This is a genomic window from Telluria aromaticivorans, assembly GCF_013003915.1.
GTDB classification, from domain to species: domain Bacteria; phylum Pseudomonadota; class Gammaproteobacteria; order Burkholderiales; family Burkholderiaceae_D; genus Telluria; species Telluria aromaticivorans.
Window position 1 is genome coordinate 687,732 of the sequence record NZ_JABAIV010000002.1, and the last position, 187,660, is coordinate 875,391.

Below are 187,660 nucleotides of genomic sequence, written 5' to 3' on the forward strand. Positions count from 1 at the left end.
AACTTGAGTACGCAGAAGCAACAACGCCCCGAAATATCGGGGCGCTGGCAGGATGACAATGGAGCTTAACGATCGATTAATTATCTGCTCATCACGCGACGGCCGAACTTGTACAGGCCGCCAATGGCCAGTGGCACGATTGCAGCCGACACGCCGACCAGCACGATTTCGGTCAGGTGGTCGCGCACGATCGGGATGTTGCCGAAGAACAAACCGGCCGTCACCAGGCTGGCCACCCACAGCACCGCACCGCTGACGTTGTACATCTGGAAGCGTGCATGGGTCATTTCCGACACGCCGGCCACGAAAGGCGCAAAGGTGCGCACCACCGGCACGAAGCGCGCCAGGATGATGGTCTTGCCGCCATGCTTCTCGAAGAAGTCGTGGGTCTTCTGCAAGGCATCCTTGTTGATCCAGCGGTAATTATGCGTGAACACCCGGTGGCCGACGGCCTGCCCGATGTAATAGTTCAGGGTATTGCCCGTGATTGCCGCAATGATGAGCAGCGCCATCAAGAGCGGATAGCTCATCTGGCCGGTGGCGCAGAAGGCGCCGGCAATGAACAGCAAGGTGTCGCCGGGGAAGAAAAACAGGAGCACCAGGCCGGTCTCGCAGAACACGATCAGGAACAGCACGATGTACACGTAGGTTCCGTACTGGGCCAGCAGCGTGCCCAGCGTCTTATCGACATGGAGAATCATGTCGAAAAATTGCATCAGATCCATAATTTTCCTAAAAGGTAGCGGCGAATCATACCACCGCTCTGCCCCCCGGCAGCCCGGCCTGCGCAGTCCTCCGCAGGATGTTTTCGCCGTCCATGACTTTACGTTTTGGCTATATTCCCGATTACAATCGCTGCACTCAAAACAATGCAATGGAGACCCGATGACCGCTTCGTTCACCACCCACGCACTGGCAACGGCCGCGCTGGCGCTGCTGGCTGCCGCCAGCGTCCATGCTGCCCCCGCTCTTGCCCCTACTTCGGCCGCCAAGGCCGCGGCCAAGGAACTGGCGCCCAAGCCCTCGCTGGCCGACGTGGTCAAGGCCTCCAAGCCATCCGACTGGCGCCCGCTCGACCCGGAAAACACGCTGTACATGGAACTGCCGACCGGCCGCGTGATCCTCGAACTGGCCCCCAGCTTTGCGCCGAAGACCGCCGCCAATATCCGCGCCCTGGTGCGCGAAAACTACTTCGACGGCCTGTTCATCATCCGCTCGCAGGATGGCTTCGTGGTGCAGTGGGGCGACCCGGACGAAGAGAACCCGAAGCCGTTCAAGGCCGCCAAGACGGTCAAGGCCGAGTTCACCGTGCCCATCAAGGGCACCGGAACCTTCACCCGCCTGAAGGATGGCGACGTCTACGCGCCGCAGGTCGGCCATGTGAATGGTTTCCCGGCCGCGCGCGACCCGGCCAAGGGCAACACCTGGCTGGTCCACTGCCCGGCCATGGTCGGCGTGGCGCGCGATGCCGAAGCCGATACCGGCAACGGCTCGCAGCTCTATGCCGTCACCGGCCACGCGCCGCGCCAGCTCGACCGCAACATCACCGTAGTGGGACGCATCGTCTCGGGCATGCCCTTGCTGTCGGTGCAGCCGCGCGGCACCGCCGCCTCGGGCTTCTACGAGAAGCCGGAACAGCGCATGCCGATCAAGGCGGTACGCATCGCGGCCGATGTGCCGGAAGCCGAACGCAGCAAGTTTGAAGTGATGCGCACCGAGAGCGCCACCTACCAGGCGGCGGTCGACGCGCAGCGCAACCGCGGCGGCCCGTGGACCAAGGTCGCGGCCGGCAAGATCGACCTGTGCAGTGCGCCGATCCCGGTCCGCGAGCAGAAATAAGTACATGGGGCGGGATATAATCCGGACATGAACGCGCCCGTCCCCACAACCCGTCCGATCCAGCAGCTGCCTGACCAGCTCATCTCCCAGATAGCCGCCGGCGAGGTCGTCGAGCGGCCCTCGGCGGTGGTCAAGGAGCTGCTCGAGAACGCCCTCGATGCCGGCTCCACGCAAATCACCGTGCGCCTGGAAGAAGGCGGCGTCAAGCGCATCGCCATCACCGACAACGGCCGCGGCATCGCCCCGGAGGAACTGCCGCTGGCGCTGGCCCGCCACGCCACCTCGAAGATCGCTTCCCTGAACGACCTGGAGAACGTCGGCACGCTGGGCTTTCGCGGCGAGGCGCTGGCCTCGATCGCCTCGGTCGCCGCGGTGCGCATCACCTCGCGCACGCCGAACGCGGCGCATGCCTTTGAGATCGTCGGCTCGCACGAAGGCACGGTCGCTCCATCGTCGGGCGCCTTCGGCACCACCATCGACGTGCAGGACCTGTATTTCAATACGCCCGCGCGCCGCAAGTTCCTGAAATCCGAGCAGACCGAATACGGCCATTGCGCGGAAATCGTGCGCCGCATCGCGCTGTCGCGCCCGGACGTCTCGTTCAGCCTGACGCACAACGGCCGCACCATCGACCACTGGAACGTGAGCGAAGCGGCCAAGCGCAGCGCCCAGATCCTCGGCAACGACTTCGCCGAAGCGCGCCTGGAGCTGGAGGAAGGCGCCGGGCCATTACGCCTGTACGGCTACGTCGGCCTGCCGACCGCCTCGAAGGCGCGCGCCGACGGCCAGTTCTTCTACGTGAACGGCCGCTACGTGCGCGACAAGCTCTTGGTACACGCGGTGCGCGCGGCCTACCAGGACGTGCTGCATGGCGACCGCTTCCCGTCCTACGTGCTGTCGCTCGACCTGGATCCGGCGCTGGTCGACGTGAACGTCCACCCGTCGAAAATCGAAGTGCGCTTCCGCGACAGCCGAGCGGTGCACCAGTTCGTGTTCCACGCGGTGCAGCGCACGCTGGCGCAAACGTCGGCCACCGCGCACGGCAGCGCGCCGGCGCCGGTGTCCGCTGCCGAATTCGGGGCGATGCGGCCAAGCGGCACGCCGGCATGGGCGCCGCGCCCGCACGAGCAGACTTCCTTCGGCTCCCAACTGACCTCGACCTTCTCGCCCTCGCCCTTCGCGCCGGGCAGCCGCTGGGACGAGGGACGTCCGCAGGCGTCGAACGGCGGCGTGGCGCAGAGTACCGAAGCGTACGGTGCGCTGTTCTCCCCGGGCGAATCGACGCGGGTGCAGTTCGCATCCGGGCCCGTGGGCGTACCGCTTTCGAGTTCCGATCGCCCGCTGACAAACGAGGATTTCCCCCTCGGCTTCGCACTGGCCCAGCTGCACGGCATCTACATCCTGGCGCAAAACACCAAGGGCCTGGTGCTGGTGGACATGCACGCGGCCCACGAGCGCATCCTCTACGAACAAATCAAGAACGCGCTCGACGCGCGCGCTGAAGGCGAGGAACTGCAGGTGCAGCAGATGCTGATCCCGGTGACCTTCTACGCCGACGCCGTCGAGGTGGCGACCGCGCAAGACCACGCCGAGACCCTGAAGACCCTCGGCTTCGATATCGCCGCGCTGTCGCCGACCACGCTGGCGGTGCGCACCGTCCCGACCATCCTGCGCAATGCCGACGCCCAGACACTGGCGCGCGACGTGCTGCGCGACGTGCGCGAATACGGCGGTTCGCGGGTGCTGATCGAGCGCCGCAACGAGCTGCTCGGCACCCTCGCCTGCCACACGGCGGTGCGCGCCAACCGCGTGCTGTCGATCCAGGAAATGAACGCCCTGCTGCGCCAGATGGAAATCACCGAACGCTCCGACCAGTGCAACCACGGCCGCCCCACCTGGGTCCAGCTCGAGATCAACGCGCTCGACAAGCTGTTCCTGCGCGGTCAATGATGGGTTCCAGCCGCAGCAAGCCGATGGCGGTGGCCATCATGGGCCCGACCGCGTCGGGCAAGACCGCGGCCGCACTGGCGATCGCGCGCACCCGTCCCGTGGAAATCATCTCTGTCGATTCCGCGCTGGTCTACCGCGAGATGGACATCGGCACCGCCAAGCCCTCCGCCGAAGAACTGGCGAGCGTGCCGCACCACCTGATCGACATCATCGACCCCTTGGAGAGCTATTCGGTCATGCAGTTCAGGACCGATACCCTCCGCCTGGTCGCCGAGATCAGCGCGCGCGGCGCCCTGCCGCTGCTGGTGGGCGGCACGATGATGTATTTCAAGGGCCTCACCGACAGCCTGGACGACCTGCCGACCGCCGATGCGGCGGTGCGCGCGGCAATCGAGCTCGAAGCTTCCAGAATCGGCTGGCCCGGCATGCACGCGAAGCTGCGCGCGCTCGACCCCATCACCGCCGACCGGCTGGCGCCGAACGACGCCCAGCGCATCAACCGCGCCCTCGAGATCATTGAGCTCACCGGCAAGCCGATGTCCGAACTGCTGGGCAAGCGCGAGAAGCCCGAGCTGCCCTTCGAACTGGTCTCGTTCGCGCTGGAGCCATCAAGCCGCGCGGTGCTGCACCAGCGGATCGCGCTGCGCTTCGACCAAATGCTGGGCAAGCGTGACGACGAAGGACTGGTGGCGGAAGTGGCGCGCCTGCGCGCGCGCGGCGACCTGACGCCCACGCTGCCGTCGATGCGCTGCGTCGGCTACCGCCAGGCCTGGGACTACCTCGACGGCACGATCGACCGCGCCGGGCTGCGCGAGCTGGGTATCATCGCCACCCGCCAGCTGGCCAAGCGCCAGCTCACCTGGCTGCGCGCGATGCCGGACCGGATCGTGTTAGACTGCCTCGGTAGTGATCCAACGCAGGCCATGTTGGAGCAGCTTGAGAGCTTGGAAAAATGACATCGCTTCCAAGATTTTTGTTGCGATGCGGCGTCCAGCCTTGACAGGCCGCGCCCCAGCTTGGATAATGCCTGCCGTTGCGGTGATATAGCTCAGTTGGTTAGAGCACAGCACTCATAATGCTGGGGTCGGTGGTTCAAGTCCACCTATCACCACCAAGAATTCCGCACAGATGGCTTGGCTCGCTGAGGGTCAAGCCATTTTGTTTTACCGCCTTATGTACCAGTTTCGGTGATATAGCTCAGTTGGTTAGAGCACAGCACTCATAATGCTGGGGTCGGTGGTTCAAGTCCACCTATCACCACCAGTAAAAGAGTCGGCCCGGTTCTCGCGAACCGGGCCGTTTTCTTTGGATCTTCACTTCAGTGCTTCTTGCCGCCGCCCGAGATCTTGTTCTCGGTGGCCCAGGCGCGCCGCTTGGCTTCTTCCTTCGACACACCCTTCTTCTCGTAGCCCTGCTCGATGTGCTTGGCCTGCCGCTTTTGCTTGTCCGTATAGGACGACTTATCACCCTGAGGCATGATCGTTCTCCTTCCGACGGTTGATCACTGCCGGCCCATGATCAAAAGCCTACGCTTTCACCTCATATTAATACGTTAAGCACTTCACGCACGGCCGCGATCTACTCAGCAGTCGACCGGCGAATCCTGGATAGGCATGTCCTCATCCAGCGCATAGTCCCCGCGCGCCAGTCCCTCCAGCACCTCCGCGGCCTGCTGCAGGTATTCCGACGGCACCAGGATGCGCACGCCGCCCAGCGCGGGCGCCAGCAGCAGGTCGGTCTGCATCAGGTGCGCGTCGGCCAGCACGGCGGGGATCCCGGACGCCACCAGGCAGCCCTGCGCCAGCGTGGCTTCCATCGGGATCAGGTATTTGGCGATGACGAACAGGTCGCGGCCCGGGATCTGCTCGGCGTCCGGGTTGGCCGCGAGCCAGGCATTCAATGCGGGTGCTTCCATGTGCGCCTCCTGGGTGATGACACGAGATGAGCGTTCACTGCAACAGCAGCGGCACTTGCGACAGCAGGTAGAGCGTGACGCCAATCAGGCCGCCGACGATGGTGCCATTGATGCGGATGTATTGCAGGTCCTTGCCGATATTGAGTTCGATCTGTTCCGACATCTCGCGATCGTCCCACTGCTTGACGGTGTCCGCGATGTGCCGCGTCAGGTAGCCTGCAAGTTCGGGCGCCATGCCGCGCGCGGCCGCTTCCAGGTTGTCCTGCAGCGACTGGCGCAACTGCGGGTCTTCGGCCAATACCTTGCCGACCCAGGCGCCGGTGGCGATCACGCGCTTGCGCAGGCTTGAGTCCTCGCTATGCAGGTCTTTCTTGAGCCAGCCCTTGAGCTCTTCCCACAGCGCAGCGAGATAGCCGTTCAGGGTCTCGTCGCCCAGCAGATAGGCCTTGATTTCGTCAGCCTTGCCGGCGAACGAAGGATCGGCTTTCAGGCGCTCGATGAACTCCTGGGTGAACACGTCGAAACGCTGGCGCAGCGGGTGCCGCGGGTCGGCTGCCACCTTGTTCAGGATGCCGGCAGCGAGGCGCACGGCCAGGTCGGCGCCCTTGCGGCCGATGAGTTCCGAGGGCAGCATGCGCTCGATGAAGGCATAGTCTTCTTTCAGCCAGTCGACGATGCCCTGCGAGATCGTGGCCTGGGTGTCGGCGTTGTCGAGCAGGTGGGCGAGCTGGGTAATGCCCTCGTTGAGCAGTTCCTGGTGGCGCCCGTCGCGGGTCAGGCTTTCCAGGATGGTGCCGGCGGATTTCGACAGGTCGACGCTGTTCACCATCTCATGCACGGCGCGGCGAATGAAGCCCTGCACCGCGCTGTCCTCGATGAAGTCGAGCATGAAGGAGCCCACCCGCACCAGTTGCTGCCCCAGCAGCTCGGTATTGGCCGGCTTGACCAGCCACTCGGCCACCTTTTGCACCGGGTCGTGGCGCCGGATCAGGGCGATGATCGATTCGGTGTCGAGGAATTTCTCGCGCACGAACAGCGCCAGGTTGTCGGCGATGCGTTCCTTGTTCTTGGGGATGATCTCGGTGTGGCGCGACACGATAGGAATCGGCACGCGCTTGAACAGCGCGACGACCGCGAACCAGTCGGCTAGCGCGCCCACCATGGCGGCTTCGGAAAAGGCGCGCAGCAGGCCGGTCCACCAGTTTTGCGGCAGGAACAGGGTCAATACGAACAGCGACGCCGCGCCGGCGAAGAACGCGAGCGCGAGCATTTTGGATTGCCGCAGTTCGGCTTCTTTGGTCATGGCTCCTGGGTTTCGTAGGGTGGGCGGGTCTTCCGCCCACGCGGTCAAATCACCGCAATGCAGCCCGTGCGGCTATTCAAACCCCAACTATCACCGCGTGGGCAGAATCTGCCCACGCTACGGGCTGGCTCGATGCATGCTGTGGCGCCTATGCTATATGACTTCGCTCGCCTTCAGCGCTTCGATTGACTCTGCCGTAAAGCCCCAGTCGGCCAGAATCGCATCGCTGTCCTGCCCCGGGCTGGAGGGTGCCAGTGGCGTGGCCGGCGCGGTGCGGGAAAAGCGCGGCGCAGGCGCCGGCTGGGTGACGCCGTCGATCTCCACAAAGGTGCGGCGCGCGGCATTGTGCGGGTGGTGCGGCGCTTCCGCCATGTCGAGCACCGGGGCGAAGCAGACGTCGGTGCCTTCCAGCAGCCGGCACCATTCGTCGCGGCTGCGGGTGGCGAACAGCGCGGCGAACTTCGCCTTCAGGTCGGGCCAATGCGCCTTGTTCCAGCGCTTCGTGAACACGGGATCGTCGGCCCCGATCAAGGCCAGCAGCTGGGCATAGAACTGCGGCTCGATCGCGCCGATCGAGATGAACTTGCCATCGAGGCAGGCATAGGTATCGTAGAAAGGCGCGCCGCCGTCCAGAAGGTTGGCTTCGCGATGGTCGCTCCAGCTGCCTGCGCCGCGCAGGCCGTACATCATGGCCCCCAGCAGCGACGCGCCGTCGGTCATGGCGGCATCCACCACTTGCCCCTTGCCGGAGCTGCGCGCTTCCAGCACGGCGCAAACGACGCCAAAGGCCAGCATCATGGCGCCGCCGCCGAAGTCGCCGACAAGATTGAGTGGTGGCGCCGGCGGCGCGCCAAGCCTGCCCATCGCGTGCAGCATGCCCGACATTGCGACATAGTTCAGGTCATGCCCGGCCGCCTGCGCCAGCGGTCCGTCCTGGCCCCAGCCGGTCACGCGGCCGTACACCAGCTTCGGGTTACGTTCCAGGCAAACTTCCGGGCCCAGCCCCAGGCGTTCCATCACGCCGGGCCGGAAGCCTTCCAGCAGCACGTCGGCCTGCGACAGCAGCTGCAGCACGGTGACGCGGCCGGCCGCTTTCTTGATGTCGACCGCCAGCGAACGGCGCCCGCGCGCCATGACGTCGTGACGCGTGCCGAGCACCGGATAGGGACTCTCCTCGCCTGCCTTGGCCTTGCGGTCGATGCGGATCACTTCCGCGCCCATATCGGACAGCATCATGGCGGCGAAGGGACACGGGCCGATCCCCACCATCTCGACGACCCGCACGCCTGCCAATGGTCCTGCCATCGGGGTCTCCTTTGCCGTCACAGCGAACGGGCGATGATCTCTTTCATGATCTCATTGGCGCCCCCATAGATGCGCTGCACGCGCGCGTCGACATACATCTGGGCGATCGGGTATTCCAGCATGTAGCCGTAGCCGCCGAACAGCTGCACGCACTGGTCCACCACCTTGCATTGCAGGTCAGAGATCCAGTACTTGGCCATCGAGGCGCGCACGGTGTCCATGCGCCCGGCCAGCATGTCTTCGATGCAGCGGTCGATGAAGATGCGGGCGATGGTCGCCTCGGTCTTGATCTCGGCCAGCACGAAGCGGGTGTTCTGCATCTCGATCAGGGCCTGGCCGAAGGCCTTGCGCTCGCGCGTGTGGTCGACGGTGAGCTGCAGCGCGCGCTCGATGGCGGCCACGCCGCAGACCCCTAAAATGGTGCGCTCGTAGGGCAGCTCTGTCATCAGCTGGGCGAAGCCCTTGCCTTCTTCGCCGCCCAGCACGTTCGCCAGCGGGACATGGGCGTCGTCGAAGAACAGTTCGCAGGTGTCCTGGCCCTTCTGCCCGACTTTTTCCAGGATGCGGCCGACGCGGAAGCCCGGGTTGTCCTTGGTCTCGAGCAGCAGCAGCGACACGCCCTTCGAGCCCGCAGCCGGGTCGGTCTTGGCCACCACCAGGATCAGGTCGGCCATGAAGCCGTTCGAAATGAAGGTCTTGGAGCCGCTCACGCGGTAACCGTCGCCGCCGCGCACGGCCGTGGTGCGGATGCCCTTCAGGTCGGAGCCGGCGCCCGGTTCGCTCATGGCGATCGCCGCGATCATCTCGCCGCTGGCCAGGCGCGGCAGGTATTTCTGTTTCTGCTCTTCGGTGCCCTGGTTCAGCAGGTAGTGGGCGACGATGGCGTGGACGTGGATGCCGAAGGAGGTATCGCCTGCATAGGATAGCTCCTCGAACACCACCGCCATGTGGGCGAAGCTGCCGCCGGCGCCGCCGTATTCGTCCGGGATGTCGGCCAGCAGCAGGCCCATCTCGCCCGCTTTCGTCCACAGGTCGCGGTCGACGTGCTGCTGCTCCCGCCAGGCTTCCTGGTGCGGGGTGATTTCTCCGGCCACGAAACGGCGTACCGCGTCGCGGAAGGCGCCCAGTTCTTCATTCATCCATGGGGAGGATGGGTCAATGCGCATTTCCATTGCCGGGCCTTTCAAGCGTTACGGTACATGGTGACGACGCAGGCGCCGCCCAGGCCCAGGTTGTGCTGCAGCGCCACGCGTGCGCCCTGGACCTGGCGCGCGTCGGCGCTGCCGCGCAGCTGGTGGGTCAACTCGTAGCACTGCGCCAGGCCGGTCGCGCCCAAGGGGTGCCCTTTCGACAGCAGCCCGCCGGACGGGTTGGTGACCACGCGTCCACCGTAGGTGTTGTCGCCCTCCAGAATGAACTTGTCGGCGCCGCCTTCCGGGCACAGGCCCAGGGCTTCGTAGGTAATCAGTTCGTTGTGGGCGAAGCAGTCGTGCAGCTCCACCACATCGAGGTCTTCCGGGCCGATGCCGGACTGCTCGTAGACCTTCTGCGCGGCGGCGCGGCTCATGTCATAGCCGACCAGGCGCATCATGTCCTTGCTGTCAAAGGTCTCCGGGCGGTCGGTCGTCATAGCCTGGGCGGCGATGTGGACATCAAGGCGCAGGCCGTGGCGCTTGGCGAAATCTTCGGATACCAGCAAGGCGGCCGCCGCGCCGCAGGTCGGCGGGCAAGCCATCAGGCGCGTCATCACGCCGGGCCAGATTTCGGGCGCGTCCAGCACGTCCTGCATCGTGACTTCCTTGCGGAACAGCGCGAGCGGGTTGTTCACTGCGTGGCGGCTGGCCTTGGCGCGGATGCGGGCAAAGGCGGCCAGCGGGGTGCCATATTTGTTCATGTGGGCCAGCCCGGCGCCGCCGAAATAGCGCAGCGCCAGCGGAATCTCGGGCTTGCCGACCAGGCGGTCGGTGACGGCATCGAAGTCGTCGAAGGGGGTCGGGCGGTCGGTGAAGATCGACCCGAGGGCGCCGGGGCTCATCTGCTCGAAGCCGAGCACCAGCACGCATTCCGCGGCGCCGCTGGCAATCGCCTGGCGGCCGAGGAACAATGCGGTCGAGCCGGTGGAGCAGTTGTTGTTGACGTTGACGATCGGGATGCCGGTCATGCCGACCGCGTACAGCGCCTTCTGGCCGCTGGTGGAGTCGCCGTAAACGTAGCCGGCATAGGCCTGCTCGACCAGGTCGTAGGCAATGCCGGCGTCATTCAGCGCGGCCCTGGCAGCCTGCGCGCCCATCTCGTGGTACGGGCTGCTGGCGCCCGGCTTGGCAAAGGGGATCATCCCGACGCCGCTTACATATACCTTGTTCATGCTGTCTCCTGGATTCGATGAGGTCGCGCCGCTTGTTATCGGCTAATTATAGGTCAGCCGACCTATTTTATGTATACCTCTGCGATAATCTCGGCATGACGCTCCTTCCCGACACCGCCCTGCGCAACAAAGCCTCGATCACCACCGAAAAAGGACGCGGGCGGGCGCACGATATCTTGCTGGCGGCGCGCGGGCTGCTCGCGCAGGAGGGCTATGCCGGGCTGTCGATGCGGCGTGTGGCGCAGGCTGTGGGCATGAGCCTGTCCAACGTCCAGCACTACTACGGCAGCAAGGAGCAGTTGCTGGAAGCGCTGCTGCTGTACACGATGGACGACTTCCAGGCCAAGATGGACCGCATCGCGGTCGCGATGGCGGGACGGCCGCAGGTCGAGCGCTTTCTTACCACCGTCGACATGTTCCTGGACGAGATCACCGACCCGGTAACGCATGCGATCTTCTTCGAGATCTGGGCGCTGGCCTCGCGCCACCCGTTCGCATCAAGCTTGATGGGCAAGATGATGGGACGCGAGCGCAAGGCGATCTATGGCCTGATCCGCGGCCTGAACCCGGCCATCGGCGACGAGGACTACATGGCCCGGGCGGTGCTGATGGTGGCGCAGGTCGAGGGCCTGATGCTGTTCCGCCTCGACCGCCAGGCGCGCCCGGCGCAGTTCGAGGCCGTGCGCGCATCGGTGCGCAAAGTGCTGCTAACGCTCGCGACCGTGCCATGAACGGCATGTAATTCGCATATAAGCCGCATTTAATTCGGGGCTCGAGCCCATCCGTCGCTTATACTCTTGGGGTTAACAACCTGCCACGGAGGCCGCACGGATGCACCATGACCTCAGCCTGATCACCACCATCGCAGCCGCACTGGGCTTCGGCCTGCTGTTCGGCATGCTCGCCATTCGCCTGAAACTGCCCGCCCTGGTCGGCTATCTCGCCGCCGGCGTATTGATTGGCCCGGCCACGCCGGGCTTCGTCGCCGACGTGGCGCTGGCCTCGCAACTGGCCGAGATCGGGGTGATGCTGCTGATGTTCGGCGTCGGCCTGCACTTTTCGATGCACGACCTGCTCGAGGTGAAGGGCATCGCCCTCCCCGGCGCGCTGCTGCAGATCGGGGTGGCGACGGCGATGGGCATGGGGATGGCGCACTTCCTGGGATGGAGCATGGGTGCGGGCCTGGTGTTTGGGCTGGCGCTGTCGGTGGCCAGCACGGTGGTGCTGCTGCGCGCACTCGAGGCGCGCGGGGTGCTCGACTCCATGAATGGACGGATCGCGGTGGGCTGGCTGGTGGTGGAAGACCTGGTGACGGTGCTCGTGCTGGTAATGCTGCCTGCCCTGGCAGGACCGCTCGGCGGCAAGGGCGATGCCGGCGCCGAGCTGTGGCCGGCGCTGGGCAAGACCCTGCTCCAGGTCGGCGCTTTTGTGGCCTTCATGCTGGTCATCGGCCGCAAGATTTTCCCGTGGTTCCTGTGGCGGGTCGCCAAGACCGGCTCGCGCGAGCTGTTCACACTGGCCGTGATCGCGGCGGCAGTCGGCATCGCCTACGGCTCCTCGGCGCTGTTCGGCGTGTCCTTCGCGCTGGGCGCCTTCTTCGCCGGCATGGTGCTGCGCGAGTCGGAACTGAGCCACCGCGCCGCTGAAGAATCGCTGCCGCTGCGCGACGCGTTCTCGGTGCTGTTCTTCGTGTCGGTCGGCATGCTGTTCGATCCGATGGTGCTGGTCGAATACCCGCTGGAAGTGCTGGCGACGGTCGCCATCATCCTGTTCGGCAAATCGCTGGCCGCCTTCCTGCTGGTACTGGTGCTGCGCTATCCGCTCAATACCGCGCTGACCGTATCGGCCAGCCTGGCGCAGATCGGCGAGTTCTCGTTCATCCTGGCTGCGCTGGGCATGTCGCTCGGCCTGCTGCCGGAGCTCGGCCAGAACCTGATCCTGGCCGGCGCCATCATTTCGATCGCGGTCAATCCGCTACTGTTCACGGCGACCGAGCCGCTGCAGCGCTGGATGCGCGAGCGCTCCGAACTGGCGCGCAAGCTGGAGAGCCGCGACGACCCGCTGGCCACGCTGCCGATGGAGACCGCCCACGAAAAACTCAGTGGGCAGGTGGTGCTGGTCGGCTACGGCCGCGTGGGCCGCCGCATCGCCAGCGACCTGACGGCACGCGGCGTGCACTTCGTGGTGGCGGAACAGAACCGCGAACTGGTCGAGCGCCTGCGCGCCGATGGCATTCCCGCAGTGGCCGGCAATGCGGCCGAACCGGCGGTGCTGATCCAGGCCCACATCACGCACGCGGCGCTCCTGGTGATCGCCACGCCGGACACCTTCCACGTGCGGCGCATGGTGGAGATCGCGCGCATGCTCAACCCGTCGATCAAGGCGGTGGTGCGCACGCATAACGAGAGCGAGGCGGTGCTGCTGCGCGAGGATACCGGCGGCAAGGTGTTCGTGGGCGAGGATGAACTGGCGGCCAGCATGACGCGGCATGTGGTGGAGACACTCAGGGAGCAGGCGACGGTGCATTGAGATTTTGTAGGGCGGGCGGGTCCTTCCGCCCGCGCGTTCAACAGGCGGCAAGATCATCGCAAACGATTATTCAACCGCTAACTATCACCGCGTGGGCGCTTGTAATTCCGGGCACTGCCCGGCCTTACCCCGCCCACCCTACGTACACCTGGCCCCGCCCCGCATACAGCTCGCAAAAAAACCCGCCGGCTTGCGCCATGCGGGTTTTTTTACAACCGGTAAAACTTCAGGCTTACGCGGCGACTTCTTCCACGCACAGCTTGAGGTTCGCATGCCGCCCATGCAGTTGCGAAGCGATCATCTCGCTGCGCTCTTCGAGCAGCGCGAACACGGCGTCTTTTGAGAGCACATACTCTTCCATCAGCGTGTCCTTGAGCGACTCGATCACCAGCTTGTAGTCGCGGATCGCGTTCAGGGTGTAGCTGTACAGCTCATCGGCCTTTTCTTCCACAAGGCGGATGGTGTGCTCGCCGCCCACATCCTGGTTCAGCTGCGAGTAATCGAGCTTGGAGCGCGAATACATCGACAGGCGGCTCACCATCAGGTTCAGCATCTTGGTGATCTTCTCGATGTCGTTCTGGCTGCCCACCGAGATACCGCGCGCGCCGTAGAACAGCTCTTCGGCCGCGACGCCGCCGTACAGGCCGACAACGTCACGCTCCAGCTCTTCCAGGGTGCGCAGCGACATGTCTTCGCCCGACTGCAGCACATAACCCAGCGCGCCGATCTTCGAGACCGCTTCGGTGCTGATCTTGAGCAGGTGCGACTTTTCCTTCACCTCGGCCAGGCTCAGGCCCTGGCGCAGGTAAGGGTCGATCTGCATGAAGAAGTGACCCAGCTCGTGCAGGGCGATGCGCTCGCGCTGCTTGTGCTTGTCGAGCGTCGTCGCGCGGTCGGTCAGGCCGATGGTGGCGCGCTCGTAGGCCCGGAACAGCAGGTTGGTGTTGATGATCGTCTTTTCCTGGATCGACAGCATCGAAGCACGCTCGACGACGGTTTCCAGCAGCGCCGGGCTCAGGTTCTGGGTGATTTCCGCGACCTGGTCCAGGTTGGTGTCGGTCCAGTCGACCAGGCCGTCTTTCTTGCGCGACAGGAAGCTGCGCAGCAATTCCTTGCGCTCGCCCTTGTTCGGCAGGCGGAAATTGATCTTCACCGAGAAGCGGCGCAGCATTGCTTCGTCCATGTCGGTCGAGGAATCGTCGAAATTCGAGGCGACGATCCAGATCACACCCTGGCCCTTGTCGCTCTTCACGCCGTCCAGCAGGCCCAGCAGGGTGTTGGCGGTATCGTCTTCCCATTTCTTTTCGCTGCGGCCACGCGGCATGAACAGCGATTGCGCCTCGTCCAGGAAAATGATGCACTTGCCCTTGGCGCAAGCCTTGCGGTACAGAGCGTTCAGCGCCTTCGAGCCGCCGCCGACATAGCCCGATTCCAGGGCCGAACCCGAGGCCGAGATCAGCGGCAGGTTCAGGCGCTTGGCCAGGTAGCCGACCAGCTTGGTCTTGCCGGTACCGGCAGGCCCGGTCAGCATGACATTGAATGGCTTGTCGATATTGTGCGACTGGTATTCGTCGCGGTTGCGGATCATGTCTTCCAGGTGCAGCACTTCCTGCTTGATGTCTTCCATGCCGATCAGGTCGTCCATGCTGCCCTTGAGCTTGTCCGGGGTGATCACCGAAGCGCTCATGCCCATGCCCGGCACGCCGAATTTCAGCAGGTACAGCACCAGCAGCACGACACCGATGGTCAGCCCGTAGTTCTTCAGGAAGGTACCAGTCTTCTCGAGCGCGGTCTCGCCCTCGTCCATCACCGCCTGGTGGCTGGCCAGGTAGTCGTCCCTGGCGATCGAATACGGGATCCCGTTCTTGAGCAGCACTTCGCGCTCGAGCGACAGGTGCGAGGTGCTCGGCACCTTGACCACGTGCAGTGCGCTCTCGTCCTTGAACTTGTAGACATAGCGCGGCGACTCCGACAGCGGCCTGGCGATCAAGAGGTAGTCCAGGCGGCCCTTCTTCATAGCCAGCTCGGTGATCTCGGCAATGTTCTGCGAGTGCACCACCGGGCTCGGGTCCTGGGGCACATTCGATTTCCAGATTGCCACCGCCGCGATCGCGCCAAGCAGCGCCGCGATGGCGACGCGCACGTAAAGGTTCTTGAAAGCAATTTGAAGTCGGGCGAAATTCGGCATCGTTTGATCTCTTGCAAAGTTGGGTCGGACATCGACGGTACTTCGAGGGTGCCGTGCCGGCGTGGTCTCGCGGGATCGGCTGCGGCGCGCGAGGGCCGCGCAAGCTCCAAACGTGTACGTTTGGTATTGTTTTGATGCCCGAAGGCAATGGGATACGAAGACTATACCTGTAAAAAAAACTGAGGTGTATACCGCGCGTCGAAAAAAATCGTGAATTCGACGATTATAGAAAGTGTGCCAATAGAATATATTGCAAAGCTGATAGCGAAACTTATCTAATGCTCAAAATTACCGCCTGCCTTTGCATAAACGACATTACAAAGCAGGCTCAATATTGCAATAATGATAGGGTTACACGAGGCAAATTCGCGACAGCCAGGAATTCGATTGATTGAGCTCAACAGTATCCATCTTTCAGCATTCTGATGACTTCTTTCTGCAACTCATCAGACCCAATTGAACGCAACGGTTTATGTGTTTTTGGTATGCTGATTATGTAATTCGAGGATTGTACTGTCCCGTTTATATGGGGCTGCACAGGCCGCATGCAAGTAACAGCAAGAGGAACGGCTATGAAAAGATACGCATTGGCAGCAGCGCTGATGATCTGCCTCGGCAGTCCCGCGCAAGCCGCCGTTATCGATCTCGCTGCAAATAATGCTGACGCAGCACGCGCCCAGCAGCCGGTACGCAATTTGTCCGTGACCCAGCGCCAGGACATCGTGACGCCACCCGCCCACATGTCGGAACTGCCCGAGCCGGAAGTGTTCGCCATGATGCTGCTGGGCCTGATCCTCATCGGCGTCAAGGCGAGCCGCGGCAGCAGCGAGAAGTTCAAATAGCCGTTAGTAGCGGCCGTGTGGCCGGGCGCCCTGCCCGGCTTGCCTGAAGGCGGATGACGTAGCCGTGACGCGGCGCGTCAGGCTGCACTGCACAGGGCGTGCAATTTCATTAATGTGTTCCAGTTGCGCGACGTGGTCGTGTCCCCCAGCTGTTTCCCCAGCGCGGTCGCCGCAGCGCTATCGAGCATCCCTTCCGGACACCAGACATAGACGGCGCGCGCGCCCAGCGCCAGCCGGTCGCAGCCCCAGTCCTTGCCGTCGAGTGCCGCCAGCTTGTTGCGTTGGGAGGGGTCGCCCAGCAGGAACACGATCAAGCGTGCGTGATCATTCGCCACGTCGAGCAAGGGGTTGCCGTCGATGACCTCGGACAGCTCGCTGTGCGCCAGCACGAAGACGCGCGCCGCCACGCCCAGCTTGAGCACGAGGGCTTCCTCGATTGCCGCGGCGGCCTCGCCGGCCGTGGTGCCCGGCGCCTGGAAGACGACGTTGCCGCTGTTCAGGACACTGCGCACGCCGGTATAGCCCAGCCCTTCGACCAGCGTGCACAGGTCGGCCATGGCGATCCGCTTGGCGCGCCCAACATTGATTCCCCGCAAAAATGCGGCGTAGCAGTGGCTGGTCATGGGCGCGATGTTACCTGAGGCGATAGCAGCATGGCGCTTCGTTTACGCCAGGCTATCAGGCCAGCCCTTCGGCGCGCAGCGCTTGCTGGACGGCCGGGAGCGCGGCCACGCGCGCCTGGTAGGCTTGCAGGGTCGGCCAGTCAGCCAGGCTGAACCTGGCGAAGCCGACCCAATTCAACACCGTGAACAAATAAGCGTCGGCGATGGTGAACTGGCTGCCCATCAGGAATTCGCCGCCGTCCAGCTTGCCAGCGATGTAGTTAAGCGGACGCGCCAGGCCGGCCCAGGCGGCGGCGCGGCCTTCCTCGCTGCAGCCAGGGGTAAAGATGGGCGTGAAGCGCTTGTGCAATTCGCTCGCCAGGTAATTGAGCCATTCCATCAGCTGGTAGCGCTCGAAGGAACCCAGGGCTGGGGCAAGTTGCGCCGCTGGCGCTTGGTCGGCGATGTATTGCAGCAGCACGGCCGCTTCGGTCAGCACCTTGCCGTCGTCCAGCTGCAAGGCCGGGACCGAACCCTTTGCGTTGATATCGCGGAAGTCGCCGCCGCTCGCAATGGCCTTCGTCTTCAGGCTGACGCGTTCGACCGTGAACGGCAGGCCGGCGGCGTTGAGGGCGATATGCGGGGCAAGCGAACAGGCGCCCGGGCTGACGTAGAGTTTCATGGATGTCCTTGATGAGAGGCGACACGGATCGCGAACCTGAAAGCGTACAACATTTTTTTTGTTGCATTTAAATATAGCGCGGCGGGAACGCGACTTTGCCGCGACCAAGCGACCAGCCGGGCGGGCCGGTGATAAGATCACCCGGCTGATAACAGGAGGAACAATGAGCGATACCTATGAACTCGTGCCCATGGCGCACCTGTTCCCCGGCATGGTGCTGGCCGACGTGCTGCTCGACGAGCACGGCCATGTGCTGCTGGCCCAGGGTGCAGTCCTGAGCGAAGCGACGATCGCCTCGCTGGCGCGGCATGGCGTCGCCGCGGTGCCGGTGGCGCGCGCGGTTCCCCTGGAGCAGCCGAGCGCGGAGTCGGTCCAGCAGCGCCTCGACCACCTGTTCCGCCGCAACGACCGCGACGACCACGGCGACTGGGCCACCGGCCTGCTGCGGGGTTATATCGAGGATTACCGCCTCAAGCGCGGGGTGGCGCCATGAGCGCGCCGCTCGATGCGGTGCGTACCGAAGAGTTGATCGGCAATGTCGAGGACCTGCCCTCGCTGCCGGCCGTGGTCATGGAACTGCTGGGCAGCATCGACCAGGAAGACGTCGACATTGCCGTGCTGGCAAAGAAGGTGGCGAACGATCCGGCGCTGACCGCCAAGACGCTGCGCCTGGCCAATTCCTCGGCCTTCGGGCTGCAGGTGAAAGCCACGACCATCCAGCAGGCCATGACCTTCCTGGGCTTCCAGACCACGCGCAACCTGATCACGGCGGCGGCGCTGACCGGGTGTTTCCCGGCCGGTCTCTGCCCCGGCTTCAACGACAAGGCCTTCTGGCGCCATTCGATTGCCACCGCCGCCTGCGCGCGGGTGCTGGCGCGGCGCGTGCGCTTCAATCCGGATTACGCCTTCACGGCCGGCCTGCTCCACGATATCGGACGGCTGGTACTGGTGGCGCGCTTCCCGGAACGCTACCAGGCGGTGCTGGCGCTGCGCGACAAGAACGATTGCGAGCTGATCGAGGCCGAACGCGCGCTGCTGGGTATCGATCACGTCGATGCGGGCGTGGCCCTGGCCGGGCACTGGAATTTTTCCGACACCATGCGCCAGGCGATTGCCTTCCACCACACGCCGGACGCGCAGGGAGCCGGGTTCCTGGCGACGATCGTGCACGTGGCGAGCGCGGTCGTGCATGCGCTGGACCTGGCCGGCAATCCGGACGAGCTGGTGCCGCGCATTTCGGCGGTGGCCTGGACGGCATTGGGCATGACGGAAGACGCGTGGCTGCAGGCTTTCCATGACACGGAGCTGCAGTACGAGGAGATGACGGCCATCCTGATGGCCTGAAGACGGGCGCCGGCGGGGTCGCCAGTCAGGGATGCTGATCGGAAACGCCGATCGCAGGCGTCGACAAGACGCTAAAGGGAAAGACGAAAAGGCGCCGAATTAGACGCCGGAAGGAACCGGCGCGGCACTGCGCTCAATGCGCGGTGCCGCAGCTCGCTGACACCGTAGGCATGACAGTCGCGGCTGTCATGCCTGCGGCATTAGTGAGCATAATTGCCGGACGAGGACGACGGAGTCGTTTCGTTGTTCTGTTGCGGTTGTTGCTGCTGGGCGGCTGCGGCTGCGGCGGCCTGTGCTGCTTTCTCTTCTGGCTTAGGACGGCCTTGTGCGTCCGACAGGCGGTATTTGGTGCGGCGATCGCCCATCAGGTCACGCAGGTCGCGGATGCTCATGCCGGTCACTTCGTGCATGCGGATCAGCAGCGAGGCGCCGACTGGCAGGCGGTGGTGGCGGATTTTGCTGATGACCGGCGGCGCAACTTCGAGCATGCGCGACAGCGCAGCGTCGTTCTTCAGTTGCATCTTGCCGAGCAGGATATCCAGCAGGTGGTTTGGATTGTAGCTTTCTTGCGAAGACAGAGCATGATGCTGTTGTGCCATGATGTTTACCTCTTTAGTTGGTTAAAATAGTTCCCTTACGAACTTTTGTTAAAGCTAGATCTCCTTAACATCAGTTCCCGGACTACCTTGCAGAGATTTAACAGGCTGAACCTGAAGATCCCCTTAAGAAACGTACCGGACCGCATGCCCCCGCGTTACCTCCCCGCATACGAACTTGTATTTCAAACAAATTATCAGGCTCATCCACTACCAGTACATCCGAGCAGCGCATGTGACTCATTGTCTCAAATCAAGCTATCGTGCGGAAAGCTTATCACATAGACATTTCAGCACATGGGGATAATTTGTGGCGCACGCAAGAGATTTCTTCAATAAATTTTCCTATCAGAAGTCAGACCGAACTCATTGATTTACATAGGGAAATAAATTTATCCGGACAGATTCAAGTAGACGATTTCTCGCCCAGAAACATCATCGCACATTTAACAATCTGAGCATAATTATAATTACTTTAGGTTAAGAAAGTAATCATTCCCAGCGGCATAAACCGTCGATGCACACTTGCCTGTTTCGAGGGCAGCAGCGGATTTACGCTAAACTGGACGCCTTGTATTGCCCCGGCACCAGCTCCTTTCCTTACACAGCACTCCATGCAGAAAAAAGTATTCATCAAAACCTTCGGCTGCCAGATGAACGAGTACGACTCGGACAAGATGGCGGACGTCCTCGGCGCCTCCGATGGACTGGTCCGTACCGACACGCCGGAAGACGCCGACGTCATCCTGCTGAACACCTGTTCGGTGCGCGAAAAGGCGCAAGAGAAAGTGTTTTCGGACCTGGGCCGCTTCAAGGCGCTCAAGCGCGCCAAGCCGGACCTGGTCATCGGCGTAGGGGGCTGCGTGGCATCGCAGGAGGGGCAGGCCATCGTCCGCCGGGCGCCGCACGTGGACGTCGTGTTCGGCCCGCAGACCCTGCACCGCCTGCCGCAACTGATCCGCGAACGCCGCAGCAGCGGCAATGCGCAGGTCGACATCAGCTTCCCGGAAATTGAAAAGTTCGATCACTTGCCGCCTGCCAAGGTCGACGGCGCGGTCGCCTATGTGTCGATCATGGAAGGCTGCAGTAAATATTGCAGCTATTGCGTGGTGCCTTACACCCGCGGCGAGGAAGTGTCGCGCCCATTTGAGGACGTGCTGACCGAATGCGCCGGCCTGGCCGCCCAGGGCGTGAAGGAAATCATGCTGCTGGGCCAGAACGTGAATGCCTATTGCGGCGCCATGGCCGGCAGTGAGATGGCCGACTTTGCCCTGCTGCTGGAATATATCGCCGACATCCCCGGCGTCGAGCGCCTGCGCTACGTGACCAGCCACCCGAAGGAATTCACCCAGCGCCTGATCGACGCCTACGCGAAGATCCCGCAGTTGGTGAACCATATATATCTACCGGTACAGCACGGTTCCGACCGCATCCTCGGCGCCATGAAGCGCGGCTATACCGGGCTCGAGTACAAATCGATCATCCGCCGCATCCGTGCGGTGCGCCCAAGCATGACCTTTTCTTCCGACTTCATCGTTGGCTTCCCCGGCGAGACCGAAGCCGATTTCGAGGCCATGATGAAGCTGGTGGCGGACGTCGGTTTCGATAACAGTTTCAGTTTTATCTTCAGCAAGCGTCCGGGCACCCCGGCCGCCAACCTCGACGACGATACGCCGCATGAGGTCAAGCTCGCGCGCTTGCAGCGCCTGCAGGCCCTGATCGACGCCAACACCCGCAAGTACAGCGCGGCCATGGTCGGCACCGTCCAGCGCGTGCTGGTCGAAGGCCCGTCGAAGAAAGACGCGGGCCAGTTGCAGGGCCGCTGCGAGAACAACCGCGTGGTCCATTTTGCGCCAGACGCGATCGGCCCGTCCCTGGTGGGCCAGCTGGTCGACCTGCGGATCACCGCGAGCCATGACTACTTCCTGCGCGGCGAACTCGTCGCTGACTCACATACGATAGCCAAAGCCAGTTGAAAAATACCCCCTCCCAGCCTTCTTATTTCATCCCCGAGCCGCTCGACAACACGCGGCTTGCCCACCTGTGCGGTCCGCTCGACGAGAACCTGCGCCAGATTTCGGCCGCGCTTGACGTGACGGTCTTCCGGCGTGGCGAGAAATTCATCGTCAGCGGCGCCAATGCCGACCGCGCGGTCGAACTGCTCGAACGTTTCTATGCGGTGGCCAACAAGGTCGTGCCGATCGAAGAAGTGCAATTGGCCCTGGTGGAACAGCGTGTCGGCTTGAAACCGCGCACCGCCGCGGCAACGGACGAACCAGCCTCTGCCAGTGCCAGGAGCGGGCGACCGGACGGCGCGGAAGATGCCGGTGACACCGGGGACGGCGCCACGCCCGAGCTGGTCAGCCCCCTGCTCAAGACCCGCCGCAGCGATTTGCGCGGCCGTACCCCACACCAGATCGAATACCTGAACGCCGTGCTCGAACACGACATCAGCTTCGGCGTCGGCCCGGCCGGCACCGGCAAGACCTATCTCGCCGTGGCCTGCGCGGTGGATGCGCTCGAGCGCGATGCGGTCAAGCGCATCATCCTGACCCGTCCGGCCGTGGAAGCCGGCGAGCGCCTCGGCTTCCTGCCGGGTGACCTGAGCCAGAAGGTCGATCCCTACCTGCGCCCGCTGTACGACGCGCTGTACGACCTGCTCGGTTTCGACCGCACCCAGAAGATGTTCGAGAAACAGGTCATCGAGATCGCCCCGCTGGCCTACATGCGCGGCCGCACGCTGAACCACGCTTTCGTGATCCTGGACGAAGCGCAGAACACGACGGTCGAGCAGATGAAGATGTTCCTGACCCGGATCGGCTTCGGCAGCAAGGCCGTGATCACGGGCGACGTGACCCAGGTCGACCTGCACAAGACGCAGCGCTCGGGCCTGATCGATGCCATGCACGTGCTCAAGAACGTGCGCGGCATCAAATTCACCCAGTTCGCCAGCGTGGACGTGGTGCGCCACCCGCTGGTGGGCCGTATCATCGACGCCTACGAGAGCAATGCCTCGATCGAGGAACTGGCCGCCCTCCCCAAATCGCTACCTACGAAAAATGCAAGAAAAAAAACATAATCTCGACCTCGAAGTCCAGTACGCCGACACGCGCCTCGAGAAAGAGCTGACCGAAGAGATGCTGCAGCGCTGGGTGCAGGCGGCGCTGCTCGGCCCCGCCGAGCTGACCATCCGCTTCGTCGACGCGGAAGAAGGCCAGACCCTGAACCGCACCTACCGTGGCAAGGACTACGCGACCAATGTCCTCACCTTCGCCTATAACGAAGGCGAAGAGCTGGGCGCCGAGGACCCGACCCAGGCCGACATCATCCTGTGCACCGACGTGCTGCAGCGCGAAGCCGACGAGCAGAAGAAGACGGTGGAGGAGCATGCGGCCCACCTGGTGGTGCACGGCGTGCTGCACGCCCAGGGCTATGACCACGACCACGACGAAGAAGCCGAGGAAATGGAACAGTTCGAGCGCGACATCATGGAAGTGCTGGGGTATCCGGATCCGTATTCGGATTGACCTCTGCTTTTGTAGGGTGGGCAGGTTTCCTGCCCACGCGGTCAAACGGCGTTAGCACGGACGCGATGCGGGTTCTCCTGCGCTAACTATCACCGCGTGGGGTAACCGGGGCCAGTGGGCCGGGTTACAAGCCGCCCACCCTACGAAAACCAGCTCAGCAGCGGCACCCGAATTCAGCCCTACGCCCTTTTGGTGTATCCTATACCCATCGCAACAACGGCTTCACGCCAACTATGCCCGAGTATCCCAGTGACGTCCGATCGGACGCCAAACCCCACCGGTCGCTGTTTGAACGGCTGACCGCACTGATTTCCCCCGAACCTGAAAATCGCGCAGAACTCCTCGAAGTGCTGCACGAAGCCCACGAACGCAACCTGATCGATGCCGACGCACTCTCGATGATCGAGGGCGTGTTCCAGGTATCCGACCTGTCCGTGCGCGACATCATGGTCCCGCGTTCCCAGATGGACGTCATCGACATCACCAAACCCATCGAGGAATGGCTGCCGATCGTGATGGAGACGCAACACTCGCGCTTTCCTGCCATCGAGGGCGAACGCGACAAGGTGGTCGGCATCCTGCTGGCCAAGGACCTGCTGCGCTACTACGCCGAAGAATCCTTCGACGTGCGCGCCATGCTGCGCCCTGCCATCTTCATCCCGGAATCGAAGCGCCTGAACGTGCTGCTGCGCGATTTCCGCGCCAACCACAACCACATGGCCATCGTCGTCGACGAGTACAGCGGCGTGGCCGGCCTGATCACCATCGAGGACGTGCTCGAGCAGATCGTCGGCGACATCGAGGACGAATACGACTTCGACGAAGAAGAAGACAACGTCCTGTCGATCAAGGAAGGCCAGCTCGGCCTGCGCTGGCGCGTCAAGGCGCTGACCGAGATCGAGCAGTTCAATGAAGAGATCGGCGCCAACCTGTCCGAGGACGACGCCGACACCATCGGCGGCCTGGTGGCCAGCCACCTGGGCCGCATGCCGCACAAGGGTGAAGTCTTCGACCTGGAGGGCCTGCGCTTCGAGGTGCTGCGCGCCGACGCGCGCCAGATCCACGTTTTACTCGTCGAAAAGCTGCCTTACGCCCAGGACGACCGCGACTGATTAGGCCCTCTAATGCTGCGCCAACGTACCAAACCCCTTATTGCTGATCCGGTCGCACGTCCCGCCACGCCCTCGCCCAAAGCGCTGGTACTGATGGCGCTTGCCGGCGCCCTCTCCCTGTTCTCGTTCGAACCCTTCGGCTGGTGGCCGGTGCAGTTCCTGGCGCTCGCCTATTTCTTCTACCGGGTCGGCGTCGAGAACTCGCCGCGCCATGGCCTGTTCCTCGGCTGGGCGTTCGGCTTCGGCTGGTCGGTGGCCGGCATGCACTGGCTGTACATTGCCGTGACCCGTTTCGGCGGCCTGCCCGCCATCCTCGGCGCGATTTCCATCGCCCTGCTGGGCCTGTACATGGGCCTGTTCGGCGCCTTTGCCGGCGGCGCCGCGAGCTGGCTGCGCCGCAAATGGTCGCTGCCGGTGACTGCCTTCGTGCTGCTGGCACTGCCCGCCACCTGGGGCGTGTCGGAATGGCTGCGCGGCTGGGTGTTTACCGGCTTCCCGTGGGCTTCCTCGGGCTACGCCCACAACGTCTCGCCCCTTGGTGGCTATGCGCCTTTGGTGGGCGTGTACGGCGTCGGCGTCGCCGCCGCCGTGTGCGCGGGCTGCCTGGCCATGCTCACCCAGCGCAAACGGCGCTGGCATGTCCTTGGCCTGCTCGCCACGGTCATGGCGGCCGGATTCGGCCTGAAGCAAATCCACTGGACCCAGGACGTCGGCCAGCCCGTGACGGTACGCCTGCTGCAGGGCGACGTGCGCCAGGACCAGAAATTCGACGCCGCCTACCTGGTGGACATCATCGAACGCTACCGCGGCATGATCACGGCGGCGCCGGCCGACCTGATCGCCACGCCGGAAACCGCGATCCCGGTCACGCCCTACCAGCTTCCCGACGACTACCTGGCTGCGCTGCAGGGCTTCGCAGTCCAGACCCGCAGCCACCTGATGCTCGGCATCCCGATGATGGACAGCCCGACCCAGTATGCGAACAGCGTCATCGCCTTCGGTCCGGGAGCCGCACCTTACCGATACGACAAGCATCACCTTGTGCCCTTCGGCGAATTCATCCCGCCAGGCTTCCGCTGGTTTACCGATTTGATGAACATCCCGCTGGGCGACCAGACCCGCGGCAAGGCCCTGCAGGCGCCCTTCCCGGTCAAGGACCAGCTGGTGCTGCCGAATGTCTGCTACGAGGACGCCTTCGGCGAAGAGATCGCGGCCCAGCTGCGCAATGCGCCGAAGCCGGCGACACTGCTGCTGAACGTGTCGAACCTGGCCTGGTATGGCGAATCGGTGGCGATCCCGCAGCACCTGCAAATTTCGCAGATGCGTTCGATCGAAACCGGCCGCCCGATGCTGCGCTCGACGAATAACGGCGCCACCGCCATCATCGACGCACGCGGGAACATCGTGCAGCAGCTGCCCTTCTACGGCCGCGGCGTACTGACCGCCACGGTGCGCGGCACCGAAGGGTTCACGCCGTATATCCGCTTCGGTAACCTGGCTTTCCTGCTGCTCGGCGCACTGATGCTGGGTGGCGCGTGGTTCGCCGGCCGGCGTTTCCGCAGTCGTAAACCGTAGCGTGGGCGGCTTCGCCGCCCACGCGGTGATTGTTGGCAGCAGGATCATCGAGCCCGTGATCGGAGCCGATAACGATCACCGCGTGGGCGGGATACCCGCCCACCCTACGAAAAACTCCCTTATTCGAACGGCTGAGCTGAATCGCTCCCCAGCGTCCCGCCAAAATTCAGTAGAATTAGTCATTTGGCAAATTAACCGTGTCTGCGGCTTCATCCCCGCGCCGCCCCCTACAAGATGCTCACATTCCAACAAATCATCCTGACCCTGCAATCCTATTGGGACAAGCAGGGCTGCGCACTGCTGCAGCCTTACGACATGGAAGTCGGCGCCGGCACCTTCCACACCGGTACCTTCCTGCGCGCGATCGGCCCCGAGCCGTGGCGCGCCGCCTACGTGCAGCCGTCGCGCCGCCCGAAGGACGGCCGCTATGGCGAGAACCCGAACCGCCTGCAGCACTACTACCAGTTCCAGGTGGTGCTGAAACCGGCGCCGGAAAACATCCTCGAGCTCTACCTCGGTTCGCTCGAGGCGCTGGGCCTGGACCTGAAGAAGAACGACGTGCGCTTCGTCGAGGACGACTGGGAAAGCCCGACCCTGGGCGCCTGGGGCCTGGGCTGGGAAGTCTGGCTCAACGGCATGGAGGTCACGCAGTTCACCTATTTCCAGCAGGTCGGCGGCCTCGATTGCAAGCCCGTGCTGGGCGAGATCACCTATGGCGTCGAGCGCCTGGCGATGTACCTGCAGGGCGTCGAGAACGTGTATGACCTGGTCTGGACTACGTGGGAAGAGAACGGTGCGGCCGGCGAACCGGAGACCAAGACGCTGAAATACGGCGACGTCTTCCACCAGAACGAAGTCGAGCAGTCGACCTACAACTTCGAGCACGCCAATACCGAGCTGCTGTTCCAGGCCTTCGCCAATCACGAATCCGAGGCCAAGCGCCTGGTCGAACTGGCGCTGACCCTGCCGGCCTACGAGCAGATCATGAAGGCTTCGCACAGCTTCAACATGCTCGACGCACGCGGCGCCATTTCCGTGACCGAGCGCGCCGCCTATATCGGCCGCGTGCGCACGCTGTCGCGCCTCGTGGCGCAGGCCTATTACGACTCGCGCGAGAAGCTCGGCTTCCCGATGCTGCCGACCGTACCCGCCGACCAAGCCGCCGCTTAAGCCGACCGGAATAGAACAGAACACACCATGAACCAGACTCTCCTCGTCGAAATCCAGACCGAAGAACTGCCGCCGAAAGCGCTCGTCAAACTCGGCGCCGCTTTTGCGAACGGCATTGCCAACGGCCTGAAGGCGCGCGATTTCCTCGCGCTTGATAGCGTCGTCACGCCTCACGCCACCCCGCGCCGCCTGGCGGTGACCATCACGAATGTAGCAGCCACCTCGCCCGACAAATCCATGCGCGAAAAGGTGCTGCCGGTGAGCGTCGCGCTGGACAAGGACGGCAACCCGAGCGCGCCGCTGGCCAAGAAGCTGGCAGCGCTGGGCTTCCCGGACCTAGGAGTAGCCGACCTCGAACGCGCCCAGGACGGCAAGGCAGAATCCTTCTTCTATACCTACACCGCAAGCGGCAGCGCCCTTGCCGGCGGCCTGCAAGACGTGCTGCTTGACGCGGTCGCCAAGCTGCCGATCCCGAAGCTCATGAGCTACCAGCGCCCTGACGGCGCCACCGTGCAGTTCGTGCGCCCGGTGCACCTGCTGCTCGCCCTGCACGGCGAACAGGTGCTGCCGCTCACGCTGCTGGGCCTCGACGCCGGCCGCCAGACCATGGGCCACCGCTTCCTGTCGCATGGCCAGGCCATCGCCATCCCGCACGCCGACAACTATGGCGCCGTGCTGGAAAGCGAAGGCAAGGTGATTTCAAGTGCCGAAGGCCGCAAGGAAAGCATCCGCCGCCAGCTGCTGGACAAAGCCGGCCTTGATAAGGTCCTGATGCCGGAATCGCTGCTGGATGAAGTGGCCGCGCTGGTCGAATGGCCGGTGGTCTACGAATGCCGCTTCGAGGACGAATTCCTGGCCGTGCCGCAGGAATGCCTGATCCTGACGATGCAAACCAATCAAAAGTATTTTGCGCTGACCGATGCCGCGGGCAAGCTGCGTTCGCGCTTCCTGATCGTCTCGAACATCGAGACAAGCGACCCGACCGCGATCGTCGGCGGCAACGAGCGTGTGGTGCGCCCGCGCCTGTCGGACGCCAAGTTCTTCTTCGAGCAGGACAAGAAGAAGACCCTGGAATCGCGCCTGCCGCTGCTGGCGAGCGTGGTCTACCACAACAAGCTGGGCACCCAGCTCGACCGCACCGAGCGCGTCACCATCCTGGCCACCAGCATCGCGCGCCGCCTTGGCTACGACGTGCCGCTGGCCGAACGCGGTGCACGCCTGGCCAAGGCCGACCTCCTGACCGACATGGTGGGCGAGTTCCCTGAGCTGCAAGGCATCATGGGCACCTATTACGCGCGCCACGATGGCGAGCACGAGGAAGTCGCCCTGGCCGCGTCCGAGCACTACCAGCCGCGCTTCGCCGGAGACACCCTGCCGTCGACCAACACCGGCCTCACCGCCGCGCTGGCCGACAAGCTCGAGACCCTGGTCGGCATCTGGGCCATCGGCCTGCAGCCGACCGGCGAGAAGGATCCGTTCGCACTGCGCCGCCACGCCCTGGGCGTGATGCGCATGCTGGTCGAGAAGCGCCTGCCGCTGTCGATTTCCGACTTGCTGGGTGAAGCGGTGGCCGTGTTCGAAGGACAAAGCGCTTTCAAGGATCCACGTGCGGAAGTCACAGCCTTCATGCTCGACCGCCTGCGCGGCATGCTGCGCGAGCGCGGCTTCTCGCCGAACGAAGTCGAAGCCGTGCTGGCCCAGAACCCGGACCGCGTCGACGACGTCGTCCAGCGCCTGGAAGCGGTGCAGGCCTTTGCCGCGCTGCCGGAATCCGCATCGCTGGCAGCCGCCAACAAGCGCATCACCAACATCCTGAAGAAGACCGAGGCCGCCATTGGCGAGGTCAAGCCGGAGCTGCTGAAGGAACAGGCCGAGAAGAACCTGGCCGCGGCGATTGCGCGCGTGCGCCCTGACGTCGATGCGGCGTTTGCGCGCGGCGACTTCACCGGCACGCTCAAGACCCTGGCCCAGTTGCGCGACGACGTCGACGCCTTCTTCAACGACGTGATGGTGATGGCCGACGACCTCCTGCTCCGCAACAATCGCCTGGCGCTGTTGTCGCAGTTGCACGGCATGATGAATGGTGTCGCCGATATCTCGAAATTGGCGACGTAAGCTGATAAGGTACGGGCCATGAAGCTCATCATCCTGGACCGGGACGGGGTCATCAACCACGATTCGCCGGACTTCATCAAGTCGCCGGCGGAATGGATCCCCATTCCCGGCTCGCTTGAAGCGATCGCCCGCCTGAACCAGGCGGGCTACCGGGTCGTCGTCGCCTCGAACCAGTCCGGCATCGCCCGCGAGCTGTTCGACATGCCGACCCTGAACGCGATCCATCAAAAGCTGCATGCCAGCGCCCAGCTGGTGGGCGCCGACATCGACGCCATTTTCTTCTGTCCGCATGCCGCGATCGACAACTGCGACTGCCGCAAGCCCAAGGCCGGCATGTTCGAAGAGATCAGCAAGCGCTTCAAGATGAACCTGAAGGGCGTTCCCACCGTGGGCGACTCGCTGCGCGATTTGCAGGCCGGCTTCATCATGGGCTGCGTGCCCTACCTGGTCCTGACCGGTAAGGGCGAGAAGACCCAGGCCACCGGCGGCCTGCCACCTGGCACCCAGGTCTTCCCCGACCTGGCCTCGATGGTGAATGCCTTCCTCAAGACCGCGGTACAGCGGCCAGAATAACCAATACCGAATTCCGTCCGGAGCCCCTTTGCAAACCTTCACCCTGTTCCTGCGTTCCCTGCTCTTCAAGATCGTCATGATCGTGGCCACCGTCGTGTGGGCCTGTGTATGCTTCCTGGCCGCGCCGCTGCCCTACAACAAACGCTTCTGGGTGACCTCGCGCTGGAATGTCTTCATGATCTGGTGTGCGAAGGTGATCTGCGGGATCCGCTACGAATTCAAGGGCTACGACAACCTGCCGGACAGCCCGGCCATCGTCCTGTCGAAGCACCAGTCGGCATGGGAAACGATCGCCCTGCTGCCGAACCTCACGCGCCCGCTGGTATTCGTCTTCAAGAAGGAGATCCTGTACATCCCCTTTTTCGGCTGGGCCATGGCGCTGCTGCGCATGATCCCGATCGACCGCAAGCAGGGCAAGAACGCCTTCGCCCACGTGGTCCGTCATGGCAAGCGCCGCCTCGCCGATGGCCAGTGGATCATCATGTTCCCCGAAGGGACCCGCATCCCGGTCGGCCAGAAGGGCAAGTACAAAAGCGGCGGTACGCGGCTGGCTGTCGAAACCCAAACCGTTGTCGTGCCGATCGCGCATAATTCAGGTGAATGCTGGCCGAAGAACTCGTTCATCAAACGCCCGGGACTGATTACGGTCTCGATCGGCAAACCGATTTCGCCAGACAGTCACACCCCCGAGAGCATGATGCAAGAGGTCGAAAATTGGATAGAATCGGAAATGCGCGTCATTTCGCCCCACGTCTACAAAGGTGGCTGAGCGAGGTCAGCGCCCAGATCAGGGATTTGCAAGCGCAGCAAGCCATGACCTCCCCGAAGATCGACGGCCACCAGCTCGAGCTGTTTGCCCAGGAATTCTTCGCCGCGCTCAAGCCGGCGGATAAACCTGCGCCGCCGGCCCAGCACCTGTTCAAGGCGCCGCCCCCGGCGCCGCGCAACCTGCTTCCTTCCCCGCCCGTAGGGATGGACGAGCCGCCGCTCAAGCGCATCGTCCTCGGCGCCCACACCGTCGATTACGCCCTGCGCCGCTCCGCCCGCCGCTCGATCGGCTTCATGATCGACGACGACGGCCTGCGCGTGACCGCGCCCCGCCGCTGCGCCCAAGCCGACATCGACAACGCAATCCGCGCCAAGGGCCGCTGGATCCTCACCAAACTGCTCGAACGCGGCGAGCGCCGCGCCCAGCGCCAGGAACGCCTGCCGGTGGAATGGAAGGATGGCGCCCGCCTGCCCTATCTCGGTGGCGAGATCACCCTGCGCCTGGAAGAAGCCACGCGCAGCCACTGCGAATTCGACGCGGTGAATAACGAGCTGTGGATCGGCGTGGTGCCGGGGCTGTCGGAATGGCAGCTCAAGGAACGCGTCAAGCTGTGGTTCCAGGCCGAGTCCAGGCGCCTGTTCAAGGAGCGCCTCGACCACTTCGCGCCGCGCCTGGGCGTGAGCTATACCGCGTTTGCGCTGTCCTCGGCAGGTACGCGCTGGGGTTCATGCACGATTGAAGGGAATATCCGCCTGAACTGGCGGCTGGTGCACTATCCGCTGTCGCTGGTCGACTACGTCGTGGCGCACGAACTGGCGCACCTGCGCGAGATGAACCACAGCCCCGCGTTCTGGGCCACGGTGGGCGAGGTGTATCCGGATTATGACGGGGCGCGGCTGGCGCTGCGCAAGCGCTCGCATGAGATGCCGGTGTTGTTTACCGACTAGCCGATCCATCGGGGAAAGCCGGTGCCATTAACGGATTAATGGGATCTGTCGTGACCCGTAGGGTGGGCAGGGTAATTTCGGGCAATGCCCGGAATTACGCCCACGCGTTCAAATTACGGTACTGCAGCCCGTGCGGCTATTCAACCGCTAGCTATCACCGCGTGGGCAGAATCTGCCCACCCTACAACAGCGAATCCCGCCTCGCTGCCGCCAACTCCTTCATCGCCTCCAGCTGCACCTCCGACAGACACCGGTACGGAATCGGCAGCGTCCCGCGCTTCAGCACCATCATGAACCCGCGCGAATACGTACGCACCCCGATCACGTCTTCCCAGCCGATCAGCGTGACGCCACCGCTGGTGCGCACGATGCCGTGCTGGTCGATGGTGAATTCATAGGTGCGGCGGCCGCGGCCGAGCAGGACGAAATGCAGGGCCGCACTCAGGGTGCTCTTGAAGCGCAGGTAGAGGCTGGCTGGCCAGCGGATGCGGCGGCGGCGGATCAGGAAGCCGCCGTGCTGCCACATGAAGCTGAGGTATTCGCCCAGCGTGTAGCGCACGAAAAAATGCAGTTCGGATAAGGGGACTGGTAGAGCAGCGGAAAGCGGAACCGGCAGGTCCACAGGGCCGTCACTCACGGGCACGTGCAGCAGCTTGTCGTCGGCCTGCTGTTGTACCAGCATGGCGACAGGCTTGTTGCTGTTGACGGGCCTCGGGTGATTAAACGACAACATACGCATCCCCTTGTTATATCCGAGCTCGAACCCGGAATGGTAGCAAAACCTAGCTGATTAATTGTCGCAGGAGTTCAACAGTGCGCAGGGTGGCGCCGCGGTGGCGGCCAGCGAACGCGAGTGCGTGCGCGCCCATGCGTGCGCGCGCCGCATCGTCCTCCAGCAGGCGCATGGCGGCCGCCATCAGGGCGTCGGCGTCCGGCACCCGCAGCGCAGCGCCATCAAGCACTGCCTCATCGGTCGCCTGCGCGAAATTGAACGTGTGTTCGCCAACCAGTACCGGCTTGCCGAGCGCGCAGGCTTCGATCAGGTTCTGGCCGCCCAGCGGCATCAGGCTGCCGCCGATGAAGGCGCAATCGCAGGCAGCGAAGTAGGCGAACATCTCGCCCATCGAATCGCCCAGCAGCACCTTGGCATTGCCGATGCCCTTGTCGATCTTCGAGCGCCGCATCACGCTCAAGCCGCGCGCCCCGATCATCTTCTCGACCTCGTCGAAACGCTGCGGATGGCGCGGTACAATCGCCAGCAGCGCATTGGCCGGCTTGTCCACCGCGCGCTGCCACGCATCGAGGATCAGGGCTTCCTCGCCCTCGCGCGTGCTGGCGCACAGGAATACCGGGCGGGCGCCGATTTGCTCGCGCAACCATGCGCCCTTCTCCAGCGCTGCGCTTGGTGGCACCACGTCGAACTTGATGCTGCCGGTGACCGCCACCTGCGGGGCGCCAAGCGAGCGGATGCGTTCGGCGTCCAATTCGGTCTGCGCCGCAACCAGGGTAATGGCCTGGGCAGCATCGGTCATCAAGGTTCCCATCTTGCGGCCGCTGCGCAGCGAACGCTCGGACAGGCGCGCATTCACCAGCGCCACCGGCACGCCCGCTTTCGCGCAGCCGGCGACCAGGTTCGGCCACACCTCGGTCTCCATCAGGATGCACACGCGCGGTGCAAAGCGGCGCAGGAAGCGCGCGACCATGAAGCCGGTGTCGTAAGGCAGGTAGGACTGCACGACGCGCTCGCCATGGTGGCCAAACAGCGAGCGGCCGGTGGCGCGGCCGGTCGGCGTCATGTGGGTGAGCAGGATGCGGGAATCGGGGTAAGCGGCAAGCAGCGCTTCGACCAGCGGTTCGGCGGCGCGGGTTTCGCCCACCGAGACGGCATGCACCCACAGCGTCTGCCCGGTCGATGGCGCGGCGCCAGGAAAGCCGAGGCGCTCGCGCCAGTGGGCGCGATAGCCGGGCTCCTGGCGCCCGCGCCACCACAGGCGGCCCAGCACGACCGGCAGCGCCAGCCACCAGGCCAGCGAATACAGGAGCCGGATCAACTCGTCTCCAGCAGCCGGCGTGCGGCCGCGATGACTTCCGGCGCGGATGGTGGCATGCCCATGTCGCCCAGGTTGACGATACGGTCCGACCAGTTGCCCTCGGTCTTCCACTTGGGCGAATCGCAATAGATTTCCACGGTCGGGCGCACGAAAGCGGCCGCGATGTGGGTCAGGCCGGTATCGACGCCGACGGCAAGCCGCGCATGCTGGGCCACGCCCACCGCATCCATCATCGACAGCTTGGGCAGCACGCGCGCATTCGGCAGCGCGCTGGCGAGCGATTGCGCATCCTCCAGTTCGGACTGCGAGCCCCAGGGCAGCAGCACCGGCATCGGGGCCAGCGCCTGCCCCAGCGCGATCCAGTCCGCGTGCGGCCACTTTTTGGCGTCGCGCGCGGTACCGTGGAAGAACACGGCGTAGTCGTCAGGCGGCAGGAAGGCCGGACGCTGGGCGCCCTGGGGCGCCGGCAGCCCGAAGTCTGGTGCGGTGTTTATCGGATAGCCCAGCGCGGCGCCGGCCACCATGCGGCCGCGCGCTACCGCATGGGTGCGCGGGTCGAGCGGGATGCTGTCGGTGTGAAAAAAGCGCGAGATGCCTTCGTAGCCCGAGCCTTCGCTGCCATTGGCCAGGCCGACCTTCTTGCCGCCGCGGCGTACGCGTGCGGCGCCCATGATGATGCCGGTCTTGAGCAGGCCCTGGGTATCGAACACGTAGTCGTATTCTTCCTCGCGCAGAGTGCGGAAGAAGCCCTTGATCTCGGCCCGGGTCTCAAGCTTGCCGAGGCTCTTGCGCCAGCGGCGCAGTGCCCACGGGATGATCTTGCGCACCTGCGGGTGCAGGCGCACCAGGCTCTGATAGCCCTCTTCCACCACCCAGTCGATCGTCGCGCCTGGATGGCGGCGCAGGATGTCGGCCACCATCGGCAGGTTGTGCAGCACGTCGCCCAGCGACGACACGCGCACCAGCAGGATCTTCAAGCGCTTTTCCTCACCCATTCGCTCAGAAAGGCAGTTGAGCGTCCGGCTTGGCGGCCAGGATCACGCGCCGGAATTCAAGCTGGATACGCGCCAGGGCTTCCGGGGTCTCGCCTTCGAAGCGCAGCACCACGACCGGGGTCGTGTTCGACGAGCGCGCCAGGCCGAAGCCGTCCGGGTATTCGACACGCAGGCCGTCGATGTCGTTGACGCTGTCCGAGCCAGGGAAAGTGGCGTTGGCGCGCAGGCTGTCGATCAGCGTGAAGTTCTCGCCCTCTTTCAGGTGCAGGTGCAGTTCCGGGGTGCTGCTGGCGATCGGCAGGCTGTTGAGCAGCGTCGACGGATCCTGTTCCTTGGTCAGGATCTCGAGCATGCGCGCGCCGGCGTACAGGCCGTCGTCGAAGCCGTACCAGCGGTCCTTGAAGAAGATATGGCCGCTCATTTCGCCGCCCAGCGGGGCGCCGGTTTCTTTCAGCTTGGCCTTGACCAGCGAGTGGCCGGTCTTCCACATCAGGGGCTTGCCGCCGTGCTGCTCGATCCACGGGCCGAGGTGGCGCGTGCACTTGACGTCGTACAGGATTTCGCCGCCCGGGTTGCGCGACAGGACGTCGGCTGCGAACAGCATCATCTGGCGGTCCGGGAAGATGATCTGGCCGTCCTTGGTGACGATGCCGAGGCGGTCGCCGTCGCCGTCGAAAGCCAGGCCGATTTCGGCGTCGGTGTCCTGAAGGGCCTTGATGAGGTCCTGCAGGTTTTCTGGGTGCGCCGGGTCCGGGTGGTGGTTCGGGAAGGTGCCGTCCACTTCGCAGAACAGTTCGACGACTTCGCAGCCCATGCCGCGGTACAGGTCCCCGGCGAAGGCGCCGGCCACGCCATTGCCGCAGTCGACCGCGATCTTGATCGGGCGCGACACCTTGACGTCGCCAATGATGCGCTCGAGGTAGGCGGCGCGGATGTCGTGGGTGCTGTAGCCGCCACGCTGCGCGGCGATGCTGCCGTCGTAGGCTGCGATGCTGTCGTGCAGGCCGGTGATGGCCTCGCCGTGGATCGCTTCGCCGGCCAGGACCATCTTGAAGCCGTTGTAATCCGGCGGGTTGTGGCTGCCGGTGACCATGATGCCCGAACGGGTGCCGAGCACATTGGTGGCGAAGTACACCATCGGGGTGGCGACCATGCCCAGGTCGATCACGTCCGCGCCGGCATCGCGCAGGCCTTCGCTAAGGGCAGCCGTCAGGCTTGGGCCCGACAGGCGGCCGTCGCGGCCGATCACGACAGTGCGCTCGCCCTTGGCCAGGGCGGCGGCGCCGAAGGCGCGGCCGATGTGGCGTGCGATACCTTCGTCCAGCGTCTTGTCGATGACGCCACGGATGTCATAAGCCTTGAAGATCGTTTTGGAGAGAGCAACCATGATTTCCTGGGATAAGAGTCGCGTGGGGTCAGCAGCAATCGCAACTGCAGCCTGTGACGGCAAGGCGTCGACGCGGGAATGAGTGAAAAGATAATAACCGCTATTGTAGCGGCAAGCGGCGCCCTTTGGGAATCGGGCGGACCGCCTGCTACATATTACGAGCGCTAAGGCTCTTGGCCGGCAATGCCGGCCGGGACTACACGCGCAGCTTGTCGATCGACTTGCCGCCTTCGACCCATTCCTTGACCCATTTCGGCTGGCGGCCACGGCCGGTCCACTGCTGCGATGCATTGTCAGGGTGACGGAAACGCACGGCCACGGAATTACCCTTGGTCGCATTGCTACGGCCGCCGGTCGCCAGCAGGTCCTTGAGGGGCACGCCGACGCTCTGCGCGATTGCCAGGATTTGTTCACGTGCCTTTTGCACTTCCTGCACTTCGCGCTTCTTCATTTCCTGCTTGATTTGTTCTTGCAGGTTGCGCATATCGCCTACCGACATATTAGACAGATCCATCTTCGTTCCCTCAATAGGTAAAGGTTGATACAGAGGTTGATGCAAGTACGGTGAAACTCACCAATTGTCGCAATATACTACATGAAGTGTTATTTACCGTCTTTCTTGTGTAAAAAAAGCCAGCGTGGCGACTTAAATCGAACGATACGCGCATATAACCACAGGTAACTGATTATAAACAACAAGCTGAAGAAGATCAGTACGCTTGTATTTTTCCAGAACACGGTAGCGGGAATTACGGCCATCAGTGAAAACAGCCATAGATAAGGCGAAGTGCGCGCGTTCCGTTTCATCAATGCGCGCGCTTCACGCGGACCCACCGTCCATTGCACGATACGCCGGAATATTAAACTGTGCAGGTGAATTCCGTCCGGAAGCGCGGGTGATTTACCGCGCACGAACATGCGCCGGTATGCGGAGAATATGGTTTCGAATGCGGGATAAATCAGCAGCAGCGCGGCATACCAGGTGGATACTTCCGGATTGCGCATCACCAGCAGCAGCGCCAGTTCGCCCAGCATGAAGCCGATGAAATACGCGCCGCCGTCGCCGAGGAAAATCAGACCCACCGGATAATTCCAGATCAGGAAACCGGCGGTGGCGCCTGCCACCATCAGCGCCGTCACCAGCACGAACATGTCGTCCACCTGCAGCGCCACATAGGCCAGCGACATCAGCATGCAAATACTGACCACGCTGGCCAGGCCATTGAATCCATCGATGATGTTGACGGCATTGGCGATGCCCGCCACCGCCAGCACGGTAAGCGGCACGACGATCCAGTCGAGCTGCAGCGACAACACGCCCCAGGGTAAATCGATGCGCACGAGTTTTGCACCGAGCAGGTAATACGCAAGCAGCGCGGCGAGCATCGTGAGCAGAAGCCGGCGCGCCGGCGACACCTTGCCCGTATAGTCTTCGACGATACCGCCCGCCATTGCAATGCAGGCGCATCCAAGCAAAGGAGCGAGCCACGGCCCGAGCGACGGCTGGCGCATCACCGACACGGCGCCCGTGATGACGGTGGCGAGATAGATCGGCACGCCGCCAATGCGCGCGACCGCATGGGAATGGAATTTCTGTACGCCGCCATAATCGTTGTCGAGCGCCGCGCCATTGCGCTTCGCAAGCTTAATCACAAGCAGGGTCAGCAGCGCACAGGAGACGAAACTGACAAAAAAGGAGAACATTTATTATTCTTTCGGTGCAATCAGGTGAGTCGTTTCCGCTTCGACTCCGCGAAAAAACCACGGCACTCTTATCAATGGATGTGGTCGCATTGTACCGGAATAGATGAGCCGCTCCGGCGCCGGAATGGATTCCGTGGCGCGCGCTTCGATTCGATCAAATTCGCGCACTGTTTGACGGTGAAACCGGAACGATGCCGTGCGCACCGCGATATCCGCTGCAGGGGGTGTCGAAATCATTTAGTATCCGCAAAAGCATGCGGCTTCCGCACCAATGCAGCGCTGCCTCACCATCGATAAGAACAACATGAGAACCTACGCCATCGGCGACCTGCAAGGCTGTGCCCACGAAGCCCAACTCCTGATCGAACGCATCCACGAGGATGCGCGCAGCCACGGGCCGGCGCAGTCGCGCATCCTGTTCGTCGGCGACCTGATCAACCGGGGCCCGGAATCGCTGACTGCCCTGCGCCGCATGAAGGCGCTGGCGGATGCGCATCCCGGCCTGGTGGAAGCCCTGCTGGGCAACCACGATTTGCACCTGATCGCGGTGGCGGTCGGCGCGCAGCGCGCCAGCCGTTCCGATACGCTCGACGAGATCCTGGCCGCCCCCGACTGCGACGCGCTGATCGACTGGCTGCGCCGGCGCCCGCTGGCGATGTTTGTCGATGCCCACCTGCTGGTGCACGCCGGCGTCGCGCCCGAGTGGACCGCGGCGCAGACGATGGCGCTGGCGCACGAGGTCGAGGCCACGCTGCGCGGCGACGGCTGGGTCGATTTCCTGCGCGAGATGTACGGCAACGAGCCGGCTCAGTGGGACGACAGTTTGAGCGGCATCGCGCGGCTGCGCTGCATCGTCAATGCACTCACGCGCATGCGCCTGTGCACGCCGGATGGGCGCATGGACTTCCTGCACAAGGAAAGCGAGAGCGGACCGGAAGGCTCGGGGCTGGTGCCGTGGTTCGATTTGCCGCAGAGGCGCACGGCTGACGTGACGGTGGTGTTCGGGCACTGGTCGGCGCTGGGGCTGGTGTTACGACCGAACCTCGTGGGGCTGGACAGCGGCTGCGTGTGGGGTGGGAAGCTGACCGCGGTGTGCCTGGATGACCGGTCGCTGTTGCAGGTGGATTGTCCGGAGTATCGGGAGCATGGGGGCAAAAAGTAGGCAGTGCCCCGCTTTTCGTAGGGTGGGCGGCTTTGCCGCCCGCGCGTTCAACTATCGGGTGAAATGGCGTCGCGTTTGATCGCCCACTGGTTGAACACGTGAGCAGTTCCACCAGTAGGAGAGCAGCCGCGCAGGCGGCATCACCGTGATTTGAACGCGCGGGCGGGAGACCCGCCCACCCTACGGTTCAGCGGCGGAGCTGAGTGATGTCCCGCACTGCCCCGCGATCCGCCGACGTCGTCAAGGCCGCATACGCCTGCAACGCCTGCGACACATAGCGCTCGCGCCCGATCGGCATCCAGGCGTCCGCCCCGCGGTCTTCCATCTTGCCGCGCCGGTGCGCCAGCTCCTCGAAGCTCACGCGCAAATTGATCGTGCGCGCCGGGATATCGATATCGATGAGGTCCCCCTCCTCCACCAGCCCGATCGCCCCGCCCTCGGCCGCTTCCGGCGAGGCGTGGCCGATCACCAGCCCCGACGAGCCGCCCGAGAAGCGCCCGTCCGTGAACAGCGCGCAGGCTTTACCTAATCCCTTGGACTTGATGTACGAGGTCGGATACAGCATCTCCTGCATGCCCGGGCCGCCTTTCGGGCCTTCGTAGCGGATGATGACGACGTCGCCGGCGGCAACCAGATCGCCCAGGATCGCTTCCACCGCCGCGTCCTGGCTCTCGAACACGCGCGCCTTGCCGGAGAAGACCAGGATGCTCTCGTCCACGCCGGCGGTCTTCACGATGCAGCCCTTCTCGGCGATGTTCCCGTACAAAACCGCCAGGCCGCCGTCCTGCGAATACGCGTGCTCGCGGTCGCGGATGCAGCCCAGGCTGCGATCGAGGTCGTTGCCGGCGAAGCGTTCGGACTGCGAGAAGGCCACCTGGGTCGGCACGCCGCCCGGTGCGGCGCGAAACATCTGATGCACGGATTGATCGTCGCTGCGCTTGATGTCGTATTTTTCGATCGCCTCGCCCATGGTCGCGCTGTGTACGGTCGGCAGCGAGGTGTCCAGCAGGCCGGCGCGCGCCAGCTCGCCCAGGATCGAGAAAATACCGCCGGCGCGGTGCACGTCCTCGATATGGTATTTGTCGGTCATCGGCGCCACCTTGCACAGGCAGGGCACCTTGCGCGAGATGCGGTCGATGTCGGCCATGGTGAATTCCACCTGGGCCTCGTGCGCCGCCGCCAGCAGGTGCAGCACGGTGTTGGTGGAGCCACCCATCGACACGTCCAGCGCCATCGCGTTCTCGAAGGCGGCCTTGCTGGCGATCGAGCGCGGCAGCACCGAATAATCGTCCTGCTCGTAATGGCGCTTGGCGATGTCCACGATCAGGCGGCCGGCGCGCAGGAACAGCTCCTTGCGATCAAGGTGCGTCGCGACGATGGTGCCGTTGCCCGGCAGCGCCAGGCCGAGCGCCTCGGTCAGGCAGTTCATCGAATTGGCCGTGAACATGCCCGAGCACGAACCGCAGGTCGGGCAGGCCGAGCGCTCGATCTCGAGCACGTCGGCATCCGACACGCTGCTGTCGCCGGCCTTGATCATGGCGTCGATCAGGTCCAGCTTGATGATCTTCTGGCCGTTGTCGACCGTCTTGACCACCTTGCCCGCTTCCATCGGGCCGCCCGAGACGAACACCACCGGGATGTTCAGGCGCATCGCGGCCATCAGCATGCCCGGCGTGATCTTGTCGCAGTTCGAGATGCACACCATCGCGTCGGCGCAGTGGGCATTGACCATGTACTCGACCGAGTCGGCGATCAGGTCGCGCGAAGGCAGCGAATACAGCATGCCGCCGTGGCCCATGGCGATGCCGTCGTCGACCGCAATCGTGTTGAATTCTTTCGCGACGCCGCCCGAGGCTTCGATCTCGCGTGCGACCATCTGGCCAAGGTCTTTCAGGTGCACGTGGCCGGGCACGAACTGGGTGAAGGAATTGACCACCGCGATGATCGGTTTCTCGAAGTCGCCATCCTTCATGCCGGTGGCGCGCCACAGCGCGCGCGCGCCTGCCATGTTGCGGCCCTGGGTGGTGGTGCGGGAACGATAAACAGGCATGCTGGTCTCCTCAATCCTGGCAATGGTGCAAAGCACCAGCGTGACGCGCTTGCTGTGAGTTGTCCAATATATGATTTATTGCTCTGTGATTCTTTTTATGAATCACAGCTATGACTAGCGGCGCAGCGCCTCGGCCACGGCGTCATGCGCGGCCTGGGCCAGTTCGCGCCGGTGGGCGCCTGCGCCTTCGATCGGCGCCAGCGCCTGCAGGCGCGCGCGCACCGGTTCGCCTTCCAGGATCCGGAACATGCTGTCCACAAACGTCGTGTCGCCGGTGTAGTCGACCGAGGGGTGGCTGCGGCCTGCCGCGTCGACATACGACAGCGCGTAGGGCTGCACGGCGACCCTGGCATCGATCGCGGCCTCGAACAAATTGGCGTGGAAGGGCAGCACCTCGCCCTGCCTTGATGTCGTCCCTTCGGGGAAGAAAGCCACGCGCTGGCCCTGCGCCAGCACCGTGACGATGCCCTTGAAGATGTGGCGCAGCTCGCGCCGGTTGCCGCGCGCAATGAAGACCGTGCCGGCGGCCGCGGCCAGCCAGCCCAGCACCGGCCAGGCGCGGATCTCGGCCTTGGCCACGAAACGGCAGGGATACAGGGCGTTGATGACGAAGATGTCGAGCCAGGAGACGTGGTTGGCGACCACCAGCGCATGCTCGAGCACGGGCGCGCCCGGCGCCATTTCGACAGTGACGCGGCAGATGCCCACCAGCTTGCGCGACCAGCGCCGCGTGAGGCGCTCGCGCAGGGCCTTGGAGGCCAGCGGGAAGACGATGGCGCAAGTCGCCAGGCCCGCCACCAGGTGGACCATGACGCGCGCGAGGCGCAGGGCAAGGCGGAGCTTCACGATGCGGTGTTCAAGATTGCAGCGGGCGGCGCCAGCCGCCCGTCCCGCTCAACGCTGGTAGGCAAGGCGGCCGCGCACGATGGTCGCCCTCACCTGCCCGGCCAGCTCGTAGCCGAGGAAAGGCGTGTGCTTGCCCTGGCTGGCGAGTGCCTTGCGCTCGACCTTCCAGCGCGCGTCCGGATCGAACAGCACCACGTCGGCCGCGGCGCCGACCGACAGGGTCCCCGCCGGCAGGCCGGCGATGCGCGCCGCTTCAATCGTGACCTTGCCGATCGCCTTCGACAGGGCGCCGCTGTTGCCGTGCTGGTCGTCGGACCACTTCAGGACCAGGGACAGCAGCAGTTCCAGGCCGGTCGCACCCGGCGAAGCTTCGGCGAACGGCAGCAGCTTCTCGTCGTCGTCCACCGGCGTGTGGTCCGAGCAGACCGCATCCACGGTGCCATCGAGCAGGCCGCTGCGGATCGCGTCGCGGTCGCGCTGGCTGCGCAGCGGCGGGTTGAAGCGCGCATTCGGGTCGAAGAAGCCGATGTCGGCATCGGTCATGTGCAGGTGGTGGGCACCGACGTCGCAGGTGACCGGCAGGCCTTCCTTCTTGGCGCTTGCTACCAGGGCCAGGCCCTCGCTCGAGGACATGCGGCACAGGTGCACGCGCGCGCCGCTGGCGCGCATCAGCTCGAAAATCGTGTGCAGGGCGATGGTCTCGGACATGGTCGGCACGCCCGACAGGCCCAGGCGCGATGCCAGCGGGCCGCTGTGGGCCACGCCGCCGCGGCCGATGTGGGCGTCCTGGGGGCGCAGCCACACGGTGAAGCCGAAGGTCTTCGCATACTGCATGGCGCGCAGCAGCACGGTGGTATCCAGCACAGGTTCCTCGGCCTGCGAGAAGCCGATGCAGCCGGCCTCGGTCAGTTCGGCCATTTCGGTCAGCGCCTTGCCCTTCAGGCCCATGGTCAGCGCGCCCAGCGGGTGCACATTGGCCTGGTTCAGGATGCGCGCGCGGTGCTTGAGCATCTCGACCAGGCCCGGCTCGTCCAGCACCGGGTCGGTGTCCGGTGGGCAGACCAGGGTGGTCACGCCGCCCTGCATCGCCGCCTGCATTTCCGATTCCAGCGTGGCCTTGTATTCGTAGCCCGGCTCGCGCAGGCGTGCCGACAGGTCGACCAGTCCTGGTGCGACCACCAGGCCGCTGGCGTCGATGGTGTTATCGGCCACGAAGCCGGCAGGTGGCGCGCCGATGGCGGCAATCACGCCGTCGGCAATGAACAAATCCGTTACCTGGTCGATGCCGTTCGCCGGGTCGATCACGCGCCCGTTCTTGATATGGTGTTTCATCCGTGGGTTCCCGCCAAAATGCTCATCACTGCCATGCGTACTGCAATCCCGAAGGTCACCTGCGGCAGGATCACTGCCTGGCTGCCGTCCGCCACCGCCGAGTCGATCTCGACGCCGCGGTTCATCGGGCCCGGGTGCATCACGATCGCATCCGGCTTGGCCAGCGCGAGGCGCTCCGGGGTCAGGCCGTAGCTCTTGAAGTATTCCTGGGCCGAAGGCAGCAGCGCGCCGCTCATGCGCTCGCTCTGCAGGCGCAGCATGATGATCACGTCGACGTCCTTCAGGCCTTCGTTCATGTCGGTGAAGGTGCGCACGCCCATCTGGTCCAGGCCACCCGGCAGCAGGGTGTGCGGGCCGATGGCGCGCACTTCCGGCACGCCCAGCGTGGTCAGGGCGTGGATGTCCGAACGCGCCACGCGGCTGTGCAGGATGTCGCCGACGATCGCCACCCGCAGGTTGGTGAAGTCCTTCTTGTAGTGGCGGATCGTGTACATGTCGAGCAAGCCCTGGGTCGGGTGCGCGTGGCGGCCGTCGCCGGCGTTCACGACGTGCACGTGCGACTGCCCGGTCTCGACCAGGTGCTTGGCGATCAGGTAGGGCGCGCCCGACTGCGCATGGCGCACCACGAACATGTCGGCGTGCATGGCCGACAAATTGTCGATGGTGTCGAGCAGCGACTCGCCCTTGCTGGCCGACGAGGCCTGGATATTCAGGTTGATGACGTCGGCCGACAGGCGCTTGGCGGCGATCTCGAAGGTGGTGCGGGTGCGGGTGCTGTTCTCGAAGAACAGGTTGAACACGCTCTTGCCGCGCATGAGCGGCACCTTCTTTACCTCGCGGTCGGAAATGCCCACGAAGCTCGACGCGGTGTCGAGGATGTGGTTGACGATGGACTTGGGCAGGCCCTCGATGCTGAGCAGGTGTTGCAGCTCGCCGTTCTTGTTCAGTTGCGGATTATTGTGCAGGATTTTCGGCATGGCTAGTCGTCGGGGCAGGATCTTCTTCAATGGTCAGCGAAAGTTGGCCGGCATCGCCGCGCTGCAGGCACAGCGACTGGTGCGACGGCAGCGAGGTGCGCACGCCGGCATAGTCGGCGGCCACCGGCAGCTCGCGCCCATCGCGGTCGGCCAGCGTGGCCAGGCGGATGCAGGCTGGCCTGCCGTAGTCGAACAGCACGTTGATCGCGGCGCGCACGGTGCGGCCGGTTTCCAGCACGTCGTCGACCAGCACGATGGTCGCGCCATCGACCGGGAACCGGATATGGGTCGGTTTCACGTCCGGGTGCAGGCCCTTTTTCGCATAGTCGTCGCGGTAGAACGAGACGTCGATAGTGCCGAAGCGCCCCAGCAGGTCGAGGTCGCGCGCAAGGCGTTCGGCCAGCCAGGCGCCGCCCGAATGGATGCCGACAATGGCGGCGTCCGGCACGCCGGCCAGGCCTGCGCGGACCTGGCCCAGCAGCTCGCGGTACAGCGCCTCCGCGTCGTACTCTAGATTAGATGTTGGCATGGTCGTCAAAGTATTGTTGCAAAATGATGGCAGCCGCCTGGGCGTCGATGACCTCGCCGCGTTTCTGCGGGATGACGGCGGAAGAATAGCGTTCGTCGACGAGGTCGACGGGCAGGCTGTAGCGGCCGTGGAGCTGGTTGGCGAAGCGCCGCGCGCGCATCGTCATGTCGTGCTCGGCGCCGTCGGGATGGCGCGGCTCGCCCACGATGAGGCGAGCCGGCTTCCATTCGTTGATGAGGTCGCCAATGACCTGGAAACGGGTGGCGTTGTCGATGGCCTTGATGACCGTCAACGGCTGCGCCTGCCCAGTCAGGGTGTTGCCCATGGCAATGCCAATGCGCTTCACCCCGAAATCAAATCCAAATACGATATCAACCATTACAGCATTTCATGCGTGACCAGCCTCTGTAGCAAGCATGAGTGGATCGATTCCCAGCAGTTTGATGGCGGCCGTATAGCGCTCTTCGATCGGCAGGTCGAACAGCACGCGGGCGTCGGCCGCGACGGTCAGCCAGCCGTTGCGCGAGAGTTCTTCTTCCAGCTGGCCCGGGCTCCAGCCGGCATAGCCGATCGACACCAGCATGCGGGCCGGGCCGGTGCCGCTGGCGACGGCCTCGAGCACGTCGATCGAGGTGGTGAAGGCGACCTCGTCGGTAACGGTGAGCGAAGACGAGTAGCGCCCGCTGGGGGTGTGCAGCACGAAGCCGCGATCATCCTGGACCGGGCCGCCGAACATGATCGGCTCGTCCACGACCGGGGAGCGCAGGCCTTCGCCCAGCTTCAGGTCGACGCGGTCGAACAACACTTCCATGGTCATGTCGGTGGGTTTGTTGATCACCACGCCGAGCACGCCCTTCTCGTTGTGCTCGCAGACATAGACCACCGTGCCGCCGAAGATCGGATCCTGGATCGACGGCATCGCGATCAGGAAATGGTTGGCGAGGTTCAGTCCGGAAGGAGCAGGGCCGATGTTCCCCAGCGTATCGTCGTGTTCCGGTGGCATGCCGGGCATCGGTAGAGTCTTGCCAACTTTGCTTTTTTTCATACGCTTACTCTCACATGGGCTCACTCTGGTTAGCGACCGCCTGGGATACCGTGGGCGACCGGGAAGTGTCCACAAAACAACGTTACGCTTTTCGATAGTTTACACCGAATCCGCCCGGCGCCTCTGGAAGCGCCATGACACGCACCGTCCGCAGCCCGTGAGACGCCATCCGCAACGTCCCACAACTGACCCGTCCTCTTTCTCTGACGGCTGCTTAGGAAGAATCCTACCCAGTAAAATCGGCCGCCACCTTGACCCCGCACACGATGATGAATATGAGCAACTCTTTGGTTTGGTTCCGCCGTGATCTGCGCGCATTCGACCATGCAGCCCTGCACCGGGCCTTGACCTCGTCCAAGCGTGTGTACTGCGTCTTCGTGTATGACAGCGAGATCCTCGACGAGCTGCCCCGCGACGACCGGCGCGTGCGTTTCATCCACGCGAGCCTGGCCAGCCTCGACGCCGAACTGCGACGGCTCGGCGGATACCTGATTGTGCGGCAAGGCCGCCCGCTTGAAGTGATTCCCGCGCTCGCCGCCGAATTGCAGGTCGACGCGGTCCATGTATGTGCCGATTATGAACCCGACGCGGTCGAACGCGACGCACGGATGAAAGCCGCCCTTGAAGCTGAAGGCAGGCAATTTCTCAGCTTTAAGGATCAGGTAATCTTCGAGAAGGAAGAAGTGCTGACCCTGGCAAAGGGGCCGTTCTCGGTGTTCACGCCCTACAAGAATGCCTGGCTCAAGCGGCTGGCGGCCATGCCGGAGACCCTGGCCAGCTACCCGGTCGACGCCTACGCGCATGCCTTCGCGCCGCCCACCCTGCCGCCTGCCCTGCCGTCGCTGGAAGACATCGGTTTCGAGCCGGGCGAGCCGCCGCTGCCGGCCGGGATGGAGGGCGCGGAGGAGTTGTTCGAGCGCTTCGTGGCGCACATGGCGGACTACGGCCGGGCGCGCGATTTCCCATCCGAGGACGGCACCTCGAGGCTGTCGACCCACCTGCGCTTCGGCACCACCTCGATCCGCCATCTCGTGCGCACTGCGCAGCAGATGGCGCTGAGCGGCGCGGGCGGCACGGGCGCCTCGGTCTGGCTGTCGGAACTCATCTGGCGCGATTTCTATTCGATGATCTTGGCGCGCAACCCGCAAATCGTGACGCGCTCGTTCAAGCCGGCTTTCGACGTGCTGGCGTGGGAGACGGGTGAGGAAGCCGACGCCATGTTCGCGGCCTGGTGCGAGGGACGCACCGGCTATCCGCTGGTGGATGCGGCGATGGCGCAGCTGAACCAGAGCGGCTTCATGCACAACCGGCTGCGCATGGTGACGGCCAGCTTTCTTACCAAGGATTTGGGGATCGACTGGCGCCGCGGCGAGCGTTATTTTGCGCTCAAGCTGAACGATTACGACCTGGCTTCCAACAACGGCGGCTGGCAATGGGCGGCGTCGACCGGGTGCGATGCGCAGCCGTGGTTCAGGATTTTCAATCCGGTGTCGCAGTCGACGCGTTTCGATGCGCAGGGCGATTTTATTCGCGAGTGGGTGCCTGCGCTGGCAAGGCTGGGCGCGAAGGAGATTCATGCGCCGTGGCTGGTGGCGGGCGAGGTGCTGGCGGAGAAAGGGGTGGTGCTGGGGAGGGATTATCCGCTGCCTATCGTGGAGCACGATGTGGCGCGGAAGCGGACGCTGGAGCGGTTTGCGGTGGTGAAGAAGGCTGCGGGCTGATCGACAAACTTGGGTTCCGGCCTTCGCCGGAACAACGGTTTCTGGGCTCATACTAAAAGCGTTTGTACGTCTACCCTAAAGACCGTCATACGCGCCACTGGCGCCTATGACTCCCGGCGCCGGCGGAAGCAATGCCACTGGCATCGCTTCCTCCAATTTCGTACCGCAGTCGCTCGCGCAACCGTCAGCCTTGTCCCTTATTCAGCAAGCTATCGATCGCCGCCAGCAACACCGCCTCCTGGTACGGCTTTCCGAAGAACGCATTCACCCCCAAGCCCAGCGCCACGTTGCGGTGCTTGTCGGCCGTGCGCGAGGTGATCATGATGATCGGGACGCCACTGGTGGCTGGGTTCTCGCGCAGCTGGCGCGTCAAATCAAAACCGTCCATGCGCGGCATCTCGATATCGACCAGCATCAGGTCGGGCCGCGCGTGTTCGATCTGTTCGAGCGCGTCGACGCCGTCCTTGGCCAGCATCACCCCATAAGCTTCGCGCTCGAGCAGGCGCTGGGTCACGCGGCGCACGGTGATCGAATCGTCGACCACCATGATGGTCGCGCGCTGCGCCGGCTGCGCATTGCCGGCGCCGGAGGCAGCAGGCGCGGCAGGCAGCTGCGCCAGCGCCACCGGATCGAGGATCAGCACGATCTCGCCGGTGCCCAGCACCGTGGCGCCGGCGATGCCCGGCATGCGCGACAGCTGCGGGCCGATGTTCTTGACCACTACTTCGCGGTTGCCCAGCACCTCGTCCACGCGCAGCGCGATGCGTCCGCCCGCGCCGTGCACCACCAGCACCGGGTTCAGGCGCTGCATGGCCGGTCCATGCCCAGCCTCACCCAGCAGCGCATCGAGTGCATGCAATGTGTGCGGCTGGCCCGCCACCGGCATCGATCCGGAGGCCTGCGCAGCCGCCAGTTCGGTATCGCGCACCTGCATCACCTGCTCGACCAGGGTCGAGGGCAGCGCCCAGGTGCGGCCGGCGCTGGCAACCAGTACTACCTGCGCCACCGCCAGGGTCAGCGGTAGGTGGATCGAGAAGCGCGTGCCCTTGCCCGGCTCGGTGGTGACCACCACGCGGCCGCCCAGCGCCTGCGCTTCGGAACGCACCACGTCCATGCCGACGCCGCGGCCGGCCAGTTCGCTCAAGGCCTCGGCGGTCGAAAAGCCCGGCTCGAAAATCAGCTCGGCCGCATCCTGGTCGGACACGGCTTCGTTTCCGCCGACCAGGCCCATCGCGCGCGCCTTGCTGCGGATACGCTCCAGGTCCAGGCCGGCGCCGTCGTCGCTGAATTGAATGGCGACTTCATTGCCGTGCTGATCGACCTGCACCAGGATCTCGCCGGTCTCCGCCTTGCCCGCATCAAGGCGCGCGCTGCGCGCTTCGATGCCATGCACGATGGCGTTGCGCAGCAGGTGTTCGAAAGGCGCGGCCATCTGTTCCAGCACGCTGCGGTCAATTTCCACCGCGCCCCCGCGGATGTCGAGGTTGACACGTTTATCGGTTTCTTTCGCGGTCTGGCGCGCCACGCGGAACAGACGCTCGGACAAACTCGCAAACGGCACCATGCGCACTCGCATCAGGTCGCGCTGCAGGTCGCGCGTCATGCGCGACTGGGCGGCCAGGTCGTCCGCCGCGCTGTCCACGGTGCGCGACAGGCTGTCGTGGAAGGCTTCCACGTCGTCGACGCTCTCGGCCATCATGCGCGTGAGTTCCTGCAGGCGGGTGAAGCGGTCGAATTCGAGCGGGTCGAATTCGCGCTCGCCGGCGATCGACAGGCGGGACGCAATCTGCGATTCGGCCTGCATCTCGATCTCGCGCATCTGGCGGCGCAGGCGGTCGAGGTTTTCCGAGAAATCGGACAGCGCGCCCTTGAGCGAGCCGACCTGGTTTTCCAGGCGCGAACGCGAGATCGATACTTCGCCGGCCTGGTTGACCACGCGGTCCAGGATGTCGGCACGCACCCGCACCAGCGGCGTCCGCGCGCCCTGCTGCCCGGCAGGGACTTCCAACGCTGCGGCCTGCGCCGGCGGTGTGGACGGCGACTGGGGCTGCTGCAGCTGCTCGAACAGCAGCAGCGCCGCGTCGTAGCTGGCCAGCAGTTCGTCGAAGGCGGCCGGCGTGGTGGTGCCGGCATGCACCATGTTCTCGACCTGGGTTTCCAGTTCGTGGGTGTGCTGGCCGAGACGCATCGCGCCGGCCATGCGGGCGCTGCCCTTGACGGTATGCAGCGCGCGCTGCAGGCCCTGGGCGGCGGCGCCGTCTTGCGGGTTCTGCTGCCACTGGCGCAGGCTATTCCCGATCTGCGGGAACAGGTCGGCGCCTTCTTCGAGGAAGACCGGCAGCAGGTCGGGATCGAGTTCGTCGCCGAAGACCGGGACGGCGGCCAGCGCGCTGTCTTCCAGCGCCGGCAGCGGCACGGCCGGCAGCAGCGGCGCCGGCTCGGTGTGAACATGTGGCTCCGGCTCCGGCTCCAGCTCCGGTTCCGAGGCCAGCACCGCGGCCACCGCTTCCGGCGCCTCGTCTAGCCCGGCCTCGTCCGGCGTCACCGGCACGAAAGCCGGCGTGTCGTCGCCAGGAGCGGCCGGGGCCAGGTCCGGGGCCGCGAAGGCCGAAGCGGCAAACGGGTCGTCGAGGAAGGTGTCGAACAAATCGTCGATCTCGCTGAGCGCGTTCGACTGCGCTTCTTCATCGCGCACCGCCTGCGGCGCGGCGGCCGTTGCAGTATCACGGGGAGTGTCGGGCGACGCCAGCAGCTCGTCGTAGGCGGTGGCAAACAAGGTATCGAGCTTGCCTGCCAATACCGGGTCGGCTTCGCCATACAGGTTGGCAGCCTGCTGGCTGGCGAGGCGTTCCAGCAAGGCGCCGAGCTGGGCGACCAGGTCGGGCTGGCCAGGAGCCAGTTCGCCCAGGCCGAACACCTGCAGCATCGTGCGCACGCGCGACAGGGTCGCGTCCAACAGCTCGCGCCCGCCCTCGTCGAGCAGCGGGCCGGGCGCCGCCAGCTTTTCCAGCACCAGTTCCAGCGCGTGGGCGATGTCCTGCAAGGCGGCATAGCCGACCGTGGCCGAGGTGCCGGCCAGCGTGTGCGCAGCCTTCAGGGCTTCTAGCGAGGCGCGCCGCTGGGGTTCCGCGTGCCAGGCTGCGAATTCATCGGCCAGCACGCCCACCAGCGACCCGGTCTCGTCGAGATAGACCGCGTACAGGCCAGGCGGAATTTCCAGGTCGCCGATGCGCTTGATCTCCGGCGCGGCAGCCGCCGTCTCTGGTTCAGCCAGTTCGACCAGCACCGGCAGCTCGGTCAGCGCCGGCTCCCCACCCTCCTGCACCCGCGCGGCCGCTTCCACGATGGAGCCGCTTTCGCGCGCCGACCAGCCATTGGCCACCAGGTCGGCCACCCAGTCGGACAGTTCCCGGTGCGCGTGCTTGAGCAGCGCCATCAGCTCCGGCGTGGCGTCGCGCGCTTCGGACAGCCAGACGTTCATGACCCGTTCGATCGCTGCGGCCGCTTCGGCGAAGCGCTCCAGGCTCACCATACGGCTGCTGCCCTTGAGCGTATGGAAGGAGCGGCGCAGCAGGGCCAGGACTTCCTGGCTGGCCGGATTGCTTTCCGCCTGCGGCAGCGCTTCGGCGACAAACCCCAGCACTTCCTGCGCTTCGAGGATGAAGATCTCAAGCAGTTCGGATTCGATCGAGGCTTCCTGGGGCGACTGCTCCGGCGCCGGCGCTTCTGGTGCCGCTGCTTCAGTTGCAGCCGCTTCCGGCGCCGCCTCGACGAACTCGAAAGGCAGCTCGCGCAGCAGGCGTTTCTCCAGGTCGAAAGTGAAGCGGCCCTTGGCCACTTCGCTGTTCTGGCCCAGCAGGTCGGTAAAGAAGCCGAGCGCGCCGATGTTCTGGGCGATGTTGTGCAGCACGCTCGATTGCGCCGTCACGTCGCCGTCGCTGCCGGCCAGCACCCGTACCTGGCCGGCAACGTGGCGCGCGGCTTGTACTGCCTGTTCCTGGTCGAGGATGCTGAGTGCGCCCTGCAGCTGGTGCAGCACCGGCTCGGCTTTTTCCAGCACCTCGCGTTTCGACGGGTCGTCGTAGTAATCGTCGAGCAGCTTCTCGACCTGGCGCAGGCCGGCCTTGATCTCGCCAGCCAGCACCGCCACGGTCTGCCCCTGCTGGATCTGGCGCGCCAGCTCGCCCTGCCATTGCGGCGCATCCGGCGGGGTTTCGCCGGCGGCCAGCGCCAGCAGGCGTGCGCCGACCGCTTCCGCGTTCTCGGCGAAATCGTCCGGCAACTGACGCAGCTGGTCCAGGCCATTCTCGACGAACAGCATGGCGGTCGCCATTTCCAGCCCCAGGCCGTCGCTGCGGCCGGCCGCCATGGCGTCGGTCGCGGCGCGTCCCAGCTCGCGCATCAGTTGCGCCAGGGCCGGCGCGCCCAGCTTTTCGCTGGCGCCGGCAAGGCGCGACAGTGCGTCGTTGAAATCCTCCTTGACCTCCGTCTCGGCCGCGCCCTCGGTGGCGATGCGGTCCCAGTCCGACTTGCTGCGCGCCAGTGCCTCGCGCGCTTCCTGCAAGGTGGCCGGGTCGATTCGGCCATAGCGGCGCGCCGCATAGTCTGCCGGCACCAGCCCGTCCAGGCCGCAGGCCTGGCGCAGGCGCTGCGCGTCTTCATCCGGCTGCCGCGCAGCCGCCACGAAGAACAGCGCGTCGCGCAGCATCGTGTCCGGGGTGCCGCCCTGCCCCTGCGCCAGGCGGCGCAGCTGCATGTTGACCTGCCCGAGCAGCTGTTTGACATACAGGTCGCTCTCGACCTGGCCGTCGGCCACCACGCCGATGAAGGCATGGATCGCTTCCCAGAACAGGCGTGGGCGTGGTTCGGCCTGCGCCAGCGCGATCGGTGCGATCGCATCGCGCATCCCGGCCGCATATTGGGGATCGCCGCTCTTCAGGTAAGGCAGCAGCGACTTTTCGAAGCGGGTGCGGCAGGCCGCGACATCGGCGGCCACGGAGGCCTGCGCACCGGCCAGCTCGACCCCCTGGCCCAGGTTGGGGGGCAGCAGGTCGGACGGGTGGATGCGCTCGGCGCCGAGCTTTTCCTGCAGGTCGCGGTAATAGGGGAACAGGCGCGCCGGCTGCTGCGCCGCGCCGCCCAGGAGTTCATCGAGGTATTCGACCAGCGCCTGGTAGGCGTCCTGCACGATCTTGACCGACTCCGGCGTACAGGCCTGGCGGCCATCCTTGAAAGCGTCGATCAAGGCTTCGGCCGCAGCCCCCAGCGCGCCGATGCCATCGACGTCCACCAGCTGCAGCGCGCCGTGGGCCTGGTGCAAGTGGCTCTTGGCGTGCAGCAGCAGGGTTGGCTGGGCTTCCGCGCTGCGGTTGGCCGCATCGCGCAGGGCCGTGCCCGAGCGCCCCAGCGCATCGCGGATCTCGCCGATCACCCATGACAGGGGTCCGGTGTCGAAGGCGGGGATGCGGCTGGAAGGTGCGTTGGTCATGGGCTCGATAATGGTTAGGCGGCCACGCGGAAGCGCGACACCGAATCTTTCAGTTCCTGGGCCAGCAGCGCCAGCTCACGGATCGACTGCGCCGTCTGGCGCGTGCCGCCCTGGGTGTGCTCGGTGACCGACAGGATGTGCTGCATATTATGGGCCACACCGTTGGCGGACGTCGCCTGCTGTGTCGCCGCGCTCGAGATTCCCTGGATTAGCTCCGCCAGGCGGTTCGAGACCCGCGAAATATCTGCCAGCGCGGCGCCGGCCGCATCCGACAGGCGCGCGCCCTCGACCACGCCCTGGGTCGACTTTTCCATGGCCGCCACGGCGTCGTGGGTATCGGCCTGGATGGTGCGCACCAGCGCGCCGATGCCCTTGGCCGCTTCGCCCGAGCGTTCCGCCAGGCGCTGCACTTCTTCCGCCACCACCGAGAAGCCGCGCCCGGCCTCGCCGGCCGATGCGGCCTGGATCGCCGCGTTCAGCGCCAGCACGTTGGTCTGTTCCGTAATGTCCGAGATCAGGTCGGTGATCTCGCCGATCTCCTGCGAGGATTCGCCCAGGCGCTTGATGCGCTTCGAGGTTTCCTGGATCTGCTCGCGGATCTCGTTCATGCCGAGGATCGCATTCTGCACCGCCAGCGCGCCCTGCTCGGCCGCGTCGACCGACTGGCGCGCCACCTCGGCCGATTCGTTCGCCGAGCGCGACACGTCGGCGATCTGGGTCGCCATGCGCAGCACCGTGCTGGATGCTTCCTGGATCTCGCGCGACTGGGCTTCGGCTGCGCCCAACAGCTCGGTCGAGACGGCCTGGGCGCCGCTTGAAGCGCGCGTGACCTGCTCGGTGGTGCGGATCACGCGCAGCACCAGTTCGCGCAGTTCTTCCACCGTATAGTTGACCGAGTCGGCGATCGCGCCGGTGATGTCTTCCGACACCGTCGCATGCACGGTCAGGTCGCCGTCCGCGACTTCCTGCAATTCGTTCATCAAGCGCAGGATCGCCGCCTGGTTCTGGTCGTTGGTGGCCTTGGCTTCTTCTTCCTTGGCCTGGGCCAGCTGGCGCATCGCCTCGGCTTCCTGCCTTCGCGCTTCGGCGCCCTGGGTGCGGTTGCGCGAGTCCTGCAGCATGACGCGGCTGATACTGCCGCCCATCGCCAGCGTGAAGATCGAGGCGCCGACCAGCAGCCAGAACCAGCTGCTGCGCGTGCCCAGCAGCCGGCGGTATTCCGCCTGCACCCGCTCGAGCGTCGAGCGCAGGCCCTCGTTGTCGCGCGCGATGACCTGCTCGGCAACGCGTGCGGCCTCGAAATTGTGGAGATTGGTCTTCAGCGGCGCCATGCCCTGCTGCCAGCTGCGGAACGAGGTGCGTGCGGCAGCGATCCGCTCGCGCAGCTCGATGTCGGCGACCGGCGCCAGTCCCAGGGCCGGATTAAGGCCGACCAGGGCGTCCAGCAGCGCACCCAGTTCGGCGCTGTCGCGCGCGATGGTGTTGGCGGCCTCGCGGTGTGCGGCGCCGGGTGCGGTGAAGGCATGGGCCGATGCCGGCAGGCGTTCCGAAATCGCCACCAGGCGCTCGAGCGCGGCATCCTGGCGCGCGCTGGCGCCGCGCAGCCGGTCGGCCAGGCTGCGCAGCTCGGGAGCGAGCACGTCGAGCCGGGCCACGCTGGCGCCAAAACCGACCAGGTGGCGCTTGTTGCCGGCGATGGTAGTGGCAGCGGCATTCGAGGCCGACCAGGCCGCGCGTGCCTTGGCCAGCAGGGGCGCCAGCTCGCTGGACGCCGGCGGGATCGCGTTCGGGCCCGCTTTGCCGCCTCGCGCCAGCAGCGCCAGCAGGCGTCCCAGTTCGGCGCGGCTGTTGTCCAGCTGGCTGAAGGCGCTCACGTCGCCGCGCAGCGCATTCGGCGCCGACTTGGCGACCCGCTGCGAATGCATCAGGGCGTCGGCAGCCACCTGGCCCTGGGTCGACACCACGCCGTTGTGGGCGGCGTTCTGCCACATGGCCAGCACGGTCAGCAGGATGCCGATCGCAAAGGCCGCCAGCACCAGGCGCAGCTGGCTGGCCAGCGACAGGTGGCCGATCAGCGGCAGGCGCAGGTCTTCGCCTTCGCTTGGTGCGGCAGCCAGGGGCTTGCGCGGGCGCGTGTTGCCGAGGCGGCGGGCGGCCGCTTCGGCCGAGCCGTGCTGCGGGGCCTGCTGGTGCGACGGGACGTCGTTCGAGGGCTGCTGCGGCAGCATGCCCGGGCCGAACTGGGTGTCGGGCGAGACCAGGGCGGTATCGTCGTCCGCGCTCGCGGCATTGTCTTTCAAGAAGGCGTTCATGCTGATCTTCGAGGCAAATCCCATACCGGCTCCTGGTGCGGCTTACTGAATGTCTGGTTGTTGTGCGATGAGCAGGAAGCGCGCTTCCCGCACCAGCGCCGCCAGCGAGAGCGGCGTCCAGAGGATGTTGTCGGCATCGCGCAGGGCGTCGCCCTCGCGCTGCATGCTGCTGGCCTGGCGCAGTCCATACACGCGGTCGGCCAGCAGGGCGCAGTTGAAGCCGAGCGAAGGCGCGAAGGTCACCAGGCGGGCGCCCGGTGCAGGCGCGGACGGCTGTGCATCGGCGCCGAGGTAGCGCGCCAGGTCGATCACGCCGACCAGGGTGCCGCGCACGTTGGCCAGGCCCAGGTACCAGGGCTGGGCCAGCGGCACCCGCGCCAGCGGTACCGGTGCGACGATTTCGCCGGCTTCGAGCAGGTCGAGCAGGTAGCGGGTGGCGCCGACCTGCATTCCCAGCTGGCGGATCGGCGCGCCGCTGCCGCTTTTGGCGGCCTGCATGCGTTCGAGGAGCTGTTCCTGGTATTCGCGCAGGCGGGTGCTGCGCGCGTCGGCGTCCTGCCGCGGCTCGCCCGCGGTCATGCCGCGGCGGCGGCCGGGGCTGCGGCCGATGCAGCTTTCTCGTCCAGGGTCGCGATACTGGCCAGCAGCAGCGCTGGATTCACCGGCTTGACCAGGTAATCCTTCGCGCCCTGGCGCATGCCCCAGATGCGGTCGGTTTCCTGGTTCTTGCTGCTGCAGATGATGATGGGGATCGCGGCCAGTTCCGGGTCGCGCCCGATCGAGCGCGTCACCTGGAAACCGTTCGCGCCGGGCATGACGACATCCATCAGGATCAGGTGCGGACGCTCGGCGCGGATCTTGCCGATCGCTTCCTCGCCGTTGACGGCGGTGGTGACGCTATAGCCATGCTTGACCAGGACATCGGTCAGGTAAAAGCGCTCGGTCGGGGAATCGTCGACGATCAGGATCTTGTGTATGGCCACGTGGGGCTCCGGAATTTCGGTCAATATCAGGCTTTGGCAGCCGTGTGTTCGCGCACGGCAGCCAGCAGGCTGTCTTTGGAAAAGGGTTTGGTGAGGTAGGCGGAAGCGCCGACCATCGCGCCGCGCGCGCGGTCGAACAGGCCGTCCTTGGACGACAGCATCAGCACCGGCGTCGCATGGAAGCGCGCGCTCTTCTTGATCAGGGCGCAGGTCTGGTACCCATCCAGGCGCGGCATCAGGATGTCGCAAAACACCAGTGCGGGATGGTGGTCGTTGATCTTGGCGAGCGCGTCGAAACCATCGTCGGCCAGCACGACCTGGTAGCCTGCCTGGGTCAGGAAAATCTCGGCGGAGCGGCGGATCGTGCTGCTGTCGTCGATCACCATGATGGTCAGGCCGGTCGGTTGCGGCGATGTCGTCATTTTCGTTTCACTTCAGCATGAAGCGCCACGATAGCACAGCGCTTATCCCTTGTGCGTGAAGTGTTGCAGCGGGTCAACTAGGCAAAATGGCACGCTGCGGCTCCCTTGAGAGCCATCGCCGACTCGTAGGGTGGGCAAGTTCCTTGCCCACGCGTTCAACCAGCGGTAGCACGGCCGCGGTGCGGTTCTCCTGCGCTAACCATCACCGCGTGGGCGGAATCCGCCCACCCTACGATTTCTCACTGATCTACCGCCTCAAATGGCGGTCATCTCGAAATCGTCCTTGCGCGCCCCGCACTCCGGGCAGGTCCAGTTCATTGGCACATCGGCCCAGCGGGTGCCCGGCGCAATCCCATCCTCCGGCGCACCCGTTTCCTCGTCGTAGACCCAGCCGCAGATCAGGCACATCCAGGTCTGGAAAGCGACGGTTGTTTCAGTACTCACGGTGATTCCTTGTATATAGATAAATTAAATAAAGCCGCAGGAACGTCGAAGAACCGTAGCGAGCGGCAGCAATGGTGGCTAAGCCCCCAAGGGGATAATGCTCGCTGTACGCTAGTACAGCGAGCAGCGCAACCAGCGTGGTCCGGGCCGCCAGTGCAACGGGCAGTAGGTTATTCGACGTTCCGTCTAGTAAAATGGGAGAGTGAGCATCTTAATCTAAGCCGTCGTGCAAAGCCAACCGCTACCCCTCATCATGACTTTCGGCGTGTCCGACCCGGTCGGCGCACTTGGTGTCCAGTCCGACCTGGCTGCCTTTGCCGTGCACGGATGCCATGGCCTGTCGGTGGTCGCCGGCATCCTGGTGGCCGACAGCGCCAAGGTCGAAAACCTGCATGAAGTCGACAGCGACTGGATGGCCGACCAGGCCAGGGTCCTGCTTGAGGACATGCCGGTCGCCGCCTTCAAGGTCGGCGCCGTCGCCACCGTGCTGCAGCTGGCCGCGATCGCCGAGATCGTCTCGGACTACCCGGACGCGCCCCTGATCCTCGATCCCTTCCTCACCGCCCTGCCCGACTCGGGCCTGGCCGACGAAGAGATGCTGTCGGCGATCCGCTCGATCCTGGCGCCCCAGACCACGGTGCTGATGCTGTCGCAATCGGAACTGGGCCGCATGGCCGAGACCTGGCGCGAGGGCCATGTCAACGGCGAAGACACGCTGCTCGAAGACGTTGCCGAACTGACCACGGCCGGTTGCCAGTACGTGCTGGTGATGGGCACCCGCGACGACATCGGCACCTGCTCCAACACCCTGTTCGACGCCGACGGCGAAGTCGCGCGCGTGGAATGGAAACACCTGCCGGGCCCCTTCATCGGCGCCGGCAATACCTATTCGGCCGCGTTCACGGCCCTGATGGCGCGCGGCATGGATGCGAAACAGGCCTTGTTCGCCGCCCAGGAATACACGACCGGCACGCTCGAACACGCCCAGCGCTTCGGCATGGGCAAGTTCATCCCCAATAAATTCTACCGGCGCCAGCACGGCCCAGCATCCATCAATGACCACTGATAAAAGCACCTCGAAGAACGACATCCTGTTCGCCCGCGCCCAGCAAACGACCCCGGGCGGCGTCAACTCGCCGGTGCGCGCCTTCCGCTCGGTGGGCGGCACCCCGCGCTTCATCACCCGCGCCGAAGGCCCGTATTTCTGGGACGCGGACGGCAAGCGCTACATCGACTACATCGGTTCCTGGGGCCCGGCCATCGTCGGCCACGCCCATCCCAAAGTCATCAAGGCGGTGCAGGATGCTGCGGCCAATGGCCTGTCCTTCGGAGCGCCCACCGAAGGCGAGATCGAGATCGCCGAAGAAATATGCAAGCTGGTGCCGTCGATCGAACAGGTGCGCCTGGTCTCGTCGGGCACCGAAGCGACCATGAGCGCACTGCGCCTCGCGCGCGGCGCCACCGGGCGTGACAAGATCGTCAAGTTCGAAGGCTGCTACCACGGCCACGCCGATTCGCTGCTGGTAAAAGCCGGCAGCGGCCTGCTCACCTTCGGCAACCCGACCTCGGCCGGGGTGCCGGAAGACTTCGTGAAGCACACCCTGGTCCTCGATTACAACAACGTCCCGCAACTCGAAGACGCGTTCGAGTCGATGGGCGACACCATCGCCTGCGTGATCGTGGAGCCGGTGGCCGGCAACATGAACCTGATCCGCGCCGCGCCGGAATTCCTGCAGCGCATGCGCGAGCTGTGCACCGAGCATGGCGCCGTGCTGATCTTCGACGAAGTGATGTGCGGCTTCCGCGTCGGCTTGGGCGGCGCCCAGGAAATGTACGGCATCACCCCGGACCTGACCGCACTGGGCAAGGTGATCGGCGGCGGCCTGCCGGTGGCAGCATTCGGCGGGCGCGCGGACCTGATGCAGAAGATGGCGCCGCTGGGCCCCGTCTACCAGGCCGGCACCCTGTCGGGCAACCCGGTGGCGGTGGCGGCGGGCATGACCACCTTGAAGCTGGTGCAGGAGCCGGGCTTCTACGAGAAGCTCGGTGCGGCGGCCGAACGCCTCGTGAAGGGCTTGACGGAAGCGGCGCAGGAAGCCGACATCCCGTTCTGCGGCGATGCGGTTGGCGGCATGTTCGGTTTCTACTTCTCGAACAGCGTGCCGTCGACCTATGCCCAGATGATGGCCGGCGACAAGGAGCGCTTCAACCGCTTCTTCCACGGCATGCTCGATGAAGGCGTGTATTTTGCGCCGGCGATGTTCGAGGCGGGTTTCGTCTCGGCCCAGCATGATGATGCGGTGATCGACGAGACCATTGAGGCGGCGCGCCGCGTTTTCAAACGCATCGCCTAGCCATGATTTGACGAGACCCGTAGGGTGGGCAGATTCTGCCCACGCGTTCAACCAGTGCGTGAATAGCCGCGGCGTTTGGTATTCAGGCGAAAGTTGAACGCGCGGTCGGCGAAGCCGACCACCCTACGAAAACGGCTGGTGAAATTTAATTTCACCAGCCGTTTCTATTTGAAATATTCTTTCACTCAGCGCAACCAGCCCCGCCGGTAGAAATACCACAGCGGCGCCGCACTGCAAATCACCATCAGCCCGATCGCGAATGGATAACCAAACGTCCAGTTCAGCTCCGGCAGGCGCCGGAAGTTCATGCCGTAAACGCTGGCGATCAGGGTCGGCGGCAGGAAGGCGACCGAAGCCACCGAGAACATCTTGATGATCTTGTTCTGGTTAATGTTGATGAAACCGACGGTGGCATCCATCAGGAAGTTCACTTTGTCGAACAGGAAGGACGTGTGGCCGTCCAGCGATTCGATGTCGCGCAAAATCTGGCGCGCCTCCTCGAACTGGTCGGCATTGAGCAGGCGGCCGCGCATCAGGAAGCTGACCGCGCGGCGCGTGTCCATCATGTTGCGGCGGATGCGGCCGTTCAAGTCTTCCTCGTGCGCGATCGAGTTCAGCGCGGCGGCCGCGTCCTGGTCGGTGAATTCTTTCTGCAGCACGCGGGTCGAGACTTCTTCCAGCGCTTCGTAGATGCCCTCCAGCGCATCGGCCGAATACTCGGCGTCGGTCGCGTACAAATCGAGCAGCACGTCCATGTAGTCTTCGATCGAGCCGGGACGCGAGCGCGCGCGCAGGCGCACCAGGCGGAACACCGGCAGGTCGTCGTTATGGACCGAAAACAGGATTTTCCCGGACAGGATGAAAGCCACCGTCACCACGCGCGACGGGCCGTCTTCTTCTTCCAGCAAAAAGTCGGTGCGCAGGTGCAGGTCGCCGTTCTCGGCTTCGTAGTAGCGGGCCGAGGCCTCGATATCCTGGACTTCGTCCTCGCCCGGCAAGGTCACGCCATAAGTCGCCTTGACCAGGGTGCGCTCTTCCTCGGTCGGATCGGTCAGGTCGACCCAGACCGGGACCACGTTTTCCAGGTCTTCGCGCGTGTCGACGCCTACCTGGTTGAGTCGGCCATTCTGGAGGACAAATACGTTGATCATGCGCTTTTCTCGGCCGGGATTCGAAAATTTCCGCAAGTGTAACCGACAGGCCTAGCCGCGGCCACCCCGTCACGACATTTTCATGCCGTGCTGGCCCGGGCGGGGCTCAAGGCAGGTCGGCGAAGCGCATCCGTCGCTGGATCAGCGCGGTGCGGCGCACCAGGTAGCCGGTGGAGCGGTGCTTGTCGTAGTAGCGCGGGTTCGGCAGCATCACCGCCAGGCGCGCGGCCTGCGACGCCGACAGGTTGGCCGCCGAGGTGCGGAAGTAGTAACGCGCGGCGGCTTCGGCGCCGAACACGCCGCGGCCGTACTCCACCACGTTGAGGTAGACCTCGAGGATGCGGCGCTTGCTCATCACGGTTTCCAGCATGAAGGCGATGATCATTTCCTGGCCCTTGCGCAGGTAGCTGCGCGAGCCGGACAGGAACAAATTCTTGGCCAGCTGCTGGGTGATGGTGGAGCCGCCGCCGACCACCTTGCTGCGGCGGTTGTTGCGTTCATAGGCTTTTTCCAGCGCCTCCCAATCCACGCCGCCGTGCGCCGCGAAGCCCGAATCTTCCGATGCCACCACCGCCCGTTTCAAATTGGTCGAGATGCGCTCGTAGGGCACCCACTGGTGCTTGAGCTTCGCGTCCGGATTCTTTTCGCGCAGTTCCGACAGCTGCTGGCGCATGAAGCTGGTCGATCCCGGATCGACATAGGCGTACCAGCAGACCATGATGAAGAAGTAAAGCTGGACCAGGAAGACCAGCAGGATCGGGCCGAGGATGATCCACTTGACCCAGCGGCGCGGCGCCGCCTTTCGTGGCCCGGCCGTCTTACGTGTTTTGCTCATTATTCTTATGGTCGCATCTGGTTCAGGACGTCCGCCGTGTCGGGCCGCACGCCGCGCCACAGGGCGAAGGCTTCGGCCGCCTGCTCCACCAGCATGCCCAGGCCGTCGCGGGTGGCGGCGCCCTGGCTTGCCGCGAACTCCATGAACACGGTCGGTTTATTTCCGTACATCATATCCAAAGCCAGCGTGGATGGGCAAAAAACACTCGCTGGTATGGGCGGCAAATCCGACGACAGGCTGGCGGAGGTGGCGTTGACGACGATGTCGAAGCTGCCGGTGATCCCTGCAAAACCGGTCGCGCTGACCGGAATGCCGTACGCGCCAAAATCCCGGGCCAGCGCTTGCGCCGTGGCCAGCGTGCGGTTGGCGATCACGATCTCGCGCGGGCCTTCTTGTAAAAATGGCAGCAGCACGCCGCGCGCCGCGCCGCCGGCGCCGAGCAGCAGAACGCGCTTGTCCTTGAGCGGCACGCCCGCGTTGCGGGTGATGTCGGCCACCAGGCCCGGGCCGTCGGTGTTGTCGCCGACGATCTCGCCATCTGCGAACACCAGCGTGTTGACGGCGCCGGCCGCACGCGCACGCTCGTTCAGGCGCGTGGCAAGCTGCGCCGCCTCGATCTTGAAAGGCACGGTGACGTTGGCGCCTTTGTAGCCCTCGTGCACCAAACGCTGCACGGTGGCCGCGAAACCATCCAGGGGCGCCAGGCAGCGTTCGTAATTCAGGTCCTGGCCGGTCGCGTGCGCGAAAGCGGCGTGGATCCCGGGTGATTTACTGTGCGCGATGGGGTGGCCAATGACACAGTATTTGTCGGTCACTGCGCGCCCCCGCGCAATTCGGCCTGCATCTTGTCCTCGCGCGTGAAGCGGAAGCGCGTGATCACTTCCCACAAATCGTCCTTGCCCTGGGTGCGCATGTTGGCCGGGAAGCCGCCGAAAGGCGCCGCCTGGCGCACGATCTGCAGCGCCGCCTTGTCGAGCGCCGGATTGCCGGAACCCTGCTCGATGCGCGGGCCGCCGTCCTTCATATAGATGGAGCCGTCCTGGAAGATCGGGATGTAGACCACCAGCTCGCCGTACAGCTTGCGCCCGCCCTGCTGCGGGAAATTGAGCGTGCCGATTTCCTCGATCCGCTTCTGCATTTCCTTGTAATAGATGGCGTAGCCGACCTGGCGCGTGCTCGGCGTGATCTGGGTGCGCTTGGGACGCTTGTTCTGGTCTTCGATGCGCTCGATGACTTCGGCCGCCGCGCGCGAGATGGCGCGGCTGGTATCGAAGGCGTCGGCCCCCGTGCGGGTGGGATCGGGCTTGTCCTGCTCCGTTTTCGGGGAGGCAGTAAAGCTGGTGCGCTGCACGCGGGTCAGGACGTTCTGCTGCTGCAGTTCGAGGTCGGCGATGCGGCGCTGCAGGGCCTTGACGCTTTCGCCGTTCTCGATTCTCCGCAGGTCCGGCAGCGGGGAGCGGGCGCGGCCCGCATCGGCCGTGCCGCCGCCGTCGAGGTTGGCCTGGGCCAGGGCATCGGCCTTGGCCGGGGCATTGGCATGCTTGGCGTTCACCAGGATGACTTCCAGCCCCGGATCGGCCGGCTGGTGCCGGAACGCATCCGGCGCGGCAAAACGCACCGCCAGCAGCGCCGCGTGCAGGAGCACGGACACGCCGAGGGCAATCGTCAAGGGTCGGTTGTTCTGCAAATACTTCACGCGCTGCACTCGCCCGGGAGGGCTGTTGGATCAGGGACTGATCATTCTAACCCGCAACGGGTGGCGTGGGGGGAATGTGGAAGGGGTGTAACAACGGTGATATTGGCCGCTAACCGGGAGATAGTCGCGCTCCGTAGGGTGGGCAGATTCTGCCCACGCGGTCAACAGGCGGCGAGACCATCGTGCTCGCTTATTCATCCGCTAACTATCACCGCGTGGGCTGGAGACCCGCCCACCCTACGAATTTCACTCTGTTCCAGCGTCCGTGGGAAGTTCCCCACCATCTTCCGTGGTCACAACAGCAACGACGCCTTCAGCTTCGACCACCTCCGCCACCGCAGCCTCCCCCGTATCGCCCTCTTCCTCTTCTTCCAGGCCGATCGACTCGTCCGGAGCGGCAGCCGCCACTTCCAGCAGGCGCGCCTCCAGCACCAGGTCGACCTCGTCCCAGCGCACGATGTCGAGCTTCACTTGCGCACCGCGCGCCACCGAGCTCATGCCGGCCAGGCGCACCACCAGCGGCACGTCGACCAGGCGCACGATCTCGTCCTTCAGCACCACGGCGTCGACGTGCTTGGCATCGGTCTGGCCCAGCCAGCGCAGGCACCAGTAGCGTTCCATGTTCTGCTGGAAGTCGTTGTACGCGGCATAGGCCGCGTCGAACGCGGAGACAATCGAGAACAGGGTCGCGTCGCGCGGCTTGAACGGCGCCACCAGCGGCGCGGTCACGCCATGCTCGGCGCAGGCGATGATCTGCCACTGGTTCACCAGGTCGGTGTAGCGGCGCAGCGGCGAGGTGCTCCATGCGTACTGGTCCACGCCCAGGCCCTGGTGCGGTGCGGCGTGCGTGACCATGCGCACCTGGATCTTGGCGCCCCAGCCGCCGGCGCCCGGCCCCTGCGAGCGGTAGATGCCCGGCACGTCCGAGTCGTGCAGCAGCTTGCCCCAGGTGCTGTTCGCGAAGATCATCAGTTCGGCCACGATCTTGTCGAGCGGCGCGCCGCGCTTGCGGCGCACGATCGAGACCACGTCGTCTTCCACGTAAAAGTTGAAGTCGACGCGGTTGGCCTGTTCCGGTTTCAATCCGAAGGCTTCGCGCTTCTTCATGCGGCCGGCTTCCAGCTGCAGCGCCCACTTCCACAGCAGGCCCAGCTCGTCCTTGTGCGGGTACTCGCCCTCGCCGCTCGCCAGCGTCTCTTCATTCACCAGCGCATCGAGGTCGTTGTGGCGCAGGTTGCTCCGGATCGGCACGCGTTCGGCGCGGGTCGTGGTCGAGACCAGGCTCCAGTCTTCCGGATTGATCACGGCGTACAGCGACAGCGCCGGGCAGTCCTTGCCTTCGGCCAGGGTGAAGGCTTCCACCACTTCGTCCGGCAGCATGGTGATCTTATCGCCCGGCATATACACGGTCGACATGCGCGCACGCGCGATCTTGTCGATGGCGTCGTCCGGGCGGATCGCCAGGCCGGGCGCGGCGATGTGGATACCCACGCGCACCGTGCCATCATCGAGCTTCACCACCGAGAAGGCGTCGTCGATTTCGGTCGTGGTGACGTCGTCGATCGAGAAGGCGGCCACGTCGGCCAGCGGCAGCTCGAGCGGCGCCGCCGGCAGCGGAACGCCGCCCGCGCCCACCGGCGCGAAGCCGGCGCCGCGCGGGAAATACTCGAACAGGAAGCGCGCCATGTGCAGTTCCTTGGGCGAGCCCAGGCCGCGGGTCGCCAGCATCAGGCGCGGGGCCGTGGTGTGCAGCTCGTTGGCGGCAGCTTCCAACGCCTTGTATTCGATGGTGTTCTTGTCCGGCTTGAACAGCAGCTGCTGCACGATGGGCTGCATCGAGGCTGGCAGCGTGCCCGCCTTGAGCTCTTCCACATAGCCGGCCTGCACGATGGCCTGCTGCTTCTTCTTTTCGATGCCGGCCAGCGCCGCCTTGAGCGTCTGCTCCGGCGCCGCCTTGTAGCGTCCGCGGCCCTTCTTGTGGAAATAGACCGGGGCGCCGTGCAGCGCCAGCACCAGGCCGGCCGCTTCGCTTGGCAGCGGCGCATGGCCGAAGTACTCAAGGCCCAGCTCGGGAATGCCGAATTCGTCCTGGCCCGCGACCTCCCACAGGAAGTCGAGGTCCACTTCCGCGGCGATGCCCCTGGCATTGGCCAGCAGCGTTTCCGGATCGGGCTTCTCGAACTGGATCAGCACGTCCTTGGCCTTGACCTTGGTGCGCTTGCCGCTGGCCAGCTCCACCTGGTAGGCCTCGCCGGCCTGCGACAGTACGGTGCCGACCTTGAAGTCGCCCGATTCTTCAAAAAATAGATTCATCTTGTTTCGTATTCTCTCGTCGTATCTTGCAGTGCGCCTGCCAGGCCCAGTACCGCAGGCAGGAATACCTCGGTGACCAGCAGCAGGCCTTGACGGCGGCGGTAGACGCAGCGCCGTGCATAATAAAGTGTGTCGGACTCCCCACCGAGGGCGTCGCGCACGCGCCCCATCAGGGGATGGCCGGCGCGAATGCGCGCATATTCCAGCTGGCCACGGCGCACCAGCGGGTCGTAAAAGAGCGTGGTGCCGAGCGAGCGTTCGCCCAGCGCCGAAAACAGCGGCCAGTCGGCCGCCGTGCAATTCATGGGCACCACCGTGTGGCCGAACACCACCGGCTTGCCGTCGCATTCGAGCAGCACTTCGCGCTCCCATACCCGCCCCGGACGCGCCAGGCCGATCGCCCCCGCCTCGTCGGCCAGGCAGGTGGCGGAGCGCTGGTGCAGCCGGCGCACGCGGAAGGAGGAGCTAGCGGCCACCAGGCGCGCGGTCAGCGAGCCTTCGGTGGTGAGCCAGCTGCGCATCGCCTCCGGGGCCCGCACGGCGCCGGCATGCCCGCGCCAGGCCGCCTGTCGCAGCGACGCTCCCTTCACTGCGCCATATCCAATGGCGCCGAGCAGAAGGCGAGCACTTCCTCCACATACTGCGGGAATTCGGAAATCGCGTGGTCGCTGCCCCGGATCACGTGCTGGCGCGCGCCGGGATAGTGGGCGACCATGTCGCGGTAGTCGAGCACTTCGTCGCCGGTCGCAGCGACCAGGAAATAGCGTTCCGGCCGGGTGATTTCCCCGACGCGCAGGTCGGCCAGCTCGCCGATGTATTCGGGGCGGAATTCGAACGGCTCGTTCGAATGCCAGGCGGTGGTGATGCCGACGTGGTGCTCCAGGTTCCGGGTCGGGTCCACGGACGGGTTGAGCAGCACGGCGCGCACGCCCAGGCGCTCGGCCAGCCAGGTGGCGTAGAAGCCGCCCAGCGAGGACCCGATGATCGACAAATTGTCGGGCGCATGGCGTTCGGCCAGCAGCAAGCTGAGGGCCATCGCTTCCTTCGGCGAAGCCGGCAGCTGCGGGCAGATCAGCTCATGCGCGCGGCCGGCGTCTTCCAGCGCCTTTTGCACTACCCGCGCCTTGAACGACTTGGGCGACGAGCGGAACCCGTGCAAATAAAGAATCATGGAGCCAGCGCGTCCAGCAGTTTCTGGTGTACGCCGCCGAAGCCGCCGTTGCTCATGACCAGGATGTGGTCGCCCGGCTGGGCCGCCTGCACGATGGCCTGCACCATGTAGTCGATCTGGTCGAAGCTGTGCGCGATGGCGCCCAGCGGTTTCAGTGCGTCGGCCAGCGACCAGCCGAGCGCCTGCTGGCTGCCGAAACCGAAGACCAGGTCGGCGTCCTTCAGGCTGCCCGGCAGCGCATCCTTCATGGCGCCCAGCTTCATGGTGTTCGAGCGCGGCTCCAGCACGGCCAGGATGCGCCCCGTCGTGCCCAGCTTCTGGCGCAGGCCGCCGACGGTGGTGGCGATCGCGGTCGGGTGGTGGGCGAAGTCGTCGTACACGGTGATGTCGTTGACGGTGCCGCGCACTTCCATGCGGCGCTTGACGTTCTGGAAGCGCGACAGCGCATCGATGGCCTGCGAGGTCGGCACGCCCACGTGGCGCGCGGCGGCGATCGCGGCCAGCGCGTTCGAGCGGTTATGATGGCCGGTCAGGCCCCAGTGCACGGTGCCCTGCATGTCGCCTGGTCCGTCACCACGGTTGAACAGCACATCGAAGCTGCCGCCGCCCGGATGCTCGACCAGGCTCCAGTTCGCGCCTTCGCTCGATCCGAACAGTTCCTTCTCGCTCCAGCAGCCGCGCTTGATCACACGGGTGAGCGAGGCTTCGTCGCCGTTCACCACCAGGCGGCCCACGCCCGGCACGGTGCGCACCAGGTGGTGGAACTGGGTCTCGATGGCGCCGATGTCCGGGAAGATGTCGGCGTGGTCGTATTCCAGGTTGTTCAGCACCGCGGTCTTGGCGTGGTAGTGCACGAACTTGCTGCGCTTGTCGAAGAAGGCGGTGTCGTATTCGTCGGCTTCGATCACGAAGAAGTCGGACGGCTTGTCGCCGTGCAGGCGCGCCGAAATCCCGAAGTTCATCGGCACGCCGCCGATCAGGAAGCCGGGCGCATAGCCCGCGTCTTCCAGGATCCAGGCCAGCATCGAGGTGGTCGTGGTCTTGCCGTGGGTCCCGGCCACGGCCAGCACCCATTTGTCGCGCAGGATGTGCTCGCCGATCCACTGCGGGCCCGATACATATTTCAGGCCGCGGTTCAGGATTTCCTCGATCAGCGGATTCCCACGCGTCATGACGTTGCCGATCACGTACAGGTCCGGGTTCAGCGACACCTGCTCCGGGCCATAGCCCTGGATCAGCTCGATTCCCTGGGCTTCCAGCTGGGTGCTCATCGGGGGATAGACGTTGGCGTCGCAGCCGGTAACGCGATGGCCGGCTTCCTTGGCCAGGACTGCCAGGCCTCCCATGAAGGTGCCGCAAATGCCGAGTATATGAATGTGCATGATCGTGGGAGAAATAGCAGGGTGAAAAATCGAATACGCGATTCTACCCGACCCGCTGCCATTTTCCGTTCAAGAGTATGATTCGGTCATCATGCCGACACCGAACACAGACGTACTCCAGTTGCGTGCCCAGATCGCTGTAAACGCGGCGCGCATGATCGCCCAGGATGGCGCCGACTATGCCACCGCCCGCCGCAAGGCCGCCCGCCAGCTGCTCGGGGTGGACCAGCCGGCGCCCAACCTGATGCCCGACAATAGCCAGATAGAAGACGAAGTCCGCAAATACCTGTCCCTGTTCGGCGTGGCCGGCCAACCCGAGCGCCTGGCCGCCTTGCGCGATACCGCGCTGCAGGTGATGGACGCCCTTGGCGAATTCCATCCCTACCTGACAGGCGCGGTCCTTAACGGCACCGCCGGCGCACACGATGACATCCACCTGCAACTGTTCGCCGACAGCGCCAAGGAAGTCGAGATTTTTCTCCTCAACCGCAACGTCAATATAGAGATCTCGGAAACGCCCCATTTCCGCGGCGGCCGGCACGACCCGGTTGAAACTGTCAGCTTCTTGTGGCATAAGGAAACTATTCACGCCGAGTTATACGATTACCATGACTTGCGCGGCGCACTCAAGCCACGCGCCGACGGCCGCCCGCAGCGCATCGACGCGAACGGGCTGCGCGCGCTGATGGCGAACGATGAAGCAATGGAAAAGGACGAATGAACAAGAAACATGTGGCCGCGTACGCGGCCGTTGCCGCCATGTTCGGCATCATGGGCGCACTGGTCGCGATCAACAAGAAAGACCCTGCCCCGATCACCACTGCCATTGCCCCGACCGGCGGCAAGCCGCACACGGCCGTGGACACCCTGTTCGGGCAGTCGCTCAACGATTTGGCCGGTGCGCCGCAGCCCTTGGCCAAATGGCGCGGCAAGCCGCTGGTGGTGAATTTCTGGGCGACCTGGTGCGGGCCCTGCGTACAGGAGATGCCGGAGCTGTCCGAACTGGCCGGCCATGACGGCGGCAAGAATTTCAACGTCATCGGCATCGGCATCGATTCGCCTTCGAACATGAGCGAATTCGCCACCAAGCTGAAGATTGCCTACCCGCTTTATGTGGGCGGCATGGGCGGGACCGAACTGTCGCGCGCGTTTGGCAACAACAATGGCGGCTTGCCGTATACCGTGCTGATCGGGGCGGATGGGCAGGTGAAGAAGACGTATCTGGGGAAATTGAAGTTTGATGAATTGAGGGCGGATCTGGCCAAGTTGAATGGTTGACCCGTAGGGTGGGCGGCTATGCCGCCCGCGCGTTCAACCACCAATGGAATAATCGCGCAGGCAGCATCTGTCAAGTTTGAACGCGCGGGCGTTTGTAATTCCGGGCATTGCCCGAAATTACAAACGCCCACCCTACAAAGTCGGGGCTCAGCGAACGATCGTTCTATTCGAAATTCCGGCGAATATGCTCTTATCCCCCGACAATTTTACCGCTTGCCAATAGCCGAGCTTGGCGGCACAATGCCTTCCTTTCGGGCGTTCAGACACTTCAATATGGCGAAAAAGCTACTGCTGCTTAACGGCCCCAACCTCAATTTATTGGGGACCCGGGAGCCTGCGGTGTACGGCGCGACGACGCTGGCCGACATCGAACAAGCGGCAATGGCCCAGGCGGCAGCGGCAGGTGCAAGCCTGTCCTGCTTCCAGAGTAACCATGAAGGAGCCCTGATCGACCGACTCCATGCCGCGCGCGGCGAAGGCGTGGACGCGATCGTCATCAATCCTGGCGGCCTGACCCATACCAGTGTGGCATTGCGCGATGCGCTTTCCGCGGTGGCCATTCCGTTCGTGGAAGTGCACATCTCGAATGTGCATGCGCGCGAGCCGTTCCGGCATCACTCCTACCTCTCTGCAGTCGCGCAAGGCGTGATTTGCGGACTGGGGCCGGACGGATACCGGTTTGCCATCGACTTTGCGCTTAAATCGCGTTAATCTACGTCAACTTCATGTATCAGCGGCTGCGCGGCTAATTACTTGCCGCGCTACCAGCTCTCTTAAAAACGAATAATTCCAAGGGGTTTCACATGGATCTCAGAAAACTCAAGACCTTGATCGACCTGGTCGCCGAATCCGACATCGCTGAACTCGAAGTGACCGAAGGCGAAAGCAAGGTCCGCATCGTCAAGTCGTCCGCCATCCCGCAAAACCAGATGATGATGATGCCGCAGCAGGGCGTGCAGCACTACGCTGCCCCGGCCCAGCATGCACCGGCACCAGCCGCTGCACCGGCTCCGGCCGTCGCCGCCGAGCCAACCGGCCACGTCGTCAAGTCGCCGATGGTCGGCACCTTTTACCGTTCGTCGGCGCCGGGCGCCGCTGCTTTCGTCGAAGTCGGCCAGAACGTCAAGGAAGGCGACACCCTGTGCATCATCGAAGCGATGAAGCTCCTGAATGAAATCGACGCCGATGCTACTGGCGTTGTCACCAAGATCCTCGTGGAAAACGGCCAACCGGTCGAATTTGGCCAGCCGCTGTTCATCATCGGCTAAGCAGGTCCCGGCCCGGCGGCGTCCTGCCGCCAGCTCATCCATGTCGTGTCCGGCGCGCTAGCCCGCTTGTATAGCTTGTAAGCTTGCTGCGCCGGTCTTCACAGAAACATCGAACCTACCATGTTTGAAAAAATCCTCATCGCCAACCGTGGTGAAATCGCGCTGCGTATCCAGCGCGCCTGCCGCGAACTGGGCATCAAGACGGTTGTCGTGCACTCCGAAGCGGACAAGGACGCCAAGTACGTGAAGCTGGCCGACGAATCCGTCTGCATCGGCCCGGCCCAGTCGGCACTCAGCTACCTGAACATGCCGGCGATTATCAGCGCCGCCGAAGTGACGGACGCCGAGGCGATCCACCCGGGCTATGGCTTCCTGTCCGAGAACCCCGACTTTGCCGAGCGCGTCGAGAAATCGGGCTTCGTCTTCATCGGCCCGCGTTCCGAGTCGATCCGCCTGATGGGCGACAAGGTCTCGGCCAAGCAGGCCATGATCAGGGCCGGCGTGCCCTGCGTGCCAGGCTCGGAAGGCGCCCTGAGCGACGACCCGAAAGAGATCATCCAGACTGCGCGCAAGGTCGGCTACCCGGTCATCATCAAGGCGGCAGGCGGCGGCGGTGGCCGCGGCATGCGCGTGGTGCATACCGAAGCGGCCCTGCTGGGCGCGGTGCAGATGACCAAGACCGAAGCCGGCAGCGCCTTCGGCAATCCGGAAGTCTATATGGAGAAGTTCCTGGAAAATCCACGCCACGTGGAAATCCAGATCCTCGCCGACGAACACAAGAACGCCGTCTGGCTGGGTGAGCGCGACTGCTCGATGCAGCGCCGCCACCAGAAGGTCATCGAAGAAGCGCCGGCGCCGGGCATCCCGCGCAAACTCATCGAAAAGATCGGCGACCGCTGCGCCGAAGCCTGCCGCAAGATCGGCTACCGCGGCGCGGGCACCTTCGAATTCCTGTACGAGAACGGCGAGTTCTATTTCATCGAGATGAACACCCGCGTCCAGGTCGAGCATCCGGTCACCGAGATGATCACCGGGATCGACATCGTCCAGGAACAGATCCGCATCGCCTTTGGCGAAAAGCTGCGCTTCAAGCAGCGCGACATCATGTTGTCGGGCCACGCGATCGAATGCCGCATCAATGCCGAAGACCCGTTCAAGTTCACGCCTTCGCCTGGCCGCATCACCGGCTGGCACCCGCCGGGCGGCCCTGGCATCCGTGTCGATTCGCACTCGTATGCCGGATACTATGTTCCACCTCATTACGACTCGATGATCGGCAAGGTAATTTCCTACGGTGCGACGCGCGATCAGGCCATTCGCCGCATGCAAATCGCGCTCTCGGAAATGGTGGTTGAAGGTATTCTCACCAATATCCCGCTGCACCGCGAGCTGATGGTGGATGCGCGCTTCATCGAAGGCGGCACCAACATCCACTACCTGGAGCACAAGCTGGCCTCGAAGCCAGACCTGCCGAAGGAAGGCGGTATCGGCGCCAAATCGGAAGTCAAGGTAGACGCATGAGCTGGACGGAAGTAGTTATCGAGGTCGCACGCGACCATGCAGAGGCCCTGTCGGACGCCCTGATGGAAGCGGGCGCCCTGTCGGTGTCGGTCGAAGATGCCGACGAAGGCACGGATGCCGAACGCCCGCTGTTCGGCGAGCCGGGCATGGAACCGAAAGAAGCGGCCTGGGACCACTCGCGCGTGGTCGCCCTCACCGACGTCGATGCCGACCAGTTCGCGATCGTCCAGGAAGCCGCCAACGCCATCAGGCTGCCGGTCGTCCCCTCGTTTACCACCCGCGCGGTGGCGGATGCCGACTGGGTGCGCCTGACGCAGTCGCAGTTCGAGCCGATCCACATCGGCACCAATATCTGGGTCGTGCCGAGCTGGCACGAAGCCCCGGACCCGAATGGCCTGATCCTCGAGCTCGACCCGGGCCTGGCCTTCGGTACCGGCAGCCACCCGACCACCCGCCTGTGCATGGAATGGCTGGAAGCCCACCCTGCCCCGGGCAAGTCGGTGCTGGACTACGGCTGCGGCTCGGGCATCCTGGCGATGGTTGCCAAGAAACTGGGCGCTGAAGACGTCGCCGGTGTCGACATCGACCCGCAGGCGATCGAATCGGCCCGCGCCAACGCCGAACGCAACAACTGCGTCATCGACTTCTACGTGCCGAACGACCTGGCCGTGGCCGCGAATACGCGCCACGCCAGGGGCCAGTTCGACACCGTCGTCGCCAACATCCTGTCGAGCCCATTGAAGCTGATGGCGCCGATGCTGGCCGGCCGCGTCGCTCCCGGCGGCTCGCTGGTGCTGTCGGGCGTGCTGGCGCGCCAGGCCGACGAAGTGGCCGCCGCCTACGCGCCTTTCATCAAGCTGGGTGTCTGGGCCGAGCAGGACGGCTGGGTTGCCCTTCACGGCACGCTCGGCCAGGAGAACGCACCGCCGCCGCGCCAAGCTGCCGCCGGCTGACGCATGGCGCTCGCCACCCAATGCCCCCACTGCGGCACCATGTTCCGCGTCGCCGCGGACCAGCTCAAGCTGCGTGGGGGCATCGTCCGTTGCGGCGCCTGCACCCAGGTATTTGACGGCAGTGCCGCGCTTAGCGACCTGGCCGCGGCGCCTGCCGCACCTCCTTCAGTACGACCTCCCGCAGCGCCTGCGCCGCTGCCCGCCGCACCTGCCCCTGTTCCTGTTCCTGTCCCTGTTCCTGCCGCCGCTGCCGTCGAGGAAGCGGCCGAGGAGCCGATCTATACCCTCGAATTCGACCATACCTTCTCGCCCTTCGGCATCCTGCCGCAGGTGAGCAGCGAGGCCGATGCGGCCGAAGCCGAAGCCGAAGCCGAAGCGCAGCAGGGAACGCTGCCCGAGCCGCAGCCCGATGCGGCGCCGGAACCGCAGCCAGAACCTGTGCCGGAACCGCAGCCGGAAGCGGTACCAGAGCCCCAGCCGGAACCTGTTCCCGAACCTGCTCGCGACGTGCCGGCTGCGCCGATGCTCGAGCTGTCGGTGGACGAAGAACTGGTCGCCGCGCCGGCGCCGTATGATGGCCAGGCCTTCGCAGAGGTGGCGGAGTCCGCGCCTGCCGCCGAACCTCCCAGGGCGGCTGCAAAAGCCGCTGCCAGGGCGTCGAACATGTCCGTGCCCTCACTGCTGCTGCGCGAATCCGGCCCGTCCACGGTCACCATGCAGGCGGCGCCGATCGCGCCGCCGGTCGCGCCCCGCACGCCCCGCACCCGCGCGCTTGACGCGCGCGCCGCGCGCCGTTCCAAGCTCACGCCCACCAAGATCGAAGCGCCCAAGCTGCGCGTACCGGAGTCCGATGAACCGGAATTCGTGCGCCGCGGCCGCCAGCGCGAACGTTCCAGCAAGGCGGTGCGCATCGCCATGGCCCTGGGCAGCCTGCTGCTGCTGCTCGGGCTGGGCGCGCAGGCGGTCTACTCCTTCCGCGACACGCTGGCCGCCCGCTACCCGGGCATGAAGCCGGCGCTGGAGTCGGTATGTGGCCTGCTCGGCTGCCGCGTCGCGCTGCCGGCGCAGATCGACCAGATGGCGGTCGAGACCGGCGAACTGACCACCCTGGGCGGCACCGCCTATTCGTTCACCACGCTGCTGCGCAACCAGGGCGATTCAGTGCAGGCATGGCCGAGCATTGAGCTGACCCTGTCCGATGCGGACGACAAGCCGCTGGTTCGCAGGGTGTTCGGCCCGCGCGACTACCTGCCGGCAGGGCCCCTGCTGGCCGCCGGCTTCGCCGCGCGCGCCGAACAGCCCATCAAGCTGAACTTCCGCGTGGAAGAACCGGCGCCGTCCGGTTACCATATCGCCGTCTTCTATCCCTAATATCCCTGAAGGTTCATCCATGACCAAGACCGCCCTGATCTGCGGATCGATTGCATTCGACAAGATCATGCAGTACCACGGCCGCTTCGCCGACACCCTGCTCGCCGACCAGTTGCACCGCGTGAACGTCTCGTTCCTGGTGCCGACCCTGCGCACCGAGTACGGCGGCTGCTCGGTCAACATCGCCTACAACCTCAAGCTGCTCGGCGGCGCGCCGCTGGTGATGGGCACGATCGGCCAGGACGGCGGCGACTACCTCGAGCGCATGACCAAACAGGGCATCGAGACGCGTGCGATCCGCACCATTGCCGACGCCTACACCGCGCAATGCTTCGTCACGGCTGACCAGGACAACAACCAGATCAACGCCTTCCACCCGGGCGCGATGCAGTACTCGCACGAGAACAACGTGGCCGATTGTGGCGCGCTGCGCGTGGCGATCATCTCGCCCGACGGGCGCGAAGGCATGCTCAAGCACGCAGCCGACTGCGCGGAGCAGGAGATCCCGTTCATGTTCGACCCGGGCCAGCAGCTGCCGATGTTCTCGGGCGAAGAACTGATCCGCTTCATCGACCAGGCCAGCTACCTGGCGTCGAACGACTATGAATTCGAAATGGTGATGGACCGCACCGGCCTGAGCCAGGCAGACATCGCCGCGCGCCTGGACGCGCTGGTCATCACGCGCGGCGGCGAAGGCTCGGACATCTACGCGGGTGGCGAGCACTATCGCATCCCGGCGGTAAAGGCCGAAAACATCGTCGACCCGACCGGCTGCGGCGACGCCTACCGCGCCGGCCTGCTGTACGGGATCACCGAAGGCTTCGACTGGCCCACCACCGGCCGCATCGCCAGCCTGCTCGGCGCCATCAAGATCGCCAGCCAGGGCGGGCAGAACCACACGTTCACGCCGGCACAGATCGAGCAGCAGTTCGAGGCGGCCTTCGGGTACAAGTTCCGCTAAGTGCCCGCGCGAAGCTTGCGCATATAAAAAGGGGCCACGTGAAAGCGTGGCCCCTTTTACATTCACGACGCCGATACAGCGTCAGCCGAAAAACACCTGCCTCAGAACGAACTGGATAATCTGGATCAGCACCAGCGCCACCAGCACCGATAAATCCATCCCGCCGATTGGCGGCACCACGCGCCGGATTGGCCGCAGGATCGGCGTATTCATCGCGTGCACGAAAGGTGCCAGCGGCGCGTTCGGATTCACCCAGCTGAATACCGCATCGATGATCAGGAGCGCCATGAACCCGTACAGGACCCAGTTCAGGAAGCGGAACAGTGCCCCCAGCAGCACCGTCTCCCAGGGCGCCCCCACCAGCAACAGCAGCGAGCTGGCCAGCAGGACCACCAGGAAGGCGCCGATCAGGCTCGCCCAGTCGTAGCCACCCATGCCCGGCACCAGGCGCCGTAGCGGCAGCACCAGCCAGTCGGTGAGCGTGAAGGTGAACTGCCCGATCTGCGCCGGCGGACGCACGCGGATCGCCTGCATCCAGAAACGCAGCAGGAGCAGCCCGCCCAGCAGGCCGGCAGCAATATCGACAATAAACTGGAGAATGGACAGCACGTAGGCTCCTCAAAAAAAAACCGCTGTGTGAACGATCACACAGCGGCATTTTGCCTGATCCAGGCAAGACTTGCTATTGAGCCGCGCTCTACAGCTGCGATTTGCAGCTGATTACGGACGGCTGCTGGTCGGGAACGGCCAGGCGGCTGCCGGCGACAGCGCGGTCTTGGCTGCCGGAGCAGTCGTCGAGGCTGCCTTGCTATCGGCTTTGCTATCCGATTTCGAATCCGATTTCGATTCGGCTTTCGATTCCGCTTTGGTATCGGCTTTCGACTCGGTTTTCGCTTCCGGTTTGGCTTCCGCTTTGGTTTCCGCCTTCGATTCAGCTTTCACTTCCGGCTTGGCTTCCGCTTTTGCGGCCGGCTTTGCAGCAGGCTTGGCGGCGGTTTTGGTAGCAGCGGCTTTAGCTGGAGCTGCAGCTTTTGCCGGAGTAGCGGCTTTAGCAGGGGTAGCAGCTTTGGCTGGAGTCGCGGCTTTTGCCGGAGCAGCAGCTTTAGCTGGAGCAGCAGCTTTTGCAGGAGCGGCGGCTTTCGCTGGTGCAGCGGTCTTTTTAGCAGCTGGAGCAGCGGGTTTCTTTGCAGCAGGCTTAGCGGCGGCTTTAGTCGCGGTCGCTTTCTTTGCTGCCGGCTTGGCTACCGATTTGGTGGCTGCCGTTTTGGTAGCGGCCGCTTTCTTTGCAGCTGGCTTTGCTGCGGCTTTCTTCGCTACCGGTTTTGCAGCGGTTTTCTTTGCTGCCGGCTTGGCTGCCGATTTAGCTGCCGACTTGGCTGCTGGTTTAGCAGCGGCCTTCTTGGCAGCTGGTTTTGCAGCGGATTTCTTGGCTGCCGGCTTGGCTGCCGATTTAGCCGCCGACTTGGCTGGCGCCTTGGCTGCCGACTTTGCAGTTGCTTTCTTTGCAGCAGGTTTAGCGGCTGCTTTCTTTGCTGCCGGCTTTGCAGCGGCTTTCTTTGCTGCTGGCTTTGCTGCAGCTTTTTTAGCTGCTGGCTTTGCAGCGGCTTTCTTAGCAGCTGGCTTTGCAGCGGCTTTCTTGGCTGCCGGCTTTGCTGCGGCTTTCTTTGCTGCTGGCTTGGCTGCCGACTTGGTTGCCGATTTAGCAGCCGACTTGGCTGCTGGCTTTGCTGCCGCTTTCTTTGCAGCGGGCTTCGCTGCTGGTTTAGCAGCGGCTTTCTTTGCTGCAGGCTTTGCAGCAGCTTTCTTGGCTGCCGGTTTTGCTGCCGATTTAGCAACAGCTTTCTTTGCTGCAGGCTTAGCTGCCGGCTTTGCTGCCGATTTCGCTGCAGCTTTCTTTGCTGCCGGCTTTGCCGCTGCTTTGGTGGCAGTGGTCTTGCTTGCTGCAGCTTTCTTTGCAACAGGCTTAGCTGCCGACTTGGTTGCCGACTTCGCTACTGGCTTGGCTGCAGACTTGGTCGCGCTCGCCTTTGCTGCCGGTTTAGCGGCTGCAGCTTTCTTTGCTGCCGGTTTCTCGGCTGCGGCTTTCGCTGCTGGTTTCGCCTTCGTCACGGACGAAGGGGTGCTCTTTGCTGCTGCTTTTGCTGCTGGTTTTTTAGCGGTTGCCATTGTAGTTCTCCTTCATCTGCGATGAAATAAGCTCAAGGTTAAAACCCGCTCTGCCATCTCTGGCGAGCGAATTATTCATCGGACCAAACCCGAATGGTGTGGGCCAATGAATCCGGCACCAGCTGAACTGCTGCAACTCCTCACAATTGCAGCACTTCAGCCAAGGTCAACAGGCAACCGACTCAACATGTTTTCACTTCGCTACCCTCTCGGGCGCGAAAAGAAAAAGCCGCCATGCCTGAACTCAGGTCAGGCAGTGCGGCTTGTTCTTTTCGCTTCGCTTGCGTGCATACTAAATGAATCAGTGTCCTATTATTCGATCGATTACTGCCCGGATGGACGCGACAATATCACATGTTCACGTTTTGACAAATTCAATCACGTAAAGTACACGAAAACTTTGTGAGTGCGCAAGCCGAACGCCGCAAACAAAACGTGTTTTGCACACTTAAACATGCGCTCGCGCATTCGTCGGTTAACCAACACACCGCTGGCGCACCAAATCGCATTCCCGGTGATCGCCAAACCGTCTTCCGGCAGGTAATCGAAACCCGCCATTCAAGCAGAGCGCCTGCAAGGACAAGCGATACGGCAATCGGATTGGTTCGCCTCCAAACATGGTTTCGGCCGTAAAGATAATGCTGCGAACCCGTAACAGCGAACCCGCCTGCACTACTCGACCACGCGCAACAGATCCATCTTGCACAGCCATGCCAATCCGCGCAGCAGCGTCGCGCGGTCGCAAGGCCCGAGCGTGTCGATCAGTTCTTCCACCTCCACCGGACGCGGGCCGATCGCCCCGAACATCTGTCCAAAATCTTCAAGGGTCGGCAGCGAGGCGGCGGCAAACCGGTTGATGGCCAGCTCACGGTACTGGTTCACCAGCGCCAGCGACGCATCCGGCGTCAGTTCCACCAGCGAGGCCGCGGTCAGCGGCCGGGTGGGATAGCAAGCGAACAATTTGAATGGGTCGGGGCGATCCGGCGCACGTGCCGGCAGCGCGGGCGCCAGCACCGGGTCGGCGCGGCGGCGTTCCGCGAGCTCGTCCCACAGCGCGCTGTAGCGGCCGAACACCACCTGCCAGTCGAATTCGGACTGCGCACGCCGGCGCGCCTGCTCTCCCATCATGCGGCGCAAGCCGGTATCGCACACCAGCCGGCCATAGGCCTGCGCCAGCAGCGCGCCGTCGAGCGCCACCGCCTGGCTGGCGTGGCCGCAATACATGTCGAAGCTGTCCACGCCGTCGTCGTAGCGCTGCGCCAGGTCGAGCCCCGCGCCCGGCCCCGGCATCAGGGTGGGGATGCGATAGCCGTCGATACCGTCGCGCACCGAGTCGCGGTAGCCGTTCCAGTCCGAGACCACGCAGGGCAGGCCGGCCGCCATGGCTTCGACCGGCGTCAGCCCGAAGGTTTCCTGGACGTTGTCGGCGAGCGAAGTGAAGACGTCGGCCGCAGCCCAGGCGTCACGCTGGTTGGCGGGCAGGCGCCCGTCCAGCTCCACCAGCCGCACCGAAGGACACAGCAGGGCTGCCGCTTCGCGGAAAGCCGTTTCGATGGCTTCTCCCGCATACCAGCCGGCCATGACCAGGTGCACCCGGCGGCCGCCCTTCTCGGCGCGCTCGAGCGCGGTGAACATCTGCTGCGGATGCGACTTGGCATGCACCGACATGCGGCCGAGGTAAAGAAAGGCCACGTCTTCTTCGCCGATGCCGAAGCGGGCCCGCGCCTCCATGCGCTGTCCCGCTTCCTGCTGCAGGCCGGCGCAGTGCACGCCGAGCGGGATCAGGGGCAGTTGCGGCAGCTCGAAGCGCTGCGCACCGAGGCGGGTGCGCAGGTAGTCGGCCTGCGCCTCGACCAGCACGCGCACGCTGTCGCGCACCACGCGCGAGGTGCAGACGATGGCGTCCCAGCTGCGCACCGGCGCCACCAGCAGGTTGGTCACCATGCTCATCATCTCGTGCGAAGCGGTGGCATGCGCGATGCCGCACAGGCTGTAGCGATGCTCGCCGGCCTCGAGCCGGCGCCAGGCCAGCCGCTCGATGCCCGGCCCCGGGTGGTACAGGCAGCCAAAGTGCTCCAGCGCCTGCGGCGTCGATTGCGGCACCCAGGCGATCTCGCCCTGGTAGCCATCTTCGCGCAGCGTGGCGCCGAAGGCGTCGGCGTGGCTGCGGTCGGCGGCGAAGCATCCGACCTGCGCCGCATCGGAGTGATGGGCAATGGCGCGCAGCAGGCCGACGCCGGCGGACTGGCGGCCCATTAGCTTCTGGCCGGCGATGGAAAAGGCTTCGGGAACGTAGTGCAGGGCAAAGCTGTCTGGCATGCGGTCTCCTGCGGCCAGCGCATGCCGGCGGAACGCGGCGAAAGGCTGGCCTGTCGAAACCATGATAGCGAGCGCCCGTGAAGGACGGCGCAGGCCTGCCGGGTGGTCGTGCCGGGCCTGCGGGCTAGCTGCCGCCGCAGCCCCCGCCGCCGCAGCCGCCGCCACACGAACCGCCGCCGCTGCACGAGGCGGCGCCGTCGCCTGCCCCGCCGTCGCCGCCCGCTTCGATATCGGCCCCGATGTGGTCGACGAAGCTGTCTTCGCCTTCGAAGCGCAAGGCATGGATGCCGCTCAGGCGCGCGCCTTCGTCGTACTCGGCGGCGCTGATCAAGCCGGCCTGGAACAGGCCAAACGAGGTCAGCCCATCCGGGAAGGACAGCTTCTTCCCGGGATTCCCGAACGCGTCCAGGCTTGAGCAGGCAACCAGGCCACCGACGATCCGGTAGCCGAAACCATGCGGCATGCCGAGGCGCGCATCCAGCGAAAACAGCCGCGGCAGGCTGGGACCGGCGACCGGGCGCGATGCGCGGCGGCGTGCCTGCACCAGGCAGGCCCCGAGGGCCTTGTTCATGTCTTCCTGCATCTGGGCGCGCTCGACGTGCGGGATGACGCGCCCGAAGTGGCGGATGCAGAAAGCCTCGAGGCCCGGCGCATCCATGCGCGTCCACGCATGCCAGACCGAGTCGGCGGCGCGCGAAGGCAGGCCGCAGGGCTTGCCGGCCGCCGCCATGCAATCGAAGAACATCATCAGCCCTTCGGCCGCCTGCGCGTAGAAGGCGGCGGCGCGGGGAATGCGGGGAAACTCGTCGCGCGAGGTCTCTGACCAATATGGAAACAGCGTTGCCGGCACATCGGCCAGCACGGCGGCATAGGTCGAATGGGCGAACTCGCGTTCAACCGTGCGGGTTTCCGATTCCCAGACTGCCCTGACATTCATGGCCATCCCCTGTCGTGGATCCTCCGGTTACGTTAGTTCACGGAAACTGAACAGATACCGATAAATATCAAACTAAACTGGCTAGGCTTGCGCTCACGTAAGGAAAAAAACCGTCGTGCGACGGGTTTGTTGTTTGCTGATCCAGCACTGCGGGCCCGTCAGCCTCCGCTGCAAGGGCCAGGGCGCGCGGCTTCCTCATATTCGGCTTCGCTGACCAGGCCGGCCACGTAAAGGCCATGGGGTGTCAGCGCTTCCGGGAAGGACACGCGGTCTTGCGCGTTCCCGAATTCGTCCAGGGCAGAACAGGCCACCAGTCCACGGATGATCCTGTAGCCGTAGCCCTGGGGCATGCCAAACCGGCTATCCAGCGAAAACAGGGGGGCAGGCAGGCGCCTGCGGCCGGCTGAGACGCGCGGCGGCGTGCGACGACCAGGCAGGTGGCCAGTGCCCTGTCCATGCCCGCCATCATCCCCGCTTGTCCGGGATGCGGGATCACCCGGCCGACATGGCGGACGCTGAAACGGTGGAGACCCGATTCATCCAGGAACGTCCATGCATGCCACACCGAGCCGGCCGCAAGCGAAGGCAGCGCACAGGCCTGGCCGGCGGCGGCCACGCAGTCGAAGAACATCATCAGTCCGTCGAGCGACTGGGTGTAGAAGGACGCGTCGCGGGGAATGCCGGGGAACTCGTGGTGCGCGGTAGCGGCCCAGTAGGGAAACAGCGTTGCCGGCACCTCGGCCAGCATCCGCGCATAGGCGGCCTGCGAGAGCGCCCCCGCGTGTTTCACTACAATCGGCTTCTTCGTCGCATTCATCGCCTCTTCTCCCTGGCCTATCCTTCGGTTACCTTAGTTCACCGAAGGACTGTGGACGATGCGGGAGCTCAAGCGACCGTGGCCAGGCTACGACCCGACGGCGATAAAAAACCCGTCTTGCGACGGGCTCTAGTGGACTTCTCAGCGCTGCGGCGCGATGCGCCAGACGACGCCACCGGCATCGTCGACGACCAGCAGCGCGCCATCCGCAGCCACCGCGACACCCGCAGGCCGACCCCAGACCTCGCGGTCGCTCAACACCATCCCCGACATGAAGTCCTGGTATTGGCCGGTGGGCACGCCGTTCCTCATGAAGGCGCGCACCACCTTGTAGCCGGTGCGCACGCCGCGGTTCCAGGAACCATGCAGCGCCACGAAGACCTCACCCTCGTACTCCTTCGGGAAGGCGTTCCGTGCGCCCTTGGGCGCGTGGTAGACCGCCATGCCGAGCGGCGCGGAATGCGACTGGATCAGCACATCCGGGACGATGCTCTTGCCCTTCAGGTCCGGGCGCTGGCCCTGCAGGCGCGGGTCTTCGTTGTCGCCGATGTAGTACCACGGCCAGCCGTAGAAACCGCCCTGCTTCACGCGGGTCAGGTAGTCGGGCGGCAGGTTGTCGCCCAGCGCGTCGCGCTCGTTCACGTTGCACATCACGTCGCCGGTACTTGGGTAGACCAGCATGCCGACGCAGTTGCGCAGGCCGGTGGCATAGGTGCGGCGGTTCTTGCCGTCCACATCAAAAGCCATCACCGTGGCACGGTCGGTCTCCACACCCCAGGCGCCGCCGACGCCATGCTTGGCTTCCCATTGCGCCAGCGGCTCGGGCGGTTTGGGGCCGATATCGGCCGCCACGTTGGTGGCGGAACCGATCGACAGCAGCAGGGTCTTGTCGTCCTTCGAGAACGCCAGCGTGCGGGTCGTGTGGCCGCCGCTGGTGTCGGACAATTGCGGCACGATCGTCTCGGCTTCGCCGCGCGCCTTCAGGTCGCCGTTGCGGTAAGGGATGCGGACGATGGCGTTGACGTTGGCGACATATAAGTACTGTGGGTTCGCCGTCGAGGGCCAGAAGGCCATGCCGTAGGGACGGCTCAAACCGCTCGCGAACACCTCAAGGGTGTCGGCCTTGTCGCCGTTTTTCGAGCGCAGCACCTTGATTTCGCCCTTGCCGGTCGCCGCCAGGAAGATGTCGCCGTTCGGCGCACGCAGCGGCAGGCGTGGCTTGTCGGTATCCACGGCGAAGACGCTGACGGTAAAACCTTTCGGGACCGTCGGCAGGCTGCCGTTCGGACGCGCCTCGACGCGCGGGCCGTTGCCGGCGCTGGTGGTGGCGAAAGGCGGCGGCAGGTCGCTGAGCTTGATGTGGTGGATCTTGCCGGGCTGGTTGTCGTCCCAGGAGCCGCTGCGCTCTCCAGGCGCGGCAGCCGTGGCTGGCGCAGATGCTGCCGTTGTGGCGCCCTGCAGGGTGGCGAGGTAGTCGATCAGTGCGGCGCGCGTCTGCTTGTCGGGGACGCCGACCGGCATCGTGGTGCCGGGCACATTCTTCGTCGGGTCGGCCAGGAAGACATCCAGCTCGGCCTGGGTCCAGGTCTTGCCGGCGGCGCCGGCTTTAGCCAGCGCAGTCGAATAGTTGAACCCGGGGACGGCGGCGGCCTTGCGATCAAGCACGCGGAACAGGCCGGGGCCGGCGCGCGAGGACAGGGCCGGGTCGACGCTGTGGCAGCTGGCGCAGTTGTTCTGGAAGGTGGTCTGGCCGGCGACGGGCTGGGGCGCGGCGTGGGCGCTGGATGCCGCTGCCAGGCTGGCGAGCAGCGCTGCACGCAGCGGCAGGGATTGAAGGTTCAAAGGAATTCTCCTGACGGGATAGATGATGGCAATCCGGCATCATAGGCGAACTCTCCCCTGCATGCCGGCCGGCAGGCGCTGCGCTGCGCTCAGACTGACAGCGTGCCGCGGAAACCCCGCGCGGCATAGTACGACTCGGCGCCATTGTGGTACACGAAGACCCGGCCATAGCGGCGGTCGCAGAACAGCGCGCCGCCCAAGGCCCGCACGTCTTCAGGCGTCGCGATCCAGCTGGAGGTTTTTTTATCGAATTCGCCCAGCTGCTGGAGTGCCCGGTACTGCGCTTCGGTCACCAGGTCGATGCCCATTTCGGTAGCCATCTCGGCCGCACTGGCGCGCGGCTTGTTTTCCTTGCGTGCATTTAGGGCTGCGCGGTCGTAGCAGATGCTCCTGCGGCCTGCCGGGCTCTCGGGAGCGCAATCGCAGAAGATCACTTGCCCCGTTTCGCTGCCCTGCCCGATGACGTCCGGCTCGCCGCCGGTGGCTTCCATCGCCAGCAATGCCTTCAGTGCGCTGGCATCCTGCTCCAACCTGGCCTGCACCGTAGGCCAGGCAAGGCCTTCGTGACGGCGCATGTTCTTCTCGAAACGGGACTGCAGTGTCTTGAGCAGGTCGGCGGATTGTTCTGGGCTCATGGGGGCATCGTCCTTTCCTAATGGTGGCGTGACGTCGGTCGTGAACGCCAAATTATCACGACAGCGATGCAGGCCGCGAAAAAGACAAGGCCCGGCTGCCATCACGGGCAGCCGGGCCTTCCTGGTTCGGTCGCTGATACTTAATCCCAGTTCAGCGCACCACCGGTCTGGTACTCCGTTACACGCGTCTCGAAGAAGTTACGCTCCTTCTTCATGTCGATCATCTCGCTCATCCACGGGAACGGGTTTTCTTCGTTCGGGAACAGCGGATCCAGGCCGATCTGCACAGAGCGGCGGTTGGCGATGAAGCGGAGGTAGCCCTTGAACATCGGGGCGTTCAGGCCCAGCACGCCGCGCGGCATGGTGTCTTCGGCGTAGCGGTATTCGAGTTCGACCGCTTCCAGGAACAGCACCTTGATCTCTTCGCGGAAGGCCGGGGTCCACAGCAGCGGGTTTTCCATCTTGATCGTGTTGATCAGGTCGATGCCGAAGTTCACGTGCATCGACTCGTCGCGCAGGATGTACTGGTACTGCTCGGCGGCGCCGGTCATCTTGTTCTGGCGGCCCAGCGCCAGGATCTGGGTGAAGCCGACGTAGAAGAACAGGCCTTCCATCAGGCAGGCGAAGACGATGATCGACTTCAGCAGCTTCTGGTCGTTTTCCAGGGTGCCGGTCTTGAATTCAGGGTCGGTCAGGGTGTTGATGAACGGGATCAGGAACTGGTCCTTGTCGTGGATCGACTCGATCTCGTTGTAGGCGTTGAAGATTTCCTTCTCGTCCAGGCCCAGCGACTCGACGATGTACTGGTAGGCGTGGGTATGGATCGCCTCTTCGAAGGCCTGGCGCAGCAGGTACTGGCGGCATTCCGGCGCGGTGATGTGGCGGTAGGTGCCCAGCACGATGTTGTTCGCGGCCAGCGAGTCGGCGGTCACGAAGAAGCCGAGGTTACGCTTGACCAGGCGGCGCTCGTCTTCCGACAGGCCGTTCGGGCTCTTCCACAGCTCGATGTCGCGCTGCATGTTCACTTCTTGCGGCATCCAGTGGTTGGCGCAGCCGGCCAGGTATTTGTCCCAGGCCCATTTGTACTTGAACGGCACCAGCTGGTTGACGTCGGTCTGGCCGTTGATGATGCGCTTGTCGTCGGCGTTGACGCGCTTGGCGACCAGTGCGGCGTCGACGGTTTCGGTGGCGTCGGCGGCTTGTGGCGCGCGCGGCGCGGTGCTTGGTTCGTCGTCCCAGGAGAGCATGGTTTTTTTCCTTCTTTCGTGGCTGCGTCCGCGCGGGGCGGACGGCCATTGTCGTTTCGGTTGTTCGTCGTTCCTGGAGGAACCGATACGCTAGCGAGGCGCCGCGAAATTAGGTTCCGGCCTTCGCCGGAACGACGGTTTTAAGGGTAACGGGGCAAGGACACTGTGGAGTGTGCTTGCCCTTCTTTTTACTGGATTACTGGCAGGCTTCGCATTCCTCGAAACCGTCGTCGCCAGGACGCAGGTAGCAAGCCGCGCCATCCGCCTCGTCCGCTGCTGCGGCGACCGGTGCTGCCGATGCTGCCGGCGCTGCCGCTGGCGTTGCAGGTGCGGCGTGGCCACCCGACAGGGCGCCCGAGACCGACACCGCGTTCAGCGCGCCGGTGCGGCTGGTGGATTTCTCCATGTGCGTCGCGGCGATGGTGCGCAGGTAGTAGGTGGTCTTCAGGCCACGCAGCCAGGCCAGCTTGTAGGTCTCGTCCAGCTTCTTGCCCGATGCGCCGGCCATGTAGATGTTCAGCGACTGGGCCTGGTCGATCCACTTCTGGCGGCGCGAAGCCTGCTCTACCAGCCACTTCGGCTCGACTTCGAAGGCGGTGGCGTAGATGTCGCGCAGGTCTTGCGGCACGCGGTCGATCTTGGAGAGCGAACCGTCGAAATACTTCAGGTCGGCGATCATGACTTCGTCCCACAGGTCGCGTGCCTTCAGGTCGCGCACCAGGTAGGCATTGATCTCGGTAAATTCGCCCGACAGGTTCGACTTCACGTACAGATTCTGGAAGGTCGGCTCGATGCAGGCCGACACGCCGATGATGTTCGAGATCGTCGCGGTCGGGGCGATCGCCACGCAGTTCGAGTTGCGCATGCCGAATTCCTTGATGCGGCTACGCACCAGGGTCCAGTCCATCGACTCGCTTGTGTCCTGCTCGAGGTAGCCGCCGCGCTCTTCCGCCAGCAGCTTGATCGAGTCCTGCGGCAGGATGCCGCGGTCCCACAGCGAACCTTCGTAGGAACCGTAGCGGCCGCGTTCTTCGGCCAGCTCGGTCGAGGCCAGGTAGGCGAAGTAGCAGACGGCTTCCATCGACTTGTCGGCGAATTCCACCGCTTTATCCGAGGCGAACGGGATGCGCATCATGTGCAGGCAATCCTGGTGGCCCATCACCCCCATGCCGACCGGACGGTGGCGCATGTTCGAGTTGCGCGCCTTTTCCACGGCGTAGTAATTGATGTCGATGACGTTGTCCAGCATGCGCATGGCGATGCGGATGGTCTTCTGCAGCTTGACGTGGTCGAGGCTGTCGCCCTTCATGTGCTGCGGCAGGTTGACCGAGCCCAGGTTGCAGACGGCGATTTCGTCGGCGCTGGTGTTCAGCGTGATCTCGGTGCACAGGTTCGACGAGTGCACGACGCCGATGTGCTGCTGCGGCGAACGGATGTTGCACGGATCCTTGAAGGTGATCCATGGGTGGCCGGTTTCGAACAGCATCGACAGCATCTTGCGCCACAGGTCGAGCGCTTCGATTTTCTTGTACACGGTCATTTCGCCGCGTTCCGCCTTGGCTTCATAGGCGGTATAGGCTTCTTCGAAGGCCTTGCCGACCAGGTCGTGCAGGTCTGGCGTCTCGCTTGGCGAGAACAGGCTCCAGTAGCCCTTTTCCATCACGCGCTTCATGAACAGGTCGGGAATCCAGTTCGCGGTGTTCATGTCGTGGGTGCGGCGGCGGTCGTCGCCGGTGTTCTTGCGCAGGTCGAGGAATTCCTCGATGTCCATGTGCCAGGTTTCCAGGTAGGCGCAGACCGCGCCCTTGCGCTTGCCGCCCTGGTTGACCGCCACGGCAGTGTCGTTGACCACTTTCAGGAACGGGACCACGCCTTGCGACTTGCCATTGGTGCCCTTGATGCGCGAGCCCAGTGCACGGACCGGGGTCCAGTCGTTGCCCAGGCCGCCGGCGAACTTCGACAGCAGCGCGTTTTCTTTAATAGCGTCGTAAATGCCTTCCAGGTCGTCGCCGACGGTGGTCAGGTAGCACGAGGACAGCTGCGAACGGCGGGTACCCGAGTTGAACAGGGTCGGGGTCGAGCTCATGAAGTCGAACGACGACAGCAGGTTATAGAACTCGATCGCGCGCGCTTCGCGGTCGGCTTCGCGCAGGGCCAGGCCCATGGCGACGCGCATGTAGAAGGCCTGCGGCATTTCGATGCGGGTTTCGCGCACGTGCAGGAAGTAGCGGTCGTACAGGGTCTGCAGGCCGATGTAGCCGAACTGCAGGTCGCGGTCGGCGACAATGGCCTTGGCCAGGCGCTCGAGGTCGTACTTGCCCAGTTCTTCGTCCAGCAGCTCGTTATGGATGCCCTTGGCGATGTACTGCGGGAAGTAGGTGATGTACTCAAGAGCGGCGCCGGCTTGCGCGACTTCGTGGCCGAACACTTCCTTGCGGATGGTGTGCAGCAAGATGCGCGCGGTGACCTGGCTGTAGGCCGGGTCTTTTTCCATCAGGGCGCGGGCCGCCAGGATGGCCGACTTGTGCAGCTCTTCGACCGGCACGCCGTCGTACAGGTTCTTCAGGGTCTCGGCGACGATTGCGTCGGCGTCGACGTGCTTTTCCAGGCCGGCGCAGGCAGCGTTGACCAGGCCGTAGACGGCATTCATGTCGAGCGGCAGGCGCTGGCCGCCGTCGATCACGTGGATCTGCGGCGCGGCCACGGCGTTGCCGCCGGCGGCTTCCTTGGCGGCGCGGCGTTCTTCCATGCGCTTGGCGCGGTACAGCACGTATTCGCGCGCGACGTCATGCTCGCCCGAGCGCATCAGCGACAGTTCGACCTGGTCCTGCACGTCTTCGATGTGGAAGGTGCCGCCGTTCGGCTGGCGGCGCACCAATGCAGCTACGACATTTCCGGTCATCTGTTCCACCAGATCACGGATGCGGGCCGAAGCAGCACCCTGCCCGCCGGCGATGGCGAGGAAGGCCTTGGTCATCGCGACCGAGATCTTGTGCGGCTCGAAGGCCACCACGGCGCCGTTGCGGCGGATCACGCGGTAGTCGCCGCGTGCCACGATCTCTGCCGGCGAGGCATTGGCCGCCGCGCCTGGGGTGAGGTGAGGATTGATCGAAATGTCTTGTGCTGTTTGCATTGAGCCTCCAGGGTGGGCAGATGCCTGCCGCCATTTGTTGTTACCAGGACCGTGGTCCTACGGAATTCATAGCAAAGCGATGCCCCGCCAGCCGGAACGCCGTGCTGGCAACCAGATATGCAGGGTAGAAAATCGCTGTGGAATCAGTCGCTTGCAGAGCAAGCCTCAAGTCGGTCGTGAACTTGTTTCTTTCAGTTCACTACCACTACATCTAGTGTTCGACCTTGATATGAGACTAATTGTAGTACCTGACCCAGGTCACGGCAAGTAAAGAACTTCGCAATATTTTGCGTTTTTTTTGGTGCATGGGCTTGACAATGAACCAGGGCTGGAAGGACGGGGAGTATGCGGTGAGTGAGCACTAACCTTGGTCAATGGGGCTGCTTAAAGCGTAATCAGCCCGATGCGCGGCGCATCATTCTTGTGCGTTTTGCACTGGCGAAAAGACAACAAAGAGATGCAGCAGTTGTAGGGTGGTCGGCTTCGCCGACCACGCGTTCAAATCACCATGATGACGACGCACCGTGGTTCTTCCGTGTTCGTTGAACGCGCGGGCGGGAGACCCGCCCACCCTACGAAAACCGTTCAGGCGTTGTCGTCCGGAGCCGAAATCTCGAGCTTCTGCATCTGGTACCGCAACTGCCGCACGCTGATCCCGAGCAGCGCCGCAGCCTGCGTGCGGTTGAACTGGGTCTGCTGAAGGGCGCGCCCGATGATGTCGCGCTCCACCTGGATCAGGTATTCCGGCAGGTTGCCGGGCAAGCCGCCCGGGCCGAGCATGGCCGGCCCCGGCGCTGCCCCGACTGGCGCGGTAGCCGCTTCCGGTTCGGCCACCGGCGCCGGCACGGGTGCCTGGACCGGTGCCGGCGCCGCCGCTGCCGCTTCGCGCCCCGCCTCGCTCGGGCGCGCCGCCTTCAGCGACAAATCCCCCACTTCGATCACGCCATCGTTGGCAAACGCCAGCGCCCGCTCCAGCACGTTCTCCAGTTCGCGGATATTCCCCGGGAAGGAGTAGGCGCGCAGTGCATCGAGTACGCCCGGCCCGAGCGCCGCCTGTCCCGGCCCGGCCAGCCGCGCCAGCACGGCGTCCACCAGGGGCGGCAAATCATCCAAGCGCTCGCGCAGCGGCGGCAGCGACAGTTCGATCACGTTCAGCCGGTAGAACAAATCCTGCCTGAACCGGCCCTGCTCCACGCAACGCGCCAGGTCCTGGTGGGTGGCGCTGATGATGCGCACGTCCACCGGCTCTTCGCTAGTCGCGCCGATCTTGCGCACGCGCCGTTCCTGGATCGCGCGCAGCAGCTTGACCTGCATCGCCAGCGGCAGGTCGGCCACTTCGTCGAGCATCAGGGTGCCGCCGTTGGCCGCCTGGAAGAAGCCGTCGCGCTCCTCGGCCGCGCCGGTGAAGGCGCCCTTGCGGTAGCCGAAGAATTCCGCTTCCATCAGGGTTTCGGGAATCGCGCCGCAGTTCACCGCGACGAACGGCTTGCTTGCTCTCGAACTCTGGGCGTGGATCTCGCGGGCGGCGAGCTCCTTGCCGCTGCCCGATTCGCCGGTGATCGAGATCGGCGCGTTCGAGCGCGCCAGGCGGCCGATCTGGGCGCGCAGCGACTGCATCGCCGTGGAGGTGCCGATCATGCGCGAGCCGGGCACGCTGCCGTCCGGCTGGGCGGGCGCTGCGTCAAGCAGGCGCAGGGCCGAGCGCACCATCACGCGCAGCGCATCGAGCGCCACCGGCTTGGAGATGTAGTCGAAAGCGCCCGCCTTGAGCGCGACCACCGCGTTCTCGGCGCTGCCGTAGGCGGTGATGACGGCGATCGGGGTCGCCTTGGGCGAGGCATGCACTTCGCGCACCAGCTCCAGCCCGAGGCCGTCGGGCAGGCGCATGTCGGTCAGGACCAGGGCGTAGTCGTGTTCCTCGAGCAGCCCGCGGGCCTGGCGCAGCGTGGCCGCGCTGTCGACGTCCAGCCCCATCTTGAGCAGGGTGATCTCGAGCAGTTCACGCAGGTCGGCTTCGTCGTCGACCACGAGGATGCGGGGTGCGGTCATGGTTTTTTCACTCTATATATATAGCGGTGCGAATCCGGATCCATCTCAGGCCGGCTGCGCGAAGCTGATCACGAAGCGCCCGCTGGCCTTGCGCTCCCCGGTCGGCGCGGCGTCGAAGCGGTATTCGTAGTCGAGCTTCGCATCGTTGTTCAGGCACAGCTCGCGCGCCAGGTACAGGCCCAGGCCGGTGCCCTTGCTCGAGGTAGTATAGAAGGGCTCGAACAGGTGGGCGCGCACTTCCGGGGTGATGCCGGGGCCGTCGTCCTGCACGTGCAGCTCGATGCGCCCGGCGGCGTCGCGCGCCGGGAAAATGCGGATGCTGCCAGGGGCCTTGCTGGCATAGCGCACCGCATTGCCCAGCAGGTTGAGCAGCACTTCGTGCAGGTGCAGCGGGTCGAAGCGCACCGCACTGCGCCCAGGGTCGCCTATATAGACTATATCACCGGCGAGCCCGTGGGTTTCGCAGAATTCCAGCTTCAGCTCGGCCAGGAACCCGCTCAGCTGCAGCGGTTCGCCGTTCGGCTGCACCTTGCGCGAGAGCTGCAGGATGTCTTCCACCATGCGGTTCACGCGGGTGACGTTATCGCCGATGATCTTCAGCAGCCGCAGCTCGGCCGGGCCGTGCAGGTCTTCGGCCAGCAGCGCGGTGGCATGGCCGATGGCCGATAGCGGGTTGCGCACCTCGTGCGCGATGCTGGCGGTCAGGCGCCCCATCGAGGCCAGCTTGAGTTGCTGCGCCTGGTTTTCGATGGCGCTCACGTCCTGCATGAACACCACGCTGCGACCCAGGGCGACGCCGACGGTATCGACCCGCGCGAAGCGCAGCTTCAGGTGCACCGGCTGGTCGCGCCGGCCGCGTAGCGGGCCCACATCTTCCTGGTAGGGCTTGACGGTGACAAACGCTGCGCCCTCCACCGGCGCACGCAGCCAGGCGGCGAAGGTCTGCGCCACCGGCTCCAGTCCGGGCGCCTCGCCGAGCCGGAAGCCGGCCGCATCGCCTTCGACGCCGAGGGTCTGGCGGGCGGCCGGGTTGCCGGTGAAGACCAGGCCGTCGTCACCGACGACCAGGATGCCGTCGCCGACGTCGGCGATGACGATCCCGTTGATCAGCTGCTGGATACGCAGGTCGGTACCGCGCTGGGCGGCCAGTTCTTCCTGCTTGATCAGGCGCGCCGCCAGCCGGTTCACCAGCAGCACGCCGGCGAAGAAGGCGCCGCCGTACAGGCCGGCCTGCATCAGCGGCGCCTGGCGGTCCAGCATCACCACCTGCCAGGTGCTTTCGGCGAGCAGGAACAGCGTCGCGACCGAGGCTGCGAACAGGGCCAGCACCAGCGGCGCCAGGATCGCCGCGCCGGCCAGCGGGAACAGGTAGAGGATCGCCAGCCCGCTGCGCATGCCGCCGGCGGCGAGGTAGAGCAGCGAAATGACGGCCAAATCCACCGCGATCTGGCAGCCCAGCTGCACCACGAAGCGGCGCTTCCACCAGGTGCCGAAGCCGGCGAAGGCCAGCGCCGCCAAAAAATAGAAGACGCAGGCTTCGGTATTGACGGCATCGGTGCGCAGGCCGTTGTCGGTGATGCTCACGCCCAGGTAGAGCAGCAGCACCAGGGCGATGACGATGCGGGTGATGTTGAAGGTCTGGAGCGAGCGCCACATGGTCGCGCGCGCTTCCCGTGAAAGCGGCAGCATCCGCCGGTTTACCGCGGCGGCAGGCGCACGTGGCCCGGCGAGCAGTAGTCGTGGCCGTCGGCGTGCACCGCTTCGGAGGCCGGGAAATGCAGGCCGCAATGCGCGCACTGGGTCATGGTCTCGATCTGCGCCACCGGCTCCGGCGGCGGTTGCTGCCGGGGTGGCACCTGGTGGCGCCCGCTGGAGCCCTTCAGCTTGGCGCGCACGGCCATCACCACCAGGATGACCAGGGCGATCCAGAACAGGATACGCATCATGCGACTCCCCTGTGCAGGACGACTTCGAGCACGAAGCGGCTGCCAACATAGGCCAGTGCCAGCGTGGCGAAGCCTGCCAGCGTGAAGCGCAGCGCGGTCTTGCCGCGCCAGCCCTGCCAGCGGCGCCCGGCCAGCAGCGCGGCAAACAGCAGCCATGACAGCAGCGCGAACACGCTCTTGTGGTCGAGGCGCAGCGCACGGCCGAACAGCTGCTCGGAGAACACGACGCCCGACAGCACCGTGAGGCTGAGCAGGACGAAACCGATCCAGATCACGCGGAACAGCAGCTTTTCCATGGTCAGCAGCGCCGGCAGCTGGTCGAGCGCGCCGGCGAACCAGCCGCCGTTGCTGCCGCGCGTGTGCAGCCGCGCTTCCTGCAGCGCCATCAGCACCGCGTGGAAGGCGGCGATGGTCAGGGTGCTGTAGGCCAGCACCGCGACCGCGACATGCCAGCCGAAGGCAGGCGACTGGTCCTGGAGCTCGAGCACGCTGCCCGGAAAGACCAGCGGCAGCAGCGCCGCGACAAACGCGAAGGGCATCACCAGGCGGCGCATGCCGTCAAGGGCGAAATTGCGGTTCTCGAGCCAGTAGGCGGCCACCGAGACCCATAGCGCGCTTGACAGCATGATGGCGAAGCCGACCCGCAATTGACCGGGCGAGACGATGTCGAGCGCAAGCGCGGCGCCATGCACCGCCCAGGCCAGGGCGGTGACGCCAGAAATAAGCGCGCCCCGGCGCGACGGCAGCAGGGCGCACACCGCGTACAGCAGGGCCGCGGCGAGGAAGAGGGAGTTCTGCATAGTGGAAGGATACACCATCGATTGATGGTGGGGGCGGAGGGGCTGCTCTGCGGTTACTGCATATTCAAGAGCCGTAGGCTGCTCGCAAAACTTGGAGGGAGCAATGCCACCGGCATTGCTCCCTCCAAGTTCGTGCTGCCGCCACCTGCTCCTTCAGTACACGGCAGCTACCTGCTCGACTAATCCACCGCCGCCATCCTCAACTCATCCGAATGATGCCGCTCCTGCTCCTCCATCACCAGCAAACCCAGCTCGCGCTTGAGGGCATTGAACTCCGGCGCCGCCGGGTCGCGCATGCGGGGAATGTGTACCAGCAGGTCGCGCTTGACAGTGCCAGGGCGGTAGGTCATCACCACGATGCGGTCGGCCAGGTAGATCGCCTCCTCGATGCTGTGGGTGACGAACAGGATGGTCTTTTTCAGCTCGGACCAGATGCGCAGCAGTTCGTCCTGCAGGTTGCGGCGGGTGAGTGCGTCGAGGGCGCCGAAAGGCTCGTCCATCAGCATGATCGGCGAATCGAGGGCGAGCACGCGGGCGATCGCCACGCGCTGGCGCATGCCGCCCGACAGGTCCTTGGGGAAGCGCTGGCGGAAATCCGTCAGCGACAGCATGCCCAGCAAATCGCCCACGCGCTTGCGGATGGTCGTCTTCGACATCCCCTTGATATGCAGGCCGAAGGCGATGTTGTCCTCCACCGTCATCCAGGGGAAGAGCGCGTACTCCTGGAACACCATGCCGCGGTCCGGCCCCGGCGCGCTGACCGGGACGCTGTCGACCAGGATCGTGCCCTTGCTCGGCAGCGAGAAGCCCGCCACCGCGTTGAGCAGCGTGGACTTGCCGCAGCCGGAAGGCCCGAGCAGGCAGGTGAACTGCCCGCGCGGGATCTCGAGCGAGATGTCCTTCAGCGCTACCACCTGCCGGTCGTGGCTGGCGAAGATCTTGTTGACGCCATCGACACGGATATGCGGCGCCTGCAGCACCTGCGATGAGTAGGGTGCGTTCATGTCACTGCTCCAGGCCGCGGTGCCAGCGCAGCAGATAGTTGTTGAGGCGGTTCATGGCAAGGTCGATCGCCAGGCCGAGCATGCCGATGGTGATCATCCCGGCGATGATCTTGTCGGACCAGAAGTATTCGCGCGCTTCCAGGATGCGGAAGCCCAGGCCGTTGTTGACGGCGATCATCTCGGAGACGATCACCACGATGAAGGCGGTGCCGATGCCGATCCGCACGCCGGACAGGATGTAGGGCACGGCGGCCGGCAGGATCACGCGCAGGAACATGGTGGCGCGTCCGGCGCCGAGGTTGCGCGCGGCGCGCAGGTAGATGCCGTCCACGTGGCGCACTCCGGCGATGGTATTCATCAGCACCGGGAAGAAGGCGCCCAGCGCGATCAGGAACACGGCCGGCGGGTTGCCCAGCCCGAACCACAGGATCGCCAGCGGGATGTAGGCGATCGGCGGGATCGGGCGCAGGATCTGCACGAAGGGGTTCATCCACGCATACACCACGCGGCTGGCGCCCATCGCCAGGCCGAGCGGCAGCGCCAGGCCGGCGCCGAGGGCGAAGCCCACCACCACCCGGACCATGCTGGTGGTGACGTCGACCGGCAGCTCGCCCGACAGCGCCCACGACCACCAGCCGCCCTCGGTGTACGCCTCAAAAGGCACCAGCGGCAGCAGGTAGGCCACCCATTTGCGCCAGACGTCGAGCGGCGCCGGCAGCACCAGCGGATCGACCCAGCCATTCGCGGCCACCCACTGCCAGAGCAGGATGGCCGCGACCGGCACCACCATGCCGACCGCGCGCTCATACCAGGGATTGCTCCAGAACGAGCGCGAGGAGCGGCGCCGGTTGCGCGGGATTGCTTGCGTCGTCATGTGGGCTCCTTTAGCGCAGTTTCAGGTCGGCCATGGCGGCGTCGAGCAGGTCGGTCCGCACCCAGTCCTTCGCCAGCGGCGGGCGCGCCATGCGCCCTACCCCGGTTTTCACCATGGTGTCGGTGGTGACCTGGATGTGCTGCGGCGTGATCTCGTAGGAGTATGGCGAATTGCGGATCGCGTCCTGGAAGTCGTCGCTGGTGATCTGGTTCTTGAAGATCACCTCGCGCACGTATTTCTCGGCCACCGCCGGGTGGTCGATGAAGGTCCGGGTGGCCTCCACAAAACAACGCATGAATTTCTCGGCCACCGGGCGGCGCTCGCGGTAGAACTTCTCGGTCATGACCATGGTGCGCACCGGCTCGCCGATCGGCGTGTCATAGGGTTTGAGCACTTCGGCGCCATAGCCCTTGTTGATCGCCTGCGAAGACTGCGGCTCGGACTGCATCATGGCGTCGATCTGCTTGCCCAGCAGCGCGCCGTTCAGGTCGGCGTAGGGCAGGAAGACCAGCTGCACGTCCTTGCCCGGCGCCGGGTCGCTTGTCAAGCCGTGCTTGGCCAGTTGGGCCATGAGCAGCACTTCCTGGATCGCACCGCGCGTCACGCCCACCCTTTTGCCCTTGAGCTGGGCCACGCTGCGGATGTTCAGCTCGGGCCGCGCCACCAGCCGCGCACCGCCGCGGGCGAAGCCGGCCACCGCCACGATCGGGGCGCCGCCGGCGCGGCCCGAGATGGCCGCTTCCGATGCGGTGGCGCCCACGTCGAGTTCGCCGGCGATGATCGCCTGCATCACGTCCAGCCCTTTCGGGAACACCTTTTCTTCCACCCGGATGCCGCACTTCGGTGCGATCTCCTTGATGTACGACACCGCACCGAAGTGCGCGAACTTGAGGTTGCCGAGCCGGACGACTTCATTGGCCGTGGCGGTCACACCGGCGCCTGTTGCCAGCAGGCTCGCCGCGATGAGGATGTTATTGAATAGTTTGGTCATGCCTTTCTCCCTTGAATGCCGCACGACAAAACGGCGCGGCACAGAGGACGATGCTGACGGGAAACGGCCTGACGGCACGTGAGGTGTGTCAAATTAAGCAAGCTTGCGGCGTGATCGAACACATCACGGCTGCTTAAAAAAAATGCGGTATATCCTGCCCCCGGCTGAACTCGACCGCTTGCGCAGGGTAAAATAGTGGATTATCGAATGCGCCAATCCGTAGGGTGGGCGGCTTCGCCGCCCACGCGGTGATCGTTATCGGCTCCGTTATTGTGCTCGACGATCTCGCCCTTACCGATCACCGCGTGGGCAGGGCCATTTCGGGCAATGCCCGAAATGGCGCCCACCCTACGAGATACAGGCAGATCGAACGCCGTCACATATATATAGTCAGGTAGAACATGCTAGATAACCTTACCCAACGCCTTGCCAAGGTCGTCAAGACCATGCGCGGCGAGGCGCGCCTTACCGAGGCGAATACCGCCGAGATGCTGCGCGAAGTGCGCATGGCCCTGTTGGAAGCCGACGTCGCGCTGCCGGCGGTGCGTGAATTCATCGCCAAAGTGAAGGAAAAAGCACTCGGCGAAGAAGTCATCGGCTCGCTCAGCCCGGGCCAGGCCCTGGTCGGCGTGGTGCAGCGCGAGCTGGCGGCCCTGATGGGTGCCGACCTCGGTCCCGATGCCACCCAGCTCTCGTTCGCCCAGCAGCCGCCGGCGATCATCCTGATGGCCGGTTTGCAGGGCGTGGGTAAAACCACCACCGTCGGCAAGCTCGCCAAGTACCTGAAAGAGCAGAAGAAAAAGAAGGTCCTGACCGTTTCGGCCGACGTCTACCGCCCTGCCGCAATCGCGCAGCTGGAGTCCGTCACCAAGCAGGTCGGCGCCGACTTCTTCCCGAGTACCTCGTCGGACAAGCCGGTCGACATCGCGCTCAACGCGCTGGACTGGGCCAGGAAGCACTACCACGACGTCCTGATCATCGACACCGCCGGCCGCCTCGGTATCGACGAAGCGATGATGCAGGAAATCGCCGCGGTGCACGCCGCCGTCAACCCGGTCGAGACCCTGTTCGTGGTCGACGCCATGCTCGGCCAGGATGCGATCAATACCGCCAAGGCCTTCAACGACACGCTGCCGCTGACCGGCATCGTGCTGACCAAGCTCGATGGCGACTCGCGCGGCGGCGCCGCACTGTCGGTGCGCCACGTGACCGGCAAGCCGATCAAGTTCGCCGGCGTGTCCGAGAAGCTCGATGGCCTGGAAGCCTTCGATCCATCGCGCATGGCCAACCGCGTGCTGGGGATGGGCGACATCCTGGCGCTGGTCGAAGAAGCGCGCAAAGGCGTGGATGCCGAAGCGGCGACCGAACTGGCGAACAAGATCAAGGGCGGCGGCCGGTTCGACATGAACGACTTCAAGGCGCAGCTGACGCAGATGAAAAAAATGGGCGGCATGGCCGGCCTGCTCGACAAACTGCCGGCGCAGTTCCAGCAGGCTGCCGGCAATGCGAACATGGACCAGGCCGAAAAGCAGGTGCGCCGCATGGTCGGCATCATCGACTCGATGACCCCTGGCGAGCGCGCCAAGCCGGATTTGATCAAGGCCAACCGCAAGCGCCGCATCGCGGCCGGCGCCGGCGTGCAGGTGCAGGAAGTCAATCGCATGCTGAACCAGTACGACCAGATGCAGACCATGATGAAGAAGCTCAAAGGCGGCGGCCTGATGAAGATGATGCGCGGTATGAAAGGCATGATGCCTGGCATGCGCTGATCGTCGCGGCAGCTTGCCGGGAACTTCAAGGAAACCGCGCGGGCACTGGCCTTGCGCGGTTTTTTAACTTCTGGAGAGCCCGATTTTTCATTTGCGGCGCACCGAGCGTGCGATAGCTCGCATTTCGGGGCTTACAAGAATGAAAAAATCTTGAAAAAGACTTGCACGAACAGTAAAAGGCCACCAATATAAGCCCGTGCGTCAATAACGCAACTTTCCCCGTGATCGTTTTAGGAGGCTCGAAGATGGCAACAGCCAAAAAATCCACCGCAGCACCAGCCAAGAAAGCAGCGGCCAAGCCAGCTGCAGCGGCCAAGCCTGCAGCAAAAAAAGCAGCTCCAGCAAAAGCAGCCGCAAAACCAGCCGCCAAGCCTGCAGCAGCACGCAAGCCGAACGCCGCTTTCATGAAAGCGATGACGCCGTCGGGCGAACTGGCCGCAGTCGTGGGCAACGCACCGCTGCCACGCACTGAAGTCACCAAGAAAGTCTGGGACTACATCAAGAAAGAAAACCTGCAGGATCCAGAGAACCGCCGCATGATCAATGCCGATGCCAAGCTGAAAGCTGTCTTCGGCGGCAAAGCGCAGGTCTCGATGTTTGAAATGACCAAACTCATTTCGGATCACCTGAAGTAAGCATTGCCGGCTGTCCAAAAGCCTTGAATGCAGAAAGCCCCGGATTCCGGGGCTTTTTGTTTTTGGGGCGCGCAGTACAGGGTTTAGCGTTCGCGGTCCGCGATCTACATTTCGTCTACATACTTATGAACCGTCATTCCCGCCACTGGCGGAAATGACTCCCGGCGCCGGGATCCAATTCCCACGAATAGCCACGAAGCATCCGCGCAGCGCTAACGAGGTGCAACGAACTTGGATCCCGGCCTTCGCCGGGATGACGTCGATTGAGGATGACGTTTATTCGTAGTCTGCGACTCCGGAGAAGCGGCTGCGCTTACGCGACTTCGGTCACGCTGCTGCAGTTGCGCGACTCCGCCCAACGCCTCGAAGCGGCGCCAATCACAAGCCCGCCGCGGCCTTCATCAGGTGGAACACCCGCGTATTCTCCATCGTCCCCTTGAACGGCGCCGAGCCCGCCCCTACCGCATACAGCTTGACGTCACCGCCGCCGTGCGACTCGTAGACCGTGCGCACGCCCGCCTCCTGCTGGTAGCGGTTGCCCTGGGCCGTGGCGCTGTCGACGTCCGCGCGTACATCCGGGCGCACCTTGCCGTTGCCGAAGACGAGCGCGGTGAAGGTCTTGCCGTCGGCGTCCTTCTTCGGCTCGCCGGTGGCGTAATCATGGACGATGTCCAGCACCTTGCTGCCGCGCTTCGGATAGCCGTTCAGCACCATGGTGTGGTCATGGTCGGCGGTGATGACGATCAGCGTGTTCTCCAGGCCCGGGTCGATGGTGCGCATGCGCTCTAACGAGGCCTGGATCGCTTCATCGAAAGCGACCGTGTCGGCCAGCGCGTTCTTCGCATTGGTGTCGTGCAGGGCGTGGTCGATCTTGCCGCCTTCGACCATCAGGAAGAAGCCATCCGGGTCTTTCGACAGCAGCTCGATCGCCTTCAGCGCCATTTCGCTCAAGGTCGGCTGCTCCGGGCGGCGCTCCAGGGAATAATCCATGTGGTCGTCGGCGCTGTAGATGCCGACGAACTTGCGGCCGGGTGTCGCCGACATCATGCCAGCGCGGGTGCCGGCCACGTAGTAGCCTTGCCCCGCCAGTTCCGCCATCAGGTCGCGGCCGTCGGCGCGGCCCTTCGGGTTGGCAGCCTTGTCCCAGGGCGTGAAATGGTGGCGCCCGCCGCCCATCAGGACGTCCACGCCGTCTTTCAACGCCGGGTTGTAGCCGGCGCCGCCAGGCACGAGCTGGCGCGCGATGGTGTAGGCCGCGTCGCGGTGGCAGACGTGCGAGAAGGTCGACGCCGGCGTCGCGTGGGTCAGTTCGGTGGTGGTCACCGCGCCCACGGCCCGGCCAGCAGCCTTGGCCAGTTCCAGGATAGTCGGCGCCACATAGCCGTTGTTCTCGCCGCACTTGTCGACGGTGCGGTTGCCGTTGGCGTCCTTCTCCGGGTCGATGGCCTGCGCATCCTTCATCGAGATGCCGTCCTGGTTGATCTTCACGCCGGTCATGTAGGCGCCCATCGAGGGCGCGCTGTCGGTGGTCTGGAAGTCGTTCGAATAGGTCTTGATGCGCGCGGTGCGCTCGAGCTTTTCGAAGTTCAGCAGGCCGTCTTCGCCGTGCTTGTAGATGCGCGCGGCGGTGATCGTGGTCGGGCCCATGCCGTCGCCAAGGAAGAAGATGATGTTTTTCGCTTGTGGCGCGGCGATGGCGCTGGCGCTGAACAGGCTGGCCGCTAGCAGCATTGGAAGTTGTCGTTTCATGGTGGTGTCCAGTTCAAGGCTCACAGGCCGGCAGCGGTCTTGATCAGGCTGAAGACGCGGGTGTTGTCGATGGTCCCGCGGAACAGTTCCGCGCCGGCGCCGGCGGCGCCCAGGTAGACGTCCGAGCCGCCATGCGTTTCGGCGCCGGTGCGCGTGCGCACCACGGCTTCCTGGTGATAGTCGTCGCGCGTCACGACTTCGTCGGTCAAGGCGGGCTGGGTATTGCGGTTGCCGTTGATGCGGTTCTCGCCGGTGCCGAAGCCGATGATCGTGAACGGTCGGCCTTCCTTGTCCAGCTTCGGAGTGCCGTCAAGATTGCGCACCAGGCCCAGCACGCCCGGATTGGATGGTGTCGTCTTGCCGGTGCGGACCGTATAGCCGTTCAGGAGCAGCGTGTGGTCATGGTCGGCGGTCGACACCACCAGGGTGTTCTTCAGGCCCGGGTCGAGCGCTTCCATCTTGTCCAGTGCCTCCTGCATGGCGTGGTTGAACGACACGGTCTCTTGCAACGCGCGCTTGCCCAGTGTGGCATGCAGCGCATGGTCGATCAGGCCACCCTCGACCACCAGGAAGAAGCCGGCTCCCTGGCTGCCTGCGTGCGGCGCCAGCAGCTCGATGGCCTTGCGCGTCATCTCGCTCAGGCTCGGCTGGCTGGCCGGATTGCGCACGGCGTCGTAGTCCATGTGGTTGGTGGCGAACAGGCCGATGGCGGGCTGCCCTGCGTTGGGCGCCAGTGCATTGAAGCCGGCGCTGTCGGACACGACACGCATGCCCTGGGCGCGCATCTCGGCCAGCAGGTCGCGGCCGTCGGCACGCTTGCCGCCGTGCGTGAAGGGCGTGAAGAACTGGGTCCCGCCGCCGAACATCACGTCGATGCCGCGGGCGCCCAGCGCGATGTTGTAACCGGCGCCGCCCGGCACCAGGGAAGCCGCGAAATCGGTTTCCAGCTTGCGGTGGCAGGCGTGGCCATAGGTCGATGCGGGAGTCGCATCGGTGACGCTGGTATTCGTGACGACACCCGTCGCCATGCCGCGGCGCCTGGCCAGCTCCAGCAGCGTGACCGCGGGAGTGCCGTTCTCGCAGCTGCTCACCAGGGCGTTGCCGTTGACGTCCTTGCCTGGTGCGACCGAACGGGTGCCGGCCGACATCGAGATCACGCCGTTATCGTGCTTCACGCCCGTCATGTAGGCTGCCATGCCGGCGGCGCTGTCGGTTACCATCGCATTGTTCGAGAAAGTCTTCACGAAGGCCGATTCCGGCATGCGGTCGATGGTGAGCTCGCCGTCTTCACCCGCATGGAAGATGCGCGCGGCGGTCAGCGTGTTGATGCCCAGGCCATCGCCCAGGAAGAAGATCACGTTCTTGGCGCGCTGGGCGGCGGGTGCTTGCGTGGCAAGGGATGCTGGCGGAGCGGACGCGCAGCCGGCCAGCACGGCCAGGCAGGCGGCGCCGGCGAGGGTGGACAATCGCATGGAAACCTCTACGTCGGGAAAGCGTGAAGTTTACACCTTTGCCATGCAGGGATGGCGGATTGATATGTTGCGGGATTGTTGATGGGTGCGTTGCCGCGTACCGTAGGGTGGGCAGATTCTGCCCACGCGTTCAACGATCTCTTGCAAACCGCAACACGATTTTTCACCCGGTGTTTGAACGCGCGGGCGGGAAACCCGCCCACCCTACGGTCGCGATATATTCCGCGTTACCGTCCAAGTTCACGTGCGGTCGCGAAGCATTCCGCGTTACCGTCCACGTTCACGTCGATTCGCGGAATATTCCACGCCAGCTTGAACGTTCAAACCGCCGGCTTGAACTCCCACTTCTTCCACGCCGACAGCACCGCATTCGGATACTGTGGCTTGCCGCGGCTGCCGTTGTAGCGGCCCAGCGCCAGATAAAGGTTGCCCTTTTCCATGTCGATATACATGCGCAGGATCGAGCAGCCGTAGCGCAAATTGGTTTGCATGTGGAACAGCTTGCGGCGGTCGGAGTCGCCGATCACCTTGGTCCAGAACGGCATCACCTGCATGTAGCCGCGCGCGCCGGCGATCGAGATCGCGTACTTGCGGTAGGCCGACTCCACCTGGATCAGTCCCAGCACCAGGCCCGGGTCGAGCCCGGCGCGGGTGGATTCGTACCAGGCTACTTCGAGGAATTCGGTGCGCGAGCGTTCGTCGGGCAGGCGCTTGGCCAGGCGGCTCGACATCTCGTTGAACCATGCCTGGTAGCGCGCCCGCGCCGCCTCGTCGCGCAGCACCGGCTTGGGCGGCCGGCTGTCGCGGATGGCATTGGCCATGGCCAGGCGCACGCCGTCGGCCATGGCTTCTTCTTTCTGGTTTCCGGCGTGCGCAGGCCCGCCGAATACCAGTCCGGCGACCAGCAGCACACTTCCAACCCAGGAAACCAGCGTCACAAACGTCACTTGCCGAGCTTGCCCTTGATGAAGGCGACCATCTCGTCGACCGGCACGCTGGTGGCAGCGTCGTCGCGGCGGCCCTGGTATTCCAGGTTGCCTTCCTTCAGGCCGCGCTCGCCGATCACGACACGGTGGGGCACGCCGATCAGTTCCCAGTCGGCGAACATTGCGCCCGGACGCAGGCCGCGGTCGTCGACGATCACGTCGATACCGGCCGCCTGCAGGTCTGCGTACAGCTTCTCGACCTGTTCCTTGACCATCTCGCTGCGGTCCATGCCCATCGGGCACAGCACCAGCTCGAACGGCGCGATGGAATCGGGCCAGACGATGCCCTTGTCGTCGAAGTTCTGCTCGATCGCCGCGCCCAGGATGCGGGTCACGCCGATGCCGTAGCAGCCCATCTGCAGCGGGGCCGGCTTGCCGTTTTCGTCGAGGAAGGTCGCGCCCATGGCTTCCGAATAGGCGGTACCGAGCTGGAACACGTGGCCCACTTCGATGCCGCGTTCGATCGCCAGCACGCCCTTGCCGTCGGGCGAAGCATCGCCTTCGACCACGTTGCGCAGGTCGGCAACCAGGGGTTCAGCCACGTCGCGGCCCCAGTTGGCGCCCGTGTAGTGATAGTCGGCTTCGTTGGCACCGCAGATGAAATCGGCCATATTGGCGACGGTGCGGTCGGCCACCACGACCACCGGCGCCCTGGTATTGATCGGGCCGAGGTAGCCCGGCACGGTGCCGTAGACTTCCTGGATCTCGGCTTCGGTCGAGAAGCGGAAGTCCTTCAGGCCCTCGACTTTCGAGACCTTGATCTCGTTGAGCTCATGGTCGGCGCGCAGCAGCAGCAGGAAGTAGGTCTTCTTTCCTTCGTGCTCGACGGTCAGGGCGATGCTCTTGACGTGCTGCTGGAGCGGCACGTTCAGCAGTTCGGCCACGGCTTCGCACTTGGTCTTGCCGGGGGTCGAGGTCTTGGCCAGCGGCTGGTTGGCCGCGCCGCGCTCGCCGATGCTGAGGGCTTCGGCCGCTTCCATGTTGGCCGCGAAATCGGAGTCCGGGCAGTAGACCAGCGCGTCTTCGCCGGTGCTGGCGATGACGTGGAATTCGTGCGAGCCGGTGCCGCCGATGGCGCCGTTGTCGGCCGCCACCGCGCGGAACTTCAGGCCGAAGCGCGTGAAGATCTTCGAATACGCGTCGAACATGGTCTGGTAGGACTGCTGCATGCCGGCCACGTCGCGGTCGAACGAGTACGCATCTTTCATGGTGAATTCGCGGCCGCGCATCAGGCCGAAGCGCGGACGGCGCTCGTCGCGGAACTTGGTCTGGATGTGATAGAAGTTGACCGGCAGCTGGCGGTAGGACTTGAGCTCGCTGCGCACGACGTCGGTAATGACTTCTTCCGAGGTCGGCTGGATCGCGAATTCACGGCCGTGGCGGTCTTTGACGCGCATCAGTTCCGGGCCCATCTTGTCCCAGCGGCCGGTTTCCTGCCACAGTTCGGCCGGCTGCACGAGCGGCATCAGGAGTTCGATTGCGCCGGCACGGTTCATTTCTTCGCGGATGATGCCCTCGACCTTGCGGATGACGCGCAGGCCCGTCGGCATATAGGTGTAGATGCCCGAGCCAAGCCGCTTGATCATCCCGGCACGCATCATCAGCTGGTGGCTGACGATTTCGGCGTCGGAAGGCGCTTCTTTCAGAGTTGAAATAAAAAATCGTGAGGCACGCATATCGATGAATTCTTTTTAAAAAGAGAGAGTTATAATCGACCTAATTTTAAAGGATTAGCTGGCTGATGCGTCCAATCTTTCTACAAATGGGTCCGGAACACGCAGTACCTGCCTCGCCGGCAACTTGCCGGCACAGTGGGCACGGCAATTTGTGGGTAAAAATATAAGGATCGTACGGCTGGCAGAAAGTTTCGAGGTGCACTTATGCTCGATCGTGAAGGGTTTCGCCCCAACGTCGGCATCATCCTGCTGAACGCCAATAACGAGGTGTGGTGGGGCAAGCGGGTGCGCGAGCACTCATGGCAATTTCCGCAAGGGGGGATCAAATACGGCGAGACGCCGGAACAGGCGATGTACCGCGAGCTCGAGGAAGAAATCGGCTTGCGCCAGGAGCATGTCAAGATCGTGGGCCGCACCCGCGACTGGCTGCGCTATGAGGTGCCAGATCACTTCATCAAGCGCGAGATCCGCGGCCACTACCGTGGCCAGAAGCAGATCTGGTTCCTGTTACGGATGGTGGCGCGCGATAACGACGTCAACCTTCGCCTGACCGACCATCCCGAGTTTGACGCCTGGCGCTGGCACGACTACTGGGTGCCGCTGGACGTGGTCATCGAATTCAAGCGCGATGTCTACCAGCGGGCGCTGCAGGAGTTGTCGCGTTTCATCACGTGGCCAGCCAAGACCAGTGGCCCGCATGGCGAACGCCGCCATAGCGCGCGCTACCTGCGCCAGCCGCACGGCCGCGCGCAGGGTGGCGCCAAGCCGGTCCAGCCGACCACGCTGGCGGCGGCGACAACCGTAGTTGCCCCGGTGGCTGCGGAACCGCTGGTGCTGGTGCCGAACAAGTAAGACCCGCATGGAGACCGGCCCCGGCCGGTTTCCATTCACTTTCCTGTGCCCAGTCCTGCGGCGCAGGCACCCCTATGCGCCACGCATTAACAGCGCCTGCAATATCACTTCTGCAATACTCTCCGCGGCCTTCCCGCCGCGGCTGCACGAACGAAACCGCATCGCGCTACAATGCCGGCTTCCTCCTTTCTTGCCCCTCCCCCGACATGTTTACACCGTCTTCGCACGACGTCCGCCGCTTCTTTTGCGAAGCCCTGCGCAAGCAGCGCAACGGCGAGATCCTGACGCCGATGGACGCCATCGCGGCCGACTGGATCGCCCAGCACCCTGAATACCATGAACAGCTCGACGACGTCGAGGCGGCGATCGCGCGCGATTACTCGGTCGAAGGCGGCCAGTCGAACCCCTTCCTGCACCTGTCGATGCACCTGTCGATCGCCGAGCAGGTAGCAGTCGACCAGCCGCGCGGCATCAAGGCCGCGCACGACCTGCTGGTCTCCCGGCGCGGCGAGCACGACGCCCACCACGAGATCATGGAATGCCTGGGCGAGATGATCTGGGCGTCGCAGCGCAACGGCGTGCCGCCGGATACCGAGGCGTATATCGATTGCGTGCGCAGGCGCGCCGCGCGCTGAGTTGGCGATGCCGGGGTGCGATATGCATGGGAGATTGAAAAACTGCTAACGCTTCACTAGAATCGGGTCTGCCCGGAGCCTGGCTCCATTACCGTTCCTCCCTACGACGATGGGACCGATGAAGCTGACCCTCCTTCCGACACTGGGCGCCCTGGCGCTTGCAGCAAGCCTGGCCTCGGGCGCATCGTCCGCGCAAACGCGCTGCCAGTATGCGACGATCGCGGCGCTTCCCCTCAGCTACAGCGGTCCTGGCCTTGAAATGACGACGGTCGGCAGCATCAACGGCAAGCCGGCCGTGATGCTGGTCGATACGGGCGCGGTCTCGGTCATGCTGACCGAACACGGCGCACGTCGTCACAAGCTCGCCTTGACCTCCACCTCGCGCACGCTCAGCGCCGTCGGCGGCGAGGTCCCGGTCTACAAGACCGTCGTCAATGAAGTGTCAATCGGTGCTTCGCGTGCAGGCAAGACTTCCCTGCAAGTGATTGGGGAAATGGGCGACCCGAGCGTCTACGACGCGGCCATCGGCGCGCCCTTCCTGCTGCAGGCCGACCTCGAGCTGTTCCTCGCAAATAAAGAGCTGCGCATGTTCCGCGCGCTCGACTGCAGCAGCGATGCCTTCCTCGCGTACTGGAATCCGTCGGCCTCGGTCGTTCCTTTCCACTGGGGCTTCGACGGCCATCTCAATCCGCGCTTTACCGTGCAAATCAACGGCAAGAATGCCTCGGCGATGATCGACACCGGTGCCAATCTCACTTCGATCAGCCTCTCGACCGCCAAGCGCCTGGGCATCCATCCGGACAAGGCCAGGATCGACCGGATCGAAGACGCCCGCGGTTGGGGCAAGGCGCCGGCGGCCCGTTGGCGCGGCGCTTTCAAGACCTTCCAGGTCGGGCAAGAGCTGATCGAGAATGCGCCCATCGGCATCATCGACCATGACTCGGGGATGGCCGAGGTCATTCTCGGCACCGACTTCCTGCGTGCTTACCGCGTGCTGCTGTCCATGAGCCAGAAAAAACTGTACCTCAGCTATGTGGGCGGGCTGCCCTTCTCGACCGGACAAATGGTCGAGCCGTGGATCGAGGCCGAGGCGCAGGGCGGCAATACCGACGCGCAAATGCGGCTGGCCAGGGCATATGGCGCCGGAGTGGGCGTGGCGAAGGACGAAGGCGCGGCGAACGCCTGGTTCGAGCGGGCAGCACTCGCGGGCAACGGCCACGCGCTCCTGCTGACCGGGCGCAGGCTCGCCACCGAAGGCCAGCCCAAGGCTGCCGCGCAGCGCCTGCGCGCAGGGCTGGACAAGCTGCCGGGCCTGCGCGACGCCGCGCTATGGCTCTACATCGCCCGGGTGCGCAGCGGGGAAGCCGGGTTGGCCAAGACCGAACTCGCTGCCAGCGCCCCGGCCGACACCCTCACACTGGAGTCCCTTCCACTAACCGGCTTCTACCTCGGCAAGTTCAGTGCGGACGAGGTGATCAAGGAATATTCGCTGCCTTCCGTCGACGAAGCAGCGCGCTGCTACGCGTCCAGCACCCTGAACGAATGGTACGACGCACATGGTATCGCCGAACGCCCCGCTGGGCTGGCAGCGCTGGCCCGCCAATGCACGGCCGGCGCGGACGGCGCCAAGCCGGCGGCGGCAGCCGGTCCCTAGTCGCGTCGAGCCTGGCCCAGCGTGCCGCAGATCGCGCGGGTGGCGGCAACCTCAAAAACAAATCCCCCCGCCGGCTGCCCGGTCGGGGGGATTTTTTAACTGGCCTGCGTATGCTTACGTGCAGATGCTTATTTGCTGACGACGAGCTGCGACGGCAGCTTCGCCAGGTAGGCGCCGATATCGGCCATGTCCTGGTTCGACAGCGGCTGCACCTGGGCCGACATGATCGGGTTGGTGCGGCCGTTGGCGCCGGCGCCGCGCTTGTAGGCGTGCAGTGCATGCGTCAGGTATTCGGCGTGCTGGCCGGCCAGCTTCGGATAGCTCGGGTCGATCGGCTTGTTGTAGTCGGCGCCGTGGCAGGATGCGCAGTTGTACTTCTTGGCCAGGGCTTCGCCCTTCGTGACGTCGGCGGCCGAGGCAAAGCTGGTGGCGCCGAGGCTGAAAGCGCCGAACACCAGCGCGGAAACGAGTTTCTTCATGGCTGTCCTTAGCGCTTGGCGTTGGCTGGGGTCTGCTGCGCGTAGTACGCGGCGACGTCGGCGATGTCCTGGTCGCTCAGGCTGGCGGCGATGCCGCGCATCGACGGGTGCTTGCGGTCGCCCTTTTTATAGGCGTGCAGTGCCGATTCGATGTATTTGGCGGACTGGCCGCCGATCATCGGCACCCGGTAGACCTCGGGGAAGGACGCCTTGTAGCCAGGGATGCCGTGGCAGCCGATGCACATTTCGATCTTGCTTGCGGCTGCCTTCGGGTTGCCGACGACTTCCGCTGCTGCTGCGGTACCGGCAAACGCCGCCAGTACCAGTAGTGCCAAAGATGTTTTCATGGTGTGGCTCGTTAGTTGTAATTCGAATACCGCAAACGCACAAAAAGTTAGCAAATGATCCACCAACCTGTCGATTCTATCTGAAGAGTTGTCCACAGTCTACAAACGCACGCACCCGTGGGTCGTCCTCGGTGGGCGCCATTCTGGCATATACTCGGCCTCATTTCATACTTACTTCCAACCGCACATGCACGCTTCCCAACGCTTCGAAGGCAGCGACAACTATGTCGCCACCGATGACCTGAAACTGGCAGTCAATGCCGCGCTGACGCTCGGCCGCCCGCTGCTGATCAAGGGCGAGCCCGGCACAGGCAAGACCATGCTGGCAGAAGAAGTGGCGGCGGCGCTCGACATGCCGCTGATGCAGTGGCACGTGAAATCGACCACCAAGGCCCAGCAGGGCCTGTACGAATACGACGCCGTCTCGCGCCTGCGCGATTCGCAGCTGGGCGACGAACGCGTGCGCGACATCCATAACTACATCGTCAAGGGCGTGCTGTGGCAGGCCTTTACCGCGCCGGAACCGGTGGTGTTGCTGATCGACGAGATCGACAAGGCCGACATCGAGTTCCCGAACGACCTGCTGCGCGAGCTGGACCGCATGGAGTTCTACGTCTACGAGACGCGCGAGATGGTGGTGGCGACGCACCGCCCGATGGTGATCATCACCTCGAACAACGAGAAGGAGCTGCCGGACGCCTTCCTGCGCCGCTGCTTCTTCCATTACATTAAATTCCCCGACCGCGAGACCATGACCGACATCGTCAAGGTCCACTTCCCGGCCCTCAAGCAGGACCTGCTGGCGGCCGCGCTGCACAGCTTCTATGAGCTGCGCGAGGTCGCCGGCATCAAGAAGAAACCGTCGACCTCGGAATTCCTGGACTGGCTCAAGCTGCTGCTGGCCGAGGACATCCCGGCGGAAGCGCTGCGCAGCCAGGACCACAAGGCGATCGTCCCTCCGCTGCACGGCGCGCTGCTCAAGAACGAGCAGGACGTGCACCTGTTCGAGCGCCTGATCCAGATGTCGAGGAACAACCGATGATCCATGTCGCGCCTGTCACGCTCGAATTCAACGGCCTGCGCCTGGAGCCGCTGGCGGCGCACCACGAAGAAGGCCTGCGCGCCGCCGCCGGCGACGGCGAACTGTGGAACCTGCGCGTGACCAGCGTGCCGGAGCCGCACAATGCGGGCCAATACATCGGCACCGCGCTCGAGATGCGCGACCGCGTGGCGTTTGCCGTGATCGATGCGCGCGAGGGAAAGAGCGGCGGCACCCTGCTGGGCAGCACCAGCTACCACGACATCGTCCCGGGCGCAGACCGCGTCGAGATCGGCTACACCTGGTATGCGAAACGTGCCCAGCGCACCCACGTGAATACCAGCTGCAAGCTGCTCCTGCTCTCGCATGCCTTCGATACGTTGGGCTGCGCCGTGGTCGGCCTGCGCACCGACGGCGAGAACTTCGCCTCGCAGGCGGCGATCGAACGCCTGGGCGCGAAGAAGGATGGCGTCATCCGCCACCACGCCCTGCGGCGCGATGGCACCCCGCGCGACACGGTCATGTACAGCATCCTGCGCAGCGAATGGCCGGCGATCAAGAGCGCCCTGCACGAGCGCCTGGGGCAGCACGCGCGAGCCTGAGCCCATGCTGATCGATTTCTTCTACACGCTGCGCGACGCCAAGGTCCCGGTCTCGATCAAGGAATTCCTGACGCTGCTGGAAGCCTTGCAGCGCGGCGTGATCGCGCCTTCGCTGGATGAGTTCTATTACCTGGCGCGCCTGACGCTGGTGAAGGACGAAGCCCATTTCGACAAGTTCGACCGTGCCTTCGGCGCGTATTTCAAGGGTGTCGCCGCGGTGTTCGACACCAAGGCCGAGATCCCGCTCGACTGGCTGCTCAAGCGCTTCGAGCGCGAGCTCACGCCCGAACAGAAGGCGGCGCTGGAAAAGCTCGGCTACGACAAGCTGCAGCAGCGCCTGGAAGAACTGCTGAAAGAACAGCACGGCCGCCACGAAGGCGGCAGCAAGTGGATCGGCACCGGCGGCACTTCGCCTTTCGGCAATGGCGGCACCAACCCGGAAGGCATCCGCATCGGCGGGCAAAGCCGCAACCGCACGGCAGTCAAGGTGTGGGAGCAGCGCAGCTACCGCGACTACGACGACGAGCGCGAACTCGGCACCCGCAACCTCAAGGTCGCGCTGCGCCGCCTGCGCCGCTTCGCGCGCAGCGGGGCCGCCGACGAACTGGCGCTGGACGACACCATCCGGGCGACGGCCAGCAATGCCGGCTGGCTCGACATCCGCATGCAGCCCGAGCGCAAGAATCGCATCAAGGTGGTGATGCTGTTAGATGTCGGCGGCTCGATGGACGACCACATCGAACGCGCCGAAGAGCTGTTCTCGGCGGCGAAAAGCGAATTCAAGAACATGGAGTTCTACTACTTCCACAACTGCGTCTACGACTACCTGTGGAAGAACAACCGGCGCCGCCACAGCGAGCGCTTCCCGACCTGGGACGTGCTGCGCAAGTATCCAAACGATACCCGCGTCATTTTCGTCGGAGACGCCACCATGAGTCCCTACGAGGTGCTGGCTCCCGGCGGCTCGGTCGAATACAACAACGAGGAAGCCGGCGCGGCCTGGCTGGCGCGCTTCACCAATGCCTTCCCCAAATTCGCCTGGCTCAATCCGGAGCCCGAGAACCTGTGGCAGTACCGCCAGTCGATTTCCGTCATCCGGCAAATCATGAACAACCGCATGTTCCCGATTACGCTCGAGGGGCTCGAACGGGCGATGCGGTTGTTGAGCAAATAGGTCTGTTCCTGCACCACGCGCCCGTCAATCGTGCGCGCTCCCCTCTCTTGTAGAATTGCCAACAACTCGTAAGGTGGGCGGCTGTGCCGCCCACGCGGTGATCGTTTGCGCAAACAAGGTCGTACATCGTCCGTGCAAACGCTGGTTGAACGCGTGGGCGGGAAACCCGCCCACCCTACGATGTACAGCTGCTCCGCCTGCCCGTCCAGAGAGGAACCATGCCCGACCTGCTGCCCATCCTGACCAGCCTCGCATGGCCCATCGCCATCGCCATCGCCTGGCTGGCCGGCGAGTTCGGCCAGCGCTGGACCGGCCTGCCGCGCATCAGCTTCTATGGCCTGGTCGGCTTCGCGCTGGCCGGCCCGCAAATCGGCATCCTGCCGCCGCCGGACAGCGGACCGGTCGCGCTGCTGGCCGACATCGCCTTCGGCCTGATCCTGTTCGAACTCGGCTACCGCATCAACCTGCGCTGGCTGCATGCCAACCCGTGGCTGGGCGTGGCCGGGCTCACCGAATCCCTGCTCACCTTCGCCGTGGTCTACCTGGTCGCCATCGCCTTCGGCAGCCCGCAGCTGATCGCGCTGATGATGGCGGCGCTGTCGATGGGCACCTCGCCAGCCACCGTGGTCCGCGTCATCAACGAGCAGCGCAGCTCGGGCCAGGTGACCGAGCGCGTGCTGCACCTGACGGCGCTGAACTGCGTGCTCGCGGTGTTTGCCTTCAACGTCATCATCGGCTTCTGGATCTTCCGCACCTTCGACGCGGTGGGCGAAGCGCTGTGGCAGAGCCTCGTGATGCTGGCCGGGTCGGTGCTGCTGGGCGCGGTGTTCGGCGTAGTGGTGCCGGCCCTGCTGCGCGCGATCCACAACCCGCGCCAGGATGCGACCGTGGCCTTCGCGATCGCCGTGTTGCTGCTGGTGGCGATCTGCGATGCCGGCGCGCTGTCGCCCTATATCGCCGCGCTGGCCTTCGGCCTGACGGCGCGGCACCGGCGCGTCGCTTTCAGCGCGGCGCAGCGCAATTTCGGGGCGCTGGGCGAACTGCTGACGGTGCTGCTGTTCGTGTTCGCCGCGTCCACGCTCGACTGGCGCCAGATCGCCGCCGGCAGCGCGCTGGCGGTGGTCGTGGTGTTCGCGCGCCTGGTGACCAAGACCGCCGGGGTGACCGCCTTCGCGCATTTGTCCGGCATCTCGTGGCGCAAGGGCGCGCTCACCGGCGTGGGCCTGGCGCCGCTGTCGGTGTTCGTGATCCTGCTGATCGAGCATGCGCGCCAGGCCGGCGTGCACGTGGTCGAGGAATTGCGCGCGATGGCGGCCGTGACCATGCTGCTGGAAGTGTTCGGCCCCGTGATCATCCAGCGCGCCCTGGTCTGGGCCCACGAAGCCCCGGAGCATCCCGATGCCGCTTGAAGCGTTTACCTCATCCCAGCCGCTCACCTTCGGGGTCGAGCTGGAACTGCAGCTGGTCAGCCTGTCGGATTTCGACCTGACGGCGGCCAGCCCCGACCTGCTGCACCTGCTAAAGCGCAAGCCCTTCCCCGGCAACGTGACGCCCGAGATCACCGAGAGCATGATCGAGATTAATTCGAACGTGCACACGGCTTATGCGCCGCTGCTGGCCGAGTTGCGCGATATCCGCGACACGCTGGTGGCGGCCAGCGACGTGCTCAATATCGGCATAGCCGGCGGCGGCACCCACCCGTTCCAGCACTGGTCGGAACAGAAGATTTCAAGCCGGCCGCGCTACGAATACCTGTCGCAGCTGTACGGCTACCTGGCCAAGCAGTTCACGGTATTCGGGCAGCACGTGCACATCGGCTGCGCCAACGGCGACGATGCGCTCTACCTGCTGCATGCACTGAACCGCTACCTGCCGCATTTCATCGCCTTATCAAGCTCGTCGCCCTTCGTGCAGGGTCATGACAGCGGTTTCGATTCGGCGCGCCTGAATTCCGTATTCGCCTTCCCGATGAGCGGGCGTGCGCCCTTTGTCCAGACCTGGCAGGAGTTCACCGAGGTCTATTTCGCCAAGATGGAACGCACCAACATCATCAAGAGCATGAAGGACTTTTACTGGGACCTGCGGCCGAAACCCGAATTCGGCACAATCGAGCTGCGCGTCTGCGACACGCCGCTGACAGTGGAACGTGCCGCGGCCATCGCCGCCTACCTGCAGGCGCTGTGCCGCTACCTGCTCACGCGCCCCGAAGAAGCGCCCAGCGAAGACGATTACCTTGTCTATAACTACAACCGCTTCCAGGCCTGCCGCTTCGGCATGGAGGGCTCGCTCACGCATCCGAAGACCTATGAAACGGTGCCGATGCGCGACGACATCCTGGCCACGCTGGAAAAGATGATGCCGCATGCGGAGGCGCTGGGCAGCGTCGAGGCGCTGCAGCACCTGGCCTCGGCCGCGCACGGCGGCAGCGATGCGGCGCAGCTGCGCCACGTGTTCGCGTTGGAGGGCAGCGTCGAGGGGATGGTGCAGGCGGCGATTCAGCGCTTCCGCGGCGACCGGCGGATGCGCTGGCAGCGCGGCTGAGGGCTTGTTACCCGTGCGCGACGCGGGCGTCGGCGGGCGCCTCGGCACGTTCGTGCAAACCATAGTCGCGCACGACCTCGGCTACCCGCAGCCGATAGCCGCGAAACACACCGGCCCGTCCGCGCGCCTGCGCCATCCGGTGCGACTCCAGCTGGCGCCAGCGCGCTACCGCATCTTCGTCGCGCCAGAACGACAGCGACAGGATGCGGCCCGGCTGCGACAACGACTCGAAACGCTCCACCGACACGAAGCCGTCTATGGCTTCCAGCTGCGCGCGCAGGCCGGCCGCGAGGTCAAGATATTCCTGCCGGTGCGCCGGCTCCGGCTCGACCTCAAAGATCACGGCGATCATGGATGGCCTCGCGCTGCAGGGTGCCGTCGACGACTTCGGTAAAGCTGCGCTCCTCGCGCAGGATGAAGCGCTGTTCCTGGGCCAGCGCGAAGTTGGCGCGCGCCTCGTCATCCAGCTTCAGGCGCGTCCGGTAAGCCTCATAGGCGGCCAGGCTGTCGAAGGAGACCAGTCCCCAGGCTTCGTCATTCGTGCCTTCGTGCGGCAGGAAGTAGCCAATCAGGTTCCCGCCGCAGCGCGGGATGATGCGGCCCCAGTTTTCGGCGTAGCGCCGGAAGCCCTCGCGTTGGAAGGGGTCGATACGGTAGCGGATGAAACAGGTGATGGCCATGCGTGCTCCTTGTCTGGTCGGGAGCAGCCACTCTAGGCCTTCCTGCCGGCGAACGCTTCGGCTAAGATCGAAGCATGACCGACGGACCGAACATCACCACCATCGCCGCGCTGATCGGCGACCATGCGCGCGCCCAGGTGCTGACGGTGCTCATGGCCGGCAAGGCCCTCACGGCGACGGAGCTGGCCGATGCGGCCAGCGTCACGCGCCAGACCATCAGCTCGCACCTGGCGCGCCTGGTCGATGCAGGGCTGCTCGCGGTCGACCCGCAGGGCCGCCACCGCTACTTCCGCATCGCCGACGCCGAGGTAGCCGGGATGCTGGAGACCCTGATGGGTGCAGCAAGCGGCGCCGATATGCCGCAGCGTCGCACCGGCCCACGCGAACCGGCCCTGCGCAAGGCGCGTGTCTGCTACGACCACCTGGCCGGTGAACTCGGGGTGCTGGTGTACGACAGGTTGGTGGAGCGCGGCGCATTCGCCCTGGGACCGGAAGGAATCGCCCTCACGCCGCAGGGCGCGGCCCTGGTCGCGGAACTGGGCATCGAGGGTGCTGCCGGCGCCGGCGGACGCCGTCCGTTCTGTCGCACTTGCCTCGACTGGAGCGAGCGCCGCCACCATCTTGCCGGCATGCTTGGCGCCACGCTGCTAGGCCGCTTCGAAGGCCTGGGATGGGCCAGGCGCGTGCCGGAATCACGCGTGCTGGCATTCAGCCCCGCCGGGGAAGCGGCGTTGCGTACCTGGCTGGGCTGACATCAGCCGACGGCAGCCACCTTCCCGCTCCATGCTCCTTTCATGAAGCGCGCCAGCAAGGGCTGCCTGGCGCGCTGCGGCTGCGGCAGTTGTTCATCGACCAGTCCCGCCCAGCGGTCCGCCAGCTGCTCGCAGGTGGCCCGCAGCACCGGATCGATGTCCGGCAGACGCGACAGTGCGGACAGGTGGCGCTCGATCACCGAAGCCAGCTTCACGCAGGGCTGCTCGCCGTCGCCGCGCGCGGTGTAGTGCGACATCAGGTGCAGCAGCGACGCCACCAGCACCACGTCCTGGCTGCGCGCTTCCTGCGAACTCACTGCGGGGTCTGCAAACGGACTATTCATGCACGCCTCTCCTCAAGCTCGTTCGATCCAATGAATGCGAATGATTCTCATTTATTATTGATCGCTCAAGGGGTGAATGCAAGCGTTTTCCGCAGGACATGGAGCAAGCAGGATGCCGCCGGCGCGAGGCAGCGCCCAGAAGCTTAAAGCCTGGAGCCTGGAGCCTAGAGCCGGGTCTCGCGCGCGGCGCGCAGGAATTCGTCCAGCACCGGCGTGCAGTCGAGCAGCTCGGTGCCGCCGGCCCGGTGGAATTCCGGATGCCATTGCAGGCCCATGACGAAATCGGCGCGCTGGTAGCGGATTGCCTCGACAATGCCGTCCGGGTCGGAATAGGCTTCCACCCGGATGTCGCGGCCCAGTTCCTTGACGGCCTGGTGGTGGATCGAATTGACGATCGGCCGCTGCACGCCGCTGAACATGCGGCCCAGCGAGGAGCCCGGCGGGAAACGCACCGCGTGGCGGTGGGCGTCATATAAATCGTGCACGTGGGCCAGCGCCTCGGGGACATTGGTGGCGACGTCCTGGTAGAGCGTGCCGCCGAAGGCAACATTGATCAGCTGGCAACCGCGGCATACGCCCAGTACCGGTTTGCCGGCGTCGACGAATTCATGCAGCAGTTCGAGTTCGTACACGTCGCGCGCGCGGTCGCCGCTCCATTCGGGCCTGGTCGGCACTTCGGAATACGTCTGCGGCGCCACGTCCGCCCCGCCCTGCAGCACCAGCCCGTCGAGGTGGCGCGCGTAATGGCGCAGGGTGATGTTGCTGGGGTGGAGCAGCCCGTTGGTGTTCACCGTAGGGATCATGAACACCAGCACATCGCGCGACATCACCCACTGGGCGATCGATTCTTCGAGATACTGGAGATTCTTGCTGAGCAGGCCTTTGGCGCCGGCTTCAGGGTGGAAGATGCGCGCCGACACCCCGATATGGAGGGTCCGGTGCATGAAGTCGCGGCTGAAGCGCTCGCGCATGGCGCGCCAGCGCGAGCTCAGCACCCGTCCGGCCAGCGCAAAGGGCGTGTCGCCGTCGCGCTGGTAGCGGGCGGCGCCGGGTTCGGACGGTCCACGCGTGCCACGCCGGTCCGGCACCCGGATCGGGCTTTTCAGGCGCGTTTCGACCGGGGGACCGGGGACTTCTTCGGGAGGTTTCTGTTCGTCTTCCGCCATGACAGTCAATATAACGTTGCCATGGCCGCGCACGATCCGAAGTTGTTACAAAATCCCGATACTGACACTGCGCCGGCACTGCGGCTCGCCGGCCACGCCGGCATGCACATCATCGCAAGCGTACAACGCCAGCTTGCACGATTTCGTTTTTCGGTTAATACTGTATGCAATTACAGTAGTTTTCAGGCGGGCAGGGACAGCAGCTTCTGGAAGGTCGCCACGATGTGGCGGTCGGCCACCGGTTTGTCGAGCAGGCCGCGCACCCCTGCATCGCGGGCACGGTTGCTGTCGTACCTGAAAGATGGTCCAACTAAAAAGAGGACGGCGGTGCGGCTCGCGCCATCCTGGGCCTTGATCTTGCTGCACAATTCGTAGGGCTCGATGCCGGGCGCCGCGGTATTGATCATCACCAGCGACACCGGTGTTTCATCGCACAGGCGCACGGCTGCCCTGCCGCTGTCGGTCCATTCGACCGGCCGCCCCTGGGTGCCCACTACCTGCGCCACATGGTCGCGGAAAGCACCGCCCTTGTCGATGATGAGTACGGCGCCATCGTGCGGTCCGTGGCGCATGCTGGCGTAATGGGCCGGGGCCTCGGTATCCGGCCCCAGCCTCGGCCTTCGTCGCCGCTCCGGCAAGCTGCTTTCGCCGCGCGCCCGGCGGGCGGCCAGCGCCTGCACGCGTGCATCGAGCAACTCGGCCAGGGCATCGTAGAGATGGACGGCATCGACCGGGCGCGTTAGGGTACGGTGGCAACTGGCGCCGTGGCCGCCGATGACGAGCGTCGGCTGCAGGGCGCCAGGCGGCAGGCAGCGCAGCCGGGCCAGTGCCGCCGGGCTGTCGCCGGCGGCGATGTACAGGTCGGGCTCCTGCAAACTGTCGTCGTGCAGGCAGAAATAAGCCGGCCCCGTGCGTGGGGCTTGCGCCAGCAGGTTTTCCAGCTGTGCGCATTCAGCAGGCGCAAACCCAACGAGTCGGACGGTGAATGGGTATCTGGGTGCGTTCATCGCTTTTCCAGCCTTTCCTGGGGCACTTCCGGGTTTGTCGTCTTAATCTAGCACAAAGGTACGAACGAACAAGCACGTTTGATATCTATAAAAGCTTAATTTTTTCCCGGTCGACAAGATAGAATGCGCAAGCATTAATTTAAGAAAATAAGCATGGCTTCCAAGAAACCCGCATCCGACTACAGCGAATCATCCATCCGCGTCCTCAAGGGACTCGAGCCCGTCAAGCAGCGTCCGGGCATGTACACCCGCACCGAAAACCCGCTGCACATCATCCAGGAAGTGATCGACAATGCCTCCGACGAGGCCTTGGGCGGACACTGCAATAACATCGCCGTGACCATGAACACGGACGGCTCGATCACGGTCGATGACGACGGCCGCGGCATCCCGGTTGGACTGCATCCGGAAGAAAACGTGCCGACCGTGGAAATCGTGTTCACGCGCCTGCACGCGGGCGGCAAGTTCGACAAGGGCTCGGGCGGCGCCTATGCGTTCTCGGGCGGCCTGCACGGTGTCGGCGTGTCTGTCACCAATGCGCTGTCGACGCGCCTCGAGATCACTGTCTGGCGCAAGGAAGAAAACGGCAACGGCGTGCACGAGCTGGCCTTCTCCGCCGGCGACGTGATCGAACCGCTCACCTCGCGTCCGGCTGAGCGTGGCGGCAAGAAGAACGGTACCCGCGTCACCGCCTGGCCCGACCCGAAGTATTTTGATTCGCCGAATATCCCCTTCAGCGAAATGCAGCGCCTGCTGCGCTCGAAAGCCGTGCTGCTGCCGGGAGTGACAGTCACGCTCACCAACCAGAAGACCGGCGACGTCCAGACCTGGCGCTACGACGAAGGCCTGCGCGGCTACCTGACCGAGGCCCTGGCCCAGGGTTCGGGCGGCCAGACCGTGATCCCGCTGTTCGAAGGCGCGCAGTACGCACCAAGCGGCGACGAAGGCTTTGCCGAAGGCGAAGGCGCGGCCTGGGTCGTGGCCTGGACCGAAGAAGGCTCGGTGGTGCGCGAATCCTATGTCAACCTGATCCCGACGGTCAGCGGCGGCACCCACGAATCCGGCCTGCGCGACGGCCTGTTCGGCGCGGTCAAGAGCTTTGTCGAGATGCACTCGCTGCTGCCGAAAGGCGTCAAGCTGCTGCCGGAAGACGTGTTCGCACGCGTCTCCTTCGTGCTGTCGGCCAAGGTGCTCGACCCGCAATTCCAGGGCCAGACCAAGGAACGCCTGAACTCGCGCGACGCGGTCAAGCTCGTCTCCTTCTTTACCCGGCCACCGCTCGAGCTGTGGCTGAACCAGCACGTCGAATACGGCAAGAAGCTGGCCGAACTCGTCATCAAGCAGGCCCAGTCCCGCCTACGTTCGCTGCAAAAGGTCGAGAAGAAGAAATCGTCCGGCGTGGCGGTCTTGCCGGGCAAGCTGACCGACTGCGAATCGACCGACCTGACCCGCAACGAATTGTTCCTGGTCGAGGGCGACTCGGCCGGCGGATCGGCCAAGATGGGCCGCGACAAGGAATTCCAGGCCATCCTGCCGCTGCGCGGCAAGGTGCTGAACTCCTGGGAGACCGACCGCGACCGCCTGTTCGCGAACAACGAGATCCATGACATCGCAGTCGCCATCGGCGTCGACCCGCACGGTTCGGACGACAACCCGGACCTGAGCGGCCTGCGCTACGGGAAGATCTGCATCCTGTCCGATGCCGACGTGGACGGCTCGCACATCCAGGTGCTGCTGCTGACGCTGTTCTTCAAGCACTTCCCTGCCCTGTTCCGCAATGGCCACATCTGCGTTGCGCGTCCACCTTTGTTCCGCGTCGATGTACCGGCACGCGGCAAGAAGCCGCTGCAGAAGGTGTATGCGCTCGACGACGGCGAACTGCTGGCGATCGAGGACAAGCTGAAGAAAGAAGGCATGAAGGAAGGCGCGTGGAGCATCTCGCGCTTCAAGGGCCTGGGCGAGATGAACGCCGAACAGCTGTGGGAAACCACCATGAATCCCGACACCCGCCGCCTGCTGCCGGTTTCCTTCGGCCAGTTCAACCTGGCCGAATCGGCTTCGCGCTTCAATATGCTGATGGGCAAAGGCGAAGCTGCGGCGCGCAGGGCCTGGCTCGAGGAACATGGGAATGAAACTGAGGCGGATATTTAAGTGACGCTGGCGTCACGCACGCTTCACTTGGGCGTAACAATGCCAGTGGCATTGTTCCGGCCTGCGCCGGGACGACGGGCTACTGCTAACGCAGAAACACCGGAACGAGATTCCATCGTTAGTTTAAAAACCGTCGTTCCGGCGAAGGCCGGAACCTAATTTCGCACTGCCGCCACCAGCACCCGCAAAGAATTGAACACGCAATCATGACGACGCAAGCAAACCTCTTCGAACAACAAAACGAGCCGGCCGACGACGTCGAAACGCTCACCCTCTCCACCTTCGCCGAGCGCGCCTACCTCGACTACGCCGTCTCGGTGGTCAAGGGCCGCGCGCTGCCGGACGTTGCCGACGGCCAGAAGCCGGTCCAGCGCCGCATCATGTACTCGATGCACGAGCTGGGCCTGGGCCATACCGCCAAGCCGCGTAAATCCGCGACCGTGGTCGGCGATGTGCTGGGTAAGCTCCACCCGCACGGCGACCAGTCGGTGTACGACGCGCTGGTGCGCATGGCGCAGGACTTCTCACTGCGCTACCCGCTGATCGACGGCCAGGGCAATTTCGGCTCGCGCGACGGCGACGGCGCCGCGGCGATGCGCTACACCGAAGCGCGCCTGACGCCAGTATCGCGCCTGCTGCTCGATGAACTCGACATGGGCACGGTCGACTTCCAGCCGAACTACGACGGCTCCTTCACCGAACCGCGCCAGCTGCCGGCACGCCTGCCGATGGTGCTGCTCAACGGCGCCTCGGGCATCGCGGTCGGCATGGCCACCGAGATCCCTTCGCACAACCTGCGCGAAGTGGCGCTGGCGGCAGTCGCCCTGATCCGCAACCCGAAGATGTCGCATGCCGAACTGATGGCGCTGATGCCGGGTCCGGACTTCCCGGGCGGCGGCCAGATCATCACCCCGGCTTCGACCGTGGCCGACATGTATGCCACCGGCCGCGGCTCGATGAAGGTGCGCGCGCGCTGGAAGATCGAAGAACTGGCGCGTGGCCAGTGGCAGGCGGTGGTCACCGAACTGCCGCCGGGTACGTCAAGCCAGCGCGTGCTGGAAGAGATCGAGGAGCTGACCAACCCGAAGATCAAGATGGGCAAGAAGACGCTGCTGCCCGACCAGCTGGCGCTGAAGCAGACCATCCTCGGCGCGCTCGACACGGTGCGCGACGAATCCGGCCGTGAAGCGGCGGTGCGCCTGGTGTTCGAGCCGAAGTCAAAGAACCAGGACCAGAACGAGTTCATGCTGATGCTGCTCGCGCATACCTCGCTGGAGACCTCGAGCCCGATGAACCTGGTGATGATCGGCGGCGATGGCCGCCCGCGCCAGAAGGGCCTGACGGACATCCTGCAGGAATGGATCGACTTCCGCTTCGTCACCGTGCGCCGCCGGACCGAATTCAAGCTGGGCAAGGTCAACGACCGCATCCATATCCTGGAAGGCCGCGAGATCGTCCTGCTGAACATCGACAAGGTGATCGCGATCATCCGCAATTCGGATGAACCGAAGGCTGCGCTGATCGAGGAATTCGCTTTGAGCGACCGCCAGGCCGAGGACATCCTCGAGATCCGCCTGCGCCAGCTGGCGCGCCTGGAAGCGATCAAGATCCAGCAGGAGCTGGCCGAGCTGCGCCTTGACAAGGAAAAGCTCGAAGACATCCTCGAGAACCCGTCGACCATGAAGCGCCTGATCATCCGCGAGATCGAAGCGGATGCGAAACAGTATGGCGACGACCGCCGCACGCTGATCGAAGAAGCCGAACGCGCGGTGGCCGAGCAGAAGATCATCGACGAACCGGTGACGGTGATCGTGTCGGAAAAAGGCTGGGTGCGCGCGCGCACCGGTATCGGCCACGACCCGGCGCAGTTCACCTTCAAGGCCGGCGACTCGCTGTACAAGGCCTTCGAGTGCCGCACCGTCGACTCGCTGCTGGGCATCGGCAGCAACGGCAAGGCGTATTCGGTGCCGGTGGCAGCACTGCCTGGCGCGCGCGGCGACGGCGTGCCGATCACGACCCTGGTCGATCTGTCGGGCGGCGTACGTATCCTGCACTATTTTGCGGGCACGCCGGATACGCGCCTGCTGCTGGCCTCGTCGAACGGCTTCGGCTTCATCGCCAAGGCGGGCGACATGGTCAGCCGCCTGAAGGGGGGCAAGTCCTTCATTACGTTAGATGACGGCGCCGTACCGCTGCCGCCGCGGGTCGTGCCCGATGCCACCGGCGCCATCGCCTGCCTGTCCGAAAAGGGCCGCGTGCTGGTATTCGGCATCGACGAGATGAAGGTGCTGACCAATGGCGGCCGCGGCGTGATCCTGATGGAGCTCGATCCGAAGGAAACCCTGCTGGCGGCGCAGCCGATCAACCAGAAAGGCGTCAACGTCATCGGCACCTGGGCCGGCTCGAAACCGCGCACGGTGGAGCTGTTCGCTTCCGGCCTGGAGCCGCACTTCGGCAAGCGGGCGCGCAAGGGCAAGCCACTGTCGGCCAAGCTCAAAGCGCAGGATTTGGCGATGCGGATGACGGAAGGGGAAGCGGCGAAGGCCGTGTAAATGAAGCGCCGGCTGGATACCGGCGTTTTTTTTCGTGTCACTGACGGTAGCATCCGGGTGTTCGCTAAAATTAGGTTCCCGCCTGCGCGGGAACGACGTGCTTAAGCTAACCCTTGTAGCGTTTGTGCCATTAGCTCAGAGACCGTCATTCCCGCCACTGGCGGAAATGACTTCCCGCGAAGGCGGGAACCCAAGTCCGCAGCAACCCAGTAGCACCAGCAAACAAAAACGCCGGCTCGCAAGCCGGCGTTCTCATTCAAACAGCAGTACTTAGTGCTTCGCAGCCGCCTTGTGCACTTCGGCAGTCGCTTCCGCGCGGACCTGTTCGGTCTTGGCTGCAGCAGTTGCCTTGTCGGCTGCTGCCTCGACCTGGGTCTTGAGCAGCTTTTCGTCGGCCTTGATCATTTTCTTGCTGGCCTTCAGGTTGGCATCGGCCATCTTTTCCTGGCCCTTGGCGACTGCCTTGGCACGGTCTTCCGGATCGGCTTCAGCGATCTTCTCGGCCACGTCGGCCTGCTTCTCGACTGCATCGGCGTGGGCCTTGGACTTCTTCTCGTTGGCGTTGGCAGCTGCCTTGTTCACTTTCTCGTCCGCCTTGGTGGCGACCTTCATTTCCTTCGACTCCGCCTTGGCGATGTCCTTCTCGGCGCCCGCTTCGGCTTTGACGACGGCCTTGGTGGCAGGGGCGGTGGTGGTGACCTGGGCGGTGGCTGCGGTAGCGAACAGGCCGGCGATGAGGGTGGCGATCAGTTTGTTCATGGTGGATCCTTTCAGTGGTTCTATAAGCAGATCAGTTCGTCTGCGAAATCGTTTTTCTGTGCTGATGAGTTCAGAATACGCATTCGCCACGTCTGGGTCTGTTGCCCAGCCCACTTAGCCCCGTCCAAGTTGTAAGCAAACTTTACTGTCGAGCTGGCCCCGCATACAGGTCGATGATGTCGGTGATGCCGTCCTGGCACACCGGGCAGAACGCCTCGCTGCGGTCGAACATCAGGCATTGCATGGCCGGACGGTAGTAGCCGCTGGCTTCGTAGTTCGCGCCTTCGAAGGCGCCGACCGCGTGGCGGTGCGGCTTGCCCGCGAACAGCGCCTGGGTGGCGCGCAGGTCTTCGCGGAACAGTGCATTCATCTCGGACTCGGGCCGATTGGCCGCACGCAGGGCTGCGCGCTTCTTCTGGTAGGCGCGCGAGGCTTCCTCGTATTCGGCCTTGGGCCAGGCGGTCGGCAGCGGCGTGCCGGTTTTCACGTGGCGCTTCCATTTGACGCTGGCCGGGTCGCGCAGCGCCGTGACGTTCGGCTCCCAAGGTTCCATGCGCGTGCTTGCAGCCGCATAGGCGACCGGCGAGGTGTAGTACTCGTCGGCCAGGCCCGCGAAATGGTGGCCGAATTCGTGCACGAACAGGTAATTTGCCCATTCGTTGCCGGCAGCCACGGTGCTGAACTGGCCAAAGATGCCGCCGCCGCCATACGTCTCGTTGTTCACCAGGATCTCGATGAATTCATAAGGCGCGTGCTGGGCGATGTCGCGCAGCGCGCGGTTATCCAGGGTGAGCACATAGCGCTCGCTGCCGAAGATGTCGTAGCGCGTGCCCAACGGGGAGGCACGGTGCACGCCGGTGGAGGGGCGGCTGATGCCCGACTCGCTGGTCGGCACCGCCAGTGCCCAGACATTGAAGCTGGTGGCGCGTTCGCGGAAGGGCGAGACCGAGAACAGGTGTTTGGTGAGACGGCGCGCATCGAGCTCGAATTTCTTCATGTCGCCAGCCGTGTAGCCGTCACCCATGATCAGGAGGTCGACCTTGTCGGCCGAGGGGCCGCTGGTGTGGATCGCGATCGGTGTCGCCGGCGCAGCAGGCTGCTTCTTCACGACCTCTTGCGCGTCAGTGTCGACGTCGACGCTCCAGGCGACCGAGAACTGGTTGCGCTCGTCGCGCTTGAGGATGCGCACGCGCACCGGGCGGTCGGGTTTGGGGAAGCGCACCGATTCCTGGAAGCTGCGGCTGATCTTGTTTGCCTCTTCCGTCGTGCGCCATTCGCCGAAGATGGTCGAGAAGCCGCGCGAGTACAGCAGGTCGCCGGTCTTCGCGTCCACCACCTCGACCCGGTTCTGGCCGCGGTCGGTCGCGTCGATATTGCGCGCGGTACTGCCTGGCCATGGCAGCGGTTCGATGACGACGCGCTCCAGCGCGTAGCCGTCTTGCAGCGCATTGCCGCTGTGGGCGTAGTCGACGCGGACGGTGGCCGGCTGGGCTGCACAGGCTGCGCCGGCGGCCAGCGCCAGTGCGGCAGCAAGGAAGTGGAAAGCGAAACGGTTCATGGATGCCCTCGTACAGGAAGATCATCCATTGTACTGCCGGCCCGCGGCGGTTTTTACGAAAGCCGGGATAATGCGGGATACGAGATCATGGCGCGCATGCGCTACCGGACCAGGAGGAATATGACGGTCGAGAATCCACACGTCGTCGATTTCATCAGCATCGATGGTGGCTCGGGCGACATCGTGCTGACGATGACCGACGACTTGCCATGGGAAGGCGACCACGGGCATTTGATGGCGCTGCAGGAAAAGCTGAACGGCTACCTGTCCTTCATCGAAAGCGGCGAATTGCTGGCCTCACGGCCTGAAGCGGCAGGCCGACGTGTGCGCATCACCCTCGTGCACCGTGAACCGCTTACCAGCATTGCCCTGCGCTTCCTCGGGAGCGCGGAGGAGATCATCCTTGACGCCGGCTTCGGGTTTACCTGGCGGCATCTGCCCGGCTAGCATCGGAGGCGGATGCCGCCACGGTATCGGCCTGCCGGTACTGGTAGAGCGGGCGCTGCACCACGATCGGCCGGATATCCAGGCGCAGCTTGTAGACCGAGTACTGCTCGGTAAGCGCGGACATGTAGCCGACACTCTCGCCCGTGCGGGTCAGCTTGAATTCGAACCCCAGGTCGGGCTGGATGCCGTGCGCGCTGTCGAACGACAAACCGATGGCCTCGGGCTGGTCGCTGTCGATCAGCCGGGCCATCAGGTCGACCACCGTGCTGTTGCCGAGGATGTCGGCCGAGAACAGTGGTTCTCGGTAATAGGGTTTGGCCGGATCGATGCGGTTCTCCGCCTTGTCTGGCGAGGGCGTGAACGACTGGCTGGCGAGGCTGAAACGGTCGCCGTTGTCCAGGTAGCTCAGGCGCACGTTGCTGACGTGGAGCGGCCCGTACTGCGCCACCGCCTTCGACAAATCGACCAGCAGCGCGCCGCGATAGCCGATCACTTCGACCTCGCGGTTCGGCCCCACGACGATCGCGGTGTTCTCGTCGACGCCGAGGCCGATCTTGTATCCCTTCTTGAGCATGGCCGGCACCATGCGCGCGAAGCGGCCGCGCACCAAGAGGTGCTGGTCGATGAAGACGTCTTCGCCGATAAAACCCAGGCCCGGCGTGATTTCCTTGCCGTCGTCGAGGCCGAGCTTGAGCGTGGCCAGCACCGTCTTGGGATGGCCGAACATGGTGCTGCTCATGATGGCGGCGCCGGCACTGGTACCGGCGATGAGGCCGCCGCGCCGGTACATCTCCCATAGCGCGTCGAGCATGCGGGTATTGCTGCCGTCCGCGCGGCGCAGGGCGCGCGTGATGCGGCCCTGGTCGCCGCCGGCAAAGAAGGCGCCGCTGGCCGAGCGCACAGAGGCTGCCAGGGCCGGATCGTCGGCGGCGGCCTGGTAGTCGGTACCGGCAAGGTGGGTTGCGACCGGCACGAAAAAGGCTTTCGCACCGTAGTGGTTGAAACGCTCGACCAGGGCTTTGCCGGCTTTGTCGGGATTGGCGGAAGCCGAGGCGAAGACGGCAATGCGGGCGCCCTTGCCGCCCGCGAGCTGGACCATGCGTTCCCATACGGCTGCGTTATCGCTGCGAAGCGCGCCGCCGATGATGACGAGCGAGCCCTTGGGTTGCGGCGCTTCTGAAGCACCAAGGGATTGGCTCGTCAGTAAGGCGATCGCGAGCAGTGCACGGGCGACAAGATGGACGGCGGCCTGGAACATACAGCTTCCTTCTCGATTGAAACCATCCTAAGCCTGATTCGAGAAGGGTGTCGCCGTGTTGCGACTGCTCAGGACAAATAAATGTTCGGGAAGTAACGTTCCATCAGGGTCTCGGGCTGCTTGGGCGCGGTGAAGCCGAAGCGCTCGTAGAGGCCATGCGCGTCATTGGTGGCGAGCGTGAAGCGGCGCAGCTTTTGCAGGCTGGGATGGCGCAGCACAACGCCGACCAGCTGCTTTCCATAACCCTGGCCGCGGTATTCCGGCAGCACGAACAGGTCGACGAGGTTGGCGAAGGTGGCGAAATCGGTGATGACCCGCGCGAACCCGATCTGGCGTCCGTCGAGGTAGGCGCCGAAACAGAGCGAGTTTTCGATGGCGCGCTCGACGACCGGGCGCGAAATGCCGATGGCCCAGGTTGCCTGCTCGCTCAGGAAGCGGTAGATCATCGGAATGTCGAGCTGCGTCTGGTCGGTACTGACCTGGAAGCTGGAATCGTTGGTAATCATGGGAACCGTTCTAGCGAAAAAATCAATTCTAGCGCTGTTTGCATGATGCATAACATTCAATTGAACGCTCGGGGCAATGCCTGGCGGGCGTCCATCGCACAGCTCATCCGTTGCGCAGGTAGCGCTCCGGCAGCTGCAGTGCCGCGTCTTCCGCCCGCCATAGCAGGCTCAGCACGTACCAGCGCTTGCCATCATGGACCAGCTGAATGCTGTTGACGCCGCGCATGAACGGCTTGGCATCGTTCGCCGCGTGCCGCGCTTCATAGGTGCTGAAGACGTGGGCGACCTGGCCAAAGGTCTCGACCCTGCGCGCCAGTTCGGTCTCGAAGAAACCCGTCGTCGCGAAGGCCTTGGTGTTGCGGGCGATGTAGTCGTCGGGCGTCATCATCCGCAGCGGATAGCTGCCGTCGGGACGCATGCCGATCGCGGCCATGCGGCCTTCCGGGGCAAACAGGGAACGCATGCGGTTCCAGTCGCGCGGCGCGCCGGCCGGGCCGGAAATGACCTCGTAGACCGCGGCGACGATGGCATCGATCGAGGCGACGTCGGCCGGGCGGGCTGCGGGCATGGCGGGTGTTGCTGGTGCAACGGGAGCCGCCGGTGCCGCTAGCGCGGCTGGCGCCGTGGGTGCCGCCTGTTGCGCCATTGCCGGCACGCAGGCCGCCATCGTCAACGCTGCCGCCAGGCCGAGCTGGGCCAATCGATGCATGTCTCCCCCTGCTTTATTGTCTTTTGATGAATCCGTAACGACATCATTACGCATTTCCGGAGGCTTGTCACCCACTACGGATAGGGCTTCGGCGAGCCAGTTATAATCGTGGGATACCACACTGGGACCCCACCATGAACGAACAATTCTCCAAGAAAGCCGAAGCCTGGTCGGCGCGTTTCTCCGAACCCGTTTCCGATCTCGTCAAACGCTATACCGCGTCCGTCTTCTTCGACAAGCGCTTGGCGCAGTTCGACATCCAGGGTTCCCTCGCGCATGCCGAGATGCTGGCCGCGCAAGGCATCATCGGCCAGGAAGACCGCACGGAAATCGAGCGCGGCATGGCGCAGATCAAGGGCGAGATCGAAGCCGGCAGCTTCGAGTGGCTGCTGGACCTGGAAGACGTCCACCTGAACATCGAAAAGCGCCTGACCGAACTGGTGGGCGACGCCGGCAAGCGTTTGCATACCGGCCGTTCGCGCAACGACCAGGTGGCGACCGACATCCGTTTGTACGTGCGTGCGGCGATCGACGACATCCTGGTGCTGCTGGCTGGCCTACGCAGCGCATTGACGGACCTCGCCGAGCGCCACGTCGACACCATCATGCCGGGCTTTACCCACCTGCAGGTGGCCCAACCCATCACGTTTGGGCACCACATGCTGGCCTATGTCGAGATGTTCGGCCGCGACGCCGAGCGCATGCAGGATGCGCGCCGCCGCGTGAACCGCCTGCCGCTGGGCGCCGCCGCCCTGGCCGGCACCACCTTCCCGATCGACCGCCTGCGCGTGGCCAAGACGCTCGGCTTCGACGACGTCTGCCACAACTCGCTCGACGCAGTGTCGGACCGCGATTTTGCCATCGAGTTCACCGCCGCAGCTTCCCTGATCATGATGCACGTCTCGCGCTTTTCGGAAGAGCTGGTCATGTGGATGAGCCCGCGCATCGGCTTCATCGACATCGCCGACCGCTTCTGCACCGGCTCGTCGATCATGCCGCAGAAAAAGAACCCGGACGTGCCGGAACTGGCGCGTGGCAAGACCGGCCGCGTCTACGGCCACCTGAACGGCCTGCTGGTCCTGATGAAAGGCCAGCCGCTGGCCTACAACAAGGACAACCAGGAAGACAAGGAGCCGCTGTTCGACACCGTCGACACGGTTACTGACACGCTGCGTATCTTCGCCGACATGGCGGGCGGCATCACGGTCAAGGCCGAGAACATGCGCGCCGCCGCGCTGCAGGGCTATGCGACCGCGACCGACCTGGCCGACTACCTGGTCAAGAAGGGCCTGCCCTTCCGCGATGCGCACGAAGCGGTGGCGCATGCGGTGCGCGCCTGCGATGTGGCGAAGGTGGATTTGTCCGAGATGTCGCTGGAAACCCTGCGTGAATTTTCGCCGCTGATCGAGCAGGATGTGTTTGCGGTGCTGACGCTGGAAGGTTCGGTGGCGGCGCGTGATCACGTCGGTGGGACCGCGCCGGACCAGGTGCGCAAGGCGATTGAACGGGTGCGTAGTCAATTAGCCGAATGATTTTGTAGGGTGGGCGGGTCTCCCGCCCACCCTACGCAAACCCGGAGAACTCCCATGTCACCCACCAACCCCTCCATCCTCCCCGCCCGCGAATACGCCGCCTTCCTGTTCGACATGGACGGCACCATCCTCACCTCGATCAAGTCCGCCGAGCGGGTCTGGAGCGCCTGGGCGCTCAGCCATGGGCTCGACCCGGTTGCCTTCGTACCGACCATCCACGGCAAGCGCACCGAAGACACCATCCGCAACCTCGGCCTGCCCGGCGTCGACCCGGTGGCCCAGGCCATGTACATCGCGCTGGCGGAGATCGAGGACGTGGGTGACATCGAAGAAATTCGCGGCGTGGGCGCCTTCCTGGCCAGCCTGCCGCTTGACCGCTGGGCGATCGTCACCTCGGCCTCGCGTGCGCTGGCCACGGCGCGCATCGCCGCCGCCGGCCTGCCCCTGCCGCCCCTGTTGATCTCGGCCGAAGACGTCCGGCACGGCAAGCCGGCGCCGGATCCTTTCCTGCTGGGCGCGAAGATGCTGGGCGTGAACCCGCAGGATTGCCTGGTGTTCGAGGACACGCCGATCGGCCTGCAGGCTGCAGAGTCGGCAGGCATGGACAGCATCGTCGTCACTGCCACCCATACGCATCCGGTCGAGACGCGCTCGGCCGGCGTGGCCGACTATGCCCACCTGCAGGCAGTGCTGACCGAGAACGGCATGCTGCGGGTACGGCGCAAGATCCTGTAAGCGCACTTCCCCGGGGCAAGCTCGCCCCCTTACTTGTGGGGGCGCGGACCAAACCCAATATACATGGTTCGGACACACAGAATGGGGGAGCGACATCCATCGCTACAGGAACCAGAGCGGGGAATCCGGCGTCACCGCCTATGAGCTGGGCGACGATTCGATCACTATCCAGTTCACAGGAGGCGACCGCTATCTCTACACCGGGCGCAGTGCCGGTCCCGAAAATATTGCAAAGATGCAGGAACTGGCGCGCGAAGGCCGGGGGCTGTCGACCTTCGTCAGCCAGCACATCCGGCAACGCTATGCGCGCAAGCTGAACTGACGCACAGCGCTTGACGGCTCGGCCACTTAGCCGCGCGGCGGATAGGGCGTGCCGTCCTTGTGCGCGTATGAATCGGTGGCGCCGTCATAGCGCAGGTCCACGTCCGGATAGGTCGCCACGTCTTCCTTCACCCGCGTTCCCGCTACCAGAAACACGCCCGCACCCCAGCTGCGGTTGAGCAGGTGATGGCCGTTCGGCCGACCCGCCGGGAAGGCCGCGCAGTCGCCGGCCCGCATCAGGGTTTCCCCTTCGTCGGTCACCAGCACCAGTTCCCCCGACACCACCATCACGAATTCTTCCTCGTGCGAATGCCAGTGGCGCTGCGACGAAGCCGCGCCGGGCTGGAGCTCGACCAGGTTCACGCCGAGCTGGCTCAAGCCACCGGCCTCGCCCAGCGCCTGCCTGGTGCGTCCGTCCACCAACTCGGCGAAGGGCTCAGGATAGCCGGTGCTCTTCAGTACGGGAATGCTGCTCAGGTCCAGTCTCGACATGCAAGGTCTCCGATGGTTGTTGTACTTAGTGACAGCAATATACAAGAGATATCGACAACATGGCATCCGCGGTGACACATGCCTTCGACACGCAATGATCTACTTTAACTTGAGCTTGATATGACGGCTCGGCATCTCTAACCCTGCCTTCGCGAGCATACGCGCCTCTTTGCTCTGTGCGGTGATGCGGTTATCGCCCGTCTGCGTTACTTGCCACCGATAAGGATTGACTCCCAGCCTGCCAGCTGCATCGCGCAAGTCTCGCAATTCGGAAAAAGACGGCGAATCTAATTTTTTCTTTAACCAGCCCAACTTCGCCAACATGCTGTTAACTTCTCCCGTGCTCGATGCAGGATGCGGCTCAATCCAGACCGCCACCTCAACACCGTTGGAGAACCTAACACCTAAGCCGTAATCCCACCTTGGACTTTCCGGCTCAGATGGTTTGAAATGCTTGTCGAGATCAACGCTATGTGTGAATTTTCCATTGATTGCGTCGATGTGGCTTGAATAGGCAGCTTCGACCGCTTGTTTTCCAACCTCATGTGTTATTCCTGCCTTTTTGCATCCCGTCTCAAATTGCGATACAGGATCGGCAGCCTTCTTACGCGGACCAGTAGCTTTTGTCGCCATCATCAGCTCTCTGCCGAGCTTGAGCGGCGCGACCGCAAGGATGCGCGGTTGACGGCCTCGGCAATCGCCGAATTCGTCCTGCTCGAAAAGCCGGAGAGACCGCCCCATTCAGCTTCAGCGTCGTCTTCTGCACCCGGACTAAGGTGAGAAATATCGCGAACCGCCTTGTCCCTGTCAAAGAAATAAACGCGGTAGTCCTTAGTTAGCGCGGTCGCTCCTAGCTCCTTTGCCTTTGGTGATGCGGACAGGTCAAACAAGGTCCTCACATCGGCCTCCGTACCCTTGAGCTTCTTGAATTCCTGCAGAGCCCACACCATTTCAAGTACGACGGTCGAATGAGTCGACAACACGACGCGATAATTCTTTCGCAGCAACTCCAACACCAAGAGAAGCACTGCCGCAACACCTTGCGGATGTAAGCCCATCTCCGGCTCTTCGATCACGACCCATTCGATCGTCTCGGCTATGGTCGCCCCGGTTCGGCGTTTCGTAGGTCCCGAGCACAGCCAATACACTCCCATCAACATGGGAGTAAATTCGCGTTGCCCTGCTGACCATGACAAAAAGCCGAGTGAGTTCTTCTGTCCAGGCACGCTGAGCGCTAAGCGTTTGGTAAAGTCCTTGTCGTCAACAATCAGCGTGTTGCCTCCAAACAGGTGGTCACTGATCGGTTTTCGAAGAGTATCGTTGAGCTTGTTCGATGCCGGGAATAGCTCGCCACGCGCACCGAATTCATTTTGGATAAGGTCGTGAACGGCATCGCTGAAAGCTCGTAATGCATAGGGATCGCCATAATTGAACTGGCCGAAGTTCTGCGATACACCGCTAGGCAAACTCATAACCCGCTGCGCGGGGATATAGAAAAGCCGTTCATGCCTGACCTTAGATCTGGTTGGCGCGGCGTACTCGTGAAACGTCGCCGGTTTTCCATTCCAAGATATAGCAGATTGCTTTGCCCAGGCTCCAGCCATGCCTCGCCCGAAATACCCTTCGAGGAACGCATCAGGACTGCCGTTGAATGACATGCTGTGATGCTGGAACATATCGTGGATATGTTCCCTGTCGATTAAAAGTTTGAGCGTTTGAAGGAAGATGCTCTTGCCGGTGGCCTGCGGGCCGACGATCACGGTGAGGTCTCCGAACTCCACATCCGCATGCTTGATCGGGCCAATATGATCGACCACCAACCTGCAGCTTTTCTTGCGTAACTTGCGGGGGGCCGGAGTAGTTGCAGGTTTTTCGGATTTAGTGCGTGGCATAAGATTTCCTGTGACGAGGGAGCTTGAAGATTTTACATGCGACAACGTCTGAGTAAAAGCCCTCCGCTCCCCGTCACTGAGGACGTTAGCTCGCGCTCACGGCTTATGTATTAATGACCCGTTTTTGTACCAGCGTCAGGATATCGTAACTCGCCACCAGTTCGTCGTGTTGATTCGTCACCTGCACGTCCCAGGCCACCACGCCCTGGCCGCGGCCCTGCTCGTCCGTGCGGTTGCGGTCGACCTTGCGCTTGCAGGTCAGGCGCGCGCGGATGGTGTCGCCGATGGCCACCGGCGCCACGAAGCGCAGGTTGTCCAGGCCGTAGTTGGCCAGCACCGGGCCCGGCGCCGGCGACACGAACAGGCCGGCCGCTGCCGACAGCACGAAATAGCCGTGCGCAATGCGCTTGCCGAACTGGGTGTCCTTGGCCGCGATGTCGTCGAAGTGCATGTAGAAATAGTCGCCCGAGACGCCGCCGAAGTTGACGATGTCGGCCTCGCTCACGGTGCGGCGGTGGGTCAGCAGCGAGTGGCCCACTTCGAGCTCTTCGAAATGACGGCGGAACGGGTGCAGGTCGCTTTCCTTGACGGCGCCACCGCGCACGTATTCGCCGGTGACGGCAGCCAGCATGGTCGGCGAGCCTTGCACTGCGGCGCGCTGCAGGAAGTGCTTGACGGCGCGGATGCCGCCCAGCTCTTCGCCCCCGCCGGCGCGGCCCGGACCGCCATGCTTGAGCTGCGGCAGCGGCGAGCCGTGGCCGGTGGAGTCCACCGCCGATTCGCGGTCGAGGATGTGGACGCGGCCGTGCGAGGCAGCCGCCATCGGCACTGCGTACGCGGCGATCGCCGGGTCTTTCGTGACCAGCGTGCTCACCAGACTGCCCTTGCCGCGCGCGGCCAGGGCCAGGCCTTCGTCGATGTCGCGGTAGGTCATCAAGGTGGACACCGGGCCGAAGGCTTCGACGTCGTGCACCGCATCGTTGACCATCGCGTTACGGCACAGGATCAGGGTTGGGGAGAAGAAGGCGCCATTCGCGCAATTCTCGCCCACCGGGTTGAAACCATCGCGCGCGCTGAACAAGAACTCATTGCCGCGCGCGAGCATCTCGACGCGTTCCGACACGTCGCGGTGCTGGTCCATCGAGGCCAGCGCGCCCATGCGCACGCCTTCCATCTTCGGGTTGCCGACCGTGATCCTGGCCAGGCGCTCGCGCAGGCGTTCGCCAACCGCGTCGACATGCTGCTCGGGCACGATGACGCGGCGGATCGCGGTGCACTTCTGGCCGGCCTTGCCGGTCATCTCGCGCGCGACTTCCTTCACGAACAGGTCGAATTCCGGATCGTCGGGCGTGACGTCCGGCGCCAGGATCGCGCAGTTGAGCGAGTCGGCTTCGGCCGTGAACGGAACCGAATTGCGGATCAGGTTCGGGTTGGCGCGCAGCTTGGCGGCGGTGTCGGCCGAGCCGGTGAAGGTGACGGCGTCGAAGCCGCCCATGCGGTCCAGCAGGTCGCCAGTGCTGCCGATGACCAGCTGCAGCGCGCCTTCCGGCAGCAGGCTTGATTCCATCATCATCTTGACGGTGGCATGGGTCAGGTAGCTGGTCGCCGTGGCCGGCTTGACGATGCAGGGCATCGCGGCCAGGAAGCTCGGTGCGAATTTTTCGAGCATGCCCCAGATCGGGAAATTGAAGGCGTTGATGTGCACCGCCACGCCGCCGCGCGGCACCAGGATGTGGGTGCCGGCGAAGCCGCCGCGCTTGCCCAGGGCAATCGCCGGGCCTTCGTGCAGCACGTTCGAGGACGGCAGCTCGCGCCCGCCCATGCTGGCGTAGGCGAACAGGGTGCCGATGCCGCCTTCGACGTCGACCCAGCTGTCCGCGCGGGTGGCGCCGGTCAGGTGCGAGATCTCGTACAGCTCTTCCTTACGCTCCATCATGTAGAGCGCCAGGGCTTTCAGGCACTGGGCGCGCTTCTGGAAGTCGAGCGCCATCATTCCCTTCACGCCGGTCTTGCGGGCGTAGACCAGGGCTTCGTCGAAATCGATCTTCTCAGCGTGCGTGTGGAAGATCAGTTCGTTGTCCAGCGCGCTATGCAGCGGGGTGAGTGCCTCAAGGCCGTGCCAGCGGCCGGCGATCAGGCTTTGCAGGGTTGCGATGTTGCCCATGTTCTTAGTCTCCGTTCAGTTGTCTTTTCAATGCATCCGGTTTGTTCAGGCCTTCGGCTTGTGCCGCTCCGCCATATCGAAGTCGATGCCGCGGCGGCCGGGCTCCACTTCGCTGAAGGCGTCGACCTCGCGCATCGTCTGCAGCGAGCGCACGTTCAGCTCGTGGTATTGCCGCGTGCCGAAGCTTTTCCACTTCACGTCCTCGTCGGTCAGCTCGCGCATGATCTTCGCGGGCGCGCCCATCACCATGCTGCGCGGCGGGATGATCATCCCCGCCTTCACGAAACTCATGGCCGCCACGATCGATTCTTCGCCGACCACGGCCTTGTCCATCACCACCGCATTCATGCCCACCATCGCGTTGCGCATGACGCGGCAGCCGTGCAGCACCGCGCCGTGGCCGATGTGGCCGTCGACTTCGACCACGGTGTCTTCGCCCGGGAAGCCATGCATCACGCAGGTGTCCTGCAGGTTGGCGCCCTCTTCCAGGATCAGGCGCCCGAAGTCGCCGCGCATCGAGGCCAGCGGGCCGATATAGCAGCGCGGGCCGACGATCACGTCGCCGATCAGCACCGCCGACGGGTGCACGTAGGCGGTCGGATGCACCACCGGCCGCACGCCATTGATCTCGTACACCTTGACCATGCTTATACCCGCTCGACGATGATGGCGATGCCCTGCCCCACGCCAATGCACATGGTGCACAGCGCGTAGCGGCCGCCGGTGCGGTGCAACTGGTTGACCGCGGTGGTCACCAGGCGGGCGCCGGAAGCGCCGAGCGGGTGGCCGAGCGCGATCGCGCCGCCGTTCGGGTTTACGTGGGCCGCATCGTCCGGCAGGCCGAGGTCGCGCGTTACGGCCAGGCCTTGTGCAGCAAACGCTTCGTTCAGTTCGATCACGTCCATCTGGTCGAGCCGCAGGCCGGTCTGGGCCAGCAACTTCTTCACCGCCGGCGCCGGGCCGAAGCCCATGATGCGCGGCGCCAGGCCGGCGGTGGCCATGCCGACGACGCGCGCGCGTGGCGTCAAACCATAGCGTGCGGCAGCATCGCCTGAGGCCAGCAGCAGTGCGCAGGCGCCGTCGTTCAGGCTCGACGCGTTGCCGGCGCTGACCGAGCCGTCCGGCGCGACCACGCCCTTTAGTTTGCCCAGTGCTTCCAGGCTGGTCTCGCGCGGCTGCTCGTCGGTGTCGAAGACGCGCGATTCACCGCCGCCGCTGCGCGAAGGCTTCCCGTGAATCGTGACCGGCACGATCTCTTCCTTGAAGAAGCCGGCGGCATGGGCCTGCGCCCAGCGCTGCTGGCTGCGCAGTGCGAATGCGTCCTGGTCCGCGCGGCTGATGTTGAATTCGCGCGCCACGTTCTCGGCAGTCTCCGGCATCGAATCGATGCCGTACTTCGCCTTCATCAGCGGATTGACGAAGCGCCAGCCCAAGGTGGTGTCCTCGATCTTGGCGGCGCGCGAGAAGGCGCTGTCGGCCTTGGCCATCACGAACGGTGCGCGGGTCATGCTCTCGACGCCGCCGGCGATAATCAGGTTCGCTTCGCCGGCGCGGATCGCACGCGCGGCGGTGCCGACGGCGTCCATGCCGGAACCGCACAGGCGGTTGATGGTATTGCCCGGAACTTCCTGCGGCAGCCCGGCCAGCAGCGCGGCCATGCGGCCGACATTGCGGTTGTCTTCGCCGGCCTGGTTGGCGCAGCCGTAGAACAGGTCATCGATGGCCGCCCAGTCAACGTCCTTGTTGCGGGCGATGAGGGCGGCGATCGGCAGCGCGCCCAGGTCGTCGGCGCGGACCGTCGACAGCGAACCGCCGTAGCGTCCGAATGGGGTGCGGATGGCGTCGCAGATGAAGGCGTCGTTCATGGAATCTCCTGGTTATTTAGTGTTTGGGACGCTTGTCGACCACCCGCCGGGCCTTGCCGGTCAGCGTGCGCTCGATGCCTTGCGGCGGCACCAGGGTCACGCGCGTGGTCACGCCCACATAGGTCTTGATACTGTGCTGGAGTTCGCGGGACAGCAGCTCCACGTCGCTCGATGACAGCGCACCGTCACGCAGTTCGCCCAGCACTTCGAGCGTATCGAGGTGGCCGTCGCGCGCCACCACCAGCTGGTATTGCGGTGCCAGCGCCGGTATTTTTAAAATGATCTCTTCGATCTGGCTCGGGAACACGTTCACGCCGCGGATGATCAGCATGTCGTCCGAGCGGCCCGTGATGCGCGCCATGCGGCGCATCGAGCGCGAGCTTGGCGGCAGCAGGCGGGTCAGGTCACGGGTGCGGTAGCGGATGACCGGCAGCGCTTCCTTGGACAGCGAGGTGAATACCAGCTCGCCTTCCGCGCCGTCCGGCAGCACTTCGCCGGTGTCCGGGACAATGATCTCGGGGTAGAAATGGTCTTCCCAGATCACCGGGCCATCCTTGCTCTCGATGCATTCGCTGGCCACGCCCGGGCCCATCACTTCGGACAGGCCGTAGATGTCGACCGCATCGATGCCGGCGCGGGTTTCGATTTCGCTGCGCATCGCATCGGTCCAGGGCTCGGCCCCAAAAATGCCGACCTTGAGCGAAGACTGAGCAGGGTCGATCCCCTGGCGCGTGAATTCCTCGATGATGTTCAGCATGTACGAGGGCGTGACCATGATGATCGAGGGCTTGAAATCCTGGATCAGCTGCACCTGCTTTTCGGTCTGGCCGCCCGACATCGGGATCACCGTGCAGCCGAGTTTTTCGGCGCCGTAGTGCGCGCCCAGGCCGCCGGTGAACAGGCCGTAGCCGTAGGAGATATGCACCATGTCGCCGGCACGGCCGCCGGCGGCGCGGATCGAGCGCGCGACCACGCCGGCCCAGGTGTCGATATCGCGCTGGGTGTAGCCGACCACGGTGGCCTTGCCGGTGGTACCGCTCGATGCGTGGATGCGCACCACCTGCTCGCGCGGCACCGCGAACAGGCCGAACGGGTAGTTGTCGCGCAGGGTCTTCTTGTCGGTGAACGGGAATTTCGCAAGGTCGCCCAGGGACTTGAGGTCTTCCGGATGCACGCCCGCCGCGTCGAAGGCGGCGCGGTAGTGCGGCACGTTTTCGTAGGCGTGATGCAGCGACCACTTCAGGCGCTCGAGCTGCAAGGCCTGCAGTTCGTCGCGGCTGGCGCGTTCGATCGGTTCCAGCTCGCCGGGAGCAGGGATTTTCTGGACCATCTCGACCTCCTGATTGTCTTGCGAAATGCTTATAGCTGGACTTCGGCCACCATGCCGCTGACGCGGTGCGACTTCCCACGGAACAGCGCCACCGTGCGGCCGTGCTGGTTGGTCACGGCGATGTCGTAGACGCCGGTCTTGCCCTGCAAGGCCTGCTCGACGCCTTCGGCCACCAGCACGTCGCCTTCGCGCCCCGGGGACAGGTAATCGATGGTGCAGCCGGCCCCCACGGTATTGTAGTTATGCGAGTTGCAGGCGAAGGCGAAGGCGCTGTCTGCCAGCATGAAGATATAGCCGCCGTGGCAGGTCGCATGCCCGTTGAGCATGTCGGCGCGTACCGGCATCGACATGCGCGCATATCCCGGGCGGATCTCATCGAGCGTCATGCCCAGCGCCTGCGTGGCCTGGTCGCGCTCGTACATGGTCTTGCCGGCCAGTTCGGCCAGCGCTTGCGCATTGCTATGCATGGAAGCGTGCTCCGTCGGGATTCGCGGCCAGCTTGCGGCGTAGCAGCGGCGACACGCGGTAGCGGTCTTCGCCATAGGTGGCGGCAAGGTTGGCCAGCACGGTGACGACCTGCTGCAGGCCGACGCTGTCGGCCCAGGCCAGCGGGCCGCGCGGGTAGTTGACGCCCTTCTGCATGGCGATATCGACGGCGCTGGCGCTGCACACGCCCTGGTTCACTGCATCGGCTGCCTCGTTGGCCAGCATGGCGACGGTGCGCATCACCAGCATGCCGGGCACGTCGTCGAAACGCGTGACGGCGAAACCGGCGGCCTGGAACATGCCGACGACCGCCTTGTAGGCTTCATCGCTGCACTGGTCGGCGCGCGCCAGCGCGACGCGGGTGGCCTTGGAGGCGTCAAGCAGCAGGTCATAGGTGACGGTGTCCGGATGCCAGCTTTCGGCGGCGCGCTCGGTGGCGCTGCGGCCGTCGCTCAGGTAAACGGCAGCGCCCTGGCATACGAAGCCCGGCGTGCAGTCCAGCGTTTCTTCACGCGGCAGGTCGAAGCCCGCGCTTGCCAGGCGTGCAGCCAGCGGTGCCAGCTGCGAGGATTCATTGCCGACAATAGACACCGACGCGGGCCGGGCTTGCGGCGCTTCCGTTTGCACGGCCGGCTTTTCGACGTTATCGCCGTAGCGGTAGAAGCCACGGCCCGTCTTGCGGCCGAGGAAGCCGGCGTTCACCAGCTCCTGCTGCAGGATCGAGGGCGTGAAGCGCGGGTCGCCGAAATAGGCGGCGTACACCGAATTCGTCACCGAGAAGTTCACGTCGTGGCCGATCAGGTCCATCAGCTCGAAAGGCCCCATGCGGAAGCCGCCGCAGTCACGCATCACGGCGTCCAGCGTGGCGTGGTCCGACGCGCCCTCCAGCAGGAGGCGCAGCGCTTCGGCGTAGTATGGGCGGGCGACGCGGTTGACGATGAAGCCGGGCGTGGATTTCGCATGCACCGGGTTCTTGCCCCAGGCTTGCGAGGTAGCGTAGACGGTGTCCGCGACGGCTTTGTCGGTGGCGATGCCGCTGATGACTTCGACCAACGCCATGAGCGGCACCGGGTTAAAGAAGTGCATGCCGACCAGCCGTTCCGGGCGGCGCAGCGGTGCGGCGATGGCGGTGACGGAGATCGACGAGGTGTTCGTCGCCAGGATGCAGTCGTCGCCGACGATGGCTTCCAGCTCAAGGAACAGCGCGCGCTTGGCATCGAGGTTCTCGACGATGGCTTCGACCACCAGCGCGGCTCCTTTCGCTTCCTGCAGCGTGGCGATGCGTTTCAAGCGCGCATGCGCCGCATCGGCGTCCGCCGCGCTCATGCGGCCTTTTTCCACCAGCTTGGCGTAGGTCTTGCCGATCTCCGCCACGGCCTTGTCGGCCGCCTCGATACGGGTATCGAACAGCAGCACCTCGTGACCGGCGCTGGCCGCCACCTGCGCAATGCCGGAGCCCATGGCGCCGCTGCCGACCACGGCGACGATGCTTCCCTTAGGGAGTGCCTGCATATCCTTACTCTCCCTTGAAGTGCGCCGGGCGCTTGGCGATGAAGGCGGCCACGCCTTCGCGGTAGTCGTGGGTGTAGCCCAGTTCGCGCATCATCTCGCCTTCCAGCTTGAGCTGTTCCGGCAGGGTGTTGGCATAGCTCGCGTTCAGCGCCTTCTTGGTAAAGGCCAGGCCGCGGGTTGCAGCGGCGGCGAAATGCTCGGCCATGGCCATGGCCTGGTCCATCAGCGCTTCGTCCGGGACGCAGGCCCAGATCAGGCCCCACTGCTCGGCCTTCTCGGCGCTGAGTTTATCGCCCAGCATGGCCAGGCCCGTGGCGCGTGCATGGCCGATCAGGCGCGGCAAATGCCAGGTGCCGCCGGTGTCCGGGATCAGACCGAGTTTGCAGAAGGCTTCGATGAAGCTGGCCGATTTCGCGGCCAGCACGATGTCGCAGGCCAGCGCCAGGTTGGCGCCGGCGCCGGCGGCCACGCCGTTGACGGCGCAGATGACCGGCATGGGTAGAGATTTAAGCGTCAGGACCAGCGGGGCGTAGAACTTCTCGACCGACTCACCGAGGTCGACGCCCCGGGCGCCCGGTTCGACGGCGCGATCCGACAGGTCTTGCCCGGCGCAGAAGCCGCGGCCGGCGCCGGTCAGGACCAGTACGCGGACCGATTTATCGGCCTGCAGTTTTTCCAGCGCGTCGCGCACTTCGAGGTGCATGGCCTGGGTGAAGCTGTTCAGGCGATCGGGGCGGTTCAGGGTCAGCAGGGCGATGCCGGCCTTGATGCTGAACTGGATGGATTCGTAGGTCATGGGTGTCTCCAAGGTCTTATTGTTTTTTGTTCGGCGAGCGAAAAAGACGAACGCGCAATCGAGAAGAAAATTCTATTGTTACCCTTAAAACCGTCGTTCCGGCGAAGGCCGGAACCCAATTTGACGTTCGTAGCAGACCAACGAAATTGGATCCCGGCCTTCGCCGGGATGACGGTCTTCAGGCGAGTGGTGCTAACGAAAGCTGCGGCTATTCAGCGATATCAAAATCGACGACCACCTTGTCGGTGATCGGAAAACTCTGGCAGCTCAACACGAACCCGCGTGCGACTTCGTAGTCTTCCAGCGCGTAGTTCACGTCCATCTCCACCTGGCCGTCGAGCACCTTGCAGCGGCAGGTCGAGCACACGCCGCCCTTGCACGAGTAGCGCATGTCGATGCCGGCGCGCAGGCCGGCGTCCAGCAGCGACTCCTTGTCCTTGTCCATCGTGAAGCTGGCGGCGCTGCCGTCCATGATCACGGTGACTTCGGTCAGGTGCTGCACCCCTGCCTCGATCTTGCGCGGCTTGTGCTCGTGCTTGGGGATGCTGGCGGCGAACAGCTCGATGCGGATCTTTTCTTTCGCCAGGCCGGCTTCCTGCAGCGAGCGCGAGACGCCGTGCATCATGTCTTCGGGGCCGCAGATGAAGGCGACGTCGATGTCGCGGATGTCGATCCAGTGGCGCAGGAAGTGGCCGCATTTTTCTTCGGTGATGCGGCCGTTGAACAGTTCGATGTCCTGCTGCTCGCGGCTCATCACATACACCAGCTTGAGCCGGTCCATGTAGCTGTCCTTGAGGTCAGTCAGCTCGTCGCGGAAGATCACGCTCGACGAGGCGCGGTTGCCGTAGACGATGGTGAAGCGGCTCTTCGGCTCGGCCAGCAAGGTGGTCTTCACGATCGACAGGATCGGCGTGATGCCGCTGCCGGCAGCAAAGGCCAGGTAGTGGCGCTCGCTCTCGGCATCTAACGGCACGTTGAAGTGGCCCATCGGCGGCATCACTTCCAGCGTGGCGCCGGGCTCGAGGTTTTCATTGGCCCAGGTCGAGAACAGGCCGCCGGTGGTGCGCTTGATCGCCACGCGCAGGCTGTCGTCCTGCACCGCGGAGCAGATCGAATAGGAACGGCGCACGTCTTCGCCGCCGATCATGGCGCGCAGGGTCAGGTGCTGGCCCTGCTGGTAGGCGAACTGCTGTTTCAGCTCGGGCGGCACGTCGAAGGTGACGGCGATGGCGTCGCGGGTCTCGTGCTTCACCTTGGCCACGGTGAGTGGGTAGAATTTGCTCATGATTCCTTCGGTGCTCTCAGTGGCACTTGAAATAATCGAAAGGCTCGCGGCAGTCGAGGCACTTGTACAGCGCCTTGCATGGCGTCGAGCCGAATTCGCTCGTCAATTGGGTATGCGGCGAGCCGCAATTCGGGCAGGAGACCTCGGGCGCGGCGCGGCGGCGGATGCCGGCATGCAGGCCGCTGATGTCGATCGCCTGCTGCACCGGCGGCGCGATGCCGTAGCCTTTCAGGGCGGCCTTGCCGGCTTCGCTCATCCAGTCGGTGGTCCAGGCGGGCGCCAGGCGGCTGACGATGCGCACGTTTTCGATGCCCTTCGCCAGCAGCGCTTCCTTCACCGAATCCGAAATCACCTGCATCGCCGGGCAGCCGGAATAGGTCGGCGTGATCGTCACCACGCAGGCGTCGCCGTCGAAAGCGACGTCACGCACGATGCCGAGGTCCACCACCGAGATGACCGGGATCTCCGGGTCGGCGACTTCGCCGAGCCAGCTCCAGACCTGTGCGGTGGTGACGCCCGGTGCGTTCATTACCACTGCGCTCCCGGATAGGCGCGCTGCAGGAACTGCATCTCGGCCAGGATGAAACCGAGGCGCTCGGTGTGCCGGCCTTGCTTGCCGCCGCGCTGCATCCAGGCATCCGGCGAAGGCATGACCAGGGTGGCTTCAGCAAGCACGTCGGCCAGGTGATCGAAGAACTGCTTGCGCAAAGCTTCCGCAGCCGGGGCGACGCCCTGCTCCACCATCGCGTTGTCGATGTCGTCGTAGAGGAACATCTCGCCGCTGTACATCCACAGCTCGTCCAGCGCGGTTTGCATCCTGGCGTGGCTGACATCGGTGCCGTCGCCCAGGCGCACCACCAGGTCGCCGGAGCGGCGCAGGTGGTAAGTGACTTCCTTGATCGACTTCTGGGCGATTTCCGCGATGCGCGGGTCGCTCGAACGGGTCAGGCCATCCATCAGGAAGTAGTGCCAGGTATCGAACAGGAACTGGCGCATCATGACGTCGGCATAGCTGCCGCCCGGCTGCTCCACCAGCTGGCAGTTGCGGTACTCGATCGCGTCGCGGTGGAAGGCCAGGCGGTCTTCGTCGCGGCCCTTGCCTTCCAGTTCGCCGGCATAGGTGAGCCACATGCGGGTCTGGCCCAGCAGGTCGAGCGCGACGTTGGACAGCGCCATGTCTTCTTCGAGGGCCGGGCCCTTGCCGCACAGCTGGCACAGCTGCTGGGACAGGATCAGGGCGTTGTCACCCTGGCGCAGCAGGTAGTCGATTTTTGCGTCCACGGCTGCGCTCACAGGTTCTTGACTTCTTCCGGCATCGGGAAGAAGGTCGGGTGGCGGTATACCTTGCTGTTGGCCGGCTCGAACAGCGCCTCTTTGTCGTTCGGGCTGCTGGCGACGATGTCGATGGCGCGCACGACCCAGATCGAGACGCCTTCGTTGCGGCGGGTGTAGACGTCGCGCGCGTTATTCACAGCCATCTCGGCGTCGGGTGCGTGCAGGCTGCCCACGTGCTTGTGGGCCAGGCCGTGCTGGCTGCGGATGAAGACTTCCCACAGGGGCCATTCTTTGCTCATTATTTTGTCTCCGTGTTGCGTGTGCGGTGGTGCGGGCGTGAGTTGAACGCGCGGTCGGCGGAGCCGACCACCCTACGCAACCCGCTTTGCAGCTTTCTTGTCGGCGTGAGCAACCAAAGCATCGCGGAACCACTCGCCGTCTTCATAGGCCTTGACGCGGGTGCGCAGGCGCTCGCGGTTGCAGGGGCCGTTGCCCTTCAGGACGTTCTGGAACTCGCTCCAGTCGATCGCGCCGAAGTCATACGACCCGCGTTCTGCGTTCCATTTCAGGTCGGGATCGGGCACCGTGAGGCCCAGGTATTCGATCTGCGGCACGGTCTGGTCGACCATGCGCTGGCGCAGTTCGTCGTTCGAGAACAGCTTGATGCGCCAGGCAGCGGACTGCGCGCTGTTCACCGATTCGGCGTCCGACGGGCCGAACATCATCAGGGAAGGCCACCACCAGCGGTTCAGCGCATCCTGCGCCATCGCCTTCTGCTCGGGCGAGCCTTTGGCGAGGCTCATCATGATGTCGTAGCCCTGGCGCGCATGGAAGGACTCTTCCTTGCAGACGCGGATCATGGCGCGCGCGTACGGACCGTACGAGCAGCGGCACAGCGGGATCTGGTTGATGATGGCCGAGCCGTCCACCAGCCAGCCGATGGCGCCCATATCGGCCCAGCTCAGGGTCGGGTAATTGAAGATGCTCGAATATTTCGCCTTGCCCGAATGGAGATTGGCGAGCAGCTCGTCGCGCGACACGCCCAGGGTTTCGGCGGCGCTGTACAGGTAGAGGCCGTGGCCGGCTTCGTCCTGGATCTTGGCCAGCAGGACCGACTTGCGCTTGAGCGTCGGCGCGCGCGTGACCCAGTTGCCCTCGGGGAGCTGGCCGACGATCTCGCTGTGCGCGTGCTGCGAAATCTGGCGGATCAGGGTCTTGCGGTAGGCGTCGGGCATCCAGTCCTTGGCCTCGATCTTGATGCCGGCATCGATGCGCGCCTGGAACGCCGCTTCTTCGGCGCTCATGTCCTCTTCGGTACGGACTTTCTTGAGTCCGGTCTCCACCATCTGTGCGTACATGTTGGTTCTCCGTTTGCAAACCTATCGAATCCATAATACGATACAAAAAATCAGATGTACACCGAAATTTTGAATCATATTGCGAAGAATCCCATGCAACCAGGCTCAAGCGGCGAATGGATCGCCCACCTCCTCGCGAGCGACCCGCCGCGCCATAAATCGCTGGTGATGACGCTGTGCGGCGACGCCATCGCCCCGCACGGCGGCGCCTTCTGGCTGGGCAGCATGATCGAGCTGCTTAGCCCGCTCGGCGTGTCCGACCGGCTGGTGCGCACCAGCGTGTTCCGCCTGGTGCAGGAAGGCTGGCTGATTGCCAGCCGCGAGGGTCGGCGCAGCCGCTACGTGCTGGCGCCGCAAGCCCTGCCGCGCTTCGAGCGCGCCAACCGCCGCATCTATGCGGCGCCGGGCCTGCACTGGGACGGCCGCTGGAGCTTCGTGCTGGCCCCGAACGGCAGCATCGACGCCGACCTGCGCACCCTGCTGCGCAAGGAACTGGAATGGGAAGGCTTCGCCATGCTGGCCACCGGCGTAATGGCGCACCCGGCGCCCGACCGCGACACCCTGCGCGAGATCCTGGCGCGCACCGGGGCCACCGGCAAGGTATTCGTGTTCGAGGCGGCCGAGCTGCCCGGCGCCGGTTCGCGCCCGCTGCCCGAGCTGGTGGGCGACGGCTGGGACCTGTCCGGCGTCATCGCCAGCTACCGCCAGTTCATCGACACTTTCACGCCGGTGCTGGCGCGGCTGGCTGAAAACCCCGGCATCAAGCCGCAGGACGCCTTCGCCATCCGCTCGCCGCTGATCCACGCCTACCGCCGCGTGCAGCTGCACGATCCGATGCTGCCGGTGGAGCTGCTGCCTGACCCATGGCCGGGCTCGGATGCCTATGAGCTCGCCAGGAACATCTACCGGCTCACCTACGCGCAGGCCGAGCTGCACATCATGGCCAAACTGTTGGAGGAAGATGACACTACCCCGGGCGCCAGCAGCGATTTCCATGACCGCTTCGGCGGCTTGGACTGAGCCTTGCGGTATCATCACCGTTTTCGACATCACCCAACAACAGGACATACCATGTCTATCAAGATCAGCAGCCAGTTCGACGGCGGCGCCATCGAGATCGTGAACGCCACGAGCGCGAACGCCATCGACCTGAACATCCGCAAGGACTCGCACGCCGAGATCATCCAGTGGTTCTATTTCCGCCTGCAAGGCGCCCAGGGTGAAGCGTGCACGATCCGCTTCCTGAACGCCGGCCAGGCCGCCTATCCGGCCGGCTGGGAAGGCTACCAGGCCATGGCCAGCTACGACCGCGTGAACTGGTTCCGCGTGCCGACCAGCTTCGACGGCGACGTCATGACGATCGAGCACACCCCGGGCATGGACAGCGTCTACTACGCCTATTTCGAGCCGTATTCGTGGGAACGCCACCTGGAGCTGCTCGACCGCGCCCAGATGTCCGAGAACGTGCGCATGCTCGACCTGGGCTCGACTGTCGACGGCCGCGACCTGAACATGCTGGTCATCGGCGAATCCTCCCCTGAAAAGAAAAAAGTCTGGGTCATCGCACGCCAGCACCCGGGAGAGACGATGGCCGAATGGTTCGTCGAAGGCATGCTCGATGCCCTGCTCGACCCGGCCCACCCGTTCGGCCGCCAGCTGCTGAACGAAGCGGTGTTCTACGTGGTGCCGAACATGAACCCGGACGGCTCGGTGCGCGGCAACCTGCGCACCAACGCGGCCGGCGCCAACCTGAACCGCGAGTGGATGAACCCGACCATGGAGCGCAGCCCGGAAGTCTTCCTGGTGCGGCAGAAGATGCACGAGGTCGGCGTTGACATGTGCCTGGACGTGCACGGCGACGAAGGCCTGCCTTACGTGTTCGTGGCCGGCAGCGAATCCCTGCCGACCTTCAGCGCCCTGCAAGCCGCGGCGCAGCAGCGCTTCATCGACGATTTCAAGATCGCCAGCCCGGACTTCCAGGATGTGCACGGCTACGGCCAGACCCCGTACACCGAAGAGACCCTGACCATGGGTTCGCCGCATATCACCCACACTTTCGGCTGCCTGTCGCTTACGCTGGAACTGCCGTTCAAGGACAACGCCAACGACCCGGACCCGCTGGTGGGCTGGGACGGCGCCCGCAGCGCACGCCTGGGCGCCTCGGTGCTGCAGCCGGTGCTCAATACCGTGCGCTCGCTGCGCAACAAGTAAAGGACGGGCCACCATGACCGTATTCGCCGCATCCGTGTTCGACGCCACCGTCGTGTTCGAGGGCCAGGAACTGTTCAAGGGCCAGGGCTCGGCCAAGGCCTGGGCCGAGAAGGTCGCCAAGGAGCTCGAGACCGAGGTCACTGTGGAAAAGGTCGGCACCGGCTGGGTCTTGAAGGCCACGGTGGATGGCGAGCCGCGCACCTGGGGGATTTTCGGGCAGCGGCTCAGCAGGATCGAGCAGGTGGGCTGAGGCCCGGCCACTGCGCACCGCCCTCCATAGCCCCGGTCTTCCGGGGCTTTTTTTCGTACAAACAACACCGGGTGGCCGGGCGCATATGCAAAGAGCATGGTTACAACGGCGGGTGCATTATTTTCTAGACAATTATTGTTGATTCGGAGATAGTTCCGAGCTCATTTATTGACGAATTATCATGCGCGACCTGCCCAGCCCCCCGACCTATTCCACGTTTGCTTCCTCCGGCACGATGTCCGGCTCGGCGGCCTCCGCAGTCGACACCACCGAACCCGTCCTCATCGGCCGGCCGGAGGGCAATTCCCATCTGGTCGATGGCAAGCTCGTGTTCACCTTCAGCGAAGATGTTCGCGCAGGCTCGGGCTACCTGAACGTGCTGGCGGGGATGAATTCTGTTTTCTCGGGTCCGACCTACATGAACATGGGGATCTGGATAACCGGAAATACCCTGACCCTGACGCCCGAAAGCCCCTTGCAATACGCAACCACCTATCGGGTGACCTTCAGTATCGACGCCATTCAGGATGTCGCGGGCAATAAACTCGGCGGCGAAAATCACCCTGGGCTGACCTTCGAGTTCACCACCGGAGCCAGTCCGGCCGCCATCGACCGTACCGGCACCGCCGGCGGCGAAATCCTGTACGGCAGCGACTTCGCCGACAAGCTCGACGGCGGCGCAGGCAGCGACGTGCTGTACGGCCTCGCGGGCGACGACGTGCTCGATGGCGGCCACGTGCAGGCCTCGTACGACGGCGACAGGCTCGATGGCGGGGCCGGCAACGACATCCTGCGTGGCGGCACCGGAAGCGACCAGCTCAACGGGGGTAGCGGCAATGACCAGCTCGACGGCGGCGCTGGCGATGATTTCCTGTCCGACTACGAGGGCCACAACACGCTTGCCGGCGGTGATGGCGACGACAATCTCTTGACCGGATCTGGCACGACCGGCACGCTCGACGGCGGCGAAGGTAAGGACCGACTGTCGGGCCAGGACGGCGTGGTCATGAAGGGCGGCAATGGCGATGACACGATCAGCATTTACCTGGGGCCGACCAACTTGTCCAGCCAGGTCGACGGCGGCGCCGGCAACGACCAGCTGGAGATTCATTTCAAGGCGGGCAGCAACGCACAGGTCGAGCTCGTCGGCGGCGCTGGCATTGACACGTATACCTTCACCGAATACGGCACATCGGAGGCCGGCACGCAGACGCGCATCCTCGATTTTACAGCTGGCACAGGTGGAGACCGCCTGAACATCCAAGGACTGCTGCCGCCCGGCTACGCGATCAATCCGTTTGCCGAAGGCAGCCTGCGCCTAATCGCGCAAGGCGACGACACGCTGCTGCAACGGCGCTTGCCGGGCGAAGGCGCCGGCTACCAGACCATGCTCGCACTGGCCGGGGTCCAGCCCAACGCGTTCAATTCCGCCAATTTTGTGGGCGATCTCGACCCGAATGGCTCGACGCAGGGGCTGACCCTGGTCGGCAACGCGTTGGCCGATACGCTGCAGGGCGGCATCCTGGACGACACGCTCCAGGGCATGGGTGGCGACGACCGCCTGTACGGCAACAGCGGCAACGACCTGCTCGAGGGCGGCGCTGGCAAGGACGAACTGCGTGGCGACGAAGGAAATGACTGGCTCGACGGCGGTGACCAGGACGACACGCTCACCGGCGGCAATGGCAGCGATCGGCTGATCGGCGGTCTGGGCAATGACATGCTCAACGAAGTCTATACATCTGCCGGCCATAACGTTCTCGAGGGCGGCGCTGGCAACGACCGCCTGCATGTCGCGAGCCGCGGCACCAATATGCTCGACGGCGGGAGCGGCGATGACGAACTGCTGAGCGAGGGCGGCAACAACACCCTGCTCGGGGGCGAAGGCAACGATACGCTGCGCGTGTCCGGGGCCTTGAACGAGCAGCTGGTGCTCGACGGCGGCGCCGGCAAGGATATCCTGGCCATCGTGGTGTCCGATTTGTCCACAGACGTGGTCGCGCGCGGCGGCATCGACGCCGATATCTTCCGCATCGAAGCCGTCGGCAGCACCGTGAAGATCGTCGATTTCAACATTGCCGAGGGTGACCAGCTGGATTTGCGTGCATTCGCGCCCTTCGATGGGGAAGGCAATCCCTTTGGCAGCGCCGGCATGCTGAAACTGGAGCAGGTGGGCCTCGATACCTTGCTCTATGCCGACACCGATGGCGCGGCGTTCGCCTGGCAACCCTTCAGGCTGGCCGCCACGCTGGTCGGCGTCGACGCCGCGTCACTGACGGCAGCCAGTTTCGTGGGCGGCTACCGTCCAGATGGCAGCAATGTCGGCCAGGTCATGACGGGGTCGGAAGGGATCGACAGCCTGCGCGGCAGCATGCTGGACGACGTGATAGGCGGCCTGGGCGGCGCCGACACCATCGACGGCGACAAAGGCAACGACCTGATCGAGGGCGGCGACGAGGAAGGAACCGCGGGCGATACGCTGTACGGCGGCACCGGGAACGACACAATCCGCGGCGGCAAGGGCTGGGACAATCTGCAGGGCGGCGCAGGCGACGACCTGCTCGAAGGCGGCGACGGCAACGACACCCTTGCCGGGGGCGCCGGTGCCAACACGCTGCGCGGCGGCGCCGGAGACGACATCCTGAGCGCACTGGCCGGCTCGACCGGCTCGTTCAATGGCGGCGAGGGCAACGACCGCCTGTTCGTCATCGGCGCGATCGACCTCACCGGCGGCGCCGGGGCCGATACCTTCATGGTCTCGGCCGACGCCATGCTGCCCGGCACGGGGCCGGCCGCGCGTGTCACCGACTTCAAGACCGGCTTCGGGGGGGACCTGATCGACGTCACGGCACTGCTGCCCTTTGGCTATCAGGGCAATCCCTTCGTGGACGGCAGCCTGCGCCTGCTTCCCCAAGCCATGGACACCCTGCTGCAGATCCGCAAGGCGGGCGAGCCTGGCGTTTACCAGACCCTGCTGCAACTCGCTAGTGTCCGGCCGGACCAGCTCAAATCCGCCAACTTTGTCGGCGGATTCGATCCATCGACCGCGACCAAGGGCATCACGCTCACCGGCACCGGTAATGCCGACATCCTGGCCGGCGCCGCGCTCGACGACACCTTGTACGGCCTCGCAGGCAGCGACCGGCTCGAAGGCCTCGACGGCAGCGACCTACTCGACGGCGGTGACGGCGACGATTTCCTGTATGGCGGCGCCGGTGGCGACCGTTTGATCGGAGGCGCGGGCAATGACTGGATCAACGAGGCGTCGTTCCCGGGAGGCGACGACATCCTGGAAGGCGGCGCGGGCAACGATCACCTGTCCGTGGCGGGCGCTGGCACCAACCAGCTCGACGGCGGCAGCGGCGATGACGACTTGAGCAGCAGCGGCGGCAACGATACCCTGCTCGGCGGCGAAGGCAACGACCTGCTGCTCGCTTGGGACCTCGGCGCCGGTGTCCATTCCGTCCAGCTCGATGGAGGCGCCGGCAAAGACCAGCTGCGCATATACAGTTCGAATCCCAAGGCCAGCATCACTGCCTTGGGCGGCGCCGGTGCCGACCTGTTCCAGTTGTACGTGACCGGTGCCAGCGTGCGCATCGCCGACTTCAGCACTACCGATGGCGACCAGCTCGACCTCGGCAAACTGTTCCCTGAACAATTGAGCGGCAATCCCTTCGGCGCCGCGGGCTACCTGAAACTGGAACAGTCGGGGAGCGATACCCTACTTCTGCTTGACAGCGACGGCGCGGCCGGGACCGTTGATGCTTTCCGCCTGATTGCCACGCTCGCGGGAGTCGACGCCGCCTCATTAAGCCGGTCCAATATCGTCGGATCCTATCATCCTGGGGGCAGCAACCTCGGCGACACCATCACCGGCACTGCAGGGCGGGACACGCTCAGCGGTGGCGGCCTCGACGACATCCTACGCGGCCTCGGCGATACCGATCAGATCCAGGGGAATGGAGGTGACGACCTGATCGAGGGAGGCGACGAACTTGTTTACGGCGACTATTTGCTTGGTGGATCGGGAAACGACACCATCCACGGCGGCATGGGCAATGACACCCTGATTGGCGGCACCGGCAACGATACGCTCGAGGGCGGCGAAGGCGATGACACGCTGGAAGGAGATGCTCCGGATACCCATGGAGGCGACGACACCCTCTCTGGCGGCGAAGGCAAGGACAGGTTGGTCGACGAGTTCGGCGGCGGGATCATGGACGGCGGCGCCGACGATGATGTCATCATGGCCGGCGCCTTGGGGTTCAGCATTTACGCGGGGACTGGCCGCATGGCCGTTTTCGGTGGCAGCGGCAATGACGTCATCAATGCCGCGCTCAGCGTAGAGCGCATCGATGCTGGCAGCGGCAACGATACGATCGGCTTGTATGCGTATTACGATGGCGGGAACACGCAAACCTTGCTGGTCAGCGCCGGTGACGGCGACGACCGGCTGACCCTGGGGGCGGCGCAGGCCAACATCCTTCGCCCGGTCGAGGCCACCGGCGGCGCCGGCCGGGATACCTATGGCTTTGCCCATGCCTTCCACCTGCCCTTGTTGACCGTCACCGATTTCCAGGCTGGCGCCGCCGGCGACATCCTCGACGTGTACTCGCTGGTTGCCTATCCTTTCAGCGACGCTAACCCGTTCGGCGCAATCGGCATGCTGCAGATGATCCAGCGCGGCGCCGACGCCGTGCTGCAACGTGACATGGACGGCGCGGACGGCCCGCAGGGCTGGATCGACACCGCCGTGCTGCGCAACACGGCGATCGAAGCGCTAACCGGCGACAACTTCAGCGAAGGCGCGCGACCCGACGGCTCGCTCGAGGGCCTGGCGCTTACTGGCACGCGGGTGCATGACGAGATGCGCGGCGGGCGCCTGCATGACCGTCTCTACGGGGCCGACGGCAGCGACTGGATATTTGGAGAGGGAGGCAGCGATCTCCTGTACGGAGATGGAGGCAACGACTTCATGTCTGGGGGCCGTGGCGACGACCAGATGTGGGGCGGGGATGGCAACGACGAGATGTCGGGCGATTACGGCAGCGACCGGCTCGACGGCGGCGCCGGCGACGACCGGCTGTTCACCTCCGAGGGTGCAGGCAGCATCCTGCTCGGAGGGGATGGCAACGACCTCCTGGCGAGTCATGGCACCGGCTCGACCTTGGACGGCGGCGCCGGCGACGACACGATCCGGGTGCATACGCCCTACGGCGGCACCAATAGCCCCAGCACCGTGACGGTCCACGGTGGTGCAGGCAACGACCACATCGCGATCTGGGCCTCCGCGCTTGCGTACATCAAGGTGGTCGCGGACGGCGGCGACGGCAGCGACACCTATGTTGTCGACCAGCGCCAGCCAGGCGGCTTGACCATCCTGGATTTCCAGGCCGGCGAAGGCGGCGACGTGTTCGACCTGAACAATCTGCTCGGCTCGTCCTGGGATGCGGTCAAGCCGAATCCCTTCTCTGCAGGAGGCCTGCTCAAGGTTGTACAGCGCGGCGCGGACACGGTGGTGCAGCTGCGTGTGGATAACGCAGGCAATTACGAAGACCTGGTCACCCTGGCCGGCGTCGACAAGACGCTCTTGGGTGCGGCGAACGTCGCCATGGGCTTCAACCCGGACGGCAGCACGAATGGCCGCTCGATGCAGGGCACCGCGCAAGCAGACCGCCTCACTGGCGGCTGGCTCAACGATGTCATCAACGGCGGCGCCGGCGACGACATCCTGCAGGACGGCGTCGGCAACGACAACCTGCTCGGGGGCGACGGCAACGACACGCTAGACGCCGACCTGCTGGGCGACTTCCCCTACGGTTTTTACACCGCGGCGACGGGCGACGACATCCTTGAGGGCGGAGCCGGCAACGACGAACTCTCCAGCCACTGGGGGAACGACGTGCTGCGCGGTGGCGACGGCAACGACACCCTGCGCCTGGACTGGCATTTCATCGAGGGCGTACGCCACGAGCGCGTCGCCCTGTACGGCGATGCCGGCGACGACCTGTTCGCCATCCGCCACGACGCCGGTGCCGACGTGCGCGTTACGGTCGAAGGCGGCGCGGGCAGGGATACCTTCTCGTCGAGCTGGCTGCCATCCGTGGGCTCGCTCACCATCCTCGATTTCAAGGCCGGCGCCGGCGGCGACCGGATTGCCGTGGAACCGCTGGGTATCGACCTGAAGACGGTGGCGGACCCCTTCGGCAGGGGCTACCTGCGCCTGTTCCAGAGCGGCGCCAACACGCTGCTGCAGGTCGACGGCGACGGCGCCGGCAACCAGCAGGGCTTCAAGACGGCCATGGTCCTGCAAGGCATCAACGCTGCAACGATCACGGCGGACAACTTCGTCGAAGCGGTGACGCCTGGGGTGTACGTCGCGCCGCCCCCACCGCCACCGCCACCGCCATCTCCGCCTCCGCCGCCGCCGCCCCCTCCTCCTCCACCGCCGCCAGTGGTGACGGCCCCGCCGGTCACCAGCGTCGGCAGCGCCGGCGACGAAACGCTCACCGGCGGCGCGGGCAACGATCGCCTCGACGGTGGTGCCGGCAACGACGTGCTGGTCGGCGGCGCGGGCAGCGATACGCTGATCGGCGGCGACGGCATGGACAGCGCCCGCTACAGCGGCGCCGCCAGCAACTACACGGTCACGCGCGATGCCGGCGGCTTCAAGGTGGTCGACAAGCGCACCACGGGCGACGGCAGCGACACCCTGCAAGGCGTCGAACGCCTGGCATTTGCCGACGGCGCCATGGCCCTCGACATCGACGGCGTCGCCGGCCAGGCCTTCCGCATCTACCGCGCTGCGTTCGATCGCACACCCGACCTGGGCGGCATGGGCTTCTGGCTCTCCAGTATGGACAAGGGCGCCACGGTCTACGACCTGGCCGTCGGCTTCGTCGCCTCGAAGGAGTTCGCCGACCTGTACGGCGCGGCGCCCACCAATGCGGAACTGGTCACGCGCCTGTACACCAACATCCTGCACCGCGCGCCGGAAGCGGCGGGCTACGCCTACTGGCTGGATATCCTGGACAGCAAGAAGGCCGACCTAGTGGGGGTGCTGGCGATGATCAGCGAGAGCGGCGAGAACGTGGATGGGGTGGCAGAACTGATCGCGAACGGGATTCCGTTCACGCCTTACGGCTGACGGGAAGAACGCGACATCGTGCAGACGAACGCCCCGTTTGCCGGGACGTTTTTTAGCCCGGCGAGGTGCAGGGATGCACCGCGCATAATCTGGAAACCGTTGCAGTAATTGCTAGACTTGTATTGTTGGGTGGGGGATAGTGGCCCGTCACCTTTTGCCTGCCTGCGCCATGACCAACCATCCAGAAGACCTGCCCGCCCACACCTCCGGATACGGCACCATGTCCGGCTCCTCGGGCGACGTCGCCGACACCACGCCACCGACGCTGGTCTCTGGGCCCGCCGACGGCCACGACGCGAGCGCCGACCTGGTGTTCACCTTCAGCGAGCCAGTGAAACTGGGCAGCGGGACGCTGGTCATCTGGACCAACATGGGCACGCAGTATTCCGCCGCCGTCGCCGGCAACCCGCACCTGACAGTGTCCGGCAACACCATCGTTTTCAATCCTCCCGCGGCGCTGGAACTGAAGGCCAACCACTGTATACAGTTTACCCAAGGCGCCATCCTCGACCTGGCCGGCAATGCGCTGAGCGGATCGAACGGTGTGTTGGTGTACTTCACGACAGGCATCAGCACCACGCCGGTCAACCGGACAGGTACGGCGGGCCGCGACATCCTGCATGGCAGCGATTTCGCCGATACCCTCCTTGGTGCAGGCGGAGAGGACGATCTGTATGGCTACGGCGGCGACGACATCCTCGACGGCGGTGAAGGCAAGGGCAGCGATTGGTTCGCCAGCGACTATATCTCCGGCGGCAGCGGCAACGATACGCTGTATGGCAACGACGGCTACGACTATCTGCTCGGTGGCGACGGCAACGACAAAGTCTACGGTGGAGATGATGCCGACCGCCTGTTTGGCGGCGCGGGCGACGACTTGCTCGATGGCGGCAGCGGAAACGACGAACTGAAGGATGACGCGGGCGAGAACGTGCTGCTCGGCGGCGGCGGCGACGACTGGCTGGTGGCCAGCAGCGCCTCGACCGGCAGGCTCGATGGCGGCGAAGGCAACGACCGGCTGGCCGCCTACAGCGGCGCCGACATCAGTGGCGGCAACGGGAACGATCAACTGGTCCTAACGCTCGCTGGCGGCGCAAGCGTCTCGGCGGTCGATGCCGGCGCCGGAGACGACGCCATCGAGCTGGTGTTCAACCACCCTGCCGGCGCGCAGGTAAGCCTTACGGGGGGGATTGGCACCGATACCTATGCCCTGCGGGTGACCGCCATGGCGGCCGACGCCACCACGCGCGTGCGCATCGCGGACTTCACCGCGGGCGCCAGTGGCGACCGCATCGACCTGTTCCCCATCCTGGGGACGGGCTACAACGGCAATCCGTTCGGTAACGGACTGCTGCGCCTGGTCGCCGAGGGCGGCGCAACGCTGCTCCAGCTGCGTACGGCGGAGGGCAGCTACCAGACCCTGGTGGAACTGGCCGGCATCGCCCCTGCCAGCCTGGCGCGCGCGAATTTTACCGGCGATATCGATCCGGCCGGCTCGCAAACCGGCCTGGCCATCGGAGGCACCGACGGGTGGGACGCCCTGGCCGGCACGGTGATGAACGACACCATCGATGGCTATAGCGGCTCCGACCAGTTGCATGGCAACGGGGGCGACGACTTGCTGCGCGGCGGCGAGCACCAGGACACCCTGGTGGGCGGCACCGGCAACGACATCCTGCTGGGCGGGAACGGCGACGACTGGCTCGACGAACGCAGCGACCCCACCGGCAACGACCGCCTCGAAGGAGGCGCCGGCAACGACACCCTGCTGACCGCATCGAGCGGCACCAACCTGCTCGACGGCGGCGCCGGCGACGACATGCTGTCCGCCGGTAACGGCGCCGATACCCTGCTGGGCGGCGATGGCAACGATACCTTGACCGTGGCTGCCGCGGGCAACGGCGCGGCGCGCACCGTCAGCCTGCAGGGCGGCGCCGGCAACGACCTGCTGAAACTCGGCGCCATGTCCGGCGCGGCTGTCGTGAGCGCGCAAGGCGGCGCCGGTGCCGACACCTTTGCGGTGCTGGCACTCGGCGCCCGGGCGCGCGTGACCGATTTCAACGCGGGCGAAGGCGACCGCCTGGACCTGCGCGCCCTGCTCCCTGCCAGCCTGGAAGACAATCCTTTCGGACCGGCCGGATACCTGAAGGCCGAGCAGGTGGGCAGCGACACCCTGGTCTATATCGACAGCGACGGCGCAGCAGGAAACGCCCACCAGTTCCAGCTGGCGGTCACCCTGGCCGGCGTCTCCCCGACAGCCCTGTCGCGCGCCAGCCTGACCGGCGGCTATGACCGCTTGGGCAGCGAAGTCGGCTTCACCATCGTCGGCACCAGCAAGGACGAGACGCTGCAGGGTGAGGACATGGACGACACGATCCGCGGCAATGGCGGCGACGACACCCTGTTTGGCGGCAAAGGCAACGACCTGCTCGAAGCGGGCGACACACTCGGGTATGGGGCCCGCCTGATTGGCGGCACCGGCAACGACACGCTGCGCGGCGGGGCCGGCCGCGACGACCTCGAAGGCGAAACCGGCAACGACACGCTCGAGGGCGGTGCAGGCGAGGACCAGCTCGACGGCGGCGCTGGCGACGACCTGCTGCGCGGCGGCGATGGCAACGACTGGCTCGATGACGTATCGGGCAACAATGTGTTCGAGGGCGGCAATGGCAACGACACCATCCGCACCTCGACTTTTTACGATACCGAAGTTCTCACGCCGTTTTTCATCTCAGTCGATGGCGGCGCCGGCGACGACAAGATCCAGGCCTCGCTGGACACCGATACCGTTCTCGGTGGTACCGGCAACGACAACATCGTGGTGACAGGGTCCGGCAAGGATGTGACTGGACAACCAGCGATGCGGATCGATGCCGGCGCCGGGGACGACATCATCGGCATCGAAACCTGGAATGCAACAACACGGTCGGTCGAAGCGGCAGGCGGTGCGGGCCGCGACACTTATCTTTTCCTGCAAGGCGATCCGCGGCTGGTCCTGACGATCACCGACTTCGGAGCAGGAGCCGGTGGCGACGTGCTCGACATTTTTTCGCTGCTGGACTACGTTGATAACAGCGGCAATCCATTCGGCGCCATGAACAAGCTGCGCCTGCAGCAGCGTGGCAGCGACACCGTCCTGCAGCGCGAATCCGACACGGCAGCCGTCGCCTGGCAGGATGCCGCCATCCTGCGCAATGTCGCACTGAGCGCGCTTACCGCCGACAATTTCACCGATGGCGCGCGTCCGGACGGCTCGTCCATTGGGTACGAGCGTAGCGGCACAGCAGACTACGAAAGGATGGTTGGCGGGCGCCTCGACGATACCCTGCGCGGCGCCGGCGGCGACGACAGGCTCTACGGAGGTGCCGGCGCGGACAGCCTGTATGGCGACGCCGGCAGCGACCAGCTCGACGGGGACGCCGGCGACGACCGCCTGTTTGGCGGCGCCGACTCCGACAGCCTGGTCGACGATGAAGGCAATAACCTTCTCGATGGGGGCGATGGTAACGATACCCTCGCGACGTCGTCGTCCGCGGGCGGCCAGCTCTTGGGAGGCGCGGGTAACGACAGGCTGTATACCAGGGGCGCCGGCGGTAATCTCGTACTCGACGGCGGCATGGGCAACGACGAGATCGAGCTTGGCTACTCAAGCTCGACGATCACGGCGAACGCGGTGATTCGTGGGGGCGAGGGAAACGACCTGATCACGGCAGACCTGAGCGGCACCCAGAAGGTCGTCGCCCTTGCCGAAGGCGGCGCCGGCCAGGACACTTACCGGATACTCGGCGCGTCGCGCCAAGGTCCCCTCACCATCCTCGACTTCCAGACTGGAGAAGGTGGCGACCTCGTCGAACTTCTCAGGATGATCAATTATGTCGATGGACCGAACCCGTTCAGCGCCGGGAACGGCATGCGTATGGAACAACGCGGTGCAGACGCGGTACTGCAGGTACGGGTACTCGAAGCCGGCCAGACCGTTTACCGGGACGTGGTCGTTTTCGCCGGAATCGACAAGAGCGCCATCGGCGCCGCAAATATCGTGTGGGGCTTCAATCCGGATGGCACCAATTCGGGCCGCACGATCACCGGCACGAGTGCCGCCGATCAGCTCCTGGGCGGCTGGCTGGACGACAGCATGATGGGTGGGGACGGCGCCGATACGCTGATGGGACAGGCCGGCGACGACCACCTCATGGGTGGCGGCGGCAACGACCTGCTGCTGGGCGATACCTCGTCTCCCAATCCGCCCGGCTCCGATAGTTCGGCATTCACCGGCAATGATCACCTCGAAGGCGGCGCCGGCGACGACCAGTTAATCAGCACCCGCGGTAACGACGTCCTGCGCGGAGGCGACGGCAACGACAGCTTGCTGCTTGAATTCAGCTATTACCCGGTTACATCGCGCTACCGCGTGGAGATGCATGGCGATGCCGGTGACGACCTGCTCCGCGTCAAACCCACACTCGACACACCTTTCGATATCGAGATGGAAGGCGGCGCGGGCAAGGACACGTATTCGTTCTACTGGATGCCGACACAGGGATCCTTGACCATCACCGATTTCCAGGTCGGCGTTGGTGGAGACGTGCTCGATGCATTTGGCCTGGAAAGGCTCGTCGACATCGGGGAGACCTCTCCATTTGCCACGGGCCAATACCGCTTCGTCCAGCGCGGCGCTGACGCCGTGCTGCAGATCGACGCCGGCAGCGGCCACCTGGATTTTGTCACGCTCAAGAATGTCGACAGAACCCAGCTCGTCAGCGCCAACATGATGCATGGCCTGGATCCAACCGGTTCGACGACCGGCCTGACGTGGACCGGCACCGCCGCCGACGAGATGAAGACCGGCGAATGGCTCGATGACGTCCTGCGAGGCGGCGGCGGCAACGACACCCTGCAGGGATCGCGCGGCAACGACCTGCTCGACGGCGGCGACGGCAACGACAGCCTGTACGACTCCTACGGCAAGGACACCCTGCTGGGCGGCGCCGGCAATGACATCCTGCGCGGCTCTGGGGACGACCTCTTGCGCGGCGGGGATGGCAACGACGACCTCATGGTCTTCGCACGCGGCGCCACCCTCGACGGAGGCGACGGCGATGACCGTCTCTGGCTCCGCGGCGACGATACCGATCCGCTGACCGCGACGCTGATCGCCACCATGCTCGGCGGCGCTGGCGACGACGTCTTCGAGGTTGATTCGTACGTCGACGCCAGCATTGCCAACGCGACCGGCGGCGCCGGCCGCGACACCTTCGAGGCAGGGTCCCACTACACCGTTACCGACTTCCAGCCGGGCGTGGGTGGCGACCGGATCTCTGTCGGCATGCTGATTAACTGGAGCATCCACAATCCATTCGCCTTCAACGTCATGCGCCTGGTGCAAGATGGCGCCGACACTCGCCTGGTCTTCGACCGCGACGGGAACGATATCGGAAACTATTACGTTGCCAAGACGGTCATGACGCTGGTCGGTGTCAACGCTGCCAGCATCACCGTGGACAACATCCTGGAAAAATTCAGTCCGCAACCCGGCACACCTGTCACACCGCCGCCACCACCGCCTCCCCCGCCGCCGCCGGTCGTCACGGCCCCACCGGTCATCAGCGTCGGCGGCACCGGTAGCGAAACCCTGACAGGCGGCACCGGCAACGACCGCCTCGATGGCGGCGCCGGCAACGACGTGCTGGTCGGCGGCGCCGGCAGCGATACGCTGATCGGCGGCGCCGGCCTGGACAGCGCCCGCTACGGCGGCGCCGCCAGCAACTACACGGTGGTGCGCACGGCAGATGGGTTCAAGGTAAGCGACAAGCGCACCACGGGTGGCGACGGCAGCGACACCCTGCAAGGTGTCGAACGCATCACCTTCGCCGACGGCGCCATGGCGTTGGACATCGACGGCGTCGCCGGCCAGGCCTTCCGCATCTACCGTGCCGCCTTCGATCGCACACCGGACCTCGGCGGCATGGGCTTCTGGCTCGCCAGCATGGACAAGGGCGCCACGGTGTACGACCTGGCCGTCGGCTTCGTCGCCTCGAAGGAGTTCGCCGACCTGTACGGCGCCGCGCCCACCAATGCTGAACTGGTCACGCGCCTGTACACCAACATCCTGCACCGCGCGCCGGAAGCGGCGGGCTACGCCTACTGGCTGGATATCCTCGACAGCAAGAAGGCCGACCTGGTCGGCGTGCTGGCATTGATCAGCGAGAGCGGAGAAAACGTGGAGGGAGTGGCCGAACTGATCGCGAACGGCATCCCGTTCACGCCTTACGGCTGACAGTAAACTGGATCAGCCAGGGTAGCGTGCGCGCGTGATGGCCACCGACGCCGCTACCATCTGTTCCAGCACAGCGCTGTCGATCTCGTCGAGGCGGCGCACATACAGGCAAGCCTTGCCCATCTTGTGCCGACCAAGGGTGTCGCGAAAGGCCTGCAGCGCCGGCGCGTCACAATCGAGGTAGATGCTGATGTCGCCCTTGCGCGAGGCGAAGCCGGCCAGCGGGGCATCGCCCTCGCGGCCGCTCTCGTAGATGTAGTGGTAACTGCCGAAGCCGACGATGCCGGGGCCCCACATGACGGGCAGCGCGCCGGTCACCTGCTGCATGATGGCGGCGATCCCCTCGCAATCGCGGCGGCGCGCGTCGTCGGGAATGGCGTCCAGGTAGGCGCGTACGCTGGCATCGTTCGGGACAGTCTTGTTGCCGGCCATGGGCGGCTTACAGTTTGACGTCGAGGTGGGTTGCGACCCAGGCATGGGCATCTTCGACGCTGTCGAAATGCACGGTGGCCAGGGTGGTCTTGTCGCCGGACAGCAGGTTGGCGTACATGCGCTTCTCGTCGTTGTTCGAGCTGAGCAGGTCGGACTGCGGCGCCAGCTCGACCGTGGCCACCAGGTCGAGATTGAGCAGGACCGCCTTTTTCGGGGTGTTGTCCTTGTCGATGCGAATGAATTTGCTCATGGCCTGCTCCTTGTCAGCTGCCGGCAATGACCATCTTCTCGATCAGGATCGAGCCGGTGGACTTGTTGCCGCGGGTAAGGACATCGTTGCCGATGGCCACGATTTGCTGGAACATTTCTCGCATGTTGCCGGCGATGGTGATTTCTTCGACCGGGTATTGGATGACGCCGTTTTCGACCCAGTAGCCGGATGCGCCGCGCGAATAATCGCCGGTGACGTAGTTCACGCCCTGCCCCATCAGCTCGGTGACCAGCAGGCCGGTGCCCATCTTGCGCAGCATGCCTTCGAAGTCGTCGGCGCGCTTGGTCTGGGTCGACACCAGGTCGAGGTTGTGCGAACCGCCGGCATTACCGGTGGTCTGCATGCCGAGCTTGCGTGCCGAATACGACGACAGGAAATAACCCTGCAGCACGCCATTGTCGACGACCTTGCGGCGCACGGTTTTCACGCCTTCTTCATCGAAGGGCGCCGAGCCGACCGCGCCGATCAGGTGCGGGTCTTCGACCACGTTGATGTGGTCCGGGAAGACCTGCTTGCCGAGGGTGTCGAGCAGGAAGGTGGACTTGCGGTAGAGCGCGCCGCCCGAGACGGCTTGCACGAAGGCGCCGAGCAGGCCGGCGGCCAGCGGCGCCTCGAACAGCACCGGGCAGGTGCGGGTGTCCAGCTTGCGCGCGTTCAGGCGGGCCAATGCGCGTTCGGCGGCGTAGCGGCCGACCGCTTCGGGCTTGCCCAGGTTCTTCGGGTCGCGCGCCGAGGTGTACCAGTCGTCGCGCTGCATCTTGTTGCCCTTGCCCGCGATCGGGGCCACCGAGATGGTGTGGCGCGAGAACGGGTAGCCGCCGATGAAGCCGCGGCTGTTGGCGCCGACGAAATGCGACTGCTGCACATAGACGCTGGCGCCTTCGCTGTTGGTCACGCGCGGGTCGACCTCGAAGGCCGCGTTCTCGCAGCGCTGGGCCAGTACGACGGCTTCTTCGGTGGAGATCTTCCACGGGTAGAACAGGCGCAAATCGCGCGGTGCCATTTCCAGCAGGTCGGCGTCCGGCAGGCCGGAGCAGTCGTCTTCGGCGGTGAAGCGGGCGATGTTCCAGGCCGCTTCGACGGTGGCCTTGAGCGAGGCGGTGGAAAAATCGGAGGTATTGGCATTGCCACGGCACTGGCCAACGTAGACGGTGACGCCGATGCCCTTGTCGCGGTTTTGCTCGATCGTCTCGATTTTTCCTTTACGTACAGAAACTGATAATCCGCTTCCCTCGCTGATTTCCACCGAGGCGTCGGTAGCGCCCTGCTCTTTCGCGTACGCCAGAACGTCGCGGGCGAGCTGTTTCAGCTGGTCCTGGGTGTGGGTGAAAGCGGAGTCGTTCATATAGTGTTTTTCGTGGCGAGCCCTAAAACAGTTATCATAGCAGCCGTTTACAGTTTTCACTGATCGGCCCAGTGCCAATCGGATCAATCCGGAATTTCCCCAAACTATGCCTAATCCAAACCGCGGCTCCGTCGGCTTCCAGTCCAACGAATTCGAGCAAGAATACGAACGCCCATCGAAGTCCGAGGCCAAGCGCCACTCGAACGAGTTGCAAAAGCTTGGCGAACAGCTCGTCGACGCCGCGCGTGACCGGGTCAAGCGCATCGAGATGCCGGAAGACGTGCGCGAGGCCATCCTCACCTGCCAATCCATCACCAACCACGAAGGCCGCCGCCGCGCCCTGCAGTTCGTGGGCAAGAAGATGCGCACCCTCGATGAAGAAGAAATCGCCGTCATCCAGCGCACCATCGACAGCTGGAAAGGCGCCTCCAAGGCCGAAACGGCCTCGCTGCACGCCCTCGAGCGCCGCCGCGAGAAGCTGCTCACTGACGATGCGGCCCTGACCAAGCTGCTGGAAGAAGCGCCGGAACTGGACGTGCAGCACCTGCGCACCCTGATCCGCAACGCGCGCAAGGAGCAGGCGGAGAACAAGCCGCCGAAGGCCTACCGCGAGATCTTCCAGATCCTGAAGGACTTGAACAAGAAATCGAAGCAGGCCGAATCGGAAGAAGGCGACGAGGAAGCGGCCGATGACGAGTCCGGCGACGAGTAATCCGGCCATGGCGGATCAGGAACTGGTGATTGGACTGGTGTCGGTGTCGGACCGCGCCAGCGGCGGGGTCTACGAAGACAAGGGCATTCCGGCGCTCAGCGACTGGCTGGCTGCTGCAATCACCACGCCTTATCGGCTGGAGACCCGCTTGATCCCGGACGAACGTGCGGAGATCGAGCGCACCCTCGTCGACCTGGTCGACAATGTGCGCTGCCACCTGGTGTTGACCACCGGCGGCACCGGTCCGGCACGGCGCGACGTTACGCCAGAGGCCACGCTGGCGGTCGCCACAAAAGAGATGCCCGGCTTCGGCGAGCAGATGCGCCAGGTCAGCCTGCGCTTCGTGCCGACCGCGATCCTGTCGCGCCAGACCGCGGTGATCCGCGAAACGGCAACCCACGCGGCGCTGATCATGAACCTGCCGGGCCAGCCGAAATCGATCAAGGAAACGCTCGAAGGGCTCAAGGACGACGCCGGCAACACGGTCGTCGGCGGCATTTTTGCCGCGGTCCCTTATTGCATCGACCTGATCGGCGGGCCGTACATGGAAACCGATCCACTGGTGAGCAAGACCTTCCGCCCGAAATCGGCGCTGCGTCCTGCCACGCCATCGTAAAAAACATCTTAGGAAAAGCATGAGCCAGCTGCTGGAAAACATCGAGATCGACACCGCACCGAACCCGGAAATCGCCGTCATCTGGCTGCACGGCCTCGGCGCCGACGGTAACGACTTCGTGCCGATGGTGCAGGAGCTCGACCTGGCCGGTTTGCCTGGCATCCGCTTCGTGTTCCCGCATGCGAAGACCATGCCGGTAACGATCAACAACGGCTACGTGATGCGCTCGTGGTACGACATCGTCGCCACCGACCTGACCCGCCGCGAAGACGAAGGCGGCCTGCGCGCCTCGCAGCTGGACGTGGAAGCGCTGATCGCGCGCGAGAAGGCACGCGGCATTCCCGCTTCGCGCATCATCCTGGCCGGCTTCTCCCAGGGCTGCGCCATGACACTGCAGACCGGCATGCGCCATCCGGAGAAACTGGCGGGCATGCTCTGCCTGTCGGGTTACCTGCCACTGGCAACTGTGGCCGGCGCCGAGCGCACCGAGGAAAGCCTGGCCACGCCGATCTTCATGGCCCACGGCCGCCAGGACGGCGTGGTGCCTTTCGCCCGCGCGCAGGAGTCGGCGGAAGTACTCAAGAAGCTGGGCTACCAGGTGGAGTGGCACGAGTACATGATGCAGCACTCGCTGTGCCTGGAAGAGGTGCAGGATATCTCGAAGTGGTTCAGGAAGGTGCTGGCCTAAGCCCAGTCGAAAACCGTAGGGTGGGCGGCTCCACCCGACGGCGTGTTCATCCTGCGCCGTAACTGCCGCCCGCGCGTTCAAGCTGCCTTCGAGCAGACCGAGCGGCTATTCATGTCGTCGTTGAACGCGCGGGCGGCATCGCCCGCACAGGCTGATCACCATCCAGGGTGGAGCCGCCCACCCTACGTGTGGAGGGCCGCCTCCACCGCATCCGACAGCCTTGACACAATCTCCGACAAATCCGCCGCCGTCGCAATGAACGGCGGCGCCAGCAGCACGTGGTCGCCGCGCTGCCCGTCGATCGTCCCGCCCATCGGGTACACCATCAGCCCGCATTCCATCGCCTTGGCCTTGATCGCCGCGTGCAGCTTGCGCTCGGGGGCGAATGGCGCCTTGGTGGCGCGGTCCTGCACGAATTCCAGCGCCAGGAACAGGCCGCGGCCGCGGATGTCGCCCACGTGCTCGTGGGTCCCGAAGACGTCGCCCAGCATGCGCCGCAGGGTGGCGCCGCGGCTGCGCACCCGCCCCAGCAGATCGTCGCGCTCGATCACCTTCTGCACCTCCAGCGCCGCCGCTGCCGCCACCGGGTGACCGATATAGGTGTGCCCGTGCTGGAACACCCCGCTGCCGCCCCGCAGGCAGTCGACGATGGTCTGGTGCGCCAGCACCGCGCCGATCGGCTGGTAGCCGGCGCCCAGGCCCTTGGCGATGGCGATGATGTCCGGCGCCACGCCGTCCTGCTCGATCGCATACATGCTGCCGGTGCGGCCCATCCCGCACATCACTTCGTCGGCGATGAACAGGATGCGGTAGCGGTCGCAGATGTCGCGCACGCCCTGGAAGTAGCCGGGCGTCGGCGGGATCGCGCCGCCGGTGGCGCCAACCACCGGTTCGGCGACAAAAGCGATGATGTTGTCCGGGCCCGCCTCCAGGATCCGGGTTTCCAGTTCGTCCAGCAGGCCGGCGGTGTAGTCATCCACGCTCTGGTGCGCGGCGCGGCCGCGGTATTCGTAGCAGGCGCCTACCCGCACCGTGTCCATCAGCAGCGGCGCGAAGGCCTTGCGGCGCCACTCGTTGCCGCCCACGGCCAGCGCGCCCAGCGTGTTGCCGTGATAGCTCTGGCGCCGTGCGACGAACAGCGTGCGTTTCGGCTCGCCCGCCTCGACCCAGTACTGGCGCGCCAGCTTGAGCGCGGTCTCCATCGCCTCCGAGCCGCCCGAGACCAGGTAGACGCCGCCGATGTCCTGTGGCGCACCCTGGACCAGGCGGTCGGCCAGTTCCTCGGCCACGTCGGTGGTGAAGAAGGCGGTATGGGCATAGGCGCAGCGGTCGATCTGGCGGTGCATGGCCGCGATCACATCCGGATGACCGTGGCCGAGCGAGGAGACGGCCGCGCCGCCACTGGCATCGATATAGGTGCGGCCGACGCTGTCGTGCATGTGGATGCCGCTGGCTGCCACCGCGAGCGGCGGCACCTGGCGCAGGTTGCGGTGGAGGATATGGCTCATTGCGACTCCCATCGTAAGAAGAACGACTTTGACAATAAGCGTGCCGCGCGCCGGTTCTTTTGATTTTTACCGGACGCTATGCAATTATTTTCCAGTTACAACATTTTCGCCTTCCCATGACCGACCGACTTGGACCGATCGCACCCGGCGACATGACGCCGGCCCAGCGCGCCGCGGCGCAAGCCATCATCGACGGTCCGCGCGGGGCGGTTTATGGGCCCTTCGTGCCCTTGCTGCGCAGCCCCGAGCTGATGGAGTACGCCCAGCGCATGGGCGAATACCTGCGCTACCGCAGCGCGATCGGGGTGCGGCTGTCGGAGCTGGCGATCCTGGTCACGGCGCGGCAGTGGAACCAGCAGGTGGAATGGGCGATCCATGCCCCGATCGCGGCGCAGGTGGGCATCCCCGCCTCGGTGATCGTGGCGATCGCCGAGCGGCGCAGGCCCGACGACATGCTGGTGGACGAAGCGGTGGTGCACGACTTCTGCGTCGAGCTGCACGAGGGGAAATCGGTGTCGGACCGGGTGTATGCCGATGCGCTGGCGCTGTTCGGCGAGCAGGGCGTGGTCGACCTGATGGGGGTGAACGGGTACTACACATTCCTGGCCATGATCATGAATACGGCCAGGACGGCGGTGCCGGCATCAAGCGTGGAGGCGATGCCGGACTAGGGTTTTATGAGCTAGTGGCTGCTCATGCAAACTTGGGTTCCGGCCTTCGCCGGAACGACGTTGTTTAAGGGTTCGATGATCATAAAGATAGCGATTTTCCAACCGTTAGCTTAAAGACCGTCATTCCCGGCACTGCCGGAAATGACTCCCGGCGAAGGCCGGGATCCAAGTTAACAGCGCACCACTAACACACGCTTACTTCGGAAACGCGATTACTTCCTGCTGCTGCTCCCCGATCCCCGCAATCCCCAGGCGCAGCTTGTCGCCCTTTTTCAGGAAGCGCTGCGGCGTGCGGCCCATGCCCACGCCCGGCGGGGTGCCGGTGGTGATGATGTCGCCCGGTTCGAGCGTCATGAAGCGCGACACGTAGCTGACGATCTGCGCCACGGTAAACACCATGGTCGAGGTATTCCCGGTCTGCATGCGCTTGCCGTTGAGTTCCAGGTAGAGGTCGAGGTCCTGCACGTCGAACACTTCGTCGCGCGTCACCAGGAAGGGGCCGACCGGGCCGAAGGTATCGCAGCCCTTGCCCTTGTCCCACTGCGAGCCCATCTCGAACTGGAAGGCGCGCTCGGACACGTCGTTGACCACGCAGTAGCCGGCCACGAAATTCAACGCTTCTTCTTCGCTCACGTACTGCGCGCGCGTGCCGATCACTACGCCCAGCTCGACTTCCCAGTCGGTCTTCTTCGAGCCTTTCGGCAGCTGGATCGGGTCGTCCGGGCCGGACAGCGAGCTGGTGGCCTTGGTGAAGAACACCGGCTCCGACGGTACCGCGGAACCGGTCTCCGCCGCGTGGTCGGCATAGTTCATGCCAATGCCGATGAACTTGCCGATGCGGTTGACCGGCACGCCCAGGCGCGGGTTGCCGCGCACCAGCGGCAGCGTTTTCCAGTCGAGCTTCGCCAGCTTGCGCAAGGCCTTGTCGGACAATACCGCGCCATCGATATCGTCGATTACCTTGGACAGGTCGCGCAGGCGGCCCTCTTCGTCGAACATGCCCGGCTTTTCCTTGCCTGGGCGGCCATAGCGCACCAATCTCATTCTTGTCTTCCCGTGAGTAGTCAGGCCCACACAGGGCCGAGGCGGCGATGATACCAAGGATCGCCAGGGCGTACCGGCTTAGCGGCTGAGGAGATAGGCGCTCATGTCGAGCGCATCGCGCTCGGTCACGCCCATGTTGGGCATGGCGGTGTGCGGGTCGATCGCCTGCGGGTCGCGGATCCAGCGCACCATGTTGGCCTGGCTGGTCTCCAGCGTACCGACCAGCACCTTGCGCTTGTCCAGGTCGGACAGCGGCCGGCCCACATACACCCTGGAGCCGGGCACGCCCGGGATCATGTGGCAGGACTGGCAGGCATATTGAGTGAGCGCGATCTTGCCGCGCACCGGGTCGCCCTGCACGCCGGGGCGTTCGGGCGGCGCGCAGCCGGCCAGCACGCCTACTGTCGACAGCATCGCGACGAAACGCAGCAGCTTCATGGCGCCACCTCTTTCGCCGTCGCGGCGCGGTAGTCGTCGGCGCTCATCGCCGGCAGGGTTTTCACGAAGGCCACCACGGCCCATATGTCGTCGTCGGCCAGGTGGTATTCCCAGGCCGGCATGCCGCTCATCTTGATGCCGTGCTTGGTGACCCAGTACAGCTCGCGCGGCTGCCAGCGCTGGGTCGCATCGACCAGCGGGCCGGGGATCGGCTGCATGCTCATGCCGATGGTCGACTGCGCGACCCCGGGCCCGCCGTGGCATTGCACGCAGTTGTCGCGGTAGACCTGGGCGCCGCGCCGCAGCTGCTGTGCACCGCCGGAGGGCGGCACCTTCACGTCCTGCGCATGGTTTTGCACCGACTGCTTCATGCCTTCTTCCAGCACCGTGTACACGAAGGGGAAGTGCTGGGCGGTGGCGCCGATGTTGTACCAGCCGCCGTACAGCACGGCCAGGCCGGCCGCGCCCGCGGTGACGCCGGCCGCGAGCAGCGTAAGTACAGCGGTCCTGGCGATCAGCCGGTGGCGGTTGGAGAGCATGCGAGAGGGGCGTCCGATTGGATTAGTTAAAAAAATTACATCATTCTTTGTGTATTATAAAAGCCACTCCACAATTGTGATTTCCAAGCGTGCGCACCATCTCTTCCCACGAATTCGTCCCCCAAACCATACGCTGCGCCGGCCTGTTGCTGGCCTGCGCAGCGATGCTGGCCGGCTGCAAGGAAGAACCCGCAGCGGTCCGGGTACCCGGCGGCGACGTGCAGCAGGGACTGCGCCTGGTGACCCAGTACCAGTGCGGCGCCTGCCACACCATCCCCGGGGTGCAGGGCGCGGCCGGTGAACAGGCCCCGGCGCTCGACCACATCGGGCGCCTCAGCTATATCGCGGGCGGCATCCCCAACCAGCCTGCCAACATGGTGCAGTGGCTGCGCGTGCCGCACGCCGTCAAACCCGGCACCGAGATGCCGCCGATGGGCCTGACCGAACAGGAGGCGCGCCACATGGCGGCCTTCCTGTACACGCTCCGATAGGGTTGGCCATGAACGACAACCTGCAATCGGTACTGCATCCGGCCGGCTGGGATGCCACCATCATCAGCCATTTCGCCTGGGTGCTGTTCGGCGCCGGCGCCTTGATCTTCGTGGCCGTGATGCTGCTGCTGGCCCTGAGCCTGCGGCCCCAGGGACGGCCTGCGCGCGCGGCCTTGTGGATCGGCGGCGGGGGCATCGCCTTCCCCATCGTGGTGCTCAGCGCGCTGCTCGGGTGGAGCACCTGGCGCAGCACCCAGCTGGCGCCGCAAACTTCGCGCGATGCCTTGAGCATCTCGGTAACGGCCAAGATGTGGTGGTGGGAAGTGCGCTACCACGACCCGGTGAGCGGGCGCGAGATCGTCAGCGCCAACGAAATCCATATCCCGGTCGGGCGCCCGGTCTACCTCGGCCTGAATGCGGCCGACGTGATCCACAGCCTGTGGATACCGGCGCTGGCCGGCAAGCGCGACATGGTGCCGGGACGCGTCACCGGCCTGACCCTGCGCGCCGACAAGCCCGGCATCTACCGCGGCCAGTGCGCCGAATACTGCGGCGCCCAGCACGCGAAGATGGCGCTGCACGTGATCGCGTCGACGCCGGACGAATTCAATGCCTGGCTGGCGCGCCAGGCCCTGCCCGCGGCGCCGGCCGATAACCAGGTGCTGGAACGAGGCCGCAGTGCCTTCCTGGAGCAGCGCTGCCAGGCCTGCCATACCATCCGCGGCGTGTCCGAAGACACGCGCCTGGGACCGGACCTGACCCACGTCGGCAGCCGCACCCACATCGGCGCCGGCACCCTGCGCACCCACCGCGACAGCTTGACAAGCTGGATCGCCAACCCGCAGGCGGCCAAGCCGGGCGTCTTCATGCCTGGCTCGCAAGACCTCGACCGCGACACCCTGGACGCGCTGGCCACTTACCTCGAGCACCTGAAATGACCGACGCAGAAGTCCACGCCCCTTTGCCATCGTCCCTGCCGCGCCCGGAGGGCGAGTTCGAACGCCTGGTGGAAACCTGGCGCACGCCGACCGGCTGGCGCTTCATGACCTCGGTGAACAACACCAGCATCGGCCTGCTCTACATCGGCACGGCGCTGCTGTTTTTTGTGTTGGCCGGCATCCTCGGGCTGCTGATGCGGGCGCAATTGGCAGTACCCGACAACACCCTGCTCAGCCCCGGCACCTATAACCAGATCTTCACCATGCATGGCACGGTGATGATGTTCCTGTTCGCGATTCCGGTGGTCGAGGCGATCGCGGTCTACCTGCTGCCCAACATGCTGGGTGCGCGCGACCTGCCCTTCCCGCGCCTGTCGGCCTATGCCTACTGGGCCTACGCGTTCGGCGGCCTGGCCTTCTTCTGCACCCTGTTCTTCGGGCTGGCGCCGGATGGCGGCTGGTTCATGTACCCGCCGCTCACCGGCGAAAAATATTCGCCCGGCCTGAACGCCGACTTCTGGCTGCTGGGGATCGGCTTCATCGAGATCTCGGCCATCGCCGGCGCCATCGAACTGATCGTCGGCATCCTGTTTACGCGCGCGCCGGGCATGACGCTGCGCCGCATGCCAATCTATGCCTGGGCCATGCTGGTGGTGGGCGTGATGATCGTGTTCGCCTTCCCGGCGGTGATCGCCGGCACCGCCCTGCTGGAGCTGGAGCGCGCGTTCGACTGGCCTTTCTTCATCCAGGAGCGCGGCGGCGACCCGATCCTGTGGCAGCACCTGTTCTGGTTCTTCGGCCACCCCGAGGTCTACATCATCTTCCTGCCCGCCGCCGGCATGGTGTCGATGATGATCCCGACCATCGCCGGCACCCCGCTGGTGGGCCAGCGCGCGGTGGTGGTGGCGCTGGTGGGCGTCGGCTTCTTCAGCTTCGGGCTGTGGGCCCACCACATGTTCACCGCCGGCCTGGGCGTGCTGGAAATGAGCTTCATCTCGGCGGCCAGCATGGCGGTCGCGATCCCGACCGGCATCCAGGTCTTCGCCTGGATTGCCACCCTGTGGAACGGCCGCGTGAAGATGAGCCCACCGACGATGTTCCTGCTCGGCTTCATGTTCATCTTCGTGCTGGGCGGCCTGACCGGGGTGATGGTGGCCGTGATCCCGTTCGACTGGCAGGTGCACGACACCTATTTCATCGTGGCCCACCTGCACTATGTGCTGATCGGCGGCATGGTGTTCCCGGTGTTCGCGGCGATGTATTACTGGACCCCGCTCATCAACGGCAACCGCCTGTCGGAGACGCTGTCGCGCTGGGTGTTCTGGCTGATGTTCGGCGGCTTCAACCTGGCTTTCTTCCCGATGCACATCACCGGTTTGCAAGGCATGCCGCGCCGGGTCTATACCTATGATGCGAACCTCGGCTGGAACCTGCTGAACATGCTCTCCACGATCGGCGCCTTCATATTCGCCTCTGGCGTCGTGCTGTTCTTCGTCGACCTGGTGCGCACCCTGCGCCGGCCCGAGAAGGAAGTCGGCAACCCGTGGAACGCGCCGACGCTCGAATGGCTCACCTCCGAATCCTACGGCAACCGCAGCATCCCGCGCGTCACCTCCGTCAACCCGCTGTGGGAGCAGCCGACCCTGTCCGAAGAAGTCGACCGCGGCCAGCACTACCTGCCGAATACCGCCACCGGCCTGCGCGAGACCATCGCCACCAGCCCGGTCAACGCCGAACCGCGCTACCTGATGATACTGCCGGGCGACAGCTGGCTGCCGGTGATCGCGGCGCTCGGCACGGCGGGCTTCTTCCTGCTGCTGACCGTGAAGATGATCCTGCTGGCCTGGATCTTCGGCTTCATGGCGGTGGCCGGCACCCTGGGCTGGTTGTGGCAGTCCGACCGCAAGCCGAGCATCGACGAGGCCCGCGTGTCCGACGACCTCGTTCTACCCGTGAATGCCAGGGGCACGGCTTCGCAGTCGTGGTGGGGCACGATGATCATGCTGATCGTCGACGCCAGCATCTTCGCCTCCTTCGGTTTTACTTATATCCACGTGTCGATGCGGCTGCAGGTCTGCCCGCCGCCGGGCGCCGCCCTGCCCGCCCTGCCTTGGCAGTTCGCATCGGGCGGCCTGCTGCTGGCCAGTTCCGCCCTGATGCTGCTCGCCGTGCGCGGGCTCGGCAAGCGCCGCCTGCCATGGCTGGTGCTGGCGGCGCTGGGCTGCGCGGCGGCCTCCTTCATGCTCGACCTGCGCGGCCACCAGTTCGCGGGCCTGGAGCCGACCGCCAGCGCCTGGGGTGCGGCGATCGCCACGCTGCTGGGCTACCAGGGCCTGCACATCGTACTGCTGGCGATCGCCGGGCCCTACCTGTGCCTGCGCGCCTGGCGCGGCCACCTGGGTGAGCGCAGCCGCGCGACGCTCGACAACGTCGCCCTCATCTGGCACTACACGACGCTGCAGGGCATCGCCGGCATGGTGCTGGTGCATATCCTGCCGCTGCTGATGGAGTAACGCATGCACGACCATTTCTGGCGCCAGCTCACGCGCGGCACCCTTCCCCTCTTGGTGTGGGCGGCGCATTTCACCTTCTGCTATTTGCTGGCAGCGGCGCAGTGCACGCCGGCGGCGATGCGCGCGGGTGGGCCGGACCGGGTGCTGTTGGGGGGGGTGAGCCTGGTGGCGCTGGCGGTGTGCGGGTGGCTGGTGTGGCGCGAGCGGGGGATGCTAAGCGACGATGTTCGTGAAGGAGCGGGCCTGCTGGACTGGGCGGCGGCGCTGAGTGCGGTGATGGCGTTTGTCGCGGTTGTGTGGACGGGGTTGCCGATTTTGCTGGTGGAAGGCTGCGCCTGATTTGCCGGGAATCGTAGGGTGGGCAGGTTTTCCTTCCCACGCGTTCAAATCACGGTTGAACAATCGGCGCAGCTGCTCGCCGGCTGGTTGAACGCGTGGGCAAGGTAAATCAGGGCAATGCCCTGATTTACGAATTGCCCACGCTACGATGTTCGACCAGTCGACGTCACAGGCCAGATCACCGGTGATTAACGCCCTGCCGGCGTCACCCGCCAGATCACATTCCCCACATCGTCCGCCACCAGGATCGCCCCCGCCTTGTCCACCGCCACGCCCACGGGACGCCCGAGCGCATCGCCATTCTTGTCGACGAAGCCGGTGAGCACTTGCACCGGCTTGCCCGATGGCTTGCCGTCTGTGAACGGGACGAACACCACGTTATAGCCCGACAGCGGCTTGCGGTTCCACGAGCCATGTTGGCCAATCAGGACGCCATTGGCGAACTGCGGCAGCAGCGCACCGCTGTAGAAGGCCATCCCGAGCGGGGCCACGTGGGAGCCCAGCGCGTAATCCGGCACCAGGGCCTTGTCCACCAGGTCCGGGCGTGGCGGCTTGACGCGCTCGTCGACGTGCTTGCCGAAGTAGCTGTATGGCCAGCCGTAGAAGCCGCCGTCCTTCACCGAAGTCAGGTAATCGGGCACCAGGTCGCTTCCCAGCTCGTCGCGCTCGTTGACGACGGTCCAGAGCGCGCCGGTCTGCGGGTTCCAGCCCATGCCGTTCGGGTTGCGCAGGCCGGAGGCAAACAGGCGGGTCTTGCCGGTGGCGATGTCGACTTCCAGGATGGCAGCGCGGTCGACTTCCTTGTCCATGCCGTTCTCGGCAACATTGCTGTTCGAGCCCGAGGTGGCGTACAGCTTGCGGCCGTCCTGGCTGGCGATGATGTTCTTGGTCCAGTGGTGGTTCAGCGGGCCGCCCGGCAGCGGCGCCACCGGTTGCGCAGTCGCCGTGATTTCGAGGTCGCCGCTGCGGTAGGGGAAGCGCACGATGCCGTCGGTATTCGCGATGTACAGCATGTCGCCGACCAGCGCCATGCCGAAGGGCGAGTTCAGGCCCTTGAGGAAGACCTGTTTCGTTTCGGCGACGCCGTCGCCGTCGGCGTCGCGCAGTAGCGTGATGCGGTTCGCGCTCGGCACGGCGGCGCCGGCCCTGGCCATCACCTTGCCCATGATGTAACCCTTGATGCCCTTCATGCCGTCCGGGCGCTCGGGCGCATTGGTTTCGGCCACCAGCACGTCGCCGTTGGGCAGCACGTGCAGCCAGCGTGGATGGTCGAGGCTTGAAGCGAATGCTTTCACCGCCAGCCCGGATGCCGTACTTGGCACAACGCCTTGCGGCCAGCCCTTGGCAGGCGCGATGTCGACGGTCGGGATCACGCGTTTGACCGGCGCCTTGATGGTCGGCTGCAAACCGACGTCGGCGCCGACCGGCAGGGTGGATTTGTCGCCGCAGGCGGCGAGCAGCAGGAGCATCGCGCCCGCCGACAGGCGAGGCAAGGTGTGGTCACGCATGGTTGTTCTCTCTCTGGTTACGGACGGCATCCATTGTGCTGCGATGCTAGCTAGATTGGCAATATGATGCCGCCCGTTACCGCAGGGAAAACTCGACCATTACGTAGGGGTAGCCGGCGGCTCCTCCTCGTCCGCAGCAAGCGCTGCCGGCAGCGGCGCTGCGCTCGCCGCAGCCTGGCGCCGGCGCCGCAGCACGAAGCCGACCAGTCCCGGCAACTGCACCAGCAGCAGCACGGCGAAGGCGGCGCGGTAGGCCACGGCCGGTGCATGGCCCGCGGCGTCCGGCGTCCACCATCCCACCATCAGCCCGAACCCGGCCTGCACCACGAAGGCGGCGATAAAGATCAGGAGGTTCAGGCAGGTCGCGGCGCGCCCGGTCAGCTCCTTCGGCATCGACTGCGCGATGATCGCGTATTCGATCCCGGTGATGGTCCCGACCAGCGTGAACAGCACCGACAGCAGCTGGAAGCTGGGCTGGTAGCTGACCACGAAGGCCAGCTGCACCAGCAGGAACACGCCGATGCCGGCGGCTGCCATGTCGAGCGGGGCGATGCCGCGCCGCCCTGCCCATTCGGTGATCATGCCGACCGCAATCGCCCCGAAGATCACCGCTGCCATGCCCATGTAGAGCAGGTAGGCGACCGCGTCGTCCGGGAACAGCGCGACGTCAAGCAGCCAGCGCCCGATCCACAGGCCCTGGATCCCGAAGAACACCGCATGCGGGATCAGCACCAGCGAGGCCGTGGTGCGGAACACGGGTGCGCGGAAGACCTCGCGCAGCGCCTGTCCCAGCGGGCCCCTCTTCGGCGCCGGCCCCGTGGTGCGCGGACAGAGCAGCCAGATCAGCAAACCGCAGCAGGCGGTCAGCGCCGCCAGCATCACGAACAGGCCGCGCCAGTCGGTGTATTCGAGTGCCTGGCGCACCGGCATGGTGGCGGTGGCGGCGCCCAGGCCCCCGACGGCGATCAGGTAGCCGTGCACCGAGGGCAGCCGGCTCGGTGTGATCCAGGTCGAGACGGCCTTCACCGCCGCCATGAAGCAGCCGCCCAGGCCGAAGCCCATGATGGCGCGCGCCACCACCAGCTGGGCAAAGTCATGGCCACGCGAGAACAGCAGCGCGCCCAGCGCGCCTACCAGCATCATCACCAGCTGCACCTTGCGTGGCCCATAGCGGTCGAGGGCAATCCCGGCCGGCAGCTGGACCAGGGCGAAGGCGAAGAAGAAGGCGCTGGTGAGCAGTCCCAGCTCGCCCGGCGTGAGCGCGAGCGCTCCCACCAGGTGCGAGGCCAGCACCGCGTTCACGTTGCGCAGCAGCGAGGACAGGTAGTGTCCCAGCGCGAACGGCAGGAACACGTAGAAAAATACCGCCACGCCGGACAGGCGTGGCGTGGTGGCCTGGTCCGGCATGGTGCAGGTCCCCGGGGTGTCAGGCGGCGTCTGGCTGGGTTCCGCCATGCAGGACCGGGCTGCAGCCGGTGTCGCTGCGTTGCTGCCCCGCCGGCACCAGCGGGATTACGCGGCCGCCCGCTGCCCGCGGCGCACCGCCGCCCTCTTGCTCGAAGAAGAACTTGTCGCGCCCGAAGGCCGGCTTGAGGTGGTCGAGCCAGGTGGCGTCCGGGTCGTACTTTGCAAAGAACGGGCGGCGCACCCATTCAGGATTGCGGGCCTGCAGGAACTGCAGTGCGAACAACTTCTCGTCATTGATGGTCACGACGCCGTCGATCACCACCTTGCCCGGGAAAGCGCTCATCGACGGACCGCGCACCGTGCGCGACAGCCCCGACACCATCGAATACGCTTCCTGGAAGATCTGGTGCGCACGCGCCAGCGGCAGCGAGAAGTAGTCGCGCGGGCCGGTGTCGCGCTCGACGAACATATAGTAGGGAATCGCGCCCAGGCGCACGCCGGTGGTCCACAGTTCGGCCCAGCTCTTCGGGTCTTCGTTGATATGGCGGATCAGCGGGCCCTGCATGCGCAGCGTGGCGCCGGTGCCGACGATGCGCTTGACGGCCTGCTGGGCTACGGGCGCGCGCAGTTCGACGGCATGATTATAGTGGCCCATGATCGCGAGATTTTTACCCGAGCTGACCACCTTCTCGAACAGGCGCAGCAAGTCATCGCTGTCCTTGTCGGACACGAAGCGCTGCGGCCAGTAGGCGACCGACTTGGTGCCGATGCGGATGTTCTGGATGTGGGCCAGCTCCGGCGCCAGCAAGGGTTCCAGGAATTCGGCCAGCGAACGGGTATTCATGATCATCGGGTCGCCGCCGGTAATCAAGACGTCGGTGACGTCCGGGTGCGTCTTCAGGTAGGCCACCAGCTCGGAGCACTCGCGCGCGTCAAACTTCATGTCGTCCATGCCGACGAACTGCGGCCAGCGGAAGCAGAAGGTGCAGTAGGCGTGGCAGGTCTGGCCCGAGCTCGGGAAGAACAGCACCGTTTCCTTGTACTTGTGCTGCAGGCCCTTGAGCGGCGCGTCGTTTACGCGCGGGACATTGTGGGTCATCTGGCCGGCCGGATGCGGGTTCATGCGCATGCGGATGCCATGCACCAGGCGCGCGACGGCCGCGTCGTCTTTCTTGTACAGCACCAGGTCGCGCAGCTGTTCGTATTCAGCAGCCGGCAGCATGTCGCGGTGCGGGAAGGTCAGGCGGTAGATCGGGTCGTCCGGCACCTTGTCCCAGTCGATCAGCTCTTCCAGCACGTAGGCGTTAACGCGGAACGGCAACACGTGCGACACCACCTGCACCGCTTCCTGCAGGTCCGGCGACATCCATTGCCACTGGCGCGCCAGGTGGATCGTTTGCCGGGTATAGGGCTTGAACTTGGATGGCATCGGTTCGGTCATGATCACGGAAGTTCTCCAGGAAACGTTGGACGAAAGACCGGCAGAGGAAAAAATCGTTGCCGGGAAGAATTCATCTTACGTTACGGAAATTAATGGAGAATTGCCGTCAATCAATCAGATTGGTCCTACGGCCAGGCTTAAAACAAGGGTGAAGCCGATCGGTTCGAAACCTGGACGCGGTGTTTGCTAGCCCAATCTTATGAGCTTCTCCTGACACCGATACGCAACGTTCCCGCGCGCCCCTGTCCAGCGATTGCGCTACCGCAATCCACCTCCCTCACACCCCGGTACATTTGGCAATGCACTTTAGAAATGTTGGCCCCGGAACATTCACCAAAGGAGTTACACCATGAAGCTGCTCGCTACTGCCGCCGCCCTGTCCCTCGCCCTCGTCGCCGCCCCTGCCCTGGCCAATGCACCGACCGAGAAAGACGCCATCGCCATGGTCGAGCGCGGCGTCGCACTCGTGAAGGCCAAGGGCAAGGACGAGATGATGAAAAAAATTAACGCGAAGGATGCCGACTACGTCCAGGGCGAGCTGTATATCGACATGCGCGACCTCAAGACCGGCATCGTGCTGGCCCACCCGTACAACCCGTCGATCGTCGGCAAGGACCTGACCGACGTGCCGGATGCCAATGGCAAGAAATACCGCCGCGAGATCATCGACGTCGCCGCCGCCAAGGGCAAGGGCTGGGTCGACTACCAGTACAAGAACCCGACCAGCGGCAAGATCGAGCCGAAAACCACCTACATCCAGCGCGTTGACGACGTGGTACTGGAAGCCGGTATCTACAAGAAATAAGCCGGCCTAACCCGTCCTGCCCTCCCCGGAGTCAAGCATGCTGAATAAATTGCGGATCGGTCCCAAACTCCTGCTGGCCCCGGGGCTCGTGCTGGTGCTGCTGACGATGCTTTCGGCAGCCGCCTATTACGGCATGGTGCGCCAGAACGCCTCGCTCGAGCACATGGTGCAGGTACGCGCCGCGCGCCTGCAGTCGGTGGCCGACGTGGCGGGCGACGCGCGCTTTGCGCACGCGAATATCTACCAGCTGCTGGCCTGGGTGAACGGCAGCTTCGCGCAGAACCGGCTTACGGCCCTGACCGCCGACATCCACAAGAAGCACGCGGCGATCGGGACCAAACTGGGCGAGCTGGCCAAAGTGGCCGAGCCATCCGAGCGTACCGCGCTGGAAGGGTCGCTGGCGGCGCTGGCGAGCTACCGCAAGCTGGTATCGGAGACGATCGAGCTGGCCGCAGTGGACCAGTCGATCGCCACCAATTCGATGCAGAAGGCAGAAAAGCAGTTCGTCGCGCTCGATACCGAACTGCAGCGCCTCGCCTCGCTCGAGAAAAAACTCAGCATGGAAGCGCACGCCGCCGCCAAGGCGGAGTTCCGCACCCTCGGCATGAGCATGGCGGGGCTGGTGCTGCTGTCGATCGCGCTGTCGCTGATCGTGACGATGCTGGTGCGGCGCGCCATGCTGGCCGACATCCGGTCGATCGCCACGGTGGTGAACGACCTGGCCGACGGCCGCCTGCAGCCGTCCGGCACGCCCGGCGCCGGGCGCGATGAAATCGCCGACACCTCGCGCGCGCTGGATCACACCATCGGCCGCCTGAACGGCGCCCTGCAAAGCATCATGACCGCAGTGCGCTCGATCGACACGGCCTCGAAGGAAATCGCCAGCGGCAACCTCGACCTGTCGACCCGCACCGAAATGCAGGCCGGCTCGCTCGAGCAGACCGCCAGCACCATGGAAGAACTGACTACGGCGGTCAAGGAAAATGCCAACAACGCCCGCCTTGCCTCGGACCTGGCGGCGGAGGCAGCGCAACTGGCCTCGACCGGCGGCCAGTCGGTGGGACTCGCGGTGGCGACCATGGAATCGATCCAGGCCAGCTCGCGCAAGATCGTCGAGATCACCGGCGTCATCGACGGCATCTCGTTCCAGACCAACCTGCTGGCGCTGAACGCGGCGGTGGAAGCGGCGCGCGCCGGCGAGCAGGGACGCGGCTTCGCCGTCGTCGCGGCCGAAGTGCGTACGCTGGCCCAGCGCTCGGCGGCGGCGGCGCGCGAGATCAAGGCCCTGATCGCCGACTCGGTAAAGATCATCGAGGACGGCAGCGCCTCGGTCAGCCAGGCCGGCGCCAGCATGGGCGACATCGTCGCCTCGGTGCGCCAGGTGAACGACATCATCGGCCGCATCAGCATCGCCAGCACCGAGCAGGCCGACGGCATCGCCGAAGTGAACAAGGCGGTCGGCCAGATGGACGGCATGACCCAGCAGAATGCGGCCCTGGTCGAAGAAGCCGCGGCGGCCGCCGAAAGCCTGCACGAGCAGACCGTCAACCTGGCCAAGGCCGTCTCGATCTTCAAGTTCACCGATAGCGGGGACGGTCCGGGAACCGGCGAGGCGGACACCGATGCCGAAGAAGCGCACGAAGACGATTCAGGTTTCCACGGCCTGGAAGAACGGCGTGGGCTTGGGAGCGCGATGCGCGGAGGTCCGGTGCGCGCCCTGCCCGCGGCCAAGCCGCAGCGCCAGCGCCGTACCTGACATCAGCGGAAGGGCCGGCTGACGAAACGCGAGCCGGCCAGCCCGAACCGCCACGGCACATCCATCGCCTTCGAGATGCCGATGCGCGGTCCGGCCACGATCTTCAGGCCGGGAGCCCCGGGCAGCAGCTCGAACGGGGCGCCCGACAAGGCCATGCCGTTGTGGGCGCGGGTCACGCCCAGTGCCTGGCACAGCTTGCCCGGGCCGGAGCACAGCAGCCAGTCCTTGTCGCTGCTGCCGGTATCGCGCCGCACGCGCATCTGCTCGAGCCCTGCCACCGGTTCGAGCGCACGGATCAGGACCCCGGCCCCATGGCCTTCTTCGCGGCAGACGAAATTGAGGCACCAGTGGATGCCGTAGGAGCGGTAGACATAGGCATGGGCGGGCGGCCCGAACATCGCGGCATTGCGCTCGGTCGGACCGGAAAAGGCGTGCGAAGCCGGGTCTTCGCGGTCGTAGGCTTCGGTCTCGACGATGCGTCCACCAACACCGTCGACCAGTACCGTCATGCCGATCAGCCGGCGCGCCACGGTCTCTGCCGGCGCAGTGAAATCGATTCCTGCTATTGTCGAAAGTACCATGGGCCAATTTTATCGCGGGCTCAGGCAGGGCGCCGTTTTGGTGGAATCACCACAGTTTACGCAAAGTTAGAGTATTGCCTCAGCGCAAGATAACCGCAGCTGGGGTATAGTTACTGCTGACCTCGCTGCCCCCGGAGCGCCCGCTTCCCTGCCCTTGCCCATGAATACCCTCGCCGATCCCATCCCGCATCTCGCGCACCTCGACCAGGTCGATGCCCTGATCAAGTCGATCCGCATCCCGCCGCGTCCGAGCCTGCTCGCCGACATGCAGCGCGAACTGGCGTCGGAAGATCCGTCTCCCGAGGCGATCGGCAAGATCGTCGCGAGTGATGTGGGCATGTCGGGCGCGCTGCTCAAGCTGGCGAACTCGTCGATCTACGGCGGCCGCCGCAAGGCCAAGTCGATCGAGCAGGCGATCCTATTCCTCGGCATCAACCAGGTGGCGGCCCTGATGACCGGCCTGCTGGCGCGCCAGGCGATTCCCGCCAACAGCGCGAGCCTCGCCAGCTTCTGGGACATCTCGACCCGCCGCGCCCACGCGATGGTCTTCCTGTCGCGCCGCCTGCGCATCGGCGAGGCCGACGTGGCGCATACCTTCGGCCTGTTCTGCGATACCGGCGTGCCGCTGCTGATCGACCGTTTTGCCGATTACGCCGATACCTACGCTGCCGCCTCCCTGGACGCGGAGCGCCCGGTCACCGCGCTCGAAGACGAACGCCACAGCACCAGCCATTCCGCGGTCGGCTGCCTGCTGGCACGCAACTGGGGCCTCTCCAGCGACGTGGGCTGGGCCATCCTGCACCACCATGATTTTGCCGTCATCGACGACGCCGCGACTTCCGGCACGGTGCGCTCGCTGGTCGCGCTGTCGCTGCTGGCCGAAGCTGCCATCAGCCGCTACCAGGGCCATGGCGAATCGCTCGAATGGGCCAAGGGTGGCGAGGCCGCCCGCGCCTACCTCGGCCTGTCGATTGAGGAAACCGCCGAACTGCTGGACGAGCTGGCGGAAGCCTTCCACGAGGACTGAACAAGCTTTGACAAGCCCCGGGCACAGGCAGATACTCCGCTTGTAGGAACCTATGCTGGTAGGCAGGAGGAAGCGGATGGCGATGTCTGGCGAGTGCGGGCAAGGCGCGAGGAGGCCGCATGGCTAGCCATGCAACGACGAGCAACACCGCCCCCGCTTGTCAGGCGCGCCAGCAGCGACTCCAGCCTGCCGGGATAGGTTCCCAGTACGTCTTGGAGGGAGCCATGAAGCGCTTTGCGGTCCTGTTGTCGTTCTCGCTATCTTTGTCCTTGCTGTCCGGTTGCACCAGCATGCAGCCCCCGGCGGCCCCTCCCCTGTTTGCCGATGCGCGTTTCGCGCCCCCTCGCGAGAAAGTGGGCGCCGACGACCTGTTCACCCTCAGCCCGGCCATGCGGGCTTACCTGCACAGCCAGCCCTTCACCCTGCAGCTGCGCCAGCAGGGCCAGCGCCACGGCCTGGTCGCCGCGCTCTACAGCAAGAGCGACCTCAAGCTCGAATACGAATCCTCGAAAACCCGCACTGCCGCGGAAACCTACGCCGACCGTTCCGGCAACTGCCTGTCGCTGGTGATCATGACCGCGGCCTTTGCCAAGGAACTGGGCATGCCGGTACGCTACCGCAGTGTCGACGTGGACGACACCTGGAGCCGTACCGCCGGGCTCTACCTGGCCAGCGCGCACGTGAACATCAGCCTCGGCAACCGCGTCGAAAGCGGGGTGCGCAGCAGCGACCAGGACGCCATGCTGCTGGTCGATTTCATTCCGCAGAAAGAAGCCGCGCGCCTGCGTGCGCGTGAGCTGGACGAAGAAGACATCGTCGCCCTCTACCTCAACAACCGCGCGGCCGAGATGCTGGTGCAGGACCGCATCGACGATGCCTACTGGTGGGCGCGTGCTGCGGTGGAGAAGCGCCCGGGCATGATCCGCGCCCTGAATACGCTCGGCGTAATCTACGAAAAACACGGCGACATGCAACTCGCCGAACAGACCTACCGCGCGGCGCTCGAGCGCGAGCCGGAGAACATGGCCGTCATGCGCAACCTGCAGCCGGTGCTGGCGACGCTGGGCAAGCGCGACGAAGCCGCGGCGCTGGCCAGGCGGATCGCCAGCATCGAGCCCTTCCCGCCCTATCACCACTTCGACAAGGGCATGATCGCCCTGCGCGCCGGGAAATACGACACGGCCAGGGAGCTGTTCGAACTTGAAGTCAAACGCGCGCCCTACAACGACGAGTTCCGCTTCTGGCTGGGCGTGTCGCACCTGCAGCTGGGCGACCTGACCCACGCGCGCGAGCAGATCGCCAAGGCGGTCGACACCAGCACCCGGCAAGAGATGCGGCAGGTGTATTCGGCCAAGCTGGCGCACCTGCGCAGGGTGGGTGCGGTGGGGACGCACATCCGCTGAGCAGCGCGAAATCCTTGATCGCGGCGGCACTCAGAGCAACATTGCAGGCTGCGCCAGTTGGCGCCAGATGGCCAGCTTCTGCCCGAAGCTCAACGCCTGATGCGCAGGTGAACTCGATGGCAACACCACGGTGCGGTAACCGGCGGCGGCGAACTGCGGCGCGAACTTGCCCGATGCCTGGCCGTTGAAGCTCACCGTTTCCAGTTCTGGACACAAGGCACGCAGGCGCTCGAAATCGTTGGCGGCAGGCTTGCGGATGCGTGGGTCCAGGCTGCCTTCGCGCTCGCAGCCGTCCAGCAGGCCCGACAGGCCGAAGCGGTGCGCCAGCAGGCGCGGCAGGCGCTCTTCATAGAGCAGCGCCGCCAGGTCTCCCTGGACGACGACCGAGACGAGGGGCCAGAACTGGTTGAAGTTTTCGTTAATTTGACATCGCGAAGAAGTCGACTGCATCGCTGGTCGCATGCTCATTCAGAAGCTTGCTTGCTTTCACAACAGCACTTCCTCTACACCGGGCTTTACCATAAGTCTGCAACCGGCCAAAAGCAGTCTATGAACACCATTCAAACATTTAAGGCCTGAGCATAAGTGAAATAGCTACGATCGGCGAAGTGCCGATCACGCCGGACGTCAGCGGATTTCAGCTACGGAAGAGAGAAAAAGGACAGTGAACGGCGGCCGTTGTAGCGCGGACTGCCGGGAACAATTCGAAATACCGCTTTCGCACGCAGCACTGGCAGACCGGTGGCAACCGGGCTGAAGTCTCCATGCTTGGAGGTGTGACGGAAATAGCGCACCACCTGTCGATCAGCGACGAACGCCAGCGACATTTCGCCGTCATCGGACGACTCGAAAGGGACTATGCGCTCACACTGATTTGTTGCGACGCTCAACGTTCGGCACAAGGCGCTGCGTTGCACATATGGCCCGAATACGTATACGTGATCCCACTTTCCAGAAACTGCATCGGCCAAGCGCAGTTGCCCATCCTTCGACGCCAACGCTACACGCCAGATTTCCTGGCTGTCGTCGTCCTCGACGGAGTAAATCAGGAAAGCCACGCCGGCGCACGCAAGACAGATCAGCAAAATTATGCCAGCACAGCTGACGATAATAGCCTTGCGTACAATCTCATTCGTCTTGCTCATCAATGCTCCTGTACGAGAAAAAGCGGCGTTTCTGGCTACCACGGTGACCGCAACGTTAGCACGCTGCCGTCCGGCTCTCTAGCCAATTTCGAACGACTGTTCCACGCGGGTCGGTTTCAGTCCTTCGTGACAGTCTACGATTTTTAAACCTTGGCAACCTGCTACGCTGAGCTCAACGACCGGGTTCGGCCAGAAGCAGCCGTTCGCTGAACCGACATGCGACTTGCGGTAGTGGCAAGGAGCGGACAAGCAAATTAAAGACGAAGTTTCATATGCCATTTAACATGCGCCTATCGTAATTCTGGCGCGATATCGCACGCGCCCCTCCAAAACATGAGCCTAGTTGCAACATTAGAGGGCCAACACCGCATTCTTCTTGTTGGCTTTCCTCCCGCACAGATGCTCGACATTAGCGGCCCACTCGATGTATTCACGATCGCCAATGAGTTGAGTGAAGCGGCGGGTCGCCGTGCTCCTTACCATATCAGCCTCGCGGGTCCCACCACCGGCGCGCTGATGACAACTTCTGGCGTTCCGTTGCAGGCCGCATTCAGCCTGTTTGACACGACGCTGAGGCCGGATACCTTGCTGATCTGTGGTGGGCGTGGCGCGCGAATTTCGTCGCGCGATGCAAGACAGGTCAGTGCGCTTGGAACGCTCTGCAACCGCGCAAACCGGGTAGCTGCGATCTGTACGGGTGCTTTTCCGCTGGCTGCCACAGGCGCGCTTGACGGGCACCGCGCAACCACGCATTGGGCGCATTTCGACGAATTCTCAAATCAATTTCCCCGAGTTGAAATTGACCGGGATGCGCTGTTTCTCAGTGCAGGAAAATGCCACACATCCGCTGGAATTACTGCCGGCATTGACTTTTGCCTGTCGCTCGTCGAGCGGGATCTCGGCCGCGCATTAGCACTGCTGGTGGCTCGCGAATTGGTGGTCTTCATGAAGCGGCCAGGTGGTCAATCCCAGTTCAGCACATTGTTGATTCACGATGCCACCGGAGCCGATGAGGCTCCATTTGGCGAGCTCATCAGTTGGATGGCAGAACACTTGACCGATGATCTGTCGGTTGATGTTCTTGCAGCGCGGGTAGCAATGAGCCCCCGAAACTTTGCCCGTCGTTTCAATCTGGCGCTGAAAATTGCACCAGGCAGATATGTGCAAATGCTGCGCCTCGAGGCCGCACGCTGCTTGCTGACGGAAAGTACCTTGTCCATCAAACAGATCGCCGACCGTTGTGGGTTCCAATCGGCCGAGACAATGCGCATCGCCTTTCAGCGAAGTCTGAATACGTCGCCGTCCAACTTTCGCGACCGGTTCCAGAGTGATGAATACTCTGCACCGTAACTTCCACCTATGGCAGGATTCTTGGCATGGATGTCATTGTGGCCAGATAAGTGCTCACCTACACTTGTGGCACTTTTTTCGGGAACAACATGAAATCAATTTTGACTCCTATCGTCCTGACTATTTCTAAAATTATCTTTAAACCGGTTTTATCGCAGTTGATGGTCCTGGCGGTGTTTGTGATGTCCGGCCTTGTACCAGCCGCTGCCCGGGCCCAGGCGGACAGTAAGTTTCCCGAGCAGGCGGATATGCTGATGAAGGAGTATGTTCACGACAAGCTGTTTACCGGCACGGTGTTGGTCGCGCGCGATGGCAAACCGATTTTCCGCCGGGCCTACGGCGCGGCCAACCGCGAGTGGATGATCCCGAATACCGTCAATACCAGGTATCGCATTGGTTCCATCACCAAGCAATTTACTGCCGCAGCCATTTTGCGGCTGGCCGATGAGAACAAGCTTGGACTGGACGATCCGATCAAAAAAATTTTGCCAGGCCTGCCGGCCAATTGGGAACAGGCCACCATCCGCCAGCTCCTTTCGCACACGTCAGGCATTCCAAGCCATACGTCGCAGGAGGATTCCAACGCCAAACTGATGCCTGTAAAGCATACCCCGCAGGAGCTGGTCGACTTGCTCAAGGACTTGCCCCTGAATTATGAGCACGGTACGAAATTCAGGTACAACAACATGGCCTATGTCCTGTTGGGTCGCATCATCGAGACGGTGAGCGGCATGAGCTATGCGGATTATCTCGAGAAAAAGCTGCTCAAGGCGCTCAATCTGCGCAATTCGGGCTATGACGACGGCAGTGTCGTAGTGCGCCAGATGTCTCAGGATTACACGGATGGCGTGGACAACGTGATGAAGGGCCGGCTCGTTAATATGAGCAATGTGTACGCGGCGGGCGCCATGTATTCCACCGTCGACGACCTGTTAGCGTGGCAGCAGGTGCTGCTCAATGGGAAAGTGCTGAGCCCGCTCAGTCTGAAGGCGATGTTTGCCGATGCCGGTCATCGTTATGGGCTGGGCTGGTTCGTCAGCGAAAGCCTTTCGCGCAAACGGTATTCGCACGGTGGCTCCATCGGCGCTTATAGTTCCTTGCTGGCTTTTTATCCGGACGACAAGCTCACAATCATCATCCTGAGCAATTATGGTGAAGAAGTGGTCAGCAAGATCACCGACGAGCTGGCGCGCCTGGCACTGGGCGTGGCCCCGGCGCACCGCAAGGTCAAGGTCGACCCGCGTCTCTACGCGGGCTTCGTGGGCCGCTACCAGCTGGAATCGGTGATCTTCGATATTACCGCGAAAGGCGACCGCCTGTTTGCCAAGCTAACGGGACAGCGGCAGTTGGAGATATTTCCTGAAAGCGAATACCGTTACTTCTACAAGGCGGCCGATGCCGTGCTGACGTTCGAAAAGGACGCTGTCGGGAAAATCGACGCCCTCACGCTACACCAGGACGGCAGCAAACTCAGGGCCAAGCGCCTCGATTAGCACTGTGGCGCAACACTGATCAACCGGCGAATTGGAGTGACGATGAAGCAGTTCATTACGGAAGGCGAGAACCTCCCGGCCTGGTCGGCGCCGATCAGCCATGCGGTGGTCGTCGGCGACACCTGCTATCTGAGCGGGCAACTGGCCATTGGCCGCGATGGCAACTATATTTCGGGGACGGGCCAGGAGGAGGCGCGGCGCGCATTCCAGAATATTGCGCATGTCCTGGAAACGTCAGGTTTCGCGCTGCAGGACATGGTGATCGTTGATATTGCCTTCATCGACCTGGCGGATCTGCCGGAGGTTGATGCCCTGTTTACCGAACTGTTCCCCGTAGGGCGACGTCCGGCCCGCACCATCTACCAGGCAGCACGATTGCCTTACGACGCCCGCATTAAGGTTGCCGGTACAGCGGTCCACGCTGCCGCAGGCCGGGTCGATGCCGGCTGGCTGCGGTCTTAATAAATGTCCGGAATGGGTCTATTGTGTTGAAAAACTCCCTTGATCATAACGTTTTCACCGCCTACCGTGATGTGAGTACTTGCGGATACGGAGGTTGCGATGATGGGGCGCCAAGCAACGAAGCGGGAGCTTTTTGTCTCGATCAGTTTAGACGAGTACGTTCCTGAAGACCACCTGCTCAGGGCGGTGGATCGCTACCTCGACCTGAGCGAATTCCGCGGAAGTCTAGCGGCATCGTACAGCCACACTGGTCGCCCATCGATCGATCCTGAACTGATCGCCAGGATGCTGATCATCGGTTACTGCTACGGGATCCGTTCTGAACGGCGACTGTGCGAGGAAGTGAGCATGAACCTGGCGTACCGCTGGTTTTGCCGTCTCGGGCTGAAGGACAAGGCGCCCGATCACTCAAGCTTTTCCAAAAACCGACACGGCCGTTTCCGCGATCACGACGCTTTTCGCCAACTGTTCGATTCAGTTCTTCGTCGTTGCATGGCTGAAGGTTTGGTGCGCGGCGAAGGCTTTGCTACCGACGCCAGCATTATCAAGGCCGATGCGCAACGGCAGCGCAGTCAGGCTGGTGACGAGCAGATCGACTGG

Annotated in this window: 166 protein-coding genes and 2 tRNA genes; 70 read left to right on the forward strand and 98 right to left on the reverse strand. The window is 64.6% G+C overall.

Annotated features, from left to right (window positions below):
* Positions 1–80: 80 nt before the first annotated feature.
* The gene (locus tag HGB41_RS08405; protein ID WP_171083067.1) at positions 81–725 is read right to left on the reverse strand and encodes a VTT domain-containing protein; all 645 of its coding nucleotides are present in this window, start codon (positions 723–725) and stop codon (positions 81–83) included.
* A gap of 160 nt (positions 726–885) precedes the next feature.
* On the opposite strand from HGB41_RS08405, the gene HGB41_RS08410 reads away from it, so the two are divergent.
* The 5 genes from HGB41_RS08410 to HGB41_RS08430 all read left to right on the forward strand — a co-directional run bounded on the left by HGB41_RS08410 (position 886) and on the right by HGB41_RS08430 (position 5,052).
* Positions 886–1,839 carry a peptidylprolyl isomerase gene (locus HGB41_RS08410; protein WP_171083069.1) on the forward strand — a complete coding sequence of 318 codons (954 nt, stop codon included), beginning with the start codon at positions 886–888 and terminating at the stop codon, positions 1,837–1,839.
* A gap of 27 nt (positions 1,840–1,866) precedes the next feature.
* Positions 1,867–3,789, forward strand: coding sequence for a DNA mismatch repair endonuclease MutL (mutL, locus tag HGB41_RS08415; protein WP_171083072.1), 1,923 nt, complete (start codon positions 1,867–1,869; stop codon positions 3,787–3,789).
* Positions 3,789–4,745, forward strand: coding sequence for a tRNA (adenosine(37)-N6)-dimethylallyltransferase MiaA (gene miaA / locus HGB41_RS08420; RefSeq protein WP_171083526.1), 957 nt, complete (start codon positions 3,789–3,791; stop codon positions 4,743–4,745). Before mutL ends, miaA begins: the two co-directional genes overlap by 1 nt.
* Before the next feature lie 81 nt (positions 4,746–4,826).
* Positions 4,827–4,903 (forward strand) — tRNA-Met (locus HGB41_RS08425).
* A gap of 72 nt (positions 4,904–4,975) precedes the next feature.
* A tRNA-Met gene (locus HGB41_RS08430) sits at positions 4,976–5,052 on the forward strand.
* Positions 5,053–5,107: 55 nt separating this feature from the next.
* Here the strand turns inward: HGB41_RS08430 and HGB41_RS08435 are convergent.
* The 6 genes from HGB41_RS08435 to HGB41_RS08460 all read right to left on the reverse strand — a co-directional run bounded on the left by HGB41_RS08435 (position 5,108) and on the right by HGB41_RS08460 (position 10,677).
* Complete coding sequence (locus HGB41_RS08435; protein WP_171083073.1) at positions 5,108–5,266, reverse strand: hypothetical protein; 159 nt, start codon at positions 5,264–5,266, stop codon at positions 5,108–5,110.
* A gap of 105 nt (positions 5,267–5,371) precedes the next feature.
* Positions 5,372–5,704 carry a putative signal transducing protein gene (locus HGB41_RS08440; RefSeq protein WP_171083075.1) on the reverse strand — a complete coding sequence of 111 codons (333 nt, stop codon included), beginning with the start codon at positions 5,702–5,704 and terminating at the stop codon, positions 5,372–5,374.
* 34 nt (positions 5,705–5,738) lie between these two features.
* Positions 5,739–7,007: a DUF445 domain-containing protein gene (locus HGB41_RS08445; protein ID WP_171083078.1), complete on the reverse strand. Its 1,269-nt coding sequence runs from the start codon at positions 7,005–7,007 to the stop codon at positions 5,739–5,741.
* 153 nt (positions 7,008–7,160) lie between these two features.
* Entirely contained in the window at positions 7,161–8,312 is a 1,152-nt protein-coding gene (locus HGB41_RS08450) for a CaiB/BaiF CoA transferase family protein (protein ID WP_171083080.1), read from the reverse strand.
* A 17-nt stretch (positions 8,313–8,329) separates the two neighbouring features.
* Complete coding sequence (locus HGB41_RS08455; protein ID WP_371868488.1) at positions 8,330–9,478, reverse strand: acyl-CoA dehydrogenase family protein; 1,149 nt, start codon at positions 9,476–9,478, stop codon at positions 8,330–8,332.
* A 17-nt stretch (positions 9,479–9,495) separates the two neighbouring features.
* Positions 9,496–10,677, reverse strand: a complete 1,182-nt coding sequence (locus HGB41_RS08460; protein ID WP_171083083.1) for a lipid-transfer protein — start codon at positions 10,675–10,677, stop codon at positions 9,496–9,498.
* 95 nt (positions 10,678–10,772) lie between these two features.
* Between HGB41_RS08460 and HGB41_RS08465 the strand changes: the two genes are divergently transcribed.
* Both HGB41_RS08465 and HGB41_RS08470 read left to right on the forward strand, forming a co-directional pair.
* Positions 10,773–11,408 (forward strand): TetR/AcrR family transcriptional regulator, encoded by a 636-nt coding sequence (locus tag HGB41_RS08465; protein ID WP_171083085.1) that lies wholly within the window; start codon positions 10,773–10,775, stop codon positions 11,406–11,408.
* A gap of 100 nt (positions 11,409–11,508) precedes the next feature.
* A complete protein-coding gene (locus HGB41_RS08470; protein WP_171083087.1) occupies positions 11,509–13,206 on the forward strand; it encodes a cation:proton antiporter domain-containing protein in 1,698 nt (565 codons plus the stop codon).
* A gap of 232 nt (positions 13,207–13,438) precedes the next feature.
* On the opposite strand, the gene HGB41_RS08475 is transcribed toward HGB41_RS08470, so the two are convergent.
* A complete protein-coding gene (locus HGB41_RS08475; protein ID WP_171083089.1) occupies positions 13,439–15,394 on the reverse strand; it encodes an AAA family ATPase in 1,956 nt (651 codons plus the stop codon).
* A 572-nt stretch (positions 15,395–15,966) separates the two neighbouring features.
* Here HGB41_RS08475 and HGB41_RS08480 point away from each other — a divergent pair.
* Positions 15,967–16,236, forward strand: coding sequence for a hypothetical protein (locus tag HGB41_RS08480; RefSeq protein ID WP_171083091.1), 270 nt, complete (start codon positions 15,967–15,969; stop codon positions 16,234–16,236).
* Positions 16,237–16,313: 77 nt separating this feature from the next.
* Here the strand turns inward: HGB41_RS08480 and HGB41_RS08485 are convergent, their stop codons facing one another.
* Both HGB41_RS08485 and gstA read right to left on the reverse strand, forming a co-directional pair.
* Positions 16,314–16,859: a DUF1697 domain-containing protein gene (locus HGB41_RS08485; RefSeq protein WP_171083093.1), complete on the reverse strand. Its 546-nt coding sequence runs from the start codon at positions 16,857–16,859 to the stop codon at positions 16,314–16,316.
* A 55-nt stretch (positions 16,860–16,914) separates the two neighbouring features.
* Positions 16,915–17,520, reverse strand: coding sequence for a glutathione transferase GstA (gstA, locus tag HGB41_RS08490; RefSeq protein ID WP_171083095.1), 606 nt, complete (start codon positions 17,518–17,520; stop codon positions 16,915–16,917).
* 163 nt (positions 17,521–17,683) lie between these two features.
* On the opposite strand from gstA, the gene HGB41_RS08495 reads away from it, so the two are divergent.
* Positions 17,684–18,013, forward strand: a complete 330-nt coding sequence (locus HGB41_RS08495) for a hypothetical protein (protein WP_171083097.1) — start codon at positions 17,684–17,686, stop codon at positions 18,011–18,013.
* Positions 18,010–18,864, forward strand: a complete 855-nt coding sequence (locus HGB41_RS08500) for an HDOD domain-containing protein (protein ID WP_171083099.1) — start codon at positions 18,010–18,012, stop codon at positions 18,862–18,864. The genes HGB41_RS08495 and HGB41_RS08500 overlap by 4 nt, the downstream gene beginning before the upstream one ends.
* 200 nt (positions 18,865–19,064) lie before the next feature.
* On the opposite strand, the gene HGB41_RS08505 is transcribed toward HGB41_RS08500, so the two are convergent.
* A complete protein-coding gene (locus HGB41_RS08505; RefSeq protein ID WP_171083101.1) occupies positions 19,065–19,463 on the reverse strand; it encodes a hypothetical protein in 399 nt (132 codons plus the stop codon).
* A gap of 611 nt (positions 19,464–20,074) precedes the next feature.
* Between HGB41_RS08505 and miaB the strand changes: the two genes are divergently transcribed.
* The 10 genes from miaB to HGB41_RS08555 all read left to right on the forward strand — a co-directional run bounded on the left by miaB (position 20,075) and on the right by HGB41_RS08555 (position 31,248).
* Positions 20,075–21,436 (forward strand): tRNA (N6-isopentenyl adenosine(37)-C2)-methylthiotransferase MiaB, encoded by a 1,362-nt coding sequence (gene miaB / locus HGB41_RS08510; RefSeq protein ID WP_171083103.1) that lies wholly within the window; start codon positions 20,075–20,077, stop codon positions 21,434–21,436.
* Positions 21,433–22,539 carry a PhoH family protein gene (locus tag HGB41_RS08515; RefSeq protein ID WP_171083105.1) on the forward strand — a complete coding sequence of 369 codons (1,107 nt, stop codon included), beginning with the start codon at positions 21,433–21,435 and terminating at the stop codon, positions 22,537–22,539. The genes miaB and HGB41_RS08515 overlap by 4 nt, the downstream gene beginning before the upstream one ends.
* The gene (gene ybeY, locus HGB41_RS08520) at positions 22,520–22,987 is read left to right on the forward strand and encodes an rRNA maturation RNase YbeY (RefSeq protein WP_171083107.1); all 468 of its coding nucleotides are present in this window, start codon (positions 22,520–22,522) and stop codon (positions 22,985–22,987) included. Before HGB41_RS08515 ends, ybeY begins: the two co-directional genes overlap by 20 nt.
* Positions 22,988–23,220: 233 nt before the next feature.
* A complete protein-coding gene (locus tag HGB41_RS08525) occupies positions 23,221–24,099 on the forward strand; it encodes a CorC family transporter (protein ID WP_171083109.1) in 879 nt (292 codons plus the stop codon).
* Between the two features lie 12 nt (positions 24,100–24,111).
* The gene (gene lnt / locus HGB41_RS08530; protein WP_171083111.1) at positions 24,112–25,674 is read left to right on the forward strand and encodes an apolipoprotein N-acyltransferase; all 1,563 of its coding nucleotides are present in this window, start codon (positions 24,112–24,114) and stop codon (positions 25,672–25,674) included.
* A gap of 234 nt (positions 25,675–25,908) precedes the next feature.
* Positions 25,909–26,844 carry a glycine--tRNA ligase subunit alpha gene (gene glyQ / locus HGB41_RS08535; RefSeq protein WP_171083113.1) on the forward strand — a complete coding sequence of 312 codons (936 nt, stop codon included), beginning with the start codon at positions 25,909–25,911 and terminating at the stop codon, positions 26,842–26,844.
* A gap of 27 nt (positions 26,845–26,871) precedes the next feature.
* Entirely contained in the window at positions 26,872–28,959 is a 2,088-nt protein-coding gene (gene glyS, locus HGB41_RS08540; RefSeq protein ID WP_171083116.1) for a glycine--tRNA ligase subunit beta, read from the forward strand.
* Positions 28,960–28,977: 18 nt separating this feature from the next.
* Positions 28,978–29,532, forward strand: coding sequence for a D-glycero-beta-D-manno-heptose 1,7-bisphosphate 7-phosphatase (gene gmhB, locus HGB41_RS08545; RefSeq protein ID WP_171083118.1), 555 nt, complete (start codon positions 28,978–28,980; stop codon positions 29,530–29,532).
* A gap of 28 nt (positions 29,533–29,560) precedes the next feature.
* Positions 29,561–30,301 (forward strand): lysophospholipid acyltransferase family protein, encoded by a 741-nt coding sequence (locus HGB41_RS08550; RefSeq protein ID WP_171083120.1) that lies wholly within the window; start codon positions 29,561–29,563, stop codon positions 30,299–30,301.
* A 44-nt stretch (positions 30,302–30,345) separates the two neighbouring features.
* Positions 30,346–31,248 carry a M48 family metallopeptidase gene (locus tag HGB41_RS08555; RefSeq protein WP_171083122.1) on the forward strand — a complete coding sequence of 301 codons (903 nt, stop codon included), beginning with the start codon at positions 30,346–30,348 and terminating at the stop codon, positions 31,246–31,248.
* A gap of 181 nt (positions 31,249–31,429) precedes the next feature.
* On the opposite strand, the gene HGB41_RS08560 is transcribed toward HGB41_RS08555, so the two are convergent.
* The 7 genes from HGB41_RS08560 to HGB41_RS08590 form a co-directional block, all read right to left on the reverse strand.
* Positions 31,430–31,981, reverse strand: coding sequence for a YcxB family protein (locus HGB41_RS08560; RefSeq protein WP_171083125.1), 552 nt, complete (start codon positions 31,979–31,981; stop codon positions 31,430–31,432).
* 49 nt (positions 31,982–32,030) lie between these two features.
* A complete protein-coding gene (gene waaA, locus HGB41_RS08565) occupies positions 32,031–33,296 on the reverse strand; it encodes a lipid IV(A) 3-deoxy-D-manno-octulosonic acid transferase (protein ID WP_171083527.1) in 1,266 nt (421 codons plus the stop codon).
* On the reverse strand, positions 33,296–34,276 hold the full coding sequence (gene waaC / locus HGB41_RS08570; RefSeq protein ID WP_229422917.1) for a lipopolysaccharide heptosyltransferase I: 981 nt from the start codon (positions 34,274–34,276) through the stop codon (positions 33,296–33,298). Before waaC ends, waaA begins: the two co-directional genes overlap by 1 nt.
* A 22-nt stretch (positions 34,277–34,298) precedes the next feature.
* Positions 34,299–35,681, reverse strand: a complete 1,383-nt coding sequence (locus HGB41_RS08575; protein ID WP_171083131.1) for a phosphomannomutase/phosphoglucomutase — start codon at positions 35,679–35,681, stop codon at positions 34,299–34,301.
* A gap of 196 nt (positions 35,682–35,877) precedes the next feature.
* The gene (locus tag HGB41_RS08580; protein ID WP_171083133.1) at positions 35,878–36,195 is read right to left on the reverse strand and encodes an H-NS histone family protein; all 318 of its coding nucleotides are present in this window, start codon (positions 36,193–36,195) and stop codon (positions 35,878–35,880) included.
* Positions 36,196–36,284: 89 nt separating this feature from the next.
* Positions 36,285–37,385, reverse strand: a complete 1,101-nt coding sequence (locus tag HGB41_RS08585) for a glycosyltransferase family 4 protein (RefSeq protein ID WP_171083135.1) — start codon at positions 37,383–37,385, stop codon at positions 36,285–36,287.
* Between the two features lie 3 nt (positions 37,386–37,388).
* Complete coding sequence (locus HGB41_RS08590) at positions 37,389–37,622, reverse strand: hypothetical protein (RefSeq protein WP_171083138.1); 234 nt, start codon at positions 37,620–37,622, stop codon at positions 37,389–37,391.
* 67 nt (positions 37,623–37,689) lie between these two features.
* Here HGB41_RS08590 and HGB41_RS08595 point away from each other — a divergent pair, with 67 nt between their 5' ends.
* Positions 37,690–38,547 carry a symmetrical bis(5'-nucleosyl)-tetraphosphatase gene (locus HGB41_RS08595; RefSeq protein ID WP_171083140.1) on the forward strand — a complete coding sequence of 286 codons (858 nt, stop codon included), beginning with the start codon at positions 37,690–37,692 and terminating at the stop codon, positions 38,545–38,547.
* Positions 38,548–38,734: 187 nt separating this feature from the next.
* Here HGB41_RS08595 and ilvD read toward each other — a convergent pair whose 3' ends face one another.
* From ilvD to HGB41_RS08630, 7 genes are all read right to left on the reverse strand, one after another.
* Positions 38,735–40,597, reverse strand: coding sequence for a dihydroxy-acid dehydratase (gene ilvD / locus HGB41_RS08600; RefSeq protein WP_171083142.1), 1,863 nt, complete (start codon positions 40,595–40,597; stop codon positions 38,735–38,737).
* Between the two features lie 114 nt (positions 40,598–40,711).
* Positions 40,712–41,443 carry a lysophospholipid acyltransferase family protein gene (locus tag HGB41_RS08605; protein ID WP_171083144.1) on the reverse strand — a complete coding sequence of 244 codons (732 nt, stop codon included), beginning with the start codon at positions 41,441–41,443 and terminating at the stop codon, positions 40,712–40,714.
* 48 nt (positions 41,444–41,491) lie between these two features.
* Complete coding sequence (locus HGB41_RS08610; RefSeq protein WP_171083145.1) at positions 41,492–42,775, reverse strand: dihydroorotase; 1,284 nt, start codon at positions 42,773–42,775, stop codon at positions 41,492–41,494.
* Positions 42,772–43,752, reverse strand: coding sequence for an aspartate carbamoyltransferase catalytic subunit (locus HGB41_RS08615; RefSeq protein WP_171083147.1), 981 nt, complete (start codon positions 43,750–43,752; stop codon positions 42,772–42,774). Before HGB41_RS08615 ends, HGB41_RS08610 begins: the two co-directional genes overlap by 4 nt.
* A complete protein-coding gene (gene pyrR / locus HGB41_RS08620; RefSeq protein ID WP_171083149.1) occupies positions 43,730–44,281 on the reverse strand; it encodes a bifunctional pyr operon transcriptional regulator/uracil phosphoribosyltransferase PyrR in 552 nt (183 codons plus the stop codon). Before pyrR ends, HGB41_RS08615 begins: the two co-directional genes overlap by 23 nt.
* Complete coding sequence (gene ruvX, locus HGB41_RS08625) at positions 44,268–44,660, reverse strand: Holliday junction resolvase RuvX (protein WP_171083150.1); 393 nt, start codon at positions 44,658–44,660, stop codon at positions 44,268–44,270. Before ruvX ends, pyrR begins: the two co-directional genes overlap by 14 nt.
* Before the next feature lie 9 nt (positions 44,661–44,669).
* Entirely contained in the window at positions 44,670–45,293 is a 624-nt protein-coding gene (locus tag HGB41_RS08630; RefSeq protein ID WP_371868489.1) for a YqgE/AlgH family protein, read from the reverse strand.
* Positions 45,294–45,595: 302 nt separating this feature from the next.
* Here HGB41_RS08630 and HGB41_RS08635 point away from each other — a divergent pair, with 302 nt between their 5' ends.
* Positions 45,596–47,047: a cryptochrome/photolyase family protein gene (locus HGB41_RS08635; RefSeq protein ID WP_171083530.1), complete on the forward strand. Its 1,452-nt coding sequence runs from the start codon at positions 45,596–45,598 to the stop codon at positions 47,045–47,047.
* 184 nt (positions 47,048–47,231) lie between these two features.
* Here HGB41_RS08635 and HGB41_RS08640 read toward each other — a convergent pair whose 3' ends face one another.
* From HGB41_RS08640 to HGB41_RS08665, 6 genes are all read right to left on the reverse strand, one after another.
* The gene (locus HGB41_RS08640) at positions 47,232–52,535 is read right to left on the reverse strand and encodes a hybrid sensor histidine kinase/response regulator (protein ID WP_171083153.1); all 5,304 of its coding nucleotides are present in this window, start codon (positions 52,533–52,535) and stop codon (positions 47,232–47,234) included.
* A 14-nt stretch (positions 52,536–52,549) separates the two neighbouring features.
* Positions 52,550–54,871, reverse strand: a complete 2,322-nt coding sequence (locus tag HGB41_RS08645; RefSeq protein WP_171083155.1) for a methyl-accepting chemotaxis protein — start codon at positions 54,869–54,871, stop codon at positions 52,550–52,552.
* 18 nt (positions 54,872–54,889) lie between these two features.
* Positions 54,890–55,426 carry a chemotaxis protein CheW gene (locus HGB41_RS08650; RefSeq protein ID WP_171083157.1) on the reverse strand — a complete coding sequence of 179 codons (537 nt, stop codon included), beginning with the start codon at positions 55,424–55,426 and terminating at the stop codon, positions 54,890–54,892.
* On the reverse strand, positions 55,423–55,830 hold the full coding sequence (locus HGB41_RS08655) for a response regulator (RefSeq protein ID WP_171083160.1): 408 nt from the start codon (positions 55,828–55,830) through the stop codon (positions 55,423–55,425). Before HGB41_RS08655 ends, HGB41_RS08650 begins: the two co-directional genes overlap by 4 nt.
* A 26-nt stretch (positions 55,831–55,856) precedes the next feature.
* The gene (locus HGB41_RS08660; protein ID WP_171083163.1) at positions 55,857–56,252 is read right to left on the reverse strand and encodes a response regulator; all 396 of its coding nucleotides are present in this window, start codon (positions 56,250–56,252) and stop codon (positions 55,857–55,859) included.
* A 255-nt stretch (positions 56,253–56,507) separates the two neighbouring features.
* Positions 56,508–56,660, reverse strand: a complete 153-nt coding sequence (locus HGB41_RS08665; RefSeq protein WP_171083532.1) for a rubredoxin — start codon at positions 56,658–56,660, stop codon at positions 56,508–56,510.
* A gap of 289 nt (positions 56,661–56,949) precedes the next feature.
* Between HGB41_RS08665 and thiD the strand changes: the two genes are divergently transcribed.
* Positions 56,950–57,762 carry a bifunctional hydroxymethylpyrimidine kinase/phosphomethylpyrimidine kinase gene (thiD, locus tag HGB41_RS08670; protein WP_212760873.1) on the forward strand — a complete coding sequence of 271 codons (813 nt, stop codon included), beginning with the start codon at positions 56,950–56,952 and terminating at the stop codon, positions 57,760–57,762.
* Positions 57,752–59,050 (forward strand): glutamate-1-semialdehyde 2,1-aminomutase, encoded by a 1,299-nt coding sequence (hemL, locus tag HGB41_RS08675; protein ID WP_171083167.1) that lies wholly within the window; start codon positions 57,752–57,754, stop codon positions 59,048–59,050. The genes thiD and hemL overlap by 11 nt, the downstream gene beginning before the upstream one ends.
* A gap of 185 nt (positions 59,051–59,235) precedes the next feature.
* Here hemL and corA read toward each other — a convergent pair whose 3' ends face one another.
* From corA to mpl, 8 genes are all read right to left on the reverse strand, one after another.
* The gene (corA, locus tag HGB41_RS08680; RefSeq protein ID WP_171083169.1) at positions 59,236–60,201 is read right to left on the reverse strand and encodes a magnesium/cobalt transporter CorA; all 966 of its coding nucleotides are present in this window, start codon (positions 60,199–60,201) and stop codon (positions 59,236–59,238) included.
* Between the two features lie 106 nt (positions 60,202–60,307).
* The gene (gene mtgA, locus HGB41_RS08685) at positions 60,308–61,036 is read right to left on the reverse strand and encodes a monofunctional biosynthetic peptidoglycan transglycosylase (protein ID WP_171083171.1); all 729 of its coding nucleotides are present in this window, start codon (positions 61,034–61,036) and stop codon (positions 60,308–60,310) included.
* A 5-nt stretch (positions 61,037–61,041) separates the two neighbouring features.
* On the reverse strand, positions 61,042–61,851 hold the full coding sequence (gene aroE / locus HGB41_RS08690) for a shikimate dehydrogenase (protein WP_171083173.1): 810 nt from the start codon (positions 61,849–61,851) through the stop codon (positions 61,042–61,044).
* A complete protein-coding gene (locus HGB41_RS08695; RefSeq protein WP_171083176.1) occupies positions 61,848–62,732 on the reverse strand; it encodes a TonB C-terminal domain-containing protein in 885 nt (294 codons plus the stop codon). The genes aroE and HGB41_RS08695 overlap by 4 nt, the downstream gene beginning before the upstream one ends.
* Before the next feature lie 246 nt (positions 62,733–62,978).
* Positions 62,979–65,045: a ribonuclease catalytic domain-containing protein gene (locus HGB41_RS08700; protein WP_171083178.1), complete on the reverse strand. Its 2,067-nt coding sequence runs from the start codon at positions 65,043–65,045 to the stop codon at positions 62,979–62,981.
* Complete coding sequence (locus HGB41_RS08705; protein ID WP_171083180.1) at positions 65,042–65,635, reverse strand: chorismate--pyruvate lyase family protein; 594 nt, start codon at positions 65,633–65,635, stop codon at positions 65,042–65,044. The genes HGB41_RS08700 and HGB41_RS08705 overlap by 4 nt, the downstream gene beginning before the upstream one ends.
* Positions 65,632–66,216, reverse strand: a complete 585-nt coding sequence (locus tag HGB41_RS08710) for a YqiA/YcfP family alpha/beta fold hydrolase (RefSeq protein WP_171083182.1) — start codon at positions 66,214–66,216, stop codon at positions 65,632–65,634. Before HGB41_RS08710 ends, HGB41_RS08705 begins: the two co-directional genes overlap by 4 nt.
* Positions 66,213–67,598, reverse strand: a complete 1,386-nt coding sequence (gene mpl, locus HGB41_RS08715) for a UDP-N-acetylmuramate:L-alanyl-gamma-D-glutamyl-meso-diaminopimelate ligase (RefSeq protein ID WP_171083184.1) — start codon at positions 67,596–67,598, stop codon at positions 66,213–66,215. Before mpl ends, HGB41_RS08710 begins: the two co-directional genes overlap by 4 nt.
* 91 nt (positions 67,599–67,689) lie before the next feature.
* Between mpl and HGB41_RS08720 the strand changes: the two genes are divergently transcribed.
* The 8 genes from HGB41_RS08720 to HGB41_RS08755 all read left to right on the forward strand — a co-directional run bounded on the left by HGB41_RS08720 (position 67,690) and on the right by HGB41_RS08755 (position 74,950).
* Complete coding sequence (locus HGB41_RS08720) at positions 67,690–68,319, forward strand: hypothetical protein (protein ID WP_171083186.1); 630 nt, start codon at positions 67,690–67,692, stop codon at positions 68,317–68,319.
* Positions 68,316–68,876 carry a TlpA family protein disulfide reductase gene (locus tag HGB41_RS08725; RefSeq protein ID WP_171083189.1) on the forward strand — a complete coding sequence of 187 codons (561 nt, stop codon included), beginning with the start codon at positions 68,316–68,318 and terminating at the stop codon, positions 68,874–68,876. Before HGB41_RS08720 ends, HGB41_RS08725 begins: the two co-directional genes overlap by 4 nt.
* Before the next feature lie 273 nt (positions 68,877–69,149).
* Positions 69,150–69,587, forward strand: a complete 438-nt coding sequence (aroQ, locus tag HGB41_RS08730; protein ID WP_171083191.1) for a type II 3-dehydroquinate dehydratase — start codon at positions 69,150–69,152, stop codon at positions 69,585–69,587.
* A gap of 92 nt (positions 69,588–69,679) precedes the next feature.
* Positions 69,680–70,144, forward strand: a complete 465-nt coding sequence (accB, locus tag HGB41_RS08735) for an acetyl-CoA carboxylase biotin carboxyl carrier protein (protein ID WP_171083193.1) — start codon at positions 69,680–69,682, stop codon at positions 70,142–70,144.
* Between the two features lie 120 nt (positions 70,145–70,264).
* Positions 70,265–71,665: an acetyl-CoA carboxylase biotin carboxylase subunit gene (gene accC, locus HGB41_RS08740; RefSeq protein ID WP_171083195.1), complete on the forward strand. Its 1,401-nt coding sequence runs from the start codon at positions 70,265–70,267 to the stop codon at positions 71,663–71,665.
* Entirely contained in the window at positions 71,662–72,618 is a 957-nt protein-coding gene (prmA, locus tag HGB41_RS08745; RefSeq protein ID WP_171083197.1) for a 50S ribosomal protein L11 methyltransferase, read from the forward strand. Before accC ends, prmA begins: the two co-directional genes overlap by 4 nt.
* 3 nt (positions 72,619–72,621) lie before the next feature.
* Complete coding sequence (locus tag HGB41_RS08750; protein WP_171083199.1) at positions 72,622–73,989, forward strand: DUF3426 domain-containing protein; 1,368 nt, start codon at positions 72,622–72,624, stop codon at positions 73,987–73,989.
* 19 nt (positions 73,990–74,008) lie between these two features.
* Entirely contained in the window at positions 74,009–74,950 is a 942-nt protein-coding gene (locus HGB41_RS08755) for a carbohydrate kinase family protein (RefSeq protein ID WP_171083202.1), read from the forward strand.
* An 81-nt stretch (positions 74,951–75,031) separates the two neighbouring features.
* Here HGB41_RS08755 and HGB41_RS08760 read toward each other — a convergent pair whose 3' ends face one another.
* The gene (locus tag HGB41_RS08760) at positions 75,032–75,559 is read right to left on the reverse strand and encodes a YggT family protein (protein ID WP_171083205.1); all 528 of its coding nucleotides are present in this window, start codon (positions 75,557–75,559) and stop codon (positions 75,032–75,034) included.
* 196 nt (positions 75,560–75,755) lie between these two features.
* Here HGB41_RS08760 and HGB41_RS23815 point away from each other — a divergent pair, with 196 nt between their 5' ends.
* Complete coding sequence (locus HGB41_RS23815) at positions 75,756–77,141, forward strand: hypothetical protein (RefSeq protein ID WP_212760875.1); 1,386 nt, start codon at positions 75,756–75,758, stop codon at positions 77,139–77,141.
* A 647-nt stretch (positions 77,142–77,788) separates the two neighbouring features.
* On the opposite strand, the gene HGB41_RS08770 is transcribed toward HGB41_RS23815, so the two are convergent.
* The 14 genes from HGB41_RS08770 to HGB41_RS08835 form a co-directional block, all read right to left on the reverse strand.
* A complete protein-coding gene (locus HGB41_RS08770; RefSeq protein WP_171083210.1) occupies positions 77,789–79,435 on the reverse strand; it encodes a glycosyltransferase family 4 protein in 1,647 nt (548 codons plus the stop codon).
* Between the two features lie 124 nt (positions 79,436–79,559).
* The gene (locus HGB41_RS08775) at positions 79,560–80,372 is read right to left on the reverse strand and encodes a UCP032817 domain-containing protein (RefSeq protein WP_171083212.1); all 813 of its coding nucleotides are present in this window, start codon (positions 80,370–80,372) and stop codon (positions 79,560–79,562) included.
* Between the two features lie 244 nt (positions 80,373–80,616).
* A complete protein-coding gene (locus tag HGB41_RS08780; protein WP_171083214.1) occupies positions 80,617–81,189 on the reverse strand; it encodes a hypothetical protein in 573 nt (190 codons plus the stop codon).
* 141 nt (positions 81,190–81,330) lie between these two features.
* Entirely contained in the window at positions 81,331–83,031 is a 1,701-nt protein-coding gene (locus tag HGB41_RS08785) for a PQQ-dependent sugar dehydrogenase (protein WP_171083216.1), read from the reverse strand.
* Positions 83,032–83,120: 89 nt separating this feature from the next.
* Complete coding sequence (locus HGB41_RS08790; RefSeq protein WP_171083218.1) at positions 83,121–83,666, reverse strand: DUF4256 domain-containing protein; 546 nt, start codon at positions 83,664–83,666, stop codon at positions 83,121–83,123.
* 140 nt (positions 83,667–83,806) lie between these two features.
* On the reverse strand, positions 83,807–84,913 hold the full coding sequence (locus HGB41_RS08795; RefSeq protein ID WP_171083220.1) for a ribonucleotide-diphosphate reductase subunit beta: 1,107 nt from the start codon (positions 84,911–84,913) through the stop codon (positions 83,807–83,809).
* Between the two features lie 196 nt (positions 84,914–85,109).
* Complete coding sequence (locus HGB41_RS08800) at positions 85,110–88,046, reverse strand: ribonucleoside-diphosphate reductase subunit alpha (protein WP_171083222.1); 2,937 nt, start codon at positions 88,044–88,046, stop codon at positions 85,110–85,112.
* A gap of 585 nt (positions 88,047–88,631) precedes the next feature.
* Positions 88,632–90,095, reverse strand: a complete 1,464-nt coding sequence (locus HGB41_RS08805; RefSeq protein ID WP_171083224.1) for a sigma-54-dependent transcriptional regulator — start codon at positions 90,093–90,095, stop codon at positions 88,632–88,634.
* 45 nt (positions 90,096–90,140) lie between these two features.
* Positions 90,141–91,784, reverse strand: coding sequence for a sensor histidine kinase (locus HGB41_RS08810; RefSeq protein WP_171083226.1), 1,644 nt, complete (start codon positions 91,782–91,784; stop codon positions 90,141–90,143).
* 8 nt (positions 91,785–91,792) lie between these two features.
* Positions 91,793–92,041 (reverse strand): PP0621 family protein, encoded by a 249-nt coding sequence (locus HGB41_RS08815; RefSeq protein ID WP_171083228.1) that lies wholly within the window; start codon positions 92,039–92,041, stop codon positions 91,793–91,795.
* A complete protein-coding gene (locus HGB41_RS08820; RefSeq protein WP_171083230.1) occupies positions 92,038–92,841 on the reverse strand; it encodes a cytochrome C assembly family protein in 804 nt (267 codons plus the stop codon). Before HGB41_RS08820 ends, HGB41_RS08815 begins: the two co-directional genes overlap by 4 nt.
* Before the next feature lie 179 nt (positions 92,842–93,020).
* Entirely contained in the window at positions 93,021–93,845 is an 825-nt protein-coding gene (locus HGB41_RS08825; RefSeq protein WP_171083232.1) for an ABC transporter ATP-binding protein, read from the reverse strand.
* A gap of 1 nt (position 93,846) precedes the next feature.
* The gene (locus HGB41_RS08830; RefSeq protein ID WP_171083534.1) at positions 93,847–94,635 is read right to left on the reverse strand and encodes an ABC transporter permease; all 789 of its coding nucleotides are present in this window, start codon (positions 94,633–94,635) and stop codon (positions 93,847–93,849) included.
* Between the two features lie 94 nt (positions 94,636–94,729).
* The gene (locus HGB41_RS08835) at positions 94,730–95,710 is read right to left on the reverse strand and encodes an ABC transporter substrate-binding protein (RefSeq protein ID WP_171083234.1); all 981 of its coding nucleotides are present in this window, start codon (positions 95,708–95,710) and stop codon (positions 94,730–94,732) included.
* Positions 95,711–96,111: 401 nt separating this feature from the next.
* Here HGB41_RS08835 and ffh point away from each other — a divergent pair, with 401 nt between their 5' ends.
* Entirely contained in the window at positions 96,112–97,479 is a 1,368-nt protein-coding gene (gene ffh, locus HGB41_RS08840) for a signal recognition particle protein (RefSeq protein ID WP_171083235.1), read from the forward strand.
* A 245-nt stretch (positions 97,480–97,724) separates the two neighbouring features.
* Entirely contained in the window at positions 97,725–98,114 is a 390-nt protein-coding gene (locus tag HGB41_RS08845) for an SWIB/MDM2 domain-containing protein (protein WP_171083237.1), read from the forward strand.
* 378 nt (positions 98,115–98,492) lie between these two features.
* On the opposite strand, the gene HGB41_RS08850 is transcribed toward HGB41_RS08845, so the two are convergent.
* The 4 genes from HGB41_RS08850 to HGB41_RS08865 all read right to left on the reverse strand — a co-directional run bounded on the left by HGB41_RS08850 (position 98,493) and on the right by HGB41_RS08865 (position 103,997).
* Positions 98,493–99,863 carry an alkaline phosphatase gene (locus tag HGB41_RS08850; protein WP_171083239.1) on the reverse strand — a complete coding sequence of 457 codons (1,371 nt, stop codon included), beginning with the start codon at positions 99,861–99,863 and terminating at the stop codon, positions 98,493–98,495.
* 20 nt (positions 99,864–99,883) lie between these two features.
* Positions 99,884–101,335, reverse strand: a complete 1,452-nt coding sequence (locus HGB41_RS08855) for an alkaline phosphatase (protein ID WP_171083241.1) — start codon at positions 101,333–101,335, stop codon at positions 99,884–99,886.
* A 320-nt stretch (positions 101,336–101,655) separates the two neighbouring features.
* A complete protein-coding gene (locus HGB41_RS08860; protein ID WP_371868490.1) occupies positions 101,656–102,273 on the reverse strand; it encodes a lytic transglycosylase domain-containing protein in 618 nt (205 codons plus the stop codon).
* A gap of 5 nt (positions 102,274–102,278) precedes the next feature.
* Positions 102,279–103,997 (reverse strand): proline--tRNA ligase, encoded by a 1,719-nt coding sequence (locus HGB41_RS08865; RefSeq protein WP_171083244.1) that lies wholly within the window; start codon positions 103,995–103,997, stop codon positions 102,279–102,281.
* 204 nt (positions 103,998–104,201) lie between these two features.
* On the opposite strand from HGB41_RS08865, the gene HGB41_RS08870 reads away from it, so the two are divergent.
* The 3 genes from HGB41_RS08870 (at position 104,202) to HGB41_RS08880 (ending at position 107,138) form a co-directional block, all read left to right on the forward strand.
* The gene (locus HGB41_RS08870; RefSeq protein ID WP_171083246.1) at positions 104,202–104,849 is read left to right on the forward strand and encodes an RNA pyrophosphohydrolase; all 648 of its coding nucleotides are present in this window, start codon (positions 104,202–104,204) and stop codon (positions 104,847–104,849) included.
* A 206-nt stretch (positions 104,850–105,055) separates the two neighbouring features.
* Positions 105,056–105,484 carry a DUF1841 family protein gene (locus HGB41_RS08875; RefSeq protein ID WP_171083248.1) on the forward strand — a complete coding sequence of 143 codons (429 nt, stop codon included), beginning with the start codon at positions 105,056–105,058 and terminating at the stop codon, positions 105,482–105,484.
* A 118-nt stretch (positions 105,485–105,602) separates the two neighbouring features.
* Positions 105,603–107,138 (forward strand): retroviral-like aspartic protease family protein, encoded by a 1,536-nt coding sequence (locus HGB41_RS08880; RefSeq protein WP_171083250.1) that lies wholly within the window; start codon positions 105,603–105,605, stop codon positions 107,136–107,138.
* Between the two features lie 128 nt (positions 107,139–107,266).
* On the opposite strand, the gene HGB41_RS08885 is transcribed toward HGB41_RS08880, so the two are convergent.
* Both HGB41_RS08885 and HGB41_RS08890 read right to left on the reverse strand, forming a co-directional pair.
* A complete protein-coding gene (locus tag HGB41_RS08885; protein ID WP_171083251.1) occupies positions 107,267–107,617 on the reverse strand; it encodes a c-type cytochrome in 351 nt (116 codons plus the stop codon).
* 8 nt (positions 107,618–107,625) lie between these two features.
* Positions 107,626–107,964 (reverse strand): c-type cytochrome, encoded by a 339-nt coding sequence (locus tag HGB41_RS08890; RefSeq protein ID WP_171083253.1) that lies wholly within the window; start codon positions 107,962–107,964, stop codon positions 107,626–107,628.
* Positions 107,965–108,151: 187 nt separating this feature from the next.
* Between HGB41_RS08890 and HGB41_RS08895 the strand changes: the two genes are divergently transcribed.
* The 5 genes from HGB41_RS08895 to HGB41_RS08915 all read left to right on the forward strand — a co-directional run bounded on the left by HGB41_RS08895 (position 108,152) and on the right by HGB41_RS08915 (position 113,320).
* Positions 108,152–109,006 carry an AAA family ATPase gene (locus tag HGB41_RS08895; protein ID WP_171083255.1) on the forward strand — a complete coding sequence of 285 codons (855 nt, stop codon included), beginning with the start codon at positions 108,152–108,154 and terminating at the stop codon, positions 109,004–109,006.
* Positions 109,003–109,605, forward strand: coding sequence for a GNAT family N-acetyltransferase (locus HGB41_RS08900; protein ID WP_171083257.1), 603 nt, complete (start codon positions 109,003–109,005; stop codon positions 109,603–109,605). The genes HGB41_RS08895 and HGB41_RS08900 overlap by 4 nt, the downstream gene beginning before the upstream one ends.
* Before the next feature lie 4 nt (positions 109,606–109,609).
* Entirely contained in the window at positions 109,610–110,779 is a 1,170-nt protein-coding gene (locus HGB41_RS08905) for a vWA domain-containing protein (protein WP_171083259.1), read from the forward strand.
* A gap of 218 nt (positions 110,780–110,997) precedes the next feature.
* Complete coding sequence (locus HGB41_RS08910) at positions 110,998–112,188, forward strand: cation:proton antiporter (RefSeq protein WP_171083260.1); 1,191 nt, start codon at positions 110,998–111,000, stop codon at positions 112,186–112,188.
* Positions 112,178–113,320 (forward strand): YbdK family carboxylate-amine ligase, encoded by a 1,143-nt coding sequence (locus tag HGB41_RS08915; RefSeq protein WP_171083262.1) that lies wholly within the window; start codon positions 112,178–112,180, stop codon positions 113,318–113,320. The genes HGB41_RS08910 and HGB41_RS08915 overlap by 11 nt, the downstream gene beginning before the upstream one ends.
* A gap of 7 nt (positions 113,321–113,327) precedes the next feature.
* Here the strand turns inward: HGB41_RS08915 and HGB41_RS08920 are convergent, their stop codons facing one another.
* Together HGB41_RS08920 and HGB41_RS08925 are read right to left on the reverse strand one after the other, a co-directional pair.
* Positions 113,328–113,672, reverse strand: a complete 345-nt coding sequence (locus tag HGB41_RS08920) for an antibiotic biosynthesis monooxygenase family protein (RefSeq protein WP_171083264.1) — start codon at positions 113,670–113,672, stop codon at positions 113,328–113,330.
* Entirely contained in the window at positions 113,653–114,000 is a 348-nt protein-coding gene (locus HGB41_RS08925) for an NIPSNAP family protein (RefSeq protein ID WP_171083266.1), read from the reverse strand. Before HGB41_RS08925 ends, HGB41_RS08920 begins: the two co-directional genes overlap by 20 nt.
* 74 nt (positions 114,001–114,074) lie before the next feature.
* Between HGB41_RS08925 and HGB41_RS08930 the strand changes: the two genes are divergently transcribed.
* A complete protein-coding gene (locus tag HGB41_RS08930) occupies positions 114,075–114,752 on the forward strand; it encodes an ArsR/SmtB family transcription factor (protein ID WP_171083269.1) in 678 nt (225 codons plus the stop codon).
* A gap of 2 nt (positions 114,753–114,754) precedes the next feature.
* On the opposite strand, the gene HGB41_RS08935 is transcribed toward HGB41_RS08930, so the two are convergent.
* The 3 genes from HGB41_RS08935 to HGB41_RS08945 form a co-directional block, all read right to left on the reverse strand.
* Positions 114,755–115,096: a hypothetical protein gene (locus HGB41_RS08935; protein WP_171083271.1), complete on the reverse strand. Its 342-nt coding sequence runs from the start codon at positions 115,094–115,096 to the stop codon at positions 114,755–114,757.
* 164 nt (positions 115,097–115,260) lie between these two features.
* Entirely contained in the window at positions 115,261–116,262 is a 1,002-nt protein-coding gene (locus HGB41_RS08940) for a gamma-glutamyl-gamma-aminobutyrate hydrolase family protein (protein WP_171083273.1), read from the reverse strand.
* 182 nt (positions 116,263–116,444) lie between these two features.
* Positions 116,445–117,269 carry a response regulator gene (locus tag HGB41_RS08945; protein WP_171083275.1) on the reverse strand — a complete coding sequence of 275 codons (825 nt, stop codon included), beginning with the start codon at positions 117,267–117,269 and terminating at the stop codon, positions 116,445–116,447.
* Between the two features lie 153 nt (positions 117,270–117,422).
* Here HGB41_RS08945 and HGB41_RS08950 point away from each other — a divergent pair, with 153 nt between their 5' ends.
* Positions 117,423–119,420, forward strand: coding sequence for a DNA topoisomerase IV subunit B (locus HGB41_RS08950; RefSeq protein ID WP_171083277.1), 1,998 nt, complete (start codon positions 117,423–117,425; stop codon positions 119,418–119,420).
* A 206-nt stretch (positions 119,421–119,626) separates the two neighbouring features.
* Positions 119,627–121,972 (forward strand): DNA topoisomerase IV subunit A, encoded by a 2,346-nt coding sequence (gene parC, locus HGB41_RS08955; protein WP_171083280.1) that lies wholly within the window; start codon positions 119,627–119,629, stop codon positions 121,970–121,972.
* Positions 121,973–122,242: 270 nt separating this feature from the next.
* Here parC and HGB41_RS08960 read toward each other — a convergent pair whose 3' ends face one another.
* Positions 122,243–122,731 (reverse strand): hypothetical protein, encoded by a 489-nt coding sequence (locus HGB41_RS08960; RefSeq protein WP_171083282.1) that lies wholly within the window; start codon positions 122,729–122,731, stop codon positions 122,243–122,245.
* Positions 122,732–122,873: 142 nt separating this feature from the next.
* Positions 122,874–124,289 carry an IgA Peptidase M64 gene (locus HGB41_RS08965; protein WP_171083285.1) on the reverse strand — a complete coding sequence of 472 codons (1,416 nt, stop codon included), beginning with the start codon at positions 124,287–124,289 and terminating at the stop codon, positions 122,874–122,876.
* A gap of 120 nt (positions 124,290–124,409) precedes the next feature.
* On the opposite strand from HGB41_RS08965, the gene HGB41_RS08970 reads away from it, so the two are divergent.
* Positions 124,410–124,736, forward strand: a complete 327-nt coding sequence (locus tag HGB41_RS08970; RefSeq protein ID WP_171083287.1) for a DUF6572 domain-containing protein — start codon at positions 124,410–124,412, stop codon at positions 124,734–124,736.
* Here the strand turns inward: HGB41_RS08970 and HGB41_RS08975 are convergent.
* From HGB41_RS08975 to HGB41_RS08985, 3 genes are all read right to left on the reverse strand, one after another.
* Entirely contained in the window at positions 124,711–125,994 is a 1,284-nt protein-coding gene (locus HGB41_RS08975) for a cyanophycinase (protein ID WP_171083289.1), read from the reverse strand. The genes HGB41_RS08970 and HGB41_RS08975 overlap by 26 nt on opposite strands.
* A gap of 68 nt (positions 125,995–126,062) precedes the next feature.
* Positions 126,063–126,500, reverse strand: a complete 438-nt coding sequence (locus HGB41_RS08980) for a GNAT family N-acetyltransferase (RefSeq protein WP_171083292.1) — start codon at positions 126,498–126,500, stop codon at positions 126,063–126,065.
* Between the two features lie 103 nt (positions 126,501–126,603).
* On the reverse strand, positions 126,604–127,209 hold the full coding sequence (locus HGB41_RS08985; RefSeq protein ID WP_229422919.1) for a hypothetical protein: 606 nt from the start codon (positions 127,207–127,209) through the stop codon (positions 126,604–126,606).
* Between the two features lie 134 nt (positions 127,210–127,343).
* Between HGB41_RS08985 and argH the strand changes: the two genes are divergently transcribed.
* Positions 127,344–128,741, forward strand: coding sequence for an argininosuccinate lyase (gene argH / locus HGB41_RS08990; RefSeq protein WP_171083294.1), 1,398 nt, complete (start codon positions 127,344–127,346; stop codon positions 128,739–128,741).
* 54 nt (positions 128,742–128,795) lie between these two features.
* Positions 128,796–129,476 carry an HAD-IA family hydrolase gene (locus HGB41_RS08995; protein ID WP_171083296.1) on the forward strand — a complete coding sequence of 227 codons (681 nt, stop codon included), beginning with the start codon at positions 128,796–128,798 and terminating at the stop codon, positions 129,474–129,476.
* 348 nt (positions 129,477–129,824) lie between these two features.
* On the opposite strand, the gene HGB41_RS09000 is transcribed toward HGB41_RS08995, so the two are convergent.
* The 15 genes from HGB41_RS09000 to paaA form a co-directional block, all read right to left on the reverse strand.
* On the reverse strand, positions 129,825–130,289 hold the full coding sequence (locus HGB41_RS09000) for a cupin domain-containing protein (protein WP_171083298.1): 465 nt from the start codon (positions 130,287–130,289) through the stop codon (positions 129,825–129,827).
* Between the two features lie 99 nt (positions 130,290–130,388).
* The gene (locus HGB41_RS09005) at positions 130,389–130,925 is read right to left on the reverse strand and encodes a hypothetical protein (RefSeq protein WP_171083300.1); all 537 of its coding nucleotides are present in this window, start codon (positions 130,923–130,925) and stop codon (positions 130,389–130,391) included.
* On the reverse strand, positions 130,925–132,181 hold the full coding sequence (locus HGB41_RS09010; protein WP_171083302.1) for an AAA family ATPase: 1,257 nt from the start codon (positions 132,179–132,181) through the stop codon (positions 130,925–130,927). Before HGB41_RS09010 ends, HGB41_RS09005 begins: the two co-directional genes overlap by 1 nt.
* 103 nt (positions 132,182–132,284) lie before the next feature.
* Positions 132,285–134,345: a phenylacetic acid degradation bifunctional protein PaaZ gene (paaZ, locus tag HGB41_RS09015; RefSeq protein ID WP_171083304.1), complete on the reverse strand. Its 2,061-nt coding sequence runs from the start codon at positions 134,343–134,345 to the stop codon at positions 132,285–132,287.
* A 45-nt stretch (positions 134,346–134,390) separates the two neighbouring features.
* Entirely contained in the window at positions 134,391–134,990 is a 600-nt protein-coding gene (locus tag HGB41_RS09020; protein WP_171083307.1) for a phenylacetic acid degradation protein PaaY, read from the reverse strand.
* 2 nt (positions 134,991–134,992) lie between these two features.
* The gene (gene pcaF / locus HGB41_RS09025) at positions 134,993–136,210 is read right to left on the reverse strand and encodes a 3-oxoadipyl-CoA thiolase (RefSeq protein WP_171083310.1); all 1,218 of its coding nucleotides are present in this window, start codon (positions 136,208–136,210) and stop codon (positions 134,993–134,995) included.
* 16 nt (positions 136,211–136,226) lie between these two features.
* On the reverse strand, positions 136,227–137,540 hold the full coding sequence (gene paaK / locus HGB41_RS09030) for a phenylacetate--CoA ligase PaaK (RefSeq protein ID WP_171083311.1): 1,314 nt from the start codon (positions 137,538–137,540) through the stop codon (positions 136,227–136,229).
* Positions 137,541–137,569: 29 nt separating this feature from the next.
* Complete coding sequence (gene paaI, locus HGB41_RS09035; RefSeq protein WP_171083313.1) at positions 137,570–138,007, reverse strand: hydroxyphenylacetyl-CoA thioesterase PaaI; 438 nt, start codon at positions 138,005–138,007, stop codon at positions 137,570–137,572.
* Positions 138,000–139,538 (reverse strand): 3-hydroxyacyl-CoA dehydrogenase PaaH, encoded by a 1,539-nt coding sequence (gene paaH, locus HGB41_RS09040; RefSeq protein WP_171083315.1) that lies wholly within the window; start codon positions 139,536–139,538, stop codon positions 138,000–138,002. The genes paaI and paaH overlap by 8 nt, the downstream gene beginning before the upstream one ends.
* Before the next feature lie 4 nt (positions 139,539–139,542).
* The gene (gene paaG / locus HGB41_RS09045; RefSeq protein WP_171083317.1) at positions 139,543–140,334 is read right to left on the reverse strand and encodes a 2-(1,2-epoxy-1,2-dihydrophenyl)acetyl-CoA isomerase PaaG; all 792 of its coding nucleotides are present in this window, start codon (positions 140,332–140,334) and stop codon (positions 139,543–139,545) included.
* A 208-nt stretch (positions 140,335–140,542) separates the two neighbouring features.
* The gene (gene paaE, locus HGB41_RS09050; protein ID WP_171083319.1) at positions 140,543–141,619 is read right to left on the reverse strand and encodes a 1,2-phenylacetyl-CoA epoxidase subunit PaaE; all 1,077 of its coding nucleotides are present in this window, start codon (positions 141,617–141,619) and stop codon (positions 140,543–140,545) included.
* Positions 141,620–141,635: 16 nt separating this feature from the next.
* A complete protein-coding gene (gene paaD / locus HGB41_RS09055; protein ID WP_171083321.1) occupies positions 141,636–142,148 on the reverse strand; it encodes a 1,2-phenylacetyl-CoA epoxidase subunit PaaD in 513 nt (170 codons plus the stop codon).
* Positions 142,148–142,900 (reverse strand): 1,2-phenylacetyl-CoA epoxidase subunit PaaC, encoded by a 753-nt coding sequence (gene paaC, locus HGB41_RS09060; protein WP_171083323.1) that lies wholly within the window; start codon positions 142,898–142,900, stop codon positions 142,148–142,150. Before paaC ends, paaD begins: the two co-directional genes overlap by 1 nt.
* Positions 142,901–142,908: 8 nt before the next feature.
* Positions 142,909–143,193, reverse strand: a complete 285-nt coding sequence (gene paaB / locus HGB41_RS09065; RefSeq protein ID WP_171083342.1) for a 1,2-phenylacetyl-CoA epoxidase subunit PaaB — start codon at positions 143,191–143,193, stop codon at positions 142,909–142,911.
* Between the two features lie 72 nt (positions 143,194–143,265).
* Positions 143,266–144,252: a 1,2-phenylacetyl-CoA epoxidase subunit PaaA gene (gene paaA / locus HGB41_RS09070; RefSeq protein WP_171083344.1), complete on the reverse strand. Its 987-nt coding sequence runs from the start codon at positions 144,250–144,252 to the stop codon at positions 143,266–143,268.
* Positions 144,253–144,345: 93 nt separating this feature from the next.
* Between paaA and paaX the strand changes: the two genes are divergently transcribed.
* From paaX to HGB41_RS09095, 5 genes are all read left to right on the forward strand, one after another.
* A complete protein-coding gene (gene paaX, locus HGB41_RS09075; RefSeq protein WP_171083346.1) occupies positions 144,346–145,272 on the forward strand; it encodes a phenylacetic acid degradation operon negative regulatory protein PaaX in 927 nt (308 codons plus the stop codon).
* 51 nt (positions 145,273–145,323) lie between these two features.
* On the forward strand, positions 145,324–146,463 hold the full coding sequence (locus HGB41_RS09080; RefSeq protein ID WP_171083348.1) for a M14 family metallopeptidase: 1,140 nt from the start codon (positions 145,324–145,326) through the stop codon (positions 146,461–146,463).
* Between the two features lie 13 nt (positions 146,464–146,476).
* Positions 146,477–146,713 (forward strand): hypothetical protein, encoded by a 237-nt coding sequence (locus HGB41_RS09085; protein WP_171083350.1) that lies wholly within the window; start codon positions 146,477–146,479, stop codon positions 146,711–146,713.
* A 181-nt stretch (positions 146,714–146,894) separates the two neighbouring features.
* Entirely contained in the window at positions 146,895–153,860 is a 6,966-nt protein-coding gene (locus tag HGB41_RS23450; protein ID WP_171083352.1) for a type I secretion C-terminal target domain-containing protein, read from the forward strand.
* Between the two features lie 169 nt (positions 153,861–154,029).
* A complete protein-coding gene (locus HGB41_RS09095) occupies positions 154,030–160,137 on the forward strand; it encodes a type I secretion C-terminal target domain-containing protein (RefSeq protein WP_171083353.1) in 6,108 nt (2,035 codons plus the stop codon).
* Positions 160,138–160,149: 12 nt separating this feature from the next.
* Here HGB41_RS09095 and HGB41_RS09100 read toward each other — a convergent pair whose 3' ends face one another.
* Genes HGB41_RS09100 through pmbA form a run of 3 tightly spaced genes read right to left on the reverse strand, consistent with a single transcriptional unit; the run spans position 160,150 to position 162,185 of the window.
* Positions 160,150–160,569: a DUF1801 domain-containing protein gene (locus HGB41_RS09100; protein ID WP_171083355.1), complete on the reverse strand. Its 420-nt coding sequence runs from the start codon at positions 160,567–160,569 to the stop codon at positions 160,150–160,152.
* A gap of 7 nt (positions 160,570–160,576) precedes the next feature.
* On the reverse strand, positions 160,577–160,819 hold the full coding sequence (locus HGB41_RS09105) for a hypothetical protein (protein WP_171083357.1): 243 nt from the start codon (positions 160,817–160,819) through the stop codon (positions 160,577–160,579).
* Positions 160,820–160,832: 13 nt separating this feature from the next.
* Positions 160,833–162,185, reverse strand: a complete 1,353-nt coding sequence (gene pmbA, locus HGB41_RS09110) for a metalloprotease PmbA (protein ID WP_171083360.1) — start codon at positions 162,183–162,185, stop codon at positions 160,833–160,835.
* Positions 162,186–162,291: 106 nt separating this feature from the next.
* Between pmbA and yjgA the strand changes: the two genes are divergently transcribed.
* From yjgA to HGB41_RS09125, 3 genes are read left to right on the forward strand one after another with little or no spacing between them, the layout of a single operon-like run.
* Positions 162,292–162,897, forward strand: coding sequence for a ribosome biogenesis factor YjgA (yjgA, locus tag HGB41_RS09115; protein WP_171083362.1), 606 nt, complete (start codon positions 162,292–162,294; stop codon positions 162,895–162,897).
* Positions 162,875–163,513, forward strand: coding sequence for a molybdopterin adenylyltransferase (gene mog, locus HGB41_RS09120; RefSeq protein WP_171083364.1), 639 nt, complete (start codon positions 162,875–162,877; stop codon positions 163,511–163,513). Before yjgA ends, mog begins: the two co-directional genes overlap by 23 nt.
* A gap of 19 nt (positions 163,514–163,532) precedes the next feature.
* A complete protein-coding gene (locus tag HGB41_RS09125; RefSeq protein ID WP_171083366.1) occupies positions 163,533–164,201 on the forward strand; it encodes an alpha/beta hydrolase in 669 nt (222 codons plus the stop codon).
* 182 nt (positions 164,202–164,383) lie between these two features.
* Here the strand turns inward: HGB41_RS09125 and HGB41_RS09130 are convergent, their stop codons facing one another.
* A complete protein-coding gene (locus HGB41_RS09130; protein ID WP_171083368.1) occupies positions 164,384–165,709 on the reverse strand; it encodes an aspartate aminotransferase family protein in 1,326 nt (441 codons plus the stop codon).
* Between the two features lie 116 nt (positions 165,710–165,825).
* On the opposite strand from HGB41_RS09130, the gene HGB41_RS09135 reads away from it, so the two are divergent.
* Positions 165,826–166,380: a carboxymuconolactone decarboxylase family protein gene (locus HGB41_RS09135; protein WP_171083370.1), complete on the forward strand. Its 555-nt coding sequence runs from the start codon at positions 165,826–165,828 to the stop codon at positions 166,378–166,380.
* A 195-nt stretch (positions 166,381–166,575) separates the two neighbouring features.
* Here HGB41_RS09135 and HGB41_RS09140 read toward each other — a convergent pair whose 3' ends face one another.
* From HGB41_RS09140 to HGB41_RS23460, 3 genes are all read right to left on the reverse strand, one after another.
* Positions 166,576–167,424, reverse strand: coding sequence for a fumarylacetoacetate hydrolase family protein (locus tag HGB41_RS09140; RefSeq protein WP_171083371.1), 849 nt, complete (start codon positions 167,422–167,424; stop codon positions 166,576–166,578).
* Positions 167,425–167,502: 78 nt separating this feature from the next.
* A complete protein-coding gene (locus HGB41_RS23455) occupies positions 167,503–167,862 on the reverse strand; it encodes a c-type cytochrome (RefSeq protein WP_229422921.1) in 360 nt (119 codons plus the stop codon).
* Complete coding sequence (locus HGB41_RS23460) at positions 167,859–168,401, reverse strand: c-type cytochrome (protein ID WP_229422923.1); 543 nt, start codon at positions 168,399–168,401, stop codon at positions 167,859–167,861. The genes HGB41_RS23455 and HGB41_RS23460 overlap by 4 nt, the downstream gene beginning before the upstream one ends.
* Positions 168,402–168,490: 89 nt before the next feature.
* Here HGB41_RS23460 and HGB41_RS09150 point away from each other — a divergent pair, with 89 nt between their 5' ends.
* The 4 genes from HGB41_RS09150 to HGB41_RS09165 are packed head-to-tail and all read left to right on the forward strand — an operon-like array spanning position 168,491 to position 172,682.
* Entirely contained in the window at positions 168,491–168,892 is a 402-nt protein-coding gene (locus tag HGB41_RS09150; protein WP_371868491.1) for a c-type cytochrome, read from the forward strand.
* Positions 168,893–168,900: 8 nt separating this feature from the next.
* Positions 168,901–169,830 carry a cytochrome c oxidase subunit II gene (locus HGB41_RS09155; protein ID WP_171083374.1) on the forward strand — a complete coding sequence of 310 codons (930 nt, stop codon included), beginning with the start codon at positions 168,901–168,903 and terminating at the stop codon, positions 169,828–169,830.
* Complete coding sequence (ctaD, locus tag HGB41_RS09160; RefSeq protein WP_171083376.1) at positions 169,827–172,343, forward strand: cytochrome c oxidase subunit I; 2,517 nt, start codon at positions 169,827–169,829, stop codon at positions 172,341–172,343. Before HGB41_RS09155 ends, ctaD begins: the two co-directional genes overlap by 4 nt.
* A 3-nt stretch (positions 172,344–172,346) precedes the next feature.
* The gene (locus HGB41_RS09165) at positions 172,347–172,682 is read left to right on the forward strand and encodes a hypothetical protein (protein ID WP_171083378.1); all 336 of its coding nucleotides are present in this window, start codon (positions 172,347–172,349) and stop codon (positions 172,680–172,682) included.
* Between the two features lie 188 nt (positions 172,683–172,870).
* Here the strand turns inward: HGB41_RS09165 and HGB41_RS09170 are convergent, their stop codons facing one another.
* The 3 genes from HGB41_RS09170 to HGB41_RS09180 form a co-directional block, all read right to left on the reverse strand.
* Complete coding sequence (locus HGB41_RS09170) at positions 172,871–174,190, reverse strand: PQQ-dependent sugar dehydrogenase (protein ID WP_171083381.1); 1,320 nt, start codon at positions 174,188–174,190, stop codon at positions 172,871–172,873.
* A gap of 99 nt (positions 174,191–174,289) precedes the next feature.
* The gene (locus HGB41_RS09175) at positions 174,290–175,645 is read right to left on the reverse strand and encodes an MFS transporter (RefSeq protein ID WP_371868492.1); all 1,356 of its coding nucleotides are present in this window, start codon (positions 175,643–175,645) and stop codon (positions 174,290–174,292) included.
* The gene (locus HGB41_RS09180) at positions 175,617–177,038 is read right to left on the reverse strand and encodes a KamA family radical SAM protein (protein ID WP_171083546.1); all 1,422 of its coding nucleotides are present in this window, start codon (positions 177,036–177,038) and stop codon (positions 175,617–175,619) included. The genes HGB41_RS09175 and HGB41_RS09180 overlap by 29 nt, the downstream gene beginning before the upstream one ends.
* A gap of 349 nt (positions 177,039–177,387) precedes the next feature.
* On the opposite strand from HGB41_RS09180, the gene HGB41_RS09185 reads away from it, so the two are divergent.
* Both HGB41_RS09185 and HGB41_RS09190 read left to right on the forward strand, forming a co-directional pair.
* Positions 177,388–177,843 (forward strand): cache domain-containing protein, encoded by a 456-nt coding sequence (locus HGB41_RS09185; protein WP_171083383.1) that lies wholly within the window; start codon positions 177,388–177,390, stop codon positions 177,841–177,843.
* 37 nt (positions 177,844–177,880) lie between these two features.
* Positions 177,881–179,599, forward strand: coding sequence for a methyl-accepting chemotaxis protein (locus HGB41_RS09190; RefSeq protein WP_171083385.1), 1,719 nt, complete (start codon positions 177,881–177,883; stop codon positions 179,597–179,599).
* 2 nt (positions 179,600–179,601) lie between these two features.
* Here the strand turns inward: HGB41_RS09190 and HGB41_RS09195 are convergent, their stop codons facing one another.
* Complete coding sequence (locus tag HGB41_RS09195; RefSeq protein ID WP_171083386.1) at positions 179,602–180,180, reverse strand: DNA-3-methyladenine glycosylase; 579 nt, start codon at positions 180,178–180,180, stop codon at positions 179,602–179,604.
* 160 nt (positions 180,181–180,340) lie between these two features.
* Here HGB41_RS09195 and HGB41_RS09200 point away from each other — a divergent pair, with 160 nt between their 5' ends.
* On the forward strand, positions 180,341–181,207 hold the full coding sequence (locus HGB41_RS09200; protein ID WP_171083389.1) for an HDOD domain-containing protein: 867 nt from the start codon (positions 180,341–180,343) through the stop codon (positions 181,205–181,207).
* Between the two features lie 224 nt (positions 181,208–181,431).
* Entirely contained in the window at positions 181,432–182,610 is a 1,179-nt protein-coding gene (locus HGB41_RS09205) for a tetratricopeptide repeat protein (RefSeq protein WP_171083391.1), read from the forward strand.
* Positions 182,611–182,640: 30 nt separating this feature from the next.
* Here HGB41_RS09205 and HGB41_RS09210 read toward each other — a convergent pair whose 3' ends face one another.
* Together HGB41_RS09210 and HGB41_RS09215 are read right to left on the reverse strand one after the other, a co-directional pair.
* A complete protein-coding gene (locus HGB41_RS09210) occupies positions 182,641–183,078 on the reverse strand; it encodes a DNA-deoxyinosine glycosylase (RefSeq protein ID WP_171083393.1) in 438 nt (145 codons plus the stop codon).
* Between the two features lie 173 nt (positions 183,079–183,251).
* A complete protein-coding gene (locus tag HGB41_RS09215) occupies positions 183,252–183,755 on the reverse strand; it encodes a hypothetical protein (protein WP_171083395.1) in 504 nt (167 codons plus the stop codon).
* A 333-nt stretch (positions 183,756–184,088) separates the two neighbouring features.
* Between HGB41_RS09215 and HGB41_RS09220 the strand changes: the two genes are divergently transcribed.
* The 4 genes from HGB41_RS09220 to HGB41_RS09235 all read left to right on the forward strand — a co-directional run.
* Positions 184,089–185,105, forward strand: a complete 1,017-nt coding sequence (locus HGB41_RS09220) for a GlxA family transcriptional regulator (RefSeq protein ID WP_171083397.1) — start codon at positions 184,089–184,091, stop codon at positions 185,103–185,105.
* Positions 185,106–185,194: 89 nt separating this feature from the next.
* Positions 185,195–186,598 (forward strand): serine hydrolase, encoded by a 1,404-nt coding sequence (locus HGB41_RS09225; RefSeq protein ID WP_171083399.1) that lies wholly within the window; start codon positions 185,195–185,197, stop codon positions 186,596–186,598.
* A gap of 42 nt (positions 186,599–186,640) precedes the next feature.
* Positions 186,641–187,060, forward strand: coding sequence for a RidA family protein (locus HGB41_RS09230; RefSeq protein ID WP_171083400.1), 420 nt, complete (start codon positions 186,641–186,643; stop codon positions 187,058–187,060).
* A 99-nt stretch (positions 187,061–187,159) separates the two neighbouring features.
* Positions 187,160–187,660: transposase (locus HGB41_RS09235; RefSeq protein WP_171083402.1), on the forward strand; the 501-nt coding region annotated here is incomplete at its 3' end.

What these genes read in the sequence shown, in the direction of transcription:
- HGB41_RS08405 (WP_171083067.1), bottom strand. Translation starts at nt 725, where the DNA reads ATGGATCTGATGCAATTTTTCGACATGATTCTCCATGTCGATAAGACG.
- HGB41_RS08410 (WP_171083069.1), top strand. Translation starts at nt 886, where the DNA reads ATGACCGCTTCGTTCACCACCCACGCACTGGCAACGGCCGCGCTGGCG.
- mutL (WP_171083072.1), top strand. Translation starts at nt 1,867, where the DNA reads ATGAACGCGCCCGTCCCCACAACCCGTCCGATCCAGCAGCTGCCTGAC.
- miaA (WP_171083526.1), top strand. Translation starts at nt 3,789, where the DNA reads ATGGGTTCCAGCCGCAGCAAGCCGATGGCGGTGGCCATCATGGGCCCG.
- HGB41_RS08435 (WP_171083073.1), bottom strand. Translation starts at nt 5,266, where the DNA reads ATGCCTCAGGGTGATAAGTCGTCCTATACGGACAAGCAAAAGCGGCAG.
- HGB41_RS08440 (WP_171083075.1), bottom strand. Translation starts at nt 5,704, where the DNA reads ATGGAAGCACCCGCATTGAATGCCTGGCTCGCGGCCAACCCGGACGCC.
- HGB41_RS08445 (WP_171083078.1), bottom strand. Translation starts at nt 7,007, where the DNA reads ATGACCAAAGAAGCCGAACTGCGGCAATCCAAAATGCTCGCGCTCGCG.
- HGB41_RS08450 (WP_171083080.1), bottom strand. Translation starts at nt 8,312, where the DNA reads ATGGCAGGACCATTGGCAGGCGTGCGGGTCGTCGAGATGGTGGGGATC.
- HGB41_RS08455 (WP_371868488.1), bottom strand. Translation starts at nt 9,478, where the DNA reads ATGCGCATTGACCCATCCTCCCCATGGATGAATGAAGAACTGGGCGCC.
- HGB41_RS08460 (WP_171083083.1), bottom strand. Translation starts at nt 10,677, where the DNA reads ATGAACAAGGTATATGTAAGCGGCGTCGGGATGATCCCCTTTGCCAAG.
- HGB41_RS08465 (WP_171083085.1), top strand. Translation starts at nt 10,773, where the DNA reads ATGACGCTCCTTCCCGACACCGCCCTGCGCAACAAAGCCTCGATCACC.
- HGB41_RS08470 (WP_171083087.1), top strand. Translation starts at nt 11,509, where the DNA reads ATGCACCATGACCTCAGCCTGATCACCACCATCGCAGCCGCACTGGGC.
- HGB41_RS08475 (WP_171083089.1), bottom strand. Translation starts at nt 15,394, where the DNA reads ATGCCGAATTTCGCCCGACTTCAAATTGCTTTCAAGAACCTTTACGTG.
- HGB41_RS08480 (WP_171083091.1), top strand. Translation starts at nt 15,967, where the DNA reads ATGAAAAGATACGCATTGGCAGCAGCGCTGATGATCTGCCTCGGCAGT.
- HGB41_RS08485 (WP_171083093.1), bottom strand. Translation starts at nt 16,859, where the DNA reads ATGACCAGCCACTGCTACGCCGCATTTTTGCGGGGAATCAATGTTGGG.
- gstA (WP_171083095.1), bottom strand. Translation starts at nt 17,520, where the DNA reads ATGAAACTCTACGTCAGCCCGGGCGCCTGTTCGCTTGCCCCGCATATC.
- HGB41_RS08495 (WP_171083097.1), top strand. Translation starts at nt 17,684, where the DNA reads ATGAGCGATACCTATGAACTCGTGCCCATGGCGCACCTGTTCCCCGGC.
- HGB41_RS08500 (WP_171083099.1), top strand. Translation starts at nt 18,010, where the DNA reads ATGAGCGCGCCGCTCGATGCGGTGCGTACCGAAGAGTTGATCGGCAAT.
- HGB41_RS08505 (WP_171083101.1), bottom strand. Translation starts at nt 19,463, where the DNA reads ATGGCACAACAGCATCATGCTCTGTCTTCGCAAGAAAGCTACAATCCA.
- miaB (WP_171083103.1), top strand. Translation starts at nt 20,075, where the DNA reads ATGCAGAAAAAAGTATTCATCAAAACCTTCGGCTGCCAGATGAACGAG.
- ybeY (WP_171083107.1), top strand. Translation starts at nt 22,520, where the DNA reads ATGCAAGAAAAAAAACATAATCTCGACCTCGAAGTCCAGTACGCCGAC.
- HGB41_RS08525 (WP_171083109.1), top strand. Translation starts at nt 23,221, where the DNA reads ATGCCCGAGTATCCCAGTGACGTCCGATCGGACGCCAAACCCCACCGG.
- lnt (WP_171083111.1), top strand. Translation starts at nt 24,112, where the DNA reads ATGCTGCGCCAACGTACCAAACCCCTTATTGCTGATCCGGTCGCACGT.
- glyQ (WP_171083113.1), top strand. Translation starts at nt 25,909, where the DNA reads ATGCTCACATTCCAACAAATCATCCTGACCCTGCAATCCTATTGGGAC.
- glyS (WP_171083116.1), top strand. Translation starts at nt 26,872, where the DNA reads ATGAACCAGACTCTCCTCGTCGAAATCCAGACCGAAGAACTGCCGCCG.
- gmhB (WP_171083118.1), top strand. Translation starts at nt 28,978, where the DNA reads ATGAAGCTCATCATCCTGGACCGGGACGGGGTCATCAACCACGATTCG.
- HGB41_RS08555 (WP_171083122.1), top strand. Translation starts at nt 30,346, where the DNA reads ATGACCTCCCCGAAGATCGACGGCCACCAGCTCGAGCTGTTTGCCCAG.
- HGB41_RS08560 (WP_171083125.1), bottom strand. Translation starts at nt 31,981, where the DNA reads ATGTTGTCGTTTAATCACCCGAGGCCCGTCAACAGCAACAAGCCTGTC.
- HGB41_RS08575 (WP_171083131.1), bottom strand. Translation starts at nt 35,681, where the DNA reads ATGGTTGCTCTCTCCAAAACGATCTTCAAGGCTTATGACATCCGTGGC.
- HGB41_RS08580 (WP_171083133.1), bottom strand. Translation starts at nt 36,195, where the DNA reads ATGGATCTGTCTAATATGTCGGTAGGCGATATGCGCAACCTGCAAGAA.
- HGB41_RS08585 (WP_171083135.1), bottom strand. Translation starts at nt 37,385, where the DNA reads ATGTTCTCCTTTTTTGTCAGTTTCGTCTCCTGTGCGCTGCTGACCCTG.
- HGB41_RS08590 (WP_171083138.1), bottom strand. Translation starts at nt 37,622, where the DNA reads ATGATTTCGACACCCCCTGCAGCGGATATCGCGGTGCGCACGGCATCG.
- HGB41_RS08595 (WP_171083140.1), top strand. Translation starts at nt 37,690, where the DNA reads ATGAGAACCTACGCCATCGGCGACCTGCAAGGCTGTGCCCACGAAGCC.
- ilvD (WP_171083142.1), bottom strand. Translation starts at nt 40,597, where the DNA reads ATGCCTGTTTATCGTTCCCGCACCACCACCCAGGGCCGCAACATGGCA.
- HGB41_RS08610 (WP_171083145.1), bottom strand. Translation starts at nt 42,775, where the DNA reads ATGAAACACCATATCAAGAACGGGCGCGTGATCGACCCGGCGAACGGC.
- HGB41_RS08615 (WP_171083147.1), bottom strand. Translation starts at nt 43,752, where the DNA reads ATGCCGAAAATCCTGCACAATAATCCGCAACTGAACAAGAACGGCGAG.
- pyrR (WP_171083149.1), bottom strand. Translation starts at nt 44,281, where the DNA reads ATGCCAACATCTAATCTAGAGTACGACGCGGAGGCGCTGTACCGCGAG.
- ruvX (WP_171083150.1), bottom strand. Translation starts at nt 44,660, where the DNA reads ATGGTTGATATCGTATTTGGATTTGATTTCGGGGTGAAGCGCATTGGC.
- HGB41_RS08630 (WP_371868489.1), bottom strand. Translation starts at nt 45,293, where the DNA reads ATGCCCGGCATGCCACCGGAACACGACGATACGCTGGGGAACATCGGC.
- HGB41_RS08635 (WP_171083530.1), top strand. Translation starts at nt 45,596, where the DNA reads ATGAATATGAGCAACTCTTTGGTTTGGTTCCGCCGTGATCTGCGCGCA.
- HGB41_RS08640 (WP_171083153.1), bottom strand. Translation starts at nt 52,535, where the DNA reads ATGACCAACGCACCTTCCAGCCGCATCCCCGCCTTCGACACCGGACCC.
- HGB41_RS08645 (WP_171083155.1), bottom strand. Translation starts at nt 54,871, where the DNA reads ATGGGATTTGCCTCGAAGATCAGCATGAACGCCTTCTTGAAAGACAAT.
- HGB41_RS08650 (WP_171083157.1), bottom strand. Translation starts at nt 55,426, where the DNA reads ATGACCGCGGGCGAGCCGCGGCAGGACGCCGACGCGCGCAGCACCCGC.
- HGB41_RS08660 (WP_171083163.1), bottom strand. Translation starts at nt 56,252, where the DNA reads ATGACGACATCGCCGCAACCGACCGGCCTGACCATCATGGTGATCGAC.
- HGB41_RS08665 (WP_171083532.1), bottom strand. Translation starts at nt 56,660, where the DNA reads ATGTGCCTGATCTGCGGCTGGGTCTACGACGAGGAAACGGGTGCGCCG.
- thiD (WP_212760873.1), top strand. Translation starts at nt 56,950, where the DNA reads ATGACTTTCGGCGTGTCCGACCCGGTCGGCGCACTTGGTGTCCAGTCC.
- hemL (WP_171083167.1), top strand. Translation starts at nt 57,752, where the DNA reads ATGACCACTGATAAAAGCACCTCGAAGAACGACATCCTGTTCGCCCGC.
- corA (WP_171083169.1), bottom strand. Translation starts at nt 60,201, where the DNA reads ATGATCAACGTATTTGTCCTCCAGAATGGCCGACTCAACCAGGTAGGC.
- mtgA (WP_171083171.1), bottom strand. Translation starts at nt 61,036, where the DNA reads ATGAGCAAAACACGTAAGACGGCCGGGCCACGAAAGGCGGCGCCGCGC.
- HGB41_RS08700 (WP_171083178.1), bottom strand. Translation starts at nt 65,045, where the DNA reads ATGAATCTATTTTTTGAAGAATCGGGCGACTTCAAGGTCGGCACCGTA.
- HGB41_RS08710 (WP_171083182.1), bottom strand. Translation starts at nt 66,216, where the DNA reads ATGATTCTTTATTTGCACGGGTTCCGCTCGTCGCCCAAGTCGTTCAAG.
- mpl (WP_171083184.1), bottom strand. Translation starts at nt 67,598, where the DNA reads ATGCACATTCATATACTCGGCATTTGCGGCACCTTCATGGGAGGCCTG.
- HGB41_RS08720 (WP_171083186.1), top strand. Translation starts at nt 67,690, where the DNA reads ATGCCGACACCGAACACAGACGTACTCCAGTTGCGTGCCCAGATCGCT.
- HGB41_RS08725 (WP_171083189.1), top strand. Translation starts at nt 68,316, where the DNA reads ATGAACAAGAAACATGTGGCCGCGTACGCGGCCGTTGCCGCCATGTTC.
- aroQ (WP_171083191.1), top strand. Translation starts at nt 69,150, where the DNA reads ATGGCGAAAAAGCTACTGCTGCTTAACGGCCCCAACCTCAATTTATTG.
- accB (WP_171083193.1), top strand. Translation starts at nt 69,680, where the DNA reads ATGGATCTCAGAAAACTCAAGACCTTGATCGACCTGGTCGCCGAATCC.
- accC (WP_171083195.1), top strand. Translation starts at nt 70,265, where the DNA reads ATGTTTGAAAAAATCCTCATCGCCAACCGTGGTGAAATCGCGCTGCGT.
- prmA (WP_171083197.1), top strand. Translation starts at nt 71,662, where the DNA reads ATGAGCTGGACGGAAGTAGTTATCGAGGTCGCACGCGACCATGCAGAG.
- HGB41_RS08750 (WP_171083199.1), top strand. Translation starts at nt 72,622, where the DNA reads ATGGCGCTCGCCACCCAATGCCCCCACTGCGGCACCATGTTCCGCGTC.
- HGB41_RS08755 (WP_171083202.1), top strand. Translation starts at nt 74,009, where the DNA reads ATGACCAAGACCGCCCTGATCTGCGGATCGATTGCATTCGACAAGATC.
- HGB41_RS08770 (WP_171083210.1), bottom strand. Translation starts at nt 79,435, where the DNA reads ATGCCAGACAGCTTTGCCCTGCACTACGTTCCCGAAGCCTTTTCCATC.
- HGB41_RS08775 (WP_171083212.1), bottom strand. Translation starts at nt 80,372, where the DNA reads ATGAATGTCAGGGCAGTCTGGGAATCGGAAACCCGCACGGTTGAACGC.
- HGB41_RS08780 (WP_171083214.1), bottom strand. Translation starts at nt 81,189, where the DNA reads ATGAATGCGACGAAGAAGCCGATTGTAGTGAAACACGCGGGGGCGCTC.
- HGB41_RS08790 (WP_171083218.1), bottom strand. Translation starts at nt 83,666, where the DNA reads ATGAGCCCAGAACAATCCGCCGACCTGCTCAAGACACTGCAGTCCCGT.
- HGB41_RS08795 (WP_171083220.1), bottom strand. Translation starts at nt 84,913, where the DNA reads ATGCTCTCCTGGGACGACGAACCAAGCACCGCGCCGCGCGCGCCACAA.
- HGB41_RS08800 (WP_171083222.1), bottom strand. Translation starts at nt 88,046, where the DNA reads ATGCAAACAGCACAAGACATTTCGATCAATCCTCACCTCACCCCAGGC.
- HGB41_RS08805 (WP_171083224.1), bottom strand. Translation starts at nt 90,095, where the DNA reads ATGACCGCACCCCGCATCCTCGTGGTCGACGACGAAGCCGACCTGCGT.
- HGB41_RS08810 (WP_171083226.1), bottom strand. Translation starts at nt 91,784, where the DNA reads ATGCTGCCGCTTTCACGGGAAGCGCGCGCGACCATGTGGCGCTCGCTC.
- HGB41_RS08815 (WP_171083228.1), bottom strand. Translation starts at nt 92,041, where the DNA reads ATGATGCGTATCCTGTTCTGGATCGCCCTGGTCATCCTGGTGGTGATG.
- HGB41_RS08820 (WP_171083230.1), bottom strand. Translation starts at nt 92,841, where the DNA reads ATGCAGAACTCCCTCTTCCTCGCCGCGGCCCTGCTGTACGCGGTGTGC.
- HGB41_RS08825 (WP_171083232.1), bottom strand. Translation starts at nt 93,845, where the DNA reads ATGAACGCACCCTACTCATCGCAGGTGCTGCAGGCGCCGCATATCCGT.
- HGB41_RS08830 (WP_171083534.1), bottom strand. Translation starts at nt 94,635, where the DNA reads ATGGTGGTGCCGGTCGCGGCCATCCTGCTCTGGCAGTGGGTGGCCGCG.
- HGB41_RS08835 (WP_171083234.1), bottom strand. Translation starts at nt 95,710, where the DNA reads ATGACCAAACTATTCAATAACATCCTCATCGCGGCGAGCCTGCTGGCA.
- ffh (WP_171083235.1), top strand. Translation starts at nt 96,112, where the DNA reads ATGCTAGATAACCTTACCCAACGCCTTGCCAAGGTCGTCAAGACCATG.
- HGB41_RS08845 (WP_171083237.1), top strand. Translation starts at nt 97,725, where the DNA reads ATGGCAACAGCCAAAAAATCCACCGCAGCACCAGCCAAGAAAGCAGCG.
- HGB41_RS08850 (WP_171083239.1), bottom strand. Translation starts at nt 99,863, where the DNA reads ATGAAACGACAACTTCCAATGCTGCTAGCGGCCAGCCTGTTCAGCGCC.
- HGB41_RS08855 (WP_171083241.1), bottom strand. Translation starts at nt 101,335, where the DNA reads ATGCGATTGTCCACCCTCGCCGGCGCCGCCTGCCTGGCCGTGCTGGCC.
- HGB41_RS08865 (WP_171083244.1), bottom strand. Translation starts at nt 103,997, where the DNA reads ATGCGTGCCTCACGATTTTTTATTTCAACTCTGAAAGAAGCGCCTTCC.
- HGB41_RS08870 (WP_171083246.1), top strand. Translation starts at nt 104,202, where the DNA reads ATGCTCGATCGTGAAGGGTTTCGCCCCAACGTCGGCATCATCCTGCTG.
- HGB41_RS08875 (WP_171083248.1), top strand. Translation starts at nt 105,056, where the DNA reads ATGTTTACACCGTCTTCGCACGACGTCCGCCGCTTCTTTTGCGAAGCC.
- HGB41_RS08880 (WP_171083250.1), top strand. Translation starts at nt 105,603, where the DNA reads ATGAAGCTGACCCTCCTTCCGACACTGGGCGCCCTGGCGCTTGCAGCA.
- HGB41_RS08885 (WP_171083251.1), bottom strand. Translation starts at nt 107,617, where the DNA reads ATGAAGAAACTCGTTTCCGCGCTGGTGTTCGGCGCTTTCAGCCTCGGC.
- HGB41_RS08890 (WP_171083253.1), bottom strand. Translation starts at nt 107,964, where the DNA reads ATGAAAACATCTTTGGCACTACTGGTACTGGCGGCGTTTGCCGGTACC.
- HGB41_RS08895 (WP_171083255.1), top strand. Translation starts at nt 108,152, where the DNA reads ATGCACGCTTCCCAACGCTTCGAAGGCAGCGACAACTATGTCGCCACC.
- HGB41_RS08900 (WP_171083257.1), top strand. Translation starts at nt 109,003, where the DNA reads ATGATCCATGTCGCGCCTGTCACGCTCGAATTCAACGGCCTGCGCCTG.
- HGB41_RS08905 (WP_171083259.1), top strand. Translation starts at nt 109,610, where the DNA reads ATGCTGATCGATTTCTTCTACACGCTGCGCGACGCCAAGGTCCCGGTC.
- HGB41_RS08910 (WP_171083260.1), top strand. Translation starts at nt 110,998, where the DNA reads ATGCCCGACCTGCTGCCCATCCTGACCAGCCTCGCATGGCCCATCGCC.
- HGB41_RS08915 (WP_171083262.1), top strand. Translation starts at nt 112,178, where the DNA reads ATGCCGCTTGAAGCGTTTACCTCATCCCAGCCGCTCACCTTCGGGGTC.
- HGB41_RS08920 (WP_171083264.1), bottom strand. Translation starts at nt 113,672, where the DNA reads ATGATCGCCGTGATCTTTGAGGTCGAGCCGGAGCCGGCGCACCGGCAG.
- HGB41_RS08925 (WP_171083266.1), bottom strand. Translation starts at nt 114,000, where the DNA reads ATGGCCATCACCTGTTTCATCCGCTACCGTATCGACCCCTTCCAACGC.
- HGB41_RS08930 (WP_171083269.1), top strand. Translation starts at nt 114,075, where the DNA reads ATGACCGACGGACCGAACATCACCACCATCGCCGCGCTGATCGGCGAC.
- HGB41_RS08935 (WP_171083271.1), bottom strand. Translation starts at nt 115,096, where the DNA reads ATGAATAGTCCGTTTGCAGACCCCGCAGTGAGTTCGCAGGAAGCGCGC.
- HGB41_RS08940 (WP_171083273.1), bottom strand. Translation starts at nt 116,262, where the DNA reads ATGGCGGAAGACGAACAGAAACCTCCCGAAGAAGTCCCCGGTCCCCCG.
- HGB41_RS08945 (WP_171083275.1), bottom strand. Translation starts at nt 117,269, where the DNA reads ATGAACGCACCCAGATACCCATTCACCGTCCGACTCGTTGGGTTTGCG.
- HGB41_RS08950 (WP_171083277.1), top strand. Translation starts at nt 117,423, where the DNA reads ATGGCTTCCAAGAAACCCGCATCCGACTACAGCGAATCATCCATCCGC.
- parC (WP_171083280.1), top strand. Translation starts at nt 119,627, where the DNA reads ATGACGACGCAAGCAAACCTCTTCGAACAACAAAACGAGCCGGCCGAC.
- HGB41_RS08960 (WP_171083282.1), bottom strand. Translation starts at nt 122,731, where the DNA reads ATGAACAAACTGATCGCCACCCTCATCGCCGGCCTGTTCGCTACCGCA.
- HGB41_RS08965 (WP_171083285.1), bottom strand. Translation starts at nt 124,289, where the DNA reads ATGAACCGTTTCGCTTTCCACTTCCTTGCTGCCGCACTGGCGCTGGCC.
- HGB41_RS08970 (WP_171083287.1), top strand. Translation starts at nt 124,410, where the DNA reads ATGACGGTCGAGAATCCACACGTCGTCGATTTCATCAGCATCGATGGT.
- HGB41_RS08975 (WP_171083289.1), bottom strand. Translation starts at nt 125,994, where the DNA reads ATGTTCCAGGCCGCCGTCCATCTTGTCGCCCGTGCACTGCTCGCGATC.
- HGB41_RS08980 (WP_171083292.1), bottom strand. Translation starts at nt 126,500, where the DNA reads ATGATTACCAACGATTCCAGCTTCCAGGTCAGTACCGACCAGACGCAG.
- HGB41_RS08985 (WP_229422919.1), bottom strand. Translation starts at nt 127,209, where the DNA reads ATGCATCGATTGGCCCAGCTCGGCCTGGCGGCAGCGTTGACGATGGCG.
- argH (WP_171083294.1), top strand. Translation starts at nt 127,344, where the DNA reads ATGAACGAACAATTCTCCAAGAAAGCCGAAGCCTGGTCGGCGCGTTTC.
- HGB41_RS08995 (WP_171083296.1), top strand. Translation starts at nt 128,796, where the DNA reads ATGTCACCCACCAACCCCTCCATCCTCCCCGCCCGCGAATACGCCGCC.
- HGB41_RS09000 (WP_171083298.1), bottom strand. Translation starts at nt 130,289, where the DNA reads ATGTCGAGACTGGACCTGAGCAGCATTCCCGTACTGAAGAGCACCGGC.
- HGB41_RS09005 (WP_171083300.1), bottom strand. Translation starts at nt 130,925, where the DNA reads ATGATGGCGACAAAAGCTACTGGTCCGCGTAAGAAGGCTGCCGATCCT.
- HGB41_RS09010 (WP_171083302.1), bottom strand. Translation starts at nt 132,181, where the DNA reads ATGCCACGCACTAAATCCGAAAAACCTGCAACTACTCCGGCCCCCCGC.
- paaZ (WP_171083304.1), bottom strand. Translation starts at nt 134,345, where the DNA reads ATGGGCAACATCGCAACCCTGCAAAGCCTGATCGCCGGCCGCTGGCAC.
- HGB41_RS09020 (WP_171083307.1), bottom strand. Translation starts at nt 134,990, where the DNA reads ATGGTCAAGGTGTACGAGATCAATGGCGTGCGGCCGGTGGTGCATCCG.
- pcaF (WP_171083310.1), bottom strand. Translation starts at nt 136,210, where the DNA reads ATGAACGACGCCTTCATCTGCGACGCCATCCGCACCCCATTCGGACGC.
- paaK (WP_171083311.1), bottom strand. Translation starts at nt 137,540, where the DNA reads ATGGTCCAGAAAATCCCTGCTCCCGGCGAGCTGGAACCGATCGAACGC.
- paaI (WP_171083313.1), bottom strand. Translation starts at nt 138,007, where the DNA reads ATGCATAGCAATGCGCAAGCGCTGGCCGAACTGGCCGGCAAGACCATG.
- paaH (WP_171083315.1), bottom strand. Translation starts at nt 139,538, where the DNA reads ATGCAGGCACTCCCTAAGGGAAGCATCGTCGCCGTGGTCGGCAGCGGC.
- paaG (WP_171083317.1), bottom strand. Translation starts at nt 140,334, where the DNA reads ATGACCTACGAATCCATCCAGTTCAGCATCAAGGCCGGCATCGCCCTG.
- paaE (WP_171083319.1), bottom strand. Translation starts at nt 141,619, where the DNA reads ATGAGCAAATTCTACCCACTCACCGTGGCCAAGGTGAAGCACGAGACC.
- paaD (WP_171083321.1), bottom strand. Translation starts at nt 142,148, where the DNA reads ATGAACGCACCGGGCGTCACCACCGCACAGGTCTGGAGCTGGCTCGGC.
- paaB (WP_171083342.1), bottom strand. Translation starts at nt 143,193, where the DNA reads ATGAGCAAAGAATGGCCCCTGTGGGAAGTCTTCATCCGCAGCCAGCAC.
- paaA (WP_171083344.1), bottom strand. Translation starts at nt 144,252, where the DNA reads ATGTACGCACAGATGGTGGAGACCGGACTCAAGAAAGTCCGTACCGAA.
- paaX (WP_171083346.1), top strand. Translation starts at nt 144,346, where the DNA reads ATGCAACCAGGCTCAAGCGGCGAATGGATCGCCCACCTCCTCGCGAGC.
- HGB41_RS09080 (WP_171083348.1), top strand. Translation starts at nt 145,324, where the DNA reads ATGTCTATCAAGATCAGCAGCCAGTTCGACGGCGGCGCCATCGAGATC.
- HGB41_RS09085 (WP_171083350.1), top strand. Translation starts at nt 146,477, where the DNA reads ATGACCGTATTCGCCGCATCCGTGTTCGACGCCACCGTCGTGTTCGAG.
- HGB41_RS23450 (WP_171083352.1), top strand. Translation starts at nt 146,895, where the DNA reads ATGCGCGACCTGCCCAGCCCCCCGACCTATTCCACGTTTGCTTCCTCC.
- HGB41_RS09095 (WP_171083353.1), top strand. Translation starts at nt 154,030, where the DNA reads ATGACCAACCATCCAGAAGACCTGCCCGCCCACACCTCCGGATACGGC.
- HGB41_RS09100 (WP_171083355.1), bottom strand. Translation starts at nt 160,569, where the DNA reads ATGGCCGGCAACAAGACTGTCCCGAACGATGCCAGCGTACGCGCCTAC.
- HGB41_RS09105 (WP_171083357.1), bottom strand. Translation starts at nt 160,819, where the DNA reads ATGAGCAAATTCATTCGCATCGACAAGGACAACACCCCGAAAAAGGCG.
- pmbA (WP_171083360.1), bottom strand. Translation starts at nt 162,185, where the DNA reads ATGAACGACTCCGCTTTCACCCACACCCAGGACCAGCTGAAACAGCTC.
- yjgA (WP_171083362.1), top strand. Translation starts at nt 162,292, where the DNA reads ATGCCTAATCCAAACCGCGGCTCCGTCGGCTTCCAGTCCAACGAATTC.
- mog (WP_171083364.1), top strand. Translation starts at nt 162,875, where the DNA reads ATGACGAGTCCGGCGACGAGTAATCCGGCCATGGCGGATCAGGAACTG.
- HGB41_RS09125 (WP_171083366.1), top strand. Translation starts at nt 163,533, where the DNA reads ATGAGCCAGCTGCTGGAAAACATCGAGATCGACACCGCACCGAACCCG.
- HGB41_RS09130 (WP_171083368.1), bottom strand. Translation starts at nt 165,709, where the DNA reads ATGAGCCATATCCTCCACCGCAACCTGCGCCAGGTGCCGCCGCTCGCG.
- HGB41_RS09135 (WP_171083370.1), top strand. Translation starts at nt 165,826, where the DNA reads ATGACCGACCGACTTGGACCGATCGCACCCGGCGACATGACGCCGGCC.
- HGB41_RS09140 (WP_171083371.1), bottom strand. Translation starts at nt 167,424, where the DNA reads ATGAGATTGGTGCGCTATGGCCGCCCAGGCAAGGAAAAGCCGGGCATG.
- HGB41_RS23455 (WP_229422921.1), bottom strand. Translation starts at nt 167,862, where the DNA reads ATGAAGCTGCTGCGTTTCGTCGCGATGCTGTCGACAGTAGGCGTGCTG.
- HGB41_RS23460 (WP_229422923.1), bottom strand. Translation starts at nt 168,401, where the DNA reads ATGCTCTCCAACCGCCACCGGCTGATCGCCAGGACCGCTGTACTTACG.
- HGB41_RS09155 (WP_171083374.1), top strand. Translation starts at nt 168,901, where the DNA reads ATGAACGACAACCTGCAATCGGTACTGCATCCGGCCGGCTGGGATGCC.
- ctaD (WP_171083376.1), top strand. Translation starts at nt 169,827, where the DNA reads ATGACCGACGCAGAAGTCCACGCCCCTTTGCCATCGTCCCTGCCGCGC.
- HGB41_RS09165 (WP_171083378.1), top strand. Translation starts at nt 172,347, where the DNA reads ATGCACGACCATTTCTGGCGCCAGCTCACGCGCGGCACCCTTCCCCTC.
- HGB41_RS09170 (WP_171083381.1), bottom strand. Translation starts at nt 174,190, where the DNA reads ATGCGTGACCACACCTTGCCTCGCCTGTCGGCGGGCGCGATGCTCCTG.
- HGB41_RS09175 (WP_371868492.1), bottom strand. Translation starts at nt 175,645, where the DNA reads ATGGCGGAACCCAGCCAGACGCCGCCTGACACCCCGGGGACCTGCACC.
- HGB41_RS09180 (WP_171083546.1), bottom strand. Translation starts at nt 177,038, where the DNA reads ATGACCGAACCGATGCCATCCAAGTTCAAGCCCTATACCCGGCAAACG.
- HGB41_RS09185 (WP_171083383.1), top strand. Translation starts at nt 177,388, where the DNA reads ATGAAGCTGCTCGCTACTGCCGCCGCCCTGTCCCTCGCCCTCGTCGCC.
- HGB41_RS09190 (WP_171083385.1), top strand. Translation starts at nt 177,881, where the DNA reads ATGCTGAATAAATTGCGGATCGGTCCCAAACTCCTGCTGGCCCCGGGG.
- HGB41_RS09195 (WP_171083386.1), bottom strand. Translation starts at nt 180,180, where the DNA reads ATGGTACTTTCGACAATAGCAGGAATCGATTTCACTGCGCCGGCAGAG.
- HGB41_RS09200 (WP_171083389.1), top strand. Translation starts at nt 180,341, where the DNA reads ATGAATACCCTCGCCGATCCCATCCCGCATCTCGCGCACCTCGACCAG.
- HGB41_RS09205 (WP_171083391.1), top strand. Translation starts at nt 181,432, where the DNA reads ATGAAGCGCTTTGCGGTCCTGTTGTCGTTCTCGCTATCTTTGTCCTTG.
- HGB41_RS09210 (WP_171083393.1), bottom strand. Translation starts at nt 183,078, where the DNA reads ATGAGCATGCGACCAGCGATGCAGTCGACTTCTTCGCGATGTCAAATT.
- HGB41_RS09215 (WP_171083395.1), bottom strand. Translation starts at nt 183,755, where the DNA reads ATGAGCAAGACGAATGAGATTGTACGCAAGGCTATTATCGTCAGCTGT.
- HGB41_RS09220 (WP_171083397.1), top strand. Translation starts at nt 184,089, where the DNA reads ATGAGCCTAGTTGCAACATTAGAGGGCCAACACCGCATTCTTCTTGTT.
- HGB41_RS09225 (WP_171083399.1), top strand. Translation starts at nt 185,195, where the DNA reads ATGAAATCAATTTTGACTCCTATCGTCCTGACTATTTCTAAAATTATC.
- HGB41_RS09230 (WP_171083400.1), top strand. Translation starts at nt 186,641, where the DNA reads ATGAAGCAGTTCATTACGGAAGGCGAGAACCTCCCGGCCTGGTCGGCG.